The sequence below is a fragment of the Pseudomonas sp. Irchel 3A7 genome (assembly GCF_900187565.1).
Classification (GTDB): Bacteria; Pseudomonadota; Gammaproteobacteria; order Pseudomonadales; family Pseudomonadaceae; genus Aquipseudomonas.
On the sequence record NZ_FYED01000018.1, the window covers coordinates 1 to 183,200 of the forward strand.

169 protein-coding genes, 1 tRNA gene and 3 pseudogenes are annotated in these 183,200 nt (G+C 59.7%); 98 read left to right on the forward strand and 75 right to left on the reverse strand.

Translation table 11 applies throughout. The features are described from left to right. Window positions 1-184 precede the first annotated feature (184 nt). From CKW21_RS25865 to CKW21_RS25910, 10 genes are all read left to right on the forward strand, one after another. Window positions 185-643, forward strand: a complete 459-nt coding sequence (locus tag CKW21_RS25865; RefSeq protein ID WP_095196709.1) for a VOC family protein — start codon at window positions 185-187, stop codon at window positions 641-643. Between the two features lie 242 nt (window positions 644-885). Further along, window positions 886-1,761, forward strand: coding sequence for an alpha/beta fold hydrolase (locus tag CKW21_RS25870; protein ID WP_095196710.1), 876 nt, complete (start codon window positions 886-888; stop codon window positions 1,759-1,761). A 260-nt stretch (window positions 1,762-2,021) separates the two neighbouring features. After that, on the forward strand, window positions 2,022-3,221 hold the full coding sequence (locus CKW21_RS25875; RefSeq protein ID WP_095196711.1) for a PepSY domain-containing protein: 1,200 nt from the start codon (window positions 2,022-2,024) through the stop codon (window positions 3,219-3,221). Then, window positions 3,218-3,760: a thiamine pyrophosphate-binding protein gene (locus CKW21_RS25880; RefSeq protein WP_095196712.1), complete on the forward strand. Its 543-nt coding sequence runs from the start codon at window positions 3,218-3,220 to the stop codon at window positions 3,758-3,760. Before CKW21_RS25875 ends, CKW21_RS25880 begins: the two co-directional genes overlap by 4 nt. Beyond that, window positions 3,757-4,086 (forward strand): hypothetical protein, encoded by a 330-nt coding sequence (locus CKW21_RS25885; RefSeq protein WP_095196713.1) that lies wholly within the window; start codon window positions 3,757-3,759, stop codon window positions 4,084-4,086. The genes CKW21_RS25880 and CKW21_RS25885 overlap by 4 nt, the downstream gene beginning before the upstream one ends. Next, window positions 4,083-4,655: a DUF6162 family protein gene (locus tag CKW21_RS25890; RefSeq protein WP_095196714.1), complete on the forward strand. Its 573-nt coding sequence runs from the start codon at window positions 4,083-4,085 to the stop codon at window positions 4,653-4,655. Before CKW21_RS25885 ends, CKW21_RS25890 begins: the two co-directional genes overlap by 4 nt. A 35-nt stretch (window positions 4,656-4,690) precedes the next feature. Further along, on the forward strand, window positions 4,691-5,617 hold the full coding sequence (locus tag CKW21_RS25895; protein WP_095196715.1) for a metal ABC transporter substrate-binding protein: 927 nt from the start codon (window positions 4,691-4,693) through the stop codon (window positions 5,615-5,617). Continuing rightward, window positions 5,614-6,444: a metal ABC transporter ATP-binding protein gene (locus CKW21_RS25900; RefSeq protein ID WP_095196716.1), complete on the forward strand. Its 831-nt coding sequence runs from the start codon at window positions 5,614-5,616 to the stop codon at window positions 6,442-6,444. Before CKW21_RS25895 ends, CKW21_RS25900 begins: the two co-directional genes overlap by 4 nt. Then, on the forward strand, window positions 6,444-7,343 hold the full coding sequence (locus CKW21_RS25905; protein ID WP_095196717.1) for a metal ABC transporter permease: 900 nt from the start codon (window positions 6,444-6,446) through the stop codon (window positions 7,341-7,343). The genes CKW21_RS25900 and CKW21_RS25905 overlap by 1 nt, the downstream gene beginning before the upstream one ends. Beyond that, on the forward strand, window positions 7,344-8,246 hold the full coding sequence (locus tag CKW21_RS25910; protein WP_095196718.1) for a metal ABC transporter solute-binding protein, Zn/Mn family: 903 nt from the start codon (window positions 7,344-7,346) through the stop codon (window positions 8,244-8,246). It begins immediately after the preceding gene. A 265-nt stretch (window positions 8,247-8,511) separates the two neighbouring features. Here CKW21_RS25910 and CKW21_RS25915 read toward each other — a convergent pair whose 3' ends face one another. From CKW21_RS25915 to CKW21_RS25935, 5 genes are all read right to left on the reverse strand, one after another. Then, window positions 8,512-8,739: an MbtH family protein gene (locus CKW21_RS25915; protein ID WP_095196719.1), complete on the reverse strand. Its 228-nt coding sequence runs from the start codon at window positions 8,737-8,739 to the stop codon at window positions 8,512-8,514. An 81-nt stretch (window positions 8,740-8,820) separates the two neighbouring features. Beyond that, window positions 8,821-10,227: an aspartate aminotransferase family protein gene (locus CKW21_RS25920; protein ID WP_095196720.1), complete on the reverse strand. Its 1,407-nt coding sequence runs from the start codon at window positions 10,225-10,227 to the stop codon at window positions 8,821-8,823. Between the two features lie 39 nt (window positions 10,228-10,266). Beyond that, window positions 10,267-10,788 (reverse strand): GNAT family N-acetyltransferase, encoded by a 522-nt coding sequence (locus tag CKW21_RS25925; RefSeq protein WP_095196721.1) that lies wholly within the window; start codon window positions 10,786-10,788, stop codon window positions 10,267-10,269. 211 nt (window positions 10,789-10,999) lie between these two features. Further along, entirely contained in the window at window positions 11,000-12,325 is a 1,326-nt protein-coding gene (locus CKW21_RS25930; protein ID WP_095196722.1) for an ATP-binding protein, read from the reverse strand. Beyond that, on the reverse strand, window positions 12,322-13,002 hold the full coding sequence (locus tag CKW21_RS25935; RefSeq protein ID WP_095196723.1) for a response regulator: 681 nt from the start codon (window positions 13,000-13,002) through the stop codon (window positions 12,322-12,324). The genes CKW21_RS25930 and CKW21_RS25935 overlap by 4 nt, the downstream gene beginning before the upstream one ends. Before the next feature lie 165 nt (window positions 13,003-13,167). Here CKW21_RS25935 and dsbD point away from each other — a divergent pair, with 165 nt between their 5' ends. The 3 genes from dsbD to dsbG are packed head-to-tail and all read left to right on the forward strand — an operon-like array spanning window position 13,168 to window position 16,501. Beyond that, window positions 13,168-14,904, forward strand: coding sequence for a protein-disulfide reductase DsbD (gene dsbD / locus CKW21_RS25940; RefSeq protein ID WP_095196724.1), 1,737 nt, complete (start codon window positions 13,168-13,170; stop codon window positions 14,902-14,904). Further along, entirely contained in the window at window positions 14,904-15,758 is an 855-nt protein-coding gene (locus CKW21_RS25945) for a TlpA disulfide reductase family protein (RefSeq protein ID WP_095196725.1), read from the forward strand. Before dsbD ends, CKW21_RS25945 begins: the two co-directional genes overlap by 1 nt. Beyond that, the gene (gene dsbG, locus CKW21_RS25950; RefSeq protein ID WP_095196726.1) at window positions 15,734-16,501 is read left to right on the forward strand and encodes a thiol:disulfide interchange protein DsbG; all 768 of its coding nucleotides are present in this window, start codon (window positions 15,734-15,736) and stop codon (window positions 16,499-16,501) included. The genes CKW21_RS25945 and dsbG overlap by 25 nt, the downstream gene beginning before the upstream one ends. Before the next feature lie 120 nt (window positions 16,502-16,621). Here dsbG and CKW21_RS25955 read toward each other — a convergent pair whose 3' ends face one another. Beyond that, on the reverse strand, window positions 16,622-17,434 hold the full coding sequence (locus CKW21_RS25955; protein ID WP_095196727.1) for an alpha/beta fold hydrolase: 813 nt from the start codon (window positions 17,432-17,434) through the stop codon (window positions 16,622-16,624). 201 nt (window positions 17,435-17,635) lie between these two features. Beyond that, the gene (locus CKW21_RS25960; RefSeq protein ID WP_095196728.1) at window positions 17,636-30,634 is read right to left on the reverse strand and encodes a non-ribosomal peptide synthetase; all 12,999 of its coding nucleotides are present in this window, start codon (window positions 30,632-30,634) and stop codon (window positions 17,636-17,638) included. Between the two features lie 391 nt (window positions 30,635-31,025). Between CKW21_RS25960 and CKW21_RS25965 the strand changes: the two genes are divergently transcribed. Then, a complete protein-coding gene (locus CKW21_RS25965; RefSeq protein WP_095196729.1) occupies window positions 31,026-31,574 on the forward strand; it encodes an RNA polymerase factor sigma-70 in 549 nt (182 codons plus the stop codon). Between the two features lie 155 nt (window positions 31,575-31,729). Here the strand turns inward: CKW21_RS25965 and CKW21_RS25970 are convergent, their stop codons facing one another. From CKW21_RS25970 to CKW21_RS25980, 3 genes are all read right to left on the reverse strand, one after another. Next, on the reverse strand, window positions 31,730-32,743 hold the full coding sequence (locus CKW21_RS25970; RefSeq protein WP_095196730.1) for a GNAT family N-acetyltransferase: 1,014 nt from the start codon (window positions 32,741-32,743) through the stop codon (window positions 31,730-31,732). Window positions 32,744-32,937: 194 nt separating this feature from the next. Further along, a complete protein-coding gene (locus CKW21_RS25975) occupies window positions 32,938-33,741 on the reverse strand; it encodes an ABC transporter substrate-binding protein (RefSeq protein ID WP_170948731.1) in 804 nt (267 codons plus the stop codon). A 95-nt stretch (window positions 33,742-33,836) separates the two neighbouring features. Continuing rightward, window positions 33,837-34,460, reverse strand: coding sequence for a TetR/AcrR family transcriptional regulator (locus tag CKW21_RS25980; RefSeq protein ID WP_095196732.1), 624 nt, complete (start codon window positions 34,458-34,460; stop codon window positions 33,837-33,839). A gap of 163 nt (window positions 34,461-34,623) precedes the next feature. Here CKW21_RS25980 and CKW21_RS25985 point away from each other — a divergent pair, with 163 nt between their 5' ends. The 8 genes from CKW21_RS25985 to CKW21_RS26020 all read left to right on the forward strand — a co-directional run bounded on the left by CKW21_RS25985 (window position 34,624) and on the right by CKW21_RS26020 (window position 43,960). Next, window positions 34,624-36,426 carry an acyclic terpene utilization AtuA family protein gene (locus CKW21_RS25985; protein ID WP_095196733.1) on the forward strand — a complete coding sequence of 601 codons (1,803 nt, stop codon included), beginning with the start codon at window positions 34,624-34,626 and terminating at the stop codon, window positions 36,424-36,426. A 12-nt stretch (window positions 36,427-36,438) separates the two neighbouring features. Continuing rightward, complete coding sequence (locus CKW21_RS25990) at window positions 36,439-37,323, forward strand: SDR family oxidoreductase (RefSeq protein ID WP_095196734.1); 885 nt, start codon at window positions 36,439-36,441, stop codon at window positions 37,321-37,323. Between the two features lie 3 nt (window positions 37,324-37,326). Then, the gene (atuC, locus tag CKW21_RS25995) at window positions 37,327-38,943 is read left to right on the forward strand and encodes a geranyl-CoA carboxylase subunit beta (protein WP_095196735.1); all 1,617 of its coding nucleotides are present in this window, start codon (window positions 37,327-37,329) and stop codon (window positions 38,941-38,943) included. 26 nt (window positions 38,944-38,969) lie between these two features. Further along, window positions 38,970-40,127, forward strand: coding sequence for a citronellyl-CoA dehydrogenase (atuD, locus tag CKW21_RS26000; protein ID WP_095196736.1), 1,158 nt, complete (start codon window positions 38,970-38,972; stop codon window positions 40,125-40,127). Then, on the forward strand, window positions 40,124-40,921 hold the full coding sequence (locus CKW21_RS26005) for an enoyl-CoA hydratase/isomerase family protein (RefSeq protein WP_095196737.1): 798 nt from the start codon (window positions 40,124-40,126) through the stop codon (window positions 40,919-40,921). The genes atuD and CKW21_RS26005 overlap by 4 nt, the downstream gene beginning before the upstream one ends. A 108-nt stretch (window positions 40,922-41,029) precedes the next feature. Next, on the forward strand, window positions 41,030-42,991 hold the full coding sequence (locus CKW21_RS26010) for an acetyl/propionyl/methylcrotonyl-CoA carboxylase subunit alpha (RefSeq protein WP_095196738.1): 1,962 nt from the start codon (window positions 41,030-41,032) through the stop codon (window positions 42,989-42,991). A gap of 71 nt (window positions 42,992-43,062) precedes the next feature. After that, on the forward strand, window positions 43,063-43,614 hold the full coding sequence (locus tag CKW21_RS26015; protein ID WP_095196739.1) for an exonuclease domain-containing protein: 552 nt from the start codon (window positions 43,063-43,065) through the stop codon (window positions 43,612-43,614). Window positions 43,615-43,675: 61 nt separating this feature from the next. Next, window positions 43,676-43,960, forward strand: a complete 285-nt coding sequence (locus CKW21_RS26020; RefSeq protein ID WP_007940055.1) for a pyrimidine/purine nucleoside phosphorylase — start codon at window positions 43,676-43,678, stop codon at window positions 43,958-43,960. 67 nt (window positions 43,961-44,027) lie between these two features. Here CKW21_RS26020 and CKW21_RS26025 read toward each other — a convergent pair whose 3' ends face one another. Continuing rightward, window positions 44,028-44,834, reverse strand: a complete 807-nt coding sequence (locus CKW21_RS26025) for an MOSC domain-containing protein (RefSeq protein WP_095196740.1) — start codon at window positions 44,832-44,834, stop codon at window positions 44,028-44,030. A gap of 602 nt (window positions 44,835-45,436) precedes the next feature. Continuing rightward, window positions 45,437-46,372: a chemotaxis protein CheV gene (locus tag CKW21_RS26030; protein ID WP_095196741.1), complete on the reverse strand. Its 936-nt coding sequence runs from the start codon at window positions 46,370-46,372 to the stop codon at window positions 45,437-45,439. Between the two features lie 465 nt (window positions 46,373-46,837). Here CKW21_RS26030 and CKW21_RS26035 point away from each other — a divergent pair, with 465 nt between their 5' ends. The 3 genes from CKW21_RS26035 (at window position 46,838) to CKW21_RS26045 (ending at window position 49,362) form a co-directional block, all read left to right on the forward strand. Continuing rightward, on the forward strand, window positions 46,838-47,308 hold the full coding sequence (locus tag CKW21_RS26035; protein ID WP_095196742.1) for a hypothetical protein: 471 nt from the start codon (window positions 46,838-46,840) through the stop codon (window positions 47,306-47,308). Between the two features lie 507 nt (window positions 47,309-47,815). Next, the gene (locus tag CKW21_RS26040) at window positions 47,816-48,709 is read left to right on the forward strand and encodes a sensor histidine kinase (protein WP_095196743.1); all 894 of its coding nucleotides are present in this window, start codon (window positions 47,816-47,818) and stop codon (window positions 48,707-48,709) included. Further along, complete coding sequence (locus CKW21_RS26045) at window positions 48,706-49,362, forward strand: response regulator transcription factor (RefSeq protein ID WP_095196744.1); 657 nt, start codon at window positions 48,706-48,708, stop codon at window positions 49,360-49,362. The genes CKW21_RS26040 and CKW21_RS26045 overlap by 4 nt, the downstream gene beginning before the upstream one ends. On the opposite strand, the gene yegS is transcribed toward CKW21_RS26045, so the two are convergent. Then, on the reverse strand, window positions 49,346-50,263 hold the full coding sequence (yegS, locus tag CKW21_RS26050; protein ID WP_095196745.1) for a lipid kinase YegS: 918 nt from the start codon (window positions 50,261-50,263) through the stop codon (window positions 49,346-49,348). The two genes, CKW21_RS26045 and yegS, sit on opposite strands and share 17 nt — an antisense overlap. 227 nt (window positions 50,264-50,490) lie before the next feature. Between yegS and CKW21_RS31565 the strand changes: the two genes are divergently transcribed. After that, window positions 50,491-50,805 (forward strand): hypothetical protein, encoded by a 315-nt coding sequence (locus CKW21_RS31565; protein ID WP_170948732.1) that lies wholly within the window; start codon window positions 50,491-50,493, stop codon window positions 50,803-50,805. Between the two features lie 61 nt (window positions 50,806-50,866). On the opposite strand, the gene glp is transcribed toward CKW21_RS31565, so the two are convergent. Together glp and moaB are read right to left on the reverse strand one after the other, a co-directional pair. Continuing rightward, the gene (glp, locus tag CKW21_RS26060) at window positions 50,867-52,054 is read right to left on the reverse strand and encodes a gephyrin-like molybdotransferase Glp (protein ID WP_170948738.1); all 1,188 of its coding nucleotides are present in this window, start codon (window positions 52,052-52,054) and stop codon (window positions 50,867-50,869) included. A gap of 22 nt (window positions 52,055-52,076) precedes the next feature. After that, complete coding sequence (gene moaB / locus CKW21_RS26065; protein WP_020796825.1) at window positions 52,077-52,616, reverse strand: molybdenum cofactor biosynthesis protein B; 540 nt, start codon at window positions 52,614-52,616, stop codon at window positions 52,077-52,079. Window positions 52,617-52,697: 81 nt separating this feature from the next. Between moaB and mobA the strand changes: the two genes are divergently transcribed. Both mobA and CKW21_RS26075 read left to right on the forward strand, forming a co-directional pair. Continuing rightward, a complete protein-coding gene (gene mobA / locus CKW21_RS26070) occupies window positions 52,698-53,300 on the forward strand; it encodes a molybdenum cofactor guanylyltransferase MobA (RefSeq protein ID WP_095196747.1) in 603 nt (200 codons plus the stop codon). 78 nt (window positions 53,301-53,378) lie between these two features. Then, window positions 53,379-53,600 carry a YgdI/YgdR family lipoprotein gene (locus tag CKW21_RS26075; protein ID WP_008055112.1) on the forward strand — a complete coding sequence of 74 codons (222 nt, stop codon included), beginning with the start codon at window positions 53,379-53,381 and terminating at the stop codon, window positions 53,598-53,600. 70 nt (window positions 53,601-53,670) lie between these two features. Here the strand turns inward: CKW21_RS26075 and CKW21_RS26080 are convergent, their stop codons facing one another. The 5 genes from CKW21_RS26080 to CKW21_RS26100 form a co-directional block, all read right to left on the reverse strand. After that, window positions 53,671-53,952, reverse strand: coding sequence for a hypothetical protein (locus tag CKW21_RS26080; protein ID WP_095196748.1), 282 nt, complete (start codon window positions 53,950-53,952; stop codon window positions 53,671-53,673). A gap of 163 nt (window positions 53,953-54,115) precedes the next feature. Then, window positions 54,116-55,006 (reverse strand): pseudouridine synthase, encoded by an 891-nt coding sequence (locus CKW21_RS26085; protein WP_095196749.1) that lies wholly within the window; start codon window positions 55,004-55,006, stop codon window positions 54,116-54,118. A gap of 71 nt (window positions 55,007-55,077) precedes the next feature. After that, on the reverse strand, window positions 55,078-55,395 hold the full coding sequence (locus CKW21_RS26090; protein WP_095196750.1) for a transcriptional regulator: 318 nt from the start codon (window positions 55,393-55,395) through the stop codon (window positions 55,078-55,080). Between the two features lie 168 nt (window positions 55,396-55,563). Then, on the reverse strand, window positions 55,564-55,800 hold the full coding sequence (locus CKW21_RS26095; RefSeq protein WP_095196751.1) for a glutaredoxin family protein: 237 nt from the start codon (window positions 55,798-55,800) through the stop codon (window positions 55,564-55,566). Window positions 55,801-55,908: 108 nt separating this feature from the next. After that, a complete protein-coding gene (locus CKW21_RS26100) occupies window positions 55,909-57,117 on the reverse strand; it encodes an ammonium transporter (protein WP_095196752.1) in 1,209 nt (402 codons plus the stop codon). A 325-nt stretch (window positions 57,118-57,442) separates the two neighbouring features. Between CKW21_RS26100 and CKW21_RS26105 the strand changes: the two genes are divergently transcribed. From CKW21_RS26105 to CKW21_RS26145, 9 genes are all read left to right on the forward strand, one after another. Further along, on the forward strand, window positions 57,443-57,757 hold the full coding sequence (locus tag CKW21_RS26105; RefSeq protein ID WP_095196753.1) for a YqjD family protein: 315 nt from the start codon (window positions 57,443-57,445) through the stop codon (window positions 57,755-57,757). A gap of 2 nt (window positions 57,758-57,759) precedes the next feature. After that, complete coding sequence (locus CKW21_RS26110) at window positions 57,760-58,149, forward strand: phage holin family protein (protein WP_095196754.1); 390 nt, start codon at window positions 57,760-57,762, stop codon at window positions 58,147-58,149. Then, window positions 58,146-58,487 carry a hypothetical protein gene (locus CKW21_RS26115; RefSeq protein WP_095196755.1) on the forward strand — a complete coding sequence of 114 codons (342 nt, stop codon included), beginning with the start codon at window positions 58,146-58,148 and terminating at the stop codon, window positions 58,485-58,487. Before CKW21_RS26110 ends, CKW21_RS26115 begins: the two co-directional genes overlap by 4 nt. A gap of 123 nt (window positions 58,488-58,610) precedes the next feature. After that, window positions 58,611-59,774, forward strand: coding sequence for an EAL domain-containing protein (locus tag CKW21_RS26120; RefSeq protein WP_095196756.1), 1,164 nt, complete (start codon window positions 58,611-58,613; stop codon window positions 59,772-59,774). 342 nt (window positions 59,775-60,116) lie between these two features. Beyond that, complete coding sequence (locus tag CKW21_RS26125) at window positions 60,117-61,445, forward strand: deoxyguanosinetriphosphate triphosphohydrolase (protein ID WP_095196757.1); 1,329 nt, start codon at window positions 60,117-60,119, stop codon at window positions 61,443-61,445. Window positions 61,446-61,626: 181 nt separating this feature from the next. Then, on the forward strand, window positions 61,627-62,043 hold the full coding sequence (locus tag CKW21_RS26130) for a response regulator (RefSeq protein ID WP_095196758.1): 417 nt from the start codon (window positions 61,627-61,629) through the stop codon (window positions 62,041-62,043). A 217-nt stretch (window positions 62,044-62,260) separates the two neighbouring features. Continuing rightward, window positions 62,261-62,887 carry a response regulator transcription factor gene (locus CKW21_RS26135; protein ID WP_095196759.1) on the forward strand — a complete coding sequence of 209 codons (627 nt, stop codon included), beginning with the start codon at window positions 62,261-62,263 and terminating at the stop codon, window positions 62,885-62,887. Window positions 62,888-62,895: 8 nt separating this feature from the next. Continuing rightward, the gene (locus CKW21_RS26140) at window positions 62,896-66,537 is read left to right on the forward strand and encodes a transporter substrate-binding domain-containing protein (protein ID WP_095196760.1); all 3,642 of its coding nucleotides are present in this window, start codon (window positions 62,896-62,898) and stop codon (window positions 66,535-66,537) included. A gap of 48 nt (window positions 66,538-66,585) precedes the next feature. Continuing rightward, a complete protein-coding gene (locus tag CKW21_RS26145; protein ID WP_095196761.1) occupies window positions 66,586-69,531 on the forward strand; it encodes an HD domain-containing phosphohydrolase in 2,946 nt (981 codons plus the stop codon). A gap of 14 nt (window positions 69,532-69,545) precedes the next feature. On the opposite strand, the gene CKW21_RS26150 is transcribed toward CKW21_RS26145, so the two are convergent. Continuing rightward, a complete protein-coding gene (locus CKW21_RS26150; protein WP_095196762.1) occupies window positions 69,546-70,028 on the reverse strand; it encodes a GAF domain-containing protein in 483 nt (160 codons plus the stop codon). Next, window positions 70,025-70,915 carry an ATP-binding protein gene (locus CKW21_RS26155; protein WP_095196763.1) on the reverse strand — a complete coding sequence of 297 codons (891 nt, stop codon included), beginning with the start codon at window positions 70,913-70,915 and terminating at the stop codon, window positions 70,025-70,027. Before CKW21_RS26155 ends, CKW21_RS26150 begins: the two co-directional genes overlap by 4 nt. Window positions 70,916-71,040: 125 nt before the next feature. Here CKW21_RS26155 and CKW21_RS26160 point away from each other — a divergent pair, with 125 nt between their 5' ends. Continuing rightward, window positions 71,041-73,404 (forward strand): response regulator, encoded by a 2,364-nt coding sequence (locus CKW21_RS26160; RefSeq protein ID WP_095196764.1) that lies wholly within the window; start codon window positions 71,041-71,043, stop codon window positions 73,402-73,404. Here CKW21_RS26160 and CKW21_RS26165 read toward each other — a convergent pair. The 3 genes from CKW21_RS26165 to msrB form a co-directional block, all read right to left on the reverse strand. Then, on the reverse strand, window positions 73,388-73,849 hold the full coding sequence (locus CKW21_RS26165; protein WP_095196765.1) for a MarR family winged helix-turn-helix transcriptional regulator: 462 nt from the start codon (window positions 73,847-73,849) through the stop codon (window positions 73,388-73,390). The two genes, CKW21_RS26160 and CKW21_RS26165, sit on opposite strands and share 17 nt — an antisense overlap. Next, window positions 73,846-74,331 carry a glutathione peroxidase gene (locus CKW21_RS26170; protein ID WP_095196766.1) on the reverse strand — a complete coding sequence of 162 codons (486 nt, stop codon included), beginning with the start codon at window positions 74,329-74,331 and terminating at the stop codon, window positions 73,846-73,848. Before CKW21_RS26170 ends, CKW21_RS26165 begins: the two co-directional genes overlap by 4 nt. Window positions 74,332-74,522: 191 nt before the next feature. Continuing rightward, window positions 74,523-74,918, reverse strand: coding sequence for a peptide-methionine (R)-S-oxide reductase MsrB (msrB, locus tag CKW21_RS26175; protein ID WP_095196767.1), 396 nt, complete (start codon window positions 74,916-74,918; stop codon window positions 74,523-74,525). Window positions 74,919-75,144: 226 nt separating this feature from the next. On the opposite strand from msrB, the gene CKW21_RS26180 reads away from it, so the two are divergent. After that, on the forward strand, window positions 75,145-76,356 hold the full coding sequence (locus tag CKW21_RS26180; protein ID WP_007983502.1) for a pyridoxal phosphate-dependent aminotransferase: 1,212 nt from the start codon (window positions 75,145-75,147) through the stop codon (window positions 76,354-76,356). 316 nt (window positions 76,357-76,672) lie between these two features. Further along, a complete protein-coding gene (htpX, locus tag CKW21_RS26185) occupies window positions 76,673-77,563 on the forward strand; it encodes a protease HtpX (RefSeq protein WP_077044600.1) in 891 nt (296 codons plus the stop codon). Between the two features lie 181 nt (window positions 77,564-77,744). Here the strand turns inward: htpX and CKW21_RS26190 are convergent, their stop codons facing one another. Beyond that, on the reverse strand, window positions 77,745-78,401 hold the full coding sequence (locus tag CKW21_RS26190; RefSeq protein WP_095196768.1) for a thiopurine S-methyltransferase: 657 nt from the start codon (window positions 78,399-78,401) through the stop codon (window positions 77,745-77,747). A 103-nt stretch (window positions 78,402-78,504) separates the two neighbouring features. On the opposite strand from CKW21_RS26190, the gene CKW21_RS26195 reads away from it, so the two are divergent. Next, window positions 78,505-79,272 (forward strand): class III extradiol ring-cleavage dioxygenase, encoded by a 768-nt coding sequence (locus CKW21_RS26195; RefSeq protein ID WP_095196769.1) that lies wholly within the window; start codon window positions 78,505-78,507, stop codon window positions 79,270-79,272. A gap of 165 nt (window positions 79,273-79,437) precedes the next feature. Here the strand turns inward: CKW21_RS26195 and CKW21_RS26200 are convergent. After that, a pseudogene (locus CKW21_RS26200) lies at window positions 79,438-81,145 on the reverse strand (DEAD/DEAH box helicase). Window positions 81,146-81,532: 387 nt separating this feature from the next. Between CKW21_RS26200 and CKW21_RS26210 the strand changes: the two are divergent. Then, window positions 81,533-82,324: a crotonase/enoyl-CoA hydratase family protein gene (locus tag CKW21_RS26210; protein ID WP_095196771.1), complete on the forward strand. Its 792-nt coding sequence runs from the start codon at window positions 81,533-81,535 to the stop codon at window positions 82,322-82,324. A gap of 101 nt (window positions 82,325-82,425) precedes the next feature. On the opposite strand, the gene CKW21_RS26215 is transcribed toward CKW21_RS26210, so the two are convergent. Continuing rightward, on the reverse strand, window positions 82,426-83,181 hold the full coding sequence (locus CKW21_RS26215) for a spermidine synthase (protein ID WP_095196772.1): 756 nt from the start codon (window positions 83,179-83,181) through the stop codon (window positions 82,426-82,428). Between the two features lie 151 nt (window positions 83,182-83,332). On the opposite strand from CKW21_RS26215, the gene CKW21_RS26220 reads away from it, so the two are divergent. Then, window positions 83,333-84,679 carry a class II 3-deoxy-7-phosphoheptulonate synthase gene (locus tag CKW21_RS26220; RefSeq protein ID WP_095196773.1) on the forward strand — a complete coding sequence of 449 codons (1,347 nt, stop codon included), beginning with the start codon at window positions 83,333-83,335 and terminating at the stop codon, window positions 84,677-84,679. A gap of 85 nt (window positions 84,680-84,764) precedes the next feature. On the opposite strand, the gene CKW21_RS26225 is transcribed toward CKW21_RS26220, so the two are convergent. Together CKW21_RS26225 and CKW21_RS26230 are read right to left on the reverse strand one after the other, a co-directional pair. After that, on the reverse strand, window positions 84,765-85,994 hold the full coding sequence (locus CKW21_RS26225; protein WP_095196774.1) for a winged helix-turn-helix domain-containing protein: 1,230 nt from the start codon (window positions 85,992-85,994) through the stop codon (window positions 84,765-84,767). 64 nt (window positions 85,995-86,058) lie between these two features. Beyond that, complete coding sequence (locus CKW21_RS26230; RefSeq protein ID WP_095196775.1) at window positions 86,059-86,274, reverse strand: DUF1127 domain-containing protein; 216 nt, start codon at window positions 86,272-86,274, stop codon at window positions 86,059-86,061. Between the two features lie 95 nt (window positions 86,275-86,369). On the opposite strand from CKW21_RS26230, the gene CKW21_RS26235 reads away from it, so the two are divergent. Next, the gene (locus CKW21_RS26235) at window positions 86,370-87,224 is read left to right on the forward strand and encodes a LysR substrate-binding domain-containing protein (protein WP_095196776.1); all 855 of its coding nucleotides are present in this window, start codon (window positions 86,370-86,372) and stop codon (window positions 87,222-87,224) included. Here the strand turns inward: CKW21_RS26235 and CKW21_RS26240 are convergent. Continuing rightward, the gene (locus CKW21_RS26240; protein ID WP_095196777.1) at window positions 87,214-87,963 is read right to left on the reverse strand and encodes a sulfite exporter TauE/SafE family protein; all 750 of its coding nucleotides are present in this window, start codon (window positions 87,961-87,963) and stop codon (window positions 87,214-87,216) included. The two genes, CKW21_RS26235 and CKW21_RS26240, sit on opposite strands and share 11 nt — an antisense overlap. Before the next feature lie 112 nt (window positions 87,964-88,075). Between CKW21_RS26240 and CKW21_RS26245 the strand changes: the two genes are divergently transcribed. The 4 genes from CKW21_RS26245 (at window position 88,076) to CKW21_RS26260 (ending at window position 91,376) form a co-directional block, all read left to right on the forward strand. Continuing rightward, window positions 88,076-89,032: a LysR family transcriptional regulator gene (locus CKW21_RS26245; RefSeq protein ID WP_095196778.1), complete on the forward strand. Its 957-nt coding sequence runs from the start codon at window positions 88,076-88,078 to the stop codon at window positions 89,030-89,032. A gap of 69 nt (window positions 89,033-89,101) precedes the next feature. Continuing rightward, window positions 89,102-89,566 (forward strand): MarR family winged helix-turn-helix transcriptional regulator, encoded by a 465-nt coding sequence (locus tag CKW21_RS26250; RefSeq protein WP_095196857.1) that lies wholly within the window; start codon window positions 89,102-89,104, stop codon window positions 89,564-89,566. 339 nt (window positions 89,567-89,905) lie between these two features. Next, complete coding sequence (locus tag CKW21_RS26255; protein WP_027613448.1) at window positions 89,906-90,325, forward strand: organic hydroperoxide resistance protein; 420 nt, start codon at window positions 89,906-89,908, stop codon at window positions 90,323-90,325. A 37-nt stretch (window positions 90,326-90,362) separates the two neighbouring features. Beyond that, the gene (locus CKW21_RS26260; protein ID WP_095196779.1) at window positions 90,363-91,376 is read left to right on the forward strand and encodes an alpha/beta hydrolase; all 1,014 of its coding nucleotides are present in this window, start codon (window positions 90,363-90,365) and stop codon (window positions 91,374-91,376) included. A gap of 190 nt (window positions 91,377-91,566) precedes the next feature. On the opposite strand, the gene CKW21_RS26265 is transcribed toward CKW21_RS26260, so the two are convergent. Together CKW21_RS26265 and earP are read right to left on the reverse strand one after the other, a co-directional pair. Then, window positions 91,567-92,136, reverse strand: a complete 570-nt coding sequence (locus tag CKW21_RS26265) for an elongation factor P (protein ID WP_007955690.1) — start codon at window positions 92,134-92,136, stop codon at window positions 91,567-91,569. A gap of 48 nt (window positions 92,137-92,184) precedes the next feature. Further along, window positions 92,185-93,342, reverse strand: coding sequence for an elongation factor P maturation arginine rhamnosyltransferase EarP (gene earP / locus CKW21_RS26270; RefSeq protein ID WP_095196780.1), 1,158 nt, complete (start codon window positions 93,340-93,342; stop codon window positions 92,185-92,187). Window positions 93,343-93,466: 124 nt separating this feature from the next. Between earP and CKW21_RS26275 the strand changes: the two genes are divergently transcribed. After that, window positions 93,467-93,877, forward strand: a complete 411-nt coding sequence (locus CKW21_RS26275; RefSeq protein ID WP_095196781.1) for a hypothetical protein — start codon at window positions 93,467-93,469, stop codon at window positions 93,875-93,877. Window positions 93,878-93,879: 2 nt separating this feature from the next. Beyond that, entirely contained in the window at window positions 93,880-94,362 is a 483-nt protein-coding gene (locus CKW21_RS26280) for a transcription elongation factor GreAB (RefSeq protein ID WP_095196782.1), read from the forward strand. 16 nt (window positions 94,363-94,378) lie between these two features. Here the strand turns inward: CKW21_RS26280 and cysB are convergent, their stop codons facing one another. The 5 genes from cysB to CKW21_RS26305 form a co-directional block, all read right to left on the reverse strand. After that, window positions 94,379-95,353 (reverse strand): HTH-type transcriptional regulator CysB, encoded by a 975-nt coding sequence (gene cysB / locus CKW21_RS26285; protein ID WP_008057010.1) that lies wholly within the window; start codon window positions 95,351-95,353, stop codon window positions 94,379-94,381. Between the two features lie 112 nt (window positions 95,354-95,465). After that, window positions 95,466-95,969, reverse strand: coding sequence for a universal stress protein (locus CKW21_RS26290; protein WP_095196783.1), 504 nt, complete (start codon window positions 95,967-95,969; stop codon window positions 95,466-95,468). 94 nt (window positions 95,970-96,063) lie between these two features. Continuing rightward, entirely contained in the window at window positions 96,064-96,969 is a 906-nt protein-coding gene (locus CKW21_RS26295) for a 5'-nucleotidase (protein WP_095196784.1), read from the reverse strand. Window positions 96,970-96,995: 26 nt separating this feature from the next. Next, window positions 96,996-97,952, reverse strand: coding sequence for a putative 2-dehydropantoate 2-reductase (locus tag CKW21_RS26300; RefSeq protein ID WP_095196785.1), 957 nt, complete (start codon window positions 97,950-97,952; stop codon window positions 96,996-96,998). Beyond that, window positions 97,949-98,335: a co-chaperone YbbN gene (locus tag CKW21_RS26305; protein ID WP_095196786.1), complete on the reverse strand. Its 387-nt coding sequence runs from the start codon at window positions 98,333-98,335 to the stop codon at window positions 97,949-97,951. Before CKW21_RS26305 ends, CKW21_RS26300 begins: the two co-directional genes overlap by 4 nt. On the opposite strand from CKW21_RS26305, the gene CKW21_RS26310 reads away from it, so the two are divergent. Continuing rightward, window positions 98,334-98,777 (forward strand): PilZ domain-containing protein, encoded by a 444-nt coding sequence (locus CKW21_RS26310; protein WP_095196787.1) that lies wholly within the window; start codon window positions 98,334-98,336, stop codon window positions 98,775-98,777. The two genes, CKW21_RS26305 and CKW21_RS26310, sit on opposite strands and share 2 nt — an antisense overlap. 169 nt (window positions 98,778-98,946) lie before the next feature. Continuing rightward, a complete protein-coding gene (locus CKW21_RS26315; protein ID WP_095196788.1) occupies window positions 98,947-100,023 on the forward strand; it encodes a 3-deoxy-7-phosphoheptulonate synthase in 1,077 nt (358 codons plus the stop codon). 84 nt (window positions 100,024-100,107) lie between these two features. On the opposite strand, the gene CKW21_RS26320 is transcribed toward CKW21_RS26315, so the two are convergent. Further along, window positions 100,108-100,395 carry a GNAT family N-acetyltransferase gene (locus CKW21_RS26320; RefSeq protein WP_008057026.1) on the reverse strand — a complete coding sequence of 96 codons (288 nt, stop codon included), beginning with the start codon at window positions 100,393-100,395 and terminating at the stop codon, window positions 100,108-100,110. A gap of 640 nt (window positions 100,396-101,035) precedes the next feature. Here CKW21_RS26320 and oprI point away from each other — a divergent pair. Next, window positions 101,036-101,287, forward strand: a complete 252-nt coding sequence (gene oprI / locus CKW21_RS26325) for an outer membrane lipoprotei OprI (protein ID WP_011335311.1) — start codon at window positions 101,036-101,038, stop codon at window positions 101,285-101,287. 122 nt (window positions 101,288-101,409) lie between these two features. Here oprI and CKW21_RS26330 read toward each other — a convergent pair whose 3' ends face one another. The 3 genes from CKW21_RS26330 to CKW21_RS26340 form a co-directional block, all read right to left on the reverse strand. Further along, window positions 101,410-102,381, reverse strand: coding sequence for a L,D-transpeptidase family protein (locus tag CKW21_RS26330; protein WP_095196789.1), 972 nt, complete (start codon window positions 102,379-102,381; stop codon window positions 101,410-101,412). Window positions 102,382-102,507: 126 nt separating this feature from the next. Next, a complete protein-coding gene (locus tag CKW21_RS26335; RefSeq protein ID WP_003226812.1) occupies window positions 102,508-102,801 on the reverse strand; it encodes a hypothetical protein in 294 nt (97 codons plus the stop codon). 56 nt (window positions 102,802-102,857) lie between these two features. Then, window positions 102,858-103,463 (reverse strand): arylesterase, encoded by a 606-nt coding sequence (locus CKW21_RS26340; RefSeq protein ID WP_095196790.1) that lies wholly within the window; start codon window positions 103,461-103,463, stop codon window positions 102,858-102,860. 10 nt (window positions 103,464-103,473) lie between these two features. On the opposite strand from CKW21_RS26340, the gene CKW21_RS26345 reads away from it, so the two are divergent. The 3 genes from CKW21_RS26345 to greB are packed head-to-tail and all read left to right on the forward strand — an operon-like array spanning window position 103,474 to window position 107,192. Further along, complete coding sequence (locus CKW21_RS26345; protein ID WP_095196791.1) at window positions 103,474-104,157, forward strand: ABC transporter ATP-binding protein; 684 nt, start codon at window positions 103,474-103,476, stop codon at window positions 104,155-104,157. Further along, window positions 104,157-106,661 carry an ABC transporter permease gene (locus tag CKW21_RS26350; RefSeq protein ID WP_095196792.1) on the forward strand — a complete coding sequence of 835 codons (2,505 nt, stop codon included), beginning with the start codon at window positions 104,157-104,159 and terminating at the stop codon, window positions 106,659-106,661. The genes CKW21_RS26345 and CKW21_RS26350 overlap by 1 nt, the downstream gene beginning before the upstream one ends. Before the next feature lie 33 nt (window positions 106,662-106,694). Then, complete coding sequence (gene greB, locus CKW21_RS26355; protein WP_095196793.1) at window positions 106,695-107,192, forward strand: transcription elongation factor GreB; 498 nt, start codon at window positions 106,695-106,697, stop codon at window positions 107,190-107,192. Between the two features lie 18 nt (window positions 107,193-107,210). Here greB and CKW21_RS26360 read toward each other — a convergent pair whose 3' ends face one another. The 5 genes from CKW21_RS26360 to CKW21_RS26380 form a co-directional block, all read right to left on the reverse strand. Next, window positions 107,211-107,519 carry a hypothetical protein gene (locus tag CKW21_RS26360; RefSeq protein ID WP_095196794.1) on the reverse strand — a complete coding sequence of 103 codons (309 nt, stop codon included), beginning with the start codon at window positions 107,517-107,519 and terminating at the stop codon, window positions 107,211-107,213. Window positions 107,520-107,878: 359 nt separating this feature from the next. After that, window positions 107,879-108,247 (reverse strand): hypothetical protein, encoded by a 369-nt coding sequence (locus tag CKW21_RS26365; RefSeq protein WP_034150136.1) that lies wholly within the window; start codon window positions 108,245-108,247, stop codon window positions 107,879-107,881. Window positions 108,248-108,574: 327 nt separating this feature from the next. Next, window positions 108,575-108,763, reverse strand: a complete 189-nt coding sequence (locus CKW21_RS26370) for a hypothetical protein (RefSeq protein ID WP_095196795.1) — start codon at window positions 108,761-108,763, stop codon at window positions 108,575-108,577. Between the two features lie 146 nt (window positions 108,764-108,909). Next, a complete protein-coding gene (locus tag CKW21_RS26375) occupies window positions 108,910-109,230 on the reverse strand; it encodes a YbjQ family protein (protein WP_095196796.1) in 321 nt (106 codons plus the stop codon). Window positions 109,231-109,373: 143 nt separating this feature from the next. Beyond that, window positions 109,374-109,463 (reverse strand) — tRNA-Ser (locus CKW21_RS26380). A 307-nt stretch (window positions 109,464-109,770) separates the two neighbouring features. Here CKW21_RS26380 and CKW21_RS26385 point away from each other — a divergent pair. The 3 genes from CKW21_RS26385 (at window position 109,771) to CKW21_RS26395 (ending at window position 112,524) form a co-directional block, all read left to right on the forward strand. Then, window positions 109,771-110,460: a crotonase/enoyl-CoA hydratase family protein gene (locus CKW21_RS26385; protein WP_095196797.1), complete on the forward strand. Its 690-nt coding sequence runs from the start codon at window positions 109,771-109,773 to the stop codon at window positions 110,458-110,460. 213 nt (window positions 110,461-110,673) lie between these two features. After that, window positions 110,674-111,396, forward strand: coding sequence for a 1-acyl-sn-glycerol-3-phosphate acyltransferase (locus tag CKW21_RS26390; protein WP_095196798.1), 723 nt, complete (start codon window positions 110,674-110,676; stop codon window positions 111,394-111,396). Window positions 111,397-111,552: 156 nt separating this feature from the next. Continuing rightward, entirely contained in the window at window positions 111,553-112,524 is a 972-nt protein-coding gene (locus tag CKW21_RS26395) for a magnesium and cobalt transport protein CorA (RefSeq protein WP_095196799.1), read from the forward strand. Between the two features lie 109 nt (window positions 112,525-112,633). Here the strand turns inward: CKW21_RS26395 and CKW21_RS26400 are convergent, their stop codons facing one another. The 3 genes from CKW21_RS26400 to CKW21_RS26410 form a co-directional block, all read right to left on the reverse strand. After that, window positions 112,634-113,356 carry an amidotransferase gene (locus CKW21_RS26400; protein WP_095196800.1) on the reverse strand — a complete coding sequence of 241 codons (723 nt, stop codon included), beginning with the start codon at window positions 113,354-113,356 and terminating at the stop codon, window positions 112,634-112,636. A gap of 94 nt (window positions 113,357-113,450) precedes the next feature. Then, a complete protein-coding gene (locus CKW21_RS26405) occupies window positions 113,451-115,595 on the reverse strand; it encodes a 3-hydroxyacyl-CoA dehydrogenase NAD-binding domain-containing protein (protein ID WP_095196801.1) in 2,145 nt (714 codons plus the stop codon). 24 nt (window positions 115,596-115,619) lie between these two features. Then, on the reverse strand, window positions 115,620-116,825 hold the full coding sequence (locus CKW21_RS26410; RefSeq protein ID WP_095196802.1) for an acetyl-CoA C-acetyltransferase: 1,206 nt from the start codon (window positions 116,823-116,825) through the stop codon (window positions 115,620-115,622). A gap of 602 nt (window positions 116,826-117,427) precedes the next feature. On the opposite strand from CKW21_RS26410, the pseudogene CKW21_RS26415 reads away from it, so the two are divergent. Then, window positions 117,428-118,250: pseudogene (locus CKW21_RS26415) on the forward strand (cytochrome c). Window positions 118,251-118,403: 153 nt separating this feature from the next. Here CKW21_RS26415 and CKW21_RS26420 read toward each other — a convergent pair. The 10 genes from CKW21_RS26420 to CKW21_RS26465 form a co-directional block, all read right to left on the reverse strand. Next, window positions 118,404-119,213: a transglutaminase family protein gene (locus CKW21_RS26420; RefSeq protein ID WP_095196804.1), complete on the reverse strand. Its 810-nt coding sequence runs from the start codon at window positions 119,211-119,213 to the stop codon at window positions 118,404-118,406. Beyond that, window positions 119,210-120,160, reverse strand: a complete 951-nt coding sequence (locus CKW21_RS26425) for an alpha-E domain-containing protein (RefSeq protein WP_077044641.1) — start codon at window positions 120,158-120,160, stop codon at window positions 119,210-119,212. The genes CKW21_RS26420 and CKW21_RS26425 overlap by 4 nt, the downstream gene beginning before the upstream one ends. A gap of 12 nt (window positions 120,161-120,172) precedes the next feature. Beyond that, window positions 120,173-121,582 (reverse strand): circularly permuted type 2 ATP-grasp protein, encoded by a 1,410-nt coding sequence (locus CKW21_RS26430; protein WP_007971899.1) that lies wholly within the window; start codon window positions 121,580-121,582, stop codon window positions 120,173-120,175. Window positions 121,583-122,054: 472 nt separating this feature from the next. Continuing rightward, on the reverse strand, window positions 122,055-122,399 hold the full coding sequence (locus CKW21_RS26435) for a ribonuclease E inhibitor RraB (protein WP_053157306.1): 345 nt from the start codon (window positions 122,397-122,399) through the stop codon (window positions 122,055-122,057). A gap of 212 nt (window positions 122,400-122,611) precedes the next feature. Beyond that, the gene (locus tag CKW21_RS26440) at window positions 122,612-122,845 is read right to left on the reverse strand and encodes a hypothetical protein (RefSeq protein WP_095196805.1); all 234 of its coding nucleotides are present in this window, start codon (window positions 122,843-122,845) and stop codon (window positions 122,612-122,614) included. 216 nt (window positions 122,846-123,061) lie between these two features. Next, the gene (gene speE / locus CKW21_RS26445; RefSeq protein WP_095196806.1) at window positions 123,062-123,937 is read right to left on the reverse strand and encodes a polyamine aminopropyltransferase; all 876 of its coding nucleotides are present in this window, start codon (window positions 123,935-123,937) and stop codon (window positions 123,062-123,064) included. A gap of 266 nt (window positions 123,938-124,203) precedes the next feature. Further along, entirely contained in the window at window positions 124,204-124,395 is a 192-nt protein-coding gene (locus CKW21_RS26450) for a PLDc N-terminal domain-containing protein (protein WP_095196807.1), read from the reverse strand. Between the two features lie 82 nt (window positions 124,396-124,477). Further along, entirely contained in the window at window positions 124,478-125,008 is a 531-nt protein-coding gene (locus CKW21_RS26455) for a hypothetical protein (RefSeq protein ID WP_095196808.1), read from the reverse strand. A gap of 184 nt (window positions 125,009-125,192) precedes the next feature. Next, the gene (locus tag CKW21_RS26460; RefSeq protein WP_095196809.1) at window positions 125,193-125,711 is read right to left on the reverse strand and encodes an ankyrin repeat domain-containing protein; all 519 of its coding nucleotides are present in this window, start codon (window positions 125,709-125,711) and stop codon (window positions 125,193-125,195) included. Window positions 125,712-125,807: 96 nt separating this feature from the next. Continuing rightward, on the reverse strand, window positions 125,808-127,646 hold the full coding sequence (locus CKW21_RS26465; protein WP_095196810.1) for a long-chain-acyl-CoA synthetase: 1,839 nt from the start codon (window positions 127,644-127,646) through the stop codon (window positions 125,808-125,810). A 345-nt stretch (window positions 127,647-127,991) separates the two neighbouring features. Here CKW21_RS26465 and CKW21_RS26470 point away from each other — a divergent pair, with 345 nt between their 5' ends. Further along, on the forward strand, window positions 127,992-128,267 hold the full coding sequence (locus CKW21_RS26470; protein ID WP_095196811.1) for a DUF3509 domain-containing protein: 276 nt from the start codon (window positions 127,992-127,994) through the stop codon (window positions 128,265-128,267). 114 nt (window positions 128,268-128,381) lie between these two features. On the opposite strand, the gene mtnC is transcribed toward CKW21_RS26470, so the two are convergent. From mtnC to aroC, 5 genes are all read right to left on the reverse strand, one after another. Continuing rightward, complete coding sequence (mtnC, locus tag CKW21_RS26475) at window positions 128,382-129,065, reverse strand: acireductone synthase (RefSeq protein WP_095196812.1); 684 nt, start codon at window positions 129,063-129,065, stop codon at window positions 128,382-128,384. Between the two features lie 4 nt (window positions 129,066-129,069). Next, window positions 129,070-129,615, reverse strand: a complete 546-nt coding sequence (locus tag CKW21_RS26480; RefSeq protein WP_095196813.1) for an acireductone dioxygenase — start codon at window positions 129,613-129,615, stop codon at window positions 129,070-129,072. A 99-nt stretch (window positions 129,616-129,714) separates the two neighbouring features. Further along, window positions 129,715-130,335, reverse strand: coding sequence for a methylthioribulose 1-phosphate dehydratase (locus CKW21_RS26485; RefSeq protein ID WP_095196814.1), 621 nt, complete (start codon window positions 130,333-130,335; stop codon window positions 129,715-129,717). Then, window positions 130,332-131,483, reverse strand: a complete 1,152-nt coding sequence (locus CKW21_RS26490) for an MFS transporter (RefSeq protein WP_170948733.1) — start codon at window positions 131,481-131,483, stop codon at window positions 130,332-130,334. The genes CKW21_RS26485 and CKW21_RS26490 overlap by 4 nt, the downstream gene beginning before the upstream one ends. Window positions 131,484-131,511: 28 nt before the next feature. Further along, window positions 131,512-132,603 carry a chorismate synthase gene (gene aroC / locus CKW21_RS26495; protein ID WP_095196815.1) on the reverse strand — a complete coding sequence of 364 codons (1,092 nt, stop codon included), beginning with the start codon at window positions 132,601-132,603 and terminating at the stop codon, window positions 131,512-131,514. An 84-nt stretch (window positions 132,604-132,687) separates the two neighbouring features. Here aroC and CKW21_RS26500 point away from each other — a divergent pair, with 84 nt between their 5' ends. Both CKW21_RS26500 and CKW21_RS26505 read left to right on the forward strand, forming a co-directional pair. Further along, a complete protein-coding gene (locus CKW21_RS26500; RefSeq protein ID WP_095196816.1) occupies window positions 132,688-133,686 on the forward strand; it encodes an alpha/beta hydrolase in 999 nt (332 codons plus the stop codon). Between the two features lie 93 nt (window positions 133,687-133,779). Further along, window positions 133,780-134,571, forward strand: a complete 792-nt coding sequence (locus tag CKW21_RS26505) for a hypothetical protein (RefSeq protein WP_095196817.1) — start codon at window positions 133,780-133,782, stop codon at window positions 134,569-134,571. Window positions 134,572-134,682: 111 nt separating this feature from the next. On the opposite strand, the gene prmB is transcribed toward CKW21_RS26505, so the two are convergent. Next, entirely contained in the window at window positions 134,683-135,591 is a 909-nt protein-coding gene (gene prmB, locus CKW21_RS26510) for a 50S ribosomal protein L3 N(5)-glutamine methyltransferase (protein WP_095196818.1), read from the reverse strand. Window positions 135,592-135,830: 239 nt separating this feature from the next. On the opposite strand from prmB, the gene CKW21_RS26515 reads away from it, so the two are divergent. The 5 genes from CKW21_RS26515 (at window position 135,831) to CKW21_RS26535 (ending at window position 138,608) form a co-directional block, all read left to right on the forward strand. Further along, window positions 135,831-136,421: a cysteine hydrolase family protein gene (locus CKW21_RS26515; protein ID WP_095196819.1), complete on the forward strand. Its 591-nt coding sequence runs from the start codon at window positions 135,831-135,833 to the stop codon at window positions 136,419-136,421. Window positions 136,422-136,553: 132 nt separating this feature from the next. Further along, a complete protein-coding gene (locus CKW21_RS26520; RefSeq protein ID WP_095196820.1) occupies window positions 136,554-136,874 on the forward strand; it encodes a hypothetical protein in 321 nt (106 codons plus the stop codon). 76 nt (window positions 136,875-136,950) lie between these two features. Further along, window positions 136,951-137,508: a Smr/MutS family protein gene (locus CKW21_RS26525; protein ID WP_095196821.1), complete on the forward strand. Its 558-nt coding sequence runs from the start codon at window positions 136,951-136,953 to the stop codon at window positions 137,506-137,508. A 77-nt stretch (window positions 137,509-137,585) separates the two neighbouring features. Further along, window positions 137,586-138,131 carry a GTP cyclohydrolase I FolE gene (gene folE, locus CKW21_RS26530; protein WP_007988130.1) on the forward strand — a complete coding sequence of 182 codons (546 nt, stop codon included), beginning with the start codon at window positions 137,586-137,588 and terminating at the stop codon, window positions 138,129-138,131. Between the two features lie 105 nt (window positions 138,132-138,236). After that, the gene (locus tag CKW21_RS26535; protein ID WP_095196822.1) at window positions 138,237-138,608 is read left to right on the forward strand and encodes a glutathione S-transferase N-terminal domain-containing protein; all 372 of its coding nucleotides are present in this window, start codon (window positions 138,237-138,239) and stop codon (window positions 138,606-138,608) included. Between the two features lie 170 nt (window positions 138,609-138,778). Here CKW21_RS26535 and CKW21_RS26540 read toward each other — a convergent pair whose 3' ends face one another. Continuing rightward, entirely contained in the window at window positions 138,779-139,945 is a 1,167-nt protein-coding gene (locus tag CKW21_RS26540) for a PLP-dependent aminotransferase family protein (protein ID WP_095196823.1), read from the reverse strand. An 82-nt stretch (window positions 139,946-140,027) separates the two neighbouring features. Between CKW21_RS26540 and CKW21_RS26545 the strand changes: the two genes are divergently transcribed. The 6 genes from CKW21_RS26545 (at window position 140,028) to CKW21_RS26570 (ending at window position 149,697) form a co-directional block, all read left to right on the forward strand. Further along, window positions 140,028-140,471 (forward strand): MarR family winged helix-turn-helix transcriptional regulator, encoded by a 444-nt coding sequence (locus CKW21_RS26545; protein WP_095196824.1) that lies wholly within the window; start codon window positions 140,028-140,030, stop codon window positions 140,469-140,471. 275 nt (window positions 140,472-140,746) lie between these two features. Beyond that, window positions 140,747-142,096 (forward strand): NCS2 family permease, encoded by a 1,350-nt coding sequence (locus CKW21_RS26550; protein WP_095196825.1) that lies wholly within the window; start codon window positions 140,747-140,749, stop codon window positions 142,094-142,096. Window positions 142,097-142,167: 71 nt separating this feature from the next. Continuing rightward, window positions 142,168-142,797: a LysE family translocator gene (locus tag CKW21_RS26555; RefSeq protein ID WP_095196826.1), complete on the forward strand. Its 630-nt coding sequence runs from the start codon at window positions 142,168-142,170 to the stop codon at window positions 142,795-142,797. Window positions 142,798-143,009: 212 nt separating this feature from the next. Beyond that, entirely contained in the window at window positions 143,010-146,264 is a 3,255-nt protein-coding gene (locus tag CKW21_RS26560; protein WP_095196827.1) for a hypothetical protein, read from the forward strand. A 161-nt stretch (window positions 146,265-146,425) separates the two neighbouring features. After that, window positions 146,426-148,024: a hypothetical protein gene (locus CKW21_RS31300; protein ID WP_141233029.1), complete on the forward strand. Its 1,599-nt coding sequence runs from the start codon at window positions 146,426-146,428 to the stop codon at window positions 148,022-148,024. Between the two features lie 98 nt (window positions 148,025-148,122). Then, the gene (locus CKW21_RS26570) at window positions 148,123-149,697 is read left to right on the forward strand and encodes a hypothetical protein (RefSeq protein WP_141233030.1); all 1,575 of its coding nucleotides are present in this window, start codon (window positions 148,123-148,125) and stop codon (window positions 149,695-149,697) included. Between the two features lie 96 nt (window positions 149,698-149,793). On the opposite strand, the gene uraH is transcribed toward CKW21_RS26570, so the two are convergent. Next, complete coding sequence (uraH, locus tag CKW21_RS26575) at window positions 149,794-150,147, reverse strand: hydroxyisourate hydrolase (protein ID WP_095196830.1); 354 nt, start codon at window positions 150,145-150,147, stop codon at window positions 149,794-149,796. A gap of 444 nt (window positions 150,148-150,591) precedes the next feature. On the opposite strand from uraH, the gene puuE reads away from it, so the two are divergent. The 8 genes from puuE to CKW21_RS26615 all read left to right on the forward strand — a co-directional run bounded on the left by puuE (window position 150,592) and on the right by CKW21_RS26615 (window position 158,740). Then, window positions 150,592-151,518: an allantoinase PuuE gene (gene puuE, locus CKW21_RS26580; protein WP_095196831.1), complete on the forward strand. Its 927-nt coding sequence runs from the start codon at window positions 150,592-150,594 to the stop codon at window positions 151,516-151,518. Next, a complete protein-coding gene (gene uraD, locus CKW21_RS26585; RefSeq protein WP_095196832.1) occupies window positions 151,515-152,030 on the forward strand; it encodes a 2-oxo-4-hydroxy-4-carboxy-5-ureidoimidazoline decarboxylase in 516 nt (171 codons plus the stop codon). The genes puuE and uraD overlap by 4 nt, the downstream gene beginning before the upstream one ends. A gap of 90 nt (window positions 152,031-152,120) precedes the next feature. Then, window positions 152,121-153,116 carry an allantoicase gene (alc, locus tag CKW21_RS26590; protein WP_095196833.1) on the forward strand — a complete coding sequence of 332 codons (996 nt, stop codon included), beginning with the start codon at window positions 152,121-152,123 and terminating at the stop codon, window positions 153,114-153,116. Between the two features lie 146 nt (window positions 153,117-153,262). Next, window positions 153,263-153,766 (forward strand): ureidoglycolate lyase, encoded by a 504-nt coding sequence (locus CKW21_RS26595; protein ID WP_085716886.1) that lies wholly within the window; start codon window positions 153,263-153,265, stop codon window positions 153,764-153,766. A 51-nt stretch (window positions 153,767-153,817) separates the two neighbouring features. After that, the gene (locus CKW21_RS26600; RefSeq protein ID WP_095196834.1) at window positions 153,818-155,122 is read left to right on the forward strand and encodes a urate hydroxylase PuuD; all 1,305 of its coding nucleotides are present in this window, start codon (window positions 153,818-153,820) and stop codon (window positions 155,120-155,122) included. 160 nt (window positions 155,123-155,282) lie between these two features. Continuing rightward, complete coding sequence (locus CKW21_RS26605; protein ID WP_095196835.1) at window positions 155,283-156,632, forward strand: nucleobase:cation symporter-2 family protein; 1,350 nt, start codon at window positions 155,283-155,285, stop codon at window positions 156,630-156,632. A 164-nt stretch (window positions 156,633-156,796) separates the two neighbouring features. Beyond that, window positions 156,797-157,582, forward strand: coding sequence for an outer membrane protein OmpK (locus CKW21_RS26610; RefSeq protein ID WP_095196836.1), 786 nt, complete (start codon window positions 156,797-156,799; stop codon window positions 157,580-157,582). 372 nt (window positions 157,583-157,954) lie between these two features. Then, a complete protein-coding gene (locus CKW21_RS26615) occupies window positions 157,955-158,740 on the forward strand; it encodes an outer membrane protein OmpK (protein WP_095196837.1) in 786 nt (261 codons plus the stop codon). 99 nt (window positions 158,741-158,839) lie between these two features. Here CKW21_RS26615 and CKW21_RS26620 read toward each other — a convergent pair whose 3' ends face one another. Together CKW21_RS26620 and CKW21_RS26625 are read right to left on the reverse strand one after the other, a co-directional pair. Continuing rightward, on the reverse strand, window positions 158,840-159,994 hold the full coding sequence (locus CKW21_RS26620) for a patatin-like phospholipase family protein (protein WP_095196838.1): 1,155 nt from the start codon (window positions 159,992-159,994) through the stop codon (window positions 158,840-158,842). Window positions 159,995-160,158: 164 nt separating this feature from the next. Next, window positions 160,159-161,091, reverse strand: coding sequence for a lipid A biosynthesis lauroyl acyltransferase (locus tag CKW21_RS26625; RefSeq protein ID WP_095196839.1), 933 nt, complete (start codon window positions 161,089-161,091; stop codon window positions 160,159-160,161). A 118-nt stretch (window positions 161,092-161,209) separates the two neighbouring features. Here CKW21_RS26625 and minC point away from each other — a divergent pair, with 118 nt between their 5' ends. From minC to CKW21_RS26660, 8 genes are all read left to right on the forward strand, one after another. Continuing rightward, the gene (gene minC / locus CKW21_RS26630) at window positions 161,210-161,947 is read left to right on the forward strand and encodes a septum site-determining protein MinC (RefSeq protein ID WP_095196859.1); all 738 of its coding nucleotides are present in this window, start codon (window positions 161,210-161,212) and stop codon (window positions 161,945-161,947) included. A 201-nt stretch (window positions 161,948-162,148) separates the two neighbouring features. Then, window positions 162,149-162,961, forward strand: a complete 813-nt coding sequence (gene minD, locus CKW21_RS26635; RefSeq protein WP_060541535.1) for a septum site-determining protein MinD — start codon at window positions 162,149-162,151, stop codon at window positions 162,959-162,961. Window positions 162,962-162,964: 3 nt separating this feature from the next. Then, window positions 162,965-163,219: a cell division topological specificity factor MinE gene (minE, locus tag CKW21_RS26640; RefSeq protein WP_007974947.1), complete on the forward strand. Its 255-nt coding sequence runs from the start codon at window positions 162,965-162,967 to the stop codon at window positions 163,217-163,219. A gap of 93 nt (window positions 163,220-163,312) precedes the next feature. Continuing rightward, window positions 163,313-163,948 carry an RluA family pseudouridine synthase gene (locus tag CKW21_RS26645; protein WP_095196840.1) on the forward strand — a complete coding sequence of 212 codons (636 nt, stop codon included), beginning with the start codon at window positions 163,313-163,315 and terminating at the stop codon, window positions 163,946-163,948. A gap of 164 nt (window positions 163,949-164,112) precedes the next feature. Next, the gene (locus tag CKW21_RS26650) at window positions 164,113-164,955 is read left to right on the forward strand and encodes a lipopolysaccharide kinase InaA family protein (RefSeq protein WP_095196841.1); all 843 of its coding nucleotides are present in this window, start codon (window positions 164,113-164,115) and stop codon (window positions 164,953-164,955) included. A gap of 105 nt (window positions 164,956-165,060) precedes the next feature. After that, a complete protein-coding gene (locus tag CKW21_RS26655) occupies window positions 165,061-166,350 on the forward strand; it encodes a M18 family aminopeptidase (protein WP_095196842.1) in 1,290 nt (429 codons plus the stop codon). A 236-nt stretch (window positions 166,351-166,586) separates the two neighbouring features. Further along, window positions 166,587-166,763, forward strand: a complete 177-nt coding sequence (locus CKW21_RS31570; protein ID WP_170948734.1) for a hypothetical protein — start codon at window positions 166,587-166,589, stop codon at window positions 166,761-166,763. Window positions 166,764-166,840: 77 nt separating this feature from the next. After that, window positions 166,841-168,997, forward strand: coding sequence for a mechanosensitive ion channel family protein (locus tag CKW21_RS26660; RefSeq protein ID WP_095196843.1), 2,157 nt, complete (start codon window positions 166,841-166,843; stop codon window positions 168,995-168,997). A gap of 48 nt (window positions 168,998-169,045) precedes the next feature. Here CKW21_RS26660 and CKW21_RS26665 read toward each other — a convergent pair whose 3' ends face one another. After that, window positions 169,046-169,759 (reverse strand): UTRA domain-containing protein, encoded by a 714-nt coding sequence (locus CKW21_RS26665; RefSeq protein ID WP_095196844.1) that lies wholly within the window; start codon window positions 169,757-169,759, stop codon window positions 169,046-169,048. A 361-nt stretch (window positions 169,760-170,120) separates the two neighbouring features. Here CKW21_RS26665 and CKW21_RS26670 point away from each other — a divergent pair, with 361 nt between their 5' ends. The 6 genes from CKW21_RS26670 to CKW21_RS26695 all read left to right on the forward strand — a co-directional run bounded on the left by CKW21_RS26670 (window position 170,121) and on the right by CKW21_RS26695 (window position 175,548). Continuing rightward, window positions 170,121-171,185, forward strand: a complete 1,065-nt coding sequence (locus CKW21_RS26670) for an ABC transporter substrate-binding protein (RefSeq protein WP_095196845.1) — start codon at window positions 170,121-170,123, stop codon at window positions 171,183-171,185. 175 nt (window positions 171,186-171,360) lie between these two features. Beyond that, window positions 171,361-172,167 (forward strand): alkaline phosphatase family protein, encoded by an 807-nt coding sequence (locus tag CKW21_RS26675; RefSeq protein ID WP_095196846.1) that lies wholly within the window; start codon window positions 171,361-171,363, stop codon window positions 172,165-172,167. Window positions 172,168-172,172: 5 nt separating this feature from the next. Next, window positions 172,173-173,009 carry an ABC transporter permease subunit gene (locus tag CKW21_RS26680; RefSeq protein ID WP_170948740.1) on the forward strand — a complete coding sequence of 279 codons (837 nt, stop codon included), beginning with the start codon at window positions 172,173-172,175 and terminating at the stop codon, window positions 173,007-173,009. Beyond that, a complete protein-coding gene (locus CKW21_RS26685; RefSeq protein ID WP_095196848.1) occupies window positions 172,996-173,796 on the forward strand; it encodes an ABC transporter permease in 801 nt (266 codons plus the stop codon). The genes CKW21_RS26680 and CKW21_RS26685 overlap by 14 nt, the downstream gene beginning before the upstream one ends. Next, complete coding sequence (locus CKW21_RS26690) at window positions 173,793-174,782, forward strand: ABC transporter ATP-binding protein (protein ID WP_095196849.1); 990 nt, start codon at window positions 173,793-173,795, stop codon at window positions 174,780-174,782. Before CKW21_RS26685 ends, CKW21_RS26690 begins: the two co-directional genes overlap by 4 nt. A 112-nt stretch (window positions 174,783-174,894) precedes the next feature. Beyond that, complete coding sequence (locus CKW21_RS26695) at window positions 174,895-175,548, forward strand: HAD family phosphatase (RefSeq protein ID WP_095196850.1); 654 nt, start codon at window positions 174,895-174,897, stop codon at window positions 175,546-175,548. Between the two features lie 112 nt (window positions 175,549-175,660). On the opposite strand, the gene CKW21_RS26700 is transcribed toward CKW21_RS26695, so the two are convergent. Further along, window positions 175,661-176,623, reverse strand: a complete 963-nt coding sequence (locus CKW21_RS26700; protein WP_095196851.1) for a zinc-binding dehydrogenase — start codon at window positions 176,621-176,623, stop codon at window positions 175,661-175,663. 138 nt (window positions 176,624-176,761) lie between these two features. Between CKW21_RS26700 and CKW21_RS26705 the strand changes: the two genes are divergently transcribed. Together CKW21_RS26705 and CKW21_RS26710 are read left to right on the forward strand one after the other, a co-directional pair. After that, the gene (locus CKW21_RS26705) at window positions 176,762-178,843 is read left to right on the forward strand and encodes a carboxy terminal-processing peptidase (RefSeq protein ID WP_170948735.1); all 2,082 of its coding nucleotides are present in this window, start codon (window positions 176,762-176,764) and stop codon (window positions 178,841-178,843) included. Window positions 178,844-178,989: 146 nt separating this feature from the next. Beyond that, complete coding sequence (locus tag CKW21_RS26710; RefSeq protein WP_095196853.1) at window positions 178,990-180,780, forward strand: bifunctional diguanylate cyclase/phosphodiesterase; 1,791 nt, start codon at window positions 178,990-178,992, stop codon at window positions 180,778-180,780. A 164-nt stretch (window positions 180,781-180,944) separates the two neighbouring features. On the opposite strand, the gene CKW21_RS26715 is transcribed toward CKW21_RS26710, so the two are convergent. The 3 genes and pseudogenes from CKW21_RS26715 to CKW21_RS32090 form a co-directional block, all read right to left on the reverse strand. Continuing rightward, complete coding sequence (locus CKW21_RS26715) at window positions 180,945-181,271, reverse strand: hypothetical protein (RefSeq protein WP_095196854.1); 327 nt, start codon at window positions 181,269-181,271, stop codon at window positions 180,945-180,947. A gap of 353 nt (window positions 181,272-181,624) precedes the next feature. Then, window positions 181,625-182,041: a hypothetical protein gene (locus tag CKW21_RS26720; protein ID WP_095196855.1), complete on the reverse strand. Its 417-nt coding sequence runs from the start codon at window positions 182,039-182,041 to the stop codon at window positions 181,625-181,627. After that, a pseudogene (locus CKW21_RS32090) lies at window positions 182,038-183,200 on the reverse strand (RHS repeat domain-containing protein); the annotation flags it as partial. The gene CKW21_RS26720 and the pseudogene CKW21_RS32090, both read right to left, overlap by 4 nt.

The following is a 183,200-nucleotide window of genomic DNA, read 5'->3' on the forward strand; positions in this document are numbered from 1 at the left end:
GGCCCCCAAACAGATCATCTGTGCAGCAATGCGCAAGCTCCTACATTTTGTCTACGCCGTTCTTAAATCGGGCCAGCCATTTGACCCGAATTTTGCGCTTGCCCGATGAGGGACAAGACGGTATCTACACTTGTTTGTCCTGCTCAAAGGCAGCGGATTCACAACAACATCAGGGAGAACCATCATGAGCGTCAAACCTATTCCAGAGGGTTATCACAGCATCACCCCGTACCTGGGCATCGCGAAAGCGGCCGAGGCCATCGACTTTTACAAAAAAGCCTTCAATGCCATCGAAGTCATGCGCCTGGCCATGCCCGATGGCGGCATCGGCCACGCCGAACTGCGCATCGGCGATTGCCCGATCATGCTCGGCACACCGTGCGATCAAGGACCGTTGAGCAATCCGGACCATTCACCATCCGTGGGTCTGCATTTGTATGTGACCGATGTCGACAAGTCTTACAAACAGGCGATTGCCGCCGGCGGCATCGTGGTGTCGGAGGTCAAGGATCAGTTCTATGGCGATCGTTCCGGGACGTTGAAGGATCCCTATGGCCATCTGTGGTTTTTGGCTACGCGCAAGGAGGATCTGACTCAGGAACAGATCGAGCAGCGGGCGAAGGAAATGTTTCAGCAGGGTTGAGTTGTTTAATGCCTGACCGGGCCTCTTCGCGAGCAGGCTCGCTCCCACAAGGGATCTTCGGTGAACACAGCATTTGTGAACACCCTGAATCACCTGTGGGAGCGAGCCTGCTCGCGAAAGCGTAATCACAGGCACCACCTGCCCCCTTGAACACATTTCATGAACAATCACACCACACTTTGCGACTTGTCCTCACGCCCTGCCCCTTTCAGGATGCACACACCCACAACAAGGAGCCCCCCATGTTCACTGGATTCCTGAAAGACCAGCGCTACGTCAACGGTGTGGACATTACTTACCGCATCGGTGGTAGCGGCCCGGGCCTGCTGTTGCTGCACGGTCATCCGCAGACCCACGTCATCTGGCACAAGGTTGCTGAACAACTGGCCGAACACTTCACGGTGATCGCCGCCGACCTGCGCGGTTACGGCGACAGCAGCAAGCCGCCAGCCGACGACCGACACGCCAGTTACTCCAAACGCGAAATGGCCAGGGACGGGGTCGAGCTGATGAAATCCCTCGGTTTCGAGCGTTTCTCGGTGCTGGCCCACGACCGTGGTGCCCGCGTGGCCCATCGCCTGGCGCTGGATCATCCCGATGCCGTGCAACGCATGGTATTGCTCGACATCGCGCCCACCCTGGCGATGTACGCGCAAACCAACGAAGCCTTTGCCCGTGCGTACTGGCACTGGTTCTTCCTGATCCGCCCGGCGCCCTTGCCGGAAACCCTGCTAGAAGCCGACCCCGAAGTCTATCTGCGCAGTGTAATGGGCAGTCGCAGCGCCGGACTCAAACCTTTCACACCCGAGGCCTTCAGTGAATACCTGCGCTGCCTGAAACTGCCGGGGGCCGCCCGTGGCATCTGCGAGGATTACCGCGCCAGCGCCGGCATCGATCTGGACCATGACCGCGCCGACATTGAAGCCGGTCATCAGCTTAATGTGCCCTTGCTGGTATTGTGGGGCGCCGAAGGCACGGTCGGGCGTTGTTTCGAGCCGCTCAGGGAATGGCAGCAGGTCGCCACCGATGTCCGTGGCAAGGCGTTGTCCGCCGGTCATTACATCGCCGAAGAAGTCCCCGAACTGCTGCTCGCCGAAGTGCTGGGTTTTCTGCGCTGACCCCGGTTCCTCGCTGAACTGAACCCTCCTTGCGCGCAGGTCGTCATCGGCCCGCGCGCATTGTCTTGCCCGCGCAAAGATCCTCTTTCGCGAAACACGAAACATTTTCTTTCATATCGGCCTTCGGGATTTCGGATGCTCATCCGTCCTATATAGATGCAGTCCTGTCGCGTAGGCAAAAGCCACGACTGGACCTTTATCGACCTCGCCGCTGCGAAGCCCGTAGCAGAGGCCTTCTCATCGAAACAAGACGCCCAATCATGTCGAAGAAATCCCGTTCCAAAATCTGGTTTCTGGTCCATAGCTGGCTGGCGCTGCCCATCTGGTTTTTCGTCCTGATCGTCTGTGTGACCGGCACCCTGGCGGTGGTCAGCCAGGAAATCGTCTGGCTGGCCAACCCGCAGATGCGTGCCAGCCAGCCCTCGGACGATGCGCCGCGCCTGAACTACGACCAGATCGTCGCCGCGATCAAGAAGGCCGAACCCGACACACTGGTCGAGGGCATCAATCGCCCTGATGAATCACACTTCGCCCTGGACGTGAACGTCAGCTACCCCGACGGTCGTTCACTGACGGTGTATGTCAATCCGTATACCGGTGTCATTCAGGGTCCCGCCCCGCAATTCAATTTCCAGGCATTCACCCGCGCCCTGCACGGTTGGTGGCTGGTGCCGTTCACCAACGGCTACAGCTGGGGCTGGTACCTGGTGTCGTTCCTCAGCCTGCCGATGCTCGCTTCGCTGGTGACCGGGCTGGTGGTGTACAAACGTTTCTGGAAAGGCTTCTTGCGTCCGACCCTGCGCATCCGCCACGGCGCGCGGATTTTCTGGGGCGACTTCCACCGACTCAGCGGCATCTGGTCGATCTGGTTCATCGCGGTGATTTCCATCACCAGTACCTGGTTCCTGATCCAGGCGTTCATGTTCGATAACCAGATTTCCATCTCCACCGCACCGGTCGCCGCCGTGGTCCCGCGCGAAAGCGTGCCGCTCACCGCCGATGGCTCGCCGGCACCGATGATTAGCCTGGAAACGGCGATCCAGCAGGCCAAGGAACGCATCCCTGGCCTCGACGAAAGTTTTGTCAGCCTGCCCGCCAACGCCTTCAGCTACCTGTCGGTGGGCGGACGCAGCTGGTATCCGTTGATGTACCAGACCGCCGACATCAACCCTTACACCGGCGAAATCGCCGCCACACGCCTGCTGTCGGACCGTTCGGGGCTGGAGTTCGTCACCGAGTCCATGCGCCCGCTGCATACCGGTGATTTCGGCGGGATCTGGATCAAGTTGATCTGGTTCTTCTTCGGCCTGCTGCTGAGCATGATGGTGCTCAGCGGCCTGTTGATCTGGACCAAGCGCACCGCCCTGGCCACGGCCAACGCCCTCAAGCGCAGTAACAAACGCCCACGCAGCGAGCGTGTTTCGGCCACCAGCGGTCAAGCCACGGAGGTCAGCCAATGAGCCTGTTCGCTGCGGAACAACCGACTTCGAAACTGAGCCGTTTCTGGCACAAATGGCGTTTCCACATCAACATTTTGCTGTTGCTGATACCGCTTGGCTTCATGCCCAAATACTTCGCCGACGCCGCACTTTTCCGCGGTGACACCGGCCTGGGCGAAAGGGAAATCGGTGAAGTCCAGGTCGGCCCGTGGAGCGTGCGTCTGGCGGAATTGCGCAACGAAGCCCCCCTGCTCGATGGCCCCGCCGGCTACATGAAGAGCTTCAACGCAGCGCTGTGTGACAGCTGCCGCGAGCACGTCAAAGCCACTTACCTGCGCATCGGCAAACCCCGCAGCCTGCGCGCCGCCGGGGTGATTTTCTTTGGCACGCCGTACCGCATGGGCGCCATGTTGCCGGTCCCGGAAAAGACCAAGGCCGACGCCGAACTGTGGATAACCATGGAAGGCTGGGACGGCTCCATGCATCAGGCATCCATTCCTCTGGGCCAGGCGTCCCCCGCCACCCTCGCCTGGTTGAATTCACAAGGAGGCAAACCATGATCAACCTTATTCGCCCTCTGCGCGCTGCATTACTGGTGCTCTGTGCCGGCTTCAGCGTCAGCGCCCTGGCCCACAACCCGATGTGCGAATGCAAGGCCATCGACGCCGAGCAGATCAAATGCACAGGCGGTTTCTCCGACGGTAGCGGTGCGCCGGGCGTGACCCTGGACGTGATCGGCTACGACGAAACCATTCTCGTGCCGGGCAAGCTCGGTGCCGACTCGACCCTGACGTTCAAGAAGCCCGGCGCCGAGTTCTATGTGCTGTTCGACGCCGGCCCTGGCCACGTGGTCGAGATCGACCAAGCGGACATCGACGCGCCATGAGCAACCCCACCACGCAAATCGTCCGCCCGGCCGGTGCCGGCCATGAAACCCTCAATGTACTGCTGTTGTGCCTGATGATCCTGGCAATTGCCGGTTCGGTGGTTGCCTGGCGCCACGCCCCCCAGGACGTGAGCACCGTGAGCAGCCATCAACTGGATGCCCGCCGCGACCTGAGCGCTTCCGAGCAAGGTATCTACGCCGATCTGCGCGTGACCCTGGACGAGATTCATCTGTTGCGCCAGGAACAGCAAACCTTGCCGAGCCCTGAAGCCCTTGCCGATGAAGGCTTTGCACCGTTCGCCCAGGACGCCAGCTCGGTGAGTCGTGGCGGTCATGCCTGGCAGTTGCTGGCGGACAAGGCCTACATCGGCCAGAGCCAGACGCCGACCGTCGCCGGTTCGTTTCTGATGCGCCTGACCGCCGGCGATGATGCGCCGGACATCTGGCTCAACCGCGCCACTGGCATCAAAGCCCCTGCCGACCTCACCGATGCCGCCCTCGAAAGCGCCGGCTGGCAGCAGATCGTCGCGCAATTCGATGCCGGCGTAACCCGCCAGCACCGGCACTGAACCCTCGCCTTCACCCGAGAGAAGACTGCTTTCCCATGCCCATTTCATCTCTACGCTCTGTTCTGCGCCTGGCACTGGTCGGCCTGTTGGCCTGCCTGCTGACACCCCTGGCCAGCGCCGACGAAGCCAAGCGCTTGCGCATCGGCATCACCCTGCACCCGTATTACAGCTACGTGGCCAACATCGTCGGCGACAAGGCCGAAGTGGTGCCGCTGATTCCGGCCGGTTTCAATCCCCACGCCTACGAACCACGGGCCGAGGACATCAAGCGCATCAGCGGGCTGGATGTGATCGTACTCAACGGCGTCGGCCATGACGACTTCGCCGACCGCATGATCGCCGCCAGCGAAACCCCCAACGTCAAGGTCATCGAAGCCAACGAAAACGTGCCGTTGCTGGCGGCCACCGGCGTTGCCGCGCGCGGCGCCGGCAAGGTGGTCAATCCGCACACCTTCCTGTCGATCAGCGCCTCGATTGCCCAGGTCAACAACATCGCCCGGGAACTGGGCAAGATCGATCCGGCCAACGCCAAGACCTACACCGAAAACGCCCGCGCCTATGGCAAACGCCTGCGCAAGATGCGCGCCGACGCCCTGGCCAAACTGACCCAGGCGCCAAACGCCGAACTGCGCGTGGCCACGGTGCACGCGGCCTACGACTACTTGCTGAGGGAATTCGGCCTGGAAGTCACCGCTGTGGTCGAACCGGCCCACGGTATCGAGCCGAGCCCGAGCCAACTGAAGAAGACCATCGACCAACTGCGGGAGCTGGACGTGAAGGTGATCTTCTCGGAGATGGATTTCCCGTCCTCCTACGTCGACACCATCCAGCGTGAGTCCGGGGTGAAGCTGTACCCGCTGTCGCACATTTCCTACGGCGAGTACACCGCCGACAAGTATGAAAAGGAAATGACCGGCAACCTCAACACCGTGGTGCGGGCGATTCAGGAGTCAGGCGCATGACCTCAAAAGAAGTCGAGTTCCCTGTGGGAGCGAGCCTGCTCGCGAAGGCGTCCGGCCAGACGCCATCATCGTTGAATGGCACACTGCATCCGCGAGCCGGCTCGCTCCCACAAGGCTCGGGGCCGACCCTGGATTTTGCGGACGTCAGCCTGACCCTCGGCCGCACGACGATCCTCGATAAAGTCACCTTTCAAGTACGCCCCGGCAGCGTGCATGCGCTGGTCGGCCCCAACGGCGGTGGCAAGAGCTCACTGATCAAGACCCTGCTCGGGCAGATGCCGCATCAGGGCCGCTTGAGCCTGCAATGGCCAGGTGAGCCAGGCACCATCGGCTACGTGCCTCAGGCACTGGAGTTCGACCGCGGCCTGCCGATGACCGTTGACGATTTCATGGCTGCCATGTGTCAGCGGCGCCCGGCATTCCTTGGGTTGAGCAAGCACTACGCGGCGGCGATTGGCGAGGCCCTGGAACGGGTCGGCATGCAGGACAAGCGCAAGCGTCGCATGGGCGCGTTGTCCGGTGGCGAGCGCCAGCGGGTGTTACTGGCGCAAGGACTGATTCCGGCACCGCAGTTGCTGGTGCTGGATGAACCGATGTCGGCCCTCGATGAGGCCGGCATCCAGGTGTTCGAACGCTTGCTCGCCGACTGGCGAACGGCGGGCATCACCGTGTTGTGGATCGAGCACGATCTGGAAGCGGTCGGGCGTCTGGCGGACCACGTCACCGGGCTCAACCGTCGGGTGCTGTTCGACGCCACGCCGCAACAGGCACTGACACCCGAGCGCCTGCTGACGCTGTTTTCGACCCATCCACGGAGCCTTGCCTGATGAGTTACGAAGCCTTTCGTTTGATGGTGCAGGGCTGGGCCTCGTCGGGTTACCTGCCCGAGGCGCTGGCTTACGGATTTGTGGTCAACGCCCTGCTCGCCGGACTGTTGATTGGCCCGGTGCTGGGCGGGTTGGGTACGCTGGTGGTGGTCAAGCGCTTCGCGTTTTTCTCCGAAGCCGTAGGCCACGCGGCGCTGACCGGCGTGGCCATCGGCATCCTGCTCGGCGAACCCTACACCGGCCCCTACGGCAGCCTGTTCGGCTACTGCCTGCTGTTCGGCATCCTGCTCAATTACCTGCGTAACCGCACCGGTCTGGCGCCGGATACGTTGATTGGCGTGTTCCTCTCGGTGTCGCTGGCACTGGGGGCGAGCCTGCTGCTGATTCTGGCGGGCAAGATCAACGTGCACATTCTGGAAAACGTGCTGTTCGGTTCGGTGCTGACGGTCAACGGCAATGACCTGCTGGTGCTGGCCATCGTCGGCTCGTTGGTCATGGCCCTGGCCCTGCCGTTGTACAACAGCATCATGCTCGCCAGTTTCAACCCGCAACTGGCGGCAGTGCGCGGGGTGGCGGTAAAAACGCTGGATTATCTGTTCGTGGTCCTGGTGACTCTGATCACCGTCGCCGCGGTGAAAGTCATCGGCGCGATTCTGGTGGGTGCCCTGCTGGTGATTCCGGCGGCGGCAGCTCGTCTGCTCAGCCAGTCGCTGAAGGGCTTTTTCTGGTGCTCGGTATTGATCGCCACGGTGAGCACGTTGTGCGGAATACTCGCGCCCATCGTCTTCGACCTGCCGATTCCGTCCGGTGCCGCGATCATTCTGGTGGCCGGTATCGCCTTCGCCCTGGCCGCCATCGCGCGCGGCGTTGTCCCCAGCCTGAAAGGGAACCTTGGATAAATGTCATTTTCTCTGCGACAACTGACCCTGGCCGTCGCCCTGTGCGGCCTGGCCAATGCTGCCTGTGCGGCGGACGGCGCCAAACCGTTGCGCGTGCTGGCATCCTTGCCGATCACTTACGGGTTGGGCGAGGTGCTGCTCAAGGGCACCGACATCAGCCTCGAACGCGCGGCGCCGGCGAACTTGCCCGGTAGCCGTCAGACCGCGTACTTCACCGGTCGTGGCGCGCCAGCGCTGGCCAAACTGGCAAACGATGCCGATGCGGTGATCGGTCTGCGCTCACTGTGGGCCGATGACCCGCTGTACCCGATCTCCCGCCGCAGCAACATCCGCATCGTCGAAGTCGACGCCGCCCGCCCGGTGGACGGCGCCCTGCCCGGCATCGCCGTGCAGCCAGACAACAAGGTCGATGGCTTGAACAGCCAGCCGTGGCTGGCCAGCAACAACATGGGGCGCATGGCCGATGTGATGGCGGCAGACCTGGTACGCCTGGCGCCCGCGGCCAAGCCTGCGATTGAAGCGAATCTGGCCGCACTCAAGCAGCGCTTGCTCAAACTCAGCGCCGACAGTGAAGCGCGCCTGGCCGCCGCGGACAACCTCAGCGTGATGAGCCTGAGCGATCACTTCGGTTATCTGATCGGTGGTCTCAATCTGGAACTGGTTGGTCTCGATGCACGACCGGATGCCGAGTGGACACCGGAGGCGCTCAAGGCGTTGGGTGCGACACTCAAAGACAATGACGTAGCGGTGGTGTTGCATCATCGCCAGCCTTCGGACGCAGTGAAAACCGCGATCACCGAAGCCGGGAGCCGGTTGGTGGTGTTGAGTACCGATGCCGAGGATCCAGTGGCAGAGCTGGAGGGGAATGTGGATTTGGTGATCAAGGGGTTGAGTGGGGCGTGAGGTCAGGTGGACCGTGTTATGGCTTTTCGCGAGCAGGCTCGCTCCCACAGTTGACCGTGTTGTTCGAAGGCTTTGTGCCCGCCGTATATCCCTTGTGGGAGCGAGCCCGCTCGCGAAAGCGGTGGGTCTGACACGTTGATGCCGGATGCGCCGACGTCTTCGCGAGCAGGCTCGCGCCCACAGGAAACCGGGCAACATCGATAGCGCACATGAAAAAGCCCGCTGACCGTTACCGGTTCAGCGGGCTTTTCATAGACGCGGTCGATCAGTGCGCCACAGCCGCCTGCTCATCCATCTTCTGCCGCAAACTCAGCGGACGCATGTCAGTCCAGGTTTCTTCGATGTAAGCCAGGCAGTCCTTTTTCAACCCGCTTTTGCCCACGGCGCGCCAGCCTTCCGGCACGGCTTTGTAGTCAGGCCAGATCGAGTATTGCTCTTCGTGGTTGACCACGACCTGAAAGAGGATGTCCTCACGGTCGAATACTGACGTCATGCTGTTTCTCCATCACTGTAGGGTGGGCTGCACGCCGCGCGCAGCCGGTATGTAGAAGGAACGTTCCAGACTCTGGAAAATTTAGAGACTGGCGGTAGCCGCGGCCAATGCCCGGCCGAAAATCTCGGCGACCTCGTCGATTTGCGCAGCAGTAATCACCAGCGGCGGCAGGAACCGCACCACGCCACCCTGCCGACCGCCCAGTTCAAGTATCAAGCCGCGCTTGAGGCATTCGCGCTGCACCAGCGGTGCCAGGCGCGCGAACACTGGCGGATGGCCCAAGGCATCCAGTGCGCCGGTCGGGTCGACCAGTTCGACGCCAAGCATCAGACCACGACCGCGAATGTCACCCAGTTGCGGATAGTCCCGCTGCAGGATGCGCAAATGCTCGCTCAGGCGCTCACCCATGGCGGTGGCGTGTTCGCAGACCTTGTGCTCGGTCAGGTAGCGCATGACCGCGGAACCGGCGGCCATGGCCATCTGGTTGCCACGGAAGGTCCCGGCATGGGCGCCCGGCAGCCAGGTGTCGAGCCAGTCGCGATACACCACCACCGCCAGCGGCAGGCTGCCGCCGATGGCTTTGGACATCACCACCACGTCCGGAACGATCCCGGCATGTTCGAAGGCAAACATCTTGCCGGTGCGGGCGAAACCGCTCTGAATCTCGTCGACGATCAATGCCACACCGGCCTTTTCGGTGATCCGCCGCAGACCGCGCAGCCAGTCCAGATCGGCCGGGATCACCCCACCCTCGCCCTGCACCACTTCAACAATCACCGCCGCCGGCAATTGCACACCGGCCTCGGGATCGTTGAGCAGGTTTTCCAGGTAATTCAGGTTGGCCTTCACCCCTTGCGCACCGCCCAGTCCGAACGGGCAGCGGTAATCGTAGGGGTACGGCATGAACTGCACACCATTACTGAGCAAGGCACCCAAAGGCTTTTTCGGCCCCAGGCTGCCCATCAGGCTCAGCGCGCCCTGACTCATGCCGTGATATCCGCCCTGGAACGACAACACGGTGCTGCGACCGGTGGCCGTGCGCACCAGCTTGAGGGCCGCTTCAACCGCATCGGTGCCGGTGGGGCCGCAGAACTGGATCTTCGCTTGCGCGGCCAGTGCCGGTGGCAACAGACCGAACAGGTCCTGCACGAACCGGTCCTTGACCGGCGTGGTCAGGTCCAGCGTGTGCAGCGGCAATTCGTCGGTCAGCACTTGCTGGATGGCTTCGATCACCACTGGATGGTTATGCCCCAGGGCCAAAGTCCCGGCACCGGCCAGACAATCGATGAAGCGGCGGCCTTCAACGTCTTCGACATGGATACCCTTGGCACGCTTGAGCGCCAGGGGAATGCGTCGCGGGTAACTACGGGCATTGGATTCCTGCTGGCTCTGTCGGGCCAGCAACGGTGATTCGTTGAACTGGTAAAGCGTCTCGGTCGGGGCGACCCGGGCCGGCTGATCTTCGATAAGGCTGGTGGCGACTGACATCTCTGGACCTCAAAAAGGTTTTCCTGTTCTGGAAACGCATCAGCGGCCCAAGGATTTACACCCTCGATCAGCTTTTGATGAGGCAGATGTCAGGCCCTTGTGCATGGGGATGGCCCGCAGCCCTGCGACCATGAAGGCTCGGGCGCAGGGCTGATAGCCCAGATGCCGGTAGAACGATTCGCTGGTGCGGGTGCTGTTGAGTCGTGCCTGATGCAGGCCCAGACCGATCAGCCAGCCTTCGAGATCCCGCACCAGCGCTTGCCCGGCACCGCGGCGAAACCATTCCGGTTGCACATAACAGAACGCCACCTTGCCGCTGATCGAGGCCATGGCGACGCCAACCGGCTTGTCGTGCAACAGGGCGATGTTCAGGTACAGCCGCGGGTCGGTGAGCCAGGACTGGATATGTTCGATGCTCTTGTTGTGGGTCCAGGTGGCGACGGTTTGCGGGTGGTTGCGGTGGTCGCGGGCGCAACCGACGCGAATGGAGCGCTCGATGATGCGGCTGATAATACCGGCGTCGGCCGGGGTCGCCTTGCGGGTCTGAATCGGTTCGTCCATGGCGCAGTTACCTCAATCCGTTGAGTGCGAGGAACGATAGTCCTGTGAGGTCCGGGCGGCCAATGGAGAGAGGTTACTTTTGATGTGCAACACAACACCCACTGTGGGAGCGAGCCTGCTCGCGAAAGCGTTCCGTCAGTCAGATCAATACTGAATGTGCTGCCGTCTTCGCGAGCAGGCTCGCTCCCACAAGGAGTGTCGAAGTACTTTTTTAGACCGGCTGCAACGGCATGCTCAGCTCAACCCGCAACCCATCCGGCCGGCTATCGAAACGCAAGGTGCAGCCGCAGCGCTGGACGATGGCCTGGACAATCGCCAGGCCGAGGCCGCAACCGGTGCTCTGGCCGTTGCGCCAGAACCGCTGGGTCAAATGTTGCAGGTCGTCTTCGGCAATACCCGGTCCGTGGTCGCGCACCACAAACTGCACACGGTTGCCGGTGGTTTGCAGGCTCAGTTCCACCGGCCCGTCGCCGGGTGTGTGGCGCAGGGCATTGTCCAGCAGATTGCGCAGCGCGGCGATCGACAGCACCGCGGGCATCTGCACCGGAGCGTGGGAGAACCTGGCCGGCACCTCGAATCTGATGCGCTGGCGATCACCGCCGGCCGTGTCCTGGATTGCCAGTTTCGCCACTTGTTCGGCGCTGCACTGCACGCCGTCATCGAACGACAGGCTGCCTTCGACCCGCGCCAGCAACAGCAATTGTTCGAGCGTCCGGTGCAGACGGTCGGCCCCCTCCTCGGCCCGGGCCAGAGATTGATCCCGGGCCGCGCCATCGGTCATGCGCGCCACTTGCAGGTGGGTCTTGATGGCGGTCAGCGGGCTGCGCAATTCGTGGGCGGCATCACCGGTGAGCCGGCGTTCGCGCTCGATGGTCTTGCCGATTCGCTGGAACAGCTGATTCTGCGTGTCGAGCAAGGGTTGCAGCTCGCTGGGCAACGGCTGGACCTGCAAGGGCTCCAGGGAATCGGCGCTACGGCGCATCAAGGCATCGCGCATGCGGTTGAGCGGCGCCAGCCCTTGGCCGATCCCCAGCCACAGCAGACACAAACAACCCAATAGCGCTACACCCACCGGCACCGAGGCCGCCAGCAGGATCGACATGTTCAGGGCTTCCCGCTCGATCTGCCGATCCGCCGTGGTGATGCGTAAATCACCGCGAGCGAGGGTGAAACTGCGCCACGGCGCGCCATCGATCATTTGATCGTGGAAGCCCATTTTTTCAGCTTCCAGGGTTTGCCCCGGATCGCTGTGACTGCGGGCGAGGATCTCCCCGCGCAACGAGCTGACCTGACAGGCCATGCCACCAGGGAGATTCAGTTGTTCAGCACTGAAATGGGTGCCCTCGCCCTTGCTCGGCACCGGCGGCAATTGTTCCATCAGCCCGGCGACCATGCGCGCCGAGGCCACCAGACGCTGGTCGAGGGAAAACATCATCTGATTGCGCAGGTCACTGAGCATCCAGGCCGCCGCCAGCGCCCAGATCAGCGCGAACGCGCCGCCGAGGGTCAGGCTCAGGCGCAAACGCAGACTCATCACTTCGATTGTTCTCCGCCATCGGCCGGACCCAGGCGGTAGCCCAGGCCGCGCACTGTCTCGACGATGCCATTGCCAAGCTTGCGCCGCAGGTGATGGATATGCACGTTGAGGGCGTTGCTCTCCAGCTCGTCGTTGAAACCGTAGACGCTGTCTTTCAATTGTTCGGTGGACAGCACGCGGCCACGGTTATGCAGCAGGGCCTGCAACAGCGACTGTTCGCGGCGCGACAGATCCACCGGCTGGCCGGCGAGCGTGGTTTCGCGACTGCTCGGATCGTACGTCAGCGCGCCATGCTCGATCAGGTTGACGCTGCGCCCCGCCACCCGTCGCAACAGGGTGTGCAGGCGCGCGGCCAATTCGCGCAGATCGAAGGGTTTGAGCAGATAGTCGTCGGCACCGGCCTGCAAACCGTCGACACGGTCGGTGACCGAGTCCCGCGCCGTGAGGATCAGCACCGGCAGCTCCAGGCCGTTGTGGCGCAACTGCTGTAGCAACTTCAGACCGTCTTCATCGGGCAGGCCGAGGTCGAGCACCATCACGTCGAACTCCGCCACCTTGAGCATCGCCCGGGCCGCGGACGCCGTGGCCACGTGCTCCACGGTCAGGCCCTGGGCGGTCAGGCCGGCGACGATGCCGCTGGCGATCAACTCATCGTCTTCGCAAACCAGTACGTGCATAGGGAGCCTCGTGTAAATAAAGCGGATTAGGCCGTTGAGCGATTAAGCGGACATTATGCCGCAAGCGACGTCACCACAAGCCGGCCACTAGGGCGCCGCGGTTAATCATCGGTTAATCGCCGCCGCCCATTGTGCAGCTCACTTGCAAAAGGATAAGGCTTTTCCATGCGTCATCTGCTTCTACTCGTCGCCCTGCTGTTCTGCGGCCTGACCCAGGCCGGCACCAATCCGTTTGAGAGCAAACCCGACTTTCTGCCTGTGGAAAAAGCGTTTGTTTTCACCTCTGAGCGCCTTGAATCCGGCGAAACCCAGTTGTTCTGGCAGATTGCCGATGGCTACTACCTGTACCAGAAGCGTTTGAAATTCGATGGATTGCCAGTCGATCAGCATCCCGCGTTGCCGGAGGGCGAATCCCACAGCGACGAGTTCTTCGGTGAGCAGCAGGTCTATCGACAGGGCCTGGAACTGAAGATTCCCGCTGGCGCTACCGGGCAGATCAAGGTGGGCTTCCAGGGCTGTGCCGATGCCGGTTTGTGTTATCCGCCGAAGACGCAGATCGTGGATCTGGGCGGGAATACTGATGTTTCCGCGACCAACGAAGCACCGGATCAGGCCTTGGCCAGCAACCTGCAACAGCGGGCGCTGGGCTGGAGCCTGCTGGTGTTCTTCGGCCTCGGCCTGCTGCTGGCCTTCACCCCTTGCTCGTTGCCGATGCTGCCGATTCTGGCCGGGTTGATCGTCGGCAGTGGCGCAACGCCCAAGCGCGGTCTGGCCCTGGCCGGTAGTTACGTCGTGAGCATGGCGCTGGTATACGCGGCGATGGGCGTACTGGCGGCGCTGCTGGGCGCGAACCTGCAGGCACTGCTGCAAAACCCTTGGTTGCTGGGCAGTTTCGCGGCGATTTTCGTGCTGCTGGCATTGCCCATGTTCGGCTTCTTCGAGCTGCAACTGCCGGTGGCCGTGCGTGATCGCCTGGAAAACGTCTCGCGTAATCAGCGCGGTGGCAGCCTGGTCGGCGCCGGTGTGCTGGGCGCCTTGTCCGGTCTGTTGGTCGGCCCGTGCATGACCGCGCCGCTGGCCGGCGCCCTGCTCTATATCGCCCAAAGCGGCAATGCGCTGCACGGCGGGCTGATCCTGTTCGCCCTGGGTATCGGCATCGGTGTACCGCTGTTGCTTCTGGTAACCATCGGCAATCGCTTTCTGCCCAAACCCGGCGCCTGGATGAACCTGGTCAAGGGCATTTTCGGTTTCCTGTTCCTTGCCACCGCGTTGTTATTGCTGCGCCCGGTGCTGGACGAATCGCTGTGGGTCGGCTTGTGCGGTGCGCTGCTGTTGATCGCAGCCTACAGCGCCTGGAAGCAATCGGACGGTTTTGGTCGAATCGCCCACCTGTTCGGGGCCAGCGCCTTGCTGCTCGGTCTATGGGGCAGCCTGTTGGTGATCGGTGCCGCCGGCGGCAGTGATGATCTGTTCAAGCCGTTGCAGGTGTTCCGCGCTTCAAGCTCCGCCGTCACCGCGACTCCAACGGGCCATGACGCCTTCACCACCATCAAGGACCCCGCTGCCCTGCAACGGGAACTCGACGCGGCGCAAGCCCGTGGCCAGTGGGTGTTGCTCGATTACTACGCCGACTGGTGCGTGTCGTGCAAGGTCATGGAAAAACAGGTGTTCGGCAAGGCCAAGGTGCTCGAAGCCCTCAGCGATGTGCGCTTGCTCCGACTGGACGTCACCGCCGACAATGCCGCCAGCCGCGAACTGCTCGGCCGTTATAAAGTGCCGGGGCCACCGAGCCTGCTGTGGATCGGTGCCGACGGCAACGAGCGCCGCAGCCAGCGCATCACCGGCGAAGTTGATGCCGAGACTTTCCTGCAACGCTGGACCACCACCCGAGACGCCCGTTAATGCTGACCTTCACCCTCGGCACCTTTGCCATCGCGCTTAACCATCTGCTGCTGATCAGTGCATTGGCACTGGCGACATTCGTCGGCTGGCGGGTGGCCAAGCGCGGTGGCGAGAACCCCGAGTCGGTGCTGTTCAGTCTGTTCCTGATTGGCATGCTCGCGGCACGAATCGGTTTCGTCGCCGTTTACTGGACGCACTATCGCAATGATCCCTGGCAAGTCATCGACCTGCGCGATGGCGGCTTCCTCGCTTGGCCGGGGGTGATCGCACTGGTGCTCGCCACGCTGTACCGGAGCTGGCGCCGCCCCGGCCTGCGCCGTCCGTTGGGCTTCGGCGTGGTCAGTGGCCTGGCGTTCTGGCTGCTGGCGACCTTCTCCCTGAGCATTTATGAGCAAGGCACGCGCCTGCCGGACATCACCCTGCGCAATGCCGCCGGCGAAACCGTGCAACTGGCGGACTACAAGGGCGGCCCGCTGGTGATCAATCTGTGGGCCACCTGGTGCCCGCCCTGCCGCCGGGAAATGCCGGTCCTGGAAAACGCCCAGCAACAGCGCCCGGACCTGACGTTCCTGTTCGTCAATCAGGCCGAAAGCATGCAAAGCGTCGCTACTTTTCTGGAAACCCAGGGCCTGAGCCTGTCCAACGTGCTGTTCGACGGCGGCGGTCGCCTGGGCCAGGCTGTCGGATCCATGGCACTCCCGACGACGCTGTTCTATAGCCCCGACGGTCGCCTGCTGGGCAGCCATCTGGGCGAACTGTCGCAAGCCAGCCTGGCGCGCGCCCTGGAAAACTTCGATTCCGTACCTGCCACCTCTTCAAGGAAACTGCCATGCCCCGCCTCCGCCACCTGCTGACCCTGACCCTGGGTGCCGCCTTGCTGCATCTGCCGTCGGTGCAGGCTGAAGAGCTGCCCGATGCGATCAAGAAGATCGAAGCCAAAGGCGCGAAAATCGTCGGCCAGTTCGATGCACCCGGTGGCTTGCGCGGTTATGCCGCGCAATACCAGAACCGCGGCATGGCACTGTACCTGACGCCGGATGGCAAGCATGTGCTGCTGGGCAACCTGTATGACGCCGAAGGCAATGACCTGAGCAGTGCGCCCTTGCAAAAACTGGTGTACGCACCGATGGCCAAGGAAGTCTGGGGCAAGATGGAGGCGAGCAACTGGATCGCCGATGGCAACAAGGATGCGCCGCGGGTCGTCTACATGTTCAGCGACCCGAACTGCCCGTACTGCAACATGTTCTGGGAACAGGCGCGGCCCTGGGTCAAGGCGGGCAAAGTGCAGCTGCGCCACATCATGGTGGGCATCATCCGCGAAGACAGCCCGGGCAAATCCGCCGCGCTGCTCGCCGCCAAGGACCCGCAAAAGGCCCTACAAGAACACGAAGCGGCCGGCAAGGGCAGCTCGCTCAAGGCCTTGAAGGATGTGCCGCCGGCGATTCAGGCGAAGCTCGCGGCCAACATGCAACTGATGGAAGACCTGGAGCTGCAAGCCACTCCGGCGATTTTCTACATGGACAGCAAGGGCGAATTGCAACAGCAGCAAGGGGCGCCTTCGCCGGATAAATTGGCGAAGATTCTCGGGCCGAAGTAAGTCACTTGGCCGTCAGACTTGCAGTGGCGGCACTGACGCAATCGCGGGCAAGCCCGCTCCCACAGATGTACATGATCTCTGTGGGAGCGGGCTTGCCCGCGATGACGTCAGCAGGAACAACTAGTTTCTCTGTGTAATAAACGTAAGCAACACATCAGTCACAAACCCCGGATTCTCCAGATTGGAAATATGCCCCGCCTCCGGCACCAGCACACACGGACAACCGATCAGCTCGGCCATTTCACGGGCCTCCGAAGGCGGCCGTGGCTTGTCCTGATCGCCACAGATCACCAGTGTGGTCGCTGCATCCAGCTCACCCATACGTGGCAACAGGTCATCGCGGCCAAAGGTGATCCGGCCCATCGGTACGATGCTTTCGCGCAGACGCTCAGGTGGCAAAGCCGCCAGCCCGGCGCGGAAATCCTGGTACAACGCCGACTGCGGATCGATGCCCGGACGGAAGAAAATCGGCACCACGATATCCAGCAACTGCGGCGCGATCACCCCGGTGTCTTCGATCATCTTGAACAGCGAGAAGTAGTACTGACGGGTCGGCTCCGGCTCGACGCCGACATAGGTGTCCATCAGCACCAGCCCATTGAGCCGCTGCGGTGCCGACAATGCCAGGCGCACGCCCCACATGCCGCCGACCGACAGGCCGACCAGGGTCACGCGATCGATGTCCAGATGATCGAGCAGCGCCAATGCCTGGCGGGCGATATCGTCCAGTGACGCCGTACCGGCAGGCAACGGTCCCGATTCACCATGGCCCCACAGGTCCAGGGCGATCACCCGATACTGTTTCGACAACGCGTCGATCTGAGGCGCCCACATGGCCTGGTCCCACAGGTAACTGCCGGCCAGCAGGACTGCCGGGCCGGTGCCTTGATCGATGTAGTGAAGGGATTGTCCGTCAATGGTTACGAAAGGCATCGGAGTGGCTCCGTGGGAAAAAGGAGCGGGAAGATTGAGCGGCTGACGACTCGCAGTCAATCACACGATTGTATGCGCCTGTACCAATGCATTCGCGAGCAGGCTCGCTCCCACATTTGACCTGTATTCGCAGTCAAAATGTGGGAGCGAGCAAGCTCCGGGCGGCGTTCCGACGAAGGGGCCTGTACAGGCGCTAGAGCATCAAAGCCCTTCCAGCTCCGCCATCAGATCATTCAACCGATCCACCTTCTCCTCGGTGATGTCGCCGGCTGCCAATCCGTCGATGTACCCCGCCAGCTCCTCCACCGTGCTGCACTCGAACATCGCCCGCAGCGGCACGTCCCGTTGCAGGGTTTTCTGCACGCGCGAGGCGATCTGCGTGGCCAGCAGCGAATGCCCGCCCAGTTCGAAGAAGTTGTCGCGGATGCCGACTTTTTCCACCTTCAGCACTTCGGCCCAGATCGCGGCCAGAGTCTGCTCCAGGTCGTTGCGCGGTGCGGCATAGTCCTGGCTCTGCAACTGGCCGATGTCCAGCGCCGGCAGGGCCTTGCGGTCAAGTTTGCCGTTGGCGTTGAGCGGCATCCTGTCGAGCCACAGCCAGTGCAATGGCACCATGTATTCCGGCAGTTCGGCGCGCAGGCGTTGCTTGATGCGTTCCAGGCGCTCGGCCGGATTCAGCGCTGAATCCGCCGCGACCAGATAACCCACCAGGTGCTTACCGTTCACCCCTTCCTGCACACCCACCGCCGCATCGCGGACTTCCGGCTGTTCATGCAGGCGCGCTTCGATTTCACCGAGTTCGATGCGATAGCCGCGAATCTTCACCTGATGGTCGATACGCCCTACATATTCCAGAACACCGTCACTGCGACGGCGGGCCAGGTCGCCCGTGCGGTACAGGCGATCCCCCGGCGCACCGAACGGGTTCGGCACAAACACCTGGGCGGTGCGCAGCGGGTCACTGACATAACCGCGCCCGACCCCGGTACCGGCAACACACAACTCACCCACCGCACCCAGCGGCACCAGTTCCAGCGCGCCATCGAGCAGGTACAAACGGTTGTTATCGGTCGGCGTACCAATCGGCAAATAGCTGCCGCGGGTCGAGGCCATGTCGACACGGAAGAACGCCACATCATCCGAGCATTCCGCCGGCCCGTAGGCGTTCACCAGCCCGATATCGGGATAACGCAACAGCCATTGGTGCGCCAGTTCCGGCGGCATTGCCTCGCCGGTCGGCAGCATCCAGCGCAGGCCGTCAAGGCTCATTCGCTCCTGGGCGAGCATGCCCTGGATCAGCGACGGCACGCTTTCCAGTACGGTGATGCCTTGGGCCGAAACGTGCGCCAGCAAACCCTGGGGATCGTGGGCGATGGTATTGGGCACGATGTCCACCCGCGCGCCGAACAACGGCGCGGCGAGGAACTGCCAGACCGAAATATCGAAGCTTTGCGACGCGGTCTGGGCGATCACGTCGGCCTCGCTCAGGTTCAGGTACGGCACCTTGCTCAACTGGTTATTGAGCATACCGCGCTGTTCGACCATCACACCTTTGGGCAAACCGGTGGAACCGGAGGTGTAGATCACGTAGGCCAGATTGTCCGGGCCACTGTAGATGCCCGGGTTGACCACCGATGCATCGCTCGCCTGCACCTCTTCCCACACCAGCAACTTCGGTCGATTGGCGCAACCGAACTCATCCAGCAACGCCAGCGCTTGCTCACGGCAGGCCTGGGTGCAGACCAGCAGCGGCGTGCGGCTGAGATCGATGATGCGGCTCAGGCGCTGGCTCGGCAGCCCCGGATCCAGCGGCAGATACCCCGAGCCCGCCTTGAAGCTGCCGATGATCATGCCGAGCAGATCGAGATTACGCTCAGCCAGCAACGCGACCGGTTGGTCCAGCCCGACGCCGGCGGCGATCAGTGCGTGACCCAGTCGGTTACTGCGCTGGTTGAGCTCCAGGTAGCTGTGCTGCTGATCCAGGCAGCTCGCCGCCATGCGTTGCGGATGCGCGGCTACCTGCGCTTCGAACAAAGCGACGTAGCTCTGCTCCAGTGGATAGGCATGGTCGCTCTGGTTGCAGCCATGGACCAGGAAGTCCTGTTCCTCGCCCCCCAGCAATGGCAGGTCGGCCATGTCACCGTGGAAGCCTTCGACCAACGCCAGCAACAGGCGCTTGAACTCGCCGAGCAGGCGTTCGACCGTGGACTCGTCGAAGTAACGCTGGTCGTAAGACAGGTGCAGCCCAAGGTCATCCCCCGGATAGCACACCGCCGTCAGCGGGAAGTTGGTGTGGGTGCGGCCCGAATCCGAGGTGGCGTTGAGGCTTTGTGCGCGGTCCAGCACCGAGACTTCCACCGGGGCGTTTTCGAACACGAACAGGCTGTCGAACAGTGGCTGACCTTTGGGCAGCTCACTCTGCTCCTGGATGTTCACCAGTGGCAGATACTCGTACTCGCGCAACTGCATGTTGCTGTCGAGCAACCCTGTCAGCCACTGACGCACGCTGCAACGCTGATCGTCCTCCGGCATCTTCACCCGCAGCGCGATGCTGTTGATGAACAGGCCGACGGTGCGCTGCATTTGCGGCATGTCCACCGGACGCCCGGCCACCGTGACGCCGAACAGCACGTCTCGATCGCCGCTCAGGCGTCGCAGCACCAAAGCCCACGCCGCCTGGGCGAACGTATTGATGGTCAGTTGATGGGCCTGGGCCAGTTCACGCAATTGCGTACCGTCACGGGCGTCGAGCCTTGTGTAGCGGTCGCCGACGATCATGCCGCCGCTGTCGCCGGCATGTTCGCGCAGGAACGGCCGGTCACCCGGAATCGGCGTGGTCCGTTCAAAGCCTTGCAGATTGGTTTTCCACCACTGCCGCGCTTCGTCCAGGCTCTGGCGTTGCAGCCAGCCGATGTAGTCGCGATAACGCGGCGGTACGGCCAGCTGCGCTTCCCGGCCTTCGCCGAGGGCGCTGTAGATTTCGAAGAAATCGTTCATCAGTAGCGAACGGCACCAGGCATCGATGAGGATGTGGTGGTTGCTCATCATGAACCAGTAACGCGCCGCGCCAACCCGGATCAGGCGCAGGTGGAACGGTGCCTGGTTGAGCAGATCGAACCCGGCTTCGCGCTCGGTCTTGAGCAGGGTTTGCAACTTCGGTTCCTGCTCGGCGTCGGCGATATCGCTCCAGTCCAGGTATTCAATCGGCGTGCTGCCCGGCTTGTGGATAACCTGCAGCATGTCTTCGCCGATGTTCCAGCAGAATGACGCACGCAAGGCTTCATGACGGGCGATCACCGCTTGCCAGGCCTGGGCGAAGCGCTGCGGATCAAGCTCGCTGTTGATGCGGTAGCGGTCCTGCATGTAGTACAGGCCGGTGCCCGGTTCCAGCAAGGTGTGCAGCAACATGCCTTCCTGCATCGGGGTCAACGGATAGACGTCTTCGATGACCGAGGCCGGTACCGGCAGCGCATCGAGTTGTGTCTGGCTCAGTTTCGCCAGCGGGAAGTCCGACGGCGTCAGGCCGCCCGCGTCATCCGCCAGGCAATGCTCGATCAGGTTCTGCAGCTCGCCCACGTAGGCGTCAGCCAGATCGTGGATGGTTTGCGGATCAAAGCGTTCGGCGCTGAAAGTCCAGCGCAGTACCAGTTCACCGCCGTAGACCTGACCGTCGACGCTCAACTCGTTGGGCAACTGCGCCCGCGGATCGTGGGCCGCGCCGATGGCTTCATCCAGCGGACGGAACAACGCCTCGGCACCGAAGCTCTGGTCGAACTGCCCCAGGTAGTTGAAGGTGATCGGCGCCACCGGCAACGCGGCCATGCTCTGACGGCTCAGGTCATCGGCGAGATAACGCAGCACACCGTAACCCAGGCCCTTATGCGGCACGGCACGCAGCTGCTCCTTGATCGCCTTGATCGAGTCGCCCTGCTCTGGCGCGGGTATCAGGCGCAGTGGATAAGCGCTGGTGAACCAACCGACGGTACGGGTCAGGTCGATCTCGTCGAACAGCGCTTCGCGGCCATGACCTTCCAGTTGAATCAACGCCGATTCGTGACCACTCCAGCGGCACAAAACACGGGCCAGCGCGGTCAGCAACAGGTCGTTGACCTGGGTGCGATAAGCGCTCGGTGCCTGTTGCAGCAATTGCCGGGTGCGCTCGCTGTCGAGGTGCACACTGACGGTGTGCGCATGGCGGTTCTGCCGGCCGCCCTCGGGGCGTTCGCACGGCAAATGCGCATTCGGCCCTGCCAGTTGCGCCTGCCACCAGCTCAGTTCTTCACGCAGGGATTCACTGCCGGCATAGGCTTGCAAGCGTGCGGCCCAGTCCTTGAACGCGCTGGTTTTCGCCGGCAATTTTACCGCCTGCCGCGCGTCGAGTTGGCGATACAGCGTTTGCAGATCGTCCAGCAGCACACGCCATGAAACCCCATCCACCACCAGGTGGTGAATGGCGATGAACAGCCGTTGTTGCCCCTCGGGGCCATCGACCAGCAGCACGCGCATCAGCGGTCCTTCTGCAAGGTCGAGGCTGCGCTGGGCTTCGGCGAACAGGGCGGCGCATTTGTCCATGGACGGCACGCGCACTTGCCACAACACCGGCGTATCGGAAATCGACTGATGCTCGGCATGCCATTGGCCGGCGACTTCACTGAAGCGCAGGCGCAAGGCATCGTGTTGTTCAATCAGCGCCAACAGCGCCTGCTCGAGGCGATGGGGTTCCAGCGTCATGGTCGGTTGCAGCAACAACGCCTGGTTCCAGTGCTGGCGCTGCGGGATGTCGGTATCGAAGAACCAGTGCTGGATCGGCGTCAGGTGCGATTGGCCAGTGAGCAAGCCTTGCTCTGCAATGACACGCTCGGCCGTGACCTGCTCGGTACGAGTCGCCACGGTGGAGAGGGTCTGCACGGTCTGGTGCTGGAACAGGTCCCGCGGGCTGAAGTGAATGCCTTGCTGCCGTGCACGGCTGACCACCTGGATCGACAGGATCGAGTCGCCGCCGAGTTCGAAGAAGTTGTCGTTGAGACCGACCTGTTCGACGTTGAGTACTTCGCACCAGATCTGCGCCAGGGTCACCTCAAGTTCGTTGCTCGGCGCCACGTACTGTTGGCGGTTCAGCTCCGGGTCCGGTGCCGGTAACGCACGGCGATCGAGCTTGCCGTTGGCGGTCAGCGGCATGCTGGCCAGCAGGATCAGATGCGTGGGCACCATGTAGTCCGGCAGTTGCACCTTGAGGTATGACTTGAGGGCTTCGCGCAACGCGGTTTGTTGCGTTTCATCCTGCTCGGCGACATCGGTAACCAGATAGCCAACCAACTGTTTTCCGCTCGGTGCATCAAGTGCCAATACAACCGCTTCACGCACCGATTCATGGTCCAGCAGGCGGGTTTCGATTTCACCCAGCTCAATGCGGAAACCACGGACCTTCACTTGATGGTCGATCCGGCCAAGGTATTCCACCAATCCATCGGCACGCTGGCGCACCAGGTCGCCGGTGCGGTACATGCGCCCGCCATTGGCCGCGAACGGATCGGCGACAAAGCGTTCGGCGGTGATGCCCGCACGCTCGTGATAGGCCTGGGCCAGACCGGCACCGCCGACGAACAACTCACCCGTCGCGCCTTGTGGCACCAGGGCCAGATCGGCGTCAAGAATGTACGCCACGCGGGCGCCGATCACGCTGCCGATCGGCACGCTGCCGGCCCCCTCTTCCAACACCTCGGGCGCGAGACTGGCCAGCGGCATGACCACGGTTTCAGTCGGGCCGTAGGCATTGAAGAACAGGCTCGGCTTGAACGCCGCACGAATCCTCTGCAAGTGTTCCCCGGTCAGCGCTTCACCGCCGGTGATGATCATGCGTACCGGCAGGATTTCGTTTTGCGTCGCCAACCACTGCGCCAACTGGCTGCCGTAGCTTGGGGTGAACCCGAGAATGTTGATGCGATGGGTGCGGATCAGTCCGCAGATTTCTTCGGCGTCCCATTGGCCCTGGGCACGCAACACTACTTGCGCACCGCTGAGCAGCGGTACCAGCAGGCGCTCGGTGGCAGCGTCGAAATTGATCGAATAGAAATGCAGTTCGCAATCGTCCGGGCGCATGCCGAAGCGCTCGATCACGGCGCGGCAGTGCATGGCGATTTCGCCGTGGGACACCACTACGCCTTTGGGCTTGCCGGTGGAACCCGAGGTGTAGATCAGGTAAGCCTGATGTTGCGGCAGGCTGATCAATGGCAGCTCGGTGGTCGGGTAATGGGCCAGTTCGGCGGCGTCCTCTTCAAGGCACCAACGGGCCACGGTGGATGGCAACTCACCCAGTGCCTTGAACATCGCCGCATCGCTGAGCAGCAAGCCAATGCCGCTGTCCTCGATCATGTAATGCAGGCGATCGAGCGGGTATTCCGGATCAAGCGGCACGTAGGCGCCACCGGCCTTGAGGATCGCCAGCAGACCGACCACCATGTCCAGCGAACGCTCCAGCGCCAGGCCCACGCGCACCTGCGGCCCGACGCCACGTTCGCGCAGCGCCCAGGCCAGGCGATTGGCACGGCTGTCGAGCTCGGCATAGCTCAGGGTCTGTCCGGCGAAGGTCAGTGCCGGCGCGTCCTTGCGCACCAGCGCCTGCTCGGCGAACAGATGATGGATGCACTGATCGAGGCGATGCTCGCCCGGCTCGACACCGAGGCTGTCGAGCAATTGTTGCTGTTCGGCGGCATCGAGCAGCGGCAGTTCGCTCAGTCGCTGCTGCGGATCGGCGATCAGCGCTTCCAGCAGGTTGCGCCAGTGCCCGGCCATGCGCGCAATGCGCGGCTCGTCGAACAGATCGGTGCTGTAGGTCAGGCAGCAGCCCAGGCGATGGTCGAGGTCGGTGACTTCAAGGTTAAGGTCGAACTTGGTCGCGCGGGCATCGTTGGCCAGGTACTCCACCGTCATGCCGGCGAGCGTGCGGCTCTGCTGGAATTCCCAGCGTTGCACGTTGCACATCACCTGGAACAACGGGTTGTAGGCGGCGCTGCGCGGTGGCTGCAAGGCTTCGACCAGATGATCGAACGGCAGGTCCTGATGGGACTGGCCTTCGATCACGGTATGGCGCACCTGCTCGAACAACTCGCCAACCGACATTTGGCCATCGAGCTGGCAACGCAACACCTGGGTGTTGAGGAACGCGCCGATCAGCCCTTCGCTTTCCGGGCGGATGCGGTTGGCCACCGGCGCGCCGATGCGCAGATCGGTCTGGCCGCTGTAGCGATAAAGCAGCACGGCCAGCGCGGCGGTCATGGTCATGAACAGGGTCAGGCCCTGTTGCGCATTGAAGGCGCGGACCCGCGCCGCCAGATCATCACTCAGGTCGAAACGGAACAGTTCGCCCTGATGGCTTTGCACCGGTGGACGCGGACGGTCGCCGGGCAACTCCAGCAACGGATGTTCGCGGCCCAGCTGCGCGGTCCAGTAGTCGAGCTGGCGTTGACGTTCGCCGGACTCCAGCCACTGGCGCTGCCAGACGCTGTAGTCCAGGTACTGCACCGGCAACGGCGCCAGCGGCGATTCGCGGTCGTCGACGAACGCTTCGTACAGCGCGCTGAGTTCCCGGGCAAAGATATCCATCGCCCAACCTTCGGTGACGATGTGGTGCAGGGTCAGCACGAAGTAGTGCTCTTGCTCGGCGGTCTTGACCAGGCAGGCGCGCAACAACGGTCCTGTTTCCAGGTCGAACGGCAGGTGCGCTTCATCGTCAGCCAGTTGCTGCACGCGCTGCTCGCGGTCGTCAGCGGCCAACGTCGAGAAATCCTTCCAGTCCATGCGCACGCCCGTCTCGGCATGCACCTGCTGACGGGCCACGCCGTCGACGCTCGGGAAGGTGGTGCGCAGGGTTTCGTGGCGCAGGATCAGCGCTTGCAGCGCCGCCTCGAAACGCCCGACATCCAATACTCCACGCAGACGCGCCATGCCGCCGACGTTATAGGCCGGGCTGTCGGGTTCCATTTGCCAGAGGAACCACATGCGCTGCTGGGAATAGGACAGCGGCACCGGCTGGTTGCGGTCGACCTTTTCGATGGGCGGCTGTTTGTTGGTGTGGCCGCTGGCCTGGATCAGGCGGATCTGTTCGGCAAACGCGCCGAGTTCACTGTGCTCGAACAGCGCACGCAGCGGCAATTCGACGTCGCAGGCCTGACGGGTACGGGAGATGATTTGCGTGGCCAGCAACGAATGACCGCCGAGGGCGAAGAAATCGTCGCGCAGGCCGATTTGTTCCAGCCCCAGCACTGCGCGCCAGATGCCGGCGATTTGTTGTTCCAGTTCAGTCACCGGTTCAACGTGTTCACGCACCTGCCACTGCGGTTCCGGCAGGGCGCGACGGTCGACTTTACCGCTGGGGCTGAGGGGCATTTGCGCCAGGCGCATCAGTTGCGCCGGGACCATGTACTCCGGCAATTCGGCCGCCAGCGCGGTTTTCAGGCGCGCGGTTTGAGCCTCTTCGCTTTCGGCGGCGTCAGTGGCGGTGTAGTAGCCGATCAGCTGTGCACCGGCCGCGGTTTCGCGCACCAGCACCACGGCCTGGGCGACGCCCTCCCGGGCCAGCAGACGCGCTTCGATTTCTTCCGGCTCGACGCGGAAACCACGCAACTTGACCTGCTGATCCAGACGGCCGAGGTATTCGATCACGCCGTCAGCCGTCCAGCGTGCACGGTCGCCGGTGCGATACAGCCGCGCACCCTGTTCACCCAGTGGGTCGACCACGAAACGCTCGGCGGTCAGCGCCGGACGACCCAGGTAACCACGGGCCAGACCAATGCCGCTGATGCACAGTTCACCCGGCACACCGGCCGGAACCGGATTGAGGTCGCTATCCAGCACGCGGCAGACCACGTTGCCCAGCGGCCGGCCTATCGGCGAACGCTCGCCATCGGCGCTGCTGCAGTGCCAATGAGTGACGTTGATCGCGGTTTCGGTCGGGCCGTAGCGATTGTGCAATTGCACCGCCGGCAGTTGTGCCAGCACGCGATTGCGCAACTCGGCGGGCAAGGCTTCGCCACCGGAGAACACACGACGCAGGCTGGTGCATTCGGCGCTCAGCGGTTCGTCGATGAACAATGAAAGCAGCGGTGGTACGAAGTGCAGCGTGGTCACGCCAAATGCTTGAACAAGCTGCGCGATGCGATGTGGATCGCGATGTTCACCGGGGCCGGCGATCAGCAGGCGCGCGCCGGTGATCAGTGGCCAGAAGCACTCCCAGACCGACACGTCGAAACTGATCGGCGCCTTTTGCATCAACACATCGCTGTCGTTCAGGCGATAAGTGTTCTGCATCCATTGCAGACGTTCGGCCAAGGCTGCGTGGGTATTACCGACACCTTTTGGTTGGCCGGTCGAACCGGAGGTGTAAATCACATAGGCCAGGTTATCGCCGTGCAAATGCAGGCCTGGCGCATGGCTCGGCCAGTTTTCCAGATGCAGGGCGTCCATGGCGATCACGCTGACGCCGTCGGTGGCCGGCAAGCGGTCGAGCAAAGCGGTCTGGGTCAGCAGCAATTCGACCCCGCTGTCGCTGAGCATGTAGGCCAGGCGCTCGGCGGGGTAATCCGGGTCCAGAGGCACGTAGGCGCCACCGGCCTTGATGATCGCCAGCAGGCCGATCAGCAGTTGCGGCGAACGCTCGGCGGCGATTGCTACGCAGGTATCCGGACCGACACCTTTGTCGCGCAGGTAATGGGCCAGGCGATTGGCCCGGGTGTGCAGTTCGGTGAAGTCCAGGCTGCCGCCGTCCCACAACAACGCGGTGCGTTCCGGCGTCTGGCGTGCCTGTTCGTTGAGCCGCTCCGGCAGCCACTGTTGCGCCGGTTCGCACGGGGCAACGCTCCAGGTGTTTTGCTGATCGTGTTCGGTCGACGTCAGCAACTGCAGATCGCCGACAGCAGTGGCCGGTTGTGCACATATGGCTTGAAGCAGATGGCTGAAATGCTCGGCCAGACGCTCAATGGTCGCGGCGTCGAACAACTCGTCAGCATAGTCGAAGGACAACGACAGGCGACCGTTGCGATCCTCTTCGCTGTGCAGTTGCAGATCGAACTTGGCTTCACGGCTGTGCCACGGCAGCTCTTCAGCGAGCAGCCCCGGCAGGCGCTTCAAGGCGCCGAGATCACGCTGCTGATAGTTGAACATGACCTGGAACAGGCCTTGTTCACGCGCCTGCGGGAAGGCTTCGAGCAATTGTTCGAACGGCAGATCCTGATGCGCTTGCGCGCCCAACGCGGCCCGACGGGTTTGCCCCAGCAATTCGATGAATGGCAGCCGCGAATCCACCTCGGCACGCATTACCTGGGTGTTGATGAAGAAGCCGATCAGGCCCTGGGTTTCCAGGCGCGGGCGGTTGGCATTGGGCACGCCGATGCGGATGTCGCGCTGACCACTGTAGCGATGCAACAGGGTCTGGAACGCGGCGAGCAACAACATGAAGGATGTCGACTCATGGGCCTGGGCCGTCTGGCGAACGGCCTCGCTCAGGGGCGCGCCCAGACGCACGGTGTGACGGGCGGCGCTGTGGTTCTGTCTGGCGGAACGCGGATGATCGGTGGCCAGTTCGAGCGTCGGGTGCTCGTCACCCAATTGCGCTTTCCAGTAAGCCAGTTGCCGCTCGCCCTCGCCTTGCGCCAGCCATTGGCGTTGCCAGCTGCCGTAATCGGCATATTGCGTGGGCAATGACGCGAGCGTTGCCTGCTGCCCCTGGGAGGCCGCCGCGTACAACCGCGAGAACTCGTCGATCAGTACGTTCAGCGACCAACCGTCGGCGATGATGTGGTGCATCGTCACCAACAGCTGATGATCTTCGTCATCCAGGCGCACTAGCGTTACCCACAGCAACGGGCCTTTCTCCAGATCGAACTGGGTGCGGGCCTCGTCCTCGCGGATTTGCCGAGCGCGAGCTTCACGCTCGACGAACGGCAGATCACTGATGTCGATCAGTTGCAGATTGAACGCACCTGCGGCTTCGACCTGTTGCAAGGCCACGCCGTCGCGCTCGAAGAACCGCGTGCGCAGGGACTCGTGGCGTTCGATCAATTGCTGGAAGCTCACGCGCAAGGCGTCTTCGTCCAGTTCGCCGCGCAGGCGCAAGGCACCGGGAATGTTGTAGGCGCTGCTTTGCGGATCGAGTTGCCAGGTAATCCACAAGCGGTTTTGCGCCAGGGATTGCGGCATCGCATCGGTGCGCGACAACGCGGTGATTTCGCCTTGGGCGCTGCCGCCGTCTTGTTGTTGCTGTGCCACGGCGGCGGTGAACGCAGCCAGGGTCGGTGCTTCGAACAGCAGACGCAGGTTCAGCTCCAGGCCCAGTTCATCGCGCACCCGGGCGATCACTTGCGTGGCGGCGATCGAGTTGCCGCCGAGCAGGAAGAAATGATCGTCGGCACTGACCTGCTTGACGCTTAATTGTTCGGCCCAGATCTGGCCGATCCGTGCTTCCAGTTCGCAGACAGATGCCGTCGCGTCTTGGTTTTCAGTGGTGGCCGACGGGAACACCGCATAACTGTCGAGGCTGCCATCCGCCAGGCGATTGCGGCACGCCGAGCGTTGCAACTTGCCGCTGGAAGTCTTGGGCAATGCGCCCGGATTGAGCAGCACCACCACGCCCGGTGCTTCCTGATAGGCCTCGGCCACGGCCTGGCGGATGGCTTTGATCAGGGCTTCGGGCGGCAGGATTTTTTGCACGCTGCGGCTGATTTCCGCGGCGATGCCAATGCCCTCCTGACCGTCAATGTTCACCGCGAACGCGGCAACGCGCCCTTTGCGCACCACCTCCACTTCACGCTCGACGGTTTGCTCGATGTCCTGTGGATAAAGGTTGTGCCCGCGCACGATCAGCATGTCTTTCAGGCGACCGGTGATGAACAGTTCACCGCCGCGCATGAAGCCCAGGTCTCCGGTGCGCAGCCAGGTCCGGCCGGCGTGCTGGACAAAAGTCTTGGCGGACGCCTCGGGGTTGCGCCAGTAGCCGTGGGCGATGCTCGGGCCGGTGGCCCAGACTTCGCCCACCGCGTTGTCCGCCAACTCGCCGAGCGATGCAGGGTCGATGATCAGCACGCCGTGGTCGGGCTGACTGATGCCGCAACTCATGATCGCGCTGCCCTCGCCCATTTGTGCACGGTTCTGCGCCAGGGCTTGATCGTCGACACGCAGGTTGCCGATACCTTGACCGCGCGGTGTACCGGCCACGAAAAGCGTGGCTTCAGCCAAACCATAAGAGGCCATGAAACTGTCTTCTGTGAAACCGCAGCGGGCGAACTTCTCGGCAAAGCGCTCCAAGGTGTCGAGGCGAATCGGCTCGGACCCGGAATACGCCACACGCCAGCGGCTCAGGTCGAGCCGCTCGAGCGCCGACTCGCTGACCCGTTCGCTGCACAAGCGATAGGCAAAATCCGGCCCGCCACTGATGGTGCCCCCGTACTCGCTGATCGCCTCCAGCCAGCGCAATGGCCGGCCGAGAAAGTATGCCGGCGACATCAACACGCACGGCACACCGCTGAAAATCGGTTGCAACAAGCCGCCGATCAGGCCCATGTCGTGGTACAGCGGCAGCCAGCTGACGATCACGTCGTCGGGATTGAGGTCGATACCGAAACCGTGGCGGATCAACACTTCATTGGCCACCAGATTGCCGTGACTGACTTGCACGCCTTTGGGTAACGCGGTGGAGCCGGAGGTGTATTGCAGAAAGGCAATGTCATCGTCTTGCAGGTCCGGCGCGACCCAGCGCTCGGCCACTGTGTTGTCGAGCGTGTCGACACACAGCAGCGGCGGTGCACCTTCAATCTGCAGCAGTGCATCGCGCAGGCCGGCGCTGGTCAACAGCAGGCGCGGCTCGGCATCGCTGATGATCGACAGCAGGCGCTCCTGATGATGACGGCGCGTCGACTCCGGTGGGTAAGCCGGCACGGCGATGACCCCGGCATACAGGCAGCCAAAGAACGCCGCGACGTAATCCGGGCCACTGGGAAACAGCAGCACCGCGCGATCACCCAAACCGGCTTCGGCCTGCAGCGCACCGGCAATAATCCGCGCTCGCTGATCCAGCTCGCGATAACTGAGCACCACAGCCTGATCTTCGCTTTCGGCGAGAAAACGCAAGGCCAGCCGATCCGGCGTCAGGGCCGCGCGGCGCTGGAGGGCTTGGACCAGTGTGCTGGGGATTTCGAACGCGTCGGTCATGAGGTTTCCTGCCTGAATTCGGCTGTAGGAGCGAGCTTGCTCGCGAAAAACCGGAGAACGCCGCGGGGTGTCAGGTGCCCATCGTCATCGTTAACGACCATCGCGAGCGAGCTCGCTCCTACAGGGGTATGAGGATTGCGCTGTGCTATTCACCAATGAGAACGGATGACATCTTGAAATAATTAGTCGACTGGTTTGAACGCCAACCGGGCCGGGGGCCGCAATGGGGAGCGACAGCGTGTCGCAGTTCTCGTTCTGCACCTTTGAGGAGCATTACTTCTCTTTCTCAATTGACAATCATTATCATTCAACATAATTTGTCGCTCGATGTGTAGGGCAGCCCAGGTCTTCCAGGCGTCCTGCCAACCTATTTGGCAGCAAGGTGATTTCCATGACGGAACAAGTGTCCACAAGCAGGTGCGATTCGCCGCTACTACAGGCCTTCGTCGACAATCGACTGATTCTGGTCAAGATTGCAGCCCGCATCACCGGCTGCCGCTCGCGTGCCGAGGATGTGGTGCAGGATGCATTCTTCCGCCTGCAATCGGCGCCGCAGATCACGTCCTCGTTCAAGGCTCAGCTCAGCTATCTGTTCCAGATCGTGCGCAACCTGGCGATCGATCACTACCGCAAGCAGGCACTGGAGCTGAAATATTCCGGGCCTGAAGAGGAAGGTCTGAACGTGGTGATTCAGGGGGCTTCACCGGAAACGTCGCACATCAATTTTTCCACCCTGGAAAACATCGCCGATGCGCTCACCGAACTGCCGAGCCGTACCCGCTACGCCTTCGAGATGTACCGCCTGCACGGCGTGCCGCAAAAGGACATCGCCAAGGAACTCGGTGTCTCGCCAACCCTGGTGAACTTCATGATTCGCGATGCGCTGGTGCATTGCCGCAAGGTCTCGGGCAATCGTGCGGATACCAGTGCCCGTCGTTAAGATCTGACATTTGCGTCGCCCCCTTCGCGAGCAGGCTCGCTCCCACATTTGATCTCGGGTGCTCACACATTGTGTGCACACTGAGGATTCAATGTGGGAGCAAGCCTGCTCGCGAAGACTGACTCAAGACCGAAACTGATCTTGAGCCCCACCGATCATGTCAACTCACACCGCTCAAAAAACCGCTCACGCCCCAACACCATCAACGCGGCGCGCTTGTGTGGGAAGTCGAATTCCTTTTCGCAATGGAATCGCTGCCCCTGCATGTACCCGATCATCTTGGCGTTGTCGGCACGAGGCTCGGCAACCACTCGCTGAGTGCGCGGATCGTCGAGAAACAGGTAATGCGTCAACGCCGGCAACCAGCTCGCTACCTTGTGCGGGCCACGATGGTTTTCTTCACCCACCAGCATGTGAATGCCACGGTCGTAATCGCCGGCATCGTAGAACGGTGCGATGCGATCTTCCTTGGCCCAATAGGCTTCGAAATAGGCGAACGGTTGATCGTCGAAACAGCCGATCAGCGTCACCGTGTGGGGATCCGCTGCGAGTTTTTTCAAGTACTCACGATGCTGTTCGAGGCTGCCCTCCTCCTGCCAGAAACTCGCCACGCGCGGGCTGTTCTGCCAACGGTTGAAACGGGCGAGGTCTTGGTCGATGTCGACCGTGCGCAAGGAAATCCACACCCCGAGTCGGGCATCGAAACGCCGATAGACCTCGCCCTGCGGCTTCACCGGTCGTAGCGGATGGCGCTTGCCACCACTGATGACCATTTGCTGTGGATAACCGCTGGTCAGCGGCTGCACCAGCCAGGGCTGCGGCAACTGCCAGAACAAGGTGCGTTCGCAGCGGTACTCGCCGACGGTTTCCGTAGTGACCAGCATGCCGCTGAGCAAGGCTTCAGTCGGCGCTTCATCCAGTCGCCAGGTCAGGCGCTGGCAGGCCGGGTCACGGGCGAACAACCAATAGCAGGCTGACCAAATGGCCTGGCTGACAGGGTGATCGCTGCTCTCTTCCAATTGCAGTTGCAACTCGGCGTCGCGGTTCAGGCGCAGCTGGATCAGTGGTTGTCCTTCAAGGCTGAGGCTCAGCCGGTTTTCGGTTTCATCGGCTACAAGACTGTTGCCTGTGGGTAAGGCCAGGGCAGTCAGGGCATTCGGATTGGACATGGGTCGGGCTCACGATAATCGTCGACAGTTCTACGATGTGACGTGAGCCGGGGCGGGAAATTTAAAAGAAACCGATTCCACTGTGGGAGCGAGCCTGCTCGCGATGGACGCCAACGAAAACGCGCCCTATCTGAATAACCGCGTTGTCCTGGCGTTTTTCGCGAGCTGGCTCGCTCCCACATGGACCAAATCGGTCAATGCGGAACCGGCACGATCGCAATCTTGTACGGATCGAAAATCCTCAGCATCTGCCCATTGTCCCGCAACCCTTGCAGCAACTTGCCGAACGCCTCGCCCGTGATCGGCGCGGTGGGGCGCAGGATGGCGTAGTGGTGATAAACCTGATCGATACGATCGGACACCAGCAACTGATCGGCGACTTTCAGATTGCGTAAAAAGTAGTCGCTCAGGTAAGAGCGTGTGACCAGGGCGATGTCGGCGCGGCCGCGCAGTACCATCAGCAGGTTACTGTCGTGGGAGTAAGTCAACGTGGCGTTGTAGTGGGTGGCGAGGTATTTGGGCTCGGCGTTGAAATTGGCGAATTCGTAGTGGTAACCGCTGAACAGCGCCAGGCGCTTTCCCGTCAGCTCGGCAAAATAGTCTTGCTGGCGAGCGGGTTGCCCTTCGGGCTGGCGTTGCGCGACGAATATCTCGGCGTCTTCCAGGCCCATGTCGACAGTGGTGTGTGGAATATCTTTCCAGCCCCAGTCGGGGTTTTCGAAGATCGCCATGTCCACCCGGCCTTGCTTGAAGTCACCAAAACGCCGGGGAATGGAAGTGGGCACCAGTACGAACTGATAATTGCTTTGCAGGGCGTTGAGCGCCTCGACCAGTTGCGGCAGCAGCCCGGTGTCGACACCGGTTTCCGGGCGCACGGTATACGGAGGAAAGTGTGCGGCACCGATGCGCACTAGTTGTGCTGCCTGGGACGGCAATATCGATAACGCCGCCAGCGCTGCCAGCAATAGACGCGAAGCCGTCCGAATTGGCGAAGACATCAAAACGACCCACTCCCCAGAAATACCGCATCAATGCATTCAAGCTAGGCGGTTTCGCCCAGTTAGCCAGTTTCCTGCCGACCAACACAAACTTATTATTTTTCCTCCAACACCAGAATCAGCGCCTCGTCGGCCAACTGATCGAGGCTCATGCTGCCATCGGCGCGAAACCAGGTGGTGGTCCACGACAATGCTCCGGTGAGGAAGCGTCGGGTGACGAATACATCACCGCGTATGAATCCGGCGCTCTTGGCCTCACCCAGCACCTGCAACCAGATGTCTTCATAGATGTCCCGCAGCGCCAGGACTTTGGCCTGGCCGTCCTCGGACAGCGAGCGCCATTCGTAGACCAGCACCGCCATGGCCTCGCCGCTGCCGCCCATGATCGACTGCAATTCACAACGGATCAGCGCCAGCACCCGTTCGCGCACGCTGTCGGCTTCGGCGATGGCCGCGCGCATCAACGCCGTGTTGTAGCGGATGGTCTCTTCCATCACGGCCCGCAGGATTTCGTCCTTGCTTTTGAAGTGATGGAAAATGCTCCCCGACTGGATACCCACGGCACCGGCAAGATCACGCACCGTGGTGCGCTCATAGCCTTTATTGCGAAACAGGTGGGCCGCCACTTGCAGCAGCTTGCCGCGGGCGCTGTCCGGATCGGTCAACTGGCCGTTGTCGACCAGTTCACGCATGACCCTCAGGGCTTTTTGCTCGTCCACCCGTTCTCTCCTACAGTCATGATCACCGCTAAAACAGCGGGGTTGCGCGGGCAATTTAAGCTGGCATTGGCAACCAAGCAAGCGCTCGGGCATAAGATATTTCAGCCGTTTACAAACCAAGCGCTTGCTTGGTAGTCTCGATGCACATCTGCCGGAGGGGGTTATGGAATTGACTGCGCCCAAAACTATTCGCATCGGTTGCGCCAGTGCCTTCTGGGGCGACACCTCGACCGCCGCCGAGCAACTGGTGGAGGCCGGACGTCTGGACTACCTGGTATTCGATTACCTGGCGGAAATCACCATGTCGATCATGGCCGGTGCGCGGATGAAAGATCCCCAGGCCGGATATGCCAGCGACTTCGTTGAAGTCTTGAGCCCCCTGCTCCCGCAGATCGCCGAGCAGAAAATCCGCGTCATCAGCAATGCCGGCGGGGTCAATCCTCAGGCCTGCGCCGCCGCCCTGCAAGCGGCGTGCGACAAGGCCGGGATCTCCTTGAAGATCGCGGTGCTGCTGGGTGATGACCTGCAACCGCAGTTCAAGCACCTGAGCGCTCGCGGTGTTCATGAAATGTTCAGCGGCGCCCCGCTGCCCCCGATGTGCGTCTCGACCAACGCCTACCTCGGCGCGCCGGGCATTGTCGAGGCTCTGCGTCTTGGCGCGGACATCGTGATCACCGGGCGCGTGGTCGACAGCGCCGTGGTCAGCGCGGCACTGGTGCATGAATTCGGCTGGTCGTGGCACGACTACGACAAACTGGCTCAGGCTGCGCTGGCCGGGCACATCATCGAATGCGGTGCGCAGTGCACCGGCGGCAACTTCACCGACTGGCGCGATGTGCCCGACTATGAACACATCGGCTTTCCCATCGTCGAAGTCAGCGCCGACGGCCAGTTCATCGTCAGCAAACCCGAAGGCTCCGGAGGCCTGGTCACTCCACTGACGGTGGGCGAACAGATGCTCTATGAGATCGGCGATCCGCGCGCTTATTTACTGCCGGACGTAGTCTGCGATTTCACCCAGGTCAGACTCGTGCAACAAGGCAAGAACGCCGTTCAGGTGCACGGTGCAAAAGGCCTTGCGCCAACCGATCAATACAAGGTCAGTGCCACATACCCGGATGGTTTCCGCTGCACCGCCAGTTGCCTGATCGCCGGCATCGATGCGGTGGACAAGGCCCGGCGTGTCAGCGAAGCGATCATCAACAAGACCTCGGAAATCTTCACCCGGCGCGGCTGGGCGCCCTACAGCGATGTGAGCATCGAACTGCTTGGCAGCGAGGCCACTTACGGTCCCCATGGCCAGCGCCAGGACAGCCGTGAGGTGGTGATCAAATTGGCGGTGCGCCATCCGAACAAACAAGCGTTGATCCTGTTTTCCCGGGAAATCGCCCAGGCCGCCACTGGCATGGCACCGGGGTTGACCGGCATCGTCGGTGGACGGCCGACGGTGTATCCGCTGATCCGCTTGTTCTCGTTCCTCATCGACAAAACCGCTTGCACGCTGGAAATTGATCTCATGGGCCAGCGTCATTCGTGCGCCCTGCCCGCCCTGGACGTGCTCGATACCCACGATTTGCCCGCGCCGTTCGAACCACCCAAACCCGATGGCCCGGCCGACGCCAGCGTGGCACTGATCAAGCTCGCCGTGGCGCGCTCCGGCGATAAAGGCAACCACAGCAACATCGGGGTCATGGCCCGCGAGCCCGAGTACCTGCCGTGGATCGCTGAAGCGCTGACCCCGGAAGTGATCGTCGACTGGATGAGCCATGTCCTCGACCCGGTCCACGGGCGCGTCGAACGCTGGTATTTGCCTGCCACCCACAGCCTGAATTTTCTCCTGGAAAACGCCCTCGGCGGCGGCGGCGTCGCCAGCCTGCGCATCGACCCGCAAGGCAAGGCCTTCGCCCAGCAACTGCTGGAAATCCAGATTCCGGTGCCGCAACGCATCGCCGACCAGGTCAACTAGAGGATTGCCGCCATGGCTTACGATTCGATTTTCAAAGCCGATCTGTTTGCAGGCCAGACCATCATCGTGACGGGTGGCGGCAGTGGCATCGGCCGTTGCACCGCCCACGAACTGGCGGCCCTCGGCGCCCAAGTGCTGCTGGTGGGACGCAAGGCCGACAAACTGAAAGCCGTGGCCGCGGAAATTACCGAAGACGGCGGCATGGCGGACTGGATCGTCTGCGATATCCGTGACGAAGATGCGGTCCAGGATCGCGTCGGCGATCTGATCAACAGGCACGGCCCGATTCACGGCCTGGTCAACAATGCCGGTGGACAGTACCCGTCGCCCCTGGCCTCGATCAACCAGAAGGGTTTCGAAACCGTGATGCGCACCAATCTGGTGGGCGGTTTCCTGATGGCCCGGGAGGTGTTCAACCAGTCCATGAGCAAGCACGGCGGCGCCATCGTCAACATGCTCGCCGACATGTGGGGCGGCATGCCCGGCATGGGCCACTCCGGCGCGGCGCGTTCGGGCATGGACAACCTGACCAAGACCGCCGCTTTCGAATGGGGCTATGCCGGAGTGCGGGTCAACGCCGTGGCACCGGGCTGGATCGCATCCAGTGGCATGGACACCTACGAAGGCGCATTCAAGGCGGTGATCCCGACCTTGCGCGAACACGTTCCGCTCAAGCGCATCGGCACCGAATCGGAAGTCAGCGCGGCGATCGTTTTCCTGCTCAGCCCGGCGGCGACGTTTATCAGCGGCAGCACCTTGCGCATTGATGGTGCCGCCAGCCTCGGCGCAAGGGCCTGGCCGATTCACAAGGCGCAGAACAGTGAGTCGTACAACGGCTTCCATCGCGCGTACTTACCAGACGTACTGCGGTCCGACGTGCTCAAGGACAAGGAATAATCCATGCCGGTGATTCAGTCGCAACTCGATCCCCAAAGCGAACAGTTCGCCTGCAATCGCGCAGCGATGCTGACGTGCATCGAGCAAGTCCGGGCACTCGAACAGAACCTGCTGAACAAGGCCGCAGAAGCCAAGGCAAAATTCGACAAGCGTGGGCAATTGCTGCCCCGTGAACGCCTCAACCTGCTGCTGGATCCCGGTGCACCGTTCCTCGAACTGGCGAGCCTGGCCGGCTACAAACTGCACGACGACAAGGATGGCAGCTCCGCCGGTGGCGGCTTGATCGCGGGCATCGGCTACGTGTCCGGTGTGCGCGTGTTGGTGGTGGCGAATAACAGCGCGATCAAGGGCGGGACCATTTCCCCCAGCGGTTTGAAAAAGTCCCTGCGCCTGCAACAGATCGCCATGGAAAACAAACTGCCGGTGATTACCCTCGCCGAAAGCGGCGGTGCCAACCTCAACTATGCGGCGGAGATTTTCGTCGAGGGTGCGCGCAGCTTTGCCAATCAGGCGCGAATGTCGGCCATGGGTCTGCCGCAGATTACCGTGGTGCATGGCTCGGCGACGGCGGGTGGCGCTTATCAGCCGGGTTTGTCGGACTACGTGGTGGTGGTGCGCGGCAAGGCCAAGCTGTTTCTCGCCGGGCCGCCGCTGCTCAAGGCTGCCACCGGCGAAGTCGCCAACGATGAAGAACTGGGCGGCGCCGAGATGCACGCGCAAATGGCCGGTACCGCCGAATACCTGGCCGAGAACGATGCCGACGGCGTGCGCCAGGTGCGCGAGATCGTCAGTCTGCTGTCGTGGAACGATCAACTGCCGTGGCTGGCTGAACCGCAATGGGAAGAACCGCTCTACCCCATCGATGAACTGCTGGGGCTGATCCCGGATGATCCGAAAAAGCCGTATGACGTACGCGAAATCATCGCTCGTATCGCCGACGGCTCGAACTTCTTCGAGTTCAAGGCCGAGTTCGACCAGCAGACCGTTTGCGGTCACCTGAAAATCCAGGGGCGCACCTGCGGTTTCATCGGCAACAACGGCCCGATCACGCCCAAGGGTGCGAGCAAGGCTGCACAATTTATTCAGCTGTGCGACCAGAGCCAGACACCGCTTCTGTTTTTCCACAACACCACCGGGTTCATGGTCGGCACCGAATCGGAGCAGCAAGGCGTGATCAAGCACGGCGCCAAGATGATCCAGGCGGTGGCCAACGCCCGTGTACCGAAACTCACCCTTGTGGTCGGTGGTTCCTATGGCGCCGGCAACTACGCGATGTGCGGTCGCGGCCTCGACCCGCGCTTCATCTTCGCCTGGCCCAACAGCCGCACCGCGGTCATGGGCGGCGCCCAGGCCGGCAAGGTGCTGCGCATCGTCACCGAGGCCAAACAGGCCAAGGACGGCCTGGTGCCCGACCCGAAAATGCTCGACATGCTGGAACAGGTCACCGCGCAGAAACTCGACAGCCAGTCCACGGCGCTCTACGGCAGTGCCAATCTGTGGGACGACGGCTTGATCGACCCCCGGGACACCCGGACCTTGCTCGGTTACCTGCTGGATATCTGTCACGAGGCCGAGGTGCGGCCGTTGCAAGCCAACAGTTTTGGTGTGGCTCGGTTCTAGGCCGACTCTAAAGGAGAACAATAAAAATGATCTTCACCCAGGAACACGAAGCACTGCGCCGCACCGTCCGCCAATTCGTCGATCACGAGATCAATCCTCATGTCGAGGAATGGGAAAAGGCCGGACGCTTTCCGATTCACGAGATCTTCCGCAAGGCCGGCGACCTTGGCCTGCTGGGGATTTCCAAACCGGAAAAATTCGGCGGCATGGGGCTGGACTACAGCTACTCGATCGTCGCCGCCGAAGAGTTCGGCACCATTCATTGCGGCGGCATTCCGATGTCCATCGGCGTGCAGACCGACATGTGCACCCCAGCCCTGGCGCGTTTCGGCTCCGATGAGCTGCGCGAAGAGTTTCTGCGCCCGGCGATCAGCGGCGAACAGGTCGGCTGCATCGGTGTTTCCGAAGTCGGTGCCGGGTCCGACGTGGCGGGGTTGAAAACCACCGCGCGCAAGGATGGCGATGACTATGTGATCAACGGCAGCAAGATGTGGATCACCAACTCACCCAGCGCCGACTTCATTTGCCTGTTGGCCAACACCTCGGACGACAAGCCGCACATCAACAAGTCGCTGATCATGGTGCCGATGAACACCCCGGGCATCAGCCTCAGTTCACATCTGGACAAGCTCGGCATGCGCAGTTCGGAAACCGCCCAGGTGTTTTTCGACAACGTGCGCGTGCCGCAGCGCAACCGCATCGGTCATGAAGGCGCGGGATTCATGATGCAGATGCTGCAGTTCCAGGAGGAACGGCTGTTCGGCGCAGCAAACATGATCAAGGGCCTGGAGTACTGCGTCGACAGCACCATCGAATACTGCAAGGAGCGCAAGACGTTCGGCAGCGCACTGATCGATAACCAGGTCATTCACTTCCGCCTGGCCGAATTGCAGACGGAAATCGAATGCCTGCGCGCGCTGGTCTATCAAGCCACCGAGCAATACGTCAAAGGCCAGGACGTCACGCGCCTGGCGTCCATGGCCAAACTCAAGGCGGGTCGGCTGGGTCGCGAAGTAAGCGACAGCTGCCTGCAATATTGGGGCGGCATGGGCTTCATGTGGGACAACCCGGTGGCCCGGGCTTACCGCGACGTGCGACTGGTGTCGATCGGCGGCGGCGCCGACGAAATCATGCTGGGGATCATCTGCAAACTCATGGGCATCCTGCCGGGGAAAAAGAAATGAGCAGCCTGCCCGTTTGCCAGACGCTGTTGCTGGAGCCCCATAACGGCGTGCTGCACATCACCCTCAATCGCCCGCAAAGCCGCAATGCCATGAGCTTGCAGATGGTCAACGAACTGCGCGCGGTGCTGGCGGCGGTGCGTGATGACCGTGCTGTTCGCGCCCTGGTGATCGGCGGTGCCGGCGGGCACTTCTGTTCAGGTGGCGACATCAAGGACATGGCCAACGCCCGCAACCAGGGCGCGACCGCGTACCGCGAATTGAACCGTGCCTTCGGTGCCCTGCTGGAAGAAACCCAGCACGCGCCGCAAGTCGTCATCACCGTACTGCAAGGCGCGGTGTTGGGTGGCGGCTTCGGGTTGGCCTGCGTCAGCGATATCGCCATGGCCGATCATCAGGCCCAATTCGGCCTGCCGGAAACCAGCCTCGGCCTGTTGCCGGCGCAGATTGCTCCGTTCGTGGTCCAGCGCATCGGCCTGACCCAAACCCGGCGACTGGCCCTGACGGCGGCACGCTTCGATGGCACGCAGGCGCGGCGCATGGGGCTGGTGCATTTTGTAGAGCACGACCCGCAAGCCCTGGCCGAACGCCTCGATGAAGTGCTGGCCCATGTGCTGTGTTGTGCCCCGCAAGCGAATGCGGCGACCAAGAAGTTGTTGCTGGCGAGTGCGGTGCAGCCGTCAAGCGAGCTGCTGGATGACGCGGCGCAGTGGTTCAGCGAGGCCGTGACCGGTGCGGAAGGCGTCGAGGGGACCATGGCCTTTGTGCAAAAAAGAAAACCGGGCTGGGCCCTTTAAAAGCTTCGCGAGCAGGCTCGCTCCCACAGGTGAATGCATTTCAACTGTGGGAGCGAGCCTGCTCGCGAAGAGGCCATCACTGTCACCGCACATTCAGAGAGAAAAACCATGCCCGGATTCACAAAAATACTGATCGCCAACCGCGGTGAAATCGCCTGTCGCATCCAGCGCACCGCCCAGGCTCTGGGCTATCGCACCGTCGCCGTGTTCAGCGATGCCGATGCCGACGCGCTGCACGTGCAAATGGCCGACGAAGCCGTGCACATCGGCCCGGCCCCGGTGCAACAGTCTTACCTGAACATTCCGGCGATCATCGACGCGGCCCGCCGTACAGGCGCTGACGCGATCCATCCGGGTTACGGTTTCCTCTCGGAAAACGCCGGGTTCGCCCGCGCCTGCCAACACGCCGGCATCACCTTCATCGGCCCCAGCCCCGAAGCCATCGAACTGATGGGCAGCAAACGCCTGTCGAAAATCGCCATGATCAACGCCGGCGTACCCTGCATCCAGGGTTATCAGGGCGCCGAACAGGATGACGCGACCTTGAGCCGCGAAGCCGAGCGCATCGGCTATCCACTGATGATCAAGGCCAGTGCCGGTGGTGGCGGGCGCGGCATGCGCCTGGTGCACGATGCCGGTGATTTTCTGGAGCAGGTTCGCACCGCCCGCTCCGAAGCCCTGCATGGGTTCGGCAGTGACGAACTGATCCTCGAACAGGCGTTGATCGAGCCACGGCACGTCGAAGTCCAGCTGTTCGGCGACCGGCACGGCAACCTGATCTACCTCGGCGAGCGCGATTGTTCGATCCAGCGCCGCCATCAGAAAGTCATCGAAGAAGCGCCCTGCCCGGTCATGACCGCCTCCTTGCGTCAGGCCATGGGCGAAGCGGCGCTCAAGGCCGGTCGTGCGGTGAACTACGTCGGCGCGGGCACCGTGGAATTCCTGCTGGATGCGCGCGGACAGTTTTACTTTCTGGAGATGAACACCCGTCTGCAAGTGGAGCACCCGGTCACCGAACTGATCACCGGCCTGGACCTGGTGGCCTGGCAACTGAACGTCGCCGAAGGCCAACCGCTGCCGCTGCGTCAGGAGCAGGTACAACTCAACGGCCATGCCATGGAGGTGAGGCTTTATGCCGAGGACCCGGCCCAGGGGTTTGTCCCGCAAACCGGGCACATCACGGCCTGGGAACCGGCGTTGCGCGATGGCGTACGGGTCGATGATGGTCTGATCGAAGGTGGACACATCAGCCCCTTTTACGATCCGATGCTGGGCAAGATCATCGCCCATGGCGCCACCCGCGAAGAAGCCCGACGCAAGCTGCTGCGGGCCGTGCAGGACAGCGTGCTGCTGGGCATGCAGAGCAACCAGCGCTTGCTCGCCAGCCTGTTGCAGCACCCGCAATTCATCAGCGGCCAATTCAGTACCGGATTCATTACGCAGCATTTCGCCGACCATCCGTGCCTGCACCCTCATGTACCCGCCGCAGAAGAGCTGGCGATTGCCGCCGTCCTGCTCTACCAGGCCTCTGCCGGTGCGCACCGCGGGCCGCTGGCGGGTTGGCGCAACAACGCCAGTGTGCCGCTGCACTATCGCCTGGGTCTGGAAGACCAGGAGTGGTCGGTGGCGTTGAACGCCGTGCCAGGCCAGGCGTACAGCGTTCAAGTCGCCAGCCGCAGCCTTGAACTGAAGATCATCGAGTGCGACGCACGCCGGGCCACCCTGGAGATCGACGGCATCCGTCAACGCCATACCTACCACCTGCAGGCCGGGCAAATCTGCCTGTTTACCCGTCCGGGCAGCCTGTGCTTGACGGATCGGACCCAGGCTTTGGTTAGCAGCCAGGTCAGTGCCAGCACCGGCACCCTCAAGGCACCTATGGACGGCGCAATCGTCGATGTGCTGGTCAGCGAGGGCAGCCCGGTGAGCAAGGGCCAACTGCTGGTGGTACTTGAAGCCATGAAAATGGAGCATCCGCTCAAATCGGGCATCGACGGCGTGCTCAAGCGTTTGCAGGTCCGGGTCGGTGATCAGGTCAAGAATCGTCAGATTTTATTGGAGGTCGAATAAGCCGCTAGGCGGAACTGCCGGGTTTGGCTACGCTCAAAGCCTATCAGGACGCGGATACCAGGAACCCTGCGATGCCTCAATGGCTGGTCATTGATCTGGAGGCCACCACCGACGAGGGTGGTTGGCCAGTAACGGAAATGGAAATCATCGAAATCGGCGCCACCCTGGTGGACCGCAAAGGGCGCGAAGTGGATCACTTCCAGTGCTTTGTGCGGCCATTGCGACGGCCGCTGTTGACGCCGTTTTGCCGGCAGCTGACGCACATCACCCAGGCGGACGTTGATACGGCGCAAACACTGGGCGAGATCTGGCCCTCATTCGAACAATGGCTCGGAATACATCAAGCGTCACTGGAAAGTTGGGTCAGTTGGGGCGATTACGATCGCCAGCAGCTGATTCAGGAATGGCAGCGCCTGCAACTCGACAGTGTCCTGAGCCGCACACCGCACATCAACCTCAAGCAACGTTTTGCCAAGGCCCGTCGCCTGGAGCGCCCGCTGGGACTCAATGGCGCGCTGCAACTGGCCGGCCTGCAATTTACCGGGCAGCAACACCGGGCACTGGAGGATGCGCGCAATACCGCGCGCCTGCTACCGCAGATTCTCCCCCCTCTGGAGAGGTGACGACACCGGCCCCCTTGTGCATACTGGCCGGCCCTTTTTAGCCCTTTTCGAGGAATCGCCCATGTTTAAAGTCAACGAGTACTTCGACGGCACCGTCAAGTCGATCGCCTTTGGCACCGCTGAAGGTCCGGCGACCATCGGCGTCATGGCTCCGGGCGAATATGAATTCGGCACCAGCCAGCGTGAAATCATGCACGTGGTGTCCGGCGCCCTGACCGTCAAGCTGCCGGACAGCAGCGACTGGGAAACCTTCGCCGCCGGCAGCCAGTTCAATGTACCTGCCAACAGCAAGTTCCAGCTGAAAGTGGCCGTCGACACCGCTTACCTGTGCGAATACCGCGGCTAAAACCCTGGGTTTTCACGGAAAAAAAATGCCCGTGTCTTTGGACACGGGCATTTTCTATTCAGGCTCTTTATTCCAGGATCGTCACTGGCATACCGACTTCAAGCCGGCCATTGCTGTCATTGACCAGATTCTGGCCGAACATCGCGCCATCGGCCTCGGCACGGTACTTCTGCAAGGTGGCCAAGGGTTCGCGATCTTCGCTGCGAACGCCGGTTTGCGGGTCGATAGTGGTCAGGATGCAGCGCGAACAAGACTTGACCACCCGAAACTCGACATCGCCGATGCGAATGCGCTTCCAGCCATCCTCGGCATAAGCATCGCTGCCTTCGATCACCAGGTTCGGTCGAAAGCGCAGCATTTCCAGCGGTCGGCCGACCCGTTGCGACAGATCCTCCAGCGAGGCCTGGCCGATCAGCAACAGGGGGAAGCCATCGGCGAACGCCACCTGATCATCGTCCTTGCCGTAGCCAGCCTGGGTAGTCCGCGCCCGATCCAGTGGCACTTGCACCAGGCGCGTCGGCTTGCCGATGAATTCACTGACCCAGGCACCCGCTGCATCGCCGGCATCCGGCACGCGCAAGGTGTCGCGCCAGATGGTCACGCCGCGCAGTTCGGCGTCGCTGCCGGGCAACGCGATATCGATTGGTGAGAGACCGGGTGCATCAAGGGTCAAGCCACCCTCGGCATTCCACAACGCCGACAGCTGGCTCATCTGCGCCACCGCCCGCTGGGTCAGGAAGCGTCCGCTGGCCTCGTCCACCAGCATCCAGCGTCGATCCCCGTCCAGCCCCAGCTTGTCGAGACCGACCTGCTGCAAGGCCTCACCCTTGCCGGATTTCAACGGATAACGATAAAGCGCGCTCAGACGCAGCATGGCCAGCTCCCTGGTGGGTAAAAAACGCCACCCTATACGAGCTTGATCGCTGAATCAAAGTGCAGACACCACTAACCCACAGACTGGCTTTGGCTTTGGCTTTTGATCTTGATCTTGATCCACCCGCCCCTTCGGCAGGCTGAGCGCAGGCGTTCATCCGGGGATGGGCGCGCAGCGCCGTTCGACGCAGTCGAACCCATTGCATGTAGGTGCAGCGAAGCCAACCGGAGGGCAATGCCCCCGGATGAATGCCGGAGCGAAGGAACCCCGAGCCTTGGCGAGGGGCCGGACGCCGGGGCGAGACCTTTGGTTCCTTTGGGCTGGGCCGGCACTCCGGCGTTTGCCAAAGGGACTCGCCGTAAGGGCGAAACCGCCAGCAGCCGTTACCGCAGATACGGATATGTACACCATCCAAAACTCCAGTCGCCTGAAACAAAGCCTTCGCGAGCAGGCTCGCTCCCACAAGGGATTGGGTACATCCGCCAGAGTCAGATTGGCTGTCAAGCCGCCTTCGCGAGCAAGCCCGCTCCCACAGGGGACCGCTTACATCCGCCAAAATCAGGTCGGCTGTCAGGCCCGCTCCCACAAAAGCTGTGTCGTGATCAGGCAGGCACTTCGTCCAGCATCAAGCGCTGGCGCACCACGTCGACCAGTTTGTCCGGCTGGAACTTGGAGAGGAAGTTGTCGCAGCCGACCTTCTTGACCATCGAATCGTTGAAACTGCCGGACAAGGACGTGTGCAGCACCACATACAAGCTACGCAGACGCGGGTCGTTGCGGATTTCCGTGGTCAGGCGATAGCCATCCATCTCCGGCATTTCCGCGTCGGTGAACACCATCAACAGCTTGTCGGTCATGTTGACGCCCGTGTCGGCCCAAGCCTTGAGCATGTTCAATGCCTTCAGACCATCACTGGCAATGTGCATTTTCACCCCCAACTGACCCAGGGTGTCACGCAACTGCGCCAAAGCCACATTGGAGTCATCCACCAACAGCACTTCACGACCGCGGGCACGCTCGAGCACCGGGTCGTTGAGTTTGTCGCGGGACACCTTGGCGTTGTAAGGAACGATTTCAGCCAGCACTTTTTCCACGTCGATGATTTCCACCAACTGGTCGTCGACCTTGCTGATGGCAGTCAAGTAGTGCTGGCGACCGGCACTGGTCGGCGGCGGCAGAATCGCTTCCCAGTTCATGTTGACGATCCGGTCCACACCACCGACCAGGAACGCCTGCACGGAACGGTTGTACTCGGTGACGATGATCGTACTGTTCGGACCCGGCACCAGCGGACGCATGCCGATCGCCTGGGACAGGTCAATCACCGGCAGGGTCTGGCCACGCAGGTTGACCACGCCGCAAACGAACGGGTGGCGCTGCGGCATCAGGGTCAATTTCGGCAGTTGCAGCACTTCCTGCACTTTGAACACGTTGATTGCGAACAATTGCCGCCCGGCGAGCCGGAACATGAGAATTTCCAGGCGATTCTCACCCACCAGTTGCGTACGTTGGTCTACCGTATCGAGAATGCCAGCCATCAATGACTCCTGGGCTTGTACTGATGAATTCACTAATAGAGGGTTATCGGCTGTTTTTGCCAGACCTTGACCCCTTGCAAAATGCCTCGCTCAAACATTGATGTCACATTAACATCATGCTTTACTGGCGTTGTGATTTCATCTGCTACATTCTCTTCGGCGCGACCATTGTTTTCGCAAGAGGTTCCGCTGCATAAGGGATTCCCCTAGCAACAATCAGGCACAACCTGATATTCGCGATATCCAATAGCCATTAATGTGACGCCATTCTCATTGCATGAATGGAGTCAGGCTTTTGTGTGCGATCGCAGGTCAGTGGCCATCCACCCTCTCAAGTAGTTCCCCAGCCTTGTTTCAAGCCGGGCGGAACGCGATCTCACGACGAAACGTTTACGTCGGGACGCCCATCGTCCTCGTCGACACACACGACATCCCCTCATTAGTCATGACGTTGTGGAGATAAGCATGTCGAACAATCGCAAAGAGTGGGCAAAGCGGGTCCCGGAATTTCTCGTCGAAGCCGAATCACTTCTGGCCAAGACCGAAGAGTGCCTGAGTCATCTGCAATTGATCAGCAATGACAAGGACGCCATCGACTGCATGCTCAGCACCCTCCTCAAGTTGGCGAGCAAAGCGGATGCCCTCGCACTGGCGGCCGTTTCGGAGTTTTCGCTGCACATTCATGGCTTGCTCAACCACGCGCAGAATCACATGGAACTGCATGACGAAGCCCTGAGTGCGCTGAAAGACTGCCTGACACTGATCGCCTGGCAACTTGAATTGATCGACCAGAACACAGGCCAACTCAGTCTCGATGAAACCGAGCAGGCGACCCTGATCGAAGCGTTTGCCTTTCAGGTCGGCCAGAGTCATTTTCAACCCCCGGTCAATTCCAAACCGTTCTCGCTTGTTCCCTACCTGGAACGGCAGGCCTAGATTCACGGAATCATGCCGCGCACCCTATTTTATTGCCAGATTCAGCAATAAACTTGAAGGTGCTCATGTCGCAATTGAATGCAGCATATCCACTAACGACAACTTCAAATAATCAAACTATTTCCTCAGGCAATTGACTGCCTGAGTTACCTGGGGTTTTGCCTGGTACTAAACGACAAAAACCCTTGGACATTCGACCCTTCTCCGACAATGACAACCACACTTCCCCCACTGTGGAACTCACGCCGGAATGCCTTGCATCCTGACTCCCTGGACATATATCGCATACGCGACCAACGGTATCTTAAGTGGTATTATGCCGCCCATTAGTTGACGTCAATTAATGGCAAGATGACTGCCGCGGCTACAGCCCGAACAAGTTTCAGGCTGGATTTCTTATACAGAAACTATGCGCCGCCGAAGTCGATGTACAACATTACAAAACAGAGACCTGTCAGCCAGCATGACCGGTCTGCCCGCAGCGAACATCCATTGGCTCCATCCGCTATGTACGCCAGCCTCAAGTCAATCGCCACCTGGCCACCTTCCCGAGAAAACGCACGTCGGTTCACGCTTTTGTTGTGTGCCGGCTCCACACTCGGCAGCCTGCTGACCTATTGCTTTTCCATTCCCCTGCCGCTCGGCCTGCTGCTGCTCAACATTGCGGCCCTGAGCTGTGTCTGGGTGCAATATCGCCTGTCGCGTAAATCGATCAAGTTTCAACCACAGGAACTGGCCGATCGCTTGCTCGAGGTCCAGGAAAACGAACGCCATCGGCTCAGTCGGGAACTGCATGACGACATCGGCCAGTTGCTGACCGCCGCCAAACTTCAAAGCGACTGGCTCAAACGTCGAATGCCGGAAGAACTTCAGGCGCAATGTTCTGTACTGTGCGACACCCTGGAAGAAACCCTCGCCAAAGTCCGCGACGTATCGGCCATCCTCAATCCCAGGCAGTTGACCAGCCTCGGACTGGAAGCCAGCCTGCGCGCACATCTGCTCAAGACGCTGGCCAATACCTCCGTGCACTGGAGCCTGGAGTGCCACCAACGTCTGACAGGGATTCCGGAAGAAATGGCCGTGGCGGCCTATCGCATCACCCAGGAAGCGGTCACCAACATACTGCGGCACGCCCAGGCAAAGAATCTGCTGGTCTGCCTGCAACGTTTGCCACAGGGCCTGTCACTATCGATCAGTGACGATGGTCAGGGTTTTGCACCCGCCACAGACCCGGGTCGCGAGGGACAACGCGGCATGGCCGGGATGTCCGAGCGAATCAATCAACTGGGCGGCACACTGACCGTGACCAGCGAACCGGGCAAAGGCACCCAAATTGAAGCTCTCTTCCCCTGGGCGCCTCGCGCGCTCGAACGGGCCAGTACGAATAAGGTTATGCATTGACTTGTAACTTACTTCTGGTGGATGACCACTCGCTGATCAGGGCTGGCGTGCGCGCCCTGGTGCTGGATCTTCCTGGCTACGCAGTGATCGGCGAGGCCAATGACGGCTCGCAGTTGCTCGCCATGGTCGAGCATCTGTCCCCGGATATCGTACTGCTGGATATTTCCATGAAGCAGACCGGTGGCCTTGAAGCCTTGCAGCAACTCAAGCGGGTCCGCCCGCAGAGCAAGGTACTGATCCTGTCGATGCACACCGACCCCGCCCTCATCATGCAGGCGCTGGAATCCGGGGCTCATGGCTATCTGCTCAAGGACACCACGGCGACCGAACTGGCACATGCCCTGGAAGCCTTGCGTAACAACGAGCGCTATCTGAGCCCGGCCATTGCCCATACCGTCATCACTCAGGCGCTGACCCGTAACCAGCCCCCACCCGACCCCGCGGGCTCGCACAACCTGACGGCCCGTCAGCTGGAAATCCTGCGGCTGATTGTTCGCGGAAAGTCCACCCGGGAAATCGCCAACGGCCTGGGCCTGAGCGTCAAGACGGTCGAAACCCATCGTTCGCAGATCATGAAGCGATTGCAAATCTATGATGTGGCCGGCCTGGTGTTGTTTGCCGTGCGCGAGCAGATCATCAGTCTGGACGATTGACAGACTCCGTCGCACTCAACAGCGGCGAACCTTCAGGCAAATGCACAAGCAGTGCCGCCGGCCGCGTCGAGAACCGCAGGCTGTCTCCCTCCAGCGGTTCGCCATCAAGGTTGATATAGAGGCCTTCGGATGCCTTGATCTCGACCCATGGCAAGCGGGCCCGTACGAACATGTTGTCGATGCCAAAGCCATCGGTCAGCAGAATCTTCAAGGTGCCGACCACTTCCTGAGGGGCCGGCAAAATGCTGATATCGAGCAAACCGTCGTCAGCCAGTGCCTGCGGGCATAACACATGGCCGCCACCCGCCTGCCGGCCATTACCGATCCCCAGAGCCAACACATCGCCACTCCAGTGAAAATCCGGCCCCTGCAATTCGCCGTAGGCCGCATGCAACTCGCTGAAGCGTGACAAGCCAGTGAACAGATACGCTGCGCCGCCGAGGACCTTTTTCAACTCCTCGGAGGTATTGGCCGTGACCTGGCTGCCAAAACCGCCCGTGGCCATGTTCAGGAACACTTGTCCGCCCACCTCCCCCAGATCAATGGCGCTCGGCTTCACGTCCAATAAGTCCAGGGCTGGGGCAGGTTCCAGAGGAACACCGGCGGCGCGCGCGAAATCGTTGGCGGTCCCCAGCGGCATCAGCACCAGACTGGCCTGTGTCGAGTGCGCTGCCATGGCTTCGGCAATATCACGCAAAGTGCCGTCACCGCCGCCGGCAATGATCTGCGTGTAGCCTGCCGCCAGCGCCTCATCCACCAGTCGCTGCGCGTCGCCAGCCTCCCATGTCAACCGAACGGCCAGCTCCCAGCCTTGCTCGCGCCGACCTTCGACGGCAGCACGAACCTCTTCGTTGAGCGCCTGCTTGCCATGCAGAATCAACAGCGCCTTGCGTTCGCTCATGTGTTGTCACTCCAAATTTGAATGGCGTATGGGAAATGTTGACCGCGTCATGCCCCCTAAAAGTCGCAAGATTTTGATTTTTTTGCTGTGGAGCAGTCTTGAGCCCTGCACGACGGGATTTTTCTTACAAAACGTGAGGAATCGGCTCAATTGACCGCTAAGTGTGATTGGTCCACTTTGGTGTCCAGATTTTTCAGTCATCAGCAGGACAATCACAGGGATGTGCCATGCAACGCCATGACCTCAGGCGGCCAGTGATTGCGGGCGGATCACCCGCAGAAAAACCGGCCAATCAACAGAAGACTGAATTCAATATCAGCGAAAAACCCAATGGAGAAGTCGATATGGAACCCCGTGTCGTTGAGCTGGAAAAACACCTCAAGTGCATCCGCAGGGATATGGAAGAAGCTCGCAGTGACGTCAGTGCCATCAAACACCGGCTTGCCTATTCCGCAGGCGGCACGATTGTGGTGCTCAGCCTGCTCGGCTGGATCGCCAATAGCCGTTTCGACCAACTCGTGACATTGCTCCTGGCTCATTGAACTGTCCTGCACGCTGAACCCGGTCAGCTCAACCGGGATTGCGTGGCAAGACAGACAACGGTCAGCCCAGCACTTCACTCAGCGGAATGAAATGGACGGAGTCACCGGCAACCAGCGTGCGATTTTCCAGCACTTCAACCAATCCATCGGCCCAGGCGGCACTGCGTAACACACCGGAACTCTGATTTTTGTAAATGATGGCCCGGCCGTTTTCCAGGCGACCGCGCAAATATTCACGTCGATTACCGGCAGTAGGCCAATCAAACCCAGCCGGCACTTGCACCTTCAGCGGCTCGACTTTTTTGACGCCCTGACGACGCAAAAGATAAGGCCTGGCCAACAAGGCAAAGGTCACCAGGGTCGATGCAGGATTGCCGGGCAAGCCAATGACCGGTACACCGCGAAAATGCCCGAATGTCAGCGGCTTTCCTGGTTTGATGGCGAGCTTCCACAGACTCAGCTCCCCCTCTTCACGCAAGGCGATGCCCAGAAAATCTGCCTCACCCACCGATACGCCACCGGTAGAGAGGATCAGATCCACATTCTTCAATTCGCCAAGTCGCGCACGGGTGGTAGCCAGATCATCCGGAAGAATGCCGGCGTCGATCACTTCACAGCCCAAACGCTGCAACCAGCTGCAGAGCAAAACTCGATTGCTGTTATAGATCTGCCCCGGCCCAAGCGCCTGCCCCGGTTCAATCAACTCGTCCCCGGTCGAAAGCACGGCAACACGCACCTTGCGTATCACGTCCAGCTCCGCGCAACCGAGCGAGGCAGCCAGACCTTGCTCGATCGGCCCCAACCGCGTACCGGCCGGCAAAACCAGCTCGCCGACCGTGGTTTCCTGGCCTAGTGGGCGGATGTTTTGTCCGAGGGTCAGGGTTTGGGTGAAACGCACTCGCTCATCCGCCTGGACTTCGGCGTTTTCCTGCATCTCGACACAATCGGCGCCGGCGGGAACAGGCGCCCCGGTGAAGATGCGTGCACAGGTGCCCGGCTTCAAGGCGTCAGGTGCCTGACCGGCAAAGATCTTCTGGCTGACGACCAAGGGCTCTCCGGTCCAATCGGCCATGCGCAGGGCGTAACCGTCCATGGCACTGTTGGGCCACGGCGGAAGATCCAGCGTCGACAGCAGATCATCGGCCAGTACACGCCCCTGGACCTGCGCCAACGCCAAGCGCTCATGCTCGACAATTCTTGTGGCGTCCGCCATTTCCAGCAGACGGGCCAGTGCCACCTCGACCGGCATCAGGCTGCCGGTCTTGCCCGGCTTACCCACGGGATTCACAGGGAGCCGCCTGTTTCAGATGAGTCACGAAATTGCAGGGGCGATGCCGCGAATCCAGCTGCTCGCCAAGAATGCCGTCCCAACCGGTGCGTACGGCATTGGTCGAACCCGGCAAACAGCAGACCAGCGTGCCATTGGCCAATCCCGCCAGGGCGCGTGATTGCACGGTCGATGTGCCTATGTCCGCCACCGAAATCTGCCGGAACAGCTCACCAAATCCATCGACTTGTTTGTCGAGCAGGCAACTCACCGCTTCCGGCGTGCTATCGCGACCGGTGAAACCGGTGCCGCCGGTGATCAACACCACCTGCACGACATCGTCGGCAATCCAGTTGGCAACTTGCGCGCGAATTTTGTAGAGGTCATCTTTGAGCAATACCCGGCAAGCCAGGTTATGGCCGGCAGCCGTCAAGCGGTCGACGAAGACCTGGCCTGAGGTATCGGTTTCCAGGGTACGGGTGTCGCTGACTGTCAGCACCGCGATGTTGAGGGGTGCGAAAGGTACATCAGCCTTGGCTTTCATAGGCTCGTCCAGTTGTAGGAGAAACAGCCCGGTGTTATATCACAGCGCCCCATTTTCTCGCCGCCCCCATGGAGAACTGCCATGACCTCGAAACCGGTTTTGCCGCCCTGTTCCATTCTCCTCCTGGCCGGTGGACGCGGCCAACGTATGGGCGGTCAGGATAAAGGGCTGCTGGAGTGGCATGGCGAGCCGCTGATTGCACATTTGCATCGCAAGACGCGCCCGCTGAGCGATGACCTGATCATCTCCTGCAACCGCAATCCGGAAAAATACGCACGTTATGCCGACCAACTGGTACATGACGACGAAGGCGATTTTCCGGGGCCACTGGCGGGCATTCGAGCGGGCCTTAAAGCAGCTCGTCATACGCATCTGTTGGTCCTGCCTTGCGATGTACCGCGCATCGACGAGGCCCTGCTCGCCAGCATGCGCGAAGCCGCCAGCCGACACCCTGACAAACCATTGATGCTGCGCCATGACGACCATTGGGAACCGTTACTGTGCGTGATCCCCGTGGCACTTCGCAGTGAGTTCGAAAGTGCCTGGAGCGACGGTGAGCGCAGTCCCGGGCGACTCATGCGCAAGCTGGGCGCTACTGCGCTACAGTGTCCTGACAACGATCCGCGCCTGGCCAACCTCAACACCCCGGAACTGTTAAGCACGCATAACACTGTGTCAGACTGACAGTACCCGAGGAACTTGCACGTGTCGTACACGTCTGAAGCTCAGCAACCAAAAGAATTCAATTTCGGAGACACACCCATGACTCAACGGACCCTGGCCACTTTCATGCTCGCACTGGGCCTCGCTACCCTCGCCGGTTGCGCATCGCCTACAGTGATCACCTTGAATGACGGTCGCGAAATCCAGGCCGTCGACACGCCAAACTATGACAAGGATTCGGGCTTCTACGAATTCGAGCAACTGGATGGCAAACAGACCCGCATCAACAAGGATCAGGTTCGCACCGTTAAAGAGTTGTAATCTTCGCGGCGACTACCGGATACAAAAATGCCCCGACTTGTCGGGGCATTTGCATTTCTGACACTGTCACTTATGGGCTCGGCTCTTTTGCAAGCTTGTCCACGCGGGTCAATGCTTGCGTGGCGTCGGTAATACATTTTTTATCGTCGTTCGCAGCGTTGGCCGCTTCCGCGCTGGCCTGCATCCGCTTGACTTCCATGGTGGTGTTTTCGGACGTTGCCGGCAGGGTGGTCACCTTGTCCCTGAGCTCCTGAAGCTTGATCGTGCAAAGGTCGTGTTCCCCTGCAGCAAATACCGGAGAGGCCAGCATTGCAGCGCAAATGAACATTCCAGCGAAAACGGTACGTTTCATGGGTATCTCCTTGCATGGAAGGTCTCGGAACCGCCGAACGATCTGACTGCTGTGCCGAGGTCTTTGAACGCCACGTTCGTGGGGCCTGTTCAAATGACTGCAAACCTGGCCATAAATTCGATTTTTCCCCACCCTGCACTGAATGGGGCGCTACCCCTCTCAATCACCATTGCAGGGTAATCGTGCTCTCGAACTCCCGTTCCTGCCCCGTTACCGGATCGACAAACTTCAGCCCTTGGGCCAACAACTTCAATGGATTGGCGTAGTCATCTTCCACATCCTTGAGTACCCGAGGATAAAACGGGTCGTTGCAGATGCTCGCGCCCAGCGCGGCCATGTGTACCCGCAGCTGATGTTTCTTGCCGGTTACCGGGTAAAGCCCGTAACGCCAGAGATCACCATTCTTCTCCCTGACCTCGATAGCCGTTTCGGTATTAGGGGTGCCCGGCCCTTCCTGCATGCGGAAGAAAGGCTCGCCATCGATGAGTCGGCTTTTATGGACCAACGGGAACGAGTGCTCAGGCAACGCATGGGCAATGGCCTCATAGCGCTTTTCGATCTGCCGCGTAGGGAACAGCGATTGATAAGCCGAGCGACTCTGGGGATTGGCTGAAAACAACACCAATCCCCCCGTATGCCGGTCAATGCGATGCAATGGCACCAGGTGCGGATTGTCCAGACGCCGGATCAGCCGTCTCAGCAAGGTCTGTTCAACGTATTCACCCGCCGGTGTCACGGGGAGAAAATGCGGCTTGTCCGCCACCACCAGATGCTCGTCCGCGTACAGGATCGACTCGACCACCGGGATCGGCTTTTCGTCCGGCACTTCCCGGAAATAGTGAATACGCAGGCCTTCCTTGTAAGGCAGACCAAGGGCGATCGGCACACCTTGCCCGTCAAGGACCCGGCCCCGGGCGATTCGGTCCAGCCATTGTTCCGGGCCTATGGCGCTGAAGTGCTCGCACAAGCAATCGTAAACGGTCTGCCACGAGCCAGGCGGCAAGTAGAGTGTACTGGCCTGGTTATGTGCAGCGGAAAAAGATGAACTGGACATACGAAAGCTCTAACCCTCAATACAGAGCAGCATTATCCAACAGCACCGTGAACGAACCTAGCGGAGAATCCTCAGGCCGGTATCGGCTTGCGCGCCGCCGCTTCGGTGTATTCCTTCAGCCAGCGCAGCACATCGACCGCCTCCCAGCGACCCGGGTCATACAGGGCATACAACAAACCCTGATAGCCCACGACGTCCAGTTGTCGGTGATAGCCAGCTCGCTGGAACAACGCTTCGATTTCAGCGAAACAGGTGTTGAAATGCAGCTTGTTGAAAGGCGTTTTCCCTTCCGTTACCAACCCATCCAGACGCAATTCGAGGACAGCCTCGCGTACCACGTCAACCGACATCCGGTTCACGCTGCTCTTCAATTGTTCGACATTGACCACGATTCATCCCTCTCACGCCCGGACCCGCCTGCCCACCCCCTGAATCAGGGACGGCAGCGCAGCAATCCGAATAACTGTATGCGCATACAGTATCCGAATCACCGCATCTAAGCCAAGGGGATCAATCGCAAAGTTCGACCGGCGGAACCCCGCCCTCACCAAAACCCGTTAACGCAGGAAAGCCACTACCTCGTCGGACCCGAAGGGCCAGCCCAGTTCAGCCCCCGTATCCACCCGACGCAACACCGGAATACGCAGGCTGTAAGACTTGAACCATGTTTCGTCGTCAGCGATGTCCACCAGTTCCACCAGCAGACCGCGCTCGACAAATTCCATCAGCATGGCTTCGGCGACTTCACAGAGATGGCACCCCAGGGTGCCGAATAGCTGACATTCAGGAAGCATGAGCGCTCAACCACAAAATTTGAGTGACTATTCTAGGCCCGCTCCGAAAAACCGTCGAGCGTCCGGGTGCGCCAGGGTCGCCAATGATTAATCAACGACAGACCCGACTCAGTCCTGGCTGACAGCACCGATCTTGTGCACCGACAAGTCCGCTCCGTAATACTCTTCTTCCTGGCTCAGCCGCAGACCATGGAACGCCTTGATCGCGCCGTACACTGCAAAGCCGCCGACCAATGCCACGACCACGCCCAGTGCCGTGCCGATCAACTGACTGATCAGGCTCACCCCGCCCAGACCGCCCAGTGCGCCCTGCCCGAAGATGCCACAGGCAATTCCGCCCCACACACCACACAGACCGTGCAACGGCCAGACCCCCAGCACATCGTCGATGCGCCATTTGACCTGGGCGGCGGTAAAGCACCAGACAAACAGCGCCCCGGCAATCGCCCCTGTCACCAGCGCGCCCACGGGGTGCATCAGATCAGAGCCGGCACAGATCGCCACCAGCCCGGCCAGCGGGCCGTTGTGCAGAAAGCCCGGGTCATTGCGGCCGACAATCAGGGCCGCCACCGTACCACCGACCATGGCCATCAGCGAGTTCACCGCCACCAGCCCGCTGACCCCTTGCAGGGTTTGCGCGCTCATCACGTTGAAGCCGAACCAGCCGACGATCAGGATCCACGAACCCAGCGCCAGAAACGGAATACTCGACGGCGCGAACGCCACCAGGCGGCCTTCGCGATAGCGACCATTGCGCGGCCCGAGCAGCAACACTGCTGCCAGCGCCAGCCAACCGCCCATGGCGTGGACCACCACGGAGCCGGCAAAATCATGGAAACCGGCGCCAAAGCTTTCCAGCAACCAGGCTTGCAAACCCAGGTTGCCGTTCCAGATCATGCCTTCGAAGAAGGGATAGATGAACGCCACGATCAGTGCCGTCGCGCACAGTTGCGGAACGAATCGCGCACGCTCGGCGATGCCGCCGGAAATGATCGCCGGGATCGCCGCGGCAAAGGTCAGCAAAAAGAAAAACTTCACCAACCCGTACCCGTGATCAGCATTGATCACCGCTGCCGGTTGCATGAAGGTGACCCCGTAGGAGATCCAATAGCCTATAAAGAAGTAGGCCAGGGTCGAAACGGCGAAGTCACTGAGGATTTTCGACAACGCATTGACCTGGTTTTTTTGCCTGACCGTACCGACTTCAAGAAAGGCAAAACCGGCATGCATGGCCAGAACCATGACCGCACCGATCAGAATGAACAACGTGTTGGAGCTATGGACCAGACTGTCCACAGCGCTTTGCAGATTTTCCATGGATTAGGCAGACCTTAAGGCTGAAAAAGGCACCAAAGCAGTTCGCGCGAGCTATCCATGCACCAAGTTGTGACGCCTCGCGTTGAGAGCGCCATGTCCAATGAACCGCTTTGGCGCACAAAATTCGTCAAAGCTGATCACGACCAGGACTGTTGCTCGGGTTTTGATTGTTTGAGTCAGGGTTTCGGGTAAATCATGCCCGGCAACAGCGCATCGGCGCAGGCTGGCGCACCACGACACAGCAAAAGTTGTACCAGTCATTTGTACTGAACCTTCACATAAGGCTCATACTCGAACGTTTCAGACGCCACTATGGAGATCACCAATGGCCAGTACCAAGGCAAAGACTGCTCAAGAAATCCTGATGAACGATTTTCAGACACTGGTCAGCGACACCGAGCGGTTGCTGGAACACACCGCTTCCCTGGCCGGTGACCAGGCCGATGAGTTGCGCGACCAGATCCACGACAGTCTCCTGCGAGCACGGGAAACCTTGAAGCTGACCGAGGACTCGCTGCGCGAACGCAGCAAGGCTGCTGTCACCGCTACCGAGGACTATGTCCAGGCCAACCCATGGCAATCGGTCGGCATCGCCGCCGGCATTGGTTTTCTTATCGGCCTGCTGGCAACCCGGCGCTGATCATGGCAATCGACGAACTCGGCGCGTCCACGACGGGCGCAAGTTCCTCATCGCGGCGACTGGGTGCCGCCGTGCTTGGATTACTGCACAGCCATGTCGAGCTGTTCGGCATCGAATTGCAGGAACAAAAGGCCCGCACCGTCAGCCTGTTGCTGTTCGCTGGCCTGGCACTGGTGTTCGCCCTGCTGTTGCTGGTGGGATTGTCGACATTGGTGCTGATCCTGTTTTGGGATACCTATCGCCTGGCGGCCATCATCGGCCTTTGTGTGTTCTACACCCTCGCGGCAATCTTCTGCGGCATACGCCTGAGAGCGGCCATTTTCGATGAGTCCTCGCCCTTCCACGGCACTCTGGAAGAGCTGGCCAATGACCGGGAGCGCTTGTTGCCATGAACCTGCCTGAACTACCTCGAAACAGTTCGCGCACGGAAATGCGCAAGGCGCTGATCCGCCTGCGCATGGAAATGCACCGCCAGGAAATCCGCCACGAATCGTCGCAACTGCTGCAACCCTTGCAGCGTGTCCGCGGGATGACGCAAAACCTGCAAGACGGCTTTGGTATCAAGCATGCTCCACTCTGGGGCGTGGCGGCGGTGACCCTGTTGGGTTTTCTGACCGGCAAGGGAGCGAAAAGCGGCGGTGTGGGCAGCCTGACCAAGCTGGTCCAACTCGGTACCACCTTGGGGCCGCTGATCAAACTGGTGATGCAAGGTTCTTCGCGCAAGCGCTGAGCTGTCATTTCTGGCTACATTCTTGCAATACCACGGGATGAACCTCTTTATCGAGGGGTTCAACCCTGCGTGCCTACCCGGTCACCAGGCTTTATCCAAAAACAAGATCGACAAGGAGGCCTTGTGATCGACGGGCAACCGCTCGCCTGCTTTCAGCCGTTCATCGATACCGCCACCGGGCGTATCGCAGGTGTCGAAGCACTGGGTCGACTGCGTCAGTCCGATGGTCAATTGGCATCGGTAGGGCCGCTGTTCGCCGACCCTCGAACCAACGCCATTGCCCTGCGCCACCTGGATCGTCAGCTGCGCGACAACGCCTTGAGCCGACTGCATGAGGCACCCCACGACTGGTTTCTCAGCCTGAACATTTCTCCGCGATGGATCAGCCGCTTGCGCCCGGACCAACCCCTGCCGAGCCTCAAGCAATTGAGCAGACATGATGTTGACCCACAGCGAATCGTTTTCGAAATCACTGAACTGGGTGGCAATATTCAGCGCCTGGCCCAGGTAGTGGCTCGCTACCGCTCAGCTGGCGCGCGGATCGCCATTGATGACTTTGGTGCCGGATACTCACAGCTCGATCGCGTGCTGGCGCTGCAACCGGACATCCTCAAACTCGACATGCGTTTATTCCAGGCGGCAGCACTGGGTGGACCCAGTAGCGATGTGGTCAAGGCCCTGGCGCAAATGGCAGAGAGGAGCGGTTGCTGGATCATCGCCGAAGGGGTGGAAACCGATGCCCAGCTAAATTTTGCACTGGAATGCGGTTCACGCTACGTGCAGGGTTTTCTGTTCGCCGGGGCGCAAGAAGATTTCTTTGCCACCAACGCCTTTGTCGAGCGCTTCGCACAACTGCGTCAGCGTTATGTTCAGCAGAAACTGGCCGAACGCGGACGTCTGATGATCATGCGCCAGCAACTCAGTGAGCTGATGACAATCCTGCAGGCCTGGGCCCAGGCCCGCGCTCCGATCAGTGCCTTGCCGCAACCGGACGCCTTTCCGTGGCTATTGCGCTTCTATCAATGCGACCGTCACGGTACGCAATTGACGCCAAACCTGGAATGGCGCCACAACGGCTGGGTCACCGACCATCGTTACCTGGGGCACAACTGGTCCTGGCGACCGTACTTCTATCAGCTGCTGGCGGAGGGCTGGGATGAACGGCGATTGACCCTTTCCAACACGTATCGCGATGCCACGAGCAATCAGTACTGCCTCACCGCCGGGCAGTTTTTTGACGATGGCGAACGGTTGCTGTTGATTGATATCGATGCGGTTGGGCTTTAGGGTAGTGCTGTTGATTGGGTGATGGCGGGTTACCTGGAGCAAAACCAAAGCGAGGCGGCCTGATAGCCGACCTGACTTTCGCGGTCGCACCCAATCCCCCGTGGGAGCGAGCCTGCTCGCGAAGGACGTTAACGATAACGCGCCCTGTCTGAATGGACGCGTTGTCCGGGCGTTTTTCGCGAGCGAGCTCGCTCCCACATTGATTAATCCCGCAAAGGCCAATAACCCCGAGCCCTCCAGCACGACCTGGAAACCAAATGAGAATCCCCCTGGTACCCCTTGCAGGTCCCCGCGCGAACCGGGAAGCTAGAGCCTCAAGTCACCCGACGGAGAGTACCCGCCTTGGATTGGCACACCCTGCTTACTCGCGAACGCCTCGGAAAGCCTCTGCACAGCCCGCAAGAACTCGGCCGCAGTCCTTTCCACAAAGACCATGACCGCATCATTTTCTCGGGGGCGTTTCGTCGTCTCGGGCGCAAGACACAGGTGCATCCGGTCTCCAGCAACGACCATATCCACACGCGATTGACCCACTCGCTGGAAGTCAGTTGCGTCGGCCGTTCGCTGGGCATGCGCGTCGGTGAAACCATCCGCGGCGCCCTGCCTGACTGGTGCGAACCCAGCGACCTGGGCATGGTGGTGCAATCGGCCTGTCTGGCCCATGACATCGGCAATCCTCCCTTCGGTCACTCTGGCGAAGATGCGATTCGTCATTGGTTCCAGCAAGCCGCCGGTCGTGGCTGGCTCGACGCAATGAGCGAAGCCGAACGCAACGATTTTCTCAACTTCGAAGGCAATGCCCAGGGCTTTCGGGTATTGACCCAGCTGGAGTATCACCAATTCGATGGTGGCACGCGGCTGACCTACGCCACTCTTGGTACTTATCTGAAATACCCGTGGACGGCCAAACATGCCGACTCGCTGGGGTACAAGAAACATAAATTCGGCTGCTACCTGAGCGAACTGCCGTTGCTGGAACAGATCGCCCAGAAACTCGGCCTGCCGCAACTCGAAGAACAGCGCTGGGCGCGCCACCCGTTGGTGTACCTGATGGAGGCCGCCGACGACATCTGCTACGCGCTGATCGACCTCGAGGACGGTCTGGAAATGGCGCTGTTGGAATATGCAGAGGTCGAGTCCTTGCTGCTGGATCTGGTAGGCGACGATCTGCCGGAAACCTATCGGCAACTCGGCCCGGGGGATTCTCGTCGACGCAAACTGGCCATCCTGCGTGGCAAGGCCATTGAGCACCTGACCAATGCTGCAGCCCGCGCCTTTGTCGAACAGCAAGACACCTTGCTGGCCGGTACGCTGCCCGGCGATCTGGTGGAACACATGCACGGCCCGGCCAAACGTTGCGTCCTGAATGCAAAAGACATGGCACGCAAAAAAATCTTCCAGGACAAGCGCAAGACCCTGCACGAAATCGGCGCCTATACCACATTGGAAATTTTGCTCAACGCCTTCTGTGGCGCAGCGCTCGAACAACACAACGGTCGCACGCCCTCCTTCAAGAGCCGACGGGTTCTCGATCTGCTGGGCAATAATGCACCTGATCCCCACGCCCCGCTGCACACGTCATTTCTGCGAATGATCGATTTCATCGCCGGTATGACGGACAGCTACGCCAGCGACATGGCGCTGGAGATGACGGGGCGCTCAAGTCACTGACGAGTGCTGTTGACCGGCCATCTCACCGCCCGTGATGGCCGTTCAGCCCCCCGTCAAAAGCAAGTGCATTCAACACCCGCTGAATCCCCCTACAGATAATGTCGAGCGAACTGATCGATTACCCGGCATTGACACGAAACAATCACGTCTACTTTGCTCAAATAAAAGAAGCGTGAATAATATGATCAAAGACAATCTGCGCATATTGCTGGTGGAAGATCATCCATTTCAGCTCAGGGCTACTCAATACCTGCTTGAGAGTTACGGTTTTACCCGGTTGACCACGACTGACTGTGCCCAGGGCGCCTTGCAGCAAATGCTGGATGCCGAACAACCTTTTGATATTCTTTTGTGCGATCAATGTCTGCCCGATATCTCCGGCATTGAACTGGTCAGGTTCGCCAGTCGTCGCGGCATGATCAAACAAGCGATCCTTTTAAGCAGCCTGACACAGGATGAACTGGATGGACTTGAAAACATGGCAAACATTCATGATCTTCCACTGCTCGGTTATCTGGTCAAGCCGTTGAAACAAACCGAATTCATACAACTATTGACTTCAGCGCCTTTGAAAAACCACAGCAAAAATCGAGTTTAAATTCAACAGCAAGCTCAAAAATCACCTCACCAATAATCCAACAGAACAAAAACAACTTTCGTCCTTCCTTATAAAAATCCTAGTTGATGCGTAAGCCTATTCTTTTTCGCTTGTAGGAACATTCCTATATTGCTGCTACAGGTACGTCAGTTCATACGTCACATCCACTATCTGAGCTAAGGTTCGCCCTTTATTTCAGTTCGCATGGGATTTTGTTATGAACTCCGTTTTTATTGTCGACGATCACCCTGTCATCCGACTTGCCGTTCGCATGCTGCTTGAACACGAAGGCTATAAAGTCGTCGGTGAAACTGACAACGGGGTCGATGCCATGCAGATGGTTCGCGAGTGCATGCCTGACCTGGTCATTCTTGACATCAGCATTCCCAAACTCGATGGCCTGGAAGTGCTGGCCCGTTTCAACGCAATGAGTACCCCCTTGAAAACGTTAGTGCTCACCGCGCAGTGCCCGACACTTTTTGGTATTCGTTGCATGCAATCCGGTGCTTCGGGATATGTCTGCAAGCAGGAGGACCTCAGCGAACTGGTCAGCGCCATCAAGGCAGTATTGTCGGGTTACAACTACTTCCCGAGCGAGGCACTGAATCCGATGCGCGGTGACGAGGCACGTTGCGCCGAGCTGGAACTGTTCAAGTCTGTCAACGACCGGGAACTGATGGTATTGCAACTTTTTGCACAAGGTCGCACTAACAAGGAAATTGCCAAGGGCATGTTTCTGAGCAACAAGACTGTCAGCACTTATAAAAAACGTCTCATGCAAAAACTCAAGGCCAAGTCTCTGGTTGAACTCATCGAAATGGCAAAACGCAACGCATTGGTGTGAGAAGCAGGATGCCCAGTCGCTTGATGGACTTTTTGATACTGACGGCCGTGGGTATTGGCCTGAGTACTTCATTGCTCGCGGCACCGAGCAGCGATAACTACGCCTTGCTGAGCCGCTCGACCGCCGGGCAACTGGAAATCCAGCTGGCCCCCTCACAAGAGCAGTGGCTCAAGAGCAAACAGGAACTGATCCTTGGCACCTCAGCGCCGGATTATCCGCCCTTCGACCTGACCCTCAGCGGCCACGACTATGAAGGTTTCACCGCCGACTATGCGGGAATCCTCGGCAAAGTCACCGGTTTACCCATCAGGGTTCAGCGCTTTGCATCCCGGGGGGACGCCATTGAAGCGCTTGAAAACGGTGAGGTCGATCTGCTCGGCAGTGCCAACGGTTTCGAAGCGCACAATGCCAAAATCGTACTGTCCATGCCCTACGCCGTCGATCAACCGGTCCTGGTGACCCGCGAAGGCGAAACAAGATCCCTGACCGATGGCCTTGCCGGCATGCGCCTGAGCATGGTGTATCACTACTTGCCGCTGGAGGAGGTCAAGGCCTTGTATCCCAAGGCAATCATCACGTCCTACCCCTCTTACCAGAATGCAATCAATGCCGTCGCCTTCGACCAGGCTGACGTGTTTCTCGGCGATACCATCTCCACCCACTACATGATCAACAAGGGGTACCTGAACAACATCCGCATGGCCAACTTCGGCAAACACGAAGCTCACGGTTTCAGCTTCGCGGTGCGCCAGAACAATCCTGAACTGCTTGGCATCATCAATTCCATGCTAATGGCCATCCCCACCAGCGTGCGAGAAAACATTGCCAAACGCTGGAGTGCCGGCAGTGACATCTTGCTCACCGATCACAAACTGGAGCTCAGCTACAACGAGGAACGCTGGCTGGCGCAACATCCGGTGGTACGCGTGGTGGTCAACGAGGCGTTCGCGCCGCTGACATTTTTCGACAGCGCCGGCAACTTTCGGGGTGTTGCCGCCGATCTACTCGAACTGATCAGATTGCGCACCGGTTTACGCTTTGATATCCAGCGCAGCCGCAGCGATAGCGAAATGATCCAGCGGATCCAGAACGGCGAGGCCGACCTGATTGCTGCACTGCTACCCAGCGCCCAACGGGAGACCCTGCTGAATTTCAGCCGTCCTTATCTGCAAAACTCCTATGTCCTGCTGACGCGCAAGGCTGCGGACAGCCCCGGCAACCTGACGCAGTTGCAGGGCAAAAGCCTGGCCATCGCCCAAGGTCATCCACTGATGGCTTATCTGCGCAGCGAGTTCCCACACATAAAGCTCATCGAAACCCCTGACACTTTCAGTGCCGTGGAAATGCTCGCCGAGGGGCAGGTAGAGGGAACGGTGAACTCACTGGTGATTGCCAACTACTTCATTTCATCGCGACTGTTCGAACATATCCTGCAGATCAGTACCACCATCGGGACCGAGCAGGCAGCCTTTTCCCTGGCGACCAATCGTGAGGCCGATGAGCTCCATGACATCCTCAACAAGGCACTACTGAGTATTGCGCCGGAGGAGCTGGGCATCATCAACAGCCGCTGGCGGGGCTATTCGGCGTCCTCGCAAAGCACCTGGCGCAACTATCACCGGCTGTTCTACCAAATTGTCATCGGTGCCAGCGTTTTGTTACTGATCTCCGTAGCCTGGAACGCCTACATGCGGCGCCAGATCAATCAACGCAAGGCTGCCGAACGCGCATTGAACGACCAATTCGAATTCATGCGCTCGCTGGTCAACGGCACGCCTCACCCGATTTACGTGCGTGATCGTCAGGGCTTGCTGCAAAGCTGCAATGACAGTTACCTGCAAGCGTTCAACGCCAGACGCGAAGACGTCATCGGCAAAAGCGTCATTCACGGTACCTTGAGCAATGCCTTCGAGGCCAGGGAATATCAAGCCGACTACCAGCGTGTCGTGGCTGAGGGCAGGCCGTTGATTGTCGACCGCCCCCTGCATATCGGCGGCCGTCGATTGACGATCTATCACTGGATTCTTCCCTACCGCGACTCAAGCGGTGAAGTGCAAGGCATCATCGGTGGCTGGATCGACATCAGCGAACGCCGGCAACTGTTCGATGACCTGCGTTGCGCCAAAGAGCGCGCCGATGAAGCCAACCGGGCCAAGAGCACGTTTCTGGCCACAATGAGCCATGAGATCCGCACACCGATGAATGCGGTCATCGGCATGCTCGAACTGACGCTCAAGCGAATTGAACACAACCACCCTGACCGCCCGGCCATCGATGTGGCGTACAACTCGGCGAAGGATCTGCTGGAACTGATCGGCGACATACTCGACATCGCGCGCATTGAATCCGGGCACTTGAGCCTGAGCCCGGAACGCGTCGACCCGCGGGAAATCGTCGCGTCGGTGGTACGGATCTTCGACGGCCTGGCCCGGCAGAAAGCGCTCGAACTCATACTGGATTTCAGCCCCGTCAATCCGCCCGTCGATGTCCTGCTGGACCCGCTGCGCTTCAAGCAGGTGCTGTCCAATCTGGTCAGCAATGCCATCAAGTTTACCGAGCAGGGTCAGGTGAGGATTGCCGTCGAGCTGCGTCCGACGGCCAGGCCCGATCAGGTGCAGATGCAGTTGCGGGTCGAGGACACCGGCACCGGGATAAGCTTCGATGATCAACAACGCCTGTTCGAACCCTTCGCCCAGGCCGATATCGCCGGGCAGACGGCTCGCGGCGGTGCCGGGCTCGGCCTGGTGATCAGCCGCAACCTGTGCGAATTGATGGGCGGCAGCCTGCAATTGAGCAGTCGGCCAGGTGTCGGTACGCAAGTACAGATGTCACTGCTTCTGCCGACACTGCCAGATAAATGCCGGGTGGAAAAAACTGAAACACAGATCCGCGCCGCGAAAGCCCCATTGAACGTTCTGGTGGTCGATGATCATGCGGCCAATCGCTTGCTCATGTGCCAGCAATTGGAGTTCCTGGGTCATCGATTCAGCGTCGCGGCAGAGGGTCAGGCTGGACTCGAAGCGTGGAAAGCCGAAGTGTTCGATCTGGTGATTGCCGATTGCAACATGCCGGTCATGAATGGATACGAGTTGGCCCGCGCCATTCGCCGACATGAAAAACAGACTCGACAGCCGCCCTGCACGGTCCTCGGCTTCACCGCCAACGCACAACCGGAAGAAGTAGAACGATGCAAGCAGGCCGGGATGGATGACTGCCTGTTCAAGCCCCTGACCCTGACCGCATTGAGCCAATGGGTGGAAGGCGTAGCGCCGACTGCCCTGTCACCAGCCTTCAACCTGGAAGGGCTGCAGCAATTGACCGGTGGCAACCCGGTATTGAACCAGCGCCTGTTGACTGAATTGCTCAACAGCAACCGGCTGGACCGCCAGGCATTGCTGGCGCTCTGCGGTTCCACAGACCCACAGGCCTTTATCGACATCGCCCACAAAATCAAGGGGGCCGCCCGGATCGCCCAGGCCGCTCGATTGATCGACAGTTGCGAGGCGCTCGAAACCATCTGCCGCGACACCTTCCACCCCGACAAAGTGGCCGAATGTTGCTCGGCAGTGGAGAGCGCCTTGCTGGAATTGGACCGGGCATTGCTGCAACAGATCGGGCACGACGACGAAAGCAGAATGACAGAGGCTTAACTATGCTTGGACGCTGAGCAGTGTGTTAACCATCTCGGAGGGACCTGCATGCCCAGCCCACTGCGTCCGGATCAACGGCGGTTTCCCCTGCACGTTCATATCAGCGTGATGTTTACCTTCCTGCTGTTACTGACCGGGGTGGTATTGGGCATTTTCAATTATCGGCAAACCACACAAATCATTCTGTCCAGCAGCGAGAAGCTCTTCAATCGTATCGAGCAGGATGTCCGCCTCGATCTGAAAGCGACCTACGAACCGATTCGCCACCTGTTGAGCTTGCAGATCCTCAACCCCGCTGTTCACGCGCCGGACCTTGAGCAACGCCTGGCGCTGCTCAAACCCTTCAGCCAGTCGCTCACCGACAACCCTGATCTGGCGTCGCTGTACCTGGGCTACGGCAATGGTGACTTCTTCATGGTTCGCCCTCTGCGGACCGTCGATTTGAAAAACCTGCTCAAAGCCCCCGAGAACGCGGCTTATCAAGTATGGAGCATTGAGCGAAACGGCGGCGGCCAGGTGCTCTCGCAATCCTTGTTTTTCGACCGGAACCTGGCCTTCATCAGCCGCCAGGACCACCCCGACGACACTTACGATCCGCGTAGCCGTGTCTGGTTTACCGGCGCCAGCCGCGACAACGATCAGATCACCACCGAACCCTATGTCTTCTTCTCCACCCACAATGTCGGCACCACCCTGGCACGGCGCGGTGGCGAACAGGTCGTGATAGGCGCGGACCTGACCCTGGCCGAACTCAGTGCCACCCTGGCCAAACACGTGGTAACGCCCGCCACCGAGATCGTGCTGTTCGATGCCCAAGGCAATGCCGTCGCCTACCCCGACGCCAGCCGGCTGATCATCGACGATCAGACCGCCCATCTGATCAAGGCCGCCGACCTGAACCCCAGCCTGAAGGCACTGCTCAATAACCCTCTTGAAGGCAATCGCCTGAATGCCGGCGGTCGCCAATGGATCGTAGCCCGCAGCAGCATGCAGGAAGGTGGCCCCACAGGGCTGCAATTGGCCTTGCTGGTGCCGGAAGATGAGTTGCTCGTCGATGCCTACCGCATGCGCTGGCAAGGCGCACTGATTACCCTGGCAACGCTGCTGCTGTGCATACCGCTGGGTTGGCTGACCTCGCGGATGCTGGTCAAGCCCCTGCGCGCACTGGTGCAGGAAGCGGATGCGATTCGCAGTTTCGATTTCAATTTTCCGCTGTCCCGTCGCTCTCCAGTACTCGAAGTCGACCAATTGAGCGTGTCGATGGCGCGCATGAAAGACACCCTGGCGAGCTTCTTCCAGATCACCGACAGTCTGAGCGCCGAAACCCGATTCGCCCCATTGCTGCAACGGGTGCTGTTTGAAACCGTGAAAATCGGCCAGGCCCAGGCCGGTCTGATCTACTTGCGCGAAGGCGACGGCGATCGCATGGAACCCCACGGCCTGGTCATCAACGATACCGCGCAAGCCCTGTCGTCATTCGGCATTCAGGCCCACTCGATTCAAGACCCGCAGAGCCCCACCTGGTTGCAGCAGTTGTCGAGCGCTGACAATGTCGTCAGCAATCTCGGTTTCGAGCAGGCGGGGGATTTGCAAAAAGTGCTGCTGGCACTGGAATGCCCGCGGGTTCATCTGATCGGTATCCGCTTGCACAATCGCCATAACGACACCGTGGGCCTGCTGGTGTTTCTGCTGGCTGACAGCGGCAACCAGAGTGACCTGGAAAAACTTCGCCCGGACCGCATTGCGTTTTTGCAGGCTGTGTCCGGTGCGGCCGCGGTGAGCATCGAAAGCCAGCGCTTGCAAGACCGGCAAAAACAACTGCTGGACGCGTTCATCAAGCTGTTGGCCGGTGCGATTGACGCCAAGAGCCCCTACACCGGCGGGCATTGTCAGCGTGTGCCCGCCCTGACGCTGATGCTCGCCCAGGCCGCTGCAGCCAGCAAAGATCCGGCTTTCAGCAGCTATCAACCCACCGATGATGAATGGGAGGCGCTGCACGTCGCCGCCTGGCTGCACGACTGCGGCAAGATCACCACACCGGAATACGTCGTTGATAAAGCCACGAAACTGGAAACCCTCAACGACCGCATCCACGAAATCCGCACCCGTTTCGAAGTGCTCAAGCGCGATGCCTGGGTCAGTTACTGGCAAGCGGTCGCCCAAGGTGGCGACGAACAAGACCTGGCGCAGCAGCGTGATGCCACGCTGTTAGGGCTGGACGATGATTTTGCTTTCATTGCCCGCTGTAATCTCGGTGGCGAGGCCATGGCCGAAAGCGATCTGCAACGCCTGCGCAGCGTCGGCCAACGCACCTGGACGCGAACCCTTGATGACCGGCTGGGTGTTTCCTGGGAAGAGAACCGGCGTCAGGCCCGTACCCCGGAACCGACACTGCCGGTCACCGAATCGCTGCTGGCGGACAAGCCCGAGCACCTGTTCGAACGCGCCGAAGCCGAACTGATCGCGCCCGTCAATCCCTGGGGTTTCAAACTCGATGTACCTCGCTACAAGTACAACCGCGGCGAACTCTACAACCTGAGCATCAGTCGCGGCACATTGACCCGCGAAGAGCGCTACATCATCAATCACCACATCGTGCAGACAATCCTGATGCTCAGCCACCTGCCGTTTCCCGGCCATCTGCGCAACGTTGCGGAAATCGCCGGCGGTCACCACGAAAAAATGGACGGCACCGGTTACCCCAAACGCTTGAAGCGTGAGGAGATGAGCCTGCCGGCACGGATGATGGCGATTGCCGATATTTTCGAAGCACTGACCGCCGCCGACCGGCCCTACAAGAAAGCCAAGTCCTTGAGCGAAGCACTGGGCATCATGGCCACCATGTGCCGGGATGCCCACATCGACCCGGAGTTGTTCAGGCTGTTCATCAAGACGCACATCTACCTGCGGTACGCCGAACGCTTCCTTGATCCACAGCAGATCGATGCGGTAGATCCGTCAGGCCTGCTGATCAAGGCCGGCCTGTCGGCGTGAGCTTGAATCGGCAATCAGCAGTCGGTCAGGCGCAGGAAAATCGCCGCCAGTTGCTCGATACCCGCCTGATCCTGCGCGGTGAACCGCGCCAGTTTCGGGCTGTCGAGGTCCAGCACACCGATCAGGCGACCGTTCTTGACCAGCGGCACCACCAGTTCGCTGTTCGACGCACTGTCACAGGCGATATGCCCGGGGAATGCGTGCACGTCTTCGACCAATTGCGTTTGCAAGGTCGCCGCTGCGGTCCCGCACACGCCTCGACCGAACGGAATCCGCACACAGGCGATTTGCCCCTGAAACGGACCCAGCACCAGTTCTTCGTTGCGATTGAGGTAGAAACCGGCCCAGTTCAGGTCATCGAGCTGATTGAACAGGAATGCGGAAAACTGCGCGGCGTTGGCGATGAAATCGCGCTCGTCCGCCAACAGCGACTCAAGCTGCGCGTGCAGCATGCCGTAGCCTTCGAGGCCTTGGCCGCTCTTTTGTAAATCGATCATGCCTTGTGCTCCAACAGTTTCAGCCCGACCCAATAGCGGGCAAATTGATACGCGCAACGTCCGTTACGATTGCCTCGCCCCGTGGCCCAGCGCACCGCGAGGATGTCCAGCTCTTCAGTGCGTTGCCATTCGAGGCCGGCCTTGTCGGCCAGTTGGCCGATCCAGTGTTCGACGACGTTGAGAAAGTGTTCCTGGGTAAATGGATAGAACGACAGCCACAAGCCGAAGCGATCCGACAGGGCGATCTTGTCCTCCACCGCCTCGCTGGGGTGCAATTCGCCATCGACCCTTTTCCAGTTTTCGTTATCGCTTTCCTTTTCCGGCACCAGGTGGCGACGGTTGGAAGTGGCGTACAACAACACGTTATCCGGTGCCTGTTCGAGGGAACCGTCGAGTACACTTTTGAGTACGCGATAATCGCCTTCACCCGACTCGAACGACAAGTCATCGCAGAACAACACAAAGCGCTGGGGCAGTTTGGCGATTTGTTCGACCACCCGAGGCAAGTCCGCCAGGTGATCGCGCTCGATTTCGATCAGGCGCAAACCGCCGACGGCGTGCTCGGCAAGCAAGGCACGGACCAGCGAGGATTTACCGGTGCCGCGCGAGCCCCAGAGCAAGGCATGGTTGGCCGGCATGCCATCGAGAAACTGTTGGGTATTGCGTCCCAGTTGTTCCACTTGCCGGTCGACGCCGATCAGGTCGGACAGACGCATGTCGAGACTGACCTGCAGCGGCAGCAGGAAACCGCTGCGCCCTTCACGCTGCCAACGTGCAGCCAGGCAGGTTGTCCAGTCGATGGCTTGCCGAGGGGTGGGCAGCAGCGGTTCGATACGGGCCAGAACGGCATCGGCGCGTTCAAGAAAAGCATTCAATCGGGAATCCACGTCTTCTCCTCGGGCACGTTCACAGTAATGATGGCGATACAGCGACAAAACACAGCGTTTGATGACCGGGCCAGGCCCCTGGTACAAGGGCTCGCGAGAACATCGGCATCCGTGCATGATCGGCTATGCTTGAGCAGCGAAGGGAAACGGAAGTGATCCAGCACCCCATGGATATCAAGTTCACCAACCGGCTGTCTTACAAGCAAGCCCGGCTAACCGTGCTGGTCGGCTTTATTCTCGGCACGCTGCTCAGCCTGCTGCAAATAGGCATCGATTATGCCAGTGAAGACGCCTCCATCAACCGTGAAATCCTGTCTTTGCTGGAAATCAGCCACAACCCGGCCTCACGCATCGCCTATAACATCGACGCCGAGCTCGCGCAGGAACTGACCCTGGGCCTGTTGCGTTCACCGGCGATCATCGGTGCGAAACTGACCGACAACAACGGCAACGTGCTGGCCAACGTCAAGCGCCCCGGCCAGCAAAGCGGCTATCGCGTGCTCAGCGACCTGCTGTTCGGCGCCGACCGGCAGTTCGAAGACCGCCTCTATCTGGACCATTTGCCAAGCGAATCCCTCGGCACGCTGCAACTGGACGTCGACACTTATTCATTCGGCTACCGGTTCCTGCGTCGCGCCGAAGTGACCCTGCTCAACGGCTTTGCCCGCAGCCTGATCCTGACCGGCCTGCTGCTGGCACTGTTCTATGTGATGCTGACCAAACCCTTGGTGCGGGTTATTCGCGAGCTCAGTGGCCGCGACTCGCGCAACGCTGAACCGACCGCTCTGGAATGTCCGGCCGGACACGCCAACGATGAGATCGGTGTGCTGGTGAAAGTCGCCAACCAGCAATTTGAAAATGTCGCCACCGAAATCCAGCAGCGACGCAACGCAGAAAACCGCCTGACCGATTACCTCAGCCAACTGGAAAACATCGTTTCGGCGCGCACCGCCGAACTCAAGGCGATCAACGCCCGCCTCAGTCAATCCAATCAGGAGCTGGAAGTCGCTCGCAGCACCGCCCTGGACATGGCCGAAGCGCGCTCGGTGTTCCTGGCCAACATGAGCCATGAAATTCGCACGCCGCTCAATGGTCTGCTGGGAATGATTGCGCTGTCCCTGGACGGTCCGCTGAACGCAGAGCAACAGCAACAACTGGCCATTGCCCATGACTCGGGCAAGGTGCTGGTGGAGTTGCTCAACGATATTCTCGATCTGTCGAAATTCGATGCCGGTCAACTCGAACTCGAACACATCCCGTTCGACCTGGGTTCGCTGATCGAAGACACCGCCAACCTGCTGTCGCAGAACGCGGCGCCGGGTGTCGAACTGACCTGCCTGATCGATCCGCAGTTTCCGGCACTGGTGCTCGGCGATCCGACCCGGGTCCGGCAGATCGTCAGCAACCTGCTGTCCAATGCGCTCAAGTTCACCCGTTTCGGGCGGGTCGATGTGCGCCTTTCGACATTCGGTGATGGCGTCAGAATCGAGGTCTGCGACACGGGCATCGGTATCCCCCAGGACGCCCAGGTCAAGATCTTCCAGCCTTTCACCCAGGCCGGTGCCGGGATTACCCGGCAATTCGGTGGTACCGGACTGGGCCTGGCCCTGACCTACAACCTTTGCGAAGCCATGCAAGGACGCCTGACCATCAGCTCGGAAGCGGGTTTCGGCAGCCAGTTCTGCGCGCAACTGCCACTGCCCCGCCACACCCGTTCCCTGGTCCCTCCGTCCTTGAAGGGCAAGGTCATCGCCATCACCGCCGCCAGCAGCGGCCTGGCCGAACTGCTGGGCAGCGTATTGCCCGGTTGGGGGCTGGACTATCAGCAACGCGCCATCGACGACCCGTTGATCGGCCTGCATCCCGATATACTGATTACCGATTGCCCTGAATGCCTGTTCAACCTGCGCCCCACCTGCACCGCGCCGATTCTACTGGTGACTGCCTACGGCAGCTTCATGCCCAGCGAACAAGCCAACGCCCTCGCCCCCTTGCAGCAACAGGCACGCCCCTTGGCACGCAATGCGCTGCACCAGACCTTGCGCCGCGTCCTGCAACCGGAAATCGCCACCATCGATGACATCCGGATCGACACCCAATCGCCGCAACGTCGTGCACGAGTGCTGTTGGTCGAGGACAATCCGGTCAATCAACTGGTGGCCAAGGGCATGCTCGGCAAACTCGGGTGCGAGGTGATCGTCGCGGCCCATGGTGTCGAGGCACTGGATCATCTGGAAGACAGCGAATTCGATCTGGTGTTGATGGACTGCAACATGCCAGTGATGGACGGCTATGAAGCCAGTCGGCAAATCCGCCGCAGCGGACGCTGGCCGCAATTGCCCATCGTCGCCCTCACCGCCAACGCCATGTCCGAAGAACGCGAACGTTGCCGTGCGGCGGGCATGAGCGACTACCTGGCCAAACCCTTTCGCCGGGAAGAGCTCGCCGCGCTGCTGGACGTCTGGATTCCCGTTACGACAGTGCCTTGATTTGCCCCAACAGGTGATCCAGTCCGTCGCGCAGCTCATTCAGGCGATCCAGATCCACCCCGCTGTCGCACAGTAGCCGCGCCTTCAACGGCCCGACCTGATCGCGCAATGCCAGGCCGCTTGGCGACAGACTCAAGTGCACCTCACGCTCATCCCGGGCCGAACGCTGACGCTGGACCAATTGCAGTTGCTCAAGTCGCTTGAGCAAAGGTGTCAGCGTGCCGGAGTCCAGCGCCAGGCGCTCACCCAGAGCCTTCACGGTCGGTTGCTCCGGCGCTGACGCCTGCCATTCCCACAACACCAGCATCGCCAGGTATTGCGGGTAGGTCAGGCCCAGTTGATCGAGCATCGGCTTGTAGGCCCGGATCACCGCCCGGGAAGCGGCGTACAGCTTGAAGCAGAGCTGGCTGTCGAGGTTCAGGGAATCGACGGACAAGGTGTTCATTTGAGCAGGGCTTCGATCTCGCGGCTCAGGTCCTGCGGCTTGGTCGCCGGGGCGAAACGCTTCACCAGCTGACCGTCCTTGCCGATCAGGAACTTGGTGAAGTTCCATTTGATGCCCTGGGAGCCAAGCACACCCGGTGCACGTTTTTTCAGTTGCACGAACAGCGGATGGGCACCGGCACCATTGACCTCGATCTTTTTGAACAGCGGGAAACTGACGCCGTAGTTCAACTCGCAGAACTCGCTGATCGCCCCTTCATTACCTGGCTCCTGCTTGCCGAATTGATTGCAGGGAAACCCCAGCACCACCAGGCCTTGATCCTTGTAGGTCTGCCACAGCTCTTCGAGACCTTTGTATTGAGGGGTGAAACCGCATTTGCTGGCGGTGTTGACCACCAATACGGCTTTACCGGCGAAATCCGCCAGGGTCTTTTGCTCGCCCTTGATGGTGGTGCACGGGATGTTTAGCAGCTTGTCGCTCATGGTGAAGGCTCCGAATTCGAGGATATGCACCAAACATAGCGAGCAATTGAATTGTGTGCAATTTATATTATCGGACGCCTCCTCAGTGTAGGAGCGAGCTCGCGATGATCGTCAACGATAACGCGGGGAGCCGGGTGCCCCGCGTTGGTCTCTATCCCATCGCGAGCAAGCTCGCTCCTACAGAGGGCGTGTTATCCGCGCGGTACCAGGTCCAGGCATACCGAGTTGATGCAGTAGCGCAGGCCGGTGGGCGGCGGGCCATCCGGGAACACATGACCCAGATGCGCATCGCATTTGGCGCAGACCACTTCGGTGCGGATCATGCCGTGGCTGACGTCACGGATTTCAGTCATGGCACTGTCGCCAATCGGCGCATAGAAGCTCGGCCAGCCGCAGCCGGAATCAAATTTGGTCTTGGAATCGAACAGCGGCTCGTTACAGCAGATGCAGTGGTAGATGCCGTCGACCTTGCTGTCGTTGTATTTGCCGGAGAACGGGCGTTCGGTGCCCTTGAGCCGGCACACGTTGTATTGCTCGGGGTCGAGCATGGCTTTCCATTCTTCCAGGGTTTTTTCCAACTTTTCCATCATCACACCTCGGCGGCTGAAAAAGCCCGATCTGTACCTTTTCCACGGATCAGGCGGCACGTATGATTGCGCCTCGTCAAACGCCAGTCTGGCAGCCAGACCACGCGCATTCAAACGGATTTATGAATGCTGCCTCTCAAGGCGTCAGGCCTGTGTGATTACGCAGGATTCCCAGTACGGTTGTTCACACGCCGCCTGGATCGTTCATTTTCGGGAACACATCGCCATGCAGGTCAGCAAATCGAACAAGCTCGCCAACGTCTGCTACGACATTCGCGGCCCGGTGCTCAAGCACGCCAAACGCCTGGAAGAGGAAGGCCATCGCATCCTCAAGCTGAATATCGGCAACCCGGCGCCCTTTGGTTTCGAAGCACCGGATGAAATCCTCCAGGACGTCATCCGCAACCTGCCGACCGCCCAGGGCTATAGCGACTCCAAAGGCCTGTTCAGCGCGCGCAAGGCCGTGATGCAGTACTACCAGCAAAAGCAGGTGGAAGGCGTCGGCATTGAAGACATCTACCTGGGTAACGGCGTTTCCGAGCTGATCGTGATGTCGATGCAGGCCCTTCTCAACAACGGCGATGAAGTGCTGGTGCCGGCTCCGGACTACCCGTTGTGGACCGCGGCCGTGAGCCTGTCGGGTGGTAACCCGGTGCACTACCTGTGCGACGAACAGGCCAACTGGTGGCCGGATCTGGCTGACATCAAGGCCAAGATCACCCCGAACACCAAGGCACTGGTGATCATCAACCCGAACAACCCGACCGGCGCGGTGTACTCGAAAGAAGTCCTGCTGGGCATGCTGGAACTGGCCCGCCAGCACAACCTGGTGGTGTTTTCCGACGAGATCTACGACAAGATCCTGTACGACGATGCCGTGCACATCTGCACCGCCTCCCTGGCACCAGACCTGCTGTGCCTGACCTTCAACGGTCTGTCCAAGTCCTATCGCGTCGCCGGCTTCCGCTCCGGCTGGATCGCCATTTCCGGTCCGAAGCACCACGCCCAGAGCTACATCGAGGGCATCGACATGCTGGCCAACATGCGCCTGTGTGCCAACGTGCCGAGCCAGCACGCGATCCAGACCGCGCTGGGTGGCTATCAGAGCATCAACGATCTGGTGCTGCCGCCAGGGCGCCTGCTGGAACAGCGCAACCGCACCTGGGAGCTGCTCAACGACATTCCGGGTGTCAGCTGCGTCAAGCCGATGGGTGCGCTCTATGCGTTCCCGCGCATCGACCCGAAGGTCTGCCCGATCCACAACGACGAGAAATTCGTCCTCGACCTGTTGCTCTCCGAGAAGCTGCTGGTGGTGCAAGGCACGGCCTTCAACTGGCCATGGCCGGACCACTTCCGCGTCGTGACCCTGCCACGGGTCGATGACCTGGACATGGCCATCGGCCGCATCGGCAACTTCCTCAAATCCTATCGCCAGTAATGTGACCTCACCGTGCGACGCCCACACTCGTCGCACGGTGATTCATTCAGCAACACATGTTTGTACCTTGCGGACTCTCGCAGCCTCAGCCCCTGCCCCACCACACAGAAGCGTTTCTCGCCTAGTAACGGCGGGGTCTGCAACACCCATGGGTCCTACAAAGACTTCCCTGTTCAATATCAGAAATGCCCTGCAGGCAGCTAAGCTGTTGCCGTAGGACACAGTTTGAAATAGTCACCCGGTTGAATACCCCGGTGCAGCACCTTATATACCCCGCAGTACGCTACATCTTTAGCATAAGGAGATTTCTACAACCATGATGCGCATCCTGCTGTTTTTGGCCACTAACCTGGCGGTCGTGCTGATTGCCAGCATCACCCTGAGCCTTTTCGGCTTCAACGGGTTCATGGCGGCCAACGGGGTTGATCTCAACCTCAATCAGCTGCTGATTTTCTGTGCGGTCTTTGGTTTCGCCGGTTCCCTGTTCTCGCTGTTCATCTCCAAGTGGATGGCGAAGATGAGCACCAGCACCCAGATCATTACCCAGCCACGCACTCGTCACGAGCAATGGCTGTTGCAAACCGTCGAGCAACTGTCCCGGGAAGCCGGGATAAAGATGCCCGAAGTCGGGATTTTCCCGGCCTACGAGGCAAACGCCTTCGCCACCGGCTGGAACAAGAACGACGCACTGGTCGCGGTCAGCCAGGGCTTGCTCGAGCGTTTCTCGCCGGATGAAGTGAAAGCCGTCCTGGCCCACGAAATCGGTCACGTGGCCAATGGCGACATGGTGACCCTGGCGCTGATACAGGGCGTGGTGAATACCTTCGTGATGTTCTTCGCACGGATCATCGGCAACTTTGTCGACAAGGTGATCTTCAAGAACGAAGAAGGCCAGGGTATCGCCTACTACGTGGCGACCATCTTCGCCGAACTGGTCCTGGGTATCCTGGCCAGCGCCATCGTGATGTGGTTCTCGCGCAAACGGGAATTCCGTGCCGACGAAGCCGGTGCAAACCTGGCCGGTACCGCCGCGATGATCGGCGCCCTGCAACGCCTTCGTGCGGAACAAGGCCTGCCTGTGCACATGCCTGACACCCTGAATGCCTTCGGCATCAACGGTGGCCTCAAACAGGGCTTCGCCCGTATGTTCATGAGCCACCCGCCGCTGGAAGAGCGTATTGACGCGCTGGCCCGTCGTCGGGGCTGAGTAATACCGAGGTAAACAAGAAGGCCCGCAGAGATGCGGGCCTTTTTTTGTCTGTTGATTGTTGGAGTGATCACTCTGGCCCCTTCGCGAGCAGGCTCGCTCCCACAGTGGTTATTTGTGATATGCAAATTTACTGTGGGAGCGAGCCTGCTCGCGAAGAGGCCGGAACAATCAACAAAAACTACCGGCTGGAAACCCTATAAACCCGCTCTTCAAGCCGGGTGACGCCCGCTTCCAGAAACTTCCCGCTCTCGCTCAGCACATCCTGATCCTCCAGGACTTTCAATGCCCACGAAGCCCCGAACAACCGCTGCACTTCATCATCAACCACGGCGAACGGCGGGCCGGACATTTGATCCTGATCGTAGTCCAGCGTAATCAGCAGCCCTTGAGAACCCTTGGGCAGAATCCGATTCAAATGCACCGCATATTGCTCACGCATCGCCGGTGGTAACGCAATCAACGCAGCGCGATCATAAAGCGCGGAACAATCAGCGACATCGCCAGGCGTCAAGGCAAAAAAATCCCCACACCACAGCTCGATGGAACCGGCCCGATAGACATTGAAAGGTCCTTGCTCACTGACAGCCGGGTCCAGTTGATGCTCACTGAAGAAATCCTCAACGGCCTTCTCCGACAACTCGACACCCAGCACCTCATGCCCGCAGTGCGCCAGCCATAACAGATCCAGGCTCTTGCCGCACAACGGCACCAGCACCCGCGCACTGTCTTCCAGGTCCAGCTGTGGCCAGAACCGTTGCAGATAAGGGTTTACCTGCGGCAGGTGAAAGCCGATCTGATTCGACGCCCACTTCTTGTGCCAAAACTCCGGCTGCATAAATAACCCCAAAAATTCGATCAAAACACCCTAAAACTTATATTAGATTTAGATCAATGATCTGACTGAAGATGGGGCCATCTTAACTCTCAGGAGCTCATTCATGTTCCCCAGCCTCTACATATCCCATGGCTCTCCCATGCTTGCCCTGGAACCTGGCGCCAGCGGCCCCGCCCTCGCTCGCCTGGCGGCGGACATGCCCAAGCCCAAAGCCATTGTGATTGTTTCTGCGCATTGGGAAAGTCATGAACTCCTGGTCAGCGCCAACCCCCGGCCTGAAACCTGGCACGACTTCGGTGGTTTCCCGAGGGCGCTGTTCGAAGTGCAATACCCGGCCCCCGGCGATCCCCCGCTGGCGGCGGAGGTTGTCGAACTGTTGAACGCAGCCGAGCTTCCCGCGCACATCGACAATCAGCGGCCGTTCGACCATGGCGTTTGGGTGCCCTTGTCATTGATGTATCCGCAGGCCGACATTCCGATTGTCCAGGTCTCCCTGCCCTCCCGTGGCGGGCCTGCCCTGCAAACCCGCGTCGGCCATGCCCTGGCCAGCCTGCGCGAACATGGCGTGCTGTTGATCGGCTCCGGCAGCATTACCCACAACCTGCGGGAACTCGACTGGCATGCCGGCCCCGAGAGCGTCGAACCCTGGGCGCAGGTCTTTCGCGACTGGATGATCGAGAAACTTGAGGCCAATGACGAAGCGGCCTTGCATGATTATCGTCAACAGGCACCCAACGCCGTGCGTAACCATCCCAGCGATGAGCATCTGCTGCCACTGTACTTTGCCCGCAGCGCCGGGGGAGATTTCAGCGTTGCCCACAAAGGCTTCACCATGGGTGCACTGGGAATGGATATTTACCGCTTCGGCTGAGGGGAAATCGAGTCGCGTCCTTCGCGAGCAGGCTCGCTCCCACAATGGATGCGTGTCACTCACAAATCCCCTGCTCGCGAAGGGCACACCGTCGATTGAGAGGCAAAAAAAATCCCCGAACCAGTCGGGGATTTTTCATATCCGATCAATCAGCCCGAAAGCGGATCAATCTTCGCGATAGCGACGCAGCTTCAACTGCTTGCCGGCAACGCGAGTGTCCTTCAGTTTGGTCAGCAGACGCTCCAGACCATCTTCCGGCAGCTCGACGAGGCTGAAGCTGTCGCGCACCTGGATGCGACCGATGGCCTCACGAGCCAGACCACCTTCATTGAGGATGGCGCCCAGCAGGTTCTTGGCGGCGATACCGTCACGCGCACCCAGCGCGGTACGGCAACGGGCACGACCTTCGGCCAACGGCATCGGGGCACGACGCTCGCGGTCGCCACGCTCAGGACGGTCACCGGAACGCTCCGGACGATCGCCACGCGGTGCGTTGTTCGGCACCAGTGGACGCTCTTTCTCGATAGCGGCCAGGTTCAGCGCTTGACCGTTGGTAGCCTTGCGCAGCAGGGCTGCGGCCAGGGCACGCGGGCTGCAACCGATATCGGCGGTCAGGCGATCGAGCAGATCACCGTGAGTCGATTCGGCGTCAGCCACCAGCGGCGACAGGCTGTTGGTCAGTTTCTTGATGCGTGCATCCAGAACGGCTTGCGCGTCCGGCAGACGAACTTCAGCAACCTTCTGACCGGTTACACGCTCAATCACTTGCAGCATGCGGCGCTCACGTGGAGTCACCAGCAGCAATGCACGACCTTCGCGACCGGCACGGCCGGTACGGCCGATACGGTGAACGTAGGATTCCGGGTCGTACGGCATGTCAACGTTGAACACGTGAGTGATGCGCGGTACGTCCAGACCACGAGCAGCAACGTCGGTCGCCACAACGATGTCCAGACGGCCATCCTTGAGGGAGTCGATCACGCGCTCACGCTGGTTCTGGGCAATGTCACCGTTCAGCGCAGCGGCTTTGTAGCCTTTGGCTTCCAGGGCGCTGGCCAGGTCCAGGGTCGCTTGCTTGGTACGCACGAACATGATCAGCGCATCGAAATCTTCCACTTCCAGCAAGCTGAGAACGGCAGAAGTCTTCTGGTCGGCGTGAACCAACAGGTGAGCCTGTTCGATCGCGGTAACGGTCTGGGTCTTGCTCTGGATCTTCACGTGCTTCGGATCGCGCAGGTGGCGCTCGGCGATGGCACGGATCGACTGCGGCAAGGTAGCCGAGAACAATACGGTCTGACGGGTTTCCGGCATGGCCTTGAAGATAACTTCCAGGTCGTCCATGAAGCCCAGTTTCAGCATTTCGTCTGCTTCGTCGAGAACCAGGTGGTTCACGGTCGCCAGAACTTTTTCGTCGCGACGCAGGTGGTCGCACAGACGGCCCGGAGTGGCGACAACGATCTGTGCGCCATTACGGATTGCTTTCAGTTGTGGGCCCATCGGCGCGCCGCCGTAGACAGCCACAACAGTTACGCCCGGCATTTGCTTGGCGTAGGTTTCGAAAGCGGTTGCAACTTGCAGCGCCAACTCACGAGTTGGGGCCAGGATCAGAGCTTGCGGCTCGCGCTTGGACGGATCAATGCGGTGCAGGATAGGCAGGGCAAAGGCAGCGGTTTTACCGGTACCGGTTTGCGCCTGACCAATCATATCGTGACCGGCGAGAATGATCGGGATCGACTGCTGCTGAATGGCCGAAGGCTCTTCATAGCCGGTAGCGACTACTGCAGCGACAATATTTGGATGAAGTTCAAGAGCGGCGAAGCCGCCGATTTCCTGGGTCATGGGTCTGCCTCTAAGTGCATCCGCAAAGACCCATGCTCCAAAGCTGCGCATGCCGTGTTGAGACTCAAGAGTCGCCCTGGCAGCTTTGTCGGCGGGGATTTGCGAAAACGAATGAATGAAAAGAATCGTCAAGGAAGAGTCCGCAGTACGGACGTGCAGCCGAAGCTGACTTCGGGGAATTGCTCTACCTAAACGCGGCCCGGCTAAAGGCCGGCGCGCACTATACCGGAATTTGCCGAAAAAGGGAGCCTTTTTTTAACGCAAAAAACCCGCGTACGGCGTTCTGTCACAGGCTTTGCGGATAATCGTGCGAGCGTCTATTTTTCAAAGGCCCGGCCCTGTGGGCTATAGCGCTAAAACGGTTCACCCTGAACGCACGGACCGTCGGTCCGACTCCCCTTTGCGCCCGAGGAAATGCCCCATGAAAGAGCTCGACACCAGCCGTGTGAGCCGTGAAAAGCGCGGTCATGTCCTGTTGATCGGCCTGGATCGGGTCGCCAAACGCAACGCCTTCGACCTCGACCTGCTCAACGAACTGAGCCTGGCCTACGGTGAGTTCGAAGCCGACAGCGATGCAAGGGTGGCGGTGGTGTTTGGTCATGGCGAGCATTTCACTGCCGGGCTGGATCTGGTGAACACCAGCGCAGCACTGAGCGAAGGCTGGCATGCACCGCCCGGAGGCTGCGATCCCTGGGGCGTATTCGCCGGCCCCAGGGTCAACAAACCCGTGATCGTCGCCGCCCAGGGTTACTGCCTGACCATCGGCATCGAGTTGATGCTGGCGGCCGATATCAACCTGTGCGCCAGCAACACCCGTTTCGCGCAAATGGAAGTGCAGCGCGGCATTTTTCCCTTCGGCGGTGCCACGCTGCGTCTGCATCAAGTGGCCGGCTGGGGGAATGCCATGCGCTGGATGCTGACCGGCGACGAGTTCGATGCCCACGATGCCTTGCATCTGGGGCTGGTGCAGGAGGTCATGGCCAGTGAGGATTTGCTGCCACGGGCGCTCGAGTTGGCCGAGCGAATTGCCCGGCAGGCGCCACTGGCGGTGCAGGCGACGCTGATGTCTGCCCGACAGGCGCGTTATGAAGGGGAAACCGCCGCGGCCCAAGGATTGCCTGCGCTGGTGAAGAAGTTGCTGAGTACCGAGGACGCGCGGGAGGGTGTGCGGTCGTTGGTGGAGCGGCGGCCCGGCGTATTCAAAGGACTTTAGTTCGGTATTGAAAGCTTTCGCGAGCAGGCTCGCTCCCACATTGGATCACGGTCAAATGTGGGAGCGAGCCTGCTCGCGAAGAGGTCCTCACGGACACCGGCTTATGTCGCCGGCCGAATCGCCTTGATCAATGACTGCAACGAATACCCCAACCGCGGCGCCAGGGCTTCGGCCCGAGCGGCCAACCCTTCCATATCCAGCACCTGATCCAGCTCAGAAGGTACGATCAGGATCACGTTGCCCTCCTTCACCGGCAATTCCCAGTAGTGGCGATGGTAGAGACCGCGCAGCAATGCGGCGCCCAATGGCTTGCCATCATCGGTGGCCCATTGATTGATCACCAGCCAGCCACCCGGATTCAGGCGTTTCTGGCAGTTCTCCAGGAAGGTCCAGGCCAGGTGCCCGACACCGGGACCGACGTCGGTGTAAAGATCGACAAAAATCAGATCCGCAGGCTCGGCGGTGTCGAGCAGTTCCAGCGCATCGCCCACGCGGATGTACAGGCGCGGATCATCATCCAGCCCCAGGTATTCGATGGCCAGGCGCGGCACATCGGGGCGCAATTCAATGGCTTCGACATCTTCCAGCGGCAGGAACTTGAGGCAGGCCTGGGTCAGCGTACCGGCGCCAAGCCCGAGAAACAGCGCGGTTTCCGGCAGTTCGTGGCATAGCGCACCAATCAGCATCGCCCGGGTGTAATCGTATTCGAGCCAACTCGGGTCGGCGGTGAACACGCAGCTTTGCTCGATGGCATCGCCGAATTCGAGAAACCGGTAATCGGCCACTTCCAGCACACGAATCACGCCAAATTCGTCCTGCACCTCGGCGAGCAAATGCTCGACGCGCTCCTCAGTCATTTCGTCTCCCGATCGTCACCGTGGCCGGCAACGCAATAACACCGCGAACAGGGTGCGGCAAAGGCGCGATTGTCCTTGAAGCGACGGGAACAGGTCACGCACTAATTTGCTGATAACATGGTTGTCCGAGCGTAAAACATTAGAGACTGTGATGAGCCAACCCTGGAGCCCTGACAGCTGGCGCGCCCTGCCGATCCAGCAACAACCCCAATATCCCGACGCGGCGCATTTGCAGCACGTCGAGCAAACCCTGGCCAGCTACCCGCCGCTGGTGTTTGCCGGTGAGGCCCGGGAATTGCGCCGTCAGTTTGCCGAAGTGACCCAGGGCCGCGCGTTTCTGTTGCAGGGCGGCGACTGCGCCGAAAGTTTCGCCGAGTTCTCCGCCGCGAAAATCCGCGACACCTTCAAGGTACTGCTGCAGATGGCGATTGTTATGACCTTCGCGGCCGGTTGCCCGGTGGTCAAGGTCGGGCGCATGGCCGGGCAGTTCGCCAAACCGCGTTCGGCCAACGACGAAACCATCGACGGCGTGACCCTGCCGGCCTACCGCGGCGATATCGTCAATGGCATCGGTTTCGACGAAAAAAGCCGCGTGCCGGACCCGGAGCGCCTGCTGCAGTCCTATCACCAGTCCACCGCCACCCTGAACCTGCTGCGCGCCTTCGCCCAAGGCGGGTTTGCCGACCTGCACCAGGTGCACAAGTGGAACCTGGACTTCATCGCCAACTCGGCCCTGGCGGAAAAGTACAGCCACCTGGCTGACCGCATTGATGAGACCCTGGCGTTCATGCGCGCCTGCGGCATGGACAGTTCGCCGCAACTGCGCGAGACCAGTTTCTTCACCGCCCACGAAGCGCTGCTGCTGAACTACGAAGAAGCCTTCGTGCGTCGCGACAGCCTGACCAACGATTACTACGACTGCTCGGCCCATATGCTGTGGATCGGCGACCGCACCCGTCAGCTCGACGGCGCCCACGTCGAATTCCTGCGCGGGGTGAACAATCCGATCGGCGTCAAGGTCGGTCCGAGCATGAACCCTGAAGAGCTGATCCGCTTGATCGACGTACTCAATCCGGACAACGATCCCGGCCGTCTGAATCTGATTGCGCGGATGGGCGCGAACAAGGTCGGCGATCACTTGCCGCAGCTGATCCGTGCCGTGCAGCGTGAAGGCAAGAAGGTGCTGTGGAGTTCGGACCCGATGCACGGCAACACCATCAAGGCCAGCAGTGGCTACAAGACCCGCGACTTCGCGCAGATCCTTGGCGAAGTGAAGCAGTTCTTCCAGGTGCACGAAGCTGAAGGCAGTTATGCCGGCGGTATTCATATCGAAATGACCGGGCAGAACGTCACCGAGTGCATTGGCGGGGCGCGGCCGATTACCGAAGACGGTTTGTCGGATCGGTACCACACCCATTGCGACCCGCGGATGAATGCCGACCAGTCGCTGGAATTGGCGTTTTTGATTGCCGAAACCCTGAAACAAGTCCGGCGCTAAATCGCGGCGCCCCCTTCGCGAGCAGGCTCGCTCCCACACGCCCGGTAACAACTGTGGGAGCGAGCCTGCTCGCGAAGGCGTCCGCTCAATCACCACCAATCTGCGCCAATGCCACCCTCAACTTCGCCGCACTCGCCCGCGGGCAATTCAACTGAACCCGCTCAAGCCCCAGCCAATCCGCCATCTGCTGCAGATTGACCGCCAGCGCCAGCATCCCTTCATCATCCAGCCCCGGCTCTTCCTCATGCACCGCATGCACCGCCAGGCGCCCCGCCGCCCGTTCGGCGCGAAGATCGACCCGCGCGGCAATTCTTTCCTTGTGTAAAAACGGCAACACGTAATAGCCATAGACCCGCTTGTCCGCCGGCGTGTAAATCTCCAGTCGATAGCGAAAATCAAACAGACGCTCTGTGCGGCTACGCTCCCAGATCAGCGAATCGAAAGGTGATAACAACGCACTGGCCTCGACCTTGCGCGGCACCTTGGGCTCGGGCAGGCAATAAGCCGGCTGCCGCCAGCCCTGAACCTGGCAGACGAGCAAATCGCCCGCCTCGACCAATTCTTCAAGTCGAGGACGACTGTCAGCGGGATTCAAACGGAAGTAGTCGCGCAAATCTTTCTCCGTGCCCACACCCAAGGCTGTCGCGGCATGCAGCAACAAACCACGCTGCGCCTCGGTCTCGCTGAGCCAGGGTTGCGCCAGAATGGCCGAGGGGATCACCCTCTCAGGCAAGTCATAAAGCCGCTCGAATCCGCGCCGGCCGGCGACGGTCACTTCTCCTGCGGCGAACAACCATTCCAGCGCATGCTTTTCCGCGCTCCAGTCCCACCAGGGCCCTGCCCGCTCCTGGCGAGTCGACAGGCTGCCCGCGCCCAACGCACCCTGCTCCTGAACGCAGGACAGCACCCGTCGAATCGTGTCCTGCTGTTCACGACCGAACCGCGCCAGTTGTTGATAGATATCTTCGCCCCGCATCGCTCGCTGCATGCGCCAGCGCATCAAGGGGTACATCGACAAGGGCAGCAGAGAGGCTTCATGCCCCCAATATTCAAACAACGTGCGACGCCGGCCCTGACTCCAGGCAGCCTGGTCCAGCAAGTCGGAAGCGTAATTACCGAGACGGGAAAACAGCGGAAGGTAGTGCGAACGCACCACGGCGTTGACGGAGTCGATCTGCAGAATGCCCAGCCGCTCGATCAAACGGTTGAGCTGTACCGGTTTGATCGTCGCCGGCGGCTGGCGCCCGTTGAATCCTTGGGCAGCCAGCGCCAGACGCCGAGCCTGTTTGAGGGAAAAGGACTGTGTTGCGGGCATGAGCATCTCCTTGTCTGCTCGCAACCTACCTCACCGAAAGTCGGTTTGTGTAGTTGTGTCTTGCTCATTTGTGCATCGGGTCATCCCAGAACGGCCGGATGGCCTCGTGCTCGACATCCGCACGACTGAGCCCGATGTCTTTCAATGCTTCATCACTCATGCCCGCCAACATTTCACGTTCACGGTGCAGTTCGTACCAGCGGTTAAATTTGTGCAGCAAATCGGATATCAGGTGGATGGAGTGTTTTTCTGCATCGACGAAGCCTTTTTGACCTTTCATCTTGTTGCCCTCCGTTTGGATGGCTCAAGTTTCTCGCCGGAGCTAAGATCAATCCAACGAATGTTTCTGATGTCACATATCTCGGAGATTGATGAATGTCCGCCTACCCGAGTATCGACACCGAAGTGCTGCGCACCTTCGTCGCCATCGCCGACCAGGGCGGATTTACCCGCGCCGGGGAGCTGGTGAATCGCACCCAATCGGCCGTGAGCATGCAGATGAAGCGGCTGGAAGAAGATGTGCTGCAGCGGCAACTGTTCCAGCGCGACGGCCGGCAAGTGCGGCTGACGGCGGAAGGCCAGGTGTTGCTCGGATATGCCCGACGCATCCTCAAACTGCACAGCGAAGTGTTCAATACCCTGCGTGAACCGCACATGGTCGGCATGGTGCGCATCGGTACGCCGGACGACTACGTGATGCGGTTTTTGCCGGGGATTCTGCGGCGGTTTGCCCAGACCTATCCGCTGATCCAGATCGAGGTGCACTGTGAATCATCAAAACAATTGCTGTTGCGCCAGGATCTGGACCTGACCATCGTCACCCGTGAGCCAGGCAGTGAAATCGGCCAGTTATTGCGCAAGGAGCGATTTGTCTGGGCCGAGGCGCAATGTTTCAGTGCCCATGAACAAACGCCGCTGCCGTTGGCGATGTTCAACAGCGATTGCTTCTGCCGCTTGTGGGCCTGTAATGCCCTGGACGCCATGGGTCGCGATTACCGCGTGGCCTACAACAGCGATAGCCTCTCGGCGATCTTGGCTGTGGTCAGCGCCGGCCTGGCGGTAACTGCGCAACTGGAAAGCCTGGTCACCCCGGACATGCGTATACTCGGTGAAGCCGAAGACCTGCCCCTATTGCCCGAGGCCAGCATCATGCTGGTGCGCAACCTGCACAATCCGTCGCCGATCACCGAGTGCCTGGCCGAGCACATTGTCGAAGGCTTCAAACTTTAAAAGCGAGCATCACCGCGCAGAACACCAGAAACCCGCAGAACAGCGCACGCAGCACACGTTCCGGCATGGCGTGGGCGATCTTCACGCCCCAACTGATGCTCATCAGGCCACCGATCGCCAGGGGCACGCCGATCGTCCAGGCCACCTGATGATGCGCCGCATAGGTGACCAGCGTGACGCCGGTGCTCGGCAGCGCCAGCGCCAGCGACAGACCCTGGGCGACCACTTGGGTGGTACCGAACAGACTGGTCAACACCGGCGTCGCCACCACGGCCCCGCCCACCCCGAACAAACCGCCCATGGTCCCGGATGCCGCGCCCAGAACCCCCAGCCATGGCCATGAATGGTTCATCTGCGCAGAAGCCGGTGCGCTGGCGAAGAACATGCGCGCCAGGTTGTAAACCGAAAGCGCAATCAGGAACGCAACGAACCCCAGACGCATGGTTTGCGCGTCAATGCCCACCGCCCAGATCGAACCGATCCAGGCAAAGCAGAAGCCCATCGAAGCCAGCGGCAGCGCGTGACGCAATTCGATACGGTTGCGCTGGTGATAGCGCCACAGCGCCAGCATGACGTTAGGCACCACCATCACCAGCGCCGTGCCCTGGGCGATTTGTTGATCCAGCCCACACAACACCCCCAGCAGCGGAATGGCGATCAATCCACCGCCGATGCCGAAGATACCGCCGAGGGTTCCCAAAGCAGCGCCGAAGACCAGGTACATCAAGAACTCAAACACAGCGTTTTCCCCATCACGTCAGGCGTTTCATCCTACGCAGATGGTGCTGGCAGGGAAACGCACAGCAACGCACAATGGCTGTGCCGATCTCGCATAAGCAATGAGCGCCACCATGAATCCCAATCAACTGACCGATCAATTGGGTCTGTTTCTCGATGTGCTGGAAACCGGCAGTTTTTCCGCGGCCTCACGCCGCCACCCGCTGACCCCTTCGGCAGTGGCTCGGCGTATCGACAGCCTGGAAAGTGCCGTCGGCAGCCAGTTGTTCATTCGCAGCACCCATGCCGTTCGCGCGACGCCGGCGGGTCTGGCGTTTGCCGAGCGCGCACGACGGATCGTTGCCGAGTTGCGCCTGGCCAGGGCCGAGGCCGTGTCCCTTAGCAGCGCGCCGGAAGGCTTGATTCGGGTGGATGCGCCGGCAGCCTTCGGTCGACGGCATCTGGCGCCGGTGATTGCCGATTTTCTGATGCTCTACCCCGGCCTCGATGTGCAACTGCACTTGATCGACAGCTTTGTCGACATGCAGGGCTTGAATCTCGGCAAGGTCGATCTGGTGTTGCGCGCCGGGCTGTTGGCCGATACCCGGTTGGTGGCGACACCGCTGGCGAGCATGGTGCGCATTGCCTGCGCCAGCCCCGACTATTTGCAGCGCCGCGGTGTGCCAAGTGATCCGGCGCAGTTGAGCGAGCACGACGGCCTGGACTGGGATGGACTTGCCCCGCCCTTCGCCTGGCGCTTCGAGCGCGACGGCCAGATGCAACTGCATCGCCCGGCGCGCGTGCGCATGAGTGCCAACAATGCCGAAGCACTGGTCTGCGGCGCGCTGGCTGGCCTGGGTATTGCGCACTTGCCGACATGGCTGGCCAGTGAGTACCTGTTGCGCGGCGAACTGTTGCCTCTGTTCTGCGAAAGCGGCTTACCCAAACCGGAAAGCGCCGGGATCTATGCCCTGCGGCTGGAGCAGCAACCCAATTCCCGCAGTCGACTGCTGCTGGAATACCTGAAAACCCGTTTCAGCCCGATTCCGCCGTGGGATCTGGTGCTGCAAACGCATCTGGACCACCACTAGTCTAGAATTGTCTGGTGCATTAAAGATTTGCCCGCTAGATTCATGACGATCATTGATCAAGGCTGCGAAATGACCACCGAGCGCAACACCCCGGACAATTGCGACGACCTCCTGCTGGATAACCAGGCCTGCTTCGCCCTGCATTCCACGTCGCTGATGATGACCAAGGTCTACAAACCCTTGTTGCAGGCCTTGGGGCTGACTTATCCACAGTACCTGGCGATGATGGTGCTGTGGGAGCAGGACGGCCTGACCGTAGGCGAAATCAGCACTCGCCTGTTGACCGACCCCGGCTCGCTCACCCCGCTGCTCAAACGCCTGGAAGCCGAAGGTGTGCTGAGTCGCACCCGCAGCCGTGAAGACGAGCGCGTGGTGATCGTCGAACTCACCGAACAAGGCCGAGCCCTGCGCGACAAGGCGCGGGGCATTCCCCAATGCATCCTCGGCGCCAGCGGCATGACCCTGGAGCGATTGCAGAAGCTGCAGGCGGAACTGCAAGAGCTGCGGCGGCATCTGCAAGACAGCCTGAACTAAAGAACACCTTCCATTCCTGTGGGAGCGGGCTTGCCCGCGAATGCATCGTCACATCCAGCATTTATGTTGACTGACACACCGTATTCGCGAGCAGGCTCGCTCCCACATTTGTCTTGAGGCGGGTTGAAAAAATCGCCCCTTCAAAAAAATTCAAACCCCCTCTTCACAGCTCTATCTCGGCACTTCCAAGCAAATCCACCCAGTCGACCATCGTCTTGTTCCAAACTTTTTTAGAAATTTATCTTGCGCACTAAACATTAGCGCGATACATTTATCTCGCACTTACTTAGCGCGCAAACATTTAGCGCAAAAAAACAAACCCCGAACGAGGCTTTCACCATGCAAACTCTCTACACCGCAATCGCAACTTCCACCGGTGGCCGTGACGGTCGTGCGATTTCCAGTGACAACATTCTCGACGTCAAACTCGCCACCCCGAAAGAACTCGGCGGTGCTGGCGGCGCGGCGACCAACCCTGAGCAACTGTTCGCCGCCGGCTATTCCGCCTGCTTCATCGGTGCACTGAAGTTCGTCGCCAGCCAGACCAAACGCAAAATCCCGGACGACGCCTCGATCACCGCCCATGTCGGTATCGGCCAGATCCCTGGCGGCTTCGGTCTGGACATCGACCTGCACATCAGCCTGCCGGGTCTTGAACAAGCCGATGCGCAAACACTGGTCGATGCAGCCCACCAGGTCTGCCCGTACTCCAACGCCACCCGTGGCAACGTCGATGTACGTCTGCACGTGACCGTCTAACTTCAGTTATCGACTCAGGCCCGAACAGGAAATGAACATGAACACTTTCAGCAAAGTCTTGACCGGTACCCTCCTCGCCCTGTCTGTCCACAGCGCATTTGCCGGCGACGTTGAGCACAACACCCAGGCGTTTCTCGATGTGCTCAACGCCGGCACCGGCAAACCGATGGAACAGATGACGCCCAAGGAGGCCCGCGCCGTGCTGGTGGGTGCGCAATCCGGGGTGAAACTGACACTGCCAAAAGCCGATGTCAGCGAGAAGACCATCCAGGTCGACGGCCAACCGCTGAGCCTGACCATCGTCCGGCCGGCCGGGGTCAAAGGCGAGCTGCCGGTGTTCATGTTCTTCCACGGTGGCGGCTGGGTACTGGGAGACTTCCCGACCCACGAGCGGCTGGTTCGGGACCTGGTGGTGGGCTCAGGTGCGGCGGCGGTTTTCGTCAACTACACGCCATCGCCGGAAGCGCATTACCCGGTAGCGATCAACCAGGCTTACGCCGCGACCAAATGGGTGGCCGAGCACGGCAAAGAGATCAACGTCGATGGCAAGCGCCTGGCGGTGGCCGGCAACAGCGTCGGCGGCAACATGGCAGCTGTGGTCGCGCTGATGGCCAAAGACAAAGGCACACCGGCCATCAAATTCCAGGTGCTGCTGTGGCCGGTGACCGATGCCAACTTCGACACCGGTTCCTATAACCAGTATGCCGAGGGCCACTTCCTTACCCGCAACATGATGAAGTGGTTCTGGGACAACTACACCACCGACGCCAAGCAGCGTAACGAGATCTACGCCTCGCCATTGCGGGCAACCCCTGCGCAACTCAAGGGCTTGCCACCGGCGTTGGTGCAGACAGCCGGCGCTGACGTACTGCGCGATGAAGGCGAAGCCTACGCCCGCAAACTCGACGAAGCCGGTGTGCCGGTGACCTCGGTTCGCTACAACGGCATGATCCACGACTACGGCTTGCTCAATGTGGTGAGTCAGGTGCCGGCGGTGCGTTCGGCGATGTTGCAGGCCTCTGAAGAGCTCAAGCAACACTTGAAGAAGTAACGCAATACCCCCTGTGGGAGCGAGCCTGCTCGCGAAGCGGTTTGCCAAACACATCATCGTTGCCTGACACACCGCTTTCGTCGGAACGCCGCCCGGAGCAGGCTCGCTCCCACAAGGGTTCATCGTAGATTCAGACAGGCACAAAAAAGCCCGACTCAATGGTCGGGCTTTTTCATTCCTCAAGCAGTGCTTATTTGGCACGGCCTTTGTAGGAACCGCCTTCGCGGGTATCGATCTCGATCATGTCGCCGATTTCGATGAAGTCAGCAACCGACAGCTCGGTACCGTTCTTCAGTTTGGCAGGCTTCATCACCTTGCCGGAAGTGTCGCCGCGAGCGGAACCTTCGGTGTAGTCAACCTGACGCACGATGGTGGTCGGCAGTTCTACGGAAACCAGACGGCCTTCGAAGAACACGGCTTCGCAAACGTCGGTCATGCCTTCTTCAACGAACGGCAGAACGCTTTCGATGTCTTCGGCGTTCAGCTCGTACATGGTGTAGTCGGTGGTGTCCATGAACGTGTAGGAGTCACCGCTGATGAAGGACAGGGTCGCTTCTTTGCGGTCCAGGATCACGTCATCCAGCTTGTCGTCCGCACCGTAAACGGTTTCGGTCTTGTAGCCGGTCAGCAGGTTCTTCAGTTTGGTCTTCATGATCGCGCTGTTACGACCGGACTTGGTGAATTCAGCTTTCTGAACCAGCCAAGGATCGTTGTCGATACGGATCACGGTACCGGGTTTGAGTTCTTTACCAGTTTTCATTGCGAATATCCGAATTTGGATGGGATTTACAAAAATCTAGGCCGCGTATCATATCCAATTTACATAAAACTGTACCAGCGCTGCGGCGAGATCGGCTTGTGAGGCCTGTTCCAGACACCACGTCTCGGCGTGTTTTTGCAGCTCCGGCCAGTGTTTGCGGGTCGATTGCCAGTGGTCGGTCATTTTCTCACCAGCGTTCCACGCCCGCCAGAGACCACTGATCGCCTCGCGTGCAGGCGCCGAAAGGTCTTTCACATAGAGCGTCAGGAAGGCTTCAAGCTTGTCGAGATGGACGTCTTCCTCCTGCTGATAGATGTGCCAAAGCAATGGCCGGCCGGCCCACTGGGCACGAACAAACGAGTCCTCGCCGCGCACGGCATTGAAATCACAGCTCCATAGCAACTGGTCGTACTGGTCCTGTCGGACGAACGGCAATACCTGCACGGTCAAGGCATCGCGCAGGTGTAACGCACCCGCCTTCAGTCCATCTACGCCGAGCCAACGCTCGACATCGCCGAGGATCCGCCCTTCCGGGACCAACAAGTGAACAGGCGTCGGATCGTCCGCCAGCGCGTCCAGCCAACTCGCCAGCCCGGCATTTTCGTAGGCAAACAGCGAGATAAGTTGCGCGTTCGGAGCAGGATTTATCCCCAATCCTTGCAGGAACTCACTCCGCTTTTCCGGACTTTGTTGAAACGTCCGACGCCGTTCCAGCAATCCGCTTTCACGCAACAAGCCCCCCGTGCCTTTCCGAAACCCCGGGAAGAAGAAGAATTTCTGTACGTGTTTGTACTTCACCGAGGGCAAGCCGTGGCAGCCGACCACCCAGTCCTCGGCGCTCAGGTAATCGAGATTCATCCACAGCGGTGTTTTTTCCCGCTCGGCCATGGCCTCCATGTAGGCGCTCGGCAATTGGCAGGCGAACGCGGCGATCACCACATCCGCGGCTTCGACAGGCTGCCAGTCGGCCGCCCAGTGACGCACCTCGACACCCTGCTGCCATTGCTGCGAGGTATGGATGTCGATGTCCGGGCACATTCGCTCGAAGGCACGCAGGTCATCGACCCACAAACGCACCGCCACCCCATGTTCGGCAACCAGTTGCCGGGCCAGACGCCAGGTCACGCCGATGTCGCCAAAGTTGTCGACCACGGTGCAAAAAATATCCCAGCGCCTGTTTTTTTTCATTTGAGGCAGTTCAGGCATTCCAGGCTCCCGTTGGCAAAGGCAGCGATTGTCCGCATAAATTACCCCGTGCAGAAGAGCCGACGACGATTAATCTTCGTGCGACAATCGCCACTACCCCGTGACCCACCGCCAGGAGGCAGCCATGCCCTACCGCCCCAATCCGCGCCGCCCGTTGCCGATTCAGCTTAATGCCCTGCAACTGACCGGCAGCATTGCCCTGGGTTTGTGGCTCGGTTTCCTTGCCATCGCGCTGACCTGCTGGCTCGTTGCCCGGTTGTTCTTCAACGAGCAACTCGCCCCCGTCGCGGCGGCGGTAGAACAGCTCGCCAAACCTCCCGTGGTGACGCAACCGGTGCCGGATATTCCTCCCCAAAGCCCGCTGTTCGAACAGTATGAAGAGAACCTGCGCAAGAACGAGCAGGCGCAACGGCTCGATCAGGCGCGCAGCAGCAACCGCAATCTGTCGAACGCAAAATGCCAGTTCTGGCTGCAACAAGACCAGACGGCACCGAGCGAAAAAAGCCGCGCCAACGTCCTGCAATTCTGCGATTGATCATGAACAAACAAAGCATCCACCAGTTGATTCTCGACAAGCTGCGCATTGACCTCGACATCGCCGAACGCGCTGCGCAAACCGCTTACGAAACTGCGACCCACGAAGAGAACATTGCTGAAAACAAGTACGACACGCTGGGTCTGGAGGCGTCCTACCTGGCTGCCGGGCAGGCCAGACGGGTCGAAGAAATCCGGCAGTCACTGGCGCTTTGCCAAAACCTGATCCTGCGTCCTTATGACGAGCAGCGTGGCATTGAAGTCGGCGCGCTGCTGGGCCTGGAAGACGAAAAGGGCCGCGAACAATGGTTGTTCCTGGCGCCGGATGCGGCGGGCCTGAAGGTCGACCTGGTGGGGCAAACCATTACCGTCATCACCCCGCGCTCACCGCTGGGCAAAGGCCTGCTGGGCAAGTTCGAAGGCGATGATGTGGAGATTCTGGTGGCGGGCACTCGGCAACAGTTCGCTGTCACCGAGGTGGTCTAGGCCGCTTTCGGGCTGATCAGTGAACCGGCAGTTCGACGCCGTCGAACAGCTCTTCCAGTTCCTGTTTGTTGTGGCATTGGATAGCCTTGGCCATGACTTCGCGGGTCAGGTGCGGGGCGAACTTTTCGATGAAGTCGCACATGAAGCCACGCAGGAAGGTGCCGCGACGGAAACCGATCTTGGTCACGCTGGATTCGAACAGCTCGCTGGCATCAAGCACCACCAGGTCGTTATCGAGCTTGGTGTCGACCGCCATCTTCGCCACGATCCCTACACCCAGGCCCAGGCGAACATACGTCTTGATCACGTCGGCGTCGGCGGCGGTGAACACCACTTTGGGCGTCAGGCCACGGTGACTGAAGGCTTCGTCGAGTTTCGAACGGCCGGTGAAACCGAACACATAAGTCACGATCGGGTACTCGGCCAGTGCTTCGAGGGTCAGCTTCGACAGCTTGGTCAGTGGGTGTCCCTGAGGGACGACCACGCAGCGGTTCCAGCGATAGCACGGCATCATCACCAGATCGCCGAACAGCTCCAGCGCTTCGGTGGCGATGGCGAAATCCACTGTGCCGTCAGCGGCCATTTCGGCGATCTGCATCGGTGACCCCTGGTGCATGTGCAGGGCAACGTCCGGGTACTGCTTGATGAAATTGCTGATCACCGGCGGCAACGCATAACGCGCCTGGGTATGGGTGGTGGCAATCGACAGGGTGCCTTTCTTCTCGTTGGAGAATTCCTGGGCGATCTGCTTGATGCTTTCGACCTTGCGCAAGATCTCGCCGGCGGTGGTAATGATGCGCTCGCCGGCCGGGGTGACGCGGGTCAGGTGCTTGCCGCTGCGGGCGAAGACCTCGACGCCCAGTTCGTCTTCCAGCAGGCGGATCTGTTTACTGATGCCCGGTTGCGAGGTGTAAAGGCTTTGGGCGGTAGCGGAAACGTTGAGGTCGTGGTGCGCCACTTCCCAGATGTAGCGCAATTGTTGAAGCTTCATATGAATCCCTCAAAGCAGATAGACGCCACGGGCATCAGCGACGGTATATAACTATATTAATGGTTTGAAGAATAAATCTAGAACTTTTTATCAGTTTCCCACTATTCGTGTTCTAGCGATCCCCTTGGCGACGACGTTGCACCAGCGGCACCAGGTAAACCGGCACCTTTGACAGTTGCAACACACGCGCTGCGGTCCGGCCCAACGGCGTTTCCGCACCAGCACCATGGCTATGACTACCTACGATCAGCAAATCCACAGAGAGTTTCTGCGCCTGGTCGAGAATCACCTGCGACGGATCACCCTGCAGCACCCGCACCGCCTGAATCCGCTCCAGATCCTGCTCACCCTCGTCCCCCAGCTCCTCACGAAAACTGTCGAGTACCCGCTGCTCGATATTGGCGATGACCGTGTTCAGCCCCTGGCTGTGAAACTCGTTCAGCGCCTGCTCATCGAGATAACTCTGAAGCACCGATTCGGCGAACAGTCCCATCGGTTCCACCGCATGCACCACGTACAAGTCGGCATTGAATGTCCGGGCCAATGCCAAGGCATGCTGCATCACCAAAGGTGCATACAGGCCGAGGTCAGTGGCATAGAGCATCGAGCGAATCATATGACCTCCTCGATTGCCAACATGGCGGAGATTGATTCAGCTTAGCAGTGCCTTGAGAAGTACGACGTCCGGCGCAACACGTTGATCGGCGGGCTTAAACCTTTTGCTCGTTGCTTATGCCATGCGGCACATGACCGGTAGCGACGACTTCCCGGGCCAACTCGCAGTGACCGGCCTGATCATCGAAAAACACATCGGCGGCGAAGGCTTCGAGAAACGCCGACTTGGTCAAGCCACCGAGGAACAGCGATTCATCCAGCCGGATGTCCCATTCGCGCAAGGTGCGGATCACCCGCTCGTGGGCCGGTGCCGAACGGGCCGTCACCAGTGCCGTGCGGATCGGGCAGGCGCCATCCGGGAACTCGCGCTGCAACAGGTTCAGCGCCGCGAGAAAACCTTTGAACGGTCCACCTCGCAAGGGCTCGCGGGCGGCTTCGCGTTCGTTGGCCTGAAACGCCTCCAGGCCACAGGCCTGATAAACGCGCTCGGATTCGTCGGAAAACAGCACCGCATCGCCGTCGAAAGCAATGCGCAATTCATCGCTGGCAGCACGACTCGCGCCTCCCGACAGAATGGTCGCCGCGGCAAAGCCCGCGTCCAGGGCACTGCGCACATCTTCGGTATGGGTGGAAAGAAACAGGTCACAGCCAAAGGCCTTGAGATAGGGATAAGGACTGCGTCCGCCGACGAACGCCGCGCGGGAAATTGCCAATCCATGGTGATTGATTGAGTTGAACACCCGCAGGCCGGTGTCGGCGCTGTTACGCGACACCAGGACCACCTCGACCCGGGCGCGGCCGAGGCTGGCATTGAGGTTGAGCAGTTTCTGCACCAACGCAAAGGCGTCCCCGGGTTCGAGGATTTCGTCTTCGTGCTCGATCTGATACTGCCGGTAGGCTTCAACACCACTCGACAGGTAGACCTTGTGGCTTTCGCTCAGGTCGAACAGTGCACTCGACGAAATCGCCAGCACCAGTTTGTCGTCGATAGTCTTCGCCATGCCCTTGCCCCCTCAGGTTGATCGACTCAGCGATTGCGTCGATCGATAAATCCCAGACTGCGATACAAGGCCTCGATCCTCGGTAATTCGCATCCCGCTGCCTTTGCCGCCGCCAGTGGCCGGCCGTAAATGGCGTCCAGCTCCAGCGGTCGCTTGTGCAGAAAATCGTGGTACATGCTCGGCCAGTAGTCGGGCATTTTCTCGGTCACCATGAACAAATGCTCGGCGTACCCCGCCGGAACCTCATGACCGCAAGCGATTGCCCCCTGGACCACTTCGGCCATCAGCGCCTTGATCAGCTCACGGCTATCGGCATCGGCCATCAACGGCGTGGTGCTGGCCCCCAGCAACACCGACAGTCCGTTGTAAGGGATATTCCAGACCAGCTTTTGCCAGCGCGCCTGGTGCAAGTTCGCCATGGCCTGGGAGTCGATGCCGGCGGTACGGAACAGCCCGACGCCTTCCTCGACGATGGCGGCGCGCGCCGCCCCCTCGGCGGCCGGACCACTGTGGTAGCCAACGTGCACCGCACCGAGCGCCTGGTGGGTGACGACGCCGGGACCCTCGCGATGGACGCAGATATAGCAGAGCCCGCCCAGCACATGCAGCGAATCGGGCAACAACTCACGCAGGCTGTCTTCGACGTCCAGGCCATTTTGCAAAAGCAGCACCTTGGCATTTGGCGCTGCGGCCTGAAGGATGGCCGGGGCCAGGTCTGCGTTGCTGGTGGTTTTCGCCCCCACCAGCAACCAGTCACAGGGCGGCATGTCTTCAGCCGCCGCATAAGCCTGCACCGGGTTCAGCGTCAGCGCGCCGTGCACGGCGCTGTCAAGTTGCAGCCCGCGCTCGGCCACCGCGGAAAACTCGCTGCGCAACAGAAAATGCACATCGAAGCCGGCCCGCGCCAGCATCACTCCATAGAAACCGCCGATTGCACCGGTCCCGATAATACCGACCGTCGGCTTGGCAACTGCCCCCATCATGGCAACTCCTCTGCTGTTCGACTCAACGCCTGACGTATTGCCCGATTGAGCTCGGTACCGGTCAGGCGCGAATGCAATACCCCAAAGAATTCACCGTCGCGCACCACAAACAGCGCCGGCAAATGAAAGACCTGATATCGCTCGACCACCCCTCCATTGTTCCCGGCGTCGATCCAGCACAGCCGATCGACGGCCAGATCGATTGTCGGTAATTGCTCACGGGCAAAACGGCAACTGGAGCAGCCGACACTGGTGAAAACAACCAGCGACACACCGTTCATCGTCAGTAGCCGTTGGTCGGCGTCGAAATCGGTCAGCTGCAATTCGACCACTATACTGGGGGAAACAATGTCAGATGGCCGACACATGGAGTCCGTGTTCATGGGACGTTTTATTCCTCATCCTGACGATGTGCCCGTCGAATTAACGTTATTCAAACCCGAGTGTATTTCGCGGCATCAGATGCACACTAGCAGCCTTGGCGGCATGGCTTGCAACTATCACCGCGCGTGGCGTTACGGTACAGCGCTTGAAGTGCGCATGCCGACCCTCAATCCCGATTTGCGCATTCTGGGCTATGTAGCCTGGTGCTTGCGACGCAAGCACGGCTATCTGGTGGGCATTGCCTTTCTCGACGAACAGACGCTGTTCAGTGCCCGGATGGGCGAGCAGGTGTGCCAGATCGAACGTTATTGCCGCCAGCACGATGCCCACAATGACCTTCAGGAAGTACAGGCGCTGGCGCTGGAGTGGGTCCAGGAACATGCCGATGAGTTCTCTCACGACAGGGTCCACCGGGCATTTGCACAATCAATGCAGGATTAACGTGCTTTCACAGGCGGGAATTCCTGGAGAATGCCCGCTAAAGCCGCGCCTGCCCATTGTCGAGCCACGGTGTAACGCGCTAAGGTTCGGGTCCCCGACGCGCTTAATTTGCTGTGCTCCGCCGCGCGGGTTCGCTGGCGGCCGGCACCCGTGACCTGACGAGTAAACGATGGCTGATTTACCGATCAACGACCTAAACGTCGCCTCCAACGAGACGCTGATCACCCCCGATCAGCTCAAGCGTGACATCCCCCTGAGCGACGCCGCCCTGCGCACCGTCACCAAGGGCCGTGAAGTCATTCGCAACATTCTTGATGGCACCGACCATCGTCTGTTCGTGGTCATCGGGCCTTGCTCGATCCACGACATCAAGGCGGCCCATGAATACGCCGAGCGCCTGAAAGTGCTCGCCGCGGAAGTCTCCGATACCTTGTATCTGGTGATGCGCGTGTATTTCGAAAAGCCACGTACCACCGTCGGCTGGAAAGGTTTGATCAACGACCCCTACCTGGACGACTCGTTCAAGATCCAGGACGGTCTGCACATCGGTCGTCAGTTGCTGCTGGACCTGGCCGAAATGGGCCTGCCGACCGCCACTGAAGCCCTGGACCCGATCTCCCCGCAGTATCTGCAGGACCTGATCAGCTGGTCGGCCATCGGCGCGCGTACCACCGAGTCCCAGACCCACCGTGAAATGGCTTCCGGCCTGTCCTCGGCAGTCGGCTTCAAGAACGGCACCGACGGCGGCCTGACCGTGGCGATCAACGCCCTGCAATCGGTTTCCAGCCCGCACCGTTTCCTGGGCATCAACCAGGAAGGTGGCGTGTCGATCGTGACCACCAAGGGCAACGCCTACGGCCACGTCGTGTTGCGCGGTGGCAATGGCAAGCCGAACTACGATTCGGTCAGCGTCGCCCTGTGCGAACAAGCGCTGAACAAAGCGAAGATCAAGCCGAACATCATGGTCGATTGCAGCCACGCCAACTCCAACAAGGACCCGGCCCTGCAACCGCTGGTGATGGAGAACGTCGCCAACCAGATCCTCGAAGGCAACCAGTCGATCATCGGCCTGATGGTCGAAAGCCATTTGAACTGGGGCTGCCAGGCCATTCCGAAAGACCTTGCCGACCTGCAATACGGCGTGTCGATCACCGATGCCTGCATCGACTGGACCGCTACCGAGAACACCTTGCGCAGCATGCATGCCAAGCTCAAGGATGTGCTGCCTAAACGCGATCGCACCTGATCGACGCTCGATGCAGATAAAAGCGCAGACAAAAAAACGCCGGGCACTGCCCGGCGTTTTTTTATGTGTTCGTTTAGCTGAAGATCACTGGCTCAGCTTGGCCGCATGCCGCTGGTGACGCTCCATGTAGCGCTCGACGTAGGAGCACGATGGAATGACCGTGTAGCCCATTTCCTCGGCGTATTCCAGCGCCTTCTCGGTCAGTGCCGCGGCAATGCCACGACCACGCAATGCGTTAGGCACGAACGTGCGGTAGATATCCAGGGTCTGTTTTCCCAGATCCATATAGGTCAGGTAGGCACGATGACCGTCCACATTGGTCTCGAACTGATGACCAGCCTGGTCATGGTGGATGGACAACGCCTCGCTCATCACTACTCCTCGCGGGTCTTGAATTCCGACCCCTACCTTACCGATGTTTTTCCGGCGAAGGAACAACTACGCCACCCCGTGCCTGAATGGACACCGAGAAGAGCTACACCGATCTCGCGCAACCGAGCACGTACAAATAGTAGGCACCATTGGCAGAAATGCTCAAGGTACGCTCGTCATCATGCTCGTTGGCGGGGGTGCTGCTCCGGGTCACGCAGGAACGGCTCGCCCAAGGGGCTCCCCGGGGGCGTCAGCCTGAACATTGCCGGATGTTGAGACTTGAGACGAACGCCCGTTGTTAAAGTCACCAGAACATAGAGAAAGATATGAGAGGCGTCGCGCAAAATCCGAACAAAAGTGTAGACGAATCCATCTAGACAGACTTTAGCCAAGACCGCAAAAAGAGCTCTAGGCGCGGGGAACTTTTCCTCGCCGGCTCGCTCATCTCGGGCCTCCCAGCTGGATATTTTTTAAACAGTGCAGTTAAAAGTTGCTCGAAAAAGAATCAACGCCTACAATTTTTTTTGCTTCTTGCTTTACGTCAGTTTACTTACGACAAGTAATGGGTAGTATGTACGCCGGCTATTTCCTCAATCGGAGGAGACAGCCACTTAATAGAAAGTCCTTGAAGGGGAACACGATGAACAACGTTCTGAAATTCTCTGCTCTGGCTCTGGCCGCAGTTCTGGCTACCGGTTGCAGCAGCGCATCGAAAGAAACCGAAGCACGTCTGACTGCTACTGAAGACGCAGCAGCTCGCGCCCAAGCTCGTGCAGACGAAGCTTACCGTAAAGCTGATGAAGCTCTGGCTGCTGCTCAAAAAGCACAACAGACTGCTGACGAAGCTAACGAGCGTGCACTGCGCATGCTGGAAAAAGCTAGCCGCAAGTAATAGTCCTTCGGGATTGTTATCAAGCCGACCCATTTTTGGGTCGGCTTTTTTATTGCCCGCGTTTCGTGCGGGCATGAAAAAACCCGCCGACACTTCAAGCATCGGCGGGTTCTTTTCAAGGATTACTGCAGCGGATCGAGTGGCGCGCTGGTCACCATCGGGGTGTTGCTGCTGGGCACGCCGATTTCCACCGGCAGTCCGTCTTCAGCCGCGACGACGTCACGTACCACGTCCCAGTTCATGCGCAGGTTGTTGGTGATGTCCTCACGCTTGAGCATCGCGTTGATCACCGCCGTGTGCTTGTCGACCACCGACGGGTTGCCCTTGTCGTCCAGCGGCGTGTGCGCTTCCAGGTAAACCTTGCCGCCACTCACGCCGAACTTGTACGAATCGTTGATGATGCGCACCGACGTGCCTACCGGCACCATGCCGGCCATTTCCAGCACGTTGTTGTTGAACATGCGGAAGCAACCGTGGCTGGTGCGCATCCCGATGCCGAACTTCTTGTTCGAACCGTGGATCAGGTAGCCAGGGGTGCCCAGCGTGAATTTGAAAGGCCCCAGCGGGTTATCCGGGCCTGCCGGCACGACGTTGGGCAGTGGGTCACCGTCGGCGGCGTGTTCGGCCTTGATCGACGCTGGAGGGGTCCAGGTCGGGTTCGGCGTCTTGGCGATGATGCTGGTGTGGGCAATGGGCGAGCCCCAGCCTTCACGACCGATACCCAACGGGAAGGTGTACACCACGTTCCGGCCTTTCGGGTAGTAGTAGAGGCGGTACTCGGCCAGGTTGATGACGATGCCTTCACGTGGGCCTGGCGGCAGGATGAAGCGGGTCGGCAGCACGATTTCGGTGCCCGCGCCCGGCAACCATGGATCGACGCCCGGGTTGGCCGCGACCATTTCCGAGTAGCCCAGGTCGTAGGCGGTGCCAAGGTCGGCGAAGGTATCTTCGTACTTGGCCTTGATCACTTGCACCTGGCCGATGATGTCTTCACCAGGCGGTGGCAGGGGTAACTCCAATGCTGCTACGGGGCCTGCCACACAAAGTGCGGCAAGGGACAGGCAGCGGGTGACGGCAGGAAAACGCGGCAACATCCGGAAAATCCTTCGCATGATCGACAGAGGTATAAGAACGGGATTGTACACCGCCGTCCGTAATTTCGGGGAGTTGCACCGATAGAGCGCGTCATGCAGGGAAAAGTTCGCAGCCTGCTGCAACTCCTACAGTTCGAACCGCAGCTCCGGCCAGATCGGCGAGGTACCGCGCTTTTGCGACTCCAGAATGGCCCGGCACAATGAGCACAGGCGCTGGTCCTGGAACACCCGGCGATCGACGCTCGACCAGCGGGGTTGCGCCGGCAACAGACTGCCGCACAGGGTCCGGTCCGCTGAGCCGCCAAGCTCCAGCTGACGAGTCACCAGATGCACCCGCACTTCCTGGCAGGCGAACAGGTCCAGCTGTTCATCAGGCTCGATCAGTTGGTAGGCAAATAGTGACCAGGCGGGACGCGGCATCGGGGGCTCCAAATCGGGGGCGCCACCTTAGCCGAAAGCCCGCGCCTAGAAAAGTGTCATAACAGCGGTTTTAGCGTAGGCCAGACATTTTCCAGCAACTTGTCCTGGGCCCCCGCAGCCGGGTGTATGCCATCGGCCTGCATCAAGTCGGGATGACCGCCCACGCCGTCGAGGAAAAACGGAACCAGAGGGATTTTTTTCTCTTGGGCAACATTGCTGTAGGCCTCGGCGAAGGCCTTGGTGTAACGCACACCATAATTGGGAGGCAACTGCATGCCGAGCAACAACACCTTGGCACCGCTGGCGCGAGAGCTGTCGATCATAGCCGCAAGGTTTTGTTGCAATTGCGTGGGCAGCAATCCGCGCAGTCCGTCATTACCGCCCAACTCGAGGATGACCAGCTCCGGCTTATGCTCTGCAAGCAGCGCCGGCAGCCGCGCCTGGCCTCCGGCACTGGTGTCGCCGCTGATGGACGCATTGACCACTTTATCGTCAAAACCTTCTCGCTTGAGCCGCTGCTCAAGCAAAGACACCCACCCTTGCCGGGTATCCAGTCCGAAACCGGCGCTGATACTATCGCCAACGATCAGGACAGTACCCGCCGCTGCGTTCTGGGCCATGCACATCAAGGCCAGGCCAGCACTCAAAAACCACACACGCATCGGATTCTCCATGGGCGCAAGCATTCTCACCGCGAAGAACCTTAGCAAAGTGGTTCCCAGCGCGGAAGGTGAACTGACCATCCTGCACCAACTCAGCCTGGAACTGAACAAGGGCGATAGCCTGGCCATCGTCGGCGCGTCCGGTTCCGGCAAATCCACCCTGCTGGGGCTGCTCGCCGGCCTCGACCTGCCGAGCAGCGGTGAAGTCACCCTCGCCGGGCAAGGCTTGAGCAACCTCGACGAAGACCAGCGCGCGCGCATCCGCGCAGAACATGTGGGTTTTGTGTTTCAGTCCTTCCAGTTGCTCGACAGCCTCAACGCCCTGGAAAACGTCATGCTGCCGCTGGAACTCGATGGCCGCAAAGATGCCCGCGACCGCGCCACCGAGCTGTTGCAACGGGTCGGCCTGGGCAAGCGCCTGACCCATTCGCCACGCCAGCTCTCCGGCGGTGAACAGCAGCGCGTGGCGATTGCCCGGGCGTTTGCCGCCGAACCCGACGTACTGTTCGCCGATGAACCTACCGGCAACCTCGACAGCCACACCGGCGAGCGCATCAGTGACCTGCTGTTCGAACTCAACAAGGAGCGCGGCACGACCCTGGTACTGGTGACTCACGACGAACGCCTGGCACATCGCTGCCGGCGCCTGATCCGCCTTGAAGCCGGCCTGCTGGTCGCCCCTCTGGAGGCTTGATGGCCCATCTGCCGCTGCTGCGTCTCTTCAGTCTCGCCATCCGCCAGTTGCTGCGCGACGCCCGTGCCGGCGAGTTGCGCGTGTTGTTCTTCGCCCTGGTGGTGGCGGTGGCGGCGAGCACTGCCATCGGCTACTTCGGCGCCCGCCTGAACGGCGCGATGATGTTGCGTGCCACCGAGTTCCTCGGTGCGGACCTGCTGCTCGAAGGCAGCTCGCCGGCGCGACCCGAACAGATAAATAGCGGCACCGAACTGGGGCTGGAACACGCGCAGGTGGTGGAGTTCTCCAGCGTCATCGCCACTGACAGTGGCATCCAGCTGTCCAGCATCAAGGCTGCCGATGATGTCTACCCGCTGCGCGGCGAACTGAAAAGCGCCCCTGCCCCTTTCGCCCCGCAAGAGTCCGGTGGCGGTCCGAAACCCGGTGAGGCCTGGGTCGAAGCGCGGCTGTTGACCGCGCTGGACCTGAAGATCGGCGACAGCATCGATGTCGGCATGAAAAACCTGACGCTGGCGCGAGTACTGACCTACGAACCCGACCGTGCCGGCAACTTCTACAGCCTGACGCCACGGGTCTTGATCAACCTCGCCGACCTCGCCGCCACTGGCGTGGTGCAACCCGGCAGCCGGGTCAGTTACCGCGAGCTCTGGCGTGGCAAGCCCGAAGCACTGGAAACTTATCGCCAACTGATCAAACCCGGCCTCGCGGCCAATCAGCGCATCCAGGATGCCCGGGATGGCAACCGGCAGATTGGTGGGGCTCTGGGCAAGGCTGAACGTTATCTGAATATGGCCAGTCTGGTGGCGGTGTTGCTGGCCGGCGTGGCAGTGGCGCTGTCGGCGACGCGTTTCGCCATGCGCCGGTTCGACGCCAGCGCACTGTTGCGTTGCCTGGGATTGTCGCGTCGGGAAACCATGGTGCTGTTCGGTTTGCAGCTGACGGTGCTCGGCCTGCTTGCCAGCATCAGCGGCGCTGTCATCGGCTGGCTGGCACAGCTGGGGCTGTTTGCCTTGCTGCATGACTTGCTGCCGACCGATGTACCGCCGGGCGGGTTGCTCCCAGCCATCGCCGGGATCGGCACCGGGCTGGTGGCATTGGCAGGGTTTGCCTTGCCGCCGCTGGCGGCGCTGGGTCGGGTGCCACCGTTGCGCGTGTTGCGTCGCGACCTGCTACCGATTCCGTCGAGCACCTGGATGGTTTACGGTGCAGCGCTGGGCGCCCTTGGCTTGATCATGTGGCGCTTGAGTCTGGACCTGGTGCTGACCTTCGCCCTGCTCGGCGGCGGCGTGATTGCAGCGTTGGTGCTGGGGGGCTTGCTGTTGCTGCTATTGAAAAGCCTGCGGCGCATGCTCGCCCGTGCCTCGTTGCCGTGGCGCCTCGGCCTTGGCCAATTGCTCCGTCACCCACTGGCAGCCGCCGGGCAAGCCCTGGCGTTCGGCCTGATCCTGCTGTCGATGGCGTTGATTGCATTGCTACGGGGCGAGCTGCTGGATACCTGGCAAAACCAGTTGCCGAAAAACGCTCCCAACTATTTCGCCCTGAACATCCTGCCCGCGGACAAGCAGGCATTCACCGATCGCCTGATCTCGGTGTCGGCGCAATCGGCACCGCTGTACCCGGTCGTGCCGGGACGACTGATCAGCATCAATGGTGAACCGGTGCAGCAAATCGTCAGTAAGGATTCGGCCGGTGACCGGGCGATCCAGCGCGACCTGAGCCTGACCTGGGCAGCAGACCTGCCAGCGGGTAACAAGATCACAGCAGGCGACTGGTGGCCCGAGCAACCACCGGATGAAACTCCCGGCGTGTCGGTGGAAGGCAAGGTCGCCGAAAGTCTGAAGCTCAAGCTCGGTGATCACATGGTCTTTACCGTCGGCGGGGCCAATCGCGAGGCGAAGGTCACCAGCCTGCGGGAGATCAACTGGGACAACTTCCAGCCAAACTTCTTCATGATCTTCCAGCCGGGCACCTTGAAGGACCTGCCGGCGACCTACCTGACCAGCTTCTATCTGGCGGCGGGTCATGATCAGCAGATCGTCGACCTGTCCCGCAGTTTTCCGGCGGTCACCATTCTGCAAGTCGAAGCGCTGCTGGCGCAGTTGCGCAGCATCCTGGCCCAGGTCACCCTGGCGGTTGAATATGTACTGTTGTTTGTATTGGCAGCGGGATTGGCCGTGCTGTTTTCCGGCTTGCAGGCGACACTGGATGAGCGCATCCGTCAGGGTGCGCTGTTGCGGGCGCTGGGCTCGGAACGGCAATTGCTGGTCAAGGCGCGGCGGATCGAATTCGGCCTGCTCGGTGCTGTCAGCGGCTTGCTGGCCGCGCTGGGGTCGGAAGTCGTGAGCCTGGTGCTGTACCGCTATGCGTTCGACCTGCCCTGGCATCCGCATCCATGGCTGCTGGTACTGCCACTGATCGGTGCAGTGCTGATCGGCGGCGCCGGTGTGTTCGGCACCCGCCGCGCCTTGAACGCCAGCCCCCTGACAGTCCTGCGTGAGGGTTGATAAACTCAGCCGCTCACTCTCAAAGAAATCACCATGAGCCGTTATCGCCCTCCCCGCACCGCCGGCACCGCGCTGATCACCCCCGAAGGTGAAGCGCGGATGCGCGCCGAGTTTCATGAACTCTGGCACGTGCGGCGACCGCAAGTGACGCAATCTGTCAGCGAAGCCGCGGCACAGGGCGATCGCTCGGAAAACGCCGAATACACCTACGGCAAAAAGATGCTGCGCGAGATCGACAGCCGCGTGCGTTTTCTCACCAAACGCCTGGAAGCGCTCAAGGTCGTCAGCGAGAAGCCCAGCGACCCGAACAAAGTCTATTTCGGCGCCTGGGTCACCATCGAAGACGAAGATGGCAAGGAATCGCGTTATCGCATCGTCGGGCCGGATGAGCTGGATTTGAAACAGGGCCTGATCAGCATCGACTCGCCGCTGGCCCGCGCCCTGATCGGCAAGGCGCTGGACGCCGAAGTTCGGGTCCAGACACCGACCGGTGAGCAGTGCGTGTACATCGTGGCGATCGAGTATTTATAAGCCGCAGCGCGCTGAGCCTCAGCGACGGGTAATCAGCCCTTGTCGGGCAACGCGGGTCAATTGTTTGATGACTTCATGGGCCTCTTCAGCGCTGGGCGACTGAATCACCGCCAGATCAAAGCTGTCGCTGGCAAATCGAGCCAGGGATTCCCCGTCTTCGACAAACTGGATCAGGAACGCTGCCGGACCACCGGTGCGACGCGGCCAGCCATCGAGGTAGCGCAAGAGCGTCGGCTGATGTTTACCGCCAAGCAGGATTTTTGGGTTGCGCTGGGTGAGATGTGCCGTGATCGGCGCGGGACGTACAACCGGGCTTAGTGCATTCATCGTTTCGTGTCTCTGCCTCAAAAGTCTGCATGGCAGGTGAGAGGCAACACCGAACCAGCGCTTTAGCGGTATTTCGAAGCCTGTTTCAAGCTTCTATCGGCAACTGAGTGAGTCACCTGGCGCCCCGCAAGTAGCTGTTTAAATCGGCGCATGAGCAGCATCCTAGAGAAGCTGACCGGACAGTGTCAAGAATGACGCACAACAAAAAAGACTCCGTAATCGGACCGCGTCAAAGCGCAATCTGCCCCGGATCCTGAAAATGGCACATAAGAAAAATGCCCGTATCTTGCGATACGGGCATTTCCTTTAACCGGCCAGCAGGTTGATCGAGCCAGGCTCTTTCAATCGATCGCTCAGGATCAGTGACGCTTGTGACCTTTGGCCAGGTTGCTGCCCACACCACCGCCCAATGCGCCGCCCAGGCCTGCGCCGATGGTGGAACCGGTCTTGCCGCCCAGGCTGTTGCCGATCACCGAACCGCCAGCGGCGCCCACGCCACCGCCGATCGCAGCGCTGGTGCGGTGGCCTTTCTTGGCGGCAACAGCACTGCCCGCCGCGCCTGCTACACCCGCGCCAATCGCTGCCCCGGTGCTGCCGCCCATGCTTTGACCGACGACGTTACCCAGCGCGCCACCCAAACCGCCACCGATGGCGGCAGTGCCGTCGCCAGCCATTGCACCTTGTGCGACCAGAAGACCCAGAACCAAAGCAGGCAGTGTGAAACGCATGACAAAAACCTCAAAAATAGGGATGAAAATCAAAAGGGTCGAGATTGAAAGCTTTAGAGGAGACAAAGTCCAGACATGCGCGCACTCAACCTCGGAGTTGGCGACGGTTGGACAGCAATTATGGAAAAGGTTTTATGACAGGCAAAAAAAAGCCCGCTGGGGAACGGGCAGGGTGTTGCTTTCTAACGGATGAGTTGAGCCTACGTAGGACCTTGTGAAAACTTTGTGAAAAACCAGCCAGGTTAAATATTCGTTCACAGAATCTTCAAATGCTGAAGCCAGGGCACAAAAAACCCCGCTCAATGACGGGGTTCGCTTGCTGGTTTATTACTTTCTGGCCGGAGCCGCCACCTTGGGGAGAAACTTCCCTTTCAGCACTCGGCAAGCCTTGGTCTTGATTTTGTCGACCTCGGTCTGGTCTTCGCCGAAGCTGGCTACGTATGCAGTCTGTCCACACTTGACGTAATTGTTGATCGGATATTCCGCTCCGTCGTCTTCGATGTACGGATCAGTCATCTCTTCACCCCTCTTCAAAAGCGGAGTCGACACCGGCAAGCCCTATTGCCGAAAAAATATCGACCACCAAGGATTTTGAGACTAGCCGGTCATTACTGGACTTGTAGTTCAGATTACCCGATGCCCGACGAATGGCCCCACCCCGATCACCTCAGCTTGACCGCCGTTCCAGTCACAAACACCACCACCATTCCTCCTTTACCGGCCGGCATGCTGATCTCGAAATCGAGCCCTACCACGGCATCTGCCTGAAGTGCCCGCGCCCGCTCCTTGATCTCGTCAGTGGCCTGGATGCGCGCCTCCCTCAACACCTGCTCCAGCGTCTGAGAACGCCCACCGAAAAAATCCCGCATCCCGGCGAACATATCGCGGATGACGTTGATGCCCTGTACCGACTCGGCGCTGACAATGTCCAGGTAGGCGGTGATTTGTCGACCTTCGATAGCGTGGGTCGTGGTGGTGATCATGGGAGGTCCTTGTTGTTCAGAAAGTGAGGCAGCGCGTCACATGCCGGCAGAGTTCCGCATATCAACGCTTTAAGAAATCAGCCCCATAAAAACACAAAACCCCTGGCTTCTTTCGAAACCAGGGGTTTTGTTTACATCGAATTTGGCGGTGAAGGAGAGATTCGAACTCTCGATACAGTTTCCTGTATACACACTTTCCAGGCGTGCTCCTTAAGCCACTCGGACACTTCACCGTATCTCTTCAAACATGTTCTGTCTGTCGAGGCGCGCTAATGTAGTCGAAAGCTTTTCTGATGGCAAACATTTTTTTAGAATTTTCATGCGCTTAACGCGATTAGCCGTTTCAAGCCAGTCGGGGCAATGGCAAACCCGCCAAACTCTGTCTTGGCACACGCCTCTATATAGAGGGCAATGCGCCGCTGGCGGGGCGGGCTACGCTTGGCGGGCGGGGAAAGGGTGACTGGCGGGTCAGTCATAGCGCTTTACCTGGCCTGTGGCGGTGGGTAACTTCAGCCCAACTTTATTGAAAGGAATGGCGTCATGAGTGAGTTGATTTCTTACCATCTCGAAGACGGTATCGCGACCCTGACCCTGAACAATGGCAAGGTCAATGCCATTTCCCCGGACGTGATTGCTGCCTTCAACGCTGCGCTGGATCAGGCGGTGACTGATCGTGCGGTGGTGATCATTACCGGTCAGCCGGGCATTCTCTCGGGCGGTTACGATTTGAAGGTGATGACGTCCGGCCCTAAAGAAGCCGTGGCGCTGGTCACTTCCGGCTCGACGCTGGCCCGCCGCCTGTTGTCGCACCCGTTCCCGGTGATTGTGGCTTGCCCTGGCCATGCCGTGGCCAAGGGCGCGTTCCTGCTGCTGTCCGCTGACTATCGCATCGGTGTCGACGGCCCGTTCAGCATCGGCCTGAACGAAGTACAGATCGGCATGACCATGCACCACGCCGGTATCGAACTGGCCCGTGATCGCTTGCGCAAATCGGCGTTCCACCGCTCGGTGATCAACGGTGAAATGTTCAATCCGCAGACGGCAGTGGATGCCGGTTTCCTTGACGTGGTGGTGTCTGCCGAAGAGCTGCAAGGCGCAGCACTGGCGGCGGCTCGTCAGTTGAAGAAGATCAACATGACCGCACACAAGAACACCAAGCTGAAAGTACGCAAGGAACTGCTGGAAACCCTGGATAACGCAATCATCCAGGATCAGGAGCATTTGGGTTAAGACCCAACCTGCAGCAACGAAAAGCCCGACCGTCGTGTCGGGCTTTTCGTACGCGCCGTGCTGAAAAGCCTGCAACCGCTCTAGAACGCGTCTGACCCATCAGTCGGAAACATGCGCTTAAACATCGGCTATCTCCTGCTTCTTTAGCGGCAATTGCCGAAAACAGTGCACATCCGTACACTGCGCCACCTTTTGTCCCGGTGGGGCCTGAAAATGCTGTTTGCTTTACGTATGTCATTGATGGGCCTGCACTTTATTATCGCGGGTGTGCTGGGCGTGATTCTCGGCCTGTGCCGACCGTTCAATCCGGACAACAGTCGTCTATGTGCCCGCCTCTACGCATGGCCGGCGATGTGCATTCTGCGTTTGCGGGTGAAGACCGACGTCGGGCCGCTGATGGATAAACCTGACAGCTGCGTGATCGTCGCCAACCACCAGTCCAACTACGACCTGTTTGTATTCGGCAACGTAGTGCCCCGCCGTACCGTGTGCATCGGTAAAAAGAGCCTTAAGTGGGTACCGTTGTTCGGCCAGTTGTTCTGGCTGGCCGGTAATGTGCTGATCGACCGTGGCAATGCGCAGAAAGCACGCCAATCGATGTTGACCACCACCCACACCCTGCAAAACGAAGACACCTCGATCTGGGTCTTCCCGGAAGGCACGCGCAATCTGGGCGAAGAGTTGTTGCCGTTCAAGAAAGGCGCCTTCCAGATGGCCATCGCAGCCGGGGTGCCGATCGTGCCGGTGTGCGTCAGCAGTTACGTCAAGCACATGCGATTGAACCGATGGCGCAGTGGGAAAATTCTGATTCGCTCGCTGCCGGCCATTCCTACCGCCGGATTGAGTCTGGACGACATGCCCATGCTGATCGCCCAGTGCCGCGAGCAGATGCGCGAATGCATCGACTCAATGGACCGGCAACTGCAAGCCGCTTGAATGAAACCCGCCCTGTGCGGGTTTTCTTTTGTCTGCGCGCTTATACCTGCGAACCCGGCAGATTTCACTGACGCTCCGGCAGCAGACAGGGCTAAGCTGGACACCGCCTGCCATTATTGCCAATGAACACCTGCTAACAAGAAGTGAATCTCCATCATGGGTAGAGTTGTTGCTGCTGCGGTTTACAGCGCTGGTAAGAAAGTCACCAATATCACCCTCGACGAAGGCGCCGCCTGGGCAGCAAAGCCGGGGCACTTTGTCTGGATCGGCCTTGAAGAGCCGAGTGCCGAGGAACTGTACAACCTGCAACGCCAGTTCAACCTGCATGAACTGGCCATCGAAGACGCCCTTGAGAAACACAGTCGACCGAAGCTGGAAACCTTCGGCGATGCGCTGTTCATCGTCACGTATTCCCCCATCCGGGAAGAGGGCAAACTCAAGTTTATCGAGACCCATATCTTTGCCGGCAACGGTTACATCATTACCGCACGCAACGGTCACTCGGCGTCCTACGCCTATGTCCGACAACGTTGTGAGGCGCGTCCGTTATTGCTTGAGCACGGGGAAGATTTCGTACTCTATGCCATCCTCGACTTCGTGATCGAAAACTACCAGCCGATGGGTGAAGCGATCCATGCCGAAATCGACGAGCTGGAACGCAACGTCATGTGCGGCTCGCTGAATGAGCGTGACATCCAGAAACTTCACAGCCTGCGCCGTGATGTATTGCGCTTGCGTCGATTTGCAGCGCCGATGGTGGAGATCGGCGAAGAACTGCAAAAGCTGAGCTTTCCGTTCATCGACAAGAACATGCGCCCGTATTTCCGCGATGTGCAGATTCATGTCACCCGGCAAATGGAAGATCTGACGACCCTGGCCGATATCGCCAGCCAGACCATCGAGGTCGGCGTGTTGCTGGAGGCGTCACGCCAGAGCGTAGTGCAGCGCAAATTCGCTGCATGGGCGGCGATCCTCGCGTTCCCGACGGCGGTAGCGGGGATTTACGGGATGAATTTCCAGAACATGCCCGAGCTGACCTGGCATTACGGATATTTCGGCGTGCTGGGATTTATCACGGTGGGATGCGTGAGTTTGTGGGCGAGCTTCAAAAAGTCGGGGTGGTTGTAGGTCTGCGTGCTTTCAGTGAAAACCAGGCGCCTCATTCGCGAGCGGGCTCGCTCCCACATTCGATCGAGTTCCACATGTGGGAGCGAGCCCGCTCGCGAAGTTTTTGGCTTCAAACGGCTTCGGGTTTGTGCGCCACGAACCGCATCATCCACTCGGCAACCGTGCTGCCGTGATGTTCACTTTCCAGGCTTGCGATTCCTTTCGTATACACCTGCTCGCCCAGCGCTTGCTGACGAATCTCCAGCAAGGCCCGGGAGTAGTCATGAATGAACTCCGGATGCCCCTGGAAGCACAGCACCTGATCATTGATGTGGTACGCAGCAAATGGGCAGAAATCGCTGGAGGCGATCACTGTGGCGTTTTCCGGCAATGACGTCACCTGGTCCTGATGGCTGATCAGCAGGGTCAACTCTTCGCGCACCGGATTCATCCAAGGCGCCTTGGCGGCGAGTTTGTAATTGTGGGTGCCGACGCCCCAACCCTGGGTCGCCCGCTCGCTCTTGCCGCCCAGCAACAGCGCCAGCAACTGATGGCCGAAACACACGCCCAGCAGTTTGTCGCCACGCTCGTAGCGGGTCAGCAGGTAGTCCTTGAGGGTCTGGATCCAGGGGTCGGTGCCGAAGGAATCGGCCTTGCTGCCCGTGACGAGGTAGGCGTCAAAGGTCAGGTCGTCGCTGGGATACTCGCCCTGCATCACGTTGTACACAGTGAACTCGGCGGCAATGGGCTGCTGCGAAAACAGGTGTTTGAACATCTGCCCGTAACCCTGATATTGGTCGACCAGTTCCGGACGCAGGATGTCGGTTTCGAGAATGCAGATGCGTAACGACATAAAAAATACCTGACACGTGATGGGAATAATGCACACCCCAGAGCCTGCCTTGAAACACCGTAACAAGGCAAGCCCCGCGATGTGTCACCGATCCCTAAAATGCCTCCCCTTTGGCGGCTTTTTCCAGCAACAGTGCCGGTGGTGCAAAGCGCTCGCCGTATTGACCCGCCAGGTACTGGGCACGGGCGACGAAGTCTTTAATCCCGTACTGATTGATGAACTGCAGCGCACCGCCGGTCCAGGCCGCGAAACCGATGCCGAAAATCGAGCCGACGTTGGCGTTTGCCGTCGAGGTCAGCACGCCCTCCTCCACGCAGCGCACGGTTTCAATGGCTTGCACGAACAGCAGGCGATCGCGCACATCCTTGGGCGAAATCTGCCCGTCGGCGTTTTCAAAGCGGTTTTTCAGCTCCGGCCACAGGTGCTTCTGCCCCCCCGCCGGGTACTCGTAGAAACCACCGCCCGCGGCCTTGCCCGGACGCTTGTATTCATTGAGCAGCAAGTCGATCACGGCAAATGCCGGATGCTCGGTCAGCGGTTTGCCTTCCGCCTGCAGGTCTTTGGCGGTTTGCTGGCGGATATGGCTCATGAGGCTGAGGGAGACTTCATCAGAAATCGCCAACGGTCCGATGGGCATGCCGGCCTTGCGTGCCTCGGTCTCGATCATCGGCGCACTCACGCCTTCGCCCAGCATCGCAATGCCTTCGTTGGTAAACGTGCCGAACACCCGCGAAGTAAAGAAACCACGGCTGTCGTTGACCACGATCGGCGTTTTCTTGATTTGCAGAACGAAATCGAATCCGCGAGCCAGGGTTTCGTCGCTGGTATTGACGCCCTTGATGATTTCCACCAGCGGCATTTTGTCCACAGGGCTGAAGAAATGCAGGCCGATAAACTTGCTCTGGTCCGGTACCGCCGTGGCCAGGCCGCTGATCGGCAGAGTCGAAGTGTTGGAGGCGATCACCGCGTCGGCACCGACGATTTGTTGCGCAGCCAGGGAGACCTTGGCCTTCAGCTCACGGTCTTCGAACACGGCTTCGATGATCAGATCGCAACCGGCCAGGTCGGCATCGCTTTCAGTGGCCTGAATGCGTGCCAGAACCGCTTCGCGCTGTTCGACGCTCAGCTGCCCACGCGCCACCTTCTTGTCCAGCAACGCCGCCGAGTGCGCCTTGCCCTTCTCGGCAGCGGCGAGATTGACATCCTTGAGCACCACCTCGATGCCTGCCGACGCGCTGACAAACGCAATGCCCGCGCCCATCATCCCGGCCCCCAGCACGCCGACTTTCCTGGTGACGCAAGGCGCAAAACCCTGCGGCCGCGAGCCGCCGGCATTGATTTCGTTGAGCTGGAACCAGAACGTGCCGATCAGGTTCTTCGAGACCTGACCGGTGGTCAGCTCGGTGAAGTAGCGGGTTTCGATCAGGTGCGCCGTGTCGAAATCCACTTGCGCACCTTCCACGGCGGCGCAGAGGATTTTTTCCGGCGCCGGCATGCAGCCCTGGGTTTTGCTGCGCAGGATCGACGGTGCAATGGCCAGCATCTGTGCGACTTTCGGGTTTGACGGCGTACCACCGGGGATCTGGTAACCCTTCACATCCCAACGCTGCACCGTCTTGGGGTTGGCGATGATCCAGGCTCGCGCCTTGGCCAGCAACTCGTCGTGATCCGCCGCCAGTTCATCGATCAAACCCGCCTGCAACGCTTGCTGCGGCCGCACTTTTTTACCTTCGAGCAGATACGGCAGGGCTTTTTCCAGGCCGAGCATGCGCACCATGCGCACCACCCCGCCGCCGCCCGGCAACAGGCCGAGGGTCACTTCCGGCAAGCCCAGCTGCACCGACGGGTTGTCCAGCGCCACGCGGTGATGGCAGGCCAGGCAGATTTCCCAGCCGCCGCCCAGCGCCGCGCCGTTGATCGCCGCGACCACCGGTTTACCGAGAGTTTCCAGGGTACGCAGTTGCCCTTTGAGTTTCAGCACCATGTCGTAAAAGGCTTTGGCTTCGGGTTTGCCCACCTTGATCAGCTCATTGAGGTCACCGCCGGCGAAGAAGGTTTTTTTCGCCGAGGTGATGATGACGCCGGCAATGGCGTCCTTGTCGGCCACCAGGCGGGCGACACAGTCAGCCATGGCTTCGCGGTACACCGCGTTCATGGTGTTGGCGCTCTGGCCCGGCATGTCGATGGTCAGGACGACAATCTGGTCCTGGCCTTTTTCGTAACGAATGGCTTGGGTCATGGAAGGTTTCCTTGAATTCGGGGCTCAGAGGCGTTCGATGATGGTGGCAATGCCCATGCCGCCGCCGACACACAGGGTCGCGAGGCCATAACGCAGGCGCCGGGCTTCCAGCTCATCGAGCAAGGTGCCGAGAATCGCGCATCCAGTGGCGCCCAACGGGTGGCCCATGGCAATGGAGCCGCCGTTGACATTGACCTTGTCCGGGTCGACGGCCATGTCCTTGATGAACTTCAACACCACCGAGGCAAACGCTTCGTTGACCTCGAACAGGTCGATGTCTTCCACCCGCAGCCCGGCCTTGGCCAGCGCCTTGCGGGTAGCTGGTGCGGGGCCTGTGAGCATGATGGTCGGATCGGTACTGGTCACCGCCGTGGCGACGATCCGCGCCCGTGGCTGCAAGCCCAGCGCCCGGCCCTTGGCTTCGGAGCCGATCAGCATCAGCGCCGCGCCGTCGACGATTCCGGAACTGTTGCCGGGGGTGTGGACATGGTTGATGCGCTCGACCTGGCTGTAGACGCGCAGCGCGGTGGCGTCGAAACCCATCTGCCCGATCATTTCGAAACTCGGCTTGAGCTTGCCCAGGCCTTCCATGCTCGATTCGGCACGGATGAATTCATCGTGATCGAGCAGGATGATGCCGTTCTGATCCCGAACCGGCACCAGCGACTTGCTAAAAGAGCCATCGGCCCGCGCCCGCGCAGCTTTCTGTTGCGAGTGCAGCGCGTAGGTATCGACATCCTGGCGACTGAAACCTTCGAGCGTGGCGATCAGGTCGGCGCCCACGCCTTGCGGGGTGAAGTGGCTGTGCAGGTTGGTTTCCGGGTCCAGTGCCCAGGCCCCGCCATCGCTGCCCATGGGGACGCGCGACATGGACTCGACGCCGCCGACCACCACCAGGTCTTCGAAACCGGAGCGCACTTTCATCGCCCCAAGGTTCACCGCTTCCAGCCCTGAAGCGCAGAATCGATTGATCTGCACCCCGGCCACGCTGACGTCCCAGTCCGCCACCTGGGTTGCGGTTTTTGCGATGTCGGAGCCTTGATCGCCGATGGGCGTCACGCAACCGAGTACCACGTCATCGACCTGACTGGTGTCGAGGGCGGTCCGCTGCTGCAGCGCCCTGAGCAAGCCTGCTGCCAGGTTTACCGGTTTGACGCTGTGCAAGGCGCCATCAGCCTTGCCTTTGCCACGGGGCGTGCGTAACGCGTCGAAAATCAAAGCTTGGGTCATGACGTCCTCGAACCGCAGTGCAGTGAGTGAAAAACACAGCTCACACTCTTGGCCCGGCGACCAATGGATTCAATGACCGCAGCGCTCACTGGCATTGACGGTCACGCTCAGACGGACGGTCATCGATGACTCGATGAACCGGTTAAAGACCCGCAGGTGTCTAGCAAAAGGCCGCCCAAGAAGCTGGCAATAGGCCTCATGCCTTTTTAATAGCATCGAGTGAGAACTCCATACTAAATGGATCTAAAACAAGCGTGACGCGGCCTCTAAGGTGAAGTTATACGAAGTTGTCGTCGGGTTTTGCCGAGGCGCTCGTCCTACAGGAAGTGCAACGTTTGCCGTCATGGATATATGCAGGCAGGCATCAGGAAATAACAAAAAAAAGGCGGTCAGCCATGTTCAAACAATCGAAAGTTCGCCAAGCAGGTCTCATTCTCTTTGCCACGACATTGCTGTTGATTTTGCCCAACCTGACCAAGGTGATCGGCTAGTCGTTATTCTAAAAATAGGGCACCAGCGTTTTATATCGCCACGCTAAAAATGTGACTGGCTCGCTACCCGGGCCAGCGTGGCTGTGCCAACCTTTGTGGCACTTCCACGACATGGACGGCGATCATTTTGAAAACGTTTATTCTGCTTGGGACGCTGCTGCTCGGCACACCTCTGCATGCCGCACAGCTCAATCTGGAGTTGGGCGAGTACAGTCGCACCTGGCAGACCGAGGAGTTGCTCAAGCACCCTCAGGTCCTGACCATCAACATCCCCAATGATGTTTCCTACAAACGGGACATGAGCTACCGCGCTGTTCCGTTGGCGGCGTTGTTGTCGGACGTTAAATCCGACGATCATTTGCAAGCTGTTGCGTCCGATGGATTTGCCGCGGAATTGCCGGCAGGACCGCTACTCAACACCCAGGGCGCGCGAGCCTGGCTGGCCATCGAAGATCCGGCGAACCCCTGGCCGCCGCTGTCAGAAGGCAAACACAGCGCCGGGCCGTTTTACCTGGTCTGGACCGACCCGCGGGCAGGCAATATCAGCCCGGAACAATGGCCGTTCGAACTGGCCAGCATCAAGCGCCTTGCGCCGGTGGCCGAGCGCTTTCCTACCCTGCTGCCTGATCCCGCGTTAAAGGCAGACGACCCGGTCAACAAAGGCTTTGCGCTGTTTCAGAAAAACTGCCTGGCATGCCATCGATTGAACGGTGCCGGGGACTCGCAGTTCGGGCCAGACCTGAATATTCCGTACAACCCGACCGAGTACTTCGGTGCAGACTTCCTCAAGCGCTACATCCGTGATCCGCAGAGTTTGCGCCAATGGCCCCAGGCGAAAATGCCGGGCTTTTCGGCCGAGGTGTTGCCGGATGAAGACTTGGGGATGCTGGTGGGGTATTTGAAGCATATGGTGGGGCGCAAGGTTAAACCCTGAACGGGTATTACCGGGACTGACCTCATCTCCACTGAAAATATTCTTGTGGGAGCGAGCCTGCTCGCGAAGGCGGTGTGTCAGTCACGATTGGGCTGACTGAACGGCCGCTTTCGCGAGCAGGCTCGTTCCCACAAGGGATCATGGTGTCAGCATTTACTGTTGTTGCACCGAGATCACCGGCGCAGGGGTGGGCGACACGAACACCTTGGCATGCATCTGCTCACACCCGCCGCCGCGACGCATGCCGCGCACCGGGCAGGCGTCCAGATAGTCCAGGCCCACTGCCAGTTTCAAATGGCGCTCGGGTCGGGCCAGTTCGTTGGTCACGTCGAAGCTGTACCAGGCGTCATCCAGCCAGGCTTCGGCCCAGGCGTGACTGGCCAGGTGTTCACAATCCTCGCTGTACAAATAACCCGACACATACCGCGCCGGAATACCCAGGCTGCGGGTGCAGGCGAGAAAGGCATGGGTGTGGTCCTGGCACACGCCCGAACGCCCGGCGAAGGCCTTGGCGGCGCTGGTGTCCACTTCGGTGGCACCCGGCGTATAGGTCATGTGCTGGTTCAGGCCGTGCATCAGGTCAATCAGCGCAGTGCGATCGCGGCGTTGCTTGCACGCTTTCTCGGCAAATGCGCGCAATGCCGCGTCAGCTTCAGTCAGGCGGGTGAAACGCAGGAACGGCAACGCCGACTGGCTCTCGTGCTCGGCTTCGCGCAGCTCGTCGATGTCGACCTGGCCACGGGCGCCGATGATGATCGCCTCGTGAGGCTCGTCCATGGTCAGCACATGCAGGATATTGCCAAACGGGTCGAGTTGCGCGCGCACCGGGCGCGGCAGGTCGAGCTGCCAGCTGAGCACGTGCTGGCGCTCACTGTCGTGGGGAGTCAGTCGCAGATACTGGATGCTCGCCCGCACCTGATCTTCATAGTGATAGGTGGTCTCGTGGCTAATGGAAAGTCTCATGCAGCCTCCAGGTAGGAACTGTGAATCGCGTTGCCCAACTGGCGCACCAGCGGGATGAACTCGGTCAACCAGGCGTGCAGGCCTTCGTCGAGGATTTCGGTGATGCCGGTGTAGCGCAGGCGCGCGTCCATTTCCGCGGCCAGGCGTTGCGCCGGGCGGCCATTGGCCCCCGGCAACTGGGCAAGGATCTGGTCGATTTCTTCGGTGCAGGCACGCAACGAGCGCGGCACGTCGGCCCGCAACAACAGCAACTCGGCCACATGCCGGGCGCCGGGAGCGTCACGGTAGATTTCGGTATAGGCCTCGAACGATGACAGTGCCCGCAGCAAGGCACTCCACTGGTAATACGCGTGGGCCGTGCCGTCGCTGACCGCTTCGGCCTGATCGCCGGCCATTTCGTAACGGGCATCGAGCAGGCGCAAGGTGTTGTCGGCGCGTTCGATGAACGTCCCCAGGCGAATGAAACGGAACGCATCGTTGCGCATGATGGTGCCGTAGGACGCGCCCCGGAACAGGTGGGAACGTTCCTTGATCCACTCGCAGAAACGACTCATGCCGTAGCGACTCAGGCCCTGTTCGGCAATTCCGCGAATTTCCAGCCAGGTCGCATTGATGTTTTCCCACATGTCGGCGGTGATTCGCCCACGCACCGCATGGGCACTGGCACGCGCCGCACCCAGGCAGCTGTAGATGCTCGCCGGATTCGCCGCATCCAGCGCGAAAAAGTGCAGCAGCCGTTCGGCATGCAGCTCGCCGTGGCGTTCGAGGTAATCGTCCAGGGTGCCGGTAATCAACAGCGGCATGGCCAGTTCGTGCAGGCCGTTGCCACGACCATCCTGTGGCATCAGTGACAGCGAATAACTGATGTCGAGCATCCGTGCGAGGTTTTCCGCCCGCTCCAGGTAACGCGACATCCAATACAGATCCGAGGCAGTTCTACTTAACATGACAGGCTTCCTTCAATCCTCGACCACCCAGGTGTCCTTGGTTCCGCCACCCTGGGAGGAGTTCACCACCAGGGAGCCTTCGCGCAGGGCGACACGGGTCAGGCCGCCGGGCACGACCCGGGTTTCGCGGCCAGACAACACAAACGGACGCAAGTCGATATGGCGCGGCGCGATGCCGTTTTCGACAAAGGTCGGACAGGTCGACAGCGACAGTGTCGGTTGCGCGATGTAGGCATGGGGCTTGGCGATGATCCGCGCGCGGAAGGCTTCAATTTCCGCGGCTGTTGCCGCCGGCCCCACCAGCATCCCGTAACCGCCGGAGCCCTGAGTTTCCTTGACCACCAGTTCCGGCAGATTGGCCAGCACATGGGACAGCTCGGACGGATTACGACACTGCCAGGTCGGCACGTTCTTCAGGATCGGCTCTTCGTCCAGATAAAACCGGATCATGTCCGTGACGAACGGGTACACCGACTTGTCGTCCGCCACCCCCGTGCCGATGGCATTAGCCAGCACCACATTGCCGGACCGGTAGGACGACAGCAGCCCCGGCACGCCGAGCATTGATTCCGGATTGAAAGCCAGGGGATCGAGGAACGCATCGTCGAGGCGGCGATAAATCACATCAACGGCTTTCGGCCCATCGGTGGTGCGCATGAAGACCTTGTCGTCCCGCACGAACAGGTCCGCGCCTTCCACCAGCTCCACGCCCATCTCCCGGGCCAGGAACGCATGTTCGAAGAACGCACTGTTGAAGCGCCCCGGCGTCAGCACTACAACGCTCGGGTTGTCGATCGGGCTGGAGCTTTTCAGCGTATCGAGCAACAGGTTCGGATAGTGATCGATGGGTGCGATGCGTTGCGCCGCGAACAGCTCGGGGAAAAGACGCATCATCATCTTGCGGTCTTCGAGCATGTAGCTGACACCGCTGGGCGTGCGCAGATTGTCTTCGAGCACGTAGTACGTGCCGTCGCCGTCGCGCACCAGATCGACACCGGAAATATGCGAATAGATATCGCGGTGCAGATCCAGCCCCTGCATCGCCAACTGGTACTGCTCGTTGGCCAGCACTTGCTCGGCCGGAATGATGCCGGCCTTGATGATCCGCTGCTCGTGGTAGAGGTCGGCGAGGAACATGTTCAACGCCTTGACTCGCTGAATGCAGCCCCGCTCGACCACCCGCCATTCACTGGCGGGGATGCTGCGGGGAATGGTGTCGAAGGGAATCAGGCGCTCTGTCCCCTGCTCATCACCGTAGAGCGTGAACGTAATCCCGGCGCGATGAAACAACAGATCGGCCTCGCGTCGCCGTTGTGCCAGAAGCTCGTCAGGCGTTTCGGCCAGCCAACGGGCAAACTCCCGATAATGCGGGCGGACCTGGCCGCCGGCATCGTACATCTCATCAAAATAGGTGCGGATCATGCCGTACTCCTTGTCACCCGGACGTACGGACCTCTGCAAGGCCCGCGCCATCGGCATAAACGCTTTGATATCAATCAGTTGGATATTCAATACACAGACACCGCACCAATCCTGTGCGGTAACTGCCCCCACCTGATCGCCCCCGCTTCATTGCAAGGCAATGTTGTTGCCTATCACCAGCATAGCCAGAGTTGATTTCACTGCCCGGTTAACGCTGTGGATAATCCGTGCATCCGCTGAAAAAACTTCACCAGCACCTGTTCAGTGAAGTCCTCAGCCTCACTTATTCGGTTGCTCCGGCAACCCGGTCCGGCATGCTCCGACCGGTTTCTCTCCTTACCGGTCTTCCCTTTTAGCCACCCGCTCAGGTGGCTTTTTTTTGTTTTGTTGAAATGCGATTTTTTATTCTGCACAAACGAAAACGGCCAACCCGAAGGTCAGCCGTCATTGCTGGTTGCTGCTATTCATAATGTTATGCGAGTCGCCCTCGTACCTCCTGCTTGACCCCCCAGCCCTCAATGATGCCGCCCAATGGCTCGACCACCGCTTCGAAACCCTGCTCGAAGTCGCCGATGTCATCATAGGTGGCGTACATGACCTTGCTTAACTCCAGCGCCCAGGCACCGTCGTCGCGCACACTGATTTGCGCATTCAGGGATTCCCCACGATGAAAATGACCTGCCGCCCTGCGTGCCCGCTCCTCATCCGGGAAAATGGCGTAGAACTCGATGGGATGGAATCGTGAAAAGTCGAAACCGCCTTCTTTCATGCGGCGCAGCACGCTGCTGCTGATGTCTTCTTGATAGGCTGTGCTCATGAAACGTCCTCCTCAAACCGATGGATAGACTTTCCGTACTCCCTTCGCGCGCAACCATGGCTACGGGCGTTTCGGCAACCGATGTGCCGACGGGAAACAAGCATGTAGCTGACAAGACCAGACCTTAGCGATCCATTCGCTGATCTCGATTGCAGAGTAGCCTCAGGATAGAGCCGCTGCCAAGGCCTGGTTGAGAATGTGACAGGAGATGTTCAGATTGGCGTGATACGGAGGATTTGTATGCTGTTCTGGATTTTGAGGTTTTTGACGCTCGCGTCAGGGGTTCGCCCTTCCAGATCGTTCAAATCCAGCTTGGCGGCGACAGGGAGGAGTCGTTCCTTGATGAGTTTGGCGGCCTGCTCGTGACTCGGGCACTCCTCGCACTCGAAGACCTCGTCGATCGTTTCACCATGATCATCCACGAAAGTGACTTTCCACTTTGACATCGGAGCCTCCTCTATCAAACCCGCGAATGGGCTTACACCTATCTCGACTTTAGCTCGAATTGATCGTTCCAACGGATTACAGCAAACAGGATGTAACAACAAAGAACCTGTGGGAGCGAGCCTGCTCGCGAAGGCGGTATACCCGTCGACATTTCAATCGACTGAAAGACCGCTTTCGCGAGCAGGCTCGCTTCTACAGTAATTATGCATCAACCATCAATCGTTGCTTGGCTTGCCCACTGCTTGCAGCACGTACTGCGGCAAAGCGAAGGCGCCGATGTGTATTTCCGGATTGTAGTAGCGCGTGACGATGCCGCTGCCTGCGAAGCGCTGTTGCAGGGTTTCACGGGACAATTGGCGATAAGCGGTATTGGTCGAGCCCCAGGCAAAGGTCATCGAGCCACCGATGTAGGTCGGTACTGCGGCCTGGTAGAAGTGCCAGTCCGGGAACAGACTGCGCAGGCGACCGGCGGTGGTTTTGACTTCGTCGATCTGCATGAACGGCGTGCCGTTCTGCGTCACCAGGATGCCACCGTCGTTCAGGCAGCGATGGCAGGCCTGGTAGAAGTTTTCCGAGAACAGCACTTCGCCCGGACCGATCGGGTCGGTGGAGTCGGAAATGATCACGTCGAACTTTTCCGTGGTAGTGGCGACGAAACGCATGCCGTCGTCGATCACCAGGTTCAGGCGTGGATCGTCATAGGCGCCTTTGGAGTGATTCGGCAGGAATTCCTTGCACATATCGACCACGGTGCCGTCGATCTCGACCATGGTGATGTGTTCGACGCTACGGTGCTTGGACACTTCACGCAGCATGCCGCCGTCGCCGCCGCCGATGATCAACACGCGCTTGGCGGTGCCATGAGCGAGGATCGGCACATGGGTGAGCATCTCGTGGTAGATGAACTCGTCGGCTTCGGTGGTCTGGATCACGCCGTCCAGCGCCATGACCCGGCCCATGCGCGGGTTTTCGAAGATGACGAGGTGTTGGTGTTCGGTGCGCACTTCGTGCAGCAGTTTGTCCATGCGAAAACGCTGGCCGTAGCCTTCGTAGAGGGTTTCCAGGTAGTCGCTGGTTGGGGTGGTGCTCATGGGAAGTGCTCCGATGAATGCGGGTGGCAACGGACGGTTACCCGCCCATGATGGCCAATCGATCGCCTCGATTGCCCGGGAAAGGCGCGCATTCTACGTTGCGGAACATGACAGGTCGAACCTTCATGACCGGGTGCATACAGAACGATGTGGGAGCGAGCCTGCTCGCGAAGACGGCATGTCAGCCACATCCAAATTGAATGTGCCATCGCCTTCGCGAGCAGGTTCGCTCCCACAAGGGAAATGCGTTGTGCCCGAAGGTGCAGTCAGACCCTGACATCACCTCTCGGCCCGGCAATGGCCCAGATGATCAGGCCCAAAACCGGCAGCAACAGGATCAATAGCACCCAGATGATTTTCATCCCGGTGGAGACGCCACTTTTCAGCACGTTGATGATGGCCCAGATGTCCAGGGCAAGAATGATCAGGCCGACCAGGCTGTTGAACGTGGAACCCATGGTGACGCTCCCGAAGAGTGGTATGCCCCCTTAGGATAGCCGGCCCGGACAAGGGTTCCGTTTTATTGACAGCTTTACCGTCTCAGACGTGGATGGCCACTTTCAAGGCTTCCAGGGCGGGCGCAGCCGCGATGCCGACTTCGGCGCACAACTCGAGTACCCGTGGCACGTCGTTGCCGTAGACCAGCACCACTTGCAGCTCGTCGTCGAGCAACTGACTGAAGTTCAGCAGTGTGTAACCACCGTTTTCCTTGTTCAGGCTGCTCATTTGCACCTGGATGCGATTGAGCGCGGTCAGGGCTTCGGTCTTGGCCAGTTGCTTGGGCTTGAGGTTGAACTCGACGCCCGGACCGAAGGAGGCGACGATCTGGGCGAACAGGTCCATGTACGTGTCGGCCTGGAACAGCACGGTTTCGGGCAGACTGCCGACGACCACCCACTCGCCCAGCGGAATCGGGAAAGTGTCGTCGTAGTTGATGTCCGGATTGGCGCTCAGAAAACCCTGTGGATCCGCGTACGCCTGGGCTGCTTCGTCAGCGACCTTGAGGATTTCGTCTTCACCCATGCACCCGGAGCTGATTTTGCTGATGAGTTCGACGAGAGCGGCTTTCATGGGGCAGATCCTGTAGCGAGGGAATTTTGAGGGCGCGAAGGATACCGCATTCGGCAGACGCTGCGGACCTTGTGGCGAGGGGATTTATCCCCGTTGGACTGCGCAGCAGTCCCATTTTTTGGGGCCGCTTCGCTGCTCAACGGGGATAAATCCCCTCGCCACAAAGGTTCTGCGTCAGAGCGATCTAGCCCAGCAGTTTTTCCAGCTGTGCAACGGTGTCGGTGGCACCCATGGTCTTGGCCGCATCCAACGCGGTAATGCCGTTGGCGTCCTTGGCTTTCGGGTCGGCGCCTTTGCTGATCAGGTAGTCGACAATGGCGACGCGATTGAACATCGCCGCCATCATCAACGCCGTACGCCCGTCGAACGACGAACCCTCGACCTGCGCGCCACCTTCAACCAGCGCCGTGACGACCGCCAGGTCGCCCTTGAAGGCAGCACCCGCGATCGGACTCTGACCGTTATCGTTGCGGATTTCCGGATCGGCCTTGTGTTCGAGCAGGACTTTCACGGTGTCCACATGGCCGTGGTACGCGGCCAGCATCAGCAAGGTGTCGCCCTTGTGATTGCGCAGGTTCGGCGGCAGGCCTTTGGTCAGCAGCGCAGCCATCATGGCCGCATCGCCCTCCCGCGCCTTGTTGAATACCTGTTCGGCAAACTCGGCAGCTTCTTCGGGGGTCATCTGGCGGCTTTTGTCTGACATTGAGCACTCCACATTCAATTATTCGCAAAGCCGACAGTTTCCCGAGCCACCCCGGCACTGTCACTTCTTTTTTCTGATGCGCGGCCATAGCCACATTCAATAACGATGCAAGCCACTGTGAATCTCGGCCAGCACCTGTTCGGTGACCTGCACATAAGTGTCGGTTCCCGGCAACCACGCATAGATCGGGTCATCGCCGGTTCGCCCCGGGTCAAACGCTTCGTCCTTGAGCCGGGTCTTCTGATACTTGAACGTCCCGGTGGTTTCCATTTTCACTTTCACCCGCAGGAACAACGGCACTGCATAGGCCGGAAGCTGCTGCCGGATAAACGCCAGCAATTCACTGAAGTCCAGGGTCGCCAGGGACTCGGCGGGCGTGATCGCCGCCATTCCGGCCCGGCCGTTGGTGTTGCGGATTTCCACGCCATAGGCCACGGCCTCGGAAATAAGCGGGTGTTTCAGGAGCATGTTCTCGACTTCGGTGGTCGAGACGTTTTCCCCTTTCCAGCGGTAGGTGTCACCCAAACGATCGACAAACTGCGCGTGGCCAAAACCAATGTTGCGCAGCAGGTCGCCGGTATTGAAGTAACGGTCGCCCTTCACGAACACGTCATGAAGCACGACTTTTTCGGTTTTCTGCGGGTCGGTGTAGCCATCCAGCGGCGCCTTGTCATCGATCCTGGCCAGCAGCAGCCCCTGCTCGCCTTTGTCGACCTTGCGCATGAAGCCATTGGCTTCACGGGTCGGCGCTCCACTGTCGTGGTCGTACGCCGCCAACTCCCAGGACATCAGGGAAAAACCGACGGTGTTGTTGAAATTCAGAATGTTGGTGAAACCGATATTGCCGTCGCTGGCGGCATACAGTTCGCAAATGTGGTTAACACCAAAGCGCGTCTTGAACTCACGCCAGGCACCGGGGCGCAGGCCGTTGCCGATCATCTTGATCACGCCGTGCTTGCTGTCGTCGGCACTGGGCGGTTGGTCGACCAGATAACGACACAATTCGCCGACATAACCGATGGTGGTCGCGCGGTACTTGCGCACGTCGCTCCAGAACTGACTGGCGCTGAACTTGCGGCGGATGGCAAACCCCGAGGCACCGCTGATGGCCGAGCCCCAGCACACGCAAAGGCCGGTGGCGTGATACAGCGGCAAGGTGCAATAGACGACATCTTCCGGGCGCATATCCAGCGCGATCATCCCGAAGCTGGCGGAGCTGCGCATCCAGCGTCCGTGTTTGAACACCCCGGCCTTGGGCAACCCGGTGGTGCCCGAGGTGTAGATATAGAAACAGGGGTCGTCGAAGAAAACCTGCCGGCTGCTGACAGGGTTGGCACCGTCGGCGCCGACGCTGGCCGTCATCAGATTGATGAAACCATCGGGGGCCATTCCAGGATGGCGGTAAGTGTCTTGATCGGCGACAAACCAGGTTCGCCCCGCCTCGATCGCCACCTGCTCGCGCACCGCCAGAAACGCCGGGACAAGCTCCTCGCCGACCACAATGGCGGCCGGTGTCACCAGATTCAGGCTATGGACCAGGGTGTCGCGGGTCAGCGACGTGTTGAGCAAGGCACTGATCGCGCCAACCTTGGCCACTGCCAGTATCGTCACCAACAGCTCCGGGCGGTTTTCGATGAATACCGCCACCACATCGCCCTTGCCGATGCCTTGCTCGATCAGGTAATGGGCAATGCGATTGGCCCACTGATTGGCCTGTGCATAAGTCAGCGACACCTCGCCGTACAGTAATGCCGGGCCATCAGGATTGCGCAGGGTTGCCTGCTCGAAACTCCAGCCCAGGCCACACGGTTGGGTCGGATCCTTGACATTGGCGAGCTTCATTCCCTTGACCACCCGTGGCAGGGCTTTGGCAATGGAAGGCAGCTTGCGGAGCATCATGCCCCAGGTAATCGTGTCGCTCGAGGTGCGGCTCATGGTTGCTCCCGTTCGATCTTTTTATTGTCGGGCGGCGCTGATTGAAGCCCGAAAATACGTCAACGGTTCTGGAGCTGTACACGCGGTTTTTGAAATGTTTTGTATCTGCGACGCTGGTGTTGGAAATCGCGAGCACCGGCACACAAAATGGTTCCATCGAATCGCCGACGACCCCGCAAAATGCAGGATGCACGATGGCCATTCTTGCAAATTGCACGAAAGTGAAAAACAGCTAGAAAATTAAACCATTGTTTTTAAAGGATATTTTTCAGATTCGGGTACTGGCACAATCACTGCAACGCTCTGTGCATGCTTGCCATTCAAGTACTCACGGAGCTGATAGACATGAGCCTGATCCAGGAAAAATTTTCATCCTTGTTCTCCAACTTCGAAGTCACCACCCAGGCACGACCTGACGGCGGAATCCTGCTGACTCTAAGCGCAGAAGGAAAAGTCTTCAAACGCTCGATTTCGTATCAGCAATTGCACAATGGCGATCAATTGTCGTGGGTCATCAGCGCCATTCGCCGCGACCTGGCGGAGCAGGCCAGCGAACTGCCGCAGATTTCCATGCTGCAAAGCCAGCAGCGGTTTGCGTTGCCTACTTATCACTCGGCATAAAACCAAACACTGTGGGAGCGAGCTTGCTCGCGATGGCGGTTTGTCGGTCACATTGATGTTGAATGTGCCGCCGCCATCGCGAGCAAGCTCGCTCCCACAGGTTTTGGGTGTTGTTCAGAAAGTTGAAGGATCTATCCGCGCGAAGCTGTCCACAGTGACATGTCCCGCCAGTTCCCCCCCCTCACGGGCCAATCCGCAGGTGGCCATTCCCGCCTTACGCGCCGCGTCCAGCTCTTCGACGATGTCCGACAGGAACAGAATCTGCGAGGCCTCAAGCTTGATGGCCTGAGTAATGTTGGCGTAGGACTGCGCTTCGCGCTTGGGTCCGGACGTGGTGTCGAAGTAACCGCTGAACAGCGGCGTAAGATCCCCCGCCTCCGAACAGCCGAAGATCAGGCGCTGGGCCTGGATCGAACCGGATGAATAAACGAACAGTTGATAACCGGCCTGATGCCAGCGTTGCAGCGCTTCAACGGCATCCGGATACACATGCCCCTTGAGTTGCCCGGCCTGGTAACCCTGCTCCCAGACCATCCCCTGCAGTGCCTTGAGCGGCGTGGCCTTGCGGTCTTCGGCAATCCAGCCCAGCAGGATGTCGATGACCCGCTCCACGTCGGCACCCGGCTCGTTGCTGTCGCGGCGCACGGCGTCCAGTTGTTCGGCCACGTCGGAACGCGCGGCGTGCTGGCTGACGAACGTCGGCAAATGTTTGGCCGCGTAGGGAAACAGCACGTCGAACACAAAACTCACCGCGCTGGTGGTGCCTTCGATATCGGTGAGAATCGCTTTGATCGGCATCGACTCAGTCCTCAAGACGCGGAAATTGGCCGGCGATGTCGTCGCCGGTGAAATTGGCCACCCAGCCTTCCGGGTTGTTGAACAGGCGAATCGCCACAAAATGCGGATGCTCGCCCATGTCGAACCAGTGCCTGGTACCGGCAGGTACCGAGATCAGGTCGTTTTTCTCGCACAGCACGGCGTAGACGTAATCGTCGATGTGCAGGGTGAACAACCCGCGACCGGCGACGAAAAAGCGCACTTCGTCTTCACCATGGCGGTGTTCTTCGAGGAACTTGGCGCGCAATTCGGCTTTTTGAGGATGATCGCTGTTGAGGCTGATCACATCGACTGTGATGTAGCCGCGCTCGGTCATCAGCTTGTCGATTTGCGCCTGATACGCGGCAATCACTTCTTCCTGAGTCGCGCCAGGCTGGATCTTCGCGGCGGCTTGCCAGCGGTCGAAGCGCACGCCCTGTTCGGCCAGGGTCGAAGCGATGTCTTCGAAATGGGTCAGCACCTTGTTGGGAATTTCAGGGCTGGAGACGTGATAAACGGACAGGCTGCTCATGGGGCAATTCCTCGGTTTCGGCTGCGCCGTCCGGTTTGTGGACACCGGTCGGGCGCAGCGCTGCATCAGGCGATGGGCGACTTGTGGATAAGTCTGCCGTTAACGGTTCAACACACTGCGAGTCTTCAACTCGCACTCGAACAAAAACTCGAAGGCCTCGATCTGCCGCAGGGCATCGCTCATCCGGGCGCCCCAGGTGTAGAGGCCGTGGCCGCGAATCAGGTAACCGACGCAATCGGGATGGGCGTCGAGCCAAGGCTGCACCTTGGCGGCGAGTCGCGCAATGTCCTGATCGTTGTCGAAAATCGGCACCCGCACCCGGGATTCGTGGGTCGATACACCGCTGAAGGCCTTTTGCAGTTCGTAGTCTTCGAACTCGATGAAATCGCCCAAAGTCAGGCGCGACAGCACCGTGGCGTTCACCGAGTGCGTGTGCAGCACCGCGCCGATCTCCGGGCGCCAGCTGTAGAGCTGCGTGTGCAGCAGGGTTTCGGCGGACGGTTTCTTCCCCGGTTCCAGGCTGTTGCCCGCCAGGTCCGTGGCGAGCACATCGTCAAGACCCAACTGGCCCTTGTGCTTGCCCGACACCGTCAACAAGGCTTCGGTCGGCGACAATCGGGTCGAATAATTGCTGCTGGTGGCCGGCGACCAGCCGCGGCCATACAGAAAACGCCCGGCGTCGATGATTTCCTGGGCGAGGTGTTCACGGGTAAGGCTCATGGCCTGTCCTCTTGCATACGTGTGGCAATGATAACGGCAGCCGCGAGGGCTGCGAGACTGGCAATACTAAAAGTCCATGCCGCGCCCAGGGCGTTCCAGCTGTAGCCGGAATACAACGCGCCCAATGCGCCACCGGTGCCAGCCAGTGCGGCGTACAACGCCTGGCCCTGCCCTTGCTGGCGCGCGCCGAAGCTACGTTGCACGAAGGAAATGGCAGCGGCGTGAAAGCTGCCGAACGTCGCCGCGTGCAGGATCTGGGCAAACAGCAGCACCCAGAGAAACTCCGCCAGCGAACCGAGCAGCAACCAGCGCAATGCCGCCAGCAGGAAACTCGCCAGCAGCACCCGACGCAACGAGAAGCGCACGAATATCTTGCTCATGGCCATGAACATCAACACCTCCGCCACCACGCCAACGGCCCAGAGCATGCCGATGACGCCACGGCTGTAACCCAATCGCTCAAGGTGCAGGGTCAAAAACGTGTAATACGGTCCGTGGCTCATCTGCATCAGTGCCACGCAAGCGTAAAACGCCAGCACGCCGGGGCTGCGCAATTGCTTGAGGAAACCCTCCCCCGTCGGCCGGTTACCCTGCGCCGGTTGCGCGTTCGGCACCCACAGACTGCTGAGAACGATGCCGGCCATGATCAGCACCAGCGCCGCCGGGTAGATGTCGAGGCTGAGCCATTCGAACAAACGCCCAAGCGCAACCACGGTGATGATAAAACCGATGGAGCCCCACAAGCGGATCTGGCTGTAGCGCGATGTCTGGTCTTTAAGGTGTGCCAGGGTGATGACTTCGAATTGCGGCAACACCGCATGCCAGAAGAATGCATGCAAGGCCATGACCATCGCCAGCCAGGCGTAGGTCTTGCTGACGAAAATCAGCGAGAAGGTCAGCAGCGTGCAAACGGCACCGAAGCGCACGATGGCCAGGCGCCGGCCGGTGTAGTCACCGAGCCAGCCCCAGATGTTCGGCGCCACGCAACGCATCAGCATGGGGATCGCTACCAGCTCGCCGATTCGCGCCGGGGTAAATCCCAAGTGATCGAAGTACAGCGCCAGAAACGGCGCTGTCGAACCGAGCAAGGCGAAATAGAACAGATAGAAGCTGGAAAGCCGCCAGTACGGAAGCGCCGCCACCGCCATCAGACTGCAGCGGCTTTCAGGTCAGCCATTAAAGCTGACCCAGCACCGGCGTGCTCACGCGCACATCGGCGTTCTGTCCACGGTGGCGCAACAGGTGGTCCATCAGGACGATGGCCATCATCGCTTCGGCGATCGGCGTGGCGCGAATCCCGACACACGGGTCGTGACGGCCCTTGGTGATGACCTCCACCGGGTTGCCGTTGATATCGATGGAACGGCCCGGCGTGGTGATGCTGGATGTCGGCTTCAGTGCCAGGTGCGCCACGATCGGCTGACCGGACGAAATACCGCCGAGGATGCCGCCGGCGTTGTTGCTGAGGAAACCTTCCGGGGTCATCTCATCGCGGTGTTCGGTGCCGCGCTGGGCGACACTGGCGAAGCCCGCGCCGATTTCCACGCCCTTGACCGCGTTGATGCTCATCAGCGCATGGGCCAGCTCGGCGTCGAGACGGTCGAAGATCGGCTCGCCCAGGCCCGGCATTACGCCTTCAGCCACCACGGTAATCTTCGCGCCGACCGAATCCTGGTCGCGGCGCAACTGGTCCATGTAGGCCTCGAGTTCCGGCACTTTGTCGGGATCAGGGCTGAAGAACGCGTTCTGCTCCACCGAATCCCAGGTCTTGAACGGTATTTCGATCGGCCCGAGCTGGCTCATGTAGCCGCGAATGACGATGCCCTGGGTGGCCAGGTATTTTTTCGCAATGGCGCCAGCGGCAACGCGCATGGCCGTTTCACGGGCCGAGCTGCGACCGCCGCCACGGTAATCGCGCTCGCCGTATTTGTGGTGGTAGGTGTAGTCGGCGTGGGCCGGGCGGAACAGGTCCTTGATCGCCGAGTAGTCCTTGGACTTCTGGTCGGTGTTGCGGATCAACAGGCCAATGGAGCAACCCGTGGTGCGACCCTCGAACACGCCGGAGAGGATTTCGACTTCGTCGGCTTCCTGGCGCTGGGTGGTGTGGCGGCTGGTGCCGGGCTTGCGGCGGTCCAGGTCGCGCTGCAGATCCTCCAGGGAGATCTCCAGGCCCGGCGGGCAGCCATCGACAATGGCGACCAACGCCGGACCATGGCTTTCGCCCGCGGTGGTGACAGTGAACAGCTTGCCGTAGGTATTGCCGGACATGCAGGACGCTCCGTGAAATCGAACCCAAATACGTAATGCGCGCCAGTATACGCAGGCTACCCAAGTAGTTCATCCTCGAACCTTATGGGTGCCTGCGAGTCCAACCGGCATCTTGATGATAATGGCGTGATGATGCTGCGAGTTTTGATCTTGAGCCTTACCCTGATGTCCGGCTTCGCCCAGGCCACAGTCCTGCAACGGCCGATCACCCTGGACACCGGCACCGGCGAGCTGTTCGGCTCGCTGTTGCTGCCAAAATCCGACAAACCGGTACCGGTTGTCCTGATCATTTCCGGCTCCGGTCCTACGGATCGCGACGGAAACAACCCCGACGGCGGACGCAATGACAGCCTCAAACGCCTGGCGTGGGTGCTGGCCAAACACAACATCGCCAGCGTGCGTTACGACAAACGTGGCGTGGCCGCGAGCCTGGCAGCGACCCCGGACGAACGAAACCTGACGCTGGAGGCCTATGTCGCGGACGCCGAAGCCTGGGGCCGCCAACTCAAAACCGATCCTCGTTTCGGCAAGCTGATCCTGTTGGGGCACAGCGAAGGCGCGTTGATCGCCAGCCTCGCGGCGCCGAGCGTCGATGCGGCGGCAGTGATTTCCATGTCCGGCAGCGCCCGGCCGATCGATCAGGTGCTGCGCCAGCAACTGAGCAATCGCCTGCCGCCGCCGCTGATGCTGCGCAGCAACGAGCTGCTCGACAGCCTCAAGGCCGGGAAAACCGACAACAACGTGCCGCCGCCATTGCAGGTGATTTTCCGCCCGAGCGTACAGCCGTATCTGATTTCGCTGTTCCGCCAGGACCCGGCGGCAGCCTTCGCCCGCTTGAAAATGCCGGCACTGATCATTCAGGGCAGCAACGATATCCAGGTCGGCGTCAATGATGCACGCCTGCTCAAGGCGGCCAAACCGGACGCTGAACTGGCACTGATCGAAGGCATGAACCATGTCATGCGCATCGTGCCCAACGACGTCAAACGCCAGTTGGCCTCCTACAAGGATCCGAATTTGCCGCTGGCGGCGGAACTGGGTTCGCGAATCCTCGGGTTCATTGACGGACTTGGCTCCCGTTAATTTGCTCTCCAGTCTTGTCGAAAACGGCCGATAAGACTTTGTCGCCAGCGCACTGGCTGGCGGCAAGCTGAGCTTGGACAGGATCTCGCCGTTATGACCGATACCCCGACTTCACCCGACACCACCGCTGAAAAAGACGCACCGCCAGCGGTCGAGCTGCCCTGGGCGGACGTCCACGTCGAGCACCACAAAATGCTCCGCCTGGCGCCGTTGCAGACTGACCGCAGTACCGGCGGTCGGCCGTTGCGCTTCGTCGAATTCGGTTACGCCGAACGCAACGACAAGCTACGCAGCCTGATGCGCATGAGCATCTCCCTTCCCGGCCAGCGGGTGCGCAAGGAACAGAATCATCTGGACGTGTGGGTCGACCACACTGAAAAACGCGTGCATTTCAACCCGGACAGCGGCCTGCAGGTCGAACCGCTGAACCGTGGCATCGGTCGCTTCATGGCAGCGCAAGGCATTACCTGGGCGAAAAAGCGCTGGCCCGGCTACACAGTCGACGGCATTGATCTCAACAACAAGGACGCGTTGAACGAAGACACCCGCCTGCGCCGCGATCATTTTTTGCGGGTACACGGTTTCGATGTGGTTTACGCCGACGCCCAGCATTTGAAGGGCAGCGTCAAAGAAGTGCTGGTCGGCGACCTGCTGGGTGACTGGAACACGGAAAAACTGCAAGTCGTGGAAATTCTTGAAGCCGCGCAGATGCTCCAGCAAGCCGAGCAGAATCTCGCCGAGCAGGAAGTCAAACTCAAGAAACACGAAGAAAAAGTCAGCAAGTACAAACGCGAAGACGCCGGGTTGCGCTTCACCATTACCTGCCTGGTGGCGTTCGCGGTGTTTCAGGCGGGGTTGCTGATCTGGATTGCGACGCACCGTTGAAGACTTGAAACCGCGGCGCGGCTATTCGCGAGCGGGCTCGCTCCCACACTGGATCTGCGTCGTTCACAAATCCCCTGTGGGAGCGAGCCTGCTCGCGAAGCTTTTTGACGGTTAAACGCGGGATGCAAACAGTGCCTGATGATCCCGGCACTGCTCGGCCGACAGCATGAACACGCCATGCCCGCCACGCTCGAAATCCAGCCAGGCGAAGTCGACTTCCGGGTACAACGCCTCGACGTGCACCTGGCTGTTGCCCACCTCGACAATCAACAAGCCCTTCTCGGTCAGGTGATCCGCCGCTTCGGCGAGCATGCGCCGCACCAGGTTCAATCCATCGTCACCGCAGGCCAGGCCCAGCTCCGGTTCATGCTGGTACTCGTCCGGCATATCGGCAAAATCTTCGGCGTCGACGTAAGGCGGGTTCGAAACGATCAGGTCGAAACGCTGCCCTGGAAGACCCTCGAAACCGTCACCCTGCACCGTGTAGACCCGCTCATCGACGCCATGGCGCTCGATGTTCTGGTTGGCCACTTCCAGCGCTTCGAACGACAGATCGGCCAGCACCACTTCAGCGTTCTGGAACTCATAGGCGCAGGCGATACCAATGCAACCTGAACCTGTGCACAGGTCGAGGATCCGAGCAGGCTCGGTACCCAGCCAAGGGGTAAAACGGTTCTCGATCAACTCGCCAATCGGCGAACGCGGGATCAGCACGCGTTCATCGACGATGAACGACATCCCGCAGAACCAGGCTTCGCCCAGCAGATAAGCAGTCGGTACCCGTTCTTCAATGCGACGCTTGAGCAACAGCTGCAAGTGGACCAATTCGTCTTCTTCCAGATTGCAATCGAGGTAGCTGTCGGAAATTTCCCACGGCAAGTGCAAGGCACCCAACACCAATTGACGGGCTTCGTCCCAGGCGTTGTCGGTCCCATGGCCGAAAAACAGATCCTCCCCATGAAAGCGGCTGACGGCCCAACGGATATGGTCACGCAGGGTACGAAGGCGGGAAGTGATCACGACGGCAAACTCCAGAAAAATCGACGGGCGATTCTACCAGTCAAACGTCGCCACGACGACGCAGGAAAAACACCGGTGCAGATGTAGGACTAATCTCTTTTTACAGCCCGGTATTGAACAAATCGGCCCACTTGACAACGCTGCACGCCAGTAACGACGGTGCCTACGATAGTAGCGATTCACAGAAGCGCTCAGCCAGAGGACAATGTCGCAAAAGCCCCACTCCAAGGAGCCCCAGAATGTCCGTTCCACAAACGATGTTTCAACTCAGCGGCCGCGGCTACGCAGCAGCCAAACTGAGTCATGCGACCCTGATCATCATCGATGCCCAGAAAGAATACCTCAGCGGCCCACTGGCCCTGAGCGGCATGGATGCGGCTGTCGCGAACATCAAGAAATTGGTGACTGCTGCCCGTGCGGCCGGCCGGCCGATCGTGCATGTCAGCCACCTCGGCACCGTCGGTGGGCTGTTCGACCCACGCGGTGAGCGCGGGCAATTCATTCCGGGGCTGGAGCCGCTTGCCGGCGAAATCAAGATTGAAAAGATCCTGCCGAGTGCATTCCATGGCACGGATCTGAAAAAACGCCTGGAAGAGCTGGGCTCGGTGGATCTGGTGGTTTGCGGTTTCATGAGTCACTCCAGTGTCAGCACCACGGTGCGGGCAGCGAAAAACCTGGGTTTCCGTTGTACCCTCGTGGAAGACGCCTGCGCCACCCGCGATCTACCGTACAAAGGCGGCGTCCTGAGCGCCGAGGATGTGCAGCGGACCGAAATGGCGATCATGGCGGACAACTTTGCCGCCGTCGCCCAGACCAACGACCTGGTCTGATTCCAGGGTTGATGAGCGGTCCATGCCGCCGCTCATCCGTAAAAGCCTCTCATTAGCTGCAATTGTCTTAGCCTCAGGAACATCCCGGTCAACTTCCGGTCGAAGGGCCGATACCCATTGAGGAAGGTCGGAATGAAGTTATCCGATGGTTTTGACGCTCGCCGCTTGCGGCCCAAAGGCCAACGCAACTGGCGTTTTCGAATCGGCGCAGCCTTCGCTGCATTGCTGGCTACGTGCGGTGTGTTGCTTGCCATGGCCGGCGTCGCCAGCCTGCTGGGGCACGCACCTGCCCTGGGCGAGATGAACACCAACCGCGCCGGTGCCGCGGTGATTCTGGCGATCGGTCTGTTCGTGCTGTACCTCGGCGTATGGATGTGGCGTCGCTGCCGGCGCCGCTCACGGCAGTCGCAGGCGCTCAACATGTCCCCGCATCTGATGAAAAAACACGACTGAGCCGAACGCCGCGCGTTTTGTCGCGCGCCCATTCGCTTCGAGTTGGGTAAACTGGCCGCCCTTCGCGGAGGCTGACATGCAAGACGACGATTTTTCCCTGTTCAAAAACGCGATCCAAGGCGTCAAGCCGATCAAGCACGATCGCGCCGAAACCGGCAAACCCAAAGCTGACCGCGCGCAGATCGCCAAGCTGCGACAAGCCGCCACCGTGCGCACCGATGCCACCACCGTCGATGGACTGTCCGATCAGTTCGTCATCGACGTCGGTCCTGAAGACGAGCTGATGTGGGCACGTGACGGCGTGCAGGAAAGCCAGATGCGCAAGCTCAAGATCGGCCAGATCCCGTTCGAGGGCAGCCTTGACTTGCATGGCATGAGCGTGGAAAAGGCCCGGGAAACCCTCTGGGCGTTTCTGGCCGAAGCCACCAAATTCGAAATCCGCTGCGTGCGCGTGACCCACGGCAAGGCCGTGCGCCTGGATGGCAAGCGACCGATGATCAAAAGTCATGTCAACACCTGGCTGCGCCAGCATCCACAAGTGCTAGGCTTCACCTCTTGCCAGGCAAAACACGGCGGTGCCGGCGCGGTTTATGTGATGCTCAAACGCACCATGATGGAAGGTCGCGACGAGTAAAGCTGATTCGTCACGCTTGCAGCGCCGTGTCCGCCACCGTACCCTTGCTCTTTGCGTAAAATCCCACAGGTAGTTTCATGTCCCTGGAACAGAATTACACCGCGATTCTCGGCCAATTGGGCGAGGACGTGTCCCGCGAAGGCCTGCTCGACACGCCAAAACGTGCCGCCAAAGCCATGCAGTACCTCTGCCGCGGTTATGAACAGACGCTCGAAGAAGTCACCAACGGTGCCTTGTTCAGCTCCGACAACAGCGAAATGGTGCTGGTCAAGGACATCGAGCTGTACTCGTTGTGCGAACACCACCTGCTGCCGTTCATCGGCAAGGCTCACGTCGCGTACATTCCGAGCGGCAAGGTGCTGGGCTTGTCGAAAGTCGCGCGGATCGTCGATATGTACGCCCGTCGCCTGCAGATCCAGGAAAACCTCAGCCGCCAGATCGCCGACGCGGTCCAGCAGGTCACCGGCGCCCTGGGCGTTGCGGTGGTGATCGAGGCCAAGCACATGTGCATGATGATGCGCGGTGTGGAAAAGCAGAACTCCACGATGATCACCTCGGTGATGCTCGGCGAGTTCCGTGAGAACGCGGCGACCCGCAGCGAATTCCTCAGCCTCATCAAGTAACTCGTAACTCAAGGAAAACCGGCATTCATCGCCGGTTTTTTTTTCGCCTGTGAAAAATCAGGTAAGCTGCGCGACTTTCTTCATTTGCCCCGTGAGGCTTACAACGTGTTCGTCAAAGCGCTTCGTGTCGGCCTCGGCCAACTGATCATCTTCATCGACTTCCTCACTCGCCCTGGCAAGAAGCAGCGCCCCGCCGCCGCTCAGGCCCAGGTCGAAGCCGCCGCCAAGGGACTGACCCTGTATCAATTCCACGCTTGCCCGTTCTGCGTGAAAACCCGCCGCACCCTGCGCCGCCTGAATGTGCCAGTGGCGTTACGCGATGCGAAGAACAACGAGCAGGATCGCCAGACCCTGCTGGAGCAAGGCGGCAAGATCAAGGTGCCGTGCCTGCGTATCGAAGAAAATGGCCAGACCACCTGGATGTATGAGTCCAAGGTGATCATTGATTATCTGGATAAGCGGTTTGCGGCGGTCTGAGGTTTTGGTGGTGCACTGACTGACGTCTTCGCGAGCAGGCTCGCTCCCACAGTTGACCGCATTCCAATGTGGGAGCGAGCCTGCTCGCGAAGAGGACCGCACAAGCACCGAAAGTCTTCAGACAAAAATAAACCGGCCCAATGGCCGGTTTATTCATTTCTACTCTCCCCTCACGCCGCTCGCGCTGCCTGAGCCTGTCGCACCACCGCCGCCAATCGCCTGAGCCCTTCATCCAGCCGCGCCGGATCGATGTGGCTGAAATTCAAACGCAGATGCCCGTGATGATCGTCCGGCTGTGGAAAAAACGGCTCGCCCGGCATGAACGCCACATCATCGGCCAGCGCCGCATTGAGCAGCGTCCGGGTATCCAGCGGTTGTTTGAGTGTCAGCCAGAAAAACAGCCCGCCTTGGGGCACGTTCCAGTCCGCCAGATCGGAAAAATGTGTTTCCAGCGCCGTCTGGAACGCATCGCGACGAACCCGGTAAAAGTCGCGTAACTCACCAAGATGCTGCTGGAAAGGCTCACTGCCGATCCATTGCAATGCCTGCCACTGGCCGACGCGATTGGTGTGCAGGTCTGCCGACTGCTTGAGCTTGAGCAAGTGCGGGAACAGGTCCGCACTGGCGATCAGATACCCCACGCGCAAACCCGGCAGCAGCGTTTTCGAAACCGTGCCGGTGTAGATCCAGCTGGCTTTTTTCAGGCGACCGGCAATGGGTTTGGCGCTGCCGCCATCGAAGGTCAATTCACGGTAGGGCTCGTCTTCGATCAAGGTCACGCCGAACTCATCCAGCAATGCGGCAACCGCCTCGCGCTTGGCTTCGCTGTACCGCACCGCCGAAGGATTCTGGAAGGTCGGAATCAGGTAGATGAATGCCGGGCGATGTTTTTCCAGGCGTGAACGCAGTTGCGCCATATTCGGACCGTCCGCCTCCAGCGGCACGGTGAGGCAATCGGCGCCGAACAGCTGGAAGATCTGCAGCGCCGCCAGGTAGGTCGGGGCCTCGAGGAGGATCTCGGTGCCTTTGTCGATGTAAAGCTTGGCCGCCAGATCGAGGGTTTGCTGAGAACCGCTGACCACCAGCACCTGACTCGCCTCGCACGACACACCCAGCGCCCGCGCCTGGGCGGCCAGGGCTTCGCGCAATGCCGGCTCACCTTCGCTCATGCCGTATTGGCCCATGGACACTGGCATGTCGGCCCACTCGACCTTGGGCAACATGGCTTCGGCGGGCAAGCCTCCGGCGAACGACATCACCTGCGGACGCTGGGCTGCGGCGAGGATTTCACGGATCAAAGAACTTTTAAGGCGCGAGACACGTTCGGAAAAAGCCATGGGGATCACCGGTAGCGAGGCCAGAGAAAAATGAGTCAAACTTGTTGACCGAAATTACGACAGCCCGAACGGATACGTCAACATGATTGACCTTAAAAACCCGATTTCACAGCAACAGGCCATGGAAGCGTTTTTCTTCGGCTACCAGGCCTTCACCGCCAAAGCCGACGAAATGCTTGAACGTCGAGGCTTGAGTCGGGTGCACCAACGCATCGTGTTTTTCATTGCCCGCTATCCGAACCTGAGCGTTAAGGAGTTGCTGGCCTTGCTGGGGGTGAGCAAGCAGGCACTGAACATGCCGCTGCGCCAGTTGGTGGAGATGCATCTGGTCAACAGCGTTGCCGCTGAAACCGACAAACGTAAACGGCTGCTGGAACTGACCGACGACGGTGCGCGTTTTGAACAGGCGTTGCGTCGTGAACAGGTGAAATTGCTGGAGCGGGTGTTTGCCGAGGCTGGCGAGACGGCGGTGAATGGGTGGTTGGCGGTGAACCTGGCGCTCGGCGAGAACCAGCAAAAAATCTGATGCCTCAAGTCCGTCTTCGCGAGCAGGCTCGCTCCCACAGTGACCGCGCTCCCCTGCTCGCGAAGGGCCGCTCCTGGCGATATATCCCAATCAACAATCTTTTCGTCGACAAAATCAAAAACATTATTTGCTTTATTTGTATACAAAAGCATAATCCACTTCGTGCGAGTTCCTGACCAAGCAGTCAGGAAATTCGCAAGTGCCTCAAAGGGCCGCTGCCACCCCCAAGGGTCCGGCCCTGGAAATAAAAATAAAACTCTTGAGGAGTACTCGCTGTGGAAAGCCGCAAATCCGAAGCATCGACGCTGGATCTCTCGCCGCCTTTACGCAATGGCTGGCTGGAGCGCATCTTTAAACTCAGCTTGCATGGCACCACGGTGAAGACCGAGTTGATTGCCGGTCTGACAACCTTCATCACCATGGCGTACATCATCTTCGTCAACCCCAACATCATGGCGGACGCCGGGATCGACCATGGCGCGGCGTTCGTCGCCACCTGTATCGCCGCTGCTCTGGGTTGCCTGTTGATGGGCTTGTACGCCAACTGGCCGGTCGGCCTGGCGCCGGGCATGGGCTTGAACGCTTTCTTTACCTACACCGTGGTCGGGACCATGGGCTACAACTGGGAAACTGCCCTCGGTGCGGTATTCGTGTCCGGTGTGTTGTTCATGATCCTGACCTTCTCGCGCATCCGCGAATGGTTGCTCAACAGCATTCCGGTAAGCCTGCGCTTCGCCATGGGCGCCGGCGTGGGTCTGTTTTTGGGTCTGATCGGCTTGAAAACCGCGGGCATCGTCGTCGATAGCCCGGCAACGCTGATCAAACTCGGTTCCCTGCGCGAACCTGGTCCGCTGCTGGCCGCCGTGTGCTTCCTGATGATCGCGATCCTCAGCTATCACAAGGTGTTCGGCGCGATCCTCATCAGCATCATCACCGTGACGCTGGCCGGTTGGGGCCTGGGCCTGGTGCACTACGAGGGCATCATGTCGGCACCGCCGAGCCTGGCACCTACATGGATGGCCATGAACGTCGCCGGTGTGTTCAACGTCAGCATGATCAGCGTGGTGCTGGCCTTCCTCTTCGTGCACATGTTCGACACCGCCGGCACCTTGATGGGGGTGGCCCAGCGCGCCAACCTGGTCAACGCTGATGGCAAGATCGAAAACCTCTCCCGCGCCATGAAAGCCGACAGTGCCTCCAGCGTATTTGGCGCGGTGGTCGGTGTTCCTCCGGTAACGAGTTACGTGGAAAGTGCCGCTGGCGTCGCGGCAGGTGGTCGGACTGGTCTTACCGCCGTGACCGTAGGTGTGCTATTTATTGCAGCCATGTTCTTCGCGCCGCTGGCCGGGATGATCCCTGCTTATGCCACCGCCGGTGCGCTGATTTATGTGGCCATGCTGATGATGGGCGGCATGGCGCACATCGAGTGGGACGAAGCGACCGACAGCATTCCGGCGATTGTCACGGCAATCATGATGCCCCTGACCTTTTCGGTGGCCGACGGTATCGCGCTGGGCTTCATCACCTATGTGGCGCTGAAGGCCGGTACTGGCAAATATAAGGAAATTTCCGTGAGCCTGTGGGTGCTCTGCGCGATCTTCATCGCCAAGTTCATCTTCCTGTAAATCTTCGCGGAACGCGCTTGAAACCAGCCTCACCCCGTCGGGTGAGGCTTTTGTGCAAATGGAGGAAAGTGATGAGTCTGGAAACCTGGCTGCTGTTCAGCGGCGCTGCGCTGGTGGTAATCCTGATCCCGGGGCCACTGTCGTTGCTGATGATCAGCAACAGCCTGAACTACGGTTTGCGCCGTTCTTACCCGGCGTTCCTGGGGGGCGTGTTTGCCTCGATCTGCCTGCTGAGTGCTTCGGCGCTGGGTCTGGGTGCGCTGCTGCTGGCATCGGAACAGCTGTTCAGTGCATTGAAAATCGTCGGCGCGTTGTACCTGTTCTATCTCGCCTGGCAGAGCTGGCAGCAATCGCGTCAGCCTTCCCACGGCGCCGAAGTGCCTCAGGCAGCGCCAGTGCCGCGCTTTCGCGCACTGTTCGGCCGCGCGTTCATGCTGGGGGGCAGCAACCCGAAAGACATCCTGTTCTTCGCCGCGTTTCTGCCGCAGTTCCTGAGCGCCGAACAGCCATTCCTGCCGCAATTGCTGGTGATGATCGCGACCTGGACCGTGCTGGATCTGCTGTGCAAATTGGTCTATGGGTTGGGTGCCCACGGCGCAGCCAAATATTTGCGCTCGGGTAAAGGCCAGAGCTGGTTCAATCGGATCAGTGCGGGTTTATTCAGTGGTGCCGGCACTGCCTCTCTGTTGAGTGGGCACTGAAGGCTCCCGCCTAAAGGGTTTCTCCCCTTCCTGCCCATTCCGGCAGACTGAACGCGCTTCGGCGCGTTTCAGTTCGCCTGCCTGCCCGGAAAAGCGCAGGACACACGTCATCGCCTGAAACAAACGCCCTACATATTTATCGCTTTATGAACATCACGCTTCCCTACAGTTCGGGTCCAGGTTTTTCATAACAGCCCGACAAGGAAGTATGTATGGCGCAAAATTTCACGCGTTCCGATGCGGAAGGCTACGACGCAATCAAAATCACGGATATTGAGCCGCTTTCTTTGGCGACGGCCGATCAGGAAATTGCCGATTTTATCCGCAACAACGGGACGTCAACGCTAAAGGAGCAGCGTCCTCGATCCACCAGCAAACGGGAACGGGTACTGCGAGCCCTGGATCAGCACTACGGACCGCTTATCCTTGGCCAGTTTACGGTCAGCCGTGTAGAGCTTCATCTGATGAAGGCTTCGGTTCACGGCGAACTTCTGGATATCGACAACACCAACTTTCGCCACCCACCCCAGGCATTTATCGACGGTTTACGATTGAACCCGGCTGATGTCGAAAGTCGTATCCGGGCAAGCGGGACGGTGGGCAACAACACGATACCGAGCCTGCTGTTCGAAGTTGCCATCCTTCGCTCGGTAGACGCCCCGCCGCTGCTCGATGATGCGCAACCCGGTCACGCACAAAAGCTCGGCAGGCTTTTGCATGCCGCACAGAAACTGGACATTCGCGATACCCGCTTACCCGAGCATGTCCCTGACTGGGTCAACAAGCAAAAAAGCAAAGTCGCTCACCACATGGGGATCGGGTTACAGGCGTACGGCGTCTACAGCGGCGTGATGGGTATCACTGAGGCCATGAAAAGAGGTGATCATACCGAAGCGGTGATCAATGCCGGCGCGGTGGTGACAGAACTCGGTTCGGTGATCATTGAGCGAAGCCTGGTGGAAACCGCCCAGGAGTTGATTGAAAACAGCGCCCGCATTTACCAGGGTTTTTCCAAAACCCACTTTGGCCTGCACCTGTCGCGCGCAGCTGGGTTGATCGCAGGCGTGCTGACCCTGCCTTTCGACATCTACTTCGCGATCAAAGCGCTGAACGATGCCTCCCAGAGCACGGGCAAGCAGGCCCTGGATCATTACGTGGCTGCCGGCCTGAACCTGAGCAGTGCCGCGTTGACCCTGATTCTCGGTACGGCGGCCATTGCAGGCTTTTCCAGTGCCGGCCCACTGGGCATCGCAGCAGCAGTCATTCTGATTGCCGGTGCCCAGATTTATAGTGCCATCCGACAGGTAGACGACATTACCGACTACGTCGATCTGAGCTTCGGCGAAAAGTATTTCACGTTTAAACGCGCGCTCAGCAACCAAGAGCCTTGGCAAGACATTCAAGACCGCTACATCACCGCCGTGGCCAAAGACCAACACACCAAAATGTTGATCACGCGAGCTCAAAAGTGGTTGGACGGACAATTGAAGGACAGCATCGCAGCCATCGTGAATGGCAACGTCGATGCTTCCGTCAAAGCCTCCCAAGTGTTCTGGTTCGAGTGGGATGACCAAGGACGCGAGTCAGTGGGTTCCAAGGAAATCAAGGTGCCGCTGCTTGAGGGCGGAAACGACACCATCGACGCCCGCAACGGAATTCCCGCGGATCTTTCCGGGGTGGTGAAAGGGACTGAGGGCGAATCGAAAGCGACGCTTTGGCTGCTGGGAGGAGGAAAAGACACCATCCTCGGCGTTGAAAAGCAACCCAATCACTTCAGCTACGGTACAGGCAGCAAGCACCTGACTGGTGGCGAGAAAGATGATCAGTTCCTGTTCGAAGGAGCGGTACAGGCACTCAAGTCGCCCGCGCCATCGCCACCCCATAACCATCTTGTGGGTGGCGGCGGCGAGAACATGCTGGTGTTCCAGGGACAACTGGATAGCCGTGACCTTACTCCTCACACAGGTTTCGAGATCGATCTGGAAAACGGTCGGATACGCCTGCTGAGCGAGATCGATTCGACGCCCTCCACGACCCACACAACATTGGAAGGCATTGAAAACGTCGAAACGCTGGCGGGCGCGAGCAATATCGTACAAGGGTCAGCCCGTGCAAACCGCATCGTTTCCCGAGGCCATGACCGAATCGACGCCGGCGCCGGCGATGATGCGATTTACCTGATGGGCACTCATGCAAGTGCCGCCGGTGGTCCAGGCAAAGACCAATATTTCATTTCCCATAAAAGCGGCACCGTGACCATCAGTGAGGACGCGCGGGAAGACAGCGTGATCGTCATGGACTGGTTGTTTGAAGCCATTGAGAAATGGTTCGTTGAAGGTACATCACTGGTGGTGACGTCGCCCTGTGGAAAAGACAGAGAGTTGCCGGAAAGAAAGCTGATCATCAAGAATATTTATAAAACCGTGGGAGACAAACGCCTGCTCCAGGAACAGACATTGCGCTTCCTGACCCAGGATGGTTTTCAGCTTTACCCGGATTTTCCCGAGGAACTGGAAGGCTTCGACGACCGCAATATCGAAATCTTGATTCTTGCAAAAGGAACACGACCAGCGCCGTTAATCTTGAATCGCGACATACACGATCTGCCTTACAATAAACACCAACATTACTTCATCAATAGAGAAACTCCCGAAACCCTGTTAAAAATCGCAAAAGCAGACGACAACGCGACTCATACCATTTACATCGACTGCGACAGCGAGGAACTGATCACCGCGCAAGCCGCCTACACGATTAGAGCCGACAGACAGTATGCCAACCACAACGCGACCGTTGGCAACTTCACTCTACAGCTTGACTTCAAGCATAAAACAATAAAATTCGAAGATTTCATATCGGACGGACATTTCACCTATTCGAACACCGCCCATAGCAACTACTTGACCAGAAGCATGAAATTAAAACAGGCATTAATCCTGACAATGCGCGATGGAGTGTCTTACCGGATAACCCCTCCCCCAGTAAAAAATCATGCTTATGGAGACACGCCCGGAACCCTGCAATCAGATGGCCGACAGATGTTGAAAAAGCGGACAGGAAACTACCTCTTTCTCACCCCTGAAGATAGCAAGGCCACCGCGCTTGAACCTGTTCCGCAAATTATCGAACTCCCTGCTCCTTTGCAAAATACAGTAATAGCGCTAGAGGGAAAAGGCTCGACCTACCATGTAAAATTCGAGACACACTCGAAACTTCGGATATCTACACCGGGAGCACTCGCAAAAACATCCAACGCATCGACCTGGTACCTATATACAAGATTTCTTGACCCTTCAATTAAAAAGCTATCGGAAAACAAACTGCTTATCGGACACACCGTCATCCTTCTCCCCGAGTACAAAGATGACGACACCCCTGTGGAGGACATCTACCTGGTCACCGCATCCGGCACCACCTATAAAGTGGATCTGATTTTTGGACAAATCTATTTGCACTCGACAACTTGAAAACAATCAAACCATGAAATAAGCATTTAACACCTCACTCGTTGATGCCAGCAGGAGTATGCAACTTCTATTAAAAGCTTGCCTCGCTGTGTGAACCACTCAACCTGATAGTCCGTGAAGCTATTCAGGTACTCGATACTTATCATTGGAGTAACAACGGCATGAAGCCACCAAGAAAAATCCCAAGGCCCGGCACACCGGACACTGATCAAACCGTTAGACCCAACCGCGCCGAAGACGGGACACCGCCTCGTTACAACCTGCCCGATATCGACATTTCCGGCCCCCCCATAGACTTGCCGGGAAGACGAAGGCCTGAAGGAGGGTCGGACAATACCCCGCGAGAACCACAGATTGCGGTGGTAGACATTTCCACCCCCGGGCCGCTCACACTCAGCCCTGCTGTCGCGACATCCGACATCACTTTTCTGCCTTCCGCTCTGATACCGAAATTGCCCGCGCCCGGTGACGACGGATTACGCTATGGCCAGCTCAGATCGAAGTACGCAGAAATCGAAAATGAAGGCGTCACTCTGGTCCGGCTTCGAGATGACGGCGAATACCAGGCATCCTCGGCCAGTGAGCTGACCCCTACAGGCCCTCTTCTCGAAAGAATCGCTGGAACCGCTTACTGGCGCAGGAAAAACACGGACAATCCAGACCGTCCCGCAGGCCCACCACCGGATGAACAACCTGGCCCAAGCACGCGCAGCCGGCCACGCCCCGCTGAAGGCGGCGGCAATATCATCGAAGCCAATCCAATGCTCGCAGAGTTAATTGCGCGACCCATTGCCCCTCTGGATCTGTCTGTAGGGTTATTGCAAAACTGGGGAAAAACGACACAACCCCAATCGGTGGAGTCTCTGGAGATCAATGGACTTCATTATCGAATCGTGCCCGAGGGACGGCCGGAGGATTATGGAGTAGCGTTCGTGGAACACCCCCGGTTTACGCCTTCAAGCTTTGAAAAATTCGAACAGATGCTGCAGGAAGATCCATCGCTGCAACCCAGATGGGCGATCAGAAGGCACGACCAGTGGGAAGCCCTGGAGCGCCCATTTCCATTCGACAATACCTTGACCGGTTATGTGGCCGGAACCTTCAGGGACTTTTCCGATGCAACATTGAACAGTGTCGCCAGAACCCTGTTCAACCGCGCTAACCACTCCGAAGTGATCAACGGCGAGGGGCTTCTGGTCGTGAAACAAACCTTGCGCAACTGGGCCGATCCACTCGGTCCCCCCTCACCTCGACGAGAGCTGTCCGATCCGCTGCTGATGCTGCCCATCCTCAACAGATCGACCCGCAGTAACCGGGACATGGTGGTCCTTCCAGAATCGACGGGAGCGCTACAGCGGGTGGATTTTGCCCCCGATCGCTTCCCCCGGGAGTGGCATCGCTTTACTGCCCAGCCTGACAATTACAACCTCAAGGAGTTCATGGCGAGCGTGCTGGCGCGTAACGGATATGACGTTTTCCCAGTGACGAGAGGGCACGAGGAACCCACCTTGGTTTTTACCCGTTCCAGCCATGATTCGGTTTTTTTCCTGAAGCTGGGTAATGTCACTGGCGACGCCATCAGGTACTCCGAACGTCCCGGCAATGAATTGTCCAATCCTCAACTGGCAACCCGTATCGGCGAGCTCGCTCGCGCGAAGCTGCTCACTGCTTTCAATCAAGACAAAGTGGTGTGGCTAGCGGGTGGGATCCAGACGACCCCGTCAGGGGGGCAGTCGGTTTTCATTATCAGGGAAGGTTGACACCTGCTTCCTGCCTCGCCGGCCATGCCGGCGAGAACACACGCCCACACCAGCACATTCACTCGAAATGACGCGGATCTACATCAGCAGGATTATCCATGAGTCCAAAACACCCTATCCGTCCCAAAACCCCGGGCGATTCAAATCAAGGGGCCTCCCGTATACGCGACACAGCACCGGACAATTTACCCAGACGCCCTGGCAGCACACAGCGTGATGCCCCCGATCAACCACAGGGACATCAATTCCCGGAGTCCTCCCAGCCCCCGGATGTCCAGCCTCCGGCGATCGAAATAATCGATCTTCCCGCAGATTTACTCATCAGCCGAACCACCACCGAACATCTTATTAGTCATTTTTACCTGGCGCCGAAACTGGTCGAGAGGCTGCCTGCTCCAGACCCGGAAACCGGCATTCGATTGATCCCTTCCGGGCGCCAGTATGTCGATCTGGTGGACGGAGGGACGGTGCCTTTGGGCATTGACCCGCAAGGTCATTTCAAAGCAAAGCAGATGGCGGAACTGGTACCTTCCGGCCCAAGACTTGAACGCGTGGAAGGCACATCAAAATGGCGACAGGTTCAACCTGGCAGCCGTGATAGCGGGGATTCGGAACTGATTGTTTCGCGACGCCGACTGCCGGGCGATGAGCAGGACGAAGCCGGACCATCCAAGCGGCCACGCGAGATCGAGCCGTTACCGGACTCCGAGCCCTGGAAAAACTGGGCAATCGCCCCCCAGCATGCTTCGCCCGAAGACATCACCATAGAAGGCGTTCGCTACAAAACCGTGCCGCTCAATGACGCACCGGACCACCCGATTGTTTATATCAAGAACCCCACTCATCTGGTCTACGACTTTGATTTGCTGCAGCGAACCCTCAGTGGCGACATCGAACAACAACCCCGTGGCGCTATCCAGCTACCTTCGACCCGCCGCTGGGAGATCGACCCGAACCTGCCTTTTGACAAAGCATTGACCGACTATGTCGCCACTTACTTTCCTGAACTTTCGGTAATTTCTCTGCTGAATGTCGCCAGAAAACAGTTTTCCCTCGCCAACGGTTCCGATACCGCGACCAACGCCGGGTTGACGACCCTCAGGCAAGTTTTCAATGACTGGAAGTCCTCGAGCATCACGCCACGGCCAGAGCTGGTCGATCCGTTACTTATGCTCCCCGTAGCACCCATGACGCCAGGCTCAGGGGGGTACCGGGTTGTGGAGCTTCCTTTGCTCTCTGATCAGATGCCTTTACAGCGACTGGTGTTTGATCCGCACAAATTTCGAGAGGAGTGGCGATATTTCTCCACGACCCAGTATGCCGGTGACCTCAAGCGATTCATGGCCGACCTGTTGACGCGCAATGGATACGTCGTATTTGAACCCACCACCGCCCAGTCCTATCCAGCGCTGGTATTCCGACGACCAGAACATGATTTTGTGTTCCACATGACCTTGCATCGCGTTCTCGGTAAAAAAATTCATATTCCACCTGCCAGCGATCAAGGATTTTCCCATTACAGGTTGCCTGAACTGATTGGCTTGCCGGCCATGCGAGCGGTGCAAGAGGCCGAAATGACCAACAAACTGGTCTGGCTGAAAGGCGGGAGTCAGGTATCAAAAGATCGCCAGGACTCGGTCTTCATCGTGCGAACCAACGATCCAAGAACCTGAAACCTCGAACGAAAAAAAGCCCGCAGTGTGAGCGGGCAAAAGACCAAAGAAGCTATATGCGCAGTCGCTTCCAGGGTGCGGCAGCTGCTTGGGGGATCAGCTGCCGCGGTACGTCGAATAGCTGTAGGGCGAAATCAGCAGCGGCACGTGGTAGTGATCCTGTTCGGCCGAGATGCCAAAACGCAGCACCACCACATCCAGGAAAGCCGGCTCCGGCAGCTGAACACCACGGGCGCGGTAGTAATCGCCCGCATGAAACTGAACCTGGTAGACCCCGGTGCGGTAGTCATCACCTTGCAGCAGCGGTGCATCGACACGGCCATCGCTGTTGGTTGTTGCAGTGGCGACCAATTCCAGCTGCGATCCTTCAACGCGGTACAACTCGACCTTGATCGAGCTGCCCGGGCAACCGTGTGCAGCGTCCAAAACGTGTGTAGTCAAACGTCCCATTGATTCTGCGCGCCTGCCTGCGTGGAAGCAGTCAGACCTCGCGCCTCCCGAAGTCAGTTGAAAAGGAGACCGCACCGTTTCGGAGCACGAAAAGCTGCGGCGAGGAATTGATTAAGACACTTTTCAAAAAAATTGTACACAATAAAAACGACATTTTTGCGACCCGCAGCGCCAGCCGGTGATTTCCCGGCGATTTAACCTTAAAGCGCAAGATTGCTGAACCCTGGAGACATTAGCTGACCAATCAGGCAGATTTCTTGCAGGTCCGTGTCAATTGCACGCAAAGATGACCGTTAGCGAAAAATGCGAAAAATCAGGCTTACAAAGTGAATATAAAGTTGTATACAATCACCCCATCACTGTGACGCCAGCCTGACTTCCCACTTGCAGGCGCGCTACACATCCCTGACTTTGTATAAGCCACGAATAAGAAGGAAGACTGCAGTGAGCGCTGACTACCCACGCGACCTGACCGGTTACGGCAGTAACCCTCCTCACCCACACTGGCCGGGCAATGCCCGGATCGCCCTGTCCTTCGTGCTCAATTACGAAGAGGGTGGCGAGCGCAACATCCTGCACGGTGATAAAGAATCCGAAGCGTTCCTTTCGGAGATGGTCTCGGCGCAACCGCTGCAAGGCGCGCGCAACATGAGCATGGAATCGCTGTACGAGTATGGCAGCCGCGCCGGCGTCTGGCGGATTCTGAAACTGTTCAAGGAATTCGACATTCCGCTGACCATCTTCGCCGTGGCCATGGCCGCCCAGCGTCACCCGGACGTGATCCGCGCCATGGTCGATGCCGGCCACGAGATCTGCAGCCACGGCTACCGCTGGATCGACTACCAATACATGGACGAAGCCCAGGAACGCGAGCACATGCTCGAAGCGATCCGCATCCTTACCGAAATCACCGGCGAACGTCCGCTGGGCTGGTACACCGGTCGCACCGGCCCGAACACCCGTCGCCTGGTGATGGAAGAAGGCGGTTTCCTCTACGACAGCGACACCTACGACGACGACCTGCCCTACTGGGAACCGAACAACCCGACCGGCAAACCGCACCTGGTGATCCCGTACACCCTGGACACCAACGACATGCGCTTCACCCAGGTCCAGGGCTTCAACAAGGGCGACGATTTCTTCGAATACCTCAAGGACGCGTTCGATGTGCTGTACGCCGAAGGCGCCGATGCACCGAAGATGCTGTCGATCGGCCTGCACTGCCGCCTGATCGGCCGTCCGGCGCGCCTGGCCTCGCTCAAGCGCTTTATCGAATACGCTAAAAGTCATGAACAGGTGTGGTTCAGCCGTCGCGTCGACATCGCGCGCCACTGGCAGCAAACCCACCCGTACCAAGGGGCTGCCAAATGAGCACCTTTCAAACCGTCAAACCCTCGACCCTGAGCCGCGACGCCTTCGTCAACGCCTTCGCCGATATCTACGAACATTCGCCATGGGTAGCCGAAAAGGCTTTCGAGCTGGGCCAGGACGCTTCGATCGACGAGATCGAAACCCTGCACCAGCGCATGAGCGACATCCTGTTGAGCGCCGATCACGCCAGCCAGCTGGCATTGATCAACGCCCACCCGGACCTGGCCGGCAAAGCTGCCGTCCAGGGCCAGCTAACCGCGGCCAGCACTGAAGAACAGTCGGGCGCGGGGATTCACCAATGCACGGCCGAAGAGTTTTCTCGCTTCACCGAGCTGAACGACGCCTACAAGGCCAAGTTCAAGTTTCCCTTCATCATGGCGGTAAAAGGCAGCAACCGGCATCAGATCCTCGCAGCGTTCGAAACGCGCATCCACAACCCGGTCGACACCGAGTTCAAGTGCGCGCTGGCGCAGATCAACAAGATCGCCCTGTTCCGATTACTGACCCTATAGCGATCCTGGCCCGAGTTCGCTCATGAACGCCGAACGAACCCAGGGCCCCGAGAGCATCCCAAGCCAACTTATTAAAGGCAGACAAGAAGAATGAAAGCTTACGCCGTACCTTTCGAGAAGTTCGTCAACCTGGCCGACGCCCGCCTGGGCACCAAAATCATCTCGGTCACCGATGACTGGTTTGCAGACGCCAACCGTCTGTTCCAACCGACCCCGGCCGTGTGGAAGGAGGGCGTGTTCGATGACAACGGCAAGTGGATGGATGGCTGGGAGTCGCGCCGCAAGCGCTTCGAAGGTTACGACAGCGCGGTAATCCGCCTGGGCGTGCCGGGCTCGATCAAAGGCGTGGACATCGACACTTCATTCTTCACCGGTAACTTCCCGCCGTCGGCCTCCCTGGAAGCCTGCTTCCTGGCCGAAGGCGAGCCGGACGAAAACACCCAGTGGACTGAAGTGCTGTCCGCCGTCGAGCTGCAAGGCAACAGCCACCACTACCATGAAATCAGCAACGAACAGGCCTTCAGCCACCTGCGCTTCAACATCTACCCGGATGGCGGCGTGGCCCGTCTGCGTGTGTACGGCGTGCCGTTCCGCGACTGGTCGGCCGTGGGTGACAACGAGCAGGTTGACCTCGCAGCCGCCCTTAACGGTGGCCGCGCCCTCGCCTGCTCCGACGAGCACTTCGGCCGCATGAGCAACATCCTCAACCCGGGCCGTGGCATCAACATGGGCGATGGCTGGGAAACCGCACGTCGTCGCACGCCTGGCAATGACTGGGTGATCGTCGCCCTGGGCCATGCCGGTGAAGTCGAGAAAGTCATCGTCGACACCCTGCACTTCAAGGGCAACTACCCGGACAGCTGCTCGATCCAGGGCGCCTTCGTAAAAGGCGGCACCGACAGCCAGATCGAAACCCAGTCGCTGTTCTGGCGCGAACTGCTGCCAAGCCAGAAACTGGAAATGCACGCCGAGCACACCTTCGCCGAGCAGATCAAGGCGCTGGGCCCTATCACTCACATCCGCCTGAACGTGTTCCCGGATGGTGGCGTGAGCCGCCTGCGCGTCCTGGGCAAGGTCGCTAAATAAGCGCTGAACCTGTGGCGAGGGAGCTTGCTCCCGCTGGGTCGCGAAGCGGCCCCCAAAGAATGGGACTGCTGCGCAGTCCAGCGGGAGCAAGGTCCCTCGCCACAAAAGCAGAACCAACAACACAGAATTCGGATAAGAAGACCAGCATGCGCACACTGACGATTGAACCGCTGACCAAAGAAGCCTTCGCCCCTTTCGGTGACGTGATCGAAACCGACGGCAGCGATCACTTCATGATCAACAACGGTTCGACCATGCGCTTCCACAAACTGGCGACGGTGGAAACCGCCACGCCAGAGGACAAGGCGATCATCAGCATCTTCCGCGCCGACGCGCAGGACATGCCCCTGACCGTCAGCATGCTGGAGCGTCATCCGCTGGGCAGCCAGGCTTTCATTCCGCTGCTCGGCAACCCCTTTCTGATCGTGGTCGCGCCACTTGGCGATGTACCTGTATCAGGCTTGGTCCGCGCCTTCGTCACCAACGGCAGGCAGGGCATTAATTACCATCGCGGCGTCTGGCACCACCCGGTGCTGACGATCGAAAAGCGGGATGACTTCCTGGTGGTTGATCGCAGTGGCACAGGCAATAACTGCGATGAGCATTTTTTCAAAGAGGATGAGCGTTTGATCCTCGCCCCCCACCAATAAGAGAAGGTCCGATCACTCGACAACAAGAGTGACGGGCGAGAGGTAAAGACTGTGGAAGCACATCTGTTGGAATGGCTGAACCTGAGCGTGCGCTGGGTTCATATGATTACCGGTGTGGCCTGGATCGGCGCGTCGTTCTACTTCGTCTGGCTGGAAAACAACCTCAATCGGGTCAACCCGAAAAGCGGTCTGGCCGGTGATTTGTGGGCGATCCACGGCGGCGGCATCTACCACCTGGAAAAATACAAACTGGCCCCACCGACCATGCCGGACAACCTGCACTGGTTCAAATGGGAAGCCTATTTCACCTGGCTGTCGGGGATCGCGCTGCTGTGCGTGGTGTTCTACTCCAACCCGACGCTCTACCTGCTGGCTCCGGGCAGCACCCTGAGCGGTCCTGAAGGCGTGGCCATTGGTCTGGGCTCGCTGTTCATCGGCTGGTTCATCTACTCCTTCCTCTGCGACTCGGCCCTGGGCAAACGCCCTGCCCTGCTCGGCTTCATCCTGTTCGTGCTAATCATCGGCGCCGCCTACGGCTTCAGCAAAGTGTTCAGCGGTCGTGGTGCGTACCTGCACGTCGGCGCGATCATTGGCACCATCATGGTCGGCAACGTGTTCCGCATCATCATGCCGGCACAGCGTGCACTGGTCGCGGCCATCGCCGAAAACCGCACACCCGATCCGGCGCTGCCGGCCAAAGGCCTGCTGCGTTCGCGTCACAACAACTACTTCACCCTGCCGGTGCTGTTCATCATGATCAGCAACCACTTCCCGAGCACCTACGGCAGCCAGTACAACTGGTTGATCCTGGCCGGGATCGCGGTGCTGGCGGTGTTGGTGCGTCACTACTTCAACACCCGTCACGACAGCCACAAGTATGCCTGGACCCTGCCGGTGGCAGCGGTGGGCATGATTTGCCTGGCTTATGTCTCCGGTCCGAAGCCGATGTCCAGCGCCCCGGAAGTGGCCAAGGCACCTGCTGCGATCGAGTATCAACCCCTGCCGGAAACAGCAGTGGGTGGTGGTTTGAAACCGGCTGAAGCAAAACCTGCAGAGGCGCCCGCAGCGGCTCCAGCTCAGGCGTCCAACGCAGGCCCTGGTTTCGACAAGGTGCACAGCGTGATTCAGGAACGTTGCGCGGTCTGCCACTCGGCCAAACCGACCAGCCCGCTGTTCAGCGCTGCTCCGGGCGGCGTGATGCTCGACACGCCCGAGCAGATCCGCCAGAACGCGGCGCGGATCCAGGCTCAAGCGGTCGCCACCCAGATCATGCCGCTGGGCAACATCACTCAGATGACCCAGCAGGAACGTGACCTGATCGGCGCCTGGATCGTTCAGGGTGCCCCGACCAACTAAGTAAAAAGCTTCGCGAGCAGGCTCGCTCCCACACAGACAATGCGAAACCTGTGGGAGCGAGCCTGCTCGCGAATGGCCGCAACGCGGTCCTGATTCGAATACAGCTGCCAGCAACATTTCAGCTGTACATCACAAGAATAAAAAAGATCCGAGGTGTTGCATGTCCGAGCTATCCCAAGCGCGCATCCCCGACGCACCCGCCATTCAGCGTTTGCCCCTTTTGCAACTGATCCTGGTTGGCCTGCAACACGTTCTGCTGATGTACGGCGGAGCCATCGCGGTGCCGCTGATCATCGGACAGGCCGCTGGCCTGAGTCGTGAAGAAATCGCCTTCCTGATCAATGCCGACCTGCTGGTAGCCGGCATCGCCACCATTGTTCAATCCTTGGGCATCGGCCCCATGGGCATCCGGATGCCGGTGATGATGGGCGCCAGTTTCGCCGCCGTCGGCAGCATGGTCGCCATGGCTGGCATGCCCGGTATCGGCCTGCAAGGGATCTTCGGCGCCACCATCGCCGCCGGATTCTTCGGCATGCTCATCGCCCCGTTCATGTCCAAGGTCGTACGTTTCTTCCCGCCGCTGGTGACCGGCACGGTCATCACCTCGATCGGTTTGTCGCTGTTCCCCGTCGCCGTGAACTGGGCCGGTGGCGGCGCCGAAGCCGCTCAGTTCGGCTCCCCCATCTACCTGACCATTGCCGCGCTGGTGCTGGGCACCATCCTGCTGGTCCATCGCTTCATGCGCGGTTTCTGGGTCAATATTTCCGTGCTGATCGGCATGTGCCTGGGCTATGTGCTCTGTGGTCTGATCGGCATGGTTGACCTCAGTGGCATGGCCCAGGCGCCATGGCTGCAATTCGTGACCCCGCTGCACTTCGGCATGCCGAAGTTCGAACTCGCGCCGATTCTTTCGATGTGCCTGGTGGTGGTGATCATTTTCGTCGAGTCCACCGGGATGTTCCTTGCGCTGGGCAAGATCACCGGTCAGGAAGTCTGCCCACGCATGTTGCGTCGCGGCTTGCTGTGCGATGCCGGCGCCTCGTTCTTCGCCGGCTTCTTCAACACCTTCACCCACTCCTCCTTCGCGCAGAACATCGGCCTGGTGCAGATGACCGGCGTGCGCTGCCGTTCGGTGACGATCGTCGCCGGCGGCTTGTTGATCGTCCTCAGCCTGCTGCCGAAAGCGGCATTCCTGGTGGCGTCGATTCCACCAGCGGTATTGGGCGGCGCAGCCATCGCGATGTTCGGCATGGTCGCCGCCACCGGGATCAAGATTCTTCAGGAAGCCGACATCGGTGACCGTCGCAACCAATTGCTGGTGGCGGTGAGCATCGGCATGGGTTTGATCCCGGTGGTGCGTCCGGAGTTTTTCGCCCATCTGCCCGAGTGGATGAGCCCGATCACCCACAGCGGCATCGCCATGGCCACCCTCAGCGCCCTGACATTGAACCTGTTGTTCAACATCCTCGGCGGCGCCGAACGCGCCGCCAACGACTGCCACGCCCACTGAACTGACAGACAACACACGAAACCTGTGGGAGCGAGCCTGCTCGCGAAAGCGGTCTGACAGTCAACATCTCTGTTGAATGCACCGCCCTCTTCGCGAGCAAGCCCGCTCCCACAGGGTCGGGGGCTGCCTGCGCCTCGAAAAATAAAAACAAGAGGGAGCAACAGATGATTCGTACCCAGAAAACCATGCTGTTGGGTGGCTGTCTTTTGGCTGCCAGCCAGGCCATGGCCGGCGATTTGCTGCTTTGGCAGACCAACAGCCTGAGCTATCTGTACGGCAAGGATTTCGCGATCAACCCGTCGATCCAGCAGACGATCACCTTCGAACACGCCGATCGCTGGAAGTATGGTGACAACTTCCTGTTCGTCGACAGCACCTACTACAACGGCGAGAAAGACCGGAACAAAGGCGTTCACGCCTATTACGGCGAATTCAGCCCGCGCCTCTCCTTCGGCAAAATCCTCGACCGCCGCTTCGAATTCGGCCCGATCAAGGACGTGTTGCTGGCCATGACCTACGAGAATGGCGAAGACGACAGCGAAGCCTATCTGATTGGCCCCGGTTTCGACCTCAAGGTACCGGGCTTCAACTTTTTCACCCTGAACTTCTACTATCGCCAGACCGAAGGCTCGCGTCCCGGCGATGATGTCTGGCAGATCACGCCAGCCTGGTCCTACACCCTGCCACTGGGCAATTCGAGCCTGTTGATCGACGGCTACATCGACTGGGTCGTGGACAACGACCAGAACTCGCGCGGCACCTATCACGCCAACCTGCACTTCAACCCGCAGATCAAATATGACCTGGGCAAAGCCTTCGGCTGGCGTGAGAAGCAGGTGTATGTCGGCGTCGAATACAGCTATTGGAAAGACAAGTACGGCGTCGAAAACAACACCAACCTCGACACACATGAAAGCACCACCAGCCTGCTGGTGAAGGTGCACTTCTAAGATGGTCCGCAACCGTGCCCCAAACCTGTCGTCGGTGCGCTGTTGCGGAGCACTTGAGAGCGGGCCCTGGAGTCAGTATTCTCCGCGGCCGCCTGAATCCGCTTTAAAAAAAAGCCCGGATTTAATTCCTGACCAGAAAGCCAACTTATCCCGGCACTGGACGGTACCAAGGCATTCCCCAATCACTCTCAATCGACTGTTTTTGAGCAGCCGAGCGGGAGTTTTTTTGTTTTCGAAAACCTTGGCGCAGCGTTTGCTGACAGCACTCAAGCTGACCGTATGGATGATTTTTTTGCCGTTACAGAAAAAGGCGCCACACCAGAGCGTCGACCTTAAAAAAATATGAAATCACTACTTTTTGGGAGCAACCGAATGAAACGCACGTGCACTAGCCTGATGCTGGCGGGATCGATGCTGGCGGGGGGCCAGGCCATGGCCGGCGACTTGCTGCAATGGCAGAACAACAGCCTGACCTATCTGTATGGCAAGGACTTCCAGGTCAACCCGCGCATCCAGCAGACGGTGACCTTCGAACACGCCGATGGCTGGAAATACGGTGACAACTTCTTCTTCATCGACAAGATCTTCTACAACGGCAAGGAAGATGCGTTCGCGGGCGAGAACACCCACTACGGTGAATTCGCCCCGCGCCTGTCATTCGGCAAGATCTTCGACCAGAAGCTGGAATTCGGCCCGATCAAGGACGTCCTGCTGGCCATGACCTATGAGTTCGGCGAGAACGACACCGAGTCCTACCTGATCGGTCCAGGCTTCGATCTGGCCATCCCGGGTTTCGACTACTTCCAGTTGAACTTCTACAACCGCCATACCGAAGGCAGCCGTCCGGGTGACGATATCTGGCAGATCACCCCGGTCTGGTCCTACACCATCCCGGTGGGCGATTCCGACGTGCTCATCGACGGCTTCATGGATTGGGTGGTCGACAACGACTCCAACTCCAAAGGCGAATACCACGCCAACCTGCACTTCAACCCACAGATCAAGTACGACCTGGGCAAGGCGCTGAATCTGGGCGAGAAGCAGTTGTACGTCGGTGTTGAATACGATTATTGGAAAAACAAATACGGTATCGAGGACAGCGAGGGCTTCAAGACCGATCAGAGCGTGACCAGCTTCCTGGTCAAGGTTCACTTCTGATCTTGTAGGAGCGAGCTTGTTCGCGATGGACTACAGGGCAACGCGTTGAATCATAAAACACGCGTTATCGTTAACGTCCATCGCGAGCAGAGCTCGCTCCTACACCAACCCCAGAAACCGGCACAACTCTTCCTTCTTGGCCAACGCATCCCGCCGCCCCAGATCAATCAACTCGCTGCAATACCCCGCCTCGAACAACAGATAACTCAACACCCCCGCCCCGCTGGTCTTGGTCGCCCCCGGCCCGCGCAGGAACAGGCGCAGTGCCGCCGGCAATTCCTGGCGATGGCGTGCGGCAATCTCGTCGATCGGCTGACTGGGCGAAATCACCAATACCTCCACCGGCGCCACGCCCAGTGTGCGAATCGGTGTGCCATCGGGCATGAGGTGACTGAACTGATTCAAGCGTTGCAGCAACTCGATGTCGCTTTCCAGGCTGTCAATGAACGTACTGTTGAGCATGTGCCCGCCGATCTGCGCCAGGGTCGGCTGCTGCCCGGTCCAGGCACGTTGCAATGGCTGCTCCGGATCAACGCCCCGTGGATTGCCACTGACCCCCACCACCAAAACGCGACTGGCACCCAGATGCAGCGCCGGGCTGATCGGTGCCGATTGGCGCACGGCGCCATCGCCGAAATACTCTTCGCCGATTTTCACCGGGGCAAACAGCAGCGGGATGGCCGAACTGGCGAGCAGATGCTCAACGGACAACTGGGTAGGAACGCCAATCCGGCGATGGCGTAACCAGGCATCGATGGTGCCGCCGCCCTGATAAAACGTCACGGCCTGACCGGATTCGTACCCGAATGCCGTGACGGCCACGGCATGCAGTTGCTTTTGTGAGATGGCCTCTGCAATGCCGGTCATGTGCAACTTGTCATGGAGCAGATCGCGCAGTGGCGAACTGTTGAGCAACGCCACGGGGACCTGAGCGCCAAGGCCCAGCAGGCTGTGACCGACAAAGCGACTGGCCTGGCGGATCACCCCGGGCCAATCACTGCGCAACACCAGATGACTGCGAAAGCCTTGCCAGAAGGCAGTCAATCGCTCGATGGCGGCGCGAAAATCCGTGGCTCCGCTGGCCAGGCTGACCGCATTGATCGCCCCGGCCGAAGTGCCGACGATCACCGGAAACGGATTGTCTGCGCCCAATGGCAGAAGCTCGGCAATCGCCGCCAGCACACCGACCTGATAGGCCGCCCGAGCCCCGCCGCCGGAAAGAATCAACCCTGTAACCGGTTCAGCGGGATTCATACACAACGCTCCATGCGGCTTGATGGGAATTCTTTATTTCGACCAGTTCCCTTGTAGGAGCGAGCTTGCTCGCGATGGTCGTGAAAACGCCGCGGGGTGTCAGGCGTCCCGCGTTATCGTTGTCCACCATCGCGAGCATGCTCGCTCCTACAGGGTTCGATTGATCAACCGCGTTTGGCGTACAACTTGGGTTCGCCGGGTGGACGGCTCTTGAAGCGGCGATGGGCCCAGAGGTATTGCTCCGGACACTCACGCAGTACACCCTCGATCCATTGATTGATACGCAGGCAATCTTCTTCCTCGGTTTCCCCAGGGAAGCCTTCCAGCGGCGCATGGATTACCAACCGATAACCGCTACCGTCCGCCAGGCGCTCCTGGGTGAACGGCACCACCAGCGCCTTGCCCAGCCGTGCGAATTTGCTGGTGGCGGTAACAGTCGCCGCCTGAATACCGAACAACGGCACGAAGATGCTTTGCTTGGCGCCGTAGTCCTGGTCCGGTGCATACCAGATCGCCCGGCCCGAGCGCAGCAATTTGAGCATGCCGCGTACGTCTTCACGCTCGACCGCCAGCGAATCGAGGTTGTGCCGCTCGCGACCACGACGCTGGACATAGTCGAACAACGGATTCTTGTGTTCGCGGTACATACCGTCGATGGTGTGCTGCTGGCCAAGCAATGCGGCGCCGATTTCCAGGGTGGTGAAATGCACCGCCATGAGAATCACACCCTTGCCCTCGCGTTGGGCTTGCTGCAGATATTCCAGGCCCTCGATATGGGCCAGTTTCGCCAGACGCTCGCGGGACCACCACCAGCTCATCGCCATTTCGAAAAAAGCGATGCCGGTCGAGGCGAAATTTTCCTTGAGCAGACGCTTGCGCTCGGCAGCGGACTTTTCAGGGAAACACAGTTCCAGATTGCGCTTGGCGATGCGCCGTCGGTCGCCGGCCGCCCGATACATCAAGGCACCCAGACCGCGACCGATCCACAGCAATGCCGGATACGGCAACTGGACAATCAGCCACAACAGCCCCAGGCCCAACCACAGTGGCCAGAAACGTGGAGATAGAAAGGAGGTTCGAAAACGCGGGCGATCCATTAAAGCTTCCGAAAAGACAATGGCCGCGCATTCTACATCGTTCGACCCGGCTTGCGGCCTGCGGGCGTTCTCGTTATAAGTCTCGGCACTTTTAGTGACAAGTCTCTGTATGCCGACCATGAGCCAAACCGAACCGCTAGACCAAGATCCCGTGTTCCAGCTGAAGGGCAGCATGCTCGCCATTACGGTGCTGGAGCTGGCCCGCAACGACCTCGAAGGCCTCGATCGGCAATTGGCCGCCAAGGTTGCCCAGGCGCCTGGTTTTTTCAGCAATGCCCCTCTGGTACTGGCCCTGGACAAACTTCCGGCCCATGAAGGCGCGGTCGATCTGCCGGGGCTGATGCGCGTTTGCCGCCAGCACGGCCTGCGTACCCTGGCGATTCGCGCCAGCCGCATTGAAGACATCGCCGCGGCCATCGCCGTTGATCTTCCGGTGCTGCCGCCGTCCGGTGCCCGCGAGCGTCCGCTTGACCTGAACGAAGGTGTTGTGGCGAAAAAACCGGAAAAACCGCCGGAGCCAACCATCAAACCGACCAAAATCATCACCTCGCCCGTACGTGGCGGACAGCAGATCTATGCTCAGGGCAGCGATCTGGTGGTGATCTCTTCGGTCAGCCCGGGGGCGGAACTTCTCGCCGATGGCAACATCCATGTATACGGCCCCATGCGTGGTCGCGTGTTGGCCGGAGTCAAAGGCGACACCAAAGCCAGGATTTTCTGTCAGCAAATGAGCGCTGAACTGGTCTCCATCGCAGGTCATTACAAGGTGTCCGAAGATCTGCGCCGCGACCCTTTATGGGGTTCAGGCGTACAGGTCAGCCTGTCGGGCGATGTGTTGAACATCATTCGGCTTTAACGGATACTGCCGCATTTTCCAAACATCTCTAAAACGTAGCGAAAACGGCTCAAACGAAGTAGGAAACAGGCCAAAAGCAGTGTTTACCGGAGGTAAACGCCGCCCAGAACCGAATTCCAGCCAAGGCTGTCCGACTGCAGTAGTTTTTCAAGAGATGTTTTTCAGGGGCTAAAAGTCCTTTTTCCTTAGGGGTGAAACACCTTGGCCAAGATTCTCGTGGTTACATCCGGCAAGGGTGGTGTGGGTAAGACCACCACCAGCGCCGCTATCGGTACCGGCCTCGCTCTGCGCGGCCACAAAACAGTGATCGTCGACTTCGACGTCGGCCTGCGTAACCTCGACCTGATCATGGGTTGCGAGCGCCGCGTGGTGTACGACTTCGTCAACGTCGTCAACGGCGAAGCCAACCTGCAGCAGGCGCTGATCAAAGACAAGCGCCTGGAAAACCTCTACGTGCTGGCCGCCAGCCAGACCCGCGACAAAGACGCGCTGACCGTAGAAGGCGTGGAAAAAGTCCTGATGCAACTCAAGGAAGACTTCGAGTTCGTGGTCTGCGACTCCCCGGCGGGCATCGAGAAAGGCGCCCACCTGGCCATGTACTTCGCTGACGAAGCGATCGTCGTGACCAACCCTGAAGTGTCCTCGGTTCGTGACTCCGACCGCATGCTTGGCCTGCTGGCCAGCAAGTCCCGTCGTGCCGAACGCGGCGAAGACCCGATCAAGGAACACCTGCTGATTACCCGTTATCACCCGGAACGTGTGAGCAAAGGCGAAATGCTCGGCGTAGAAGACGTCAAGGAAATCCTCTCGGTGGCCCTGCTCGGCGTGATCCCGGAATCCCAGGCGGTGCTCAAGGCATCCAACCAGGGCGTTCCAGTGATCCTCGACGACCAGAGCGATGCCGGCCAGGCCTACAGCGATACCGTTGACCGCCTGCTGGGCAAGACCGTGGATCATCGATTCCTCGATGTACAGAAGAAGGGATTCTTCGAGCGCCTGTTTGGAGGCAACTAAGCAATGAACCTTTTTGACTTCTTTCGTGCCAACAAAAAGCAAAGCACCGCGTCGGTAGCGAAAGAGCGTCTACAGATCATCGTGGCGCACGAACGCGGCCAACGCAGTACCCCGGACTACCTGCCGGCCTTGCAAAAGGAACTGGTCGAGGTGATTCGCAAGTACGTCAATATCGGGTCCGACGACGTGCACGTCGCACTGGAAAGCCAGGGCAGCTGCTCGATTCTGGAACTCAATATCACCCTGCCAGATCGCTGAGTCGATCCGGCTGGAGCCACGGCGGTTCATGGCCCATTCCAATTATGGAATGGGCCATGAACCGCCGTTGGCGTTTGTTACGAGGCTGTTTTAATGCCGTTGTCCAACGTCCACATCATCCATCAGGACGCCGCCATACTGGTGGTGAACAAACCGACCCTGTTGCTTTCCGTCCCCGGCAGGGCCGACGACAACAAGGACTGCCTGATTACCCGCCTGCAAGAAAATGGCTACCCGGAAGCGCGAATCGTCCATCGGCTGGATTGGGAAACGTCCGGCATCATCCTGTTGGCCCGCGATCCCGATACGCACCGTGAACTGTCGCGGCAATTTCACGACCGCGAAACCGAAAAGGCCTACACCGCTCTGTGCTGGGGTCAACCCGAACTGGACAGTGGCAGCATCGACTTGCCGCTGCGCTACGATCCGCCGACCAAGCCGCGGCATGTGGTCGATCATGAATTCGGCAAGCACGCCCTGACCTTCTGGCGGGTGCTGGAGCGTTGTGGCGACTGGTGCCGCGTGGAACTCACACCGATCACCGGCCGTTCGCACCAATTGCGCGTACACATGCTCTCCATCGGCCATCCGCTGCTGGGTGACGGGCTCTATGCCCATGAACAAGCCCTGGCTGCCTGGCCGCGACTGTGCCTGCACGCCAGCATGTTGAGCTTCACTCACCCACAGACCGGCGAACGCCTGCGTTTCGAGTGTCCCGCTCCTTTTTGAGCAACGGGTAACTGCGGCTGGCTAACTCAAAAAGCCCTTTATTGTGAAGGGCTTATTTATTTCCAGTTACAATTTTTACGTCATAAATATGGCGTGAAAAAAGTGTCATAAATTTGTAATTAAACGTAAAATCATGGCAATCAGATGTCAGGCAGGATGCCCCCGTGCTCAGCAGTAAAACGCTCCAATGCGACTACCCCGTCACGTTCATTTTCGGCAACACCACCCTGCATTTGACTGAGCAGCCCAGCTTCGAAGCGCAACAGGCCCTCGAACAACTGATCAAAAAACGCAACGCGCAAAAGCTCACCCGCGCGAGCGCACCGCTGGCGTCTGGTGATACGCCGCTGTTTGCCAAGGTCCAGCCACTGGACACCCTCAAGGCAAAAGTCCGGGTGACACTGGGCAAACCGCAACGCAACGGTCGATTCGACTGGCCCCTTGAAGAACTGGTCAATACCCTTGAAGCCCAGCGCCGTGGCGTGCAAATGCCGCCGTTGCAAGGCTTTGGATATTCAAAGGACCGATTGGGCCTGACCCGCGAGTATTTCATTCTGACGCGCCTGCTCGAAGACCATATCGACGGCGTGCAATGGCTTAAACGCAACCCGCAAGACGTCGAAACGTTCATTCTCAAAGCGTTCGAACTGCTGAGCTCCCTGGCCCGGAAGAACATCACGCACATGGACTTCTGGATCGGCAACATCATGATCCCTAAATCGTCGCAGAAATCGCTGAAAGCCATCGACTTTGAAAACTGCTTCGCCGGTACGACATCGCATCCGAGCGAAACACTGGGCTTCCAGCTCGGGTTCTTCTACCGTCGCGAGATTTACAAGTTCATCACAGAAGCCGATTACGACCGGCTGGTGGATGAATACGTCGGACAACGCTGCGGCATTTCCCGGGAAAGATTCGACGGGGTGTACCTCGCGAGCAAACATGAACATGTCGGCCGCAAGCAACGTCGCGAAGTGTTCCTCAATGGCAACCTGATCACGGGTTGACTCAACGTCCTCGCCACCCGCCGCCCTCGCACGCCACACGGCATTGTGTCTGCAATGCCGCGAGCCAATACGCTAAACTGGCGCCACTGCTGTCTGGAGCTACTTATGCGCGAAGAGTTGAACCAAGGCCTGATCGACTTCCTCAAGGCCTCCCCTACCCCGTTCCATGCCACCGCCAGCCTGGTTCAGCGACTGGAAGCGGCGGGCTATCAACGCCTCGACGAACGCGAGCCATGGCATACCGAAGCCAATGGTCGCTACTACGTCACCCGTAACGACTCTTCGATCGTTGCGATCAAAATGGGCCGCCACTCGCCGCTGCACGGCGGGATCCGCCTGGTCGGCGCCCACACCGACAGTCCGTGCCTGCGGGTCAAGCCGCAACCGGAACTGCAACGCCAGGGTTTCTGGCAACTGGGCGTCGAAGTCTATGGCGGTGCGCTGCTGGCGCCATGGTTCGACCGTGACCTGTCCCTGGCCGGCCGCGTGACCTTCCGCCGTGACGGCAAGGTCGAAAGCCAGTTGATCGACTTCAAGGCACCGATCGCGATCATTCCGAACCTGGCCATCCACCTCAATCGTGAAGCCAACATGGGCTGGGCCATCAATGCCCAGACCGAGCTGCCACCGGTCCTCGCGCAATTTGCCGGCGACGAGCGCGTGGATTTCCGCGCCGTGATCACCGACCAACTCGCTCGCGAACACGGCTTGAACGCCGACGTGGTGCTCGATTACGAGCTGAGTTTCTACGACACGCAAAGCGCCGCGGTCATCGGCCTGCACGGCGATTTCATTGCCGGCGCACGCCTGGACAACCTGCTGTCGTGCTACGCCGGCCTGCAAGCCCTGCTGACGGCCGACACCGACGAAACCTGCGTACTGGTCTGCAACGATCACGAAGAAGTCGGCTCGTGCTCGGCCTGCGGGGCCGACGGCCCGATGCTGGAGCAGACACTGCGTCGCCTGCTGCCCGAAGGTGATGAATTCGTACGCACCATTCAGAAATCCCTGCTGGTCTCGGCCGACAACGCCCACGGCGTACACCCCAACTACGCAGAAAAGCACGATGCCAACCACGGCCCGAAACTCAACGCCGGCCCGGTGATCAAGGTCAACAGCAACCAGCGCTACGCCACCAACAGCGAAACCGCCGGGTTCTTCCGCCACCTGTGCATGGCCGAAGAAGTGCCGGTGCAGAGTTTCGTGGTGCGCAGCGACATGGGCTGCGGCTCGACCATCGGCCCAATCACCGCCAGCCAGCTGGGCGTGCGCACCGTGGACATCGGCCTGCCGACCTTCGCCATGCACTCGATCCGCGAGCTGTGCGGCAGCCATGATCTGGCGCACCTGGTCAAAGTGCTGAGCGCGTTCTACGCCTGCCGCGAGCTGCCGTAACCGCCCCTATGGCGAGGGAGCTTGCTCCCGTTCGGCTGCGAAGCAGTCGCAATCCCGGCGAATGCGGTTTATCTGCAGGATGCAATGGCTGGTTTTGGGGCTGCTCCGCAGCCCAGCGGGAGCAAGCTCCCTCGCCACAATGGTCCTGCTCAACGGACTCATTTTTGACATACCTCATCAGCGATCATCCAAAAGCAACCTAGACTTCAACCATCCCTCCCGACAAGGCAGTCGTCATGATTTCAATGTCTTCGTTCCACGCCATGCTGATCCCGATTCTCGCCGGGATGATCCTGCTGGCGCTCGGTTTCAACTTTCGCGACAAAAACGCCGGCGTATTCGCCATGTGGATCGGCATGCTGACGATCCTCGCCACCGTGGTGGTCAAGATCCTCGCCAAGCTCAACGAATAAATCCTCCCCCCGACTCGCATTGATTTTGACGGGCTCGTACACTCGGTCGACCCGCTCACTCCGAGGTTGACCGCCCAGTGTTCGCTCGTCTTTTTGCCCTGCCGTGCTTTTTCCTTGTCTGCCTGATGACGTTGCTGCCGATGGCGCCAGCCCAGGCAGTCGGCTTGCCGAACCTGCTCAACAGTTCGGCGAAAACCCAGCCGGAAGCGCAGGAGCCCCTCGGGCAATCCCTCGACGAAGTCATCAAGTCACTGGAAAACGATCAGCAGCGCACCCAGCTGCTGACGGATTTGAAGAAACTGCGCGACGCCACGAAAAAGGCCCAGCCGACCACCGAAGAAGGCGTGCTGGGCCTGATCGGCGGGACCCTGGCCAGTTTCGAAAAACAATTTACCGGTGCCGACAGCCCGATCACGCGCTGGTCCGACGAATTCAAACGGGCTCAGGACGAACTGACCGCGCTGGTGCTGCCAGCCAACGAATGGCTCCCCATCATCTTCGCCTTCGCCATGATTCTGATGGTCTGGAGCCTGCTCGCGGCGGCACTGATCTGGGTCAGCCATCGGGTCCGCATGCGGTTCGGCCTGACCGAAGAACTGCCGCAACACCCAAGGGCCCTGGACATGCTGCGCTTCGCCCTGCGCAAGCTCGGCCCGTGGCTGATCGCGCTGGTCATCACGGTGTACATGAGTTATGCCCTGCCTTCATCGTTGGGCAAGAGCCTGGCGATGGTGCTGGCCTACGCGCTGGTGGTCGGCACCTGCTTTTCCGCGGTCTGCGTGATCGCCTTTTCCCTGCTCGACGGTCCGCATCGCCATCGTGCCTTGTACATCCTGCGCCATCAGGCCTTTCGGCCGCTGTGGCTGATCGGCAGCTTCGCGGCTTTCGGTGAAGCCCTGAGCGACCCGCGTCTGATCGATAGCCTCGGCGTGCATCTGGCGCACTCCGCCGCGACGGTGGCCAATGTCCTGGCGGCGCTGTCCACGGGGTTGTTCATCCTGCGTTTTCGCCGTCCGATTGCCCATTTGATTCGTAACCAGCCACTGTCCCGGCGCCTGACCCGCCGCGCCCTCAGCGACACTATCGAGATTCTCGGCACCTTCTGGTTCGTGCCGGCGCTGGTGTTGGTGGGTATTTCGCTGTTCGCCACCTTCGTTTCAGCCGGTGATACCAGCACCGCGTTGCGTCAGTCGCTGATCTGTACGGTGCTGCTGGTGTTGTGCATGGTCATCAACGGTCTGGTGCGTCGTCATGCCCTCAAACCGCAACGCAGCGTGAAACGCCATGCACTGTATTCCGAGCGCCTGAAAAGCTTCTTCTACACCCTTGCCCATCTGCTGGTCTGGCTGGTGTTCATCGAACTCGGCTTGCGGGTCTGGGGCATGTCGCTGATCCGCTTCACCGAAGGCGAAGGCCATGAAGTCAGCGTCAAACTGTTCAGCCTCGGCGGCACGCTGATTTTTGCCTGGCTGATCTGGATCCTCAGTGACACTGCCGTGCACCACGCCCTCACCCGCTCGCGCAAGGGCCTGGCCAACGCCCGGGCACAGACGATGATGCCGCTGATCCGCAACGTGTTGTTCGTGGCGATTTTCATCATCGCGCTGATCGTCGCCCTGGCGAACATGGGCATGAACGTCACGCCGCTGCTGGCCGGTGCCGGCGTGATTGGCCTGGCCATCGGTTTCGGCGCGCAATCGCTGGTGGCCGACTTGATCACCGGCCTGTTCATCATCATCGAGGACTCCCTGGCCATCGACGACTACGTGGACGTCGGCGGGCACCTGGGCACCGTCGAAGGCCTGACCATTCGCACCGTGCGCCTGCGGGACATCGACGGCATCGTCCACACCATTCCGTTCAGCGAAATCAAAAGCATCAAGAACTACTCCCGGGAATTCGGCTACGCGATCTTCCGGGTCGCCGTACCGGCCAGCATGGACATCGACAATGCGATCAAACTGATGCGTGAAGTCGGCCAGAAAATGCGCACCGACCCGTTGCAACGACGCAATATCTGGTCGCCGCTGGAAATCCAGGGGGTGGAGAGTTTCGAATCCGGCAACGCGATCCTGCGCGCCCGCTTCAAGACTGCGCCGATCAAGCAGTGGGAAGTGTCCCGGGCGTTCAACCTGTCGTTGAAACGGCATCTGGATGAAGCGGGGATGGATCTGGCGACGCCAAGGATGAGTGTGCAGGTGATCACGGCCGGTGGTGGTCCGCAGAAGGAGTGACACTGCAAGTCACTCTTGTCGCTTGAAGCTTGAAGCTTGAAGCTGCTCCTAGACCACATCCACTCCGACATGAATCGCATCATGGCGCCAAAACTCCAGGTCACAATCGATCAGCCGCTCATGCTGATCGTAATTGACCCGCGCAATGCGCAACCCCGGACTCCCCACCGACACCCGTAAAGCCGCCGCCGCATCCACCGACAACGCCGTCGGTACAATCTCGAAACGCACTCGCCCGTAATGCAAATCGTAGTGCCGTGCATACAGCTCGGTGATCGACTGATTCAAATCGAAATCCAGAATCCCCGGGAAATACTGCGGATTCAGATAGTGCTCCACATACAGCACCAGTCGCCCATCGATGCGCCGCGAACGGCAGATCTGAATCACGCTCGACAGCGCCGGCAACTGCAACCAGGCACAGACCGCCGCTGACGCCGGCTGCAATCGCGCTGAAATGACTTCGGTAGAGGGCACCCGCCCCTGGGCGCTGACCATCGCGTGAAAGTGACTGCGCTGCATCAGGTTATAGGCCAGACGCGGCGGTGAAACGAACCAGCCACGCCGCTCTTCACGATAAATCTGCCCCTGGGCCTCCAGTTGCAACAATGCCTCGCGCACAGTGATCCGTGTGGTCCCGAACAACTCACTGAGCTTGCGCTCGGCCGGCAGTTTGCTTCCCGGTGCGAGCAGCCCGTGATCGAGTTGCTCCTGGAGCACCTGGCCAATGGCAGTCACCGCTTTTATTGCCTCATCGCGCATCAACGTTACCTATCTGGACTAGACCAGCACTGTTTCGGGGCAGAACCACACAACAAATCGGCTCATTAAACATCCTGCAAGCGTAGGCAGTGCAGATGACTGAGAGATGACAAGCGACCGGACGGTCGTCGGCGCCGGCCGTTCAAAAACCTGCAATACATCGGCCAAGTCCTTGCGCAGCGGGGTTTTGTCGATGGTCTACGCTTACCGGACACCCGCCAACGTCGGGCCTAAAAAAGCCCGACCGGGCGACGAACGACATCAAAGTGTCATCGAACGTCCTTAGATTGGCTCAGGTATTGCTGACCTAGACCAACACCACCGCAATCGCAGCGTTGAAAACACCCATAGGAGCTTCGGAATGAAAAAGCTTTTCCTGGCAACACTGTTAGGTTCGACCATTGCCATGTGCACCGCCGCCATGGCGGCTGATGATCTGAAAACCCTCGAAGCCGCTGCGAAAGCGGAAGGCGCGGTCAACAGTGTCGGCATGCCCGATGACTGGGCCAACTGGAAAGGCACCTGGGCCGACCTGGCCAAGAACTACGGCCTCAAACACATCGACACCGACATGAGTTCGGCTCAGGAAATCGCCAAGTTTGCCGCGGAAAAAGACAACGCCAGTGCCGACATCGGCGACGTCGGTGCAGCCTTCGGCCCGATTGCAGTCAAACAAGGCGTCACACAGCCTTACAAGCCATCGACCTGGGACCAGGTGCCGACCTGGGCCAAAGACAAGGACGGTCACTGGGCCTTGGCCTATACCGGCACTATCGCCTTCATCGTCAACAAGAAGCTGCTGCACGGTTCCGAAGCGCCAACCAAGTGGGCTGACCTCAAAACCGGCAAATACAAGGTGTCCATCGGTGACGTGAGCACTGCCGCACAAGCTGCGAACGGCGTTCTGGCTGCTGCGCTGGCCAACGGTGGCGACGAGAAAAACCTCAAGCCTGCATTGGATCTGTTCGCTGACATCGCCAAGCAGGGTCGCTTGTCGATGGCCAACCCGACCATCGCCACCATGGAAAAAGGCGAGATCGAAGTCGGCGTGGTCTGGGACTTCAACGGCCTGAGCTACAAGGCCAAGATGGCCAATCCTGATGACTACACCGTACTGATTCCTTCCGACGGCTCGGTGATTTCCGGCTACACCACCATCATCAACAAATACGCCAAGAACCCGAACGCCGCCAAGCTGACCCGCGAGTACATCTTCAGCGACGCCGGCCAGATCAACCTGGCCAAGGGTAACGCCCGTCCGATCCGCGCCGAGCACCTGACCCTGCCCGCCGATGTCCAGGCCAAGCTGCTGCCGAACGAGCAGTACAAAAAGGTCACGCCGATCAAGGACGCGGATGCGTGGGAAAAGACCTCCAAAGCCCTGCCGCAGAAGTGGAACGAAGAAGTCATCGTAGAAATGAAATGACGCGGTAGATCCCCGCCTCGGGATCTGATGGAAATCTCTGTGGGAGCGAGCCTGCTCGCGAAAGCGCTCTGACATTCAACATTGGTCTGAATGTTAAGCCCCCTTCGTGAGCAAGCCCGCTCCCACAGTGGACCGAGTGAATTTCAAATTCCTGTTTTGCGGAGTTTTTGCCCCTATGAAGCACAACGTCATCCTTGTCGTGCTCGACGGCCTCAATTACGAAGTCGCGCGCCACGCCATGGGGCACCTGCAGGCTTACGTCGGCGCAGGACGCGCAGCGCTCTACAAGCTGGAGTGCGAGTTGCCGGCCCTGTCCCGACCGCTTTACGAATGCATCCTGACCGGCGTCACGCCGATCGAGAGCGGCATCGTTCACAACAACGTCTCGCGCCTGTCCAACCAGCGCAGCATCTATCACTACGCCACCGACGCCGGCCTGAAGACCGCCGCGGCGGCTTATCACTGGGTCAGTGAGTTGTATAACCGCTCACCGTTTGTGGCGGCCCGGGATCGTCACACCAACGACCCTGCTCTACCGATCCAGCACGGGCATTTTTACTGGAGCGATCACTACCCCGACTCGCACCTGTTCGCCGACGCCGAAAACCTGCGCCTGCGCCATGCGCCGAATTTCCTGCTGATACACCCGATGAACATCGACGACGCCGGGCACAAGCACGGCCTCGACACCCCGCAGTACCGCAACAGCGCGCGCTCGGCGGACATCATCCTCGCCGACTACCTGCAAGGCTGGCTCGACGCCGGTTACCAGGTGCTGGTGACCGCCGACCACGGCATGAACAACGACCGCTCCCATAACGGTCTGCTGCCCGAGGAACGCGAAGTGCCGCTGTTCGTGCTCGGCGATGCGTTCAGTTTCAACGCCAACGCCACGCCAGGACAGAGCGAGATCTGCGGCACCGTGTGCGAGCTGCTGGGCGTGCCCCACGACAAACCTGTGTGCCGGGAGCTGCTCAAGTGACCTCCATGATGCGCGGCAAATGGCTGGCAGCCTTGTGCCTGGTACCCTTCGCCCTGTTCTTTATCGTGTTCGAAATCGCCCCCCTGGTGTGGGTGATGATCAATAGCCTGGAATCGGAAGAATTCGGGTGGGGCCTGGCCAACTTCATCAGGATCTTCGATTCGAAGTTTTACCGGCAGGCGATCCAGTACAGCCTCGAGATCAGTTTCTGGTCCAGCGTGTTCGGCATCATTATCGCGGTACTCGGTGCCTATTCCCTGCGACGGGTCGACTCGAAGCTGCGCAACTTCGTCAACGCCTTCGCCAACATGACCAGCAACTTCGCCGGCGTGCCTCTGGCCTTTGCGTTCATCATCCTGCTGGGTTTCAACGGCAGCTTCACCATCCTGCTCAAACAGGCCGGAATCATTCAGGACTTCAACCTGTATTCGAAAACCGGGGTGATCATTCTCTACACCTACTTCCAGATTCCCCTTGGCGTGCTGCTGCTCTACCCGGCCTTCGACGCCTTGCGCGAAGACTGGCGCGAGTCCGCCGCGCTGCTCGGCGCGAACGGCTGGCAGTTCTGGCGCCACATCGGCCTGCCGGTGCTGACCCCGGCACTGCTCGGCACCTTCGTGATCCTGCTGGCCAACGCCCTCGGCGCTTACGCCACGGTGTACGCCCTGACCACCGGCAACTTCAACGTGATGCCCATCCGCATCGCGGCGATGGTCTCGGGCGATATTTCCCTGGACCCGAACCTGGCCAGTGCCCTCGCCGTAGTGCTGGTGGCGTTGATGACCCTGGTGACCGTCGTGCATCAGCTGCTGTTGAAGAGGAGCTACCATGTTTCGCGCTGAATTGGGCCCCGTCGGCATCTACCACCGGGTAGTGGTCTACCTGCTGTTTATCATTCTATTGCTGCCGCTGCTCGGCACCTTTATCTACTCGATTTCCAGCAGTTGGTCGGCCACCATTCTGCCCAGTGGTTTCAGCATCAAATGGTACGTGCAGCTGTGGAGCGATCCGCGTTTCCTGAGTGCTTTCGGCCAGTCGCTGCTGGTCTGCATCGGAGCGCTGATTCTCTCGGTGGTGCTGATTTTGCCGCTGCTGTTCGTGGTGCATTACCACTTTCCGAAACTCGATGCATTGATGAACATCCTGATCCTGCTGCCCTTCGCCGTGCCACCCGTGGTGTCGTCGGTGGGATTGTTGCAGCTCTATGGTTCAGGGCCGTTCGCCATGGTCGGCACGCCGTGGATCCTGATCGGTTGCTACTTCACCGTGGCGCTGCCGTTCATGTACCGGGCAATCACCAACAACCTGCAAGCGATCAACCTGCGCGACCTGATGGACGCCGCCCAACTGCTCGGTGCCAGCACCTTCCAGGCGGCGATCCTGGTGGTGCTGCCGAACCTGCGCAAGGGCCTGATGGTGGCGTTGCTGCTGTCGTTCTCGTTCCTGTTCGGCGAGTTCGTGTTCGCCAACATCCTCGTCGGCACCCGTTACGAAACCCTGCAGGTCTACCTCAACAACATGCGCAACAGCAGCGGCCACTTCACCAGTGCGCTGGTGATTTCCTACTTCTTCTTTGTGCTGGTTCTGACCTGGGCGGCCAATATCTTGAACAAGGACAAAAGCGAATGAGCTATGTCAGCGTCCAACACCTACAGAAAAACTACGCAGGCACCACGGTGTTCAGCGACATCAACTGCGAAATCCACAAAGGTGAATTCGTCACCCTGCTCGGCCCGTCCGGTTGCGGCAAATCCACGCTACTACGCTGCATCGCCGGCCTGACCTCGGTGAATGGCGGCAAGATTCTGCTCGATGGTGTCGATATCGTGCCGTTGAGCCCGCAGAAACGCGGGATCGGCATGGTGTTCCAGAGTTATGCGCTGTTCCCCAACATGACCGTCGAGCAGAACGTCGCCTTCGGTTTGCGCATGCAGAAGGTCAACGCCGACGACAGCCAGAAGCGCGTCGCCGAAGTGCTGAGACTGGTGGAGCTGCAAGATTTTGCCGCCCGCTATCCGCATCAGCTGTCCGGTGGCCAATGCCAGCGTGTCGCCCTCGCCCGCTCCCTGGTCACCCGCCCACGCCTGTTGCTGCTGGACGAACCGCTGTCGGCCCTCGATGCGCGGATTCGCAAACACTTGCGTGAGCAGATCCGTCAGATCCAGCGTGAACTGGGCTTGACCACGATTTTCGTCACACACGACCAGGAAGAAGCCCTGACCATGTCTGACCGGATTTTCCTGATGAATCAGGGAAAAATCGTACAAAGCGGCGACGCCGAAACCCTGTACACCGCGCCGGTGGATGTGTTCGCCGCCGGGTTCATCGGCAACTACAACCTGTTGGACGCCGAGAGCGCGACGAAACTGCTGCAGCGGCCGGTCAATCATCGTATAGCGATCCGCCCTGAGGCCATCGAATTGAGCCTGAACGGTGAACTGGACGCGCAAGTACGCAGCCACAGCCTGCTGGGTAACGTGATCCGCTACCGGATCGAAGCCCGGGGTGTGGAGTTGGTGGTGGACGTGCTCAACCGCTCGGCTTCTGACCTGCATCCCGATGGTCAGCGCCTGGCGCTTTCCATCGATCCGACGGCCCTGTGTGAGGTAGCTTGAAAGCAGTTGCAAGCTACAAGCTGCAAGCTTCAAGTTGTAGACTGCTGACCACCTAAATTCACTTCTTGCGGCTTGAAGCTTGAAGCTTGCAGCTGTTCACAGAGAGAACCCGATGGCCCTGGCAATTTTTGATCTGGACGAAACCCTGATCCACGGCGATTGCGCCTCGCTGTGGAGCGAACAAATGGTCCGCCTCGGCTGGGTCGACGGCGAATCCTTCCTGCGTCGTGACAAGGAGCTGATGGATGCCTATGGCCGGGGCCACCTGGCGATGGAGGACTACATGGCCTTCAGCCTGGAACCCTTGATCGGCCGCAGCCCGGCAGAAGTCGAGCATCTGGTCGGGCCTTGGGTGGAAGACTTCATCGAACCGATCATCTTCAGCGACGCCACCAAGGCCATCGCCGCCCACCGCAAGGCGGGCGACCGCATCCTGGTGATCTCGGCCTCGGGTGTACACCTGGTCAAGCCCATTGCCGAGCGCCTGGGCATCGATGAGATTCTCGGCATCGAACTGGAAGTGGCGCACGGCGTATACAGCGGCAACACCGTTGGCACCCTGACCTACCGCGAAGGCAAGATCACCCGGTTGCTGGAATGGCTGGATGCCGAAGAGGAAAACCTCGAAGGTGCGAGCTTCTATTCCGACTCACGCAATGATTTGCCGTTGTTGCTGAAGGTGGATTTCCCGCACGTCGTCAACCCGGACCCGGTGTTGCGCGAACAGGCCGAAAAAGCCGGTTGGCCGATCCACATCTGGAAATAACCAAGATCCCCTATGGGAGCGAGCCTGCTCGCGAAAGCGGACTTATATTCAACACATCGGTTGAATGACACACCGCCTTCGCGAGCAGGCTCGCTCCCACAGGCGTTTTGTGTCAGGTCAGGCTTTCGTCGATCACAAGCACCAGCTTGCCCGCCACCTTGTTACTCGCCAACGCCGCAAATGCCGCTTCGGCATCCTTGATCGGGAAGGCCCTGGACAGTTGCGGGCTCAGGCGTTTTTCGGCAAACAGCGGCCAGACATGCAGGCGTAGATCGCTGAACAGATCCGCCTTGAACTGATCGTCGCGGCTGCGCAGAGTCGACCCCAGCAACTGCACGCGCTTGGCCAACACTTGCGCCAGATCCAGCTTCGCTTCGCGGCCGCCCATCAGACCGATCAGCACCCAACGACCGTCACCGGCCAGCAATTTCAGGTTCAGCGCAGCGTAGTTGCCGCCCACCGGATCGAGGATGACATCGAACGGCCCGAGGTCGCTCAGGCTTTCCAGATCGCCGGTGCGCACCACGCCCCCCTGGGCACCGAGCGCTTCGCAGTAGGCCAGGCGTTCGGCGGAGCCGACACTGACCCAGCAAGGGTTACCAAAGGCCTTGCACAGCTGAATGGCCGCTGAACCGATTCCACTTGCTCCGGCATGCAGCAGAACTTTTTCGCCCGGTTTGAGCGCTGCCAGTTGAAACAAATTCAACCAGACGGTCGCATACACTTCCGGCAACGCAGCGGCTTCGGCCAACGACATTTCGTCGGGAACCGGTAACACATGCCGTCCGTCGACAACCACCTCTTCGGCCATCCCGCCCCCGGCCAGCAAGGCGCAAACACGATCCCCCACTTGCCAGGACGAGCCCGGGCCGACCTCGCTGATCACCCCCGAACACTCTAGACCGAGCACTTGGCTGGCCCCCGGTGGTGGCGGATAAAGACCGGCCTTCTGCAACAAATCGGCGCGATTGAGCCCCGCAGCCGCCACTCGAATGCGAACTTGTCCTACATCACACGCCGGACGAGGCTCTTCAACCCACTCCACTTGACCGTCAACGCCTTGCAATGCTTTCACAGTGCCTCCATAGTGAGTCTGGACTGAGCCCGAAGCTGTACCGCCGGGCTTTTTGCATTATGCGACCGGCCCATGTGGAACCGGCGACTTCAAAGACGGCCTAATATGCGTTATCAATTGTCCCCGCGTCGAATCAACATGAAGCGTTTGTTCCCCAGCACCGCCCTCGCTCTTTTCATCGGTATCGGCCTTTTGCCGCTGTCCGGCAGTTCATTCGCAGCCAATAGCTGGGACAAGCTTCAACCCGATCGCGACGAAGTCATCGCCAGTCTGAACGTCGTGGAGTTGCTCAAGCGCCACCACTACAGCAAGCCGCCGCTCGATGACGCGCGCTCGCTGATCATCTACGACAGCTACCTCAAGTTGCTCGACCCGTCGCGCAGCTATTTCATGGCCAGCGACATTGCCGAATTCGACAAGTGGAAGACCCAGTTCGACGACTTCCTGAAAAGCGGCGACCTCAACGCCGGGTTCACCATCTACAAGCGCTACCTGGACCGCGTCAAGGCGCGTCTGGACTTCGCCCTTGCCGAGCTGAACAAAGGCGTCGACAAGATCGACTTCACCACCAAGGAAACCTTGCTGATCGATCGCAAGGACGCTCCTTGGCTCAAATCCACCGCGGAACTCGACGACCTGTGGCGCAAGCGCGTCAAGGACGAAGTACTGCGGCAGAAGATCGCCGGCAAGGATTCCAAGCAAATCCAGGAAACCCTGACCAAGCGCTACAAGAACCAGTTGGCGCGTCTGGACCAGACCCGCGCGGAAGACATCTTCCAGGCGTACATCAACACCTTCGCCATGTCCTACGACCCGCACACCAACTATCTGTCGCCGGATAACGCGGAAAACTTCGACATCAACATGAGCCTGTCCCTGGAGGGCATCGGCGCCGTGTTGCAGAGCGACAACGATCAAGTGAAAATCGTGCGCCTGGTGCCGGCAGGCCCGGCGGACAAGACCAAGCAGGTCGCTCCGGCCGACAAGATCATCGGCGTTGCCCAGGGCAACAAAGAAATGGTCGACGTGGTGGGCTGGCGCCTGGACGAAGTGGTCAAGCTGATCCGCGGCCCGAAAGGCACCGTGGTGCGCCTGGAAGTGATCCCGGCCAGCAATGCGCCGAACGACCAGACCAGCAAGATCGTGCCGATCACCCGCGAAGCGGTGAAGCTTGAAGATCAGGCAGTGAAGAAGTCGGTGCTCAACCTCAAGCAGGATGGCAAGGACTACAAACTCGGCGTCATCGAGATCCCGGCCTTCTATCTGGACTTCAAGGCATTCCGTGCCGGCGATCCGGACTACAAGAGCACCACCCGCGACGTCAAGAAACTGCTGACCGAGTTGCAGAAGGAAAAGGTCGACGGCGTAGTGATCGACCTGCGCAACAACGGCGGCGGTTCCTTGCAGGAAGCCACCGAGCTGACCAGCCTGTTCATCGACAAGGGGCCGACCGTGCTCGTGCGTAACGCCGATGGCCGCGTCGATGTACTGGAAGATGAAAACCCGGGCGCGTTCTACAAAGGCCCGATGGCGTTGCTGGTCAACCGCTTGTCCGCCTCGGCGTCGGAGATTTTCGCCGGTGCCATGCAGGACTACCACCGCGCACTGATCATCGGCGGCCAGACCTTCGGCAAAGGTACCGTGCAGACTATCCAGCCGCTGAACCATGGCGAGCTGAAACTGACCCTGGCCAAGTTCTACCGGGTTTCCGGCCAGAGCACCCAGCATCAGGGCGTACTGCCGGATATCGATTACCCGTCGATCATCGACACCAAGGAAATCGGCGAAAGCGCCCTGCCGGAAGCCATGCCGTGGGACACCATCAAAGCGGCGATCAAGCCGGCTGCCGACCCGTTCAAACCGTATATCACCCAGCTCAAATCCGAGCACGACGTGCGTACGAACAAAGACGCGGAATTCGTGTTCATTCGCGACAAGCTGGCCCTGGCGCAGAAGCTGATGGCAGAAAAAACCGTCAGCCTCAATGAAGCCGAGCGTCGTGCGCAACACGCCGACATCGAAGCCAAGCAACTGGCCATGGAGAACATCCGTCGCAAGGCCAAGGGCGAAGAGCCGCTCAAAGAGCTGAAGAAAGAAGACGAAGACGCCCTCGCGGCCGAGCCGGACAAGACCAAGCCGGAAGACGACGCCTACCTGAGCGAAACCGGGCGCATTCTGCTGGACTACCTCAAGCTCAACACCGCGGTGGCCAAGCACTGAGTGGTGACTGGCAAGATGATGGCAATTTAATGCTGAAGCTCCCCGGAGCTTCATCAAACAGTCATCATTCTGTCGTGAAATAAAGGACTGGGCGTGCTCTTTTACCAAGAGCCCGCCCAGTCCTTTTTTTATCGCCAGAGATTGCCATGACCACAACCGAACAGCTGAGTGCGTTGAGTTCAATCCTGACTCAAGGCGGTTTGCACAGCCTGTTCCAGCCGATCATTTGCCTCTCCGAACGACGGATTCTCGGCTACGAAGCCCTCAGCCGCGGCCCTTCCAACAGTCCGCTGCACTCCCCCATTGCGTTGTTCGCCGTCGCCCGCCAGGCCGGCCGCCTGAGCGAACTGGAAATCGCCTGTCGGCAGAGCGCATGTCGACGCTTCAATGACCAGCAACTGCCCGGCAAGCTGTTCCTCAACGTGTCCCCGGAATCCCTGCTCGAAGCCGCACACCAGCCCGGCCGCACCCTGCAACTGCTGCAGGATTTCGGCATCCCGCCCAGTCAAGTAGTCATCGAACTCACCGAACAGACGCCGATCGACGATTTCCAGTTGTTGCAAACCGCTCTGCATCACTACCGGGCGATGGGGTTTTCCATTGCCCTCGATGACTTGGGTGCAGGCTACTCGAGCCTGCGCCTGTGGTCGGAGTTGCGCCCGGACTACGTGAAGATCGACCGACATTTCATCGACGGCATTCATCAGGATGCGCTCAAGCGCGAGTTCGTCGGCTCGATCCTGCAAATCGCCAAGGCATCACGGGCGCAGGTAATCGCCGAAGGCATCGAGTTGCCGGAAGAACTGGCGGTGTTGACCGAAATGGGCGTTGATCTGGTCCAGGGCTACCTGCTTTGCCGCCCACAGGAACATCCGCCCCGGGATGCCCGGCCCCTGATGCCGCGCCAGGACAATCCCGCCGTGGTGCTGAACGACGAAGCCAGCGACCTCAGCGCCCTGCTCAACGACCAGCCCGCGGTGGGCCGTAACACCCCGACCGCCAACGTCCTCGAAGCCTTCCGCCGCCAGGCCAACCTGAACTCGCTGGCGGTGCTGGACGATCAGGGTCAGCCGTGCGGCATCGTCCATCGGCATTCGCTCTCGGACGCGCTGCTCAAGCCGTTTGCCACCGACCTGTTCGCCCGCAAACCCATCAGCCGTTTGATGAGCGATGACTTCCTGGCGGTCGAGATGAGTCAGTCGTTGCAACAGGTCAGCCGCCTGATCACCAGCCGCGCCCGGCAACGCATTGAAGAAGATTTCATCATCACCCTCAACGGCAGCTACCTGGGCCTGGGCCGGGTGATCGATGTACTGAAACTGATCACCGAACTGAAAATCCAGCAGGCCCGCTACGCCAACCCGTTGACCCTGCTGCCGGGTAACGTGCCGATCCAGCAATGCCTCACACGGCTGCTGCAACAGAAGCGGGAATCGGTGATCTGCTACGTCGACATTGACAGCTTCAAACCCTTCAACGACATCTACGGCTATGGCCGTGGGGACGAAGTCCTGCTGTGCCTGGCGCAATGCCTGAACGACCGCGTCGACCCGTCCCGCGACTTCGTCGGCCACATCGGCGGCGACGACTTCCTGCTGGTGCTCGGCCCGGAAGACTGGGGCAAACGTTTGAACCAGCTATTGGACGACTTCCAGAGCCAATGCCGACGCTTCTACCGCAGCGAACACCTCGAAGCCGGCTGCTTCATCGCCCCCAACCGCCAGGGCGTGCGCCAGGAATTCCCGCTGCTGTCCCTGTCCATCGGCGTGGTGCACCTGCATCCCGAGGCCTGCGGAGCCATCGACGCCAGCCAGTTGGCAGAGATGGCATCACAGGCCAAACACCACGCGAAAAATGTGCCGGGGTACAGCGTGCATGTGATTGATAGTTTGGCGGTGCCGGAGCCTGAAGTTGAGATGCTGATGGGGCATCGCTGAATAGTCTGACGCCTTCGCGGCGGTGCGGCGATCCGACAAGCCTCGCTCCCACAGGGTTCTATGTCGTTCGCTATCCTTGCGTACAACACAAAACCCTGTGGGAGCGGGCTTGCCCGCGAAGAGGCCGTGTCATCCAATGCAGATTTTTTTGGATTAACTCCCCGCTAAGCCCCTGAAGCCCGCCCCCGCAACCGCCGCCCCACCACATCCAATACATCACACCCATCCCGCAACGGAATGGCACACAGCAAGGCAAAATCACTGAGAATGAACGACTCACACTCCACCGAACCCCGCATGGACAGGTTTTCCAGCACCTGGGTGACGGCGCGGATTCGATAGTTGGCAGCGTCGGTCAAAACGTCGAGCGGCGCGTGGGTATCTACGAACAGAGTGGGCATTTCGCAGCAGTTGCTGGTGAGCGCCATGAAGCGGTTTTCGGGGTGGGGGATTGGTTTTTCGTAGGGTGGATCGGGATGAAGTGTTGGCATTTTAAACCTCCGACGATTATGGGAGCAGCCATCAGCCTTCCTACAGGCTTGGGGTGGCAGCTATACGCGGGGTAGGAATACCGAGCATCGGAGAACCCGGCCACGCCGAAACGTGCCCGCGTACAACCGCCGCAGCAGATTTTACGGACGTGAAATGACGGCCGCAAATCAGGTGTCGACGCTACGCGCTTCCGATGGCTGAAGGGTTCCTACACCCCACCACTGAACTTTCAGTGACCACCAAAGGCTATCGGGTGAACTCACTTCGCACCAGTTCATGAAAACCGCTAGAACTTGAAGGAAATCTCCTAGGACCTTGCCCGGAAATTTCGCAGGACAGTAAAGTGCCCTGATCACCACGTTGATTGGTCTTCGAAACTGGCCTTCAGTAATTCGTCTTTCCATTCATCAATCAATACACTATAAATATCGTAAAAAAAAGCACGAGGATCGTTCATTTCGTCCCAGTAACCAGGAAAACAATTGGTACTCTCACAATCGTGTTCAAGCAAGGCCTGAAAATCATAATATTCATCTTTCAATGCTGCTTCAAGAGTCGAAACCAGCAAAAATTTATGCCTGTAGGTAAGATAATTAGATTGCTCCGCAATATATTTCTTCGCAAGCGCCTTACGATCCCCCGAATCATTAATGTTATATTTCTCTAATTCACAACCGAGAGTTTCTTCTCGATCATAAATATCAAAACAGCCTATGATTTCCCTAACCGTGGGCACATATTCTTCATCTAGAAATGGATCTTTAATCATTTAATTATCACCGGATGTGACGTAAAGGGTTTCGGATTACTTTCCTTACTAAACTTCGTCTCGGAACCATGCATGCTTTCGATAAAATATGGACTCTCTGAATCCTTTTTATTCGGCTTATACCCTCTGCCGACATTCTCATTATCTCTTCGCACAACACTATTTCCATTGACATCCTTCCCAGTAAATTGAGGAAGCCCTCGAAGAACCCTAGTAAGATCATCATTCAATGTATGCATATGCAAATTCCAGCTTTTATATTGAGAGCTTAGGTTCCCTATTTTTTTGTTATGAGGCTGCTTCGTCATAGGGTTTGTACCATCTATTGCACGCTGGCGAAGGGCTGCATCAGGAACTTCAACACTGTGCTTCCCTATACTATGCATTCCTGGGTACTTCTTCTCTAAACGCTCAACCCACCGTTTTGCGACCTCTTCCTTAAGCACCTCAATCCGAGCCTTCCTCTCTTCTCCCGTCAGCTTTGGAAGTGCGGGCGATCCCTCATCAACTTTAGCTCCAGCTACCCCATCCGGTGCCGAACACCCCGGCTTATTCGCCCCCGGACAATTCCCACTCAACCCCAACGGATCCACCCACCCCGTCGGGTTGCGCGTGTACTGGTAGGCATTCAACCCACCCGCCAGCTTCACCGGGTCCGGGGTCAGGTAGCGTCCCGTGTCCGGGTGGTAGTAGCGGTGGCGGTTGTAGTGCAGGCCGCTTTCGGTGTCGAAGTACTGGCCCTGGAAGCGCAGCGGTTGTTCGAGTTGTTCGCCGCCACCGTGGGTCAGTTGGCTGAGCTTGCCGTAGGCGGTGTATTTCGCCGACCAGACGATGTCGCCGCCGTAGTCGGTGAGTTCCTGCGGGGTGCCGAGGTGGTCGAGTTGGTAGTAGAACGGTCAGGCTTTTTTCGGGCCTTTGCCGTCGAGCAGCGCCAGCGGGCGGAAGCTGCCGGGTTCGTAGAGGTAGCTGCGGTAGTGGGTTGGGCTGCTTTCGGCGATGAGGTTATCGCCCTGCCAGAAGAAGGTGGTGGTGTGGCCGTCGACGGTCTTGGCGATGCGCCGGCCGAAGGCGTCGTAGCGGTAGCAGGCCTGGCGACCGTCCGGCAGCTGGAGGCCGATCAGGCGGTGCTGGCTGTCGTAGCGGTACTCGGTGACGGCAT

Excerpts from the sequence above, each read along its gene's own strand:
- CKW21_RS25865 (WP_095196709.1), top strand. The coding sequence starts at position 185 with ATGAGCGTCAAACCTATTCCAGAGGGTTATCACAGCATCACCCCGTAC.
- CKW21_RS25870 (WP_095196710.1), top strand. The coding sequence starts at position 886 with ATGTTCACTGGATTCCTGAAAGACCAGCGCTACGTCAACGGTGTGGAC.
- CKW21_RS25875 (WP_095196711.1), top strand. The coding sequence starts at position 2,022 with ATGTCGAAGAAATCCCGTTCCAAAATCTGGTTTCTGGTCCATAGCTGG.
- CKW21_RS25880 (WP_095196712.1), top strand. The coding sequence starts at position 3,218 with ATGAGCCTGTTCGCTGCGGAACAACCGACTTCGAAACTGAGCCGTTTC.
- CKW21_RS25885 (WP_095196713.1), top strand. The coding sequence starts at position 3,757 with ATGATCAACCTTATTCGCCCTCTGCGCGCTGCATTACTGGTGCTCTGT.
- CKW21_RS25890 (WP_095196714.1), top strand. The coding sequence starts at position 4,083 with ATGAGCAACCCCACCACGCAAATCGTCCGCCCGGCCGGTGCCGGCCAT.
- CKW21_RS25895 (WP_095196715.1), top strand. The coding sequence starts at position 4,691 with ATGCCCATTTCATCTCTACGCTCTGTTCTGCGCCTGGCACTGGTCGGC.
- CKW21_RS25900 (WP_095196716.1), top strand. The coding sequence starts at position 5,614 with ATGACCTCAAAAGAAGTCGAGTTCCCTGTGGGAGCGAGCCTGCTCGCG.
- CKW21_RS25905 (WP_095196717.1), top strand. The coding sequence starts at position 6,444 with ATGAGTTACGAAGCCTTTCGTTTGATGGTGCAGGGCTGGGCCTCGTCG.
- CKW21_RS25910 (WP_095196718.1), top strand. The coding sequence starts at position 7,344 with ATGTCATTTTCTCTGCGACAACTGACCCTGGCCGTCGCCCTGTGCGGC.
- CKW21_RS25915 (WP_095196719.1), bottom strand. The coding sequence starts at position 8,739 with ATGACGTCAGTATTCGACCGTGAGGACATCCTCTTTCAGGTCGTGGTC.
- CKW21_RS25920 (WP_095196720.1), bottom strand. The coding sequence starts at position 10,227 with ATGTCAGTCGCCACCAGCCTTATCGAAGATCAGCCGGCCCGGGTCGCC.
- CKW21_RS25925 (WP_095196721.1), bottom strand. The coding sequence starts at position 10,788 with ATGGACGAACCGATTCAGACCCGCAAGGCGACCCCGGCCGACGCCGGT.
- CKW21_RS25935 (WP_095196723.1), bottom strand. The coding sequence starts at position 13,002 with ATGCACGTACTGGTTTGCGAAGACGATGAGTTGATCGCCAGCGGCATC.
- dsbD (WP_095196724.1), top strand. The coding sequence starts at position 13,168 with ATGCGTCATCTGCTTCTACTCGTCGCCCTGCTGTTCTGCGGCCTGACC.
- CKW21_RS25945 (WP_095196725.1), top strand. The coding sequence starts at position 14,904 with ATGCTGACCTTCACCCTCGGCACCTTTGCCATCGCGCTTAACCATCTG.
- dsbG (WP_095196726.1), top strand. The coding sequence starts at position 15,734 with ATGCCCCGCCTCCGCCACCTGCTGACCCTGACCCTGGGTGCCGCCTTG.
- CKW21_RS25955 (WP_095196727.1), bottom strand. The coding sequence starts at position 17,434 with ATGCCTTTCGTAACCATTGACGGACAATCCCTTCACTACATCGATCAA.
- CKW21_RS25960 (WP_095196728.1), bottom strand. The coding sequence starts at position 30,634 with ATGACCGACGCGTTCGAAATCCCCAGCACACTGGTCCAAGCCCTCCAG.
- CKW21_RS25965 (WP_095196729.1), top strand. The coding sequence starts at position 31,026 with ATGACGGAACAAGTGTCCACAAGCAGGTGCGATTCGCCGCTACTACAG.
- CKW21_RS25970 (WP_095196730.1), bottom strand. The coding sequence starts at position 32,743 with ATGTCCAATCCGAATGCCCTGACTGCCCTGGCCTTACCCACAGGCAAC.
- CKW21_RS25975 (WP_170948731.1), bottom strand. The coding sequence starts at position 33,741 with ATGTCTTCGCCAATTCGGACGGCTTCGCGTCTATTGCTGGCAGCGCTG.
- CKW21_RS25985 (WP_095196733.1), top strand. The coding sequence starts at position 34,624 with ATGGAATTGACTGCGCCCAAAACTATTCGCATCGGTTGCGCCAGTGCC.
- CKW21_RS25990 (WP_095196734.1), top strand. The coding sequence starts at position 36,439 with ATGGCTTACGATTCGATTTTCAAAGCCGATCTGTTTGCAGGCCAGACC.
- atuC (WP_095196735.1), top strand. The coding sequence starts at position 37,327 with ATGCCGGTGATTCAGTCGCAACTCGATCCCCAAAGCGAACAGTTCGCC.
- atuD (WP_095196736.1), top strand. The coding sequence starts at position 38,970 with ATGATCTTCACCCAGGAACACGAAGCACTGCGCCGCACCGTCCGCCAA.
- CKW21_RS26005 (WP_095196737.1), top strand. The coding sequence starts at position 40,124 with ATGAGCAGCCTGCCCGTTTGCCAGACGCTGTTGCTGGAGCCCCATAAC.
- CKW21_RS26010 (WP_095196738.1), top strand. The coding sequence starts at position 41,030 with ATGCCCGGATTCACAAAAATACTGATCGCCAACCGCGGTGAAATCGCC.
- CKW21_RS26015 (WP_095196739.1), top strand. The coding sequence starts at position 43,063 with ATGCCTCAATGGCTGGTCATTGATCTGGAGGCCACCACCGACGAGGGT.
- CKW21_RS26020 (WP_007940055.1), top strand. The coding sequence starts at position 43,676 with ATGTTTAAAGTCAACGAGTACTTCGACGGCACCGTCAAGTCGATCGCC.
- CKW21_RS26025 (WP_095196740.1), bottom strand. The coding sequence starts at position 44,834 with ATGCTGCGTCTGAGCGCGCTTTATCGTTATCCGTTGAAATCCGGCAAG.
- CKW21_RS26030 (WP_095196741.1), bottom strand. The coding sequence starts at position 46,372 with ATGGCTGGCATTCTCGATACGGTAGACCAACGTACGCAACTGGTGGGT.
- CKW21_RS26035 (WP_095196742.1), top strand. The coding sequence starts at position 46,838 with ATGTCGAACAATCGCAAAGAGTGGGCAAAGCGGGTCCCGGAATTTCTC.
- CKW21_RS26040 (WP_095196743.1), top strand. The coding sequence starts at position 47,816 with ATGTACGCCAGCCTCAAGTCAATCGCCACCTGGCCACCTTCCCGAGAA.
- yegS (WP_095196745.1), bottom strand. The coding sequence starts at position 50,263 with ATGAGCGAACGCAAGGCGCTGTTGATTCTGCATGGCAAGCAGGCGCTC.
- CKW21_RS31565 (WP_170948732.1), top strand. The coding sequence starts at position 50,491 with ATGCAACGCCATGACCTCAGGCGGCCAGTGATTGCGGGCGGATCACCC.
- glp (WP_170948738.1), bottom strand. The coding sequence starts at position 52,054 with ATGCCGGTCGAGGTGGCACTGGCCCGTCTGCTGGAAATGGCGGACGCC.
- moaB (WP_020796825.1), bottom strand. The coding sequence starts at position 52,616 with ATGAAAGCCAAGGCTGATGTACCTTTCGCACCCCTCAACATCGCGGTG.
- mobA (WP_095196747.1), top strand. The coding sequence starts at position 52,698 with ATGACCTCGAAACCGGTTTTGCCGCCCTGTTCCATTCTCCTCCTGGCC.
- CKW21_RS26075 (WP_008055112.1), top strand. The coding sequence starts at position 53,379 with ATGACTCAACGGACCCTGGCCACTTTCATGCTCGCACTGGGCCTCGCT.
- CKW21_RS26080 (WP_095196748.1), bottom strand. The coding sequence starts at position 53,952 with ATGAAACGTACCGTTTTCGCTGGAATGTTCATTTGCGCTGCAATGCTG.
- CKW21_RS26085 (WP_095196749.1), bottom strand. The coding sequence starts at position 55,006 with ATGTCCAGTTCATCTTTTTCCGCTGCACATAACCAGGCCAGTACACTC.
- CKW21_RS26095 (WP_095196751.1), bottom strand. The coding sequence starts at position 55,800 with ATGCTTCCTGAATGTCAGCTATTCGGCACCCTGGGGTGCCATCTCTGT.
- CKW21_RS26100 (WP_095196752.1), bottom strand. The coding sequence starts at position 57,117 with ATGGAAAATCTGCAAAGCGCTGTGGACAGTCTGGTCCATAGCTCCAAC.
- CKW21_RS26105 (WP_095196753.1), top strand. The coding sequence starts at position 57,443 with ATGGCCAGTACCAAGGCAAAGACTGCTCAAGAAATCCTGATGAACGAT.
- CKW21_RS26110 (WP_095196754.1), top strand. The coding sequence starts at position 57,760 with ATGGCAATCGACGAACTCGGCGCGTCCACGACGGGCGCAAGTTCCTCA.
- CKW21_RS26115 (WP_095196755.1), top strand. The coding sequence starts at position 58,146 with ATGAACCTGCCTGAACTACCTCGAAACAGTTCGCGCACGGAAATGCGC.
- CKW21_RS26130 (WP_095196758.1), top strand. The coding sequence starts at position 61,627 with ATGATCAAAGACAATCTGCGCATATTGCTGGTGGAAGATCATCCATTT.
- CKW21_RS26135 (WP_095196759.1), top strand. The coding sequence starts at position 62,261 with ATGAACTCCGTTTTTATTGTCGACGATCACCCTGTCATCCGACTTGCC.
- CKW21_RS26140 (WP_095196760.1), top strand. The coding sequence starts at position 62,896 with ATGCCCAGTCGCTTGATGGACTTTTTGATACTGACGGCCGTGGGTATT.
- CKW21_RS26145 (WP_095196761.1), top strand. The coding sequence starts at position 66,586 with ATGCCCAGCCCACTGCGTCCGGATCAACGGCGGTTTCCCCTGCACGTT.
- CKW21_RS26150 (WP_095196762.1), bottom strand. The coding sequence starts at position 70,028 with ATGATCGATTTACAAAAGAGCGGCCAAGGCCTCGAAGGCTACGGCATG.
- CKW21_RS26160 (WP_095196764.1), top strand. The coding sequence starts at position 71,041 with ATGCTTGAGCAGCGAAGGGAAACGGAAGTGATCCAGCACCCCATGGAT.
- CKW21_RS26165 (WP_095196765.1), bottom strand. The coding sequence starts at position 73,849 with ATGAACACCTTGTCCGTCGATTCCCTGAACCTCGACAGCCAGCTCTGC.
- CKW21_RS26170 (WP_095196766.1), bottom strand. The coding sequence starts at position 74,331 with ATGAGCGACAAGCTGCTAAACATCCCGTGCACCACCATCAAGGGCGAG.
- msrB (WP_095196767.1), bottom strand. The coding sequence starts at position 74,918 with ATGGAAAAGTTGGAAAAAACCCTGGAAGAATGGAAAGCCATGCTCGAC.
- CKW21_RS26180 (WP_007983502.1), top strand. The coding sequence starts at position 75,145 with ATGCAGGTCAGCAAATCGAACAAGCTCGCCAACGTCTGCTACGACATT.
- htpX (WP_077044600.1), top strand. The coding sequence starts at position 76,673 with ATGATGCGCATCCTGCTGTTTTTGGCCACTAACCTGGCGGTCGTGCTG.
- CKW21_RS26190 (WP_095196768.1), bottom strand. The coding sequence starts at position 78,401 with ATGCAGCCGGAGTTTTGGCACAAGAAGTGGGCGTCGAATCAGATCGGC.
- CKW21_RS26195 (WP_095196769.1), top strand. The coding sequence starts at position 78,505 with ATGTTCCCCAGCCTCTACATATCCCATGGCTCTCCCATGCTTGCCCTG.
- CKW21_RS26210 (WP_095196771.1), top strand. The coding sequence starts at position 81,533 with ATGAAAGAGCTCGACACCAGCCGTGTGAGCCGTGAAAAGCGCGGTCAT.
- CKW21_RS26215 (WP_095196772.1), bottom strand. The coding sequence starts at position 83,181 with ATGACTGAGGAGCGCGTCGAGCATTTGCTCGCCGAGGTGCAGGACGAA.
- CKW21_RS26220 (WP_095196773.1), top strand. The coding sequence starts at position 83,333 with ATGAGCCAACCCTGGAGCCCTGACAGCTGGCGCGCCCTGCCGATCCAG.
- CKW21_RS26225 (WP_095196774.1), bottom strand. The coding sequence starts at position 85,994 with ATGCCCGCAACACAGTCCTTTTCCCTCAAACAGGCTCGGCGTCTGGCG.
- CKW21_RS26230 (WP_095196775.1), bottom strand. The coding sequence starts at position 86,274 with ATGAAAGGTCAAAAAGGCTTCGTCGATGCAGAAAAACACTCCATCCAC.
- CKW21_RS26235 (WP_095196776.1), top strand. The coding sequence starts at position 86,370 with ATGTCCGCCTACCCGAGTATCGACACCGAAGTGCTGCGCACCTTCGTC.
- CKW21_RS26245 (WP_095196778.1), top strand. The coding sequence starts at position 88,076 with ATGAATCCCAATCAACTGACCGATCAATTGGGTCTGTTTCTCGATGTG.
- CKW21_RS26250 (WP_095196857.1), top strand. The coding sequence starts at position 89,102 with ATGACCACCGAGCGCAACACCCCGGACAATTGCGACGACCTCCTGCTG.
- CKW21_RS26255 (WP_027613448.1), top strand. The coding sequence starts at position 89,906 with ATGCAAACTCTCTACACCGCAATCGCAACTTCCACCGGTGGCCGTGAC.
- CKW21_RS26260 (WP_095196779.1), top strand. The coding sequence starts at position 90,363 with ATGAACACTTTCAGCAAAGTCTTGACCGGTACCCTCCTCGCCCTGTCT.
- CKW21_RS26265 (WP_007955690.1), bottom strand. The coding sequence starts at position 92,136 with ATGAAAACTGGTAAAGAACTCAAACCCGGTACCGTGATCCGTATCGAC.
- earP (WP_095196780.1), bottom strand. The coding sequence starts at position 93,342 with ATGCCTGAACTGCCTCAAATGAAAAAAAACAGGCGCTGGGATATTTTT.
- CKW21_RS26275 (WP_095196781.1), top strand. The coding sequence starts at position 93,467 with ATGCCCTACCGCCCCAATCCGCGCCGCCCGTTGCCGATTCAGCTTAAT.
- CKW21_RS26280 (WP_095196782.1), top strand. The coding sequence starts at position 93,880 with ATGAACAAACAAAGCATCCACCAGTTGATTCTCGACAAGCTGCGCATT.
- cysB (WP_008057010.1), bottom strand. The coding sequence starts at position 95,353 with ATGAAGCTTCAACAATTGCGCTACATCTGGGAAGTGGCGCACCACGAC.
- CKW21_RS26290 (WP_095196783.1), bottom strand. The coding sequence starts at position 95,969 with ATGATTCGCTCGATGCTCTATGCCACTGACCTCGGCCTGTATGCACCT.
- CKW21_RS26295 (WP_095196784.1), bottom strand. The coding sequence starts at position 96,969 with ATGGCGAAGACTATCGACGACAAACTGGTGCTGGCGATTTCGTCGAGT.
- CKW21_RS26300 (WP_095196785.1), bottom strand. The coding sequence starts at position 97,952 with ATGATGGGGGCAGTTGCCAAGCCGACGGTCGGTATTATCGGGACCGGT.
- CKW21_RS26310 (WP_095196787.1), top strand. The coding sequence starts at position 98,334 with ATGGGACGTTTTATTCCTCATCCTGACGATGTGCCCGTCGAATTAACG.
- CKW21_RS26305 (WP_095196786.1), bottom strand. The coding sequence starts at position 98,335 with ATGAACACGGACTCCATGTGTCGGCCATCTGACATTGTTTCCCCCAGT.
- CKW21_RS26315 (WP_095196788.1), top strand. The coding sequence starts at position 98,947 with ATGGCTGATTTACCGATCAACGACCTAAACGTCGCCTCCAACGAGACG.
- CKW21_RS26320 (WP_008057026.1), bottom strand. The coding sequence starts at position 100,395 with ATGAGCGAGGCGTTGTCCATCCACCATGACCAGGCTGGTCATCAGTTC.
- oprI (WP_011335311.1), top strand. The coding sequence starts at position 101,036 with ATGAACAACGTTCTGAAATTCTCTGCTCTGGCTCTGGCCGCAGTTCTG.
- CKW21_RS26330 (WP_095196789.1), bottom strand. The coding sequence starts at position 102,381 with ATGTTGCCGCGTTTTCCTGCCGTCACCCGCTGCCTGTCCCTTGCCGCA.
- CKW21_RS26335 (WP_003226812.1), bottom strand. The coding sequence starts at position 102,801 with ATGCCGCGTCCCGCCTGGTCACTATTTGCCTACCAACTGATCGAGCCT.
- CKW21_RS26340 (WP_095196790.1), bottom strand. The coding sequence starts at position 103,463 with ATGCGTGTGTGGTTTTTGAGTGCTGGCCTGGCCTTGATGTGCATGGCC.
- CKW21_RS26345 (WP_095196791.1), top strand. The coding sequence starts at position 103,474 with ATGGGCGCAAGCATTCTCACCGCGAAGAACCTTAGCAAAGTGGTTCCC.
- CKW21_RS26350 (WP_095196792.1), top strand. The coding sequence starts at position 104,157 with ATGGCCCATCTGCCGCTGCTGCGTCTCTTCAGTCTCGCCATCCGCCAG.
- greB (WP_095196793.1), top strand. The coding sequence starts at position 106,695 with ATGAGCCGTTATCGCCCTCCCCGCACCGCCGGCACCGCGCTGATCACC.
- CKW21_RS26360 (WP_095196794.1), bottom strand. The coding sequence starts at position 107,519 with ATGAATGCACTAAGCCCGGTTGTACGTCCCGCGCCGATCACGGCACAT.
- CKW21_RS26365 (WP_034150136.1), bottom strand. The coding sequence starts at position 108,247 with ATGCGTTTCACACTGCCTGCTTTGGTTCTGGGTCTTCTGGTCGCACAA.
- CKW21_RS26370 (WP_095196795.1), bottom strand. The coding sequence starts at position 108,763 with ATGACTGATCCGTACATCGAAGACGACGGAGCGGAATATCCGATCAAC.
- CKW21_RS26375 (WP_095196796.1), bottom strand. The coding sequence starts at position 109,230 with ATGATCACCACCACGACCCACGCTATCGAAGGTCGACAAATCACCGCC.
- CKW21_RS26385 (WP_095196797.1), top strand. The coding sequence starts at position 109,771 with ATGAGTGAGTTGATTTCTTACCATCTCGAAGACGGTATCGCGACCCTG.
- CKW21_RS26390 (WP_095196798.1), top strand. The coding sequence starts at position 110,674 with ATGCTGTTTGCTTTACGTATGTCATTGATGGGCCTGCACTTTATTATC.
- CKW21_RS26395 (WP_095196799.1), top strand. The coding sequence starts at position 111,553 with ATGGGTAGAGTTGTTGCTGCTGCGGTTTACAGCGCTGGTAAGAAAGTC.
- CKW21_RS26400 (WP_095196800.1), bottom strand. The coding sequence starts at position 113,356 with ATGTCGTTACGCATCTGCATTCTCGAAACCGACATCCTGCGTCCGGAA.
- CKW21_RS26405 (WP_095196801.1), bottom strand. The coding sequence starts at position 115,595 with ATGACCCAAGCCATTCGTTACGAAAAAGGCCAGGACCAGATTGTCGTC.
- CKW21_RS26410 (WP_095196802.1), bottom strand. The coding sequence starts at position 116,825 with ATGACCCAAGCTTTGATTTTCGACGCGTTACGCACGCCCCGTGGCAAA.
- CKW21_RS26420 (WP_095196804.1), bottom strand. The coding sequence starts at position 119,213 with ATGAGACTTTCCATTAGCCACGAGACCACCTATCACTATGAAGATCAG.
- CKW21_RS26425 (WP_077044641.1), bottom strand. The coding sequence starts at position 120,160 with ATGTTAAGTAGAACTGCCTCGGATCTGTATTGGATGTCGCGTTACCTG.
- CKW21_RS26430 (WP_007971899.1), bottom strand. The coding sequence starts at position 121,582 with ATGATCCGCACCTATTTTGATGAGATGTACGATGCCGGCGGCCAGGTC.
- CKW21_RS26435 (WP_053157306.1), bottom strand. The coding sequence starts at position 122,399 with ATGAGCACAGCCTATCAAGAAGACATCAGCAGCAGCGTGCTGCGCCGC.
- CKW21_RS26440 (WP_095196805.1), bottom strand. The coding sequence starts at position 122,845 with ATGTCAAAGTGGAAAGTCACTTTCGTGGATGATCATGGTGAAACGATC.
- speE (WP_095196806.1), bottom strand. The coding sequence starts at position 123,937 with ATGAGCACCACCCCAACCAGCGACTACCTGGAAACCCTCTACGAAGGC.
- CKW21_RS26450 (WP_095196807.1), bottom strand. The coding sequence starts at position 124,395 with ATGGGTTCCACGTTCAACAGCCTGGTCGGCCTGATCATTCTTGCCCTG.
- CKW21_RS26455 (WP_095196808.1), bottom strand. The coding sequence starts at position 125,008 with ATGAAAGCCGCTCTCGTCGAACTCATCAGCAAAATCAGCTCCGGGTGC.
- CKW21_RS26460 (WP_095196809.1), bottom strand. The coding sequence starts at position 125,711 with ATGTCAGACAAAAGCCGCCAGATGACCCCCGAAGAAGCTGCCGAGTTT.
- CKW21_RS26465 (WP_095196810.1), bottom strand. The coding sequence starts at position 127,646 with ATGAGCCGCACCTCGAGCGACACGATTACCTGGGGCATGATGCTCCGC.
- CKW21_RS26470 (WP_095196811.1), top strand. The coding sequence starts at position 127,992 with ATGAGCCTGATCCAGGAAAAATTTTCATCCTTGTTCTCCAACTTCGAA.
- mtnC (WP_095196812.1), bottom strand. The coding sequence starts at position 129,065 with ATGCCGATCAAAGCGATTCTCACCGATATCGAAGGCACCACCAGCGCG.
- CKW21_RS26480 (WP_095196813.1), bottom strand. The coding sequence starts at position 129,615 with ATGAGCAGCCTGTCCGTTTATCACGTCTCCAGCCCTGAAATTCCCAAC.
- CKW21_RS26485 (WP_095196814.1), bottom strand. The coding sequence starts at position 130,335 with ATGAGCCTTACCCGTGAACACCTCGCCCAGGAAATCATCGACGCCGGG.
- CKW21_RS26490 (WP_170948733.1), bottom strand. The coding sequence starts at position 131,483 with ATGGCGGTGGCGGCGCTTCCGTACTGGCGGCTTTCCAGCTTCTATCTG.
- aroC (WP_095196815.1), bottom strand. The coding sequence starts at position 132,603 with ATGTCCGGCAATACCTACGGCAAGCTGTTCACTGTCACCACCGCGGGC.
- CKW21_RS26500 (WP_095196816.1), top strand. The coding sequence starts at position 132,688 with ATGGGTGCCTGCGAGTCCAACCGGCATCTTGATGATAATGGCGTGATG.
- CKW21_RS26505 (WP_095196817.1), top strand. The coding sequence starts at position 133,780 with ATGACCGATACCCCGACTTCACCCGACACCACCGCTGAAAAAGACGCA.
- CKW21_RS26515 (WP_095196819.1), top strand. The coding sequence starts at position 135,831 with ATGTCCGTTCCACAAACGATGTTTCAACTCAGCGGCCGCGGCTACGCA.
- CKW21_RS26520 (WP_095196820.1), top strand. The coding sequence starts at position 136,554 with ATGAAGTTATCCGATGGTTTTGACGCTCGCCGCTTGCGGCCCAAAGGC.
- CKW21_RS26525 (WP_095196821.1), top strand. The coding sequence starts at position 136,951 with ATGCAAGACGACGATTTTTCCCTGTTCAAAAACGCGATCCAAGGCGTC.
- folE (WP_007988130.1), top strand. The coding sequence starts at position 137,586 with ATGTCCCTGGAACAGAATTACACCGCGATTCTCGGCCAATTGGGCGAG.
- CKW21_RS26540 (WP_095196823.1), bottom strand. The coding sequence starts at position 139,945 with ATGGCTTTTTCCGAACGTGTCTCGCGCCTTAAAAGTTCTTTGATCCGT.
- CKW21_RS26545 (WP_095196824.1), top strand. The coding sequence starts at position 140,028 with ATGATTGACCTTAAAAACCCGATTTCACAGCAACAGGCCATGGAAGCG.
- CKW21_RS26555 (WP_095196826.1), top strand. The coding sequence starts at position 142,168 with ATGAGTCTGGAAACCTGGCTGCTGTTCAGCGGCGCTGCGCTGGTGGTA.
- CKW21_RS26560 (WP_095196827.1), top strand. The coding sequence starts at position 143,010 with ATGGCGCAAAATTTCACGCGTTCCGATGCGGAAGGCTACGACGCAATC.
- CKW21_RS31300 (WP_141233029.1), top strand. The coding sequence starts at position 146,426 with ATGAAGCCACCAAGAAAAATCCCAAGGCCCGGCACACCGGACACTGAT.
- CKW21_RS26570 (WP_141233030.1), top strand. The coding sequence starts at position 148,123 with ATGAGTCCAAAACACCCTATCCGTCCCAAAACCCCGGGCGATTCAAAT.
- uraH (WP_095196830.1), bottom strand. The coding sequence starts at position 150,147 with ATGGGACGTTTGACTACACACGTTTTGGACGCTGCACACGGTTGCCCG.
- uraD (WP_095196832.1), top strand. The coding sequence starts at position 151,515 with ATGAGCACCTTTCAAACCGTCAAACCCTCGACCCTGAGCCGCGACGCC.
- alc (WP_095196833.1), top strand. The coding sequence starts at position 152,121 with ATGAAAGCTTACGCCGTACCTTTCGAGAAGTTCGTCAACCTGGCCGAC.
- CKW21_RS26595 (WP_085716886.1), top strand. The coding sequence starts at position 153,263 with ATGCGCACACTGACGATTGAACCGCTGACCAAAGAAGCCTTCGCCCCT.
- CKW21_RS26605 (WP_095196835.1), top strand. The coding sequence starts at position 155,283 with ATGTCCGAGCTATCCCAAGCGCGCATCCCCGACGCACCCGCCATTCAG.
- CKW21_RS26610 (WP_095196836.1), top strand. The coding sequence starts at position 156,797 with ATGATTCGTACCCAGAAAACCATGCTGTTGGGTGGCTGTCTTTTGGCT.
- CKW21_RS26615 (WP_095196837.1), top strand. The coding sequence starts at position 157,955 with ATGAAACGCACGTGCACTAGCCTGATGCTGGCGGGATCGATGCTGGCG.
- CKW21_RS26620 (WP_095196838.1), bottom strand. The coding sequence starts at position 159,994 with ATGAATCCCGCTGAACCGGTTACAGGGTTGATTCTTTCCGGCGGCGGG.
- CKW21_RS26625 (WP_095196839.1), bottom strand. The coding sequence starts at position 161,091 with ATGGATCGCCCGCGTTTTCGAACCTCCTTTCTATCTCCACGTTTCTGG.
- minC (WP_095196859.1), top strand. The coding sequence starts at position 161,210 with ATGAGCCAAACCGAACCGCTAGACCAAGATCCCGTGTTCCAGCTGAAG.
- minE (WP_007974947.1), top strand. The coding sequence starts at position 162,965 with ATGAACCTTTTTGACTTCTTTCGTGCCAACAAAAAGCAAAGCACCGCG.
- CKW21_RS26645 (WP_095196840.1), top strand. The coding sequence starts at position 163,313 with ATGCCGTTGTCCAACGTCCACATCATCCATCAGGACGCCGCCATACTG.
- CKW21_RS26655 (WP_095196842.1), top strand. The coding sequence starts at position 165,061 with ATGCGCGAAGAGTTGAACCAAGGCCTGATCGACTTCCTCAAGGCCTCC.
- CKW21_RS31570 (WP_170948734.1), top strand. The coding sequence starts at position 166,587 with ATGATTTCAATGTCTTCGTTCCACGCCATGCTGATCCCGATTCTCGCC.
- CKW21_RS26665 (WP_095196844.1), bottom strand. The coding sequence starts at position 169,759 with ATGCGCGATGAGGCAATAAAAGCGGTGACTGCCATTGGCCAGGTGCTC.
- CKW21_RS26670 (WP_095196845.1), top strand. The coding sequence starts at position 170,121 with ATGAAAAAGCTTTTCCTGGCAACACTGTTAGGTTCGACCATTGCCATG.
- CKW21_RS26675 (WP_095196846.1), top strand. The coding sequence starts at position 171,361 with ATGAAGCACAACGTCATCCTTGTCGTGCTCGACGGCCTCAATTACGAA.
- CKW21_RS26680 (WP_170948740.1), top strand. The coding sequence starts at position 172,173 with ATGATGCGCGGCAAATGGCTGGCAGCCTTGTGCCTGGTACCCTTCGCC.
- CKW21_RS26685 (WP_095196848.1), top strand. The coding sequence starts at position 172,996 with ATGTTTCGCGCTGAATTGGGCCCCGTCGGCATCTACCACCGGGTAGTG.
- CKW21_RS26690 (WP_095196849.1), top strand. The coding sequence starts at position 173,793 with ATGAGCTATGTCAGCGTCCAACACCTACAGAAAAACTACGCAGGCACC.
- CKW21_RS26695 (WP_095196850.1), top strand. The coding sequence starts at position 174,895 with ATGGCCCTGGCAATTTTTGATCTGGACGAAACCCTGATCCACGGCGAT.
- CKW21_RS26705 (WP_170948735.1), top strand. The coding sequence starts at position 176,762 with ATGAAGCGTTTGTTCCCCAGCACCGCCCTCGCTCTTTTCATCGGTATC.
- CKW21_RS26710 (WP_095196853.1), top strand. The coding sequence starts at position 178,990 with ATGACCACAACCGAACAGCTGAGTGCGTTGAGTTCAATCCTGACTCAA.
- CKW21_RS26715 (WP_095196854.1), bottom strand. The coding sequence starts at position 181,271 with ATGCCAACACTTCATCCCGATCCACCCTACGAAAAACCAATCCCCCAC.
- CKW21_RS26720 (WP_095196855.1), bottom strand. The coding sequence starts at position 182,041 with ATGATTAAAGATCCATTTCTAGATGAAGAATATGTGCCCACGGTTAGG.